The sequence below is a fragment of the Burkholderia sp. AU30280 genome, from assembly GCF_020420125.1.
Lineage (GTDB): Bacteria > Pseudomonadota > Gammaproteobacteria > Burkholderiales > Burkholderiaceae > Burkholderia.
The window spans coordinates 1-217383 of the sequence record NZ_JAIZRY010000014.1; the positions used below are offsets into that span (position 1 = coordinate 1).

206 protein-coding genes and 5 pseudogenes are annotated in these 217383 nt (G+C 64.1%); 92 read left to right on the plus strand and 119 right to left on the minus strand.

Features of this window, described 5'->3' with window-relative positions:
* Positions 1-115, plus strand: a pseudogene (locus tag LGN17_RS27660) (IS5/IS1182 family transposase); the annotation flags it as partial.
* A 5-nt stretch (positions 116-120) separates the two neighbouring features.
* On the opposite strand, the pseudogene LGN17_RS27665 reads toward LGN17_RS27660, so the two are convergent.
* Positions 121-222 (minus strand): annotated as a pseudogene (locus tag LGN17_RS27665) (type II toxin-antitoxin system RelE/ParE family toxin); the annotation flags it as partial.
* Between the two features lie 313 nt (positions 223-535).
* Complete coding sequence (locus tag LGN17_RS27670) at positions 536-1453, minus strand: AraC family transcriptional regulator (RefSeq protein WP_226200021.1); 918 nt, start codon at positions 1451-1453, stop codon at positions 536-538.
* A 194-nt stretch (positions 1454-1647) separates the two neighbouring features.
* On the opposite strand from LGN17_RS27670, the gene LGN17_RS27675 reads away from it, so the two are divergent.
* Positions 1648-1848 (plus strand): hypothetical protein, encoded by a 201-nt coding sequence (locus LGN17_RS27675; RefSeq protein ID WP_226200023.1) that lies wholly within the window; start codon positions 1648-1650, stop codon positions 1846-1848.
* Between the two features lie 33 nt (positions 1849-1881).
* Here the strand turns inward: LGN17_RS27675 and LGN17_RS27680 are convergent, their stop codons facing one another.
* A complete protein-coding gene (locus tag LGN17_RS27680) occupies positions 1882-2835 on the minus strand; it encodes a LysR family transcriptional regulator (protein ID WP_175956836.1) in 954 nt (317 codons plus the stop codon).
* 100 nt (positions 2836-2935) lie between these two features.
* On the opposite strand from LGN17_RS27680, the gene LGN17_RS27685 reads away from it, so the two are divergent.
* The 3 genes from LGN17_RS27685 to LGN17_RS27695 all read left to right on the plus strand — a co-directional run bounded on the left by LGN17_RS27685 (position 2936) and on the right by LGN17_RS27695 (position 6854).
* Entirely contained in the window at positions 2936-4294 is a 1359-nt protein-coding gene (locus tag LGN17_RS27685) for an NAD(P)/FAD-dependent oxidoreductase (protein ID WP_226200025.1), read from the plus strand.
* A gap of 326 nt (positions 4295-4620) precedes the next feature.
* On the plus strand, positions 4621-5055 hold the full coding sequence (locus tag LGN17_RS27690) for a phosphatase (protein ID WP_226200027.1): 435 nt from the start codon (positions 4621-4623) through the stop codon (positions 5053-5055).
* A gap of 179 nt (positions 5056-5234) precedes the next feature.
* The gene (locus LGN17_RS27695) at positions 5235-6854 is read left to right on the plus strand and encodes a histidine-type phosphatase (RefSeq protein WP_226200029.1); all 1620 of its coding nucleotides are present in this window, start codon (positions 5235-5237) and stop codon (positions 6852-6854) included.
* An 89-nt stretch (positions 6855-6943) separates the two neighbouring features.
* Here LGN17_RS27695 and LGN17_RS27700 read toward each other — a convergent pair whose 3' ends face one another.
* From LGN17_RS27700 to LGN17_RS27710, 3 genes are all read right to left on the minus strand, one after another.
* Complete coding sequence (locus tag LGN17_RS27700) at positions 6944-7474, minus strand: YcxB family protein (protein ID WP_226200031.1); 531 nt, start codon at positions 7472-7474, stop codon at positions 6944-6946.
* 229 nt (positions 7475-7703) lie between these two features.
* Positions 7704-8384, minus strand: a complete 681-nt coding sequence (locus LGN17_RS27705; protein WP_226200033.1) for an alanyl-tRNA editing protein — start codon at positions 8382-8384, stop codon at positions 7704-7706.
* A gap of 36 nt (positions 8385-8420) precedes the next feature.
* The gene (locus LGN17_RS27710; protein WP_226200361.1) at positions 8421-9440 is read right to left on the minus strand and encodes a sterol desaturase family protein; all 1020 of its coding nucleotides are present in this window, start codon (positions 9438-9440) and stop codon (positions 8421-8423) included.
* A 79-nt stretch (positions 9441-9519) separates the two neighbouring features.
* Here LGN17_RS27710 and LGN17_RS27715 point away from each other — a divergent pair, with 79 nt between their 5' ends.
* Together LGN17_RS27715 and LGN17_RS27720 are read left to right on the plus strand one after the other, a co-directional pair.
* Positions 9520-10581, plus strand: coding sequence for an AraC family transcriptional regulator (locus LGN17_RS27715; protein WP_226200035.1), 1062 nt, complete (start codon positions 9520-9522; stop codon positions 10579-10581).
* A 74-nt stretch (positions 10582-10655) separates the two neighbouring features.
* The gene (locus LGN17_RS27720) at positions 10656-10961 is read left to right on the plus strand and encodes a hypothetical protein (RefSeq protein WP_226200037.1); all 306 of its coding nucleotides are present in this window, start codon (positions 10656-10658) and stop codon (positions 10959-10961) included.
* Between the two features lie 35 nt (positions 10962-10996).
* On the opposite strand, the gene LGN17_RS27725 is transcribed toward LGN17_RS27720, so the two are convergent.
* The gene (locus LGN17_RS27725) at positions 10997-11209 is read right to left on the minus strand and encodes a hypothetical protein (protein WP_226200039.1); all 213 of its coding nucleotides are present in this window, start codon (positions 11207-11209) and stop codon (positions 10997-10999) included.
* Positions 11210-11671: 462 nt separating this feature from the next.
* On the opposite strand from LGN17_RS27725, the gene LGN17_RS27730 reads away from it, so the two are divergent.
* Positions 11672-13246 (plus strand): EAL domain-containing protein, encoded by a 1575-nt coding sequence (locus tag LGN17_RS27730; RefSeq protein WP_226200363.1) that lies wholly within the window; start codon positions 11672-11674, stop codon positions 13244-13246.
* Positions 13247-13544: 298 nt separating this feature from the next.
* Here the strand turns inward: LGN17_RS27730 and LGN17_RS27735 are convergent, their stop codons facing one another.
* Entirely contained in the window at positions 13545-13919 is a 375-nt protein-coding gene (locus LGN17_RS27735; protein WP_226200040.1) for a nuclear transport factor 2 family protein, read from the minus strand.
* A gap of 103 nt (positions 13920-14022) precedes the next feature.
* On the opposite strand from LGN17_RS27735, the gene LGN17_RS27740 reads away from it, so the two are divergent.
* From LGN17_RS27740 to LGN17_RS27750, 3 genes are all read left to right on the plus strand, one after another.
* Positions 14023-15003: a LysR family transcriptional regulator gene (locus LGN17_RS27740; protein ID WP_226200042.1), complete on the plus strand. Its 981-nt coding sequence runs from the start codon at positions 14023-14025 to the stop codon at positions 15001-15003.
* Between the two features lie 334 nt (positions 15004-15337).
* Positions 15338-17722 carry a DNA polymerase II gene (locus LGN17_RS27745; RefSeq protein WP_226200044.1) on the plus strand — a complete coding sequence of 795 codons (2385 nt, stop codon included), beginning with the start codon at positions 15338-15340 and terminating at the stop codon, positions 17720-17722.
* 87 nt (positions 17723-17809) lie between these two features.
* A complete protein-coding gene (locus LGN17_RS27750; protein ID WP_226200046.1) occupies positions 17810-18943 on the plus strand; it encodes a J domain-containing protein in 1134 nt (377 codons plus the stop codon).
* A 71-nt stretch (positions 18944-19014) separates the two neighbouring features.
* Here the strand turns inward: LGN17_RS27750 and LGN17_RS27755 are convergent, their stop codons facing one another.
* Together LGN17_RS27755 and plcR are read right to left on the minus strand one after the other, a co-directional pair.
* On the minus strand, positions 19015-20391 hold the full coding sequence (locus tag LGN17_RS27755; RefSeq protein ID WP_226200048.1) for a pectinacetylesterase family protein: 1377 nt from the start codon (positions 20389-20391) through the stop codon (positions 19015-19017).
* 66 nt (positions 20392-20457) lie between these two features.
* Entirely contained in the window at positions 20458-21171 is a 714-nt protein-coding gene (gene plcR / locus LGN17_RS27760; RefSeq protein ID WP_226200050.1) for a phospholipase C accessory protein PlcR, read from the minus strand.
* Between the two features lie 430 nt (positions 21172-21601).
* Here plcR and LGN17_RS27765 point away from each other — a divergent pair, with 430 nt between their 5' ends.
* The 5 genes from LGN17_RS27765 (at position 21602) to LGN17_RS27785 (ending at position 27947) form a co-directional block, all read left to right on the plus strand.
* A complete protein-coding gene (locus tag LGN17_RS27765; protein WP_226200052.1) occupies positions 21602-22828 on the plus strand; it encodes an amino acid deaminase/aldolase in 1227 nt (408 codons plus the stop codon).
* A 73-nt stretch (positions 22829-22901) separates the two neighbouring features.
* Positions 22902-24314 carry a D-arabinono-1,4-lactone oxidase gene (locus LGN17_RS27770; RefSeq protein WP_226200054.1) on the plus strand — a complete coding sequence of 471 codons (1413 nt, stop codon included), beginning with the start codon at positions 22902-22904 and terminating at the stop codon, positions 24312-24314.
* On the plus strand, positions 24311-25495 hold the full coding sequence (locus LGN17_RS27775; RefSeq protein ID WP_226200056.1) for an MFS transporter: 1185 nt from the start codon (positions 24311-24313) through the stop codon (positions 25493-25495). The genes LGN17_RS27770 and LGN17_RS27775 overlap by 4 nt, the downstream gene beginning before the upstream one ends.
* Before the next feature lie 135 nt (positions 25496-25630).
* Positions 25631-26827, plus strand: coding sequence for a porin (locus LGN17_RS27780; protein WP_226200058.1), 1197 nt, complete (start codon positions 25631-25633; stop codon positions 26825-26827).
* Between the two features lie 100 nt (positions 26828-26927).
* Positions 26928-27947 (plus strand): AraC family transcriptional regulator, encoded by a 1020-nt coding sequence (locus LGN17_RS27785; RefSeq protein WP_226200060.1) that lies wholly within the window; start codon positions 26928-26930, stop codon positions 27945-27947.
* Positions 27948-27961: 14 nt separating this feature from the next.
* On the opposite strand, the gene LGN17_RS27790 is transcribed toward LGN17_RS27785, so the two are convergent.
* The gene (locus tag LGN17_RS27790; protein ID WP_226200062.1) at positions 27962-29233 is read right to left on the minus strand and encodes a Zn-dependent hydrolase; all 1272 of its coding nucleotides are present in this window, start codon (positions 29231-29233) and stop codon (positions 27962-27964) included.
* The gene (locus LGN17_RS27795) at positions 29230-30615 is read right to left on the minus strand and encodes a dihydroorotase (protein WP_226200064.1); all 1386 of its coding nucleotides are present in this window, start codon (positions 30613-30615) and stop codon (positions 29230-29232) included. Before LGN17_RS27795 ends, LGN17_RS27790 begins: the two co-directional genes overlap by 4 nt.
* A 99-nt stretch (positions 30616-30714) precedes the next feature.
* On the opposite strand from LGN17_RS27795, the gene LGN17_RS27800 reads away from it, so the two are divergent.
* The 7 genes and pseudogenes from LGN17_RS27800 to LGN17_RS27830 form a co-directional block, all read left to right on the plus strand.
* A complete protein-coding gene (locus LGN17_RS27800; RefSeq protein WP_226200067.1) occupies positions 30715-31605 on the plus strand; it encodes a LysR family transcriptional regulator in 891 nt (296 codons plus the stop codon).
* Positions 31606-31865: 260 nt separating this feature from the next.
* A complete protein-coding gene (locus tag LGN17_RS27805; RefSeq protein ID WP_226200069.1) occupies positions 31866-32957 on the plus strand; it encodes a DUF917 domain-containing protein in 1092 nt (363 codons plus the stop codon).
* A 12-nt stretch (positions 32958-32969) separates the two neighbouring features.
* Positions 32970-34622 (plus strand): urocanate hydratase, encoded by a 1653-nt coding sequence (locus tag LGN17_RS27810; protein ID WP_226200071.1) that lies wholly within the window; start codon positions 32970-32972, stop codon positions 34620-34622.
* 36 nt (positions 34623-34658) lie between these two features.
* Positions 34659-35981, plus strand: coding sequence for an MFS transporter (locus LGN17_RS27815; RefSeq protein WP_226200073.1), 1323 nt, complete (start codon positions 34659-34661; stop codon positions 35979-35981).
* Positions 35982-35998: 17 nt separating this feature from the next.
* On the plus strand, positions 35999-37633 hold the full coding sequence (locus LGN17_RS27820; RefSeq protein WP_226200075.1) for an HAL/PAL/TAL family ammonia-lyase: 1635 nt from the start codon (positions 35999-36001) through the stop codon (positions 37631-37633).
* A 159-nt stretch (positions 37634-37792) separates the two neighbouring features.
* Entirely contained in the window at positions 37793-38893 is a 1101-nt protein-coding gene (locus LGN17_RS27825) for a porin (RefSeq protein ID WP_226200076.1), read from the plus strand.
* 62 nt (positions 38894-38955) lie between these two features.
* Positions 38956-39288 (plus strand): annotated as a pseudogene (locus tag LGN17_RS27830) (FAD-binding oxidoreductase); the annotation flags it as partial.
* Between the two features lie 48 nt (positions 39289-39336).
* Here the strand turns inward: LGN17_RS27830 and LGN17_RS27835 are convergent.
* The 6 genes from LGN17_RS27835 to LGN17_RS27860 form a co-directional block, all read right to left on the minus strand.
* The gene (locus LGN17_RS27835; RefSeq protein ID WP_175956864.1) at positions 39337-40242 is read right to left on the minus strand and encodes a LysR family transcriptional regulator; all 906 of its coding nucleotides are present in this window, start codon (positions 40240-40242) and stop codon (positions 39337-39339) included.
* 76 nt (positions 40243-40318) lie between these two features.
* The gene (locus LGN17_RS27840) at positions 40319-41563 is read right to left on the minus strand and encodes an acyl-CoA dehydrogenase family protein (protein ID WP_226200078.1); all 1245 of its coding nucleotides are present in this window, start codon (positions 41561-41563) and stop codon (positions 40319-40321) included.
* Positions 41564-41599: 36 nt separating this feature from the next.
* Positions 41600-42358, minus strand: coding sequence for an SDR family NAD(P)-dependent oxidoreductase (locus LGN17_RS27845; protein ID WP_226200081.1), 759 nt, complete (start codon positions 42356-42358; stop codon positions 41600-41602).
* A 7-nt stretch (positions 42359-42365) separates the two neighbouring features.
* Positions 42366-43127, minus strand: coding sequence for an SDR family oxidoreductase (locus tag LGN17_RS27850; RefSeq protein ID WP_226200083.1), 762 nt, complete (start codon positions 43125-43127; stop codon positions 42366-42368).
* Positions 43128-43170: 43 nt separating this feature from the next.
* Positions 43171-44202, minus strand: a complete 1032-nt coding sequence (locus tag LGN17_RS27855) for a phosphotransferase (protein ID WP_226200085.1) — start codon at positions 44200-44202, stop codon at positions 43171-43173.
* A 19-nt stretch (positions 44203-44221) separates the two neighbouring features.
* The gene (locus LGN17_RS27860; protein ID WP_226200087.1) at positions 44222-44896 is read right to left on the minus strand and encodes a histidine phosphatase family protein; all 675 of its coding nucleotides are present in this window, start codon (positions 44894-44896) and stop codon (positions 44222-44224) included.
* Positions 44897-45105: 209 nt separating this feature from the next.
* Here LGN17_RS27860 and LGN17_RS27865 point away from each other — a divergent pair, with 209 nt between their 5' ends.
* The 4 genes from LGN17_RS27865 to LGN17_RS27880 all read left to right on the plus strand — a co-directional run bounded on the left by LGN17_RS27865 (position 45106) and on the right by LGN17_RS27880 (position 47895).
* The gene (locus LGN17_RS27865) at positions 45106-45261 is read left to right on the plus strand and encodes a DUF3309 family protein (RefSeq protein WP_226200089.1); all 156 of its coding nucleotides are present in this window, start codon (positions 45106-45108) and stop codon (positions 45259-45261) included.
* Between the two features lie 142 nt (positions 45262-45403).
* The gene (locus LGN17_RS27870) at positions 45404-45742 is read left to right on the plus strand and encodes a hypothetical protein (protein ID WP_226200091.1); all 339 of its coding nucleotides are present in this window, start codon (positions 45404-45406) and stop codon (positions 45740-45742) included.
* Between the two features lie 327 nt (positions 45743-46069).
* Entirely contained in the window at positions 46070-46807 is a 738-nt protein-coding gene (locus LGN17_RS27875; RefSeq protein WP_226200093.1) for a response regulator, read from the plus strand.
* Between the two features lie 2 nt (positions 46808-46809).
* Entirely contained in the window at positions 46810-47895 is a 1086-nt protein-coding gene (locus tag LGN17_RS27880; protein ID WP_226200095.1) for an ATP-binding protein, read from the plus strand.
* Between the two features lie 39 nt (positions 47896-47934).
* Here LGN17_RS27880 and LGN17_RS27885 read toward each other — a convergent pair whose 3' ends face one another.
* The 8 genes from LGN17_RS27885 to LGN17_RS27920 all read right to left on the minus strand — a co-directional run bounded on the left by LGN17_RS27885 (position 47935) and on the right by LGN17_RS27920 (position 55478).
* Positions 47935-48621: a hypothetical protein gene (locus tag LGN17_RS27885; protein WP_226200097.1), complete on the minus strand. Its 687-nt coding sequence runs from the start codon at positions 48619-48621 to the stop codon at positions 47935-47937.
* Between the two features lie 174 nt (positions 48622-48795).
* The gene (locus LGN17_RS27890; protein ID WP_226200365.1) at positions 48796-49494 is read right to left on the minus strand and encodes a hypothetical protein; all 699 of its coding nucleotides are present in this window, start codon (positions 49492-49494) and stop codon (positions 48796-48798) included.
* Positions 49495-49687: 193 nt separating this feature from the next.
* Positions 49688-50239: a hypothetical protein gene (locus tag LGN17_RS27895; protein WP_226200099.1), complete on the minus strand. Its 552-nt coding sequence runs from the start codon at positions 50237-50239 to the stop codon at positions 49688-49690.
* Positions 50240-50247: 8 nt separating this feature from the next.
* Positions 50248-51234, minus strand: a complete 987-nt coding sequence (locus tag LGN17_RS27900) for a hypothetical protein (RefSeq protein ID WP_226200101.1) — start codon at positions 51232-51234, stop codon at positions 50248-50250.
* A gap of 178 nt (positions 51235-51412) precedes the next feature.
* Complete coding sequence (locus LGN17_RS27905; RefSeq protein WP_226200366.1) at positions 51413-51886, minus strand: hypothetical protein; 474 nt, start codon at positions 51884-51886, stop codon at positions 51413-51415.
* On the minus strand, positions 51886-52572 hold the full coding sequence (locus LGN17_RS27910) for a pilus assembly protein (RefSeq protein WP_226200103.1): 687 nt from the start codon (positions 52570-52572) through the stop codon (positions 51886-51888). Before LGN17_RS27910 ends, LGN17_RS27905 begins: the two co-directional genes overlap by 1 nt.
* A 33-nt stretch (positions 52573-52605) precedes the next feature.
* On the minus strand, positions 52606-54861 hold the full coding sequence (locus LGN17_RS27915) for a TcfC E-set like domain-containing protein (protein WP_226200105.1): 2256 nt from the start codon (positions 54859-54861) through the stop codon (positions 52606-52608).
* 89 nt (positions 54862-54950) lie between these two features.
* Positions 54951-55478 carry a CS1 type fimbrial major subunit gene (locus tag LGN17_RS27920; protein WP_226200107.1) on the minus strand — a complete coding sequence of 176 codons (528 nt, stop codon included), beginning with the start codon at positions 55476-55478 and terminating at the stop codon, positions 54951-54953.
* A 681-nt stretch (positions 55479-56159) separates the two neighbouring features.
* Between LGN17_RS27920 and LGN17_RS27925 the strand changes: the two genes are divergently transcribed.
* Positions 56160-57437, plus strand: coding sequence for an MFS transporter (locus tag LGN17_RS27925; RefSeq protein WP_226200109.1), 1278 nt, complete (start codon positions 56160-56162; stop codon positions 57435-57437).
* 237 nt (positions 57438-57674) lie between these two features.
* On the opposite strand, the gene LGN17_RS27930 is transcribed toward LGN17_RS27925, so the two are convergent.
* Positions 57675-58622: a LysR family transcriptional regulator gene (locus LGN17_RS27930; protein WP_226200111.1), complete on the minus strand. Its 948-nt coding sequence runs from the start codon at positions 58620-58622 to the stop codon at positions 57675-57677.
* 114 nt (positions 58623-58736) lie between these two features.
* Here LGN17_RS27930 and LGN17_RS27935 point away from each other — a divergent pair, with 114 nt between their 5' ends.
* The 8 genes from LGN17_RS27935 (at position 58737) to LGN17_RS27970 (ending at position 66837) form a co-directional block, all read left to right on the plus strand.
* Positions 58737-59792 (plus strand): 4-hydroxythreonine-4-phosphate dehydrogenase PdxA, encoded by a 1056-nt coding sequence (locus LGN17_RS27935; protein ID WP_226200113.1) that lies wholly within the window; start codon positions 58737-58739, stop codon positions 59790-59792.
* 50 nt (positions 59793-59842) lie between these two features.
* Positions 59843-61015 (plus strand): L-rhamnonate dehydratase, encoded by a 1173-nt coding sequence (locus LGN17_RS27940; protein ID WP_226200115.1) that lies wholly within the window; start codon positions 59843-59845, stop codon positions 61013-61015.
* An 8-nt stretch (positions 61016-61023) separates the two neighbouring features.
* Positions 61024-61941, plus strand: coding sequence for a dihydrodipicolinate synthase family protein (locus tag LGN17_RS27945; RefSeq protein ID WP_226200116.1), 918 nt, complete (start codon positions 61024-61026; stop codon positions 61939-61941).
* Positions 61942-62135: 194 nt separating this feature from the next.
* Positions 62136-63428 carry an MFS transporter gene (locus tag LGN17_RS27950; protein ID WP_175956905.1) on the plus strand — a complete coding sequence of 431 codons (1293 nt, stop codon included), beginning with the start codon at positions 62136-62138 and terminating at the stop codon, positions 63426-63428.
* Positions 63429-63471: 43 nt separating this feature from the next.
* Entirely contained in the window at positions 63472-64419 is a 948-nt protein-coding gene (locus LGN17_RS27955; RefSeq protein WP_226200118.1) for a YncE family protein, read from the plus strand.
* Position 64420: 1 nt separating this feature from the next.
* Positions 64421-65392 (plus strand): amidohydrolase family protein, encoded by a 972-nt coding sequence (locus LGN17_RS27960; protein WP_226200120.1) that lies wholly within the window; start codon positions 64421-64423, stop codon positions 65390-65392.
* 62 nt (positions 65393-65454) lie between these two features.
* Entirely contained in the window at positions 65455-66474 is a 1020-nt protein-coding gene (locus LGN17_RS27965; protein ID WP_226200122.1) for a MerR family transcriptional regulator, read from the plus strand.
* Between the two features lie 75 nt (positions 66475-66549).
* Positions 66550-66837, plus strand: a complete 288-nt coding sequence (locus tag LGN17_RS27970; RefSeq protein ID WP_226200125.1) for a barstar family protein — start codon at positions 66550-66552, stop codon at positions 66835-66837.
* 42 nt (positions 66838-66879) lie between these two features.
* Here the strand turns inward: LGN17_RS27970 and LGN17_RS27975 are convergent, their stop codons facing one another.
* From LGN17_RS27975 to LGN17_RS27985, 3 genes are all read right to left on the minus strand, one after another.
* The gene (locus tag LGN17_RS27975; RefSeq protein ID WP_226200127.1) at positions 66880-67194 is read right to left on the minus strand and encodes a hypothetical protein; all 315 of its coding nucleotides are present in this window, start codon (positions 67192-67194) and stop codon (positions 66880-66882) included.
* Between the two features lie 82 nt (positions 67195-67276).
* Entirely contained in the window at positions 67277-68092 is an 816-nt protein-coding gene (locus LGN17_RS27980; protein ID WP_175956914.1) for an alpha/beta hydrolase, read from the minus strand.
* 13 nt (positions 68093-68105) lie between these two features.
* Positions 68106-69401: an MASE1 domain-containing protein gene (locus LGN17_RS27985; protein ID WP_226200129.1), complete on the minus strand. Its 1296-nt coding sequence runs from the start codon at positions 69399-69401 to the stop codon at positions 68106-68108.
* Positions 69402-69532: 131 nt separating this feature from the next.
* Between LGN17_RS27985 and LGN17_RS27990 the strand changes: the two genes are divergently transcribed.
* The gene (locus LGN17_RS27990) at positions 69533-69889 is read left to right on the plus strand and encodes a hypothetical protein (protein ID WP_226200131.1); all 357 of its coding nucleotides are present in this window, start codon (positions 69533-69535) and stop codon (positions 69887-69889) included.
* Positions 69890-69901: 12 nt separating this feature from the next.
* On the opposite strand, the gene LGN17_RS27995 is transcribed toward LGN17_RS27990, so the two are convergent.
* A complete protein-coding gene (locus LGN17_RS27995; protein WP_226200134.1) occupies positions 69902-70402 on the minus strand; it encodes a lipocalin-like domain-containing protein in 501 nt (166 codons plus the stop codon).
* Between the two features lie 162 nt (positions 70403-70564).
* Here LGN17_RS27995 and LGN17_RS28000 point away from each other — a divergent pair, with 162 nt between their 5' ends.
* Together LGN17_RS28000 and LGN17_RS28005 are read left to right on the plus strand one after the other, a co-directional pair.
* Positions 70565-71470, plus strand: coding sequence for a LysR substrate-binding domain-containing protein (locus LGN17_RS28000; protein WP_226200136.1), 906 nt, complete (start codon positions 70565-70567; stop codon positions 71468-71470).
* A 125-nt stretch (positions 71471-71595) separates the two neighbouring features.
* Entirely contained in the window at positions 71596-72033 is a 438-nt protein-coding gene (locus tag LGN17_RS28005) for a GNAT family N-acetyltransferase (protein WP_226200138.1), read from the plus strand.
* Between the two features lie 25 nt (positions 72034-72058).
* On the opposite strand, the gene LGN17_RS28010 is transcribed toward LGN17_RS28005, so the two are convergent.
* Entirely contained in the window at positions 72059-72898 is an 840-nt protein-coding gene (locus LGN17_RS28010; RefSeq protein ID WP_226200140.1) for a peptidylprolyl isomerase, read from the minus strand.
* Here LGN17_RS28010 and LGN17_RS28015 point away from each other — a divergent pair.
* Positions 72882-73097 carry a hypothetical protein gene (locus LGN17_RS28015; RefSeq protein WP_226200142.1) on the plus strand — a complete coding sequence of 72 codons (216 nt, stop codon included), beginning with the start codon at positions 72882-72884 and terminating at the stop codon, positions 73095-73097. The two genes, LGN17_RS28010 and LGN17_RS28015, sit on opposite strands and share 17 nt — an antisense overlap.
* A gap of 155 nt (positions 73098-73252) precedes the next feature.
* Here LGN17_RS28015 and LGN17_RS28020 read toward each other — a convergent pair whose 3' ends face one another.
* Both LGN17_RS28020 and LGN17_RS28025 read right to left on the minus strand, forming a co-directional pair.
* Positions 73253-75187, minus strand: a complete 1935-nt coding sequence (locus LGN17_RS28020; RefSeq protein ID WP_226200144.1) for an SMP-30/gluconolactonase/LRE family protein — start codon at positions 75185-75187, stop codon at positions 73253-73255.
* A 531-nt stretch (positions 75188-75718) separates the two neighbouring features.
* The gene (locus LGN17_RS28025; RefSeq protein WP_226200146.1) at positions 75719-77023 is read right to left on the minus strand and encodes a dicarboxylate/amino acid:cation symporter; all 1305 of its coding nucleotides are present in this window, start codon (positions 77021-77023) and stop codon (positions 75719-75721) included.
* Between the two features lie 615 nt (positions 77024-77638).
* On the opposite strand from LGN17_RS28025, the gene LGN17_RS28030 reads away from it, so the two are divergent.
* The 3 genes from LGN17_RS28030 to LGN17_RS28040 are packed head-to-tail and all read left to right on the plus strand — an operon-like array spanning position 77639 to position 80105.
* Positions 77639-78784, plus strand: a complete 1146-nt coding sequence (locus LGN17_RS28030; RefSeq protein ID WP_226200148.1) for a glycosyltransferase family 4 protein — start codon at positions 77639-77641, stop codon at positions 78782-78784.
* Complete coding sequence (locus tag LGN17_RS28035) at positions 78784-79350, plus strand: hypothetical protein (RefSeq protein ID WP_226200151.1); 567 nt, start codon at positions 78784-78786, stop codon at positions 79348-79350. The genes LGN17_RS28030 and LGN17_RS28035 overlap by 1 nt, the downstream gene beginning before the upstream one ends.
* 23 nt (positions 79351-79373) lie before the next feature.
* The gene (locus tag LGN17_RS28040) at positions 79374-80105 is read left to right on the plus strand and encodes a polysaccharide deacetylase family protein (protein ID WP_226200153.1); all 732 of its coding nucleotides are present in this window, start codon (positions 79374-79376) and stop codon (positions 80103-80105) included.
* Positions 80106-80132: 27 nt separating this feature from the next.
* Here the strand turns inward: LGN17_RS28040 and LGN17_RS28045 are convergent, their stop codons facing one another.
* The 4 genes from LGN17_RS28045 to LGN17_RS28060 all read right to left on the minus strand — a co-directional run bounded on the left by LGN17_RS28045 (position 80133) and on the right by LGN17_RS28060 (position 84625).
* Positions 80133-81368, minus strand: coding sequence for an MFS transporter (locus tag LGN17_RS28045; protein ID WP_226200154.1), 1236 nt, complete (start codon positions 81366-81368; stop codon positions 80133-80135).
* A 229-nt stretch (positions 81369-81597) separates the two neighbouring features.
* Entirely contained in the window at positions 81598-82653 is a 1056-nt protein-coding gene (locus LGN17_RS28050) for an alpha/beta hydrolase (RefSeq protein WP_226200156.1), read from the minus strand.
* A 2-nt stretch (positions 82654-82655) separates the two neighbouring features.
* Positions 82656-83540, minus strand: a complete 885-nt coding sequence (locus LGN17_RS28055) for an alpha/beta fold hydrolase (protein ID WP_226200158.1) — start codon at positions 83538-83540, stop codon at positions 82656-82658.
* A 29-nt stretch (positions 83541-83569) separates the two neighbouring features.
* On the minus strand, positions 83570-84625 hold the full coding sequence (locus LGN17_RS28060; protein WP_226200160.1) for a sugar phosphate isomerase/epimerase family protein: 1056 nt from the start codon (positions 84623-84625) through the stop codon (positions 83570-83572).
* A 110-nt stretch (positions 84626-84735) separates the two neighbouring features.
* Here LGN17_RS28060 and LGN17_RS28065 point away from each other — a divergent pair, with 110 nt between their 5' ends.
* From LGN17_RS28065 to LGN17_RS28075, 3 genes are all read left to right on the plus strand, one after another.
* Positions 84736-85341 (plus strand): TetR/AcrR family transcriptional regulator, encoded by a 606-nt coding sequence (locus LGN17_RS28065; protein WP_226200368.1) that lies wholly within the window; start codon positions 84736-84738, stop codon positions 85339-85341.
* Between the two features lie 241 nt (positions 85342-85582).
* Positions 85583-86026 carry a hypothetical protein gene (locus LGN17_RS28070; RefSeq protein ID WP_226200162.1) on the plus strand — a complete coding sequence of 148 codons (444 nt, stop codon included), beginning with the start codon at positions 85583-85585 and terminating at the stop codon, positions 86024-86026.
* A gap of 449 nt (positions 86027-86475) precedes the next feature.
* Positions 86476-87510, plus strand: a complete 1035-nt coding sequence (locus tag LGN17_RS28075) for a helix-turn-helix domain-containing protein (RefSeq protein WP_226200164.1) — start codon at positions 86476-86478, stop codon at positions 87508-87510.
* 73 nt (positions 87511-87583) lie between these two features.
* Here the strand turns inward: LGN17_RS28075 and LGN17_RS28080 are convergent, their stop codons facing one another.
* The 7 genes from LGN17_RS28080 to LGN17_RS28110 form a co-directional block, all read right to left on the minus strand.
* The gene (locus tag LGN17_RS28080; protein WP_218567365.1) at positions 87584-87970 is read right to left on the minus strand and encodes a nuclear transport factor 2 family protein; all 387 of its coding nucleotides are present in this window, start codon (positions 87968-87970) and stop codon (positions 87584-87586) included.
* An 85-nt stretch (positions 87971-88055) separates the two neighbouring features.
* Positions 88056-88379 (minus strand): ferredoxin FdxA, encoded by a 324-nt coding sequence (gene fdxA / locus LGN17_RS28085; protein ID WP_226200166.1) that lies wholly within the window; start codon positions 88377-88379, stop codon positions 88056-88058.
* Between the two features lie 28 nt (positions 88380-88407).
* On the minus strand, positions 88408-89652 hold the full coding sequence (locus LGN17_RS28090) for an ATP-grasp domain-containing protein (protein WP_226200168.1): 1245 nt from the start codon (positions 89650-89652) through the stop codon (positions 88408-88410).
* Positions 89653-89685: 33 nt separating this feature from the next.
* Positions 89686-91008, minus strand: coding sequence for an ATP-grasp domain-containing protein (locus tag LGN17_RS28095; RefSeq protein ID WP_226200170.1), 1323 nt, complete (start codon positions 91006-91008; stop codon positions 89686-89688).
* Between the two features lie 2 nt (positions 91009-91010).
* Positions 91011-92336, minus strand: coding sequence for an ATP-grasp domain-containing protein (locus LGN17_RS28100; protein WP_226200172.1), 1326 nt, complete (start codon positions 92334-92336; stop codon positions 91011-91013).
* A gap of 13 nt (positions 92337-92349) precedes the next feature.
* Entirely contained in the window at positions 92350-93102 is a 753-nt protein-coding gene (locus tag LGN17_RS28105; protein ID WP_175907844.1) for a hypothetical protein, read from the minus strand.
* A 55-nt stretch (positions 93103-93157) separates the two neighbouring features.
* The gene (locus LGN17_RS28110) at positions 93158-93478 is read right to left on the minus strand and encodes a 2Fe-2S iron-sulfur cluster-binding protein (protein WP_226200174.1); all 321 of its coding nucleotides are present in this window, start codon (positions 93476-93478) and stop codon (positions 93158-93160) included.
* Positions 93479-93787: 309 nt separating this feature from the next.
* On the opposite strand from LGN17_RS28110, the gene LGN17_RS28115 reads away from it, so the two are divergent.
* From LGN17_RS28115 to LGN17_RS28160, 10 genes are all read left to right on the plus strand, one after another.
* A complete protein-coding gene (locus LGN17_RS28115) occupies positions 93788-94741 on the plus strand; it encodes an iron-containing redox enzyme family protein (RefSeq protein WP_226200176.1) in 954 nt (317 codons plus the stop codon).
* A 112-nt stretch (positions 94742-94853) separates the two neighbouring features.
* On the plus strand, positions 94854-96080 hold the full coding sequence (locus LGN17_RS28120; RefSeq protein WP_226200177.1) for an MFS transporter: 1227 nt from the start codon (positions 94854-94856) through the stop codon (positions 96078-96080).
* 36 nt (positions 96081-96116) lie between these two features.
* Positions 96117-97517 carry a pyridoxal phosphate-dependent decarboxylase family protein gene (locus LGN17_RS28125; protein ID WP_226200179.1) on the plus strand — a complete coding sequence of 467 codons (1401 nt, stop codon included), beginning with the start codon at positions 96117-96119 and terminating at the stop codon, positions 97515-97517.
* Positions 97514-98020, plus strand: coding sequence for a disulfide bond formation protein B (locus LGN17_RS28130; RefSeq protein ID WP_226200181.1), 507 nt, complete (start codon positions 97514-97516; stop codon positions 98018-98020). Before LGN17_RS28125 ends, LGN17_RS28130 begins: the two co-directional genes overlap by 4 nt.
* 74 nt (positions 98021-98094) lie before the next feature.
* Positions 98095-99120: a CDP-6-deoxy-delta-3,4-glucoseen reductase gene (locus tag LGN17_RS28135; protein ID WP_226200183.1), complete on the plus strand. Its 1026-nt coding sequence runs from the start codon at positions 98095-98097 to the stop codon at positions 99118-99120.
* Positions 99121-99718: 598 nt separating this feature from the next.
* Entirely contained in the window at positions 99719-99901 is a 183-nt protein-coding gene (locus LGN17_RS28140) for a hypothetical protein (protein ID WP_226200185.1), read from the plus strand.
* A gap of 128 nt (positions 99902-100029) precedes the next feature.
* Positions 100030-100278, plus strand: a complete 249-nt coding sequence (locus tag LGN17_RS28145; RefSeq protein WP_226200187.1) for a hypothetical protein — start codon at positions 100030-100032, stop codon at positions 100276-100278.
* Between the two features lie 101 nt (positions 100279-100379).
* Complete coding sequence (locus LGN17_RS28150; protein ID WP_226200189.1) at positions 100380-100577, plus strand: hypothetical protein; 198 nt, start codon at positions 100380-100382, stop codon at positions 100575-100577.
* Between the two features lie 63 nt (positions 100578-100640).
* Positions 100641-100913, plus strand: coding sequence for a hypothetical protein (locus LGN17_RS28155; protein WP_175965334.1), 273 nt, complete (start codon positions 100641-100643; stop codon positions 100911-100913).
* Positions 100914-100962: 49 nt separating this feature from the next.
* The gene (locus tag LGN17_RS28160) at positions 100963-101250 is read left to right on the plus strand and encodes a hypothetical protein (protein ID WP_226200191.1); all 288 of its coding nucleotides are present in this window, start codon (positions 100963-100965) and stop codon (positions 101248-101250) included.
* Between the two features lie 189 nt (positions 101251-101439).
* Here LGN17_RS28160 and LGN17_RS28165 read toward each other — a convergent pair whose 3' ends face one another.
* Positions 101440-101916, minus strand: a complete 477-nt coding sequence (locus LGN17_RS28165; protein ID WP_226200192.1) for an enoyl-CoA hydratase-related protein — start codon at positions 101914-101916, stop codon at positions 101440-101442.
* 35 nt (positions 101917-101951) lie between these two features.
* Positions 101952-103463, minus strand: coding sequence for an MFS transporter (locus tag LGN17_RS28170; RefSeq protein ID WP_226200194.1), 1512 nt, complete (start codon positions 103461-103463; stop codon positions 101952-101954).
* 14 nt (positions 103464-103477) lie between these two features.
* On the opposite strand from LGN17_RS28170, the gene LGN17_RS28175 reads away from it, so the two are divergent.
* Both LGN17_RS28175 and LGN17_RS28180 read left to right on the plus strand, forming a co-directional pair.
* Positions 103478-104986 carry a PLP-dependent aminotransferase family protein gene (locus LGN17_RS28175; RefSeq protein ID WP_226200195.1) on the plus strand — a complete coding sequence of 503 codons (1509 nt, stop codon included), beginning with the start codon at positions 103478-103480 and terminating at the stop codon, positions 104984-104986.
* Positions 104987-105005: 19 nt separating this feature from the next.
* On the plus strand, positions 105006-105272 hold the full coding sequence (locus LGN17_RS28180) for a hypothetical protein (RefSeq protein ID WP_226200197.1): 267 nt from the start codon (positions 105006-105008) through the stop codon (positions 105270-105272).
* On the opposite strand, the gene pabB is transcribed toward LGN17_RS28180, so the two are convergent.
* The gene (pabB, locus tag LGN17_RS28185) at positions 105253-106455 is read right to left on the minus strand and encodes an aminodeoxychorismate synthase component I (RefSeq protein ID WP_226200199.1); all 1203 of its coding nucleotides are present in this window, start codon (positions 106453-106455) and stop codon (positions 105253-105255) included. The two genes, LGN17_RS28180 and pabB, sit on opposite strands and share 20 nt — an antisense overlap.
* Positions 106456-107421: 966 nt before the next feature.
* Between pabB and LGN17_RS28190 the strand changes: the two genes are divergently transcribed.
* From LGN17_RS28190 to LGN17_RS28235, 10 genes are all read left to right on the plus strand, one after another.
* Positions 107422-107808, plus strand: a complete 387-nt coding sequence (locus LGN17_RS28190; RefSeq protein WP_011659963.1) for an ectoine synthase — start codon at positions 107422-107424, stop codon at positions 107806-107808.
* Between the two features lie 105 nt (positions 107809-107913).
* On the plus strand, positions 107914-109134 hold the full coding sequence (locus LGN17_RS28195) for an MFS transporter (protein WP_226200201.1): 1221 nt from the start codon (positions 107914-107916) through the stop codon (positions 109132-109134).
* Positions 109135-109138: 4 nt separating this feature from the next.
* A complete protein-coding gene (locus tag LGN17_RS28200) occupies positions 109139-110647 on the plus strand; it encodes a class I adenylate-forming enzyme family protein (protein ID WP_226200202.1) in 1509 nt (502 codons plus the stop codon).
* Positions 110542-111681 carry a class I SAM-dependent methyltransferase gene (locus LGN17_RS28205; RefSeq protein WP_226200204.1) on the plus strand — a complete coding sequence of 380 codons (1140 nt, stop codon included), beginning with the start codon at positions 110542-110544 and terminating at the stop codon, positions 111679-111681. The genes LGN17_RS28200 and LGN17_RS28205 overlap by 106 nt, the downstream gene beginning before the upstream one ends.
* A 47-nt stretch (positions 111682-111728) precedes the next feature.
* Positions 111729-112913 carry an acyl-CoA dehydrogenase family protein gene (locus LGN17_RS28210; RefSeq protein WP_226200206.1) on the plus strand — a complete coding sequence of 395 codons (1185 nt, stop codon included), beginning with the start codon at positions 111729-111731 and terminating at the stop codon, positions 112911-112913.
* Positions 112910-113470: a RidA family protein gene (locus tag LGN17_RS28215; protein ID WP_226200208.1), complete on the plus strand. Its 561-nt coding sequence runs from the start codon at positions 112910-112912 to the stop codon at positions 113468-113470. Before LGN17_RS28210 ends, LGN17_RS28215 begins: the two co-directional genes overlap by 4 nt.
* A gap of 393 nt (positions 113471-113863) precedes the next feature.
* Positions 113864-115339, plus strand: coding sequence for an HNH endonuclease (locus LGN17_RS28220; protein ID WP_226200210.1), 1476 nt, complete (start codon positions 113864-113866; stop codon positions 115337-115339).
* A 225-nt stretch (positions 115340-115564) separates the two neighbouring features.
* Entirely contained in the window at positions 115565-116059 is a 495-nt protein-coding gene (locus LGN17_RS28225) for a hypothetical protein (protein ID WP_226200212.1), read from the plus strand.
* Between the two features lie 285 nt (positions 116060-116344).
* Complete coding sequence (locus LGN17_RS28230) at positions 116345-117313, plus strand: abortive infection family protein (RefSeq protein ID WP_226200213.1); 969 nt, start codon at positions 116345-116347, stop codon at positions 117311-117313.
* Positions 117310-117981 carry a hypothetical protein gene (locus LGN17_RS28235; RefSeq protein ID WP_226200215.1) on the plus strand — a complete coding sequence of 224 codons (672 nt, stop codon included), beginning with the start codon at positions 117310-117312 and terminating at the stop codon, positions 117979-117981. Before LGN17_RS28230 ends, LGN17_RS28235 begins: the two co-directional genes overlap by 4 nt.
* 202 nt (positions 117982-118183) lie before the next feature.
* Here LGN17_RS28235 and LGN17_RS28240 read toward each other — a convergent pair whose 3' ends face one another.
* Complete coding sequence (locus LGN17_RS28240; protein ID WP_226200217.1) at positions 118184-118441, minus strand: hypothetical protein; 258 nt, start codon at positions 118439-118441, stop codon at positions 118184-118186.
* A 108-nt stretch (positions 118442-118549) separates the two neighbouring features.
* Here LGN17_RS28240 and LGN17_RS28245 point away from each other — a divergent pair, with 108 nt between their 5' ends.
* Together LGN17_RS28245 and LGN17_RS28250 are read left to right on the plus strand one after the other, a co-directional pair.
* Positions 118550-118954 (plus strand): DUF2384 domain-containing protein, encoded by a 405-nt coding sequence (locus LGN17_RS28245; RefSeq protein WP_226200218.1) that lies wholly within the window; start codon positions 118550-118552, stop codon positions 118952-118954.
* Between the two features lie 313 nt (positions 118955-119267).
* Positions 119268-120291 (plus strand): annotated as a pseudogene (locus tag LGN17_RS28250) (IS256 family transposase); the annotation flags it as partial.
* A 106-nt stretch (positions 120292-120397) separates the two neighbouring features.
* On the opposite strand, the gene LGN17_RS28255 reads toward LGN17_RS28250, so the two are convergent.
* The 15 genes from LGN17_RS28255 to LGN17_RS28325 form a co-directional block, all read right to left on the minus strand.
* The gene (locus LGN17_RS28255) at positions 120398-121444 is read right to left on the minus strand and encodes a bifunctional transcriptional activator/DNA repair enzyme AdaA (RefSeq protein ID WP_226200220.1); all 1047 of its coding nucleotides are present in this window, start codon (positions 121442-121444) and stop codon (positions 120398-120400) included.
* The gene (locus LGN17_RS28260) at positions 121431-122204 is read right to left on the minus strand and encodes an isocitrate lyase/PEP mutase family protein (protein ID WP_226200222.1); all 774 of its coding nucleotides are present in this window, start codon (positions 122202-122204) and stop codon (positions 121431-121433) included. The genes LGN17_RS28255 and LGN17_RS28260 overlap by 14 nt, the downstream gene beginning before the upstream one ends.
* 238 nt (positions 122205-122442) lie before the next feature.
* Positions 122443-122943, minus strand: a complete 501-nt coding sequence (locus LGN17_RS28265) for a hypothetical protein (protein WP_226200224.1) — start codon at positions 122941-122943, stop codon at positions 122443-122445.
* Positions 122944-123027: 84 nt separating this feature from the next.
* Positions 123028-124278, minus strand: a complete 1251-nt coding sequence (locus LGN17_RS28270; RefSeq protein ID WP_226200226.1) for an ATP-grasp domain-containing protein — start codon at positions 124276-124278, stop codon at positions 123028-123030.
* Between the two features lie 10 nt (positions 124279-124288).
* A complete protein-coding gene (locus LGN17_RS28275; protein WP_226200228.1) occupies positions 124289-125158 on the minus strand; it encodes an ABC transporter substrate-binding protein in 870 nt (289 codons plus the stop codon).
* A 32-nt stretch (positions 125159-125190) separates the two neighbouring features.
* Positions 125191-126432, minus strand: a complete 1242-nt coding sequence (locus tag LGN17_RS28280; RefSeq protein WP_226200230.1) for an ATP-grasp domain-containing protein — start codon at positions 126430-126432, stop codon at positions 125191-125193.
* A gap of 63 nt (positions 126433-126495) precedes the next feature.
* On the minus strand, positions 126496-127575 hold the full coding sequence (locus LGN17_RS28285; protein WP_226200232.1) for an FAD-dependent oxidoreductase: 1080 nt from the start codon (positions 127573-127575) through the stop codon (positions 126496-126498).
* Positions 127572-129092: a class I tRNA ligase family protein gene (locus LGN17_RS28290; RefSeq protein WP_226200234.1), complete on the minus strand. Its 1521-nt coding sequence runs from the start codon at positions 129090-129092 to the stop codon at positions 127572-127574. Before LGN17_RS28290 ends, LGN17_RS28285 begins: the two co-directional genes overlap by 4 nt.
* A 1-nt stretch (position 129093) precedes the next feature.
* Entirely contained in the window at positions 129094-129465 is a 372-nt protein-coding gene (locus LGN17_RS28295) for a cupin domain-containing protein (RefSeq protein ID WP_226200235.1), read from the minus strand.
* Entirely contained in the window at positions 129458-130822 is a 1365-nt protein-coding gene (locus LGN17_RS28300; protein ID WP_226200237.1) for a SidA/IucD/PvdA family monooxygenase, read from the minus strand. The genes LGN17_RS28295 and LGN17_RS28300 overlap by 8 nt, the downstream gene beginning before the upstream one ends.
* A gap of 79 nt (positions 130823-130901) precedes the next feature.
* Positions 130902-132524, minus strand: coding sequence for a DUF885 domain-containing protein (locus tag LGN17_RS28305; protein WP_226200239.1), 1623 nt, complete (start codon positions 132522-132524; stop codon positions 130902-130904).
* A complete protein-coding gene (locus tag LGN17_RS28310) occupies positions 132524-133348 on the minus strand; it encodes an isocitrate lyase/PEP mutase family protein (RefSeq protein ID WP_226200241.1) in 825 nt (274 codons plus the stop codon). Before LGN17_RS28310 ends, LGN17_RS28305 begins: the two co-directional genes overlap by 1 nt.
* Positions 133329-134582, minus strand: coding sequence for an MFS transporter (locus LGN17_RS28315; protein WP_226200243.1), 1254 nt, complete (start codon positions 134580-134582; stop codon positions 133329-133331). Before LGN17_RS28315 ends, LGN17_RS28310 begins: the two co-directional genes overlap by 20 nt.
* Before the next feature lie 24 nt (positions 134583-134606).
* Entirely contained in the window at positions 134607-136004 is a 1398-nt protein-coding gene (locus tag LGN17_RS28320; protein ID WP_319000869.1) for an FAD-dependent oxidoreductase, read from the minus strand.
* A gap of 63 nt (positions 136005-136067) precedes the next feature.
* Positions 136068-137312 carry an ATP-grasp domain-containing protein gene (locus LGN17_RS28325; protein WP_226200247.1) on the minus strand — a complete coding sequence of 415 codons (1245 nt, stop codon included), beginning with the start codon at positions 137310-137312 and terminating at the stop codon, positions 136068-136070.
* Positions 137313-138000: 688 nt separating this feature from the next.
* On the opposite strand from LGN17_RS28325, the gene LGN17_RS28330 reads away from it, so the two are divergent.
* Entirely contained in the window at positions 138001-138252 is a 252-nt protein-coding gene (locus LGN17_RS28330; RefSeq protein WP_226200249.1) for a hypothetical protein, read from the plus strand.
* Between the two features lie 94 nt (positions 138253-138346).
* Here LGN17_RS28330 and LGN17_RS28335 read toward each other — a convergent pair whose 3' ends face one another.
* The 8 genes from LGN17_RS28335 to LGN17_RS28370 all read right to left on the minus strand — a co-directional run bounded on the left by LGN17_RS28335 (position 138347) and on the right by LGN17_RS28370 (position 145398).
* On the minus strand, positions 138347-138955 hold the full coding sequence (locus LGN17_RS28335) for a GNAT family N-acetyltransferase (RefSeq protein WP_319000870.1): 609 nt from the start codon (positions 138953-138955) through the stop codon (positions 138347-138349).
* A 180-nt stretch (positions 138956-139135) separates the two neighbouring features.
* The gene (locus LGN17_RS36910; RefSeq protein ID WP_413227056.1) at positions 139136-139906 is read right to left on the minus strand and encodes a TniQ family protein; all 771 of its coding nucleotides are present in this window, start codon (positions 139904-139906) and stop codon (positions 139136-139138) included.
* Positions 139907-139937: 31 nt separating this feature from the next.
* Positions 139938-140213, minus strand: coding sequence for a hypothetical protein (locus tag LGN17_RS28345; RefSeq protein ID WP_226200251.1), 276 nt, complete (start codon positions 140211-140213; stop codon positions 139938-139940).
* Positions 140214-140305: 92 nt separating this feature from the next.
* Positions 140306-141274 (minus strand): TniQ family protein, encoded by a 969-nt coding sequence (locus LGN17_RS28350; RefSeq protein ID WP_226200253.1) that lies wholly within the window; start codon positions 141272-141274, stop codon positions 140306-140308.
* Positions 141271-142200, minus strand: coding sequence for a TniB family NTP-binding protein (locus tag LGN17_RS28355; RefSeq protein WP_226200255.1), 930 nt, complete (start codon positions 142198-142200; stop codon positions 141271-141273). Before LGN17_RS28355 ends, LGN17_RS28350 begins: the two co-directional genes overlap by 4 nt.
* Positions 142190-144139 (minus strand): Mu transposase C-terminal domain-containing protein, encoded by a 1950-nt coding sequence (locus LGN17_RS28360; protein ID WP_226200257.1) that lies wholly within the window; start codon positions 144137-144139, stop codon positions 142190-142192. Before LGN17_RS28360 ends, LGN17_RS28355 begins: the two co-directional genes overlap by 11 nt.
* Positions 144120-144755 (minus strand): hypothetical protein, encoded by a 636-nt coding sequence (locus LGN17_RS28365; protein ID WP_226200259.1) that lies wholly within the window; start codon positions 144753-144755, stop codon positions 144120-144122. The genes LGN17_RS28360 and LGN17_RS28365 overlap by 20 nt, the downstream gene beginning before the upstream one ends.
* Positions 144756-145041: 286 nt before the next feature.
* Entirely contained in the window at positions 145042-145398 is a 357-nt protein-coding gene (locus tag LGN17_RS28370; protein WP_081103924.1) for a helix-turn-helix domain-containing protein, read from the minus strand.
* 1058 nt (positions 145399-146456) lie between these two features.
* On the opposite strand from LGN17_RS28370, the gene LGN17_RS28375 reads away from it, so the two are divergent.
* Positions 146457-147071: a LysE family translocator gene (locus LGN17_RS28375; protein ID WP_226200261.1), complete on the plus strand. Its 615-nt coding sequence runs from the start codon at positions 146457-146459 to the stop codon at positions 147069-147071.
* A gap of 110 nt (positions 147072-147181) precedes the next feature.
* The gene (locus LGN17_RS28380; RefSeq protein ID WP_085038229.1) at positions 147182-147430 is read left to right on the plus strand and encodes a hypothetical protein; all 249 of its coding nucleotides are present in this window, start codon (positions 147182-147184) and stop codon (positions 147428-147430) included.
* Positions 147431-147490: 60 nt separating this feature from the next.
* On the opposite strand, the gene LGN17_RS28385 is transcribed toward LGN17_RS28380, so the two are convergent.
* From LGN17_RS28385 to pobA, 7 genes are all read right to left on the minus strand, one after another.
* Entirely contained in the window at positions 147491-148849 is a 1359-nt protein-coding gene (locus LGN17_RS28385; protein WP_226200264.1) for an MFS transporter, read from the minus strand.
* A gap of 191 nt (positions 148850-149040) precedes the next feature.
* A complete protein-coding gene (gene pcaC, locus LGN17_RS28390) occupies positions 149041-149427 on the minus strand; it encodes a 4-carboxymuconolactone decarboxylase (protein ID WP_226200266.1) in 387 nt (128 codons plus the stop codon).
* 10 nt (positions 149428-149437) lie between these two features.
* The gene (gene pcaD, locus LGN17_RS28395; protein ID WP_226200269.1) at positions 149438-150223 is read right to left on the minus strand and encodes a 3-oxoadipate enol-lactonase; all 786 of its coding nucleotides are present in this window, start codon (positions 150221-150223) and stop codon (positions 149438-149440) included.
* Entirely contained in the window at positions 150223-151596 is a 1374-nt protein-coding gene (locus tag LGN17_RS28400; RefSeq protein WP_226200272.1) for a 3-carboxy-cis,cis-muconate cycloisomerase, read from the minus strand. Before LGN17_RS28400 ends, pcaD begins: the two co-directional genes overlap by 1 nt.
* Before the next feature lie 88 nt (positions 151597-151684).
* On the minus strand, positions 151685-152341 hold the full coding sequence (locus LGN17_RS28405) for a CoA transferase subunit B (protein WP_175956976.1): 657 nt from the start codon (positions 152339-152341) through the stop codon (positions 151685-151687).
* Positions 152342-152352: 11 nt separating this feature from the next.
* On the minus strand, positions 152353-153066 hold the full coding sequence (locus LGN17_RS28410) for a 3-oxoacid CoA-transferase subunit A (protein WP_085038225.1): 714 nt from the start codon (positions 153064-153066) through the stop codon (positions 152353-152355).
* A 141-nt stretch (positions 153067-153207) separates the two neighbouring features.
* The gene (gene pobA, locus LGN17_RS28415) at positions 153208-154440 is read right to left on the minus strand and encodes a 4-hydroxybenzoate 3-monooxygenase (protein WP_226200275.1); all 1233 of its coding nucleotides are present in this window, start codon (positions 154438-154440) and stop codon (positions 153208-153210) included.
* A gap of 116 nt (positions 154441-154556) precedes the next feature.
* On the opposite strand from pobA, the gene LGN17_RS28420 reads away from it, so the two are divergent.
* From LGN17_RS28420 to LGN17_RS28430, 3 genes are all read left to right on the plus strand, one after another.
* Entirely contained in the window at positions 154557-155483 is a 927-nt protein-coding gene (locus tag LGN17_RS28420; RefSeq protein WP_226200276.1) for a LysR family transcriptional regulator, read from the plus strand.
* 89 nt (positions 155484-155572) lie between these two features.
* Entirely contained in the window at positions 155573-156205 is a 633-nt protein-coding gene (folE, locus tag LGN17_RS28425) for a GTP cyclohydrolase I FolE (RefSeq protein WP_226200278.1), read from the plus strand.
* Positions 156205-157008 (plus strand): SDR family oxidoreductase, encoded by an 804-nt coding sequence (locus LGN17_RS28430; protein WP_226200280.1) that lies wholly within the window; start codon positions 156205-156207, stop codon positions 157006-157008. Before folE ends, LGN17_RS28430 begins: the two co-directional genes overlap by 1 nt.
* 35 nt (positions 157009-157043) lie before the next feature.
* Here the strand turns inward: LGN17_RS28430 and epsC are convergent, their stop codons facing one another.
* The gene (gene epsC, locus LGN17_RS28435; RefSeq protein ID WP_226200282.1) at positions 157044-157964 is read right to left on the minus strand and encodes a serine O-acetyltransferase EpsC; all 921 of its coding nucleotides are present in this window, start codon (positions 157962-157964) and stop codon (positions 157044-157046) included.
* Between the two features lie 137 nt (positions 157965-158101).
* Positions 158102-158335, minus strand: coding sequence for a hypothetical protein (locus LGN17_RS28440; protein WP_175965316.1), 234 nt, complete (start codon positions 158333-158335; stop codon positions 158102-158104).
* Between the two features lie 277 nt (positions 158336-158612).
* On the opposite strand from LGN17_RS28440, the gene LGN17_RS28445 reads away from it, so the two are divergent.
* The 3 genes from LGN17_RS28445 to fnr all read left to right on the plus strand — a co-directional run bounded on the left by LGN17_RS28445 (position 158613) and on the right by fnr (position 160933).
* Positions 158613-159023 (plus strand): DUF3005 domain-containing protein, encoded by a 411-nt coding sequence (locus LGN17_RS28445; protein ID WP_175965315.1) that lies wholly within the window; start codon positions 158613-158615, stop codon positions 159021-159023.
* A gap of 592 nt (positions 159024-159615) precedes the next feature.
* Positions 159616-160083 (plus strand): universal stress protein, encoded by a 468-nt coding sequence (locus tag LGN17_RS28450; RefSeq protein ID WP_226200284.1) that lies wholly within the window; start codon positions 159616-159618, stop codon positions 160081-160083.
* A 103-nt stretch (positions 160084-160186) separates the two neighbouring features.
* Entirely contained in the window at positions 160187-160933 is a 747-nt protein-coding gene (gene fnr, locus LGN17_RS28455; RefSeq protein WP_175956992.1) for a fumarate/nitrate reduction transcriptional regulator Fnr, read from the plus strand.
* Between the two features lie 53 nt (positions 160934-160986).
* Here fnr and LGN17_RS28460 read toward each other — a convergent pair whose 3' ends face one another.
* Positions 160987-161880 carry a LysR family transcriptional regulator ArgP gene (locus LGN17_RS28460; RefSeq protein ID WP_039344521.1) on the minus strand — a complete coding sequence of 298 codons (894 nt, stop codon included), beginning with the start codon at positions 161878-161880 and terminating at the stop codon, positions 160987-160989.
* A gap of 110 nt (positions 161881-161990) precedes the next feature.
* Between LGN17_RS28460 and LGN17_RS28465 the strand changes: the two genes are divergently transcribed.
* From LGN17_RS28465 to LGN17_RS28485, 5 genes are all read left to right on the plus strand, one after another.
* Positions 161991-162611, plus strand: a complete 621-nt coding sequence (locus tag LGN17_RS28465; protein ID WP_175956997.1) for a LysE/ArgO family amino acid transporter — start codon at positions 161991-161993, stop codon at positions 162609-162611.
* Between the two features lie 377 nt (positions 162612-162988).
* Complete coding sequence (locus LGN17_RS28470; RefSeq protein ID WP_226200286.1) at positions 162989-163936, plus strand: aldo/keto reductase; 948 nt, start codon at positions 162989-162991, stop codon at positions 163934-163936.
* A gap of 220 nt (positions 163937-164156) precedes the next feature.
* Positions 164157-164945, plus strand: coding sequence for a hypothetical protein (locus LGN17_RS28475; RefSeq protein WP_226200288.1), 789 nt, complete (start codon positions 164157-164159; stop codon positions 164943-164945).
* A 203-nt stretch (positions 164946-165148) separates the two neighbouring features.
* The gene (locus LGN17_RS28480; RefSeq protein WP_226200290.1) at positions 165149-166123 is read left to right on the plus strand and encodes a helix-turn-helix domain-containing protein; all 975 of its coding nucleotides are present in this window, start codon (positions 165149-165151) and stop codon (positions 166121-166123) included.
* A 156-nt stretch (positions 166124-166279) separates the two neighbouring features.
* Entirely contained in the window at positions 166280-167845 is a 1566-nt protein-coding gene (locus LGN17_RS28485; protein ID WP_226200292.1) for a GMC family oxidoreductase, read from the plus strand.
* 92 nt (positions 167846-167937) lie between these two features.
* Here the strand turns inward: LGN17_RS28485 and LGN17_RS28490 are convergent, their stop codons facing one another.
* Positions 167938-168918: a helix-turn-helix domain-containing protein gene (locus tag LGN17_RS28490; protein ID WP_226200294.1), complete on the minus strand. Its 981-nt coding sequence runs from the start codon at positions 168916-168918 to the stop codon at positions 167938-167940.
* Positions 168919-169096: 178 nt separating this feature from the next.
* On the opposite strand from LGN17_RS28490, the gene LGN17_RS28495 reads away from it, so the two are divergent.
* From LGN17_RS28495 to LGN17_RS28515, 5 genes are all read left to right on the plus strand, one after another.
* Positions 169097-169630: a 2,4'-dihydroxyacetophenone dioxygenase family protein gene (locus LGN17_RS28495; protein ID WP_226200296.1), complete on the plus strand. Its 534-nt coding sequence runs from the start codon at positions 169097-169099 to the stop codon at positions 169628-169630.
* Between the two features lie 18 nt (positions 169631-169648).
* Complete coding sequence (locus tag LGN17_RS28500; protein ID WP_226200298.1) at positions 169649-170953, plus strand: MFS transporter; 1305 nt, start codon at positions 169649-169651, stop codon at positions 170951-170953.
* A gap of 1 nt (position 170954) precedes the next feature.
* Positions 170955-172076 (plus strand): 2,3-butanediol dehydrogenase, encoded by a 1122-nt coding sequence (locus LGN17_RS28505; protein WP_226200300.1) that lies wholly within the window; start codon positions 170955-170957, stop codon positions 172074-172076.
* Positions 172054-172776: an SDR family NAD(P)-dependent oxidoreductase gene (locus LGN17_RS28510; protein WP_226200302.1), complete on the plus strand. Its 723-nt coding sequence runs from the start codon at positions 172054-172056 to the stop codon at positions 172774-172776. Before LGN17_RS28505 ends, LGN17_RS28510 begins: the two co-directional genes overlap by 23 nt.
* Positions 172777-172961: 185 nt before the next feature.
* Positions 172962-174053, plus strand: a complete 1092-nt coding sequence (locus LGN17_RS28515; RefSeq protein WP_226200304.1) for a porin — start codon at positions 172962-172964, stop codon at positions 174051-174053.
* A gap of 149 nt (positions 174054-174202) precedes the next feature.
* Here the strand turns inward: LGN17_RS28515 and LGN17_RS28520 are convergent, their stop codons facing one another.
* Entirely contained in the window at positions 174203-175225 is a 1023-nt protein-coding gene (locus tag LGN17_RS28520) for a helix-turn-helix domain-containing protein (protein ID WP_226200306.1), read from the minus strand.
* Positions 175226-175603: 378 nt separating this feature from the next.
* Between LGN17_RS28520 and LGN17_RS28525 the strand changes: the two genes are divergently transcribed.
* A complete protein-coding gene (locus LGN17_RS28525) occupies positions 175604-176491 on the plus strand; it encodes a transporter (protein WP_175965302.1) in 888 nt (295 codons plus the stop codon).
* Between the two features lie 67 nt (positions 176492-176558).
* Here the strand turns inward: LGN17_RS28525 and LGN17_RS28530 are convergent, their stop codons facing one another.
* The 15 genes and pseudogenes from LGN17_RS28530 to LGN17_RS28600 all read right to left on the minus strand — a co-directional run bounded on the left by LGN17_RS28530 (position 176559) and on the right by LGN17_RS28600 (position 194644).
* Entirely contained in the window at positions 176559-178172 is a 1614-nt protein-coding gene (locus LGN17_RS28530) for a GMC family oxidoreductase (RefSeq protein WP_226200307.1), read from the minus strand.
* An 85-nt stretch (positions 178173-178257) separates the two neighbouring features.
* The gene (locus LGN17_RS28535; RefSeq protein ID WP_175965300.1) at positions 178258-179712 is read right to left on the minus strand and encodes an aldehyde dehydrogenase family protein; all 1455 of its coding nucleotides are present in this window, start codon (positions 179710-179712) and stop codon (positions 178258-178260) included.
* A 128-nt stretch (positions 179713-179840) separates the two neighbouring features.
* Positions 179841-182702 (minus strand): annotated as a pseudogene (locus tag LGN17_RS28540) (TOMM system kinase/cyclase fusion protein); the annotation flags it as partial.
* Positions 182699-183700 (minus strand): FHA domain-containing protein, encoded by a 1002-nt coding sequence (locus LGN17_RS28545; protein WP_226200310.1) that lies wholly within the window; start codon positions 183698-183700, stop codon positions 182699-182701. The gene LGN17_RS28545 and the pseudogene LGN17_RS28540, both read right to left, overlap by 4 nt.
* Before the next feature lie 1247 nt (positions 183701-184947).
* On the minus strand, positions 184948-185385 hold the full coding sequence (locus tag LGN17_RS28550; RefSeq protein ID WP_226200312.1) for an Lrp/AsnC family transcriptional regulator: 438 nt from the start codon (positions 185383-185385) through the stop codon (positions 184948-184950).
* On the minus strand, positions 185382-186311 hold the full coding sequence (locus LGN17_RS28555) for a homocysteine S-methyltransferase family protein (RefSeq protein ID WP_226200314.1): 930 nt from the start codon (positions 186309-186311) through the stop codon (positions 185382-185384). Before LGN17_RS28555 ends, LGN17_RS28550 begins: the two co-directional genes overlap by 4 nt.
* Before the next feature lie 104 nt (positions 186312-186415).
* The gene (locus LGN17_RS28560) at positions 186416-187585 is read right to left on the minus strand and encodes a trans-sulfuration enzyme family protein (RefSeq protein ID WP_226200316.1); all 1170 of its coding nucleotides are present in this window, start codon (positions 187583-187585) and stop codon (positions 186416-186418) included.
* A gap of 44 nt (positions 187586-187629) precedes the next feature.
* Positions 187630-188325 (minus strand): ABC transporter permease, encoded by a 696-nt coding sequence (locus LGN17_RS28565; RefSeq protein ID WP_226200318.1) that lies wholly within the window; start codon positions 188323-188325, stop codon positions 187630-187632.
* Between the two features lie 13 nt (positions 188326-188338).
* Complete coding sequence (locus tag LGN17_RS28570; RefSeq protein WP_226200320.1) at positions 188339-189016, minus strand: ABC transporter permease; 678 nt, start codon at positions 189014-189016, stop codon at positions 188339-188341.
* A gap of 71 nt (positions 189017-189087) precedes the next feature.
* The gene (locus LGN17_RS28575; RefSeq protein ID WP_226200322.1) at positions 189088-189867 is read right to left on the minus strand and encodes a transporter substrate-binding domain-containing protein; all 780 of its coding nucleotides are present in this window, start codon (positions 189865-189867) and stop codon (positions 189088-189090) included.
* A 31-nt stretch (positions 189868-189898) separates the two neighbouring features.
* A complete protein-coding gene (locus tag LGN17_RS28580) occupies positions 189899-190696 on the minus strand; it encodes an ABC transporter ATP-binding protein (protein ID WP_226200324.1) in 798 nt (265 codons plus the stop codon).
* An 80-nt stretch (positions 190697-190776) separates the two neighbouring features.
* On the minus strand, positions 190777-192207 hold the full coding sequence (locus tag LGN17_RS28585; RefSeq protein ID WP_226200326.1) for an aldehyde dehydrogenase family protein: 1431 nt from the start codon (positions 192205-192207) through the stop codon (positions 190777-190779).
* Positions 192204-193283: a homoserine dehydrogenase gene (locus LGN17_RS28590; RefSeq protein ID WP_226200328.1), complete on the minus strand. Its 1080-nt coding sequence runs from the start codon at positions 193281-193283 to the stop codon at positions 192204-192206. Before LGN17_RS28590 ends, LGN17_RS28585 begins: the two co-directional genes overlap by 4 nt.
* Before the next feature lie 151 nt (positions 193284-193434).
* A complete protein-coding gene (locus LGN17_RS28595) occupies positions 193435-193932 on the minus strand; it encodes an Lrp/AsnC family transcriptional regulator (RefSeq protein ID WP_175671319.1) in 498 nt (165 codons plus the stop codon).
* A 31-nt stretch (positions 193933-193963) separates the two neighbouring features.
* Complete coding sequence (locus tag LGN17_RS28600; protein ID WP_226200329.1) at positions 193964-194644, minus strand: hypothetical protein; 681 nt, start codon at positions 194642-194644, stop codon at positions 193964-193966.
* A 36-nt stretch (positions 194645-194680) separates the two neighbouring features.
* Between LGN17_RS28600 and LGN17_RS28605 the strand changes: the two genes are divergently transcribed.
* Positions 194681-195064 carry a hypothetical protein gene (locus LGN17_RS28605; protein ID WP_226200331.1) on the plus strand — a complete coding sequence of 128 codons (384 nt, stop codon included), beginning with the start codon at positions 194681-194683 and terminating at the stop codon, positions 195062-195064.
* Between the two features lie 492 nt (positions 195065-195556).
* Here the strand turns inward: LGN17_RS28605 and LGN17_RS28610 are convergent, their stop codons facing one another.
* The 19 genes from LGN17_RS28610 to LGN17_RS28700 form a co-directional block, all read right to left on the minus strand.
* Positions 195557-197344, minus strand: a complete 1788-nt coding sequence (locus LGN17_RS28610) for an acyl-CoA dehydrogenase C-terminal domain-containing protein (protein WP_226200333.1) — start codon at positions 197342-197344, stop codon at positions 195557-195559.
* Positions 197345-197389: 45 nt separating this feature from the next.
* Positions 197390-198175 (minus strand): SDR family oxidoreductase, encoded by a 786-nt coding sequence (locus LGN17_RS28615; RefSeq protein WP_226200335.1) that lies wholly within the window; start codon positions 198173-198175, stop codon positions 197390-197392.
* Positions 198176-198225: 50 nt separating this feature from the next.
* Positions 198226-199404 carry an acetyl-CoA C-acyltransferase gene (locus LGN17_RS28620; RefSeq protein WP_069261046.1) on the minus strand — a complete coding sequence of 393 codons (1179 nt, stop codon included), beginning with the start codon at positions 199402-199404 and terminating at the stop codon, positions 198226-198228.
* A gap of 14 nt (positions 199405-199418) precedes the next feature.
* Entirely contained in the window at positions 199419-201500 is a 2082-nt protein-coding gene (locus LGN17_RS28625; protein ID WP_226200337.1) for a 3-hydroxyacyl-CoA dehydrogenase NAD-binding domain-containing protein, read from the minus strand.
* A gap of 223 nt (positions 201501-201723) precedes the next feature.
* The gene (locus LGN17_RS28630) at positions 201724-202488 is read right to left on the minus strand and encodes an enoyl-CoA hydratase-related protein (protein WP_226200339.1); all 765 of its coding nucleotides are present in this window, start codon (positions 202486-202488) and stop codon (positions 201724-201726) included.
* A 47-nt stretch (positions 202489-202535) separates the two neighbouring features.
* Positions 202536-203300 carry an OmpW/AlkL family protein gene (locus LGN17_RS28635; RefSeq protein WP_226200340.1) on the minus strand — a complete coding sequence of 255 codons (765 nt, stop codon included), beginning with the start codon at positions 203298-203300 and terminating at the stop codon, positions 202536-202538.
* A gap of 184 nt (positions 203301-203484) precedes the next feature.
* Positions 203485-204507 carry a 4-hydroxy-2-oxovalerate aldolase gene (gene dmpG / locus LGN17_RS28640; protein WP_226200342.1) on the minus strand — a complete coding sequence of 341 codons (1023 nt, stop codon included), beginning with the start codon at positions 204505-204507 and terminating at the stop codon, positions 203485-203487.
* Positions 204508-204519: 12 nt separating this feature from the next.
* Positions 204520-205470 carry an acetaldehyde dehydrogenase (acetylating) gene (locus LGN17_RS28645; protein WP_226200343.1) on the minus strand — a complete coding sequence of 317 codons (951 nt, stop codon included), beginning with the start codon at positions 205468-205470 and terminating at the stop codon, positions 204520-204522.
* A gap of 29 nt (positions 205471-205499) precedes the next feature.
* Entirely contained in the window at positions 205500-206279 is a 780-nt protein-coding gene (locus LGN17_RS28650; protein ID WP_226200345.1) for a 2-keto-4-pentenoate hydratase, read from the minus strand.
* A gap of 96 nt (positions 206280-206375) precedes the next feature.
* A complete protein-coding gene (locus tag LGN17_RS28655) occupies positions 206376-208001 on the minus strand; it encodes a 3-(methylthio)propionyl-CoA ligase (protein ID WP_226200347.1) in 1626 nt (541 codons plus the stop codon).
* An 80-nt stretch (positions 208002-208081) separates the two neighbouring features.
* On the minus strand, positions 208082-208924 hold the full coding sequence (locus LGN17_RS28660; RefSeq protein ID WP_226200349.1) for an alpha/beta fold hydrolase: 843 nt from the start codon (positions 208922-208924) through the stop codon (positions 208082-208084).
* A gap of 15 nt (positions 208925-208939) precedes the next feature.
* Positions 208940-209812 (minus strand): VOC family protein, encoded by an 873-nt coding sequence (locus LGN17_RS28665; RefSeq protein ID WP_226200350.1) that lies wholly within the window; start codon positions 209810-209812, stop codon positions 208940-208942.
* Positions 209809-210657: a 3-(cis-5,6-dihydroxycyclohexa-1,3-dien-1-yl)propanoate dehydrogenase gene (hcaB, locus tag LGN17_RS28670; RefSeq protein ID WP_105819066.1), complete on the minus strand. Its 849-nt coding sequence runs from the start codon at positions 210655-210657 to the stop codon at positions 209809-209811. The genes LGN17_RS28665 and hcaB overlap by 4 nt, the downstream gene beginning before the upstream one ends.
* Complete coding sequence (locus LGN17_RS28675; RefSeq protein ID WP_226200353.1) at positions 210658-211869, minus strand: NAD(P)/FAD-dependent oxidoreductase; 1212 nt, start codon at positions 211867-211869, stop codon at positions 210658-210660.
* Positions 211866-212189, minus strand: a complete 324-nt coding sequence (locus tag LGN17_RS28680; protein ID WP_006752837.1) for a bifunctional 3-phenylpropionate/cinnamic acid dioxygenase ferredoxin subunit — start codon at positions 212187-212189, stop codon at positions 211866-211868. Before LGN17_RS28680 ends, LGN17_RS28675 begins: the two co-directional genes overlap by 4 nt.
* Positions 212190-212200: 11 nt before the next feature.
* Positions 212201-212749: an aromatic-ring-hydroxylating dioxygenase subunit beta gene (locus tag LGN17_RS28685; RefSeq protein ID WP_226200354.1), complete on the minus strand. Its 549-nt coding sequence runs from the start codon at positions 212747-212749 to the stop codon at positions 212201-212203.
* Positions 212739-214061, minus strand: a complete 1323-nt coding sequence (locus LGN17_RS28690; protein ID WP_105819062.1) for an aromatic ring-hydroxylating oxygenase subunit alpha — start codon at positions 214059-214061, stop codon at positions 212739-212741. Before LGN17_RS28690 ends, LGN17_RS28685 begins: the two co-directional genes overlap by 11 nt.
* Positions 214062-214423: 362 nt before the next feature.
* Positions 214424-215449, minus strand: a complete 1026-nt coding sequence (locus LGN17_RS28695; protein WP_226200356.1) for a helix-turn-helix domain-containing protein — start codon at positions 215447-215449, stop codon at positions 214424-214426.
* A 55-nt stretch (positions 215450-215504) separates the two neighbouring features.
* Entirely contained in the window at positions 215505-216158 is a 654-nt protein-coding gene (locus LGN17_RS28700; RefSeq protein ID WP_105819060.1) for a TetR/AcrR family transcriptional regulator, read from the minus strand.
* 439 nt (positions 216159-216597) lie between these two features.
* Here LGN17_RS28700 and LGN17_RS28705 point away from each other — a divergent pair, with 439 nt between their 5' ends.
* Positions 216598-216789 carry a hypothetical protein gene (locus tag LGN17_RS28705; protein WP_226200358.1) on the plus strand — a complete coding sequence of 64 codons (192 nt, stop codon included), beginning with the start codon at positions 216598-216600 and terminating at the stop codon, positions 216787-216789.
* Between the two features lie 175 nt (positions 216790-216964).
* Here LGN17_RS28705 and LGN17_RS28710 read toward each other — a convergent pair whose 3' ends face one another.
* Entirely contained in the window at positions 216965-217252 is a 288-nt protein-coding gene (locus tag LGN17_RS28710) for a hypothetical protein (RefSeq protein WP_226200359.1), read from the minus strand.
* Positions 217253-217383 lie beyond the last annotated feature (131 nt).

Genomic DNA, 217383 nt, shown 5'->3' on the forward strand with positions numbered 1-217383 from the left:
CAACTTCAGACGCCTGCGCATTCGGTTCGAGCGCCTCGCCGCCATACACGAGGCGTTCATGAAAATCGCCGCCTGCGTCATTTGCTGGCGACACCTTCAAAAATCATTCTGTTAGCGTTTCTTAGCCCGCTCGATGCGCAAGTTGATCGCCGCGCAACCGACAGGGTCGCGAAGCCCGTCGAGCCATTCATCAAATTGGGGAGTGGTCAGGACCCTGAACATGGAACCATTGTAACCCATAGGGGACAATTTGGCTGCCGAGTTTTCTCAGTCTCACGCTCGTTGCGTCCAACATGGTTGGTCCTGGAGCATGCCGTTGCACGCGCTGGGGATCGGTGCACACGACCGCTGCACGGCGCTTGCGTGATCGACGAAGGCCGCCACAGATTTCAGCGTCGACGGCAAGCCGGCCGCATCCGACGGGCACAAGATTCCGTGCCCGCGACGTTGATCTCTTCGATTTGCTACTCCAGACGAATATCAACCGCTCAGCAGATCGAGCACCAGAGCTCGATCCCGGCAAGTGAATCGACACTCACACGTCGCCCCTACTACCCTCACCACCGTAAGCCAGCCGCAGCCCGCCACGCGCCCCCGATCGCGCAATCTCCGTCGGCGTCGCGCCCAGCACGCGATTCATCCAGTTCGCCATGTGGCTCTGGTGTGCAAACCCGGCTTCGAGCGCGACCTGGCTGATACTGAGCCGCCCTTCGAGCAGCAACGCCTTCGCGCGCTCGACCCGCCGCCTCACGACGTACTGGTGCACCGGCATCCCGAGCGTTTCGCGGAACAGCACCTTGAAATGCGGCACGCTGATCGACGCGAGCGCCGCGAGTTCGGCGAGCGTCATGCGCCGGTCGAGGTTCGCTTCGACATAGTCGATCACGCGCGCGGCCGCTTTCGGCGCGAGCGTGCGGCGGCGCTCGCGGAACGCCGGCTGGCCGTCGACCAGCCGCGCGACGAGCGCCGTGCACAGGCTTTCCGCATAGAGCGGATCCGACGCGTCTTCCGCTTCGAGTTCGGCGGCCATCGCCCATGCGATGTGCTGCAGGCGCGGGTCGCGCACCTGCAGCCGGCGGCGGATCTGCCCCCGCGACGGCTTCAGCTCGAGCTGTTCGACGGTTCGCCGCACGAACGTATCGCTGAGCGCGATATGGAGGATCCGGCAGTCGGCGCTGTCGGTCCACTGGCCGGGCAGGCCAGCCGGAATCACGTCGACGTCGCCATGCGCCTGGATGCGCGACACGCGCTCGCCGTCGCACACGCAATCCGCGCGAACGGGCGACCCGACATGCACGCCGATCCGGTGATGCTCGGCCGCCGGAATCCGGTAGGTGCCCGCGCGGATTTGCAGCAGCGCCGCGCCGAAGCCCTGCCAGCCGAGCCCGCGGCTCGAGCGCAGGCTGACCGGGACGCCGTTGTCCGTCGGCGCCGCGAGAATCGCATCGCTCATGGCCTTCCTCCAGTGGATGGGGATGTCGAACGCGCATTGTGACGCGTTTTCGGGCCGCCTGCCGGGCCCGCCGGCGGCGCGCCCAGGTCGAGCAGGAAAAGATCATCCGTTCCTGCTCATGGCCATCCTTGCGTGCGCGCCGGCGGGCGCCGCGCCGCTTACGATGGCCCCATCCGACACCTACGGAGACCGTCATGCCCCATCAGTGCCTTGCACAACGCGCAGCGTTCACCGCGCACGCGCCCGCCGCCGCCCCGCGCTCGTCATCCGGCTCCCGCTCCCGCGACGTCCGCGCCACGCTCGCCACCCGGTGCCTGCGCATCGTCGGCTGGTACCGGCTCGAACGGCTGCTCGCGTCGATCCCCGACAGCAACGACGACTTCGGGCTCGTCTGACCTGCGCGTGGCCAACCGGCCGGCGTGGTCCGCCTACTTGCGCCGCCGCTCGTGCAGCGCCACCATCGCGCCGTCGATCACCGGTGCGCCCTGCTTGATCAGGAAATCGCGGAACAGCCCCGTGACCTGCGAAATGCGCCGGTCGGCGAGCGTGACCACATACCACTCGCGCTCGATCGGGTTGCCGGGAAACGGCAGTTGCCCGAGCAGCCCGGTGCGCAGTTCGAGTGCACACGCGTGCAGCGACAGGAACGCAACGCCGAGCCCCGCTTCGGCCATCTGCTTGATGGCCTCGTTGCTCGACAGTTCGGAGCCCACATGGAACCGGTAACCGGCATTCTTGAATAGGCTCTCGACGGTCGAGCGCGTACCCGCGCCGCGTTCTCGCACGAGCAGGTGCGCGGATTCGAGATCCTTTAGCGCGACACGCTTGCGCTGCATCAGCGGGTGCCCGGGCGCCGCGACGAAGACCATCGGATGCTTCGCGAATTCGACCGCATGCGTGCGCAGCTCCTTCGGCGCGCTGCCCATCACCGCGAGATCGATTTCATGCGTCGCGAGCATGCGGATGATGTCGTCGCGATTTCCAACCTTGAAATAGGTTTTCACATGCGGACGCGTCGCGGTGAATTTCACGAGCAGCGGCGGAATCAGGTACTCGGCCGTCGTGATCGCGCCGATCCGCAGCGTGCCGCCGAGATCGCCCGTCAGCGCGGCCACTTCGTCGCCTGCCTCGCTCCATAGATGCAGGATCTCGCGCGCATAGCGCGACACGATCTCGCCGGCCGCGGTCAGCTGCACGCCGCGCCCCACCCGCTGCAGCAACGCGGCGCCCACCGCCTCCTCGAGCAGGCGAACCTGCAGCGACACGGCCGGCTGCGTCAGGTTCAGCTCCTCGGCCGCCCGCGACACGCTGCCGAGCCGCGCAATCATGTCCAGCGCCTTCAGCTGCCGGAACGTCGCGGTCTTTCCTATAAGTGAATACATATGGGTCGCTTATAAACATTAAATTGTTCGCGTAGGTTCGAAACTATATCGTCGGTTCTTGAGCAATGTCATCCGAATCGTCATTCAGCGGGAGCCCAACATGGACAACACCACGCCCAACCTTGCAACGGACCGCGCACCGCGCCTGCCGCGCATCGTGATCGTCGGCGGCGGCGCCGGCGGCCTGCACCTCGCCACGCGTCTCGGCGATACGGTCGGACGCCGCGGGCAAGCCGAGGTCGTGCTCGTCGACCGCTATCCGACGCACTTCTGGAAGCCGCTGCTGCACGAAGCCGCGTCGGGCCACCGCGACCCGGCATCGCACACGATCGAATACGCGGCGCAAGCGAAGCGTCACGGTTTCCGCTTCGTGCAGGGCGCGCTGCAGCGGGTCGACCGCGCGGCCCGCACCGCGACGATCGCGGCCGTGCAGGACGCGGACGGCACGGAAATCCTGCCGCAGCGCGAGCTCGGCTATGACGATCTCGTGCTCGCCGTCGGCAGCGTGACGAACTTCTTCAATGTGCCGGGTGCGGCGCGCCACGCGCTGCCGCTCGAAAACCTCGACCAGGCCGAGGATTTCCGCCGGAAGTTCCTCGCGGCCTGCACGAAGGCGAATCACCTGGCCGAGCAGCAGCCCGCGCGGCGCGCGGCGCCGATCTGCATCAACGTGATCGGTGCGGGCGCGACGGGCGTCGAGCTGGCAGCAGCATTGCGGCATGCGATCCAGCAACTGACGACGTACCGCTTCAAGGCGCTGGTGTCCGCGCGCGATGTGCACATCCGGCTGATCGAAGGCGGCCCGCGCATCCTGCCGGCGCTCGACGAGCGGCTGTCCGGCAAGATGCACGCGCAGCTTCGCGCACTGAACGTCGACGTGCTGACCGATACACGCGTGGCGGAAGTCGGCGCGAATGCCGTGACGACCTCGACCGGCGAACGGCTCGCGAGCGACATCACCATCTGGGCGGCCGGCGTGGCAGGCCCCGCGTTCCTGCAGCAGATCGGCGACATCGCGCTCAATCGTTCGAACCAGGTGATCGTGACCGATACGCTGCAAACGCCGGACGACCCGCACGTGTATGCGTTCGGCGACTGCGCCGCATGCCCGACGGCCGGCGCAAACGGCTTCCTGCCGCCGCGCGCGCAGGTCGCCCATCAGCAGGCCGTGTACCTGGTCAACGCATTCGCGCGGCGGGTCGCCGGCAAGCCGGTGGCCGGCTTCACGTTCCGCGATGCAGGCACCGTCGTGTCGCTCGGGCATGCGGGCGCCGTGTACCAGGCCGACATCAGCGTGCGTTCGCGCTCGCTGATCGTCGACGGGCTTGCCGCGATCGGGCTGTACAAGTTCCTGTATCGCAAGCACCTGTTCAGCGTGGTCGGCGTGAAGCGCGCGCTGTTCCAGTCGCTGAGCCACTGGCTGCAAAGCCGCAACCAGCCGTCGATCAAGCTGCACTGATCGCACCCGTTCACACGCGGTGTCGCAAGACGGCATATCGGTCGTGCATCGCTCGATATGCCGTTTTTTCATGCGCCCCTGTGCGGTGCATTCACCGCATACGCGAATCGGGTGCATCACATCGAAGGCCGTCGATACGATGCGCTTCGCGCGAAATATGCGGTGCGACACGCATCCCGCGCCCGCATTGGCTCGCCACCCCATTCATTAGCCAAACCGTATGGGTCGGATATAAATATTAATTGGTCGTGTTTTCGGGATAGACGCTAAGGTGTGTGGCATTCCCGTCGGCGAACGGATCATCACGTCTCTGAAGAGGAATCACCGTGGTTATCGAAGCCATCGTCACCCGTCTCGACGCAGCATTCGCGCAAATCGAAGCAACACCGGATTCACATGAATCGCGCCATCAACGCGACGCGATCATCCAGTGGCTCGACCGGGCATCGGAAGAAGGATATCGACTCGGTCTCGTCACGACGCTGCCGGCCGCGCGGCTCAGCGACATGTTCGAAGGCCAGTTCGGCCGCGCGAACCTCGACCGCTTCTCGGTCGTCGTCACGGACGCCAATCAGCAGGACTCCGGATCAAACCAGCATCCTTTCGACGTCGTGCTGCAGGCACTCGGCGTGCCGCCCGAACGCGCGGTGGCGATTGCGAGCAGCGAACCGGAGCGCCGCGAAGCCGAGCATTTCGGCCTGTCGCGCTGCGTGCACATCACCGACACCGTGCGCTCGATCGCATCGGCCGGCCTGCACTGAACGCCGGCACACGGGCCGGCGGTGGCCGGCCTGCCGCGATCCGGCGGCAATCCGACGATTGCCCGACTCATTTCTGACATTCTGCTGTCAAAGTCGCTTGCAACACTTCCGGGCTTGACCGATCCCTCCCGGAGACGGGACGACGCGAACCTGCATCGTCCCGCCCGTTGCACGCCACGATGACACGCCCGATCCGCACCGCCGCCGCCTTCGCGATTACCTGCCTGCTGCTCGCCGCCTGCGGCGGGGACGACTCGACGCCCGCCGCGGCCTCCGCCGACACCAGCGGTTCGACGCCCGCGCCACAGCCGCAGCCTCAGCCCAAGCCGACACCCGCGACTTACTACCAGACGAAGACGCCGTACCGTCCGCAGCAGGACGCCGCAACGTACGAAGTGCCGCCCGCCGGCTACGCGCCCGTCTATACGGAACTCGTCGCGCGCCACGGCTCGCGTGGATTGTCGGGCTTCAAGTACGACGGCGCGATCTACGCGATGCTGGTCAAGGCCGAGGCCGACGGCGCACTGACCGCGCTCGGCGCGCAGCTCAAGGCCGACACGTACGCGATGATGAAGGCCAATGCGCTGCTCGGCTATGGCGTGGCGGGCATCTCGACGCCCGGGTATGGCAACCTCACGCAAACCGGCATCCGCGAGCACCAGCAGCTCGCCGCACGTCTCGCGCAGCGGCTGCCCGCATTGTTCACGGCCGGCAACCGGCAGGTCGTCGTCGTCAATTCGGGCCAGGACCGCGCGGTCGACAGCTCGACATATTTCTCCGCGTCGCTCGTGGCTGCACAGCCGGCGCTGGCCACGGCGATCACGCTGCCCGCCGCGCCGTCCGGCTATCCCGCGAACGCGCCGGTCGCGCAGCCGGCCGGCACCAACCGCTTCCTGCTGTATTTCCACTCGCTGAAGCCGGCCACCGATCTCGTGACCGATACAGGCAATCCGTACTACGCGACCTACCAGGCGAGCCAGGCTTACCAGGCCTATGCGAACGACGCGACGGTGGCCGCGAAGCTCAACGCGATCAAGGCCGCGCCGCAGGCAGCCGACGTCGCGCAAACCGTGTTGTCCACACTCGTGTCCCAGGCATTCATCGCGAAGCTCGGCACCGACGGCTACACGTTCGCGAACACGGGCACCTATGCATTCACGTCGGCGGACGGCAAGTTCACCAACACGCTGAAGGGCGACGGCAAGACGAAGATCGCGACGGCCGTCGATGCGGTGAACGTGCTGTACAACCTGCTGCAGGTCGCGCCCGCGATGACGGCGGAAACCGGCGGCGTCACGATGGAGAAGTACATCGGTGCCGAGCAGGCGCAGTATCTCGCGTATCTTCAGGATGCCGAGGACTACTACCAGAAGGGGCCCGGCATCCAGGAAGCGAACCCCGTCACGTACCGGATGGCGAAGGTGCTGCAGGACGATTTCTTCGGCGAAGTCGATGCGATCGCACGCGGCGACCTGACCCGCGCCGCGAAGCTGCGCTTCACGCACGCGGAGGTCGTGATTCCGTTCGCATCGATCATGAACCTGAAGAACGTGTTCGTGCCGACGCCGCAGGCGCAGACCTACACGTACGCGAACAACCCGTGGCGCGGTGATCAAGTGTCGCCGATGGCCGCAAACATGCAGTGGGACGTCTATCGCAACGGCTCGCGTCTCATCGTGAAGATGCTGTACAACGAACGCGAAACGGATTTCCAGGCCGCGTGCGACGGTGCGAAGATCGCGCCGGGCAGTCACTTCTATGACTACGCGGGGTTGAGGCAGTGTTACGGGTATCAGTGAGATGACGCGGAGCACGCATGCCGCGACGAGCACGTTCGACACCCGCACGACGCAGCGCGTCCGGGTTTCAACGTGCGCTCGCCGGTTCGCTAGCGCTTGCGGATGCCGTTCTGAAGCAGCGTCCGGTGCAGTGCGGCCAATTGCGGCTCCGCAAGCCCCCGCTTCGGTATGAGGCGGAACATCACCGCCGATTGATAAAGCAGGATCACATAACGATCCTCGCTCCAGTGAACCAGATCTTCAAAGCGAAGTGTCTCGCGCGAGGTCGGGGTTTCGACGATGAAACATTCGCTGCGCCAGACGACCGTGTGCGGCTGATGGAGTGTCTTTTGCTGGTTGTAGATCTTGCGAGCGGCACGACGCAACACCAGATGATTGAGTAGCGGCACGCCGATCGTCACCACCGCCGCGATTCCCGCTATCCACCAGACATTGCGCCATTCCAGCCAAGCGCCGGTTACCACCCGGAAGCCACCGAAAAACAGGACGATGTACGCGATCACCACGATCGCGAATGACTTGAGCAGATATTTCCAGTTATATCGGCGCCAAAGATTCAGGCGGTAAGCGTGGACCAGGTCATCCACGGTCAATTGAAATACGATCTCGGTATCGCTCATTCGCGGGCTCGGAATGGTCGCTGTTTTTATGCTTGCGATGGACGTTTCACCACAAGCGCCGCGATCCGGACAGCCGGCGCCGCGTGCGCAGGGTGACCTGCAAACGAAGCCACGCGAAATCGCCGGCCATTCGATGCATGGGCCGTCAATATACCTGTGCGGAACAAGGGCTTTGCCGAATTGCGTATCGGTGACGGCCTTCAGCCTTTCGGGCGCGCCCTTCCGAGGGTCACGAAACCTTCTCGCCCCGCTGCCCGCCGGCCCCCTCCGGTTCGACCAGCATGACCTCGATCCGCTCCTTGCCCTTCCCGGTATTCCTGCGCTTGAGCGTCAGCATGCCGATCTCGCCGGTCGACGCCGGATGCGTGCCGCCGCACGCCATCGTCGCGAAGCCGTCGACCGTCCAGTATCGGCGTTGTGCGTCGACGTCGCTGAAGTCGGTCACGATGCGCAGGTCGCGCTCTGACAGGTCGGCCGCGGCCGATTCGATCTCGGGAAACAGCGGCGCCAGGCTCGCGTCGCTCGCGAAGTCGATGCGCGCCTTGTCCTGCCCGATATGCGCACCGATGCGCTCGATGCCGGGCCTGAGCCGATAGACCAGCTGCAGCACCATTTCCGCCGCGAAGTGCAGGCGCATCAGCCGGTACCGCCGCGCCCAGTCGATGCGCCAGGTCACGCGATCGCCGACACTCAGCGAATGATCGCGCGGCAGCGTATAGACGATGTCGAAGCCCCGCTTTTCGGCCTGGATGACCGGATAGCCGCCCAGCGACCCCGCGTCACTTTCCTGCCCGCCCGAAAACGCAAAGAAGATGGTCGCGTCCACCTGCACGCGATCGCCGTCGACATGGCTGACGACGGTATCCAGCGTCGTCCGGTAGGGATCGTCCCAGAATACTTTTTTCGTCATTGCCCGCCGTGCCTTTCGCCGAGGAAAACACGCAGGCTAGCCGGATCGCGTACCCGTGGCTTGTACGATCTTGCGCCGTTGCGCCGACGCACCCTCGTCGGGCATCGCACGCGATGCTGTCGCGGCCCCCTCCTCGCTCTTGCGCTCGACACACCACGTACGAATCGACCGATGCCCCGGCCGCTCCCATTCGGGCGGCATCCACAGGTGCTTCAGCCGTTGCAGGACGGGCCCGGGTGCAAGCACGTCGCGCCACATGTCGACGAATTCGTGCAGGTTGAGCACCAGGAAGTTGTACGAACGAATCTGCTGCGTGATCCCGTAGTCGACCGGCTCCGTTTCCTCGACGTACGTGCCGAACAGGCGATCGAAGATGATCAGCACGCCGCCATAGTTCCTGTCGATGTAACGCGGATTGCGGCCGTGATGCGCGCGATGGTTCGACGGCGTATCGAACACGTACTCGAACCAGCGCGGCAGCCGCCCGATCGCTTCGGTATGCACGAAGTACTGGTACGCGAGATCGACCGCGAGCAGGAACAGCACGACCGCGGGCGGGATGCCGAGCCACACCGGCGGCAGGTAGAACACGAACACGCCGACGAACGCGTTCAGCAGCGACTGCCGCATCGCCGTCGTGAAGTTCATCACTTCGCCGCTGTGATGCGGCACGTGCGCGGCCCAGAACCAGCGCACGCGGTGCGACGTGCGATGAAACCAGTAGTAGCAGCACTCCACGACGACGAAGATCGGCACGATCGTGAAGCCGTTCACCGGCACGTCGAACAGCCGGTGCCGGTAGACCCACGCGAAGATCGCGCCCGTGAACAGGAGCCCCATCACGGTCTCGGCCACCTGATAGCCGGCGCCGAGCGACAGGTTCGCGACGATCTCCTTCCAGCGAAACGGCGCGCGGCGGCCGCGCCCGGTCATCACCGCGTATTCGATCGCGAACGCGATCAGGAAGACCGGCGTCATGCCGATCAGCAGCACCTGCTTCCAGTCCACGTCGTTACCCAGGAACGCATGGAGCCACGTCATCAATTCGGTCGGCATGGTCACGGCCTCGATCAGGAACTGACCGGCAGTATGGTCGCGCACGGGTCGACCCGCGTTGACACTTGCCGACGATTACTTGACACTTTCCGCCATGCTCGCCGCCTCCCCGCTATCGACGCAGCGCATCTACTACTCGAGCACCTACGTGCGGCTGCTGTTCGACTATCTGTCCGAGCAGGGCAAGGATGCCGCGCGCGTGCTCGGCGAGGCGCGGCCACCCGACGACGATCGCGGGCTCACGCTGTACGCGAGCGCCCACTGGCGGCGCCTGCTCGAACGTGCGGTCCGTGCGCTCGACGATCCGCTGCTCGGCCTGCACGTCGGCCAGCGAATCACGCCCGCCCATCTCGGTGCGCTCGGCTACGCATTGCATGCATGTCGCGATGCCGGCGCCGCACTCGCACGCTGGCAGCAATACGAACACCTGATCGCAAACGTCGCGCGCATGGAAGTGCGAGTCGGGCAGACATCGGTCGAGATCGAATGGCACGACGCGCCCGAGCCACTCGGCCCGCTCGTCGACGAAGTCGCGCTGACGGCCATCGTCCAGTTCGCGCGCAACATCACCGGCACGCGTCACGGACCCGACGAGGTCTGCTTCGTGCACCCGTTACCCGCCGACGAACGGCCGTACGTCGACTATTTCGGCTGCCCGGTGCGGTTCGGCCAGCCGGTGAACCGCCTCGCGTTCCCGCTGCACCTGCTCACGCAGCCGCTGCGCCAGCCGGATGACGCGCTGCTGCAGATGATGGAACGCCAGGCGAGCGCGCTGCTTGCCGAGCTGCGGCAGACGGACGATCTCGAACAGTCGGTGCGCGAAGCCGTCGCGCGCCTGCTGACGCAGGGCGAAGCAAGCATCGAACAGATCGCGTCGGACCTGCATGTGTCATCGCGCACGCTGCATCGACGCCTTGCCGAACTCGGGCTCAACTTCCGGATACTGCGCGAGGACACGCGGCGGCGGCTCGCGATCGACCATCTGAACGATCCTCGGCTGACGCTCGCGGAAGTCGCCTGGCTGCTCGGCTATTCGGAACACAGCGCATTTACGCGCGCTTTTCGGCGCTGGACCGGCGAATCGCCGCAGCAGTGGCGCAGCCGGCAACCTGCGCGGGCAGCGAAAGTCGCGCGCGGCTGAGCGCGACGCACCAGCGCGCCGCCGACGAACTCGCGTCCGCCCGCGCGGTCGAACGAGCATCGCCGGAGAATCCCATGAAACACGTTGCCACTGCCGCTGTCCTGACCCTGCTGGCCGCCGTCAGCTTGCCGGCCGCCGCCGATGCAGCATCCGGCAGCGCCGAGCCGGCGCCCGTCCAAGCGCACGCGAAAAACTGCGTCCCGTCCCGCGACGCCACGCGCGACACCCGCTCGCCGTCGAAGGCGCCGCCAATCCGCGTATGCGTCAGCGACGCCAATACGCAACTGAACCTGCCGTGGTTCCTGACCGACGTGCTCACCGCAGTGGACACGCATCAGTCGGGCGGTGATCTGCTCCGCAAGATGCGCAACGATTTCTGAATCGCGGCTCGTGCGACGCGCCGGCACCGTATCGTTCACGCACCTTCAGACGCTTGCAGCCCCTGCATGAACGTGCCGACCCTGCCGGCCCACATCGCGGGGGCGGCAATGCTGCGCAGCAGCGCAAGCCATTTCTTTCGATCACCCTTCGAAAGCGACGCATGATCACCGCTGATGGCGTTGCAGCGCGGCGTATCGCGCGAAGCGAGCGCGCGATCGGGCAGGAGGTTGCGGGCCGGCCCGTTCACGTCGATCCGGATCCTCAGCGAACCGCCGTCGGCTGCGGCTGCACCATCGGTCACGATGACCGTGGGTACGGCATCTTCCCTCCCGAAGTTCGGGCGAGCCGCGCGACCGTATCGCGCGGCGACCGATCGCAGGCCGCCGGCAGGTCGACAAAGACAGCATCCCGAAAGAGTGTTTCGTGTCGAGACACAATCACAAAAATACACTAATAGTTGAATAACAATATTTCGTAATCCCTCATCGCATCTTATACTTGCCGCGCACCATCCTCGTGCCAAGAGACGGTGTCTTTTCGTCCCGGCCGCAAGACCATGCGGCCGGGTTTTTTTCGGTGTGCTACGTCTATATACGTGCGCCATATGCACATGTTCATGGACGCAAGCCTCCGAAATGAATGGCCGAGTCGCGTGTCGACCGGCTCGACTTGCCTCTCCCTACACACAACACCGAAGGCGACCGCGGGAATGTCGGCGTTCACGCCAGACTCGAAGGCAGTTTTCCAGCACAGCGGTGCGTGGCCGCGGGTCGTCTTTTTCGTCGCCGTAATCGTTTGCGTGCTCGTGCCGGCATGCGCAATCGCGCTTGCCGACCGCTATGCGCGCGATGCCGTCACCGAGCATGAACGCGTCATCGCGAACGACATCGTGGCCTCGGTGGACCGCATCCTCGACGGTGCGCGCCCGCGCCATGTGGACGAGCTGACCGCGCTCGTCGGACGGCCATGCCCGGCAGTATTCCGGACACTCGCCGAGATAGGCACGCGCCTGCGCTACCTGCGCGCCGTTGCGCTGGTGCACGACGGTCGCGTCATGTGCTCATCGGCACTGGGGGCGATCGACTTGCCGCTCGACGCGTACATGCACGAGCCGGAACCGGGATCGACGCGCGTCACGTTATTGCGCCAGACGCCGTTCCAGCAGGGCATTCCGGTGCTGCCCGTGTTCTACGCCACCGCGCCCGGTGCGGGGGTGCTCTACCTGATCGAAGGCGACTACGTGGCCGACGCGCTCGCGCACGGCGCCCGCTACGGGACGGAAACCGCGACGCTGTCGATCGCGGGTGCGGGCCATCTCGATCAGCACGGGAAGTTTTCGCCGGAATCCGCCGCGGAACCCGCGGGCGGAAGCACGATCATGTCGCTCCGCTGGCCGTTCACGGTGCAGGTTGCCGCATCCGCACGCTATACGTCGCAGGTCCGGCAACACTATCGGCTGATCGGCATCACGATCGTGCTGCTGGCGGACGGCCTCGTGATGGCGGCCTACCTGCTGGCGATGGCGCCGCGCCGGCTGCTGCTGAAGGCCGTGCGCAACGCGCTCAGGCGCGACGAGCTCCATGTCGTGTACCAGCCGATCGTCGATGTCGGGACGCGCAGGACCGTCGGCGTCGAGGCGCTGCTGCGCTGGCAGCATCCCAAGTGGGGGGCCATCAGCCCGGCCGTGTTCATCCCGCAGATCGAATCGAGCGCGGTGCTGCCGAAAGTGACCGAATTCGTGCTGCGGACAGCCGTGTCGGAACTGTCCGCGCTGACGCCGTCCGCGCCGCTGCGCATCGCCGTCAACATCGCGCCGAAGGATCTCGAGCGCACGCGGTTCGTGTCCGTCGTCGAGGAGGCGATTCGCGCGCTGCCGCCCGGCTTTACGCTGGTGCTCGAAGTCACCGAGCGCATCCTGCTCGAGAAGAACGCGCGGACCACCGCGATCTTCCACGCGCTGAGAGCAAAAGGCGCGAAGTTCGCGATCGACGATTTCGGCACGCATCACAGCAATCTCGACATGCTGTCGCGCTTTCCCTTCGACTACGTGAAGATCGATCGCCAGTTCGTCTCGCAACTGAACGGCGGCAGCGCGAGGTTGATCGAAGGGATCGCGTCCGTTGCGCATCACTACGACCTGAAGATCATCGCGGAGGGGGTGGAGACCGAAGTGCAGCATCGTGCGCTGCATGCGGTCGGGATTCACTATGCGCAGGGCTATCTGTATCAGCGGCCGCAGCGGCTGGAGCATTTGAAGCAGGATTTCGCGTGGGCGTCGCTGTAGGGGCGGCGTCGCCGACGCATCCGTACCGACGGCTGCTCATCGACGCGCATGCGGCTCTTTGTCAGGGTGACATCATGGACGGGGCATGATGGAACGATCGAGCACGACGGGCGTGTTTGAGGGGTGCCGGTTCGAGTCCGGTCCCCGGCACCCACTTCAAGTCAGTCAATGTTCGATCGCGTACGCAAAACCCGGGAAATCGGTGAGTTTTCCCCGGGTTGTTTGTTCGCCGGCGTTGACGTGCATGCTGTCGCGCGCTCATGCATCCGGGCAGTCATCCGCATCCGCCGTGCGCGCGTCAGTCGAACGTACGCACCAAGGCGGACGCCTTGGTTGCGATCAACCAGTTGCCCTCCACCTTATGCATGACGAAGTGATCGTTGAACAGCCTGTTTCCGATCCGCACCCGCACCGTCGCCGTTGAAAGGCCGTCCGAGATATTCTCCATCGAGAGGATCGCTTCATCTCTCGGCGCGCCTGTCGATCGCGGACTCGGCCTCCCGTTGATGAGCGCCGCATACTCTTGCGACGACAGGATGCGCAACTGGCCCTCAGCCAGCCACTGAATCAGGCAACTCGGGTGAAAGACCTTGTCGAAGTCACGGCTCTTCGGCTCATAAGCCAAATTGAAGTAGTCCTCGATCAAGGCGGCTACGGCCTGGGTCTGGGTCATGGCTGGCTTTCCTCGGTAGTGAACGGCTCGTATAGTGAGCGATCCTCCCCACCCTCGGCTACGGCGACCCGGTTATCGCTGCCATTACAGGAACACATGGATCATGGAAGACCTCGATGGGGGACTCGTCAGCGGCTTGCTCGTCCTCGCAGCCCTGGCCGAATCCGGGAGCTTCGGCCGTGCGGCATCTCGTCTGGGCAAGACGCAGCCGGCGGTCAGTCGCGCTATCCAGCGACTGGAGGACCGTCTGCGCGCGAAGCTCGTGCATCGCACCAGCCGGCACGTCGAAGTGACGGACGCCGGCCATGCGCTGCTGTCGAAGGTGCTGCCGTTACTCCAGGGAATCGAAGAGGCGACCGTCAGCGCCTCGGACCAGACCTCGATCGTCAACGGTACGCTCCGCGTGGCGTGCGATGCCGTGTTCGCCCGCCTTGTGCTGGCGCCGGAGCTGGCCCAGTTCATGAAGGCCCACCCTGCCCTTCAACTGAAGCTGGAGACCCGGAACGACCTCTCGGATCTGGTAAGCGACGGATTCGATCTCGCCATCCGGTTCGGACCGCCAACCGTTTCAACCCTGGTTTGCCGCCGGCTATACAGTCCGCGGGTCCTGACTGTGGCCGCGCCGTCGTACCTGGAGCAACGCGGTCGGCCGAAGTCGCCGCAGGATCTTGTCGATGATGGCCATGAATGCATCCTGGCCATCGACCCGGCTACCGGCAGACCCTTCGAATGGGAGTTCTGGCGTGGCAACGAGAAAGTGAAGGTGGCCGTCAGCGGGAACCTGACGCTCACGGACGCGGGCACCAAAATCGGCGCCTGCGTTGCCGGCTACGGGATCGCCCAGGTGATCGACCTCGGGATCGACACGCACCTGCGTGCGGGCACGCTGGAGCCGGTTCTGACGGACTGGCGCGACGAGACGTTCCCCCTTTACGTCTACTATCCCAGCCGGAACCACGTTCCGGCCAAGGTCAGGGCGTTCATCGACTTTGTTGCCGGCATGATGCCCGGGCTACAGTCGAGAGCCCCTGGCGAGGGCCGGCAGCCGTCACCCACCCTGCTCGAGACGCTGCGGCGCGAGTAATCCCCTTCTTGCCGTCGCGCGCCTGACCTTCCGTTTCAACCGTCATCGCCATGTCCTCGCGTCCATTGCACGGCGTGGATATCGCCCGGCGGTCGATTCATCTTTTCGTCGGCACGGCCTGGGTCAGATGCGAAACGGCATCCTCATTCGCCTGCCCGCGAACGGTCGGACCTGCCGTCAAGCGCTTCGAGAAATCGGGGCGCCGGCCGGCCCGCACAAGATCGTGCCTCGCCCGATGGCTTCCTGCCACCTGTTGCCACGCACGCCGCCGCCGGCACGACCTCCATTCAAGCGCTAAAATCCGCCGCCTGGGCATCCACGACGAGCAAGCGTTTTGACGGAGTTCGAGCAGGGTTTCATCCTCACCCGCCACTGGCGGGACACCGCGTCCGGCATCGAGATCGAGTTCTGGCTGGCAACCGGACAGGGTCCGCGCCGCGTGCGGTTGCGCCCGCAGGAAGCCGTCGCGTTCATTCCGGCTGAACAGCAGACGCTCGCCGAACGCGCGCTGGCCGGCGAGCGTGAGGCCGAGTTGCGCCCGCTCGCGCTGCGCGACTTCCGGCGGCGGCCGGTCGTCGGCCTCTATTGCAAGCGTTATCGCCACCTGTCCGGGCTGCAGAAGCGCCTCGCGGCAGCTGGCGTCGACGTCTACGAAGCCGACGTGCAGCCGCCCGACCGCTACGCGATGGAGCGTTTCATCACGGCATGCGTGCAGTTTCGCGGCCAGCCCGGCCGCGACGGCACGCTGACCGGCGCCGAACTGAAAGCCGCGACCGGCTATCGCCCGGCGCTGCGCTGCGTATCGCTCGACATCGAAACCAGCGTTCACGGCGAGTTGTATTCGATCGCGCTCGAAGGCTGCGGGCAACGGCAGGTCTACATGCTCGGCCCGCCGAACGGGGGCGACAGCGACGAAGCGGGCGCGATCGATTTCCGCCTCGACTACTGCGACAGCCGGCCCGCGATGCTCGCGCGGCTCAACGAATGGTTCGACGAACACGACCCCGATGCGGTGATCGGCTGGAACCTCGTGCAGTTCGACCTGCGCATCCTGCACGCCCATTCGGAGCAGTACGGCATACCGCTGAAGCTCGGGCGCGGCGGCAGCGTGCTCGACTGGCGCGCGCACGGCCAGCAGCCCGACCACTTCTTCGCGGGCGCGGCCGGCCGGCTGATCCTCGACGGCATCGACATGCTGAAATCCGCGACGTGGACGTTCCCGTCGTTCAGCCTCGAATACGTGTCGCAGGCCCTGCTCGGCGAAGGCAAGTCGATCGACAACCCGTACCAGCGGATGGACGAGATCCAGCGCCGCTTCGATCACGACAAGCCGGCGCTCGCGCGCTACAACCTGAAGGACTGCGAGCTCGTCACGCGCATCTTCGACAAGGCCGACCTGCTGTCCTTCGCGCTCGAACGCGCGAGCGTGACGGGTCTCGCGGCCGACCGCACCGGCGGGTCGGTCGCGGCCTTCACGCACCTGTACCTGCCGCGCATGCACCGGCTCGGCTATGTCGCGCCGAACCTCGGCGACGTGACGGGGCAGAACAGCCCCGGCGGCTTCGTGATGGATTCGCGCCCCGGGCTGTACGACTCGGTGCTCGTGTTCGACTACAAGAGCCTCTATCCGTCGATCATCCGCACGTTCCTGATCGATCCGGTCGGGCTGATCGAAGGGCTCGCGAACCCCGGCGACGACGCATCGGTGCCCGGCTTTCTCGGCGCGCGCTTCTCGCGTACCGCGCACTGCCTGCCCGATATCGTGCGCCGCGTGTGGGAAGGCCGCGACGATGCGAAGCGGCAGCGCAACGCACCGCTGTCGCAGGCGCTGAAGATCATCATGAACTCGTTCTACGGCGTGCTCGGCTCGACGGGCTGCCGCTTCTTCGACCCGCGCCTCGCGTCGTCGATCACGATGCGCGGGCACGAGATCATGCACCGCACGCGCGAGCTGATCGAAGCGCAGGGCTACGAAGTGATCTATGGCGATACCGATTCGACGTTCGTGTGGCTCGGCCGCGCGCACGACGACGACGCAGCCGGCGCCAAGGGCCGCGCACTCGTCGAGCACGTGAACCGCTGGTGGCAGGCGCACCTGTGCGACCACTTCGGGCTCGAGAGCGCGCTGGAGCTGCAATACGAGCGGCACTATCGCCGCTTCCTGATGCCGACCGTGCGCGGCGCGGAGGAAGGCAGCAAGAAGCGCTACGCAGGGCTCGCGGCAGCGGCCGGCGGCGGCGAGGACCTCGTCTTCAAGGGGCTCGAAACGGTGCGCACCGACTGGACGCCGCTCGCGCAGCAGTTCCAGCGCGAGTTGTACCGGCGCGTGTTCAGCCGCGAGCCGTACCAGGATTTCATCCGCGACACCGTGCGGCGCACGCTGGCCGGCGAATTCGACGACCAGCTCGTCTACCGCAAGCGCGTGCGCCGGCCGCTGCGCGAATACGAGCGCAACGTGCCGCCGCACGTGCGCGCGGCGCGGATCGCCGACGAGTTCAACCAGGCACAGGGCCGGCCGCTGCAGTATCAGCGCGGCGGCTGGATCAGCTACGTAATGACGACGGCCGGCCCCGAGCCGCTCGAAACCATGCGCTCGCCGATCGACTACGCGTTCTACCTGAGCCGCCAGCTGCAGCCCGTCGCGGACGCGATCCTGCCGTTCCTGCGCGACGATTTCGAACGCGTGATCTCCGGGCAGGGGCAGTTGTTTCAGGAGTAGCCGCGCCAGGTCGAGCACGGGAGACGCGCGGGGCCGGTTAAAATACCGCGCTGCTGCGCGTTCTGCCGCAGCCGGAGGACATTCATCATGACCGCACGTCGCGGAACAGCGGTCGCCATCGCGCCCGGCCACGAATCAGCCAGCCTGTCGAAAGCCCAGAAAGCATTCAATACGCTCGTCCAGCAGATCGAGAAGCGGCGCGAGCGTCTCGGCGCGTGGGAAGCCGTGATGCCGGCATTCCAGAAGAAATTCGTCGACGAGCTGTTGCCGCTCGAACAGACGTCGACCGCGCTGCGGATCCGGTTGCTCAACCAGCTGGACGACGCGTACCTGCAGAAAGGATTGAGCAAGGCCGAGCAGCGTACCCTTTCCGCGATGATCGCCGACATGGCGCGCGACTTGCTCGACTTCAGCGACGACGCGCAACTGAAGGCCATCCATGACCGGCACAGCGCGGCCGATCACGGCGGCTACACGGCGGCCGAGCCCCGGCAGACCGCGTCCGAGCCGGAGCCGGAATCGACGCCCGGCGTGACGGCGGAAGACGATCTCGACGCGCTGTCGCCCGAAGCACTCATGGCACGCATGCAGGCTGAACTGGACGAACAGTTCAAGCGGGACATGGCCGCGCACGAGGCCCGCGAGGCACAACGCGCCAAGCGCAAGAAAGCGCCCCGGCAGTCGGCCGCGCTGGCGAAGCGCGAAGCCGAGCAGGCCGAATCGAGCCGCTCGATCCGTGAGGTCTACCGGAAGCTGGCGAGCGCGCTGCATCCCGATCGCGAAACCGATCCCCTGGAACAGGAACGCAAGACCGTGCTGATGCAGCGGGTCAACCACGCTTATGCGAACGGCAAGCTCCTGCAACTGCTGGAGCTGCAACTGGAGATCGAACAGATCGACCGGCACGCGATCAACGGCCTCGGCGAAGACCGGCTCGCGCGCTACAACGGCATCCTGGAAGATCAGCTTCGCGAGCTGGATCAGGAGATCGAGGACGTCGAGACCGGTTTCCGGCGGACCTACGGGATCGCGCCGTCGGTCAAGGTCGCGCCCGATACCGTCGTGCGCATGCTCACGCGCGACATCGCGGGCACCCAGCGCGGCATCCACGACCTGAACCTGACACTGCGCGAGTTCGACGATCCGGCGAACGTCAAGGAATGGCTGAAGGACATGAGGCGCCGGCCCGCTTCGTCCCGGTTCGACGACGGGCCGTTCTGAGCGCGCATGCGCATCCGGCCGAACGGAACGGCGGCACGCGGTGCCGCCGTCGCTTGCTCAAGCGCCCCGCGTCACGCCCGGTGCCCCGAGATCGGCCCCGCTTCGCCGGTCAGGTTGAAGATGCTGTCGATCCACGCAAGAAACGTCGAGAACGTGAAGTCCGACCACTGCTGCGTGCGGAACGCCTTCATCACCGGCGTATCGGCCGGGTCCTGCTGGTTCAGCAGGTTGTCGACGAACGTACCGATATCCGCGTCGATGCCGTTCTCGTGGATCCCCGACCCGGTAAAGCTGACCGCCGTCACCTGGTGGTTGTCGATGAAATCGTTGCGCGCCCACGGCATGAAGTAGCCGAAGTTCGGCAGCGGGTTCAGCGTCTGCTTCAGCCCGTCCAGTTCCTGGTCGAACATCGCGAGCGACAGCGCATCCTTCGTCGCGTCGTCGGGCGCCGCGATCACGGCCGGCACGAACGCGCGATAGTGATACGCGGCGATGATCTTGTCGCGCTGGTAGCTCGAGAAGCCGAAGCGGTCGTGCGGGAATGTCGCCGACAGCGCCGCATACGCGCTCCCCATGTTGCCCGGATCGAAATGGCGGGTCAGCCGGCTGTTCACGGTAATCATCCCGTCGGGGCCCGTCATCCCCCACTCGGTGCGCACCCGGTCGTACAGGCCGACCGACGGATGCGTGGCGGCGTCCGCATCGAACGGCGTGTTGAACACCGTGCCGGCATCGTCGAGCAGCGAACTATGCGCCTGCGGCTGCAGCGTGTTGCGCAGCGTCGCGTAGTTCGCGAGCGTGCCGTAGCCGCCCGCGCTCATTCCGTACACGAGCAGCCGGTTCGGCTTGCCGAAGCCGTGCGACGTCAGCCACTGCGCGACGGCCTGGATGTTCTTCAGCCCGCTGTAGTGCTGCAGCCGCCAGTCGCCGCTCGGCGACGTGTAGTTGCGCACGGCGCTGCCCATGTGGATATCTCCGGTGCAATAGGGCACGAAAACCTGTGTCCACTGCTGCGTCTCGACCTTCGGTTCGCCGACGAGAATGTGCGCGAGATCCATCCGCGTGAGCAGCGGCGACAGGAACGACGACAGCAGGCTCTCGTTCGCCGTGCCGTTCATGTAGTTGTGCGGGATGCCGTCCGGGTTGAAACCGCCGAGGCCGGCCTCGGCGCCGGTCGATGTCTGCGTGCAGGTGCCGTAGTCCCAGCAGGCGCCGCCCGGCTCCATCATGTACAGCAGGTTGTCCGACTGCGCGCGATTGATGTAGAAGCGCATCGGCGTGCCGTTGCCGCACGATGCACCGGTGCTCTCGGGCAACGTCACTTCGTACCACGAATAATAGGGAATCGACGGGTCCGGCATCGTCGTATCGGCCGCGTGGCCGTTCAGTGCCGCGCAACCGAGCAGCGCGGCAACGGCCGCGCGCAGCAGGCATCGTGCTGTGGACATCTCCCCTCCTTGTCGATGGACATGACGCGACCGCCGGGCGCCGGGCCGGCGTCGCGGATTCGGCGCTCAGTGCACGCCGGACGGTGAAGCGCCGTCGAACAGCTGGACACGCAACGCCTGCAGGCGCTGCGCGATGACGGCTTGCTGCTGGTCGGGATCGGGAATGCTCGCCTGAACCTGCCGGACGACGTCGCGGCTCTGCCGTTCGTACGAGAGATAGCGCGGGTCCTGCGCCGGCGACGGGCCGAGCGTCTGCCGCGCATAGGCGTCCCATTGCGCGCGCATCGACCGGATCGCCGCGCTGCGTGTCGCGGGGTCGGCTTCGGTATCGGTCAGCAGCGCCGCGCTCAGCGCTTCGGCCTGCACGGGCACGATCTCGTTGCGCGCGACATGGTCGGGCAGTTCGTCGAGAATCCGGCGCGCGAGTGCGGCGCGCTCGGCTAGCGGCATGCTGTTGCGGCGATCGCCGTACGCGGCAACCTCGTCGCGAAAGCGCGCGAATGCGACGATGCGCTTCACTTCGGCATCCGCATCGGGCCGCCCTGCCAGGCTGCGACGCAGGGCATCGACATCGAGCCGCCGTTCCTCGGGGCCGCGCGTCGCGGCGCCGGTGCCGAACGGTTCGGCCGCGCCTGGCGCCGCGCTCGCCGTCGCAGCCGGTGTGCCGGATGACGCGGCTTGCGCCGGTGTCGTCGCTTCATATCGCCAGACTGCAACGACGGCCACGCCGATCGCCGCGATCGCGCCCGTGCGCCGCCAGAGTGCCCTGTTCTTCTTCACGTCGCCTCCTCGTCACGTCATGCCGTTCTTCGCCGGTGCATCCGCGAGTAGGTTCTAGGTCGAATCCCGCACGCAGTCAAAAACGGCGCTAGAACGCAGGCACTAAACCCGGTCGCGTTGGCCACGTCCGGCAAGACGTTTGAAACGCATTTCGTTGTCGCACGGCCGGGCGCCCGATGTCGCGCGCCACGCCCGCCCGGCGGCGGTTCGGGCCGACACGCGCGATGTATGCCGCGACGCCAAGCAAGCGGCGATCCAGCCGCGCGCGGCACGCGGGCCATGCGTCGGCGCGGCCGATACGAATGGCCGGAAAAGACCCGTCGAACGACCCGCTGAGCGCTTGGTCGTGATTCTGGCGCGCCCTATGCTGGTTTCCGACACGCGCCGAACGGTCGGCGCGACGCACACCTCACCCAGCCGAGCCCGTTCCATGAGCCGTGCAGACCTTCCGCATCGCGCGCCCGCCGCCGTCCACGACTATCCGACCTATCGCGACGCGCTCGCGGGCCGCCGGCTACCCGCCGCATTCGTCGACCTCGACTGCCTCGACGCGAACCTCGCCGACCTGAAGCGCCGCGCACGCGGCCTGCCGATCCGGCTCGCGACGAAGTCGGTGCGCTCGCGCGAACTGATCGGCGCGGTGCTCGCCGCCGGCCCGTTCATGCAGGGGCTGCTGTGCTACTCGGCCGCGGAAGCCGCGTGGCTCGCGGACGGCGGCTTCGACGACATCGTCGTCGCGTATCCGACCGTCGAGCCCGACGACCTGCGCGCGGTGGCCACGCAGCTCAGGCGCGGCCGCTCGATCACGCTGATGGTCGACGCCGATGCCCAGGTCGATGCGATCGACCGCATCGCACACGAGGAACGCGTGACGATCCCGCTCGCGATCGATCTCGACATGTCGTCCGCGTATCCGGGCCTGTACTTCGGCATGTACCGCTCGCCGGTGCGCGACGTGGCCGGCGTACTCGCGCTCGCGAACCGCATCGGCGAGCGGCAGCACGTGCGGCTCGACGGGCTGATGGGCTACGAAGGACAGATCGCCGGCGTGGCCGACACGGCGCCGGGCAACGGCGCGCGCAACGCGCTGGTGCGCCACCTGAAGCGCCGCTCGGCGCGCGAGATCAACGCGCGCCGCCAGGCGGCCGTGCAGGCGCTGGCGGCGGCGGGCCGCCCATTGCGCTTCGTGAACGGCGGCGGCACCGGCAGCTTCGAAAGCACGCTCGGCGACGCATCGGTCACCGAACTCGCGGCCGGCTCCGGCCTCTACGCGCCGGCGCTGTTCGATCACTACGCGGCGTTTCATGCGCAGCCGGCCGCCGGCTTCGCGCTGCCGGTCGTGCGGATTCCGCGGCCGGGCATCGTGACCTGTTCGGGCGGCGGCTATATCGCTTCGGGCCCGGCCGGCAAGAGCCGCCTGCCGCGACCGTGGCTGCCGGCCGGCTGCACGCTGATCGACAACGAAGGCGCGGGCGAGGTGCAGACGCCCGTGCGCGTGCCGCGCGGCGTCGCACCGGCGATCGGTGACCCGATCCTGTTCCGCCACGCGAAGGCCGGCGAACTGTGCGAGCGCTTCAACACGCTGCTGCTGATCCGCGGCGGCCGTGTGGTCGGCGAGGCGCCCACCTATCGCGGCGAAGGCAAGAGCTTTTTCTAGCGGGCGCGCTGCGCGTCGTTCCAACCGGTCAACCCGTTCACCCCATTCAAGCGACAACCACGGAGACAATGCCATGTGGCGCAACTGGTCGGGATATGTCTGCAGTCCTGATGCAACCGTGTCGACGCCTGCGTCGCACGCCGGGCTCGCGGCGGTGCTGCGCGACGCGGCGGCAGCCGGCGCCATCGTGCGCGCGGCCGGCGCCGGTCATTCGTTCTCGCCGCTCGTGCAGACCGACGACGTGATCCTGTCGCTCGACGCGATGCAGGGCGTGATCGACGTCGACCGCGACCGGCGCGTCGCGCGCGTGCATGCCGGCACGCGGCTGTGGGCGCTGGGCCCGGCGCTCGCCGCGCACGGCCTCGCGATGGAGAACCTCGGCGACATCAACGTGCAGTCGATCGCCGGCGCGACCAGCACCGGCACGCACGGCACCGGCATCACGCTCGGCAACCTGTCGACGCAGATCGACAGCCTGACCTTCATGTGCGCGGACGGCAGCGAGATCCGTGCGAGCGCCGATACGCACCCCGACCTGTTCGCCGGCGGCCGGATCGGGCTCGGCGCGCTCGGCGTGCTGACCGAGATCGGCCTGCGCCTCGTGCCCGCGTTCAAGCTGCGCCTTGAGCGCAGCGGCATGCGGCTCGACGACTGCCTCGCGCAAGCGGACGCGCTGATCGCGAAGCATCGCTCGTTCGAGTTCTACTGGTTCCCGCATACGGACAGCGTGCTGACCAAGGCATGGGACATCACCGACGAGCCGGCCGACTCGGTGCACTGGGCGAGCCGCGCATCCGAATCGTTCCTCGAGAACACGGTGTTCGGCGCGCTGTGCGGGCTCGGCAAACGCGTGCCGTCGCTATGCCCGGCGCTGAGCCGGCTGTGCGCATCGACCGTGTCGGCCGGCCGGCACGTGGATGCGAGCTACGCGATGCTGTCGACGGTGCGCCGCGTGCGCTTCAACGAAATGGAATGGTCGGTGCCGGCCGAGCGCGGCGCCGACGCCTTGCGCGAAATCCGCGCGTTCATCGCGCGCCGCAGCTTCCCGCTGATGTTCCCGATCGAATACCGCTGGGTGCGCGGTGACGACATCTGGCTGAGCCCCGACTACGGGCGCGACAGCGTGCGCATCTCGGTGCACCAGTATCGCGGGATGCCGTTCGACGCGTACTTCTCGGGCGTGCAGGCGATCTGCCGCAATCAAGGCGGGCGGCCGCACTGGGGCAAGGTGCATGCGATGAAGGCCGCCGAGCTGGCGGCGTGCTATCCGCACTGGGACGATTTCCTCGCATTGCGCGAACCGATGGACCCGCACGGCCGCTTCCTGACGCCGTACCTGCGCACGCTGTTCGGCCTGCCGCGAAGCGCAAGCGCGGCCGCAGCCGCATCCGCTCGCGCCACACCCGCCCGCCGAGCGACACACCCGATGCACGAAACGGCCGGCATCGCACACGATCGGCCGCGATCCGACCAGGCGGCCTCATGAGCACAGCCACGCTGCACGCTGCCGCGCAGTCGCGCCCCGATCCGTCGACGGGCGCCGTCGTCCGCCTTGCGCTCGCGTTCGCGGCGGCCACCAACGGCCTGATCCTGTCGCCGTTCCTCGTCGCGGCCGTGATGACGCGCTTCAGGCTCGACGAAGGCACCGCGACCGCGCTCGTCAGCGCCGAGATCCTCGGCATCGCGATCAGTTGCGCACTGCTGTCGCACCGGATCGCGCGCGCCGCGCGGCCGTTCACGCTGGCCGGCCTGGTCGGCACGATCGCCGGGCAGGCGCTCAGTGCGGTCGCGCCCGAGATCGTGTCCGCGGCAGTCGCGCGCGGGATGACGGGGCTGTTCGAAGGAATGCTGTTCGTCGTCGTCGCATCCGGCGTGTCGCAGCGCGCGTCGACCGACCGCCTGTGGGGGCAGATCAACCTGCTCGCGGGCGTCATCAACGGCGGCATCCTCGTGCTGATCTCCGCGTTGCCGGCCGGCTGGCTCGGGCACTGGGTGTTCGCGCTGCTGGCGGCCGTCGTCGCGATGCTCGCGCCCGCGATCCGCGGCATCGACGCGTTCGCGAGCCCCGCCGCGCAGACCCGCGTGCGCGCCGGCACGCTGCCGTGGCGGCCGGTGATCGCGATCTGGGTCGTGACCGCGCTCGTCTACGGCGTGCAGGCGTCGCAATGGGCGATCGCCGGCTTCGTCGGCGAGCGCGCCGGGCTGTCGCCCACGACGATCGGCGTGCTGCTGTCGGTATCGTCGCTGCTCGGCTTCGTCGGCGCGGCGATTCCGTCGCATCCGGCCAGCCACAAGCACCGCCTCGCGCTGATCTGGGCCGCGCAGCTCGCGATGATCGCGTCGATCGAATGGTTCTTCAGCGCGCGCGGCGGCAGCGCGTACTTCCTGAGCCAGTTCGTGCTGAACAGCGCGTTCTTCGTGATCGTGCCGTTCCTCACGGGGATGCTGTCCGACGTCGACCCGGACGGCTCGCTGGTCGCGCGCACGCTCGTCGTCACGTTCTTCGCGGCCGGCATCGGCACCGCGCTGTCGGGCGCGCTGCTCGGCCGCTTCGGCGGCACGCGCGTCGCCCACGTGCTGTGCGTGGCCGTGCTGGCCGCCGCCCCGTTCGTGCGGCTCGCGCTGCGCCGCGCGGCGCCCGGTGCGGTGGCGAGCGCATCGCCCTGAGCGCACTGCGTCATGCGGTGGCCGCGACGCACCACGAGATTGGCCGCCGCGGCCTTGGCCCGCGCAAATTTGGCTTTCTACAGTCGTTTCCGGCGGTGCGAGCCGTCTCCCCATGTCGATGCGGAGTCCAGAATAATGAATCGTCACGATAGCGTTCGCGCCGCGTGCTGCGCGATGATGGTCCTGGCCGGTACCGGCGCGCACGCGCAAGGCAACGTGACGCTGTACGGCGTGATCGATGCGGGCGTCCGCTACGAAACGCACGGCGTGTCTTACGGCGCCGACGGCTCGCCGGTGTCGACGGGCCGCAGGATCTCGATGGCCGACGGCGGCGGCCTGACGGAAAGCTACTGGGGCCTCAAGGGGCAGGAGGATCTCGGCGGCGGGCTGTCCGCGCAGTTCAACGTCGAGAGCCACTTCGGCCCGAACAGCGGCAGCATCGTGCCGGCCGGCTCGCCGAACTTCTTCCAGGTCGCGTACGTGGGGCTGACGTCGACGTCGCTCGGCCAGCTCACGCTCGGCCGCCAGTACAACGTGCCGTTCGAGATGGTGTCGCTGACCTACGGCTCGAACCTGTGGGCCGGCCCGCAGGATCCGTACTTCAACCTGTTCAAGCCCGAGCAGACGATGCTCGCGGCCGCGCGCACCAGCAACATGATCCAGTACGGCGCGCAGCTCGGCAGCCTGTACCTGCTCGCGCAGTACTCGCCCGGCGGCCATGCGGGCGGCGGCGTGCTCGGCGCCCAAACCGGCGCGGCGATCGCGTATGCGCCGGACAAGGGGCCGTTCACGGTCGGCGCATCGTTCATGCGCAGCTGGGACGACGTCACGCACGGCAAGTTCGACGTCTACGGCGGCGGCGGCTCGGTGACCCTGGGTAACGCGACCGTCAACGCCGGCTATATCGAGAACGCGCGCGACAACGACTTCACGTCGTTCGAGAACGGCCCGTTCGGCCCCACCGATCTCGCGGCGCTCGGCATCATCTCGCCCGCGCAGGTGGTCGATCCGTCGGTGCCCGGCGGGTTCCGCCGCCGCAAGATGGCGCTCGCGGGGCTGACGGTCCGCTTCACGCAGACGTTCACGGCGGCCGTCAACGCATGGTGGACCACCCAGTCCGGCTATACATCGGACTTCGACGGCCGCGCGCGCCAGTTCCAGGTGATCGCCGGCTACAGCCTGTCGAAGCGCAGCATGCTGTATGCGGAAGTCGACTACGCGATCTATCGCGGCGGGCTGATCGGCGCGCAGCTCGTCGGCATCAACGGGCAGTCGCCGAGCACGAGCACCACGCAGCTCGGCGCGACGGTCGGCCTGCGGCACTACTTCTGAAGCGGGGCCGCGCGGGATGTGGGCAATCGCGGCCGGGGCGGCGCCGGGTTTCCGGCCGGGCGGGACGCGTACAATCCATGGAAAAAAATACGGAGCATCCATGGACGAACCCGACCGTTATACGACGGCGAATCTGCCGGTCCATCTGTTGCGGTGCCTCGCGGAGACAAGCAAGGAGCTGGGCATCGACCCCACGCGGCTGTGCCTCGGGCTCGGCTTCGACGTCGCGGACCTGTCGAATCCGTCGTGCCGGATTTCCTTGCGCCAGGCGAGCACGATGATCCGCCGCGCGCTCGACATGGCGCCGGGGCGGGCGCTCGGTCTCGAACTCGGCACGAGCGAGACGATCGCGTCGATCGGCCTGGTCGGCTATGCGATGCTGACGAGCCCGACGCTGAAGGACGCGATCGTGGTCGGCATCGAGCTGCAGCGCCACACGGGGCCGCTGATGCGCTTCGAGGTCGTCTCGGATACGCGCACGCTGTCGGTCCGCGCGACCAACGTCTTCCTCGAACCGGACATCGAGGCGTTCCTCGTCGAGGAAGCGTTCGGCAGCTTCATGAAGATCGGGCGCTCGCTCGTCGGCCCCGCGTTCCAGCCGAAGGTCATCGATCTCAGCTACCCGCCGCCGGCCTATGCGGAGCAATATGCGCGCGTGTTCCCGTGCCCCGTGCGGTTCGAACAGGAGCAGAACCTGTTCTCGTGCGACGCCGCACTCGGCAACCGCCCGATCGCGACCCACGATCCGCTCGCGCATCGCCAGGCGCTCGAATTCCTGCAGGACGCGCTGCCGCCCGAACCCGAAGGTACCGAATTTCTCGAATCGATCGAACGGATCATGCGGCGCGACCTGCGCCATGCGCCGTCGCTCGCCGAGATCGCCGCGCAACTGTGCATGAGCGAGCGCACCCTCCGGCGGCGGCTTGCCGATCAGGGCGCGTCGTATCAAACGGTGATCGACACGATCCGCCGCAAGCGCGCATTCACGCTGCTGAGCAACCCGCGGCTGTCGATCGAGGACGTCGCGCACGAAGTCGGGTTCAGCGACGCGCACAACTTCCGGCGCGCGTTCAAGCGGTGGACCGGGCACGGGCCGAGAGAGGGGCAGCGGGCGGTATAGCGGCCCGGCCGCCGTTACGCCGCGCCCGCGAGCGAACGATCGAGCACGACGAGCGTTTGATACAGCACGCGCGTGCCGTCGAGCAACTGCTGCGGCTCGATCCATTCTTCCGGGCAATGGCTGCGGCCGCCCAGGCACGGAATGAAGATCATCCCGATCGGCCCGGTCGGCGCGACGTACACGGCGTCGTGCCCCGCGCCGCTCGGCAGCCGCATGCTCGGATAACCGAGCTGCGTGGCCGCCTGTTCGACCGCGTCCATCACGAGCGGCTGGCAATCGGTCGGCCGTGCGCGGCTCACGTGCTCCGCGCGCGCACTCAACCGCAACGCGTCGAGCCGCGCGGCCGCACCGGCCAGCAACGCCTCGGGAAACGCGCCGAGCACCGCGTCGCTGTCGCTGCGCACTTCGAGCATCAGCTCGACCTGCCCCGGCACCGCGTTCGGCACGTTCGGCGTCATCGCAATTCGCCCGATCGTCGCCACGACGTAGTGCGGATTGCCCGACAGCGCCGACGCACGCGCATGCGCGGCCTCGATCAGGTGCGCGGCGCCGACGAGCGCGTCGCGCCGGATATCCATCGGCGTCGTGCCCGCATGGTCGGGCTGCCCGGTCACGGTGATCAGCACGCGCCGGATGCCGACGATATTGGTCACGACGCCGATCGGCAGGCCGCGCGTCTCGAGTACCGGGCCTTGTTCGATATGCAGTTCGACGAACGCGGCGGTGCTGCCCGGCGCACGCAGCGGTTCGCTCAGCGCATCCGGATTGCCGCCGATGCGGCGCAGCGCTTCGGCGAGCGTTTCGCCTTCGGCGTTCGTCGCGCGCAGCATGCCGGCGTCGAGCACCCCGGACAGCGCACGGCTGCCGACGCACGAGATGCCGTAATCGCTCGGTTCCTCGGACAGGAAGTCGATCACCTCGAACGGATGGTCGAGCACGATGCCCTGTTCGTTCAGCGTATGCGCAACCTCGATGCCCGCGAGCACGCCGATGATCCCGTCGAAGCGGCCGCCGCCGACCACCGTGTCGCAATGCGACCCCGTGACGAGCGGCTTCGTGCAACGGCCGCTGCCTTCGCGGCGGCCGATCAGGTTGCCGCCCGCGTCCATCGACACGGTGAGACCCGCTTCGGCGAACTGCGCGGCGAGCCATGCGCGCGCTTCGGTGAAGAGCGGCGAGAACGCGCGGCGCGTCCACGGGACGTCGACTCGCGTGAAGTGCGCCAGTTGCTCGACGCGCGCGTTCAGGCGTTCGGCGTTCAGCGGCGGGAAAGGCGTCGGATTCATGCGTGCTCCTGTTCGGTGGCGATCGACCGGTTGCCGTGCGGCTTCAGGAAGCGGCCCGACCCGGCCGGGTTGACGATGCGCGCGCCGTCGTACACGAGCGCGCCGCGACAGTACGTGGCGGCGATCCGCACCGTGAATTCCATCCCTTCGAACGCGCTCCACTGCACGGCCGACAGGCTGCGCGACGGATCGAACGCATGACGTTCCGGAGTGAGGATCACGAAATCCGCATCGGCGCCGACGTCGAGCGACCCTTTGCGGTCATCGAGCAGGAAATGCCGGGCCGGATTCGTCGCGAGCAGTTCGGCCACGCGCGTCGGCGCGATGCCATGCTGTTCGCAGCCGGTCCAGAATGCGGGCAGCAGCGTTTCGAGCCCCGGGCCGCCCGACGCGTTGCGGAACACGTTCGGGTCGCCCTTGCGCTCGAGCCCCCAGCTCACGTGATCCGACGACACGAACGTGCATTCGCCGCGCGCGATGTGCGTCCACAGCAGATCCTGCTCGGCGCGCGGCCGGATCGGCGGGTAGTGCTTGGTTTTCGCGCCGAAGCGCTTCGTATGCGTTTCGTGGTCGAGCATCAGGTACTGCACGCAGGTCTCGATGCTCGCGCGATGGCCGGCCTGCCGGAACATGTTGCACAACTCGAAGCCACGCGACGTCGACACGTGCACCGCGTGCGCGCGGGCCCCCGTCTCCGCGCCGATCTCGTAGATCAGCGCGGTCGCGAGGTTCTCGATCAGGGGCGGATGTGCACGCAGGAAGGCGTCCCAGCCCGTATCGCCGGCCTCGATCATCCGTGCGATGTTCTTGCGCGTCAGGTCCTGCATCTGGTTGTGCACGCCGCACGCGAGGCCCGACGGCGCGATCAGCCGGAACGCGTCGTACAGCACATCCTCCTCGACGCGCGGGAACCGGCCGGGCGTCGCCTCGAACGTCGAGAACTTGAACGCGCACACGCCGCCGTCGATCAGCCCGGCCGCCGCTGCGAGGCCGTGCTTCGCGTTGAGCGTGCCGTACAGCGCAACGTCGACGTGGCAATCGCGCTCGGCTTCCGCGATCTTGCGGTCGAGCTGCGCGCGCGAGGCGACCGGCTCCGGATCGTCGTACGGCATGTCGACCATCACCGTCACGCCCCCGGCGGCGGCCGCACGCGACGCGTGACCGAGCCCCTCCTGGTTCGCCTGGCTGGCCGCATGCACCTGCCCGTCGACGACGCCCGGCAGCACCCACTGCCCGCGCGCATCGATCGTGTCGCGCGCCGCCGGCGGCGCACCCGTGCCGCGCGCGGCAATCCGCCCGTTCCTGATCGCGAGCCAGCCGTCGTCGGCCACCTCGCGCGCATCGACCAACCGGCCGCGCACCACCTGTTCGAATTCGCTCATCTGCGCCTCCTGCTTTTTTGACCACGAGCAGTTTAGGCAGCGCTCTGCCAGAATGTCTCATGCCGATTTATCTCCCCCACATAACATGGAGTTAAGGCTGTGCGTCTGAACCTGCGCCAGATCGAGGTGTTTCGCGCCATCATGCTGACCGGCTCGATCAGCGGCGCCGCGAAGCTGCTGCACGTATCGCAGCCGGCCGTCTCGCGGCTCATTTCGTATGCCGAACAACGGCTCGGCCTTGCGCTGTTCGAGCGCATCAAGGGGCGGCTCTACCCGACGCCGGAAGCGCAGCGGCTGTTCGTCGAAGTGAATGCGGTGTACCAGGGCGTGCAGCGCGTCAACGAAATCGCGGAAGACCTGATCGAGAACCGGATGGGCCACCTGCGCATCGCGTGCAGCCCCAATCTCGGCCAATCGCTGCTGCCGCGCGCGATCGCCGCGTTCTACGAACGCTTTCCCGACGTGCGCATCATCCTGCACACGATGATCCCGAGCGTGCTGCTGCAGGCGGTGCTCACGCAGCAGGTCGAGCTCGGCATCGCGTTCCTGCAGGACACGCACCCGAACGTCGAAAGCCAGCGCCTCTATGAAAACCGGATGGTCGCGGCCGTGCCCGCGTCGCACCCGTTCGCGCGCCGCAAGACGCTGGCCGTGCGCGATCTCGCGAACCAGCCGCTGATCGGCTATGGCAGCGACATCCCGCTCGGGCAACTGGTGCGGCGGCTGTTCAGCGACGAAGGGCTCGTGCCGCTGGTCAAGATCGAAGTGCAGCAGGCGCACGTCGCTTGCGCGCTCGCGCAGGCCGGCACCGGCATCGCGCTGATCGACGAGCTGACGGTCGCGGGCCCGGTGTGGCCGCAGATCGTCGTGAAGCCGATCGTGCCGACGATCGCCGCGCCGGTCAGCGTGCTGCACCCCGTGCTTGCACCGCTGTCGCGCCTCGCGCACGAGTTCATCGACACGCTGCACGCGCTGTCCGCCCCCGCGTGAATTTCGTTGCCCGAACAGGCTGAAACCGTTGTCCAGCCTGCGTTTCAACGTCGTACCGGCAACCGCGGATCACCCCGTTCGCCATCCGTCGCTCAAGCGTCACCGGGATTACCCTACGCTTAACATTGCGTTATGAAGTCTCCATAAAATAGCAATAACGCTCAATATTCGGCGTCCCTAGAATCGTTTGGACAGTACCGCCACACAAGGCTTTCCGGCCGGCGCGTACAGCCCTTTTCCCCTCTCAGGACAAACGACACATGGGACGCATCCTGTCTTCGAAGGACGTCGAAGCCGCCGTCAAGGGCGGTTCGGTTTTCGCATGCGGCGGCGGCGGCTGGGCCGACCACGGCCGTGAACTCGGCACGCTCGCGGTCACGATCGGCCGCCCCGAACTGGTGAGCATCGACGAGTTGCCGGACGACGCGTGGATCGCCACGGCCGCCGCGATCGGCGCGCCGGGCGGCCTCACCGACTGGCAAATGCTCGGCGCCGATTACGTGAAGGCCGCGCAGCTCGTGCAGGACGCGCTCGGCGCGCCGCTCGCGGGGCTCATCATCGGGCAGAACGGGATGTCGAGCACGCTGAACGCGTGGCTGCCGTCCGCGCTGCTCGGCACCAAGGTCGTCGACGCCGTGGGCGACATCCGCGCGCATCCGACCGGCGACATGGGCTCGCTCGGCCTCGCGTCGAGCACGGCGCCGATGATCCAGGCGGCGGCCGGCGGCAACCGCGAACGCCATGCGTACATGGAAGTGGTCGTGCGCGGCGCGACCGCAAAGGTGTCGCCGGTGCTGCGCAAGGCGGCCGACATGGCCGGCGGCTTCATCGCGAGCTGCCGCAACCCGATCCGCGCGTCGTACGTGCGCCAGCATGCGGCGCTCGGCGGCATCAGCCGCGCGCTCGCGCTCGGCGAAGCGATCATCGACGCCGAGCGGCGCGGCGGCAGCGCGGTGATCGACGCGATCTGTGCGGCCACGCACGGCGAGATCGTCGCGAGCGGCAAGGTCGAGCGCAATACGCTCGAATACACGCGCGAAGCATTCGACGTCGGCCTCGTCTACCTCGGCAGCGGCGCACAGCGCGCGGTCATTCACGTGATGAACGAACACATGGCGGTGGACGATGCGCACGGCGCGCGGATCGCGACCTACCCGGACGTGATCACGACGCTCGATGCCGAAGGCCTCCCGGTCAGCGCGGGCCAGTTGAAGGAAGGGATGGAGATCCACGTGCTGCGCGTGGCGAAGGCGCACATCCCGCTGTCGTCGTCGGTGTTCGATCCCGCGGTCTATCCGCCGGTCGAAGCCGCGCTCGGCATCTCGATCGCCGACTATGCGCTCGCACGCTGACCGGAGGGCACGATGACGAACCAGACGACCCGCACCTTCGAAGTCACGTCGGGCGCCACGCTGCGCTGCAGGGGCTGGCGCCAGGAAGCGCTGCTGCGCCTGCTCGAGAACGTGCTCGCCGTCGGCGAGGATCCCGGCCAGCTGATCGTCTACGCGGCGCTCGGCCGCGCGGCGCGCGACTGGCCGTCGCACGACGCGATCGTGCGCACGCTGAAGACGATGGACGAGAACGAGACGCTCGTCGTGCAGTCCGGCAAGCCCGTCGCGCTGCTGCGCACGCATGCGAGCGCGCCGCTCGTCGTGATGGCGAACTGCAACCTGATCGGCCAGTGGGCGAAGGCCGAGCACTTCTACGAACTGGAGCGGCGCAACCTGATCTGCTGGGGCGGCCTCACGGCCGGCGACTGGCAGTACATCGGCTCGCAGGGCGTGATCCAGGGTACCTACGAAATCTTCTCGCGGATCGCCGAGCGCCATTTCGACAACGACCTGCGCGGGCGCTTCATCCTAACGGCCGGGCTCGGCGGGATGGGCGGCGCGCAGCCGCTCGCGGGCCGGATGGCGAACGCGGCGACGCTCGTCGTCGAGATCGACCAGACGCGCATCGACAAGCGGCTGCAGATCGGCTTCCTCGAACGGCAGGCGCGCGATCTCGACGAGGCGCTCGCGCTGATCCGCGACGCGCAGGACCGGCGCGAACCGATCTCGGTCGGCCTGCTCGGCAACGCGGCCGACGTGTTCCCGGCGATCCTCGCGCGCGGCGTCGTACCCGACATCGTCACCGACCAGACGGCCGCGCACGATCTCGTGTACGGCTACGTGCCGTCGGGCTACACGCTCGACGCGGTGCGCGCACTGCGCGACAGCGACCGCACGAAGCTGATGGACGCGAGCCGCGCGTCGATCGTGCGGCACGTCGAAGCGATGCTCGGCTTCAAGGATCGCGGCGCGATCGTGTTCGACAACGGCAACCTGATCCGCACGCACGCGAAGGACGGCGGCGTTGCACGCGCGTTCGAGATCCCGGTGTTCACCGAGGCCTTCCTGCGCCCGTTGTTCTGCCGCGCGATCGGCCCGTTCCGCTGGATCGCGCTGTCGAACGACCCGAACGACATCCGCGTCATCGACGACTACCTGCTCGAACACTTCCCGGACAACCGGATCGTCACGAACTGGATCCGCAAGGCACGCGAATGCGTGCCGTTCGAAGGGCTGCCGGCCCGCATCGCGTGGCTCGGCCACGGCGAGCGCACGCGGCTCGCACTGGCGGTCAACGCGATGGTGCGCGACGGCGTGCTGGCCGGGCCGGTCGCCTTCACGCGCGACCACCTCGACGCCGGCGCGATGGCGCACCCGAACATCATGACCGAGAACCTGCGCGACGGCTCCGATGCGGTGGCCGACTGGCCGCTGCTGAACGCGATGATGAGCTGCTCGTCGATGGCCGATCTCGTCGCGATCCATTCGGGCGGCGGCGGCTACAGCGGCTACATGACGAGCGCGGGCGTCACCGTCGTGGCCGACGGCAGCGCGGCCGCGAACGAGCGGCTGACGCTGTCGATGACCAACGACACCGCGCTCGGCGTGATCCGCTACGCGGACGCCGGCTACGAAGAAGCGCTCGACGAAGCGCAACGCAAGCAGATTCCGCATATCCGGCTGTAACGGCCGGCTCGCACGACGACAGGACAGGAGATCGAAGTGAAGCAAACCGCGGTTCCCCTCGACACGGCCGACGCCGTGTCACCCCCTACCTCGAGTGCCGGGCGCGCGATCGCCGCGGCGTCGGTCGGCAACGCGCTGGAGTGGTACGACTTTTCCGTCTACGCGTTCTTTGCCGTGTATATCGCGCAGAACTTCTTCCATCGCGGCGACACCGGCACCGAGCTGGTCGAGGCGTTCATGGCGTTCGGGATCGGCTTCATCGCGCGGCCGCTCGGCGCGCTCGCGATCGGCGTGTACGGCGACCGCGCGGGGCGCAAGGCCGCGCTGACGCTGACCATCCTCGTGATGGCGGCCGGTACCGGCATCATCGCGTTCGCGCCGCCGTACACGGCGATCGGCGTCGGCGCGCCGCTGCTGATCCTGTGCGGCCGCCTGCTGCAGGGCTTCTCGGCCGGCGGCGAAGTGGGCGGCGCGGCGGCGTTCCTGATCGAGCACGCGCCGGCGGACTGCAAGGGCTGCTACGCATCGTGGCTGCAGGCGAGCATGGCCGCGTCGAACATCCTCGGCGCACTGGTCGCGACCGGCGTGACGCTCACGCTGTCGCGCGAACAGATCGGCGACTGGGGCTGGCGGATCCCGTTCATCCTCGGCCTCGCGATCGCGCCGGTCGGCCTGTGGCTGCGCAAGACGCTCGACGAAACACCGCATTTCCGCGCGGAGACGGCGCGTGCCGCGCATGCACCGGCCCAACGCAAGGCGCCGCTGCTGCAGGTCGTGCGCGACTATCCGCGCGCGCTCGTCGTCGGCACCGGGTTCTCGGTGTTGTGGGCCGTCTGCGTGTATGCGCTGGTGATCTACATGCCGACGCACGTGCAGCGCGCGCTGCACTTCGACGGGCGCGACGCGTTCATCGCGTCGCTGGTCGGCAACTGCCTGATGGCCATCGCCTGCGTGTACGCCGGGAGCTGGTCGGATCGCATCGGCCGGCGCAAGGTGCTGACGGCCGGCGCCGTGCTGATGCTCGTGTCGGTGTATCCGCTGCTGCACTGGCTCGCCGACGCGCACACGCTCGCCGCGCTGATCGTCGTGCAGAGCGCGTTCTGCGTGATGGTCGCGATCTTCACGGGCGTCGCGCCCGCCGCGCTGTCGGAGCTGTTCCCGACGCAGGTACGCGCGACCGGCATGTCGCTGTCCTACAACATCGCCACGACGATCTTCGGCGGCTTCGCACCGGCGATCCTCGCATGGCTCACGCAACGGTCCGGCAACCCGTTCGCGCCCGCCTGGTATGTGATGGCCGCGAGCGTCATTGCGCTCGCGTCGATCGCCGCGCTGTCTTCCACGTCACGTCACGCCTGAAATCGGAGAACCGCTTCATGCAACGCTTCCTCATGCGGAGCGCGATCGCGCTCGCGTTTTTCGCCGCCGTCCCGGCCTTCGCGGACGTCACGCTCGACGGCCGGTCCGTCACGCCCGAATCGATCGCACGCATCGCCGACGGCGAAGCCGTGTCGATCGCGCCGGCCGCCCGCCAGCGGGTCGTCGCCGCGCACGACGTGCTGCTGAAGGCCGCCGCGGCCGGCCAGCAGATCTACGGGCTGACGGTCGGTGTCGGCCTCAACAAGGACCGCGAGATGGTCGATGCGCACGGCAAGCTGAGCCAGGAGGTCATCGACGCGTCGACGCGCTTCAACATCGGGCTGATCCACGCGCACTCGGGCAGCGTCGGCCCCGACATGAGCGTGCGCGTGGCCCGCGCCGCGATGGCCGCGCGCCTGAACGCGATGCTCGACGGCGGCGCCGGCGTGCAGCCCGCGATCGTCGATGCGTACGCGCAGTTCCTCAATCGCGGCATCACGCCCGCGATGCCGGCGGACGGCTCGATCGGCGAGGCCGACATCACGATCCTCAGCCACGTCGGCCTCGCGATGCTCGGCGAAGGCGACGTGTATTACCAGGGCCGCAAGATCGCGGCCACCGATGCGCTGAAGTCGGCCGGCATGGCGACGATTCGCCCGTACGGCAAGGACGCGCTCGCGATCCTCAGCTCCAACGCTTACTCGGCCGGCATGGGCGCGCTGGCGCTCACCGACATGGCGCGCCTCGCGCAGGTATCGAAGGTCGTGTTCGCGCTGAGCCTGCAGGGGCTGAACGGCAACGTGTCGCCGTTCCGCGAGGACACGCTCGCGCTGCGGCCGTTCCCGGCCACGCTGCGCGCGGGCGCCGCGCTGCGCACGCTGCTCGCGGGCAGCAGCCTGTGGAACCGCGATCCGGACCGGCCGCTGCAGGACCCGCTCAGCTTCCGGTCCGGCGTCTACCTGCTCGGCGAAGAGGATCGCACCTACGACGAAGCGCGTGCGCTGCTGCAGGTGCAGCTCAATTCGAGCGACGACAACCCGGGCGTCGCGGTCGGCGTCACGCCGAAGTCGAACCGCGCGCAGGATGCGGCCGGCTACGTCGACGGCGGCGGCGCGGTGCTGCCGAGCGCGAACTTCGAGCCGCTGCCGTGGGTGCTCGCGTTCGAACAGCTCGGGCTCGCGCTCGGCCACAACGCGCTCGCGTCCGCGCAGCGCATCGTCAAGCTGAACGACCCGCACCTCACCGGCCTCTCGCGCTTCCTCGGCACCGAGGACACCGTGCACGCGTTTGGCGCGATGGAAAAGCCGCCGACCGCGCTCGCGATGACGGTGAAGTCGCTCGCGATGCCCGTGTCGCTCGACTACCTGCCGGTCGCCGGCGGCATCGAGGACGTCGCGACGAACGCGCCCGACGTCGTGCAGCGCGTACAGAAGCAGATCGACGCAAGCTACACGCTGCTCGGCCTCGAACTGATCGAGGCGGCGCAGGCGATCGACCTGCGCCAGCGCAAGCAGCCGTCGTTCACGCTCGCGCCGGTCACGCAGCCGCTGTACCGCGCACTGCGCACGAAGGTCGCGTTCCTCCAGCGGGACCGCCCGCTCACGCCCGACTTCCGCGCCGCCGATGCGCTGCTGCGCGCGTATCGCGACTGAGCGGCGCACCGCCCTTGCTCAATTTCACCCGTTAGCTGCCACACCTGCCGCCGCGATCGTCGTTCGATCGCGGCGCGGGGCCTGCTCGTCCGTCTCCGCACCCAACCGGATCGAACCGCCGCACGCCGTCTTTCACCCACTACGCACCGGACCCTCATCATGAAAAAACTCCTGTTCGCGCTGCCGCTCGCCGCGGCCGCCACCACCCACGCGCAAAGCAGCGTCACGCTGTACGGCATCGTCGAAGACGGCGTCGACTACGTGTCGAACGTGCAGGGCAAGCATCTCGTGCAGCTTGCCTCGGGCGTGACGGCGGGCAGCCGCTGGGGCGTGCGCGGCACCGAGGATCTCGGCGGCGGCCTGAGCGCGATCTTCCGGCTCGAAAGCGGCTTCGACATCAACTCCGGCCGCCTCGGCAGCGGCCTCGCGTTCTCGCGCAACGCGTATGTCGGCCTGAACGACACGAAGCTCGGCACGCTGACGCTCGGCCGCCAGTGGGATTCGATCGTCGACTACGTCGAGCCGTTCACGCTGAACGGCAACATCGGCGGCTACTACTTCGCGCACCCGAACGACATGGACAACACCGACAACGGCTTCCCGATCTCGAACGCGGTGAAATACCGCAGCCCGACGATCGCGGGCATCACGTTCGGCGGCCTCTATGCGTTCGGCGGACAGCCCGGCCGCTTCTCGGACAACGCGACGTTCAGCGTCGGCGCGAGCTACGCGGCGGGCCCGGTCGGCTTCGGCATCGGTTATCTGCGGATCAACGACCCGGGCGTGTCGACGCAGGGCTACCAGAACTATCCGGGCTTCACGAACGCGATCTACGGCAACTACCTCGATGCGGCGCGCGCGCAGAAGGTGTTCGGCGTGGGCGCGTCGTACCAGGTCGTGCAGTGGCTCAAGGTGCTGGCCGACTTCACGAACACGAACTTCCAGCAAGGTAGCGCGGGGCATGACGCGACGTTCCAGAACTACGAGCTGTCGACGCTGGTCACGCCAGCGCCGGCCGTGACGATCGGCGCGGGCTATACGTACACGACGGGCCGCGACCACGCGACGAATGCGGAGCCGAAGTACCACCAGTTCAACCTGAGCGTCGAATACGCGCTGTCCAAGCGCACGAGCGTCTACGTGATGGGCGCCTTCCAGAAGGCGGCCGGCGACGCGCCCGTCGCGCAGATCGCGGGTTTCAACCCGTCCGGCAACCAGAAGCAGGCGGTGGGCCGCGCGGGCATCCGCCACGTGTTCTGACGTACGTGATGGCTGACGGTCAGGATTGATCGGCTGGTACGTGGCGCGCGATCGACGCGAGCGAAGCGCTCGTGCACGGCCACTGGCACCAGAAGGCATTCGGCGCGTTCACGCCGGTGCAGACCGTGCTGCGCTGGATTCCGGGGCTGACGGTGTCGCCGGTCGAATCGTCGTGCTGCGGGATGGCCGGCAGCTTCGGCTACGAAGCCGAACACTACGCAGCATCGCAGGCGATGGCCGAACTGTCGCTGCTGCCCGCCGTGCGGGCGCGGGCAGAAGGCGCGATCGTCGTGGCGGACAGCACGAGCTGCCGGCATCAGATCCAGGGCGGCGTGCAAACGCAGGCCGTGCTTGTGGCGAAGGTGCTGGCGCTGGCGCGGGCACTGCGGAACTGACGGCGATCTCGACGTACAGCACGCGTCACGCCGGCGCGGCCGCCTCCGTCACACCGCCTCGCCGCTCCCGCCCATCAGCGTCATCAGTTGCTCGCGCAGCCACCGGCTGCCCTGATCCTGATCGGCGCTGCGATGCCAGTAGCAGAAGTATTCGAGAGCCGGCATCTCGAACGGCAGTTCGAGAATGCGCGCCGGATAGCGCTGCAGCAGCCGCAGCGGCGCCGTCAATGCGAGATCGCCGCGCATCGCGATCAGCGGCGCGACCATGTAGTGCTGCACGCGCATCTGGATGGTGCGGCGCAGGCCAAGGCGCGTCAGTTCCGCGTCGACGTGCCCGCTGCCCTTGCGGCGGCTCGACACGTGGATGTGCCCCATCGACAGGTAGTCGTCCATGGTGAGCGTGTCGCCCTTGAACGGGTGACCGTCGCGGATCATGCACGCATAGCGGTCGCGCACGAGCAGCGCCTGGTGCAGGTGCGGGTCGCCGATCAGCGGTGCGTCGATCGCAAGGTCGACGGAGCCGTTCGCGAGCGCGGTCGCCACTTCGCGGCGGTCCATCGTGTAGCTGCGCACGTGCATGCCGGGCGCATGCGTCTGCAGCAGTTCGCCGAGCGCGGGCAGCAGCAGCGCTTCGGTCAGGTCGCTCATGCTCATCCGGAACACGCGCGTCGACGATGCCGGATCGAACACGTCGCCTTCGTGCGCGCTCGAATCGAGCAGTTGCATCGCCTCGCGCACGCGGCCGACGATGTTCTCGGCCAGCGGCGTGGGCATCATCCCGGCCGGCGTGCTGACGAACAGCGGATCGTTCAGGGTCTTGCGCAGCCGCGCAAGCGCGTTGCTGACGGCCGGCTGCGTGAGGTTCAGCACCTCGGCCGCCCGCGTCAGGTTGCGCTTGGTGTAGATCGCATCGAATACGACGAACAGGTTCAGGTCAATCTTCGAAAGGCGCATCGCCGGATCTCCTTGCCGGCATCTTACGGCGTGCGCCTCCCGTTCGTCCACGGCCCTGCGCATCGCGGCGCGACGCTCAGGCGCGCGGCGGCGGCGTCAGGTACGGCGCCGTCGAACCGGGCTCGCCGTCCTTGATTTCCATCCGCGCGATCGCCTGCAGGTGCACCTCGTCCGGGCCGTCGGCGAAGCGCAGCGCGCGGCCCCAGGTCCAGAGGTCGGCGAGCGGCGTATCGGGGCTCAACCCCGCCGCGCCGAACACCTGCATCGCGCGGTCGCACACGTCCGTGTACACGGTCGGCACCAGCGCCTTGATCATCGCGATTTCCTTGCGGGCGGCCTTCGCGCCGACCTTGTCGATCATCCACGCGGCCTTCAGCACCAGCAGGCGCGCCTGCTCGATCTCGATGCGCGAACGCGCGATCCATTCGCCGACCGTGCCGTGCCGGTTCAGCGGCTTGCCGAACGCGACGCGCGACTGCGCGCGGTCGACCATCAGCTCCAGCGCGAGCTCGGCCGCGCCGATCGAACGCATGCAGTGGTGGATGCGGCCCGGCCCGAGGCGTGCCTGCGCGAGCGCAAAGCCGCTGCCTTCCTCGCCGAGCAGGTTGCTCGCCGGCACGCGCACGTTGTCGAACGTGATCTCGCAGTGCCCTTCCGGCGCGACGTGATTGACCACCGTGATGTTGCGCACGATCGTCACGCCCGGCGTGTCGCGCGGCACGAGGATCATGCTCTGCTGCCGGTGCGACTCGGCCTCGGGATCGGTCTTGCCCATCACGATGAAGATCCGGCAGTTCGGATGCGCGGCGTTCGTGATGAACCACTTGCGGCCGTTGATCACGTACTCGTCGCCGACGCGCTCGATGCGCGTCGTGATGTTGGTCGCATCCGACGACGCCACATCGGGCTCCGTCATCGCGAACGCCGAGCGGATCTCGCCGCGCAGCAGCGGCTTCAGCCACTGTTCGCGCTGCGCCGGCGACGCGAACATGTGCAGCAGTTCCATGTTGCCGGTGTCCGGCGCGTTGCAGTTGAACACTTCCGACGCCCAGCTCACCCGCCCCATGATCTCGGCGAGCGGTGCGTATTCGAGATTCGTCAGGCCCGTGCCAGGCTCGTCGTCCTTCAGGTGCGGCAGGAACAGGTTCCACAGCCCTTCCGCCTTCGCGCGCTCCTTCAGTTCCTCCATGAACGACACGGGATACTGGCCCGCGTGCACTTCCTCGTTCCACTGGCGGATGCGCGGCACGATGTGCGCGTCCATGAATGCGCGCACGCGGCTGCGCAGTTCTTCCACTTTCGGGGTGTAGCCAAAGTCCATGATCGACTCCTCGGGATTCCGTGTTCCGTTCGTGCTTCAGAAGGCCGAGACACCGCCGTCCACGGCGACGGCCTGCCCGGTCAGATAAGTGTTTTCCTTCGCGCACAGCGTCAGCATCGTCGCGACGATCTCCTCGGGCCGGCCGAGCCGCTTCATCGGCGAGCCCTGCGCGAGAAAGTCCTGGCGCTCGCCGATATCGCTGTCGGTGACCATCGGCGTCGTGCTGTAGAACGGGCACACCGCATTCACGCGAATGCCGTGACGCGCGTATTCGATCGCCGCCGTCTTCGTGAGCCCGACCACCGCATGCTTCGACGCCGCGTAGGCCGCCAGCTTCGGCGCGCCGCCGAGCCCGGCCATCGACGCGACGTTCAGGATCACGCCTTCGCGCTGCGCGAGCATCTGGCGGATCTGGTGCTTCATCCCGAAGAACACGCCCTTCGCGTTCACCGCGAAACTCAGGTCGAGATCGGCTTCGTCGGTGTCGATCAGCGCCTTCATCGGCGGTGCGATGCCCGCGTTGTTGATGCCGACGTCGAGCCGGCCGAAACGCTCGGCCGCCGCGTGCACCAGCGCGGCCACCTCCGCCTCGACGCGCACGTCGCAGCGCTGCGCGATCACGTCGGCGCCGGCCGCGCGCAGCGGTGCGGCCACGCGTTCGAGCGCTTCGTCGTTCAGGTCGCCAAGGGCCAGCCGCGCGCCCATCGCGGCCAGTTCGCTCGCGAGCAACGCGCCGAAGCCGCTCGCGGCGCCGGTGATCATCACGGCTTGCCCTGCGTAGCTGTCGATCTTCATCGCGCGCTCAGATCGTCAGGCCGCCGTCGACGACGATGCACTCGCCGTTCGTGTAGCTCGCCGCGTCCGACACGAGATACAGCACGGTGCCGGCCATTTCGCGCGGCTCCGCATGGCGGCGCAGCGGGATCTTCCCCATCCAGGTCTCGTAGATGTCCTTGTCGGCGAACAGCGCGCCCGCGAACTTCGTCTTCGTGAGACCCGGCAGCAACGCGTTCACGCGGATGCCGAGCGGCCCGCATTCCTTCGCGAATGCCTTCGTCATGTTGACGACCGCGGCCTTCGTGATCGAGTAGATGCCCTGCCGGTCGCCCGGCTGCAGCGCGTTCACCGACGCCGTGTTGACGATCGCGCCGCCGTGCGCCTTCATCAGCTTGCCGGCCTCGACCGACATGAAGAAGTAGCCGCGGATGTTCACGTCGACCGTCTTCTCGTACGCGGCGAGGTCGGTATCGAGGATGTGCCCGAAATACGGGTTCGCGGCCGCGTTGTTCACGAGGATGTCGAGGCGGCCGTGCTTGCCGCGGATGTGCTCGAACGTCGCGGCGATATCTTCCAGCCGCCCGACGTGGCAGGCCAGCGCCTCGGCGCGGCCGCCCGCCGCGACGATCGCGTCGGCCACGGCCTGGCAGTCGTCGAGCTTGCGGCTCGACACGATCACGTGCGCGCCCTGCTCCGCGAGCAGTTTCGCGATTTCCTCGCCGATGCCGCGGCTCGCGCCCGTCACCAGTGCGATCTTGCCCGTCAGGTCGAACAGGTTCGTTGCCATGTTGCTGTGCTCCTCCATTGATGTGGTGACGTGCCCGGCGGCTTCAGCGATGCGCGTCGATCACGCCGACGGCGAGTTCGGCGAGCCGCCCGGCCATCGCGCCGACGCGCAGCGCCTGCTCGCTCGACGCGTTGCCCTGCAGCGCGCGCGCCTTCACGCCCTGCGCGATCGACGCGAGCCGGAAGAAACTGAAGGCCAGATAGAAGTGCCAGTCGCGAATCGGCTCGATGCCGCGCAGTTCGCAATAGCGCGCGACGATCGCCGCTTCGTCCGGCACGCCGAGTGCGGCGCGATCCTGGCCCGCGAGCCCGCGCACCTGCCCGCCGGACGGCAGCCGCAGGCACATGCAGAAATACGCGAGATCGGCGAGCGGGTTGCCGAGCGTCGACAGTTCCCAGTCGAGCACGGCCTGCACGCGATAACTGTCGCGCGCGAACATCAGGTTGTCGATCCGGAAATCGCCATGCACCAGCGCCGGCCGGCCCGTGTCGGCGGGGCACGCCTTCGGCAGCCAGTCGATCAGCGTTTCCATCGCGTCGAGGCGCTCGGTTTCGGCCGCGCGATACTGCTTCGTCCACACGCCGATCTGGCGCTCGAAGTAGTTGCCGGGGCGGCCGTAGTCGGCGAGGCCCACCGCATCGACATCGACGTCGTGCAACGCGGCCATCGTCCGCAGCAACGCGTCGTAGCACGCCGCGCGATCGGCCTTCGGCAGTTCCGGCAGCGCGGGATCCCAGAAGATCCGGCCGTCCTCGTAGCTCATCACGTAGAACAGGCTGCCGATCACGTCGCGGTCTTCGCAGAGGTGATACGGACGCGCGACCGGCACCGCGGTGCCCGACAGCGCGCTCAGCACGCGGAATTCGCGGTCGACCGCATGCGCGGACTTCAGCAGTTCGCCGGGCGGCTGGCGGCGCAGCACGTAGCGGCCGCTCTTCGCATGCAGCAGGAAAGTCGGATTCGACTGGCCGCCGGCAAACTTCTCCGTGTCGACCGGGCCTGCGAAGCCCGGCACGTGCGCTTCCAGATAGCGCGTGAGGCGGGCTACGTCGAGTTGCTGGGTAGGGTTCGTCATCGTCGCGATCGTTCGTGGGTCAGCCGTAGGTTCGCAGCGCGTGTCGTTCGGGATCCTCCAGATGCGGGATGCCGTTGAACGACGCGAGGTGGAATGCATCGGCGTTGAAGAAAAACTGCGAAAGACTGCTGTTGCGAATCTGCAGGTTCAGCGCGATCGCGCTCACGGGCGGTGCGGCCAGCACCTGCTGCACGGTGACCGCGATCGGGCCGCCGGAGCTCACCGCCAGCACGCGCTGGCCGCCGCCGTGGCGGATGGCCGCGCGGGCGTCGGCCACGCGCTGCTGGAAGTGCGCCCAGGTCTCGGGGGCCGAATCGCCGAGCTTGTCTTCCGACCAGAGCTGCAGCACCTGCCGCAGCGCGCGGAAATGCTCTTTCATCGAGCCGGCCGCAAGGCGGGCGATGTCCGGGTAGTCGTGCGCGGCGGCGGCGAACAGCCCGTGGAAGTCGTACTCGTTCAGGCCCGGGTGGCGGTCGACCGGCGCGCCTTCGCGGCCCATCCCGCGCAGGATCGCGTCGACCGTCTGCGCGTGGCGGTTCAGCGTGCCGCAGATCACGCGGTCGAATGTGAGCGCTTGCTGCGCGAAGTATTCGCCGAGCCAGACGCTCTGCTGCTCGCCCGCCGCGGACAACCGGTCGTAGTCGTCCGTGCCGAAGGACGCCTGCCCGTGCCGTACCAGAAAAAGTTCAGCCATCGCATGCCCGCCAGATCAGAAGGATTCAGCATAGGGGGCGGGGACACATTTTTAAACTTTATTTTCTGAATCCGGGGGTATTCATCTCGTGAATTCGACGCCTGCCGGAACTCGCCGACGACCCGCACGCCTTCGCCGCGGCACATGAATTGCTCCATTCGGCTTCGGCGGGAGAACCGCGATGTCCAATCCATTCCAGGAGGGGTGCGATGCTCGGTACGATCCTTATCGTCATACTGATTCTGATACTCATCGGTGCATTTCCTGCATGGCCCCACAGCCGAAGTTGGGGCTATTGGCCCTCGAGCACCGTCGGGCTGATCGTCATCATCGTCGTCATACTCGTGCTGCTGGGTCGCCTCTGAGGCCGCAGCGCGCCGGTCGGGCAGGCCGCGTCCCGTATGAAACAATGGCGACCGGCCCGGCCGGCCATCCCCGAAGCGCCCATCCCGACGCCGGGATGGCCGGCAGCCGATTCACGGGCATGACGCGCGAGACGAGCAACCCATGACCTCCAACGACGAAACGAAGCTGGACCAGGCGGCAGGTTCGGACGAGTGGTGCACATTCGACGATCCGTCACGCGCGTGCGATACGGATCACACACGCATCCAGGCGGAACTTGAAATCGAAATCCACCCCGGGCATCCGTTCTACCGGCGGAATCTCAAAGTGATCGCTCACGCACTGGGTTGCGATGACGTGATCTGCACCCACGTCGACGAGCCCGACCGTTATTCGGTGCTGCATCTCACCTGGGGCGGGCGCCCCGAGATCGGCTCGTGTCCCACCATCGATTTCGATGGCGACCGGCACGGGGTCGCGAAGTATTTCGACTATCCATAGCGTGCTCACCGCGCGTCCGGTGTCGTCGCATCGCCGAGATAGCCGGCAGCCGCCCCCGGCATGACCGGCCGCTGCCATCAGGGCCGCAAACTGATCACAGGCGACAGCCCGCTCGCATCGAACGGCATCGGCACGCTCGCGGCCGCTGCGCTGCTGAAGGCAATCGGCCGCGGGCGCGAGGCGGCCCCGTCGGGCGCGGCCATCGTCGTCATACCGTTCGTGAACGCGCCGGCACGCGCCACCGCGCACCGCCGCCCCACCTCCGTTCGACGGCGTTTCCCATGCGGTAGTATGGCGGCTCGATGGAAACCCGATGGACTCACTCGAATGGCCCTGCCTGATCTCCCGCCCCCTTCCAGCGCCGGCCAGGACGCCCAGGCGCTCGTCCTCATCGCCGAGGACGAACCCGAAATCGCCGAGATCCTGACCGCCTATCTCGCGCGCGGCGGCCTGCGCACCGTGCACGCGGCCGACGGCCGCCGCGCACTGGAACTGCACCTGCAGCTCAAGCCCGACCTCGTGCTGCTCGACGTGCAGATGCCGCACGTCGACGGTTGGAAGGTGCTCGCCGAAATCCGTCATCGCGGCGACACGCCGGTGATCATGCTCACCGCGCTCGACCAGGACATCGACAAGCTCACCGGCCTGCGCATCGGCGCCGACGACTACGTGGTGAAGCCGTTCAATCCCGCCGAAGTCGTTGCGCGCGCGCAGGCGGTGCTGCGCCGTTCGATGGCCGGCTCGCGCCAGGAAGAACAGCGCGTGCTGCGGGTCGCGCCGTTCGAGATCGACCTCGAGCACCACGAAGCCACGCTCGAAGTGGGCAGCGAGCGGCACCGGCTCGTGCTGACGCTCACCGAGTTCAAGCTGCTCGCGCAGCTCGCGCGTGCGCCGCGGCGCGTGTTCAGCCGCGCCGAGCTGATGGCCTCCTGCCTGCCGGAAGGCGACGCGCTGGAGCGCACGGTGGACAGCCACGTCAGCAAGCTGCGCAAGAAGCTCGACGACCTCGGCGTGCAGGGCGTGCCGGTCAGCGTACGCGGCGTCGGCTACAAGCTCTGGAGTTGAACGTGAAGCTCGACGGCCTGAGCCGGCAGATCGCGCTGACGATGGCCGGGATGGTGTTCGGCGTGACGCTGCTGATGGTGTTCACCGCCATCCTCTTCTACTACGTCGCGTTCAACTACTGGCCCACGCATTTCAACACGAAGAACTGGCTGCCGACCGCGCCGGAATGGCTGTGGCTGATCGCGACCACGTCGGTCGGCCTCGTGCTGTCGGTCGCGGTGGCCGTCAATCTCGCGCGCCGCATCCTCGTACCGTTGAACTCGGTCACCGACAGCATTCGCCGCGTCGCACGCGGCGATCTCGGCGCGCGCGCCGTCGCGGGCGACCGCTCGCTGCACGAAGCCGCGCTGCTCGCGGACAACTTCAACGCGCTCGCCGACGAACTGCAGCGCGTGACCAACGAGCAGGCGATCTGGAACGCCGCGATCGCGCACGAGCTGCGCACGCCCGTCACGGTGCTGCGCGGGCGCCTGCAAGGGCTCGCCGAAGGCGTGTTCAAGCCCGACGAAGCGCAGTTTCGCAGCCTGCTCGCGCAAGTCGAAGGGCTGACGCGGCTGATCGAGGATCTGCGCGTGGTCAGCCTCGCGGATGGCGGCCACCTGAGCATCGAGATCCGCGACGCCGATCTCGCCGCCGACGTGCGCGCCGTGGTCGACGTGTTCGCGCATGCGCTGCAGGCCGCCGGCCAGCATCCGGTGCTCGATCTCGATACGCGGCGCATGCGCTGCGACCCGGTGCGCATCCGTCAGGCGCTGCTCGCGCTGCTGGAAAATGCGCGCCGCCACGCGGTGCCCGGCGCGATCCGCATCCAGACGCGGATCGAACAAGGCATGTGCCGGCTGCGCGTCGAGGACGACGGCCCCGGCATCCCGGCCGATTTCGCGCCGCACGTGTTCAAGGCCTTCCGGCGTATGGACGAATCGCAGCCCGGCGGCAGCGGCCTCGGGCTTGCCGTCGTCGCGGCGATCGCGCATGCGCATCACGGCGAAGCCGTCTGCATGCCGACCGGCGCGGGCGGTACGCGGTTCGAAGTGCAGTGGCCCGACAACCTCGTGGCGGCGCCGGACCAAGCGCGCTTTCCGGCTTAAGACGCCGCCTTTACGTCGCCGTTACACCGCCTTTAACCGTCACGCACGCGGTTCGCGCCCGACCTGTTCGAGCGGCGGATTGAACCCGAGCACTGTGTACTCGGCCACGGACACTTTCCCTTTCCCGGCCGCGCCCTGCACGACGACCGCGCGCACGGCGCCGGCCCGGTCGAATATCAGCTTCGTGCCGACGGTCGCGTTGCGCAGCGCCTCCAGCTCCTCGATCCGCGCGATCGCCAGCTTGCGCACCGCGCCGGACACGTACACCGGCAGGAACACCAGCGCGATGAAGATCGACACCGCCTCCTTCGAGACGCTGTCCAGCACCGGCCGACCCGACATCATGAGCGACAGCGACGTCGCCGCGACGAAGATCGCGAGCACGGTCGCGCCCACGCCGAGCGACGAAAACCGCTCGGCCGCCTTCTTCATGCGTGCCTTCACGAGCGCGCGCGTGGTCGCGGAGGGCACCAGCCATTCGCGCTGCGCGCCGTGGTAACCGGCGAAGCCGAGGAACAGCGTCGCGACGGCGCTGATGCCGATGCTGGTGTACAGCGCGTCGAACAGCATGCAGAGGAATTCGAACACGAACACGATCACCGGCGGCCACAGCAGCAGACGAAACGAATAGCCGTCGCGGCCGTGCCCGCGAATCCACCATTTCACCGGCGGCAGCTCCCAGAAGCGGCTGTCCCGGTGGAGCGAAAGTTCTTCGATATCGTTCACGGTCTCACCTGCCTGTGCGATCCCGTTCCGTCCGGGCATCGCGTTGCGTCGCCCGCCCGATCCGGCGCGAGAGGCGGCCCGACAGGCAAACGAATGCGTCAGGTTATCAAATGATCCGGAAGATTCATTCGCCCCTTCGCCGACGGGCGATGCCGGGCTCGCCTGTCGACGCGGTCAGAGGGCGTCCGCTCCGCTTGCGCTCGCATCCGCCGGGGCGGCCCCACCGCGACACGTCGGCTGCCCCGGAATCTCGACGACGCGCCCTTGCAGCGGCCGCGGCACGCCCGGGTACACATTGAACGGTTCGACCGCTTGCCCGTCGACCTTCGCGTCCTTCACCGCATAACGTACGGTTCCCGTCGCCGTCAGCCGCGCACCATGCGCGTCGCACACGACGGACAATGCCTCCTTCCGGCTCTCCGGCATTTGCCGGACGAGCGCACTGAATCCCAGATTGACGACGATGCTCCCGGTCGCCTTCTGCTGCCCCTGCGGCATCACCTTGATCTCGGGTTTGACGTCCAGCCGATACACCGTCTCGGCCTGAACCGCCCGCAACGGCTTCAACGCAATGCTCTTGGTCTGCCCGGGCGCGAGCGTCAGCTTGAACGGGAAGGCATAGAGCGCCGGATTCGCTTCGTTGCCGACCGACTCGAGTTTCTCGTCTTTCAGCGGCACGCCGGGATTGAGCAGGCGCGACAATGAAATGGTCACGTACTCGGGGCGATCGCCGTTGTTGACGATCTGTACGTTTGCCGTGCCCGAATCGACGGGGACTTCCTTCGGAAACACGTCGATCGTCGCAACCGCGACGCCCGGAATCAGCCCGGCGAGCGTGGTCGCAATCGGAAGAAAGAATGAACGCAATCTCATGTTGGGGTCTAGTTGAGTCGGCACCCCGGGAAGGCATGCCGGTGCTGCCGTCGTGCGCAGTTTGCCATTCGCATGCGCGCATGCAAGCCTTGACGCAGACGACACTCGGAAACGGAAAATCCAAAGCACACCGCCCGCGACACGGCGGGCGGTGAAGAACCGGAACGTCTCCGCGACGGGGAGACGACCACTGCTACTGCTGTTTCACGACGACCGGCTCGAACACGAGCGACAGCGTGCCCGTATAGGTGCCGACCGTACTCCTGAAGTCGCCTTCCGGCGGATACGCGGAAACGGCGAGACGGTAATAGCCTTCGGAATCGACATTGGGCGACGGCGGCGCCGGGTTGTTGAATTCGACCACCTGCCCGACGACGAGCGGCTTCTGGTCGGCGCCTTCGGCGCCGATGCTGACCGCCGGCTTGCGGAACGCGAGCGTCGGCTTGACCTGATTCCGGATATCCAGCGGCTGATCCATGCGGACCTGAAATCTGCCCGTCGTCGATACCACGCGCAGCCGCGCGTCCACCTCGTACGCGGTCTCCCAGCCGCCGAGCTGCTGCATCGTCAGGCCCTGCCCGAACCAGCCGCCCTTGTCGTCGGTGATGACCAGGTTGTTCGGTCGGACGACCTTGGCCGTAATCTTGCTCTGGGTCTTGCCATTGACCTCCACGGTTTGCGCCGACGCGTACATCGGCTGGAGCACCAGCGCCGCCAGCAATCCGCTCAGGATGATTTTGCTCATTTCGCTTCCTATGATTTCGTGACGACCGTGAACGACAGCACATCGCTGTAGTCGCCGGCATCCGCAGTCGCGTCGACCGAGGTCCTGAACGTCGGCACAAAGCAGGTGCGAATGTTGTTATTCAGTCTCACCGGGCTTCCGCTCATATTCGGCAACCGGAACGTCGCGCTACCGCTGTCCAGCGTCAGGTCGTACGGAACCGTCTGCGACGGCTTGCTGGTATTCCTGAGCAGATACCGGTTACCCGAAATACCGTTCGCACTCGTCGCATTGATCACGAAATCGCGATAGCCATCGAGGCCCGTGTACGAGAAGCAGAGTTGCTGTGCAGCACCAGCGAGGGTCCTTTCATCATCGCCTCGCGGCAATTCCCCGAGATTCCAGTCGGGTGCCGCCACATCCACCACGAGAGTGGGCGGCGGTTTTGGCGGCACGACCTCGGGATCGACCACCATGCACGCGTTGGTGCCGCTGGCGTTGGTGATATAGACCCCCCCGGTAATCTCGCCGACATCATCCCCCGTCGTGAAGTTACCGGCGCGAACACTAACGCCGGGCCAATCCTTGATGACGGCATTGTCGATCTGTAGCTCGACCAGGGCCGCGTACGGTTGCTTATTTGACCACTGCGCGTCGCTGTAATACATCACGTAACCGTCGCCAGGATAGGCCCCGGCGCTCTTGTGGCCATCCATCATGGCACTCTTCGCCGCAGCGCTGCTTGGTTTCATTTTCCCGTTGGCGTCATACGTGTAGAGTAGGACGCCTCGGCTTCGAAAGGGGTAGATGGTGTTCTCCTTCACTGCAGCTTTAAAATTAAAAACCACTTGAACCGTACTCGTTCCATCCCCATTATTTCTCCACGAGCACTGACCATAGCTGTCGACCACCTTGGCGAGCTTAAGAACAAACGCAGATGCGTTGAACGAAAGCACCATCAGGCATGCGGCGAACAGGCAACCTCGCCATCGCCGAATCATTCCGAATTTTTTCATCGATTTTTCATTCCGATTAAGTCAAACCGTCAAACCGGTCATGACTGGAAATACTCCTGACCATGCATGCCCGATGACGTGATGAAGCGGCCTGATCTGTGAGGCACCACATGCGCGAGTGCATTCAGCCACGCGTCATCTCGACGGCAGCGCCGCACATCGTTTCGGCAATCGCGGGTTACTGCGCCAACGCCGCACGTTGGTAGATCACCACGCCATATCCGACATTCACGAACAACGGAGCCGGTGCACCTTCGCTCTGACCGGCATCGACAGCAATCCGCTCGTTTGGCCGGAACGTGACGCGCCATACCTGCGTTTTCGAAGGAACGGCCAGTTCTTTCAGCCCGATTCGATATTTCTGCCCCGGCGCCAGTGTCAAACGCCCAGGCACCACCAGCAACGTGGGCCGTGGCACGTCAGCTACCGGCACCCGATGCTCGGGGGCATCGCCCGGATTGGTCAGCAGGTGCTGCTCGATGTCCAGGTAAAGCGGCGTATCGCCGGCGTTCTCGACATACAGTTCGGGCGCCGGCTTTTCCGGCTCGAGCGTCAGCTCCATGCGCGACAGCTTCAGCACGCCGGCGGCCATGCTGGAGGTGCAGGCCAGCGCGGCCAGCATCCCGATTGCGGCGCGCGCCACGCGCATCATCACGGGCACTCCAGCGTCTGCGGCTTGTCGTCGACACGCAACGTCATCCGCTTCGTCGTGAAGTGCTGAGGCGTGCCTGGGAATACCGCGATCGTTTGTGCAGCCGCCGCGCCGTCATACTTCACATCGTTGAACACCTGGCGCACGTTGCCGGTGTTCTCGAGCGTCAGGCCGCCGCTCTCGCAACGGTGCGCCCAGCTCACGCGCTGCTTGCCCGGCGGTGGCATGTGCCGCACCAGCACGCCATAGCCGACGGATACCGACATCGGCGCGGTGATCTTGTCCTGCGGCGCGTCGTCCACCTTGAGCGACCGGACCGGCACGACATAAAGCCGGTACAGTTCTTCGTTCTCGGGCTCCGCGAGCGACCTGAGCGTAATCGCGCGCGACTGGTTCGGGCCGAGCGTCAGCTTGTCCGGGCTCGCAAGCATGCCCGGATGCTGCAGCTCGCCGAGGCTCTGTTTCTCTTCGGGCGTTTTGCCCGGATTCATCACTTTCTGCGCCGAGATCGACAGGTAGAGCGGCGCGTCGCCCATGTTCTTCACCGTGACCGTCTGGTCGTGGTTGTTGAATACCTTGGTCGTGGCCGGCATCACCATCAGCTCACCGTCGGCATGCGCCGGTTGTGCGGCGGCAAACAGCAGAGCGCACGCTAGCGGAAGTGCGGTTCGCAAGTTCAGTTTCATGTCGTCAATTCCTGTCAATGGTTGGGTGCGCCATCATTGGCAGCGGAAGTCGTTTCCGCTGGCGTCCTTCAGGCTGCACGTGTAGCGATGCCCGTTCTGATCGAGCGTGATCTGCGACAGCAAGGTTTTGCTGACGATCGAGAACAGCCCGTTCGGATGCACCGTGTCGCCGGTTTCGATCACCTTGCCGCTCACCGGCTTGCCGTTCGTATCCTTCAGGAAGCCGCTGTACACCATATTGATGTCGACCTTCGCCGATGCCGCGTAGACCTGGCCCGGGTGAGCGCGGACGATGTTCGCCGGCACCTCGACGTTCATGTCGAACTGCTCGCTGTTGCTCATCACGCGCGCGAACGGCACGTCCTGATACGCGTTGAGCGGCACCGCATACGTGCTGTTGCCGGCCACCGGGCTGCCTTCGACGTTGAACCCGTACTTCATGCCCTGGAGGTCCGGCGTTTTCAACAGCATCGCGCTGCCGCTCGAGCTGTAACGGCCGAACGCAACGCCGTCCTTGCTGGCCGCGACCATGCCGCGGTAGTTGAAATCGACGTTGCCGCCGCCGCTGCTCTGGCCCAGGTTCAGCGATGCGTCGCCGCGCGTGCCGGAGCGCGTGCCGTAGACGTTCACGCCGTAATTGGTGCCGATCCGGTTCGCCGACAGGCCGACGGTTGTCGTGCCGAAGCCGTCCTGGAAATCCTTGCGGACGTCGCCGCTGATCTGCGTCTGGCCACCGGAATGCGCGGCGCTGAAGCTCGCCTGCGCCTTGTCCAGCATCATCGTCATGTTGAAATACACGCCGTAGCCGCCGCTGCCCTGATAGCCGCCCTTCTGCACGCCAAGCGCGAACGTGCCCCACAGGCCGTTCGGCCGGTAGTTCCAGCGCGCCTCGGCCTGCTGCGATTCGCTGAACGTCGAGCGCTGGTAGTTGTACCCGAACGTCACGCCGCGGAACGTGCGGCTATACGACACCGCCGTGCTCGGCTGACCGATGTAGAAACGCGATACATCGGTATTCTGGTAACGGCTGACCATCAGGCTGCCGAGGGCCTCGCTCGCCATCGACAGGTTGACGTAGCCGCCCGTGCTGCGTTCGCCGCTCAACAGACCGAGCGTGGGCGTGATATCGACGCCGCCCAGCTGCATCGGCCGCGTGATGTTGACTTCGGCCGCCCATTTGCCGCCCTTTCCGGCGAGCATCGACCCGTTCAGGTAGAACTGCTTGAAGTTCCGGCTGACCGCGGCCTCGAGCAGATAGCCGCCGTTGCCCATCTCCTTGCCGGCCGTCACATGCCATGCGTTGCCGCTGCTCGCGCCGAAATTGAGGTTGTTGACCTCGCGGGTTTCGCGGTTGACCACATTACCGTTGCGGTCGACGAGGCGGACCTCGACCGAGTAGTAGCCGCCCGGCAGGTCGGCGAAGCTGATCTCGTTGCGGCCGAGCACGGCCGGCCGCTTCAGGATCTGCCGGCCGTTCCGGTAGAACTCGTAGTTGCCTTCGGCCGACGCGTAGAGAATCAGCGAGCCGGCCTTGCTGTCGACCTGCAGGTGGGTCTGGCTGCCGACCGTCACGAACTGGTCGAAGCTCGGCGACAGCAGTGTGTTGACCGTGCCGGCCGCGTAATCGATGTTGTTCTGCTTGCCCGCCCGCACGTACGTTCGGGCGAAATTCTTCTGCAGGTAGTACGAAGATAGCCCCTGCTGGCTGGTGCTGGAATTGCGTGTTTCGGTACGGTTCGCGTACCAGCTCATGTAGCCGAAGCTCTGGAACGGAAGCCCGACATACGTGTTGCCGTTCACGTTGACCGCACGGTAACCGTCGGACGCCGCCCGCAAGTCGATCGCCTGGTTGTTGACCAGCCCGAAACCCGTTTCCGGCGCGATGTAGTCTTCGCGCGAATCACGGATCGAGATCGACCGCTTCAGCTTGTCGACGGTAACGTAGTACCCGGCTATCGATTCGTCGCAGCCCTTGCTGCAACGCTTGTAGTCGAGCTGCGAGATCACGCCCCGGATCGTTTCGACGTTCTCGGGCGAGATACCGTTTGCTGCATATTTGGCCGCGTCGAATTCAAGCGACGCGTCCTTCGACGAATAACTGATGAACCCCGGCAGCGTGCGCCCGTTGAAGGTGGCAACATAGTTCGCGCTATCGTCCAGTTCGGCCGCGCTGAATCCCTCAGGCACGCCATACGTGACTTTTAGTTCTGCGAATGAGTGCGACGAAACAAAAAGAAATGCACCCAGCCACAGCTTGTTGAAACGGAAAGGAGCTTGATAGGCGACCACGCTGATTTCTTCTATGGAGGGGTGGGAGGGGCTGGCATCGGGGTTCTTCCGGAAGAGCCCCGATCGAATCGGGGCTCCATAAGGGACGGTTACGGTGCTGCTGCTGCGACCGGCTCGAACACCATCACGAGATCGCCGCTGTAGCTGCCGTTCGTGCTGTTCGTGCCGACCTGGGTCGGCGCGTCGACGTTGATCTTCAGGTTGTGGATTTCGTCGTAGCCGCCGTTGCCGGACGTCACTTGCGTGATCTTCTGGACCGCGCCGAACTTGACTTCAGCATCGCCGCCGTTGCCGGACAGCGACACCTTCGCGTTCTTCATTTCGTACGCGCCGCTCGACAGCTTCAGCGGTTGCGCGAGCGACACGTTGAAGTCGGCGTTCTTCGTCCAGACGCGGACCGGCAGCGTCTTCTCGAACTTGGCCTGCGTGTAGTCGGTGGCGTTCAGTTCTTCCGTGCCGTACCAGGTCGAGCCGTCCGGCTTCGACACGAAAATGCCGTCGTTGATCTGCGCGGTCAGCGTGATCTTCTTCGACACCGTATCGGCCTGTGCCGTATGTGCCATGCCGAACAGTGCCGTGGTGACGCCCATTGCCAGAACGAGTTTGCTGAGTTTCATCGAATAATCTCTATTAAAGAAAATGAGTTTCGGGAATCGAACCACGACGAGTTATTAATCAATCGAAATTCGATGCGTGGGAGAAAAATCCCACTGACGCTAGTCTATGGATATGGGTGACAAGGGAAAATGGGACGAATTCGGAGTTACACGCCCATACAGCTAGTACAAGTACTAAATATGGAAATTCACCTACTTAAACCCCTGATTGTTAAGTCGATTTAAAGAATCGTTCGAAGCGAGGAGGTAAGCAGAACGCGTTTCGCGGGGGATCGAGCGCTCATGGTTGCCGCGTTCGGACGTCGAGCGGCAAAACGCAGGCTGCGGCAGGCTGGGGCTGTCGCGTGGCGAGGCAGCTTGCGTGCAGCGCAAGCGCGTTCGCGCGCATTCACGAATGCCGCGCGTCTGGAGCGGGACGTTCGGGACGGCGTGCGTGCCATGCGGCGCATGCGGTGCGTCGACGCAGCGAGAGGCGACGGGCAACGGTAAGCGCTACTGCACTGAACGTGCGGTCCACCGCGCCGCCACGGATCGAGTCATGCGCCCGGGCGGAAATGAATGCCTCAGGTTATCAACCGATCCAAAAGATTCATTAGACGGCTCCTCCCCGGCGCGCGATGCTGGCTGCGCCAATCGACGCGGCGTCCGTGTAACGCCGCGCACGACAACGGAGCGAGACACATGCCTAACGATCACCGTCAACGGCGCCACACGCTGTGGCTGCTGTGCGCGCTGTCATTCATCCTCTACGTCGACCGCGTGAACCTCGCGACCGCGGCCGGCGCGATCAAGGCCGAACTCGGCCTGTCGAATACCGAACTTGGCGTCGCGTTCTCCGCGTTCGCGTATTCGTATGCCATCTGCCAGATCGGCGGCGGCTGGATCGCCGACCGGTTCGGCGCCCGCATCACGCTGATCGGCTGCGGGCTGATCTGGGTCGTGTCGACCTTCACCACCGGGTTCGTGCACAGCCTCGGGCTGCTGTTCGCCGCGCGCCTGCTGCTCGGCATCGGCGAAGGCGCGACGCTGCCCGCCCAGGCCCGTGCGATCACCCACTGGTTCCCGCGCGAGCGGCGCGGCGTCGTGCAGGGCTTCACGCATTCGTTCTCGCGGCTCGGCAACGCGGTCACGCCGCCGATCGTCGCCGCGCTGATGACTTGGCTGTCATGGCGCGCCGCGTTCTTCGTGATCGGCGCGGTGACGCTGGTGTGGCTCGCGTGGTGGATCGTCGGCTTCCGCGAATATCCGCTCGGCGACGAAGCCGGCCATGGCCGCCCGCGTGCCGCGCGCCCCACGCCGCCCGCCGGCCCGACGCCGTGGGGGCCGCTGTTCCGCCGGATGGCGCCGACCATCTTCGTCTACTTCTGCTACGGCTGGACCGCGTGGCTGTTCTTCACGTGGCTGCCGACGTTCTTCCTGAACGGCCAGGGGCTGAACCTGAAGTCGACCGCGCTGTTCGCGTCAGGCGTGTTCTTCGCGGGCGTGGCCGGCGACACGCTCGGCGGCTGGCTGTGCGACCGGATCTACCGGAAGACCGGCAACCTCGCGCTGTCGCGCCAGAGCGTGATCGTCGCGAGCTTCGTCGGCGCGCTCGTGTGCCTGCTGCCGCTCGCGGTCGTGCACTCGACGGTCGGCGTCGCGCTGTGCCTGTCGGGGTCGTTCCTGTGCCTCGAACTGACGATCGGGCCGATCTGGGCCGTGCCGAGCGACATCGCGCCGACCCACGCCGGCATCGCGAGCGGGATGATGAACGCGGGCTCCGCGATCTCGGGGATCCTGTCGCCGATCCTGTTCGGCTATCTCGTCGATCGCACGGGGAGCTGGACCGTGCCGTTCATCGGCTCGGTCGCGATGCTGCTGATCGGTATCGTCGCCGCGCTGCGGATTCGCCCGGATCGCACGCTGTCGGCGTCGATGCCGGCGCTCGCTGACGCGCCCGCCGCTCCGTCGGCACACTGACGCCGTTCGCTCGGGGTTCGCCTGCGTCGGCTGTCCGGGCGGCGGCGCCGTCACGCGTCACCGTGTGCCGCGACGGCGGTGTGCGACCGGCCCGGTTTGCTTGGCTGATTCGGCTGATTCGGCTGATTCGGCTGATTCGGCCGGCGTGGCTGGTCCGGCCTACCCGGCTGCCGCGGCTGGTTCGGCCAACGCGGCCGGCGCGGCGGGCTCGGCCGCCTCGGCTGGCAAGCCACACCGTTACACACCGCCGTCATCTCCCGCCCCGTCCTGGTGAAACAGCGCGAGAAACTGCTGCGCGGGAATGCTCAGCGGCCGGTCGCGCCGCACGAGGCTGCCGTACGACGGCAGCTTCTGTTCGAGCGTGTAATCGATGATCGCGACGAGCCCGTGTGCCGCATTGCGCCGCGCCACCGTCAGCGGAATCACGCCGAGCATCGGCGAGCGGTCGACGAGGTTCATCGTGGTCAGGATCGACCCCGTTTCGACCAGCCCGCGCGGCATCGGCTGGTGCCGCGCGTTGAACTCCCGCTCGACGACCTCGCGCGCCGGGCTGCCGGCCGGCTGCAGAATCCACGCGTAATCGAGCAGCGCGTCGAATGCCACCGGCCCCGCGCCCGCGAGCGGATGGTCGCGGCCCGCGATGATCGCGAGCGCCTCGTCGTCGACCACGCGGAAGTCGCAATCGGTCCCGACGTGGCGCCCGATCACCACTTCGAGCACGCCTTCGCGCAACTGCGGCATCAGCCTGTCGCTCGTATCCACCGCGATGTCGATCGCCAGCAGCGGGTAACGCGCCTTCAACTGCACCAGCGCCTCGGTGAGCCGCCCCGGCGACGCCGCCATGATGCTGCCGATCGCCAGCCGCCCCGCGCTGCCGAGCTGCAGCTCGCCAAGCTCGCGATTCAGCGCCTCCATGCTGCCGCGGATCCCGCGGAAATAGCCGAGCACGCGCTCGCCGGCCGGATTCAGCACGAGCCCGCGCCCGACACGGTCGAACAGCCGCTGGCCGAGCGCGCTCTCCAGCTCGGCCAGCATCTTCGTCGCGGCCGGCTGTGTGAGGCCCATCTGCTCGGCCGCCGCGCGCAGCGTCGAGCACTCGTCCACGGCCAGCAGCAGCGCGATCTGCCGCATGCGCAGCCGGTTCAGCAACTGCGGGGTCGAGTCCCGTCGGTCGATCGAGCCCATCTCTGATTACTCCAGGTTATCGATTCATCAAGAGTTTTCAATTTACCGACTCATTCCGTCTACCTAGCATCAACCCCATAGACAAACGGCCACGCGCCGCCACCGGAGACACGCATGACCACCCCCTCGCCCGCCGCTCCCCTGCCCGTCGTTGCGCTGACGCTCGGCGACCCCGCCGGCATCGGCGCCGAGCTGATCGCGAAACTGCTCGCCCGCCCCGACGCCACCACCCGCGCGAATCTCGTGCTGATCGGCGATCGCTGGCTGTGGGAAGCCGGCCAGCGCGTGGCCGGCGTGACGGTCGACGTCGAGCCCGTCGCGTCGCTCGCCGCCGCGCGCGGCCGGCGCTCGACCGCGCGCGCCGCGTTCGTCGCCGTCGACACGATCGCCCCGGCCGACGTCACGGTCGGGCAGCCCGGCGCGGCCGGCGGCCGCTCGACGCTGACCGTGCTCGACCTGTGCCTCGACGCAGCACTCGCCGGCGACATCGACGCGATCTGCTTCGCGCCGCTGAACAAATACGCGATGAAGCTCGGCGGGCTGAAGCACGAGGACGAGCTGCACCACTTCGCCGAAGCGCTCGGCGTGACCGGCTATTTCTGCGAATTCAACACGCTCGGCGAGCTGTGGACCGCGCGCATCTCGTCGCACATTCCGCTGAAGGATGCGCCGCGCTACCTGAGCATCGAGCGGATCGAGCAGGCCTCCGAACTGATCTACCGGTCGCTGCTCGCGAACGGTGTCGCCGCGCCGAAAGTGGCGATCGCCGCGTTCAACCCGCACGGCGGCGACGGCGGCAGCTGCGGCCGCGAGGAAGTCGACATCATCGAGCCGGCGGTGCGCAAGCTGCAGTCGCGCGACTGGCCGACCGACGCGCCGTTCCACGGCCCGTTCCCCGCCGACACGATCTTCCTGAAGGCGCAGGCCGGCGACTACCAGGCGATCGTCACGATGTACCACGACCAGGGGCAGATCGCGATCAAGCTGCTCGGCTTCTCGCGCGGCGTGACCGTGCAGGGCGGGCTGCCCGTGCCGATCACGACGCCCGCGCACGGCACCGCGTACGACATCGCGGGCCGCGGCACGGCCGACGTCGGCGCAACCTGGCAGGCGCTGCAGATCGCCTGCCGGATGGGCGCCGCACGCCGCACTGCCACCGTTTCGGCGTGACGTTCGCGCGCCTCCCGCACCCGACAACACCAATTACCGGAGACACCATCATGAAAATCCGTTCCGTGCGCGCACGCGTATTCCAGTGGAAAGGCAAGACCGTCCCGCCGCAAGGCAACTTCTGCTCGAACGCGATGGATCTGCTGTACGCGCCGCAGGAAACGATGAGCACGTTCCGCTTCCATGCGTGGACGGTCGTCGAGGTCGAGACCGACGACGGTATCGTCGGCCTCGGCAACGTCGCGCTCGCGCCGCAGGTCGCGAAGGTGATCATCGACCAGTACCTCGCGCCGCTCGTGATCGGCCAGGACCCGTGGGACTACGAATACCTGAACCAGCGGATGTATCGCGCGACCCACGCGTGGGGCCGCAAGGGCATCGGCATGGCGGCAATCTCGGCGGTCGACATCGCGATCTGGGACATCCTCGGCAAGAGCGTCGGCAAGCCCGTGTTCAAGCTGCTCGGCGGCCGCACCAAGGAAAAGATCCCCTGCTACTACTCGAAGCTCTACCGCACCGACCTGAGAGAGATGCAGGACGAGGCGCAGCGCTACCTGAAGGAAGGCTTCCGCGCGTTCAAGATGCGCTTCGGCTACGGGCCCGCGCACGGCCAGCAAGGCGTGACCGAGAACCTGAAGTCGGTTGCGGCGATCCGCGAGGTGATCGGCTACGACAACGACCTGATGCTCGAGTGCTACATGGGCTGGAACCTCGAGTACGCGAAGCGCATCCTGCCGAAGCTCGAGAAATACCAGCCGCGCTGGCTGGAAGAACCGGTGATCGCCGACGACATCGACGGCTATGCGGAGTTGAACCAGTTGACGCGCATTCCGATCTCCGGCGGCGAGCACGAGTTCTCGCTGTACGGCTTCAAGCAACTGCTCGACCGCAAGGCCGTGTCGGTCGTCCAGTACGACACGAACCGCGTCGGCGGGATCACGATGGCGCACAAGATCAACGCGCTGTGCGAGGCGTACAGCGTGCCGGTGATTCCGCATGCGGGCCAGATGCACAACTATCACCTGACGATGAGCACGCTCGCGTCGCCGATGAGCGAGTACTTCCCGATGTTCGACGTCGAGGTCGGCAACGAGCTGTTCTATTACATCTTCGACGGCGAGCCGGTGGCCGAGAACGGCTTCGTGCAACTGCGCGACGACGTGCCGGGCCTCGGCCTCACGCTGAAGACCGAGTTCCTCGACCAGTTCGACATCGTCGAGTGAGGCCCGCCATGCACGCACGCTACCAGGGCGTCTTTCCGGTCGCGCCGACGATCTTCGACGCGCACGGCGCGCTCGACCTCGACGGCCAGCGCCGCTGCCTCGACTTCATGATCGATGCCGGCTCGCAAGGCATCTGCATCCACGCGAACTACTCCGAGCAATTCGCGCTCGGCGACGACGAACGCGACCTGATCACGCGCACCACGCTCGAGCATGTCGCGGGCCGCGTGCCAGTAATCGTCACGACGTCGCACTTCAGCGCGCGGATCTGCGCGCAACGCAACCGGCACGCGCAGGCGCTCGGCGCGGCGATGGTGATGGTGATGCCGCCGTACCACGGCGCGACGTTCCGCGTGCCGGAGGCGCAGGTGCGAGCGTTCTTCCGCGAAGCCGCGGACGGCCTCGACATTCCGCTGATGATCCAGGACGCACCCGCGAGCGGCGTCGCGCTGCCGGCAGCGCTGCTCGCGTCGCTCGCCCGCGAGATCGACGCCGTGTCGTACTTCAAGATCGAGACGGCCGGCGCCGCGTCGAAGCTGCGCGAGCTGATCGCGCTCGGCGGCGATGCGATCGAGGGGCCGTGGGACGGCGAGGAAGGCATCACGCTGCTGGCCGATCTCGATGCCGGCGCGACCGGCGCGATGACGGGCGGCGGCTATCCGGACGGGATTCGCCGGATCACCGACGCATATTTCGCCGGCCGCCGCGACGAAGCAGCCGAGCAGTACGCGCGCTGGCTGCCGCTGATCAACTACGAGAACCGCCAGTCCGGCTTCCTGACCGCGAAGGCGCTGATGCGCGAAGGCGGCGTGATCGCGTGCGACGCACCGCGCGCGCCGTGGCCCGAACTGCATCCCCAGGTGCGCGCCGGCTTGCTCGACACGGCGCGGCGGCTTGATCCGCTCGTGCTGCGCTGGGGGCATTAGACGTCCGGACGCCTGCGGTGTGCGCTTCACGGCTGCGGCCCGACGCGCACGCCGCGCAGCCGGACAGACGTTCGAGCCGATGGGAAATGCGTACCTGCGTTGCGCATCGGCGGTTAGCCCCGTGCGGATTCGTCACGGCGTGACAGCGGTCCATCAGAAGATCGCTGCCGCAGATCGACAATATTGGAGACATCATGAATTCGTTGAACCCGGCCACCCCGGCATACGAAGCCGGCGAAGCGATTCCGCGCCGCCGCTGGCTGCGCGTGATTCCGCCGCTGCTGCTCGCCTGCATCATTTCCTACATGGACCGCGTGAACATCGCGTTCGCGATGCCCGGCGGGATGAACGCCGATCTCGGCATGGACGCGACGATGGCCGGCCTTGCCGGCGGCATCTTCTTCTTCGGCTACCTGTTCCTGCAGATTCCCGGCGGCCGGCGCGCGGCGCTCGGCAGCGGCAAGACCTTCATCGCGTGGTCGCTCGTGAGCTGGGCCGTGCTGTCGGTGCTGACCGGGCTCGTCACGCATACCTGGCAACTGCTGACGCTGCGCTTCCTGCTCGGCGTGGCCGAGGGCGGGATGCTGCCCGTCGTGCTGACGATGGTCAGCCACTGGTTTCCCGACCGCGAACGCGGCCGTGCGAATGCGATGGTCATCATGTTCGTGCCGCTCGCCGGCATGATCACCGCGCCGCTGTCCGGCTTCATCCTCGCCGCGTACGACTGGCATCACCTGTTCTTCAGTGCGGGCGCGCTGTCGCTGCTGTGCCTCGTCGTGTGGCTGCTGTTCGCCGACGACGGCCCGGAGACCGCGCGCTGGGTGTCGCCGCGCGAAAAGGCCTACATCCTCGACGCGCTGCGCGACGAACAGGAACGCAAGCGCGCGGCCGGCACGCCAGCCGCCGCATCGTTCGGCGAGATGCTGCGCAACCCGACGATCTGGCTGCTGATCGCGATCAACTTCTGCTATCAGGTCGGCATCTACGGCTATACGATGTGGCTGCCGACCCTGCTGAAAAACCTCACGCACACCGGGATGGGCAAGGTCGGCCTGCTCGCGATGCTGCCGTACGTCGCAATGGTGATCGGGATGTTCGTCACGTCGTATTTGTCTGATCGAACCGGCAAGCGCCGCCTGTTCGTGCTGCTGCCGCTCGTCGGCTTCGCCGCGTGCCTCGCGCTGTCGGTGCTCACGCATGCGTCGATGGCCGTATCGTTCGCGTTCCTGATCGGCTGCGGCTTCTTCCTGCAGGCGGCCGCCGGCGTGTTCTGGGCGATTCCGCCGAAGCTCTGCAGCGTCGAGACGGCCGGCAGCGCGCGCGGCCTGATCAACGCGCTCGGCAATCTCGGCGGCTTCTGCGGCCCGTATGCGGTCGGCGTGCTGACCCAGCACGTGAGCGCGGCGGCCGGCGTGTACAGCCTCGCGATCACGCTCGCGGTGGCCGGCCTGCTCGCGCTGACGCTGCCGAAACGCTGCGAGGACTGAGACCGGATACGCGGGATACCGAACGAAATAACGGAGACTCACCATGAACGACATCCTGTTGCTGGTGCAGAAATGCGCCCATACCTTCAGCTTCTACGACCTCGACACGAAAGCCGCGCTCAAGCACGTCGTGCTGCCGAACTTCCCGCACGAGTTCACCGTCGACGTGAACGAACGCTTTGCGTACGTCGGCATCTTCGGGATCGAGACCGCGTGGTCGCGCGGCCATGAAGGCGACCACCGGATCGCCGAGATCGATCTCGCCGCACGCACGCACACGCGCATGCTCGACCTGTGGCCGTACTACCGGCCGCACGGGATGGCGAGCGACCGCGACGGCCGGCTGTACGCGATGAGCGAGGCACACGACATGCTGCTCGTGTTCGACGAGCCGACCCGACAGCCCGTGCCGAACATGGCCGTGCCGTCCGGCGGCGTGAAGACGCACCTCGTCACGCTCACGCGCGATGCGAGCCGTGCGTACGGCGTGCACCTGCTGTCGAATACCGTCACGCAATTCCATCCGCGCGACGCGACGGTCGCGCCGCGTGCGGTCATGCCCGGCCCGCGCCCCGAAGGCAATGCGCTGTCGAGCGACGAGCGCACGTTGTTCGTCGCGAATCGCGGCGACGATACGCTGGTCGAGATCGACACCGAAACGATGACCTGCGGCCGCCGCGTGAAGACGCGCAGCGATCCGAACCGCATCTACCGCACGACCGCGCCGGACGGCCGCGACCTGCTGCTGCTCACCAACTCGGGCGAGCGGTCGATCTCCGTGTTCGATGCACGTCAGCTCGAGGAAATCGAGCGCATCGCACTGCCCGCGAATCCCACCGCGCTGTCGTTCCATCCGTCGCGGCGCGTCGCATATGTGTCGTTCCAGGACGACTACGTGCGCGAGCTCGATCTCGATACCTGGCGTTTCGTCGGCGCACTGGCGACGCTGCGCGAGCCCGATGCGTCGTACGTGCTCGCCGGGGCACGCTGACATGCGCGACACGTCGCCGCGCGACGGCATGCCGGATGCGCTCGTCGATGCGCATCACCACCTGTGGCGGCTCGATGCGGGTGCGCACTATCCGTGGCTACAGGAGGACTACGATCCGGCGCACTTCATGTTCGGCGACTACGCGGCGCTGTGCCGCGATTTCGGGGTGGACGATCTCCGGCACGCGGCGCAGGGTGCGCCGATCGTCGCCAGCGTGCACGTCGAGGCCGAACGTGCGCGCGACGAGGCGCTGGCGGAGACGCGCTGGCTGCACGAGGTCGCGGCGTCGCACGGGCTACCGTCGGCAGTCGTCGCGTGGGTCGACCTGCTCGCCGGCGATGCGGATGAACGGCTCGCCGAGCAGGCCGCATGGCCGCGCGTGCGCGGCGTGCGCTTCAAGCCGCGCACCGCGGCCGCGCCGGATGCATCGGTCGACGGGCCGGGCACGCTGCGCGATCCGCGCTGGCCGGCCGCGCTGGAACGCCTTGTCGCGCATGGCCTGTGCTGGGACCTGCGCGTGCCGTTCTGGCATCTCGAGGAGGCGGCCGCGCTGCTGGCCGATGCACCTGAGGTCGACGTCGTGCTCGAACATGCGGGGCTACCGTGGGATCGCTCGGATGCAGGGCTCGCGCATTGGCGACGCGGCATGGAGGCGCTTGCCGCGTCGCCGCGCTTGGCCGTGAAGATTTCCGAACTCGGCTTGCGCGACGCCGTGTGGAACGACGCGGACAACGCGCGGATCATCCGCGACACGATCGCGATATTCGGCGCGCAGCGCTGCCTGTTCGCCAGCAACTTTCCCGTGGCCGGGCTGCGTGTGTCGTATCCCGCGCTGCTGCGCACGTTCGCTCGGGCGATGACGCACCTCGCCGACGCCGAGCGCCGCGCGGTCTGGCATGACAACGCGCTACGGGTGTACCGGATCGACGTCGGCACGGCCGCGTTTCATCGATTCACGCGCCGTCGCGCTTGACCCGGCCCTTGGGATCGCCTTTATGCTGAGCGCAACGAATCGACAGCAGAGAGAGGTGACGGATGAGCACGTCCACGCCCCGTTTGCGCGCATCGGCCGCCGCCGCGCGGCTCGGCGTATCGATCAAGGCGCTGCGGCTGTACGAGCGGCACGGCCTCGTCACGCCGGAGCGCACGCCGGCCGGCTACCGCGCGTATGGCCCGGACGCGCTCGCCCGCGCGGCCGACATCGCGGCGCTGCGTGCGCTCGGCCTCAGTCTCGCACAGGTGGCAAGCGTGCTCGACGGTGACGCGCGCAGCCTGGACCACGCGCTGGCCGCTCACGAAGCGGCGCTCGATCACGGCATTCAGGATCTCGTGCGCAAGGTCGACCGCGTGCGCGCGATCCGCGCCGGCCTCGCACGCGGCCGGATGCCGGCCGACGGCGAACTGACGCGGATCGTCGACGACAGCAGTGCCGGCGTGGCATTCAGCCTGCCGTGGCCGTGGGGCGGCGAATGGTTCGAGTGTCGTGACATCCGCCCGTTGAACTACATCATCGGTTCGCTCGGCAGCGGCAAGACGCGGCTGGCGCGCCGGCTCGCCGACTCACTGCCCGGCGCCGTGTTCGTCGGCCTCGATCGACTTGAAAACGACGGTGCGGATGCGATTGCCGCGCTGCGCGCCGATCCTTCATTGAAGTCGCGTGTCGAGCGCGCATCGGCATGGCTCGCCGAAAGGGGCGCGACGCCATCGGCAGCGCTGACCGCGCTGCTCGCCAGTCTCGAAGCCGAAGGCCCGCGCGCGCTGGTCGTCGACATGATCGAACAGGATCTCGACCGGCCCACGCAACAGGCACTGATTGCCCGTCTGCGTGAACACGCCGCCGCCGGCATGCGGCCGCTGTTCCTGCTGACGCGCTCGTCGGCGATCCTCGATCTGTCGGCGGTCGGGCCCGACGAAACCCTGCTGCTGTGCCCGGCCAATCACAGCCCGCCTTCGCGCGTGGCGCCTTACCCCGGTGCGCCCGGCTACGAAGCCGTGGCCACGTGCCTGGCGTCGCCTGAAATCCGGGAGCGGATCGCACGCCGGCCGAGCGCCTGACGGCCAACCGCGCGCTATCATGCTTCGCACGCGTCGGAAAATGAATACTGCGCGACCTATCCGTCGGAGACCATGATGGCACGCGACAAGCTGGTGGAAATTGAACTTGGCGATATTGAATCAACCGCGCAGCTGCACATGCGGTTGATGGAGCGTTTGAATTTCCCGGACTGGTACGGAAGAAACTGGGATGCCTTCTGGGACGCCATTACCGCGCTTGTCGATATGCCGCTTGTTCTCCGGCTGAAGGGCTGGCCTGAATTCGAACGCCGCTTTCCCCGTGACGCGCAGCTGATGAGCGACTGCCTGCGGAACATGGCGCAGCAATACCCCTCCTTCGCTTCCCATGTCGAGTACGACTGACCGAACGGCACCGCGAACCGGGACATCCCGGTTCTTTCTGCACTAGTTTTTTTCCAGGACGTTGAGCGCCTCTTCCATCGTATCGAAATAGGCCTTCACCAAATCGTAGTACATCTCCCAGCCGGGCTTGCCTGGACCGGCAGGAACTTCCTTCATGAAGCGTCGGCCCCTATCGATGAGTGTCCTCAACGGCACATGGTTTTCGCTCAGCCAGCAAACGATCGAATGATTCACGGTACTTGAAAGCTGATAGATGTACGCGTCACGCCGGTAGATGCGAAGCTCGAGAAACCGCTCGCTGTTCAATTGGCGTTGCATCGCCTTGATCCGCCCGGACAGTTCTTCAAATGGATTCATGATCCCAATAACCTGATGTCATTCCAGACTGGGCGCGGGGCCACTGCCGCAGCCGTGCCGTCGGCTCGCTTCGCACGACGTCTCACGACTCCAGCCGCCCCATCCTGCGCGCCATCGCCGGACTCACCGCGTGCACCGGATCGAACCCGAAGAATTCGAGCACGTGGCGCGCGACGTCGTCGCGATCGTTGTCCGCGCAGATCATGTGGTAGCTGTTCTCCAGCACGATCCCGCGCGCGTCGGGCATCTTTTCCAGCAGGAAATCGGCCGAGCGCAGGCTCGTGAGTTCGTCCTCGCGCGCATGCAGCACGAGCGTCGGGCACGGCGTGCCGGCCGCGGCCTCGAGCGCCCAGTCGCGCATCCGGTCGACCTGCCGCACGCATGCGAGCGGCACCCACGCATAGTGGAAACTGTCCTCGCGCTCGAACTTCTTCTTCACGATCGCGCGGATCGTCGCGTTCTTGATGCCGAACGGATCGCCTTCCTCGACACGCATCCGTTCCGCCACACCCGGCACGCGGTACAGCACATGCCGCAACGCCCGGTACCACGGCGTCGACCAGCCGTCGATGAACACCGGCGTGGCCAGCAGCGCAAGCCGGCCGCGCGCGTGCTGCACGCGGTGGCACAGCAGCAGCGCGACCAGCGCGCCCATGCACATGCCCGCGACATGCAGCGTGTCGTAGTCGTTTTCCAGCGCGCGATACTGCTCGGTCACCGCGTCGAGCCATGCCTCCGCGCGCACGCCGACCAGATCCTCCGGGCGCGTGCCATGCCCCGGCAGCGTGATCATGTGCGTATCGCCGCCCGCGCGCCGCATCGCCTTGTGCAGCGAACCGAGATCGTATTGCGTGCCGCCGAGCCCGTGGATCAGCAGGACGCCCGTGCGGCCGCTCATGACGCGCGTCCGCTCATTCGTCCGCCGCCGGCCACACGCGCTCGAGCTGCCAGACGCCCGCCACCACCGTCACGTCGACATTCGAATCGAGCAACGGCGCGCCGTGATCGGTGATCGTCTGCGTGCCGCCGTCGCGCTGCACGATACGCAGCGACAGCGACGCGCGATCCTCGCCGGCAATCTCCGCATCCCAGTAGTCGCGCAGCGCCTCGCGGTCGCCCGGCTGCACGCGTTCGAGCACGAGCGGCACGCTCGCGATCTGCGACGCATCGACGCCGACGCCGAACACGCGCTCGACGTCACCGCTCCATTCGATCCGCCCCGAATCCGGATCGAGCACGTACGCGATCTGGCCGGCGCTCGCGAGCGCGAGCTCCATGTTGTTCTGCAGGACCGCCGCATGCTCGTGCACGCGTTCGCGCGTCGTCTTCAGCGTGCTCACCGTCAGCACCAGCAGCGACGCGACCGCCAGATAAAGCTGCGCCTCGAGCAACGCACTCCCGTAGTGCTCGTGAAACGACGAGAACGGGCCGTCGCCCTGCGCGGTCTGCTCGATCACGATCAGCGCGAGCGCCAGCACCGACGACGAGCCCGCGCGGCCGCCGAGCAGCAGCGTCACCGCGACGGTGAGGAACAGCGGGATGTACGTCAGCGCGAAGCCGGCGCCGGTGCCGAATTTCCGCGACGTGTCGCCGTCGAAGATCACGAGCGCGACGACCACGACCAGCACGAACGAGACCATGCCGAGCACCAGGTCGAAGCGTTCGTGGTCGCCCGAGCGGTGCGCGCGAAAGCGCGACCATGACGCGAGCACCGGCGTGACCAGCAGCACGCCGACGAAATCGGACGCGCTCCACACCGACCACACGTCGAAGAACGGCGCGCCCTTGACCACCGTGTACCAGGCCGCGCCGCCGATCGCGCCGAGCACGCCCGCGATCAGGCCGGCGAGGATCACCGAGCGCAGGAAGTACAGCCCTTCGAGCGAGAAGCGCACGCGCTGGACGAGCCACACCGCGAGCGCGGCCGCGCCGACCTCGTCGACCGTGAACAGCACCGCGTTGACCAGATTGCCCTGTTCGATGCCGCTCAGCGCGAGCTGCCCGACCAGGAATGCGCCGGCCAGCGTCAGCCATTCGCGCATCGGCCGCAGCATGAACGCGCCGACCGTCACGCCGGCCGGCAGCCAGATATAGCCCGTCAGCCGGACGGGGCCGTTGAACTGGTGCGAGATGTAGCCGGTCGCGAGATACAGCGCCGCCCAGAGCAGCGCGGCGGCGAGGCCCGGCCGCGATCGTTTGGTGTCCATCGAGAATCCCTGTGTGCTGCGCCTGCGGGCGGCAGGCGCGCGATGTGCGAATGATATCGGACGGGGCAGGCCGGGGAATACCGGAAGCCGGAAGCGCGTGCGGGTGCCGGCGCGCCCGCACGCCGGCGGTTGTGACCGGGAAAATATCGGAAAAGTTCGGTGTGTGCCCGGTACGTCAGGGGCATGTCGGAACGTCGTTTTCTCCGGACAGCCAAAATCGCCCGCGGCCGGTGGATCGCACCCGGCATCAGCGGCGGCAGCGGCGGCTGTACGACGGCACGGCGAAGATTCACGCGGCGATCACCGACGCCGGCTTCCGGTCGTGCATGAACTATGGTCAGATCAGCTTCAGCAAGGGCGGCGTGCTCGCCCGCCGAGTCCGCACGCCGCAGTGGCAAACTTCGGACGGAACAAAAACCGAATACGCAATCACGGATGGCCTCGACCATCGCCCGGCCGGCCTGCAGATTCGGTTGCCGGGGCTGTGACGCCCTCTCGCGTCAATCCACTCGCCGCCACACCGAGATCGGTATGTCGCCGTTGGCGCGCGGCGGCACGCGGTAGCTCAGTTCGCCGTCCTTCAATTGATAGCGTCGCGTCTGCGTTTGCCCGGCCCAGTTCGGGTACGACGCATTGCTGATGTGAAACGCGAGCGTGTGGTTCGCGGGATCGACGGTCAGCGTGCCGTAGTGGGTGCTCGAGCCGAGCACGGCTTCCCGGAATTCGTCCGGCGTGCCGGTCGCCTTGTCGTTCGACGCAAAGCGCAGGCGTTCCGACCTGAAGATCTGCAGCGAATAGTGCCCGTGCGCGTCGATCAGCAGCAGCCCCTGCGGATCGGCACCAAAGTCGCGTCCGATCGTACCGTCGGGATGTTGCACGTCGGCTGCGACCAGCGTCCACGCCCCCGCGAGCGACGGCGCGGCCGATGCGTCGCCCGGGATCATCGATGCGGCCAGCAGCATGCCGGGAAAGCCTTGGCGGAATATCGAGCGGATGTTCATTCACTGTCCTCGTCAAAAAGAAGGGAAGCCACCTCACGGACATCCGCAGCCGCGTATCGCGCGCATCCCCGTGAACCGGAACGACCGGTTCACTTGATGGTAGCGACGAGAATGTGAAATAAATACGATAATTCGAAATCGACTTATAAGCAAAACCGAATCATGACGCTTCCGAATCTCGACATGGATGCGCTGCGCACGCTGCTCGCCGCGGATCGGCTCGGCAGCCTCAACCGCGCCGCCGACCGGATCGGCCGCTCGCAGTCGGCGGTCAGCCAGCAGATGCGCAAGCTCGAGACGCAGATCGGCCAGCCGCTGTTTCGCCGCCAGGGGCGCGGCCTCGTGCCGACCGAGGCCGGCGAACTGATGCTGTCCTATGCGCGCCGCATTCTCGAACTGAACGACGAGGCGGTCGGCGCGATCCGCGGCGCGGCGATCGAGGGGGCGGTGCGATTCGGGCTTCCCGGCGACTTCGCCGAATCGTGGCTGCCCGTCGCGCTCGGCCAGTTCAAGCGCACGCACCCGGGCGTGCGCGTCGACATCGTCGTCGACGGCAACGGCGCGTTGCTCGACCGGCTCGATGGCGGCGAACTCGACATCGTGCTCGCGATGGGCCGCGGGCATCGCGCCGACGCCGAACACCTGGTCACGCTGCCGATGGCGTGGATCGGGCCGCAACGCATCGACGTGCGTCCGCGCGCTGGCGCGCCGCTGGATCTGGCGCTGTACAAGCCGCCGTGCCTGTTCCGCAAGGCGGGCACCGATGCGCTCGACAAGGCCGGCATCCCGTGGCGGCTCGCTTACACGACCGGCAGCCTGCAGAGCCTGTGGGCCGGCGTCGCGGGCGGACTGGGCATCACGGCGAGAACGATGGTGGGGGTGCCGCCGACGCTGCGGCCGCTCGGCGAGCGCGACGGCCTGCCGCCGCTGCCGTCGGTCGACGTGTGCGTCCACGCGGGGGGAGGCGACGCGCCTTCCGCGCTCGCGAGCCTGAAACGCGTCGTGGTCGACACGCTGATCGCCAATCTCGCCGATGTGCAAAAGGCGTCCGGCCGGCACGCCGCATGATCGGCCGCGCATGCGCGCCGGATTCGGCGCCGCGCCCTTTGACCGGCTGCCCGACATCGGGAATGATCCGCCGGGGTAACCTTCCCGTCGTCGATCCCGAATGCCCGAACGAACGAGTCCGCCCGATGACACACGCAATCCGCCTGCGCCCGGCGTCTGCCGCCGACCTGCCGTTCCTGTTGAACCTGCGTCGCCTCACGATGACTGAGCACCTGCAACGCGTTGGCGCGCCGACCGATGACGAAGCGCACGACCAGCGCATTCGCGCGAATTTCGACGATGCGATGATCGTCTGCGAAGGCGACGACGCCATCGGCTTGCTGAAGGTGACACGCGCGACCGATGAATGGCACGTTCACCAGATCCAGATCCTCCCCGCACACCAGGGCCGGGGCATCGGCGAAGCGGTGCTGAACGCCCTACTGAGCGACGCCGCACGTGCGCACGTGCCGGTGTCGCTCAGCGTGCTGCATGGCAACCCGGCGCGGCGGCTCTACGAACGGCTCGGCTTCCGCAGCGAATCGGAAACCGAAACGAGCGCGAGCATGGTCTGGCGCGCGTGACGCCCGGCGCGCCGACGTCGCCGCATTACTGCGTGATCTTCGCGTCCTTCAGCAAGTTGCCGATCATCTGCGCACTCGCCTTCTCCACGGCGGCCGCCTGCAGTTGCTGCTGAAGCCCCGGCTTCGCGGTCGCGAAGCTCGGCACCTGCGTCGGCCGCTTCGCATCCAGCTTCACGATCGCCCGCACGCCATCGACCGGGATCGAATCGCTCGTCGCGGCGCCGACCTTCAGTTTCTCGAGCGCCTGCGCGACCGGCAACGGCAAGCCGGACGTCTTGCCTTCCGTCGCCGGCGTGTGGAAGCTCACCCACGGCAGTTCGCCGCCGGTATCGCGGCTCGGCGCCACGCTGTACTGACGCGCCAGCCCTTCGAACGACTTGCCCGCCTTCAGCTCGCTCAGCACCGTCGCGGCCGTCACCGGATCCTGGACGACGATCAGGCGCGGCTTGTACTCGTTCTTGCCGAGCGCGGCCACGAGTTCGTCGTAGCGCGCCTTGACCTGTTCCTCGGTCACCGGCTCGGGCTTCACGTTGTCGCGCAGGTAAAGCTGCACCTCGGCATTCGCTTTCGCCTGCTGCACCGCCGCCTTGACCTCGGGCTTGTCGGCGTAGTTCGCCTTCTCGGCGGCCTGCTGAACCAGCACGCGCGTGATCAGCTGGTTCTTGATCGCCTGGCGGATCTGCGGCGAATCGGGTTGCCCGGACGCGCGCAGCAACGTATCGACGTCGGCCTGCGTGATCGGTGTGCCGTTGACCGTCGCAACGGTCGCCGTGGGCGCCGCCGTCTCTGCGTGGGCAGTACCGCTCAGCGCGCCGGCCAGCATGGCGATCAGCAACAGGCGGTTCGGTGTGGTTTTCATCTTCATCGTTTCGTCACTTCGGCTCAAAAAACGCGGCATGGGGCTGCCGCGCACATTCACCGGCGCTGCAATGCGCCGGCGCAACCAGTCGGTCGATTCGGTTCATCGTCGCGGGCACGCGCAGTGCCTGCCGGTGGCGCTGTCATTGTGCCCGGAACCGATTTTCCGCGTCGTATGGTTGGGGGGGCCGCCCGGCGGCCGGTGAGGCGCGCGTTGCGCACGCCGGTCATTACGGACGCGTGATGTGGAAATTCGATGGAAACGGCATGGAAATCCCGCGAAGTCGCGACGAATACCGATATTGCTTCGCGAGTCCGGCCGCCGACCGAGGTCGAGGCGGCCGCGCGCGCCTCGTCAAAGTCAGGGCGTCCACCGGTACACGGTGATGCTGTTCCCTTTCACGTTGTTCTTCATCACCACGTACTCGCCGTTCGATCGACGGTACGCGCGGATGCTGTACATCGCATCGATCGCGCTGCTGGTATCCACGGTGGCGGGGCTCGCATTGACCAGCGTGGTATCGAGGGTGCCGGTGGTGAGGTTGAACGCGTCCACGTTCGGCCACAGCGGGCCGCTGCTGCTGAACCAGTAGCCGACGAACAGATGGTTGCCCACCGCGTCGATCGATTTCGCACCGCTGTGCGGCAGCGTGATCACCGGGTCCGGCTTCGTCGTGTTGCCCGCGCGCCAGCCGTGATACACCTCGATGCGCGTGCCGATCGACGTCCAGTCGTTGCTCCCGATGGCGCCCTGCGCGAGCACCATCGTGTCGCTGTCCGCGAGATAGACGATGCGCGTGAGCGGCTGGATGCTGTCGGGCACGCGGGTCGCGACACCCGGGCCCCACGACGGCTTGCCGCTCGCGTCGAAGCCGGCCAGCGGGTAGTGGGTAATCGCGCCGGTCTTGTCGAGGCCGGCCCACACGTCGCCCTTGCTGTCGATGCTGAAGCCGCTCGTCACGCGCCGCGTCGTGTTGAACGCGGGGCCCGGGATCGAGCCGTCCGGGATCGCGATATAGCCGTTCGCCGCGTCGAAGTGGAAGAAGTAGAAAATCGGCGGGTTCTGGCCCGCCGCGACGAGAATCCGGTTCGCGCCCACCGACGCGAGCAGCCCGAAATGCTCGTCGCGCTGCGTGTCGCTCATGTCGATGCGCGGATCGGCCGGATACGTGAACGGGTCGACCGTGTTCGCGACGAACGTGCCGCCCGCGCTACCGCGGTACACGTGCGTGCCGCCGTAGAACAGCGCGCCATCCGTGACCGGATCCGGCGCGGCGATGCCTTCGAAGTTCAACGACTGCAGCGTCCAGCGCAGGCTGCCGGTGCTGCTGTACGCATGGATGTCGGTCGCGCCGTTGCGGCCGAGATCCCAGCTGCCGCCCCACGGATTGTTGAGCACGTAGAGATTGCCGCCGGTGTCCTTGCCGAGCCCGACGATGCGCGTGAAGCGCTGCGCACCGACCTGCCCCTTGACGCCCGTCGTCGTGTCGAGATAGCCGCCGCGTACGCCGAATGTGCCAGCCAGCGCGGGCCGGCCCGACACGGTATAGCGCTTGATGTTCTGGTCGGGGCCTTCGTCGCCCACCAGCAACTGCCCGGCCGCCGCATCGAAATACAGCGCCGACGGCTGCGACCCGGCCGGCATCCGGATCGTGTTCAGCAGTGCACCGGCCGGGCTGAAGCCGACGATCGAGCCCGCGCGCTTCTGCGCCACCCACACGTTGCCCGCGCCGTCCACCGCGAGCGCGCCCGGCTCCGCTACGCTGATATCCCGCTGCCACACGCCGTCGGTGGTGAACACGCGCACGCGATTGCCGTAGAAGTCGCTCGCATAGAGCAGCGAGCCGGCCGTCGCGAGCCCGGTGACGACGTCGATGCGCGGCTGGTTGGTCGCCGCGCTGACCTGGATGACGCGGTCGCGATATTTCGTTGCGCGGTTGTAGCGCCCCACCGCGCCGCTGCCGTACGTCTTGCCCGGCTGCAGCGCGACGAACAGCGAGGTCGCGTTGCCCGTGATCGCGCTGCCCTGGAACTCCGAGTGCGTGCCGATCGAGCCGACGCTCTTGCCGTTCTGGTAGATCGCGACGCCCCCCTCATCCTCGTCCCACATCGATGCCGTGTAGATCACGCCTTCGGGCGCGACCCACATCGAGCGCGCGACGTTGCCGACGTGGGCCGCGAGCGTGCCATACGTGTTCGCCAGCCAGTCGGTGGTGTTGCGTGCGTGAACGCAGGGGGTCATCGCGGCGATCGCTGCGGCAAGAAGCGCAGCCTGAAACCGTTGTCTGGCGACCATGACGGATGCGCTCCTGAAGGGTGCGAACATTCACATGAAGGGTCGGCCGGATGGCTTGAAAACCGCGATGCGTCAATTTTTCCCCTGAATCATCCGGCGCGGTCGGTATTACGTGCCGCATGCGTTCGATCATGCGCAGCGCGAGAATAGCGTCATATAAATCGAAAAAAATTGCGGACCGCTCGCGCCGTTGCGCTTTTCACGGGTTCGGCCTCGATGCATTGCCTGTCGCACTCATGCGTGCTGACGGCGAGCGCGGCTGCGCGACAGTGAATGGTCACTTACGCGTCGGATCGGGGTCGGGATAATCAGGCTCGTGCCTGCGGGAATATCGCCGCTCGATCAACGGCGACCGGTTGAAACGGCGAGCGCCGGCGTCAGGGAATCGGCGAGGCCCGCCGCATTCACGGTGGAACGATTCCGCCAAACACAATCGCCGGCCTGAATCCATATCGAATCCAGGCCGGCGATCGTCGATTACCGGGGAGCAGGCAACGCGCCACTACCGCTGCGCTGCCGCACGGCCGTGCCTCATGCCGATGCCGAGGTTTCCGGCACCTTCACCTGCATGGCGCGTCCGTTGTCCGGATCGTTGTCGTCGCGCGGATCGTCGAGCTGCCCTTCCCACTTCGCGACCACGGCCGCCGCGATCGAGTTGCCGACGGCGTTGGTGGCCGAGCGCCCCATGTCGAGGAACATGTCGACGCCCATGATCAGCAGCAACCCGGCTTCGGGCATGTTGAACTGGTTGAGCGTCGCCGCGATCACGACCAGCGACGCGCGCGGCACGCCCGCCATCCCCTTCGACGTGACCATCAGCATCAGCAGCATCGTGATCTGCGTGCCCAGCGGCAGATGGATGCCGTACACCTGCGCGATGAACAGCACCGCGAACGTGCAGTACATCATCGAGCCGTCGAGGTTGAACGAATAGCCGATCGGCAACACGAAGCTCGAGATCTTGCGGTTCACGCCGAAGCGGTCGAGTGCGTCCAGCAGCTTCGGATACGCGGCTTCGGAGCTCGCCGTCGCGAACGACAGCAGGAACGGCTCGCGAATCAGCCGGATCAGCGTGAACGCCCGCTTGCCGAGGAACGTCACGCCGGCGAGCGTCAGCACGCCCCACAGCAGCGCCAGCGCCAGATAGAAGCTCGCCATGAACTTCGCGAACGTGAGCAGGATGCCGAGCCCCTGGGTCGTGATCGTCGACGCCAGCGCCGCGAACACCGCGACCGGCGCGAACCACATCACCGCGCCCGTCACCTTCAGCATCACTTGCGCGAGATCGTCGATCACGCCGGTCAGGCGCTTGCCCGACTCGCCAAGCGCGGACAGCGCGGTACCGAAGAAGATCGAGAAGACGACGATCTGCAGGATTTCGTTGTTCGCCATCGCTTCCGCGATCGACTTCGGCACCAGGTGGACCACGAAGTCCTTCAGCGTGAAGGCGCCCGTCTTCAGGCCGAGGGCCGCATCGGACGCCGGCAGCGGCAGGCTCAGATGGCTGCCCGGTTGCAGGATCGTCGCGGTCAGCAGGCCGAGCAGCAACGACGTGAACGACGCGATGAAAAACCAGCCGAACGCCTTGACGCCGACGCGGCCCACCGCGCTGCCGTCGCCCATCTGCGCGATGCCGACGGTCAGCGTCGCGAACACCAGCGGCGCGATGATCATCTTGATCAGGCGCAGGAACACGTCGGACAGCAATGACACGTAGCCGGCCACCTCCTTCGCCATGTTCGGGTCGGGAAATGCGCTATGACAAGCGTAACCCACTGCGATTCCAAGAATCATCGCGACAACGATGTACTTGGTGATGTTGTGCTTCTTCTTCATTAGTAATCCAAATCACAAAGCGTATGTTGCTAACGGCTGGCACAGCTTTCGCGCCCGGCTACGAATCGAAACCCATGTCTCACTGGGTGCGACAAGTCCGCCGTTGGCGGTCGCCATGGCGGACAAGGGGGGGCATTCTAACGCAAATGGCACCCCTGCTTTCAAATCTGTAAGTCGACCGGGTTGATCTGCGTCCGGATGTCGTTGAAAAGGCAGGTTTTGTCGCGATCCTGCCCGCTTCCTGCGTGGTCGGCGGCGGGGTAATCGAGCCACCTCGCCGTTCGCACCGGGCTCGCCACGGTTCATGTGCCGGCGAGGGGAACCGCGTCGCCGGACTCCCCCGCGCCTCGGCGGCATCGCACTGCGTGACGACACGGCCAACGATCGCGACACATTCTCACAAAGATGCGCAGACCTTGACACTACGGCCCGTAACGCGTCTGTAATATTTGGCAACGATTCGCGGTGACGTCCCGCCCGGGCGCCGATGCGCAATGGCGCAATTGCGCATCGGCAACGCAGAACCGGATTCGAGTCGTTGCTTTCAACAGGCCGAGATATTCATTTTTCTCAGTAATCCTGCCCAATGAATGATCGAGGAAAGGCGGCATCGTGATGAACATCCTGTATACCAACTTCCACGGCGACTACGGCGGCGGCCAGGACACCTACGTCCGCGATCTCGCCGCCGCGATGAGCCGGCACCATCGCGTGACCGTCGCGTCACCGGAAGGCAGCCGCCTGTCGCGACTGCTGAAGGACAGTCCCGACGTGGCCATCTTCGACATGGAATTCAAGCCGCGCTGGAACCGGCTGTGCCAGGAAATCCTCCGGCTGCGCCAGCGGATCGTCGCCGAGCGCTTCGACGTCATCCACGTCAACGGGTCCGCCGATCACCGGCAGGTGATGCTCGCGCTGCTCGGCTGCCGGTATCGGCCCGCGGTCGTGCTCACCAAGCACAACACCTATCGCGCCGACAGCTTCGGCAACGTGCTGCGCGCCCGGCTGGCAACCGACCACACCATCGCGGTCAGCGATTACGTGGCGGGCATGCTCGCGCTCCGGTCGCCGTATGGAAACGTCACGGTCGTCAAGCACGGCGTGCGCCGGCAGGCCGCGGAGCGACTGGCCGGCGACGAAATTCGCCGCCGCAAGATCGCGCTGTTCGGGCCGTCCGGCGCGGACGCGATCGTGCTGGGCAGCAGCGCCGGCACCGCGCCGGAGAAAGGCTGGATGGACCTGATCGCGGCGCTGGGCCGCTTGCCCGAACACGAGCGCGAGCGGTTTCGCGTGCTGCTGGTCGGCGCGGAGCCGACCGGCGAGCAACGCGAGCAGATCGCGCTGCACCGCATGGCCGCGCGCACCGCTTTCACCGGCCGGCTCGACGACGTGCGGACGCCGTTCTCGATCGTCGACGTGTCGTTCGTGCTGTCGTACCAGGAGAGCCTGTCGTATGCGTGCCGCGAAGCGATGTCGCTCGGCTGCCCCGTGATCGTGACGCGCGTGGGCGGGCTGCCCGAGAACGTCGAGCCGGGCGTGGACGGCTGGGTCGTCCCGCCGCGCGAACCCCAAGCGATCGAGGCGATCCTGCGCGCGATCATGCGCGATCCCGGCTGCGTGCAAGCGATGGGATACAACGCGCGGCTGAAGGGCAAGCGCGAGTTCTCGTTCGAACGATTCGTCGACGCGACGCTGTCCGTCTATCAGAAATCGATTCGCCACAACCCGTATCGTCGGGTGACATCCATGAGGTCCGTTTAATGGCCATGAACATCTGGAAGAAGTACTGGGACCTGCGCACGCAGGAGTGCCCGTGCGACGTGCACTTCGTCGAATGGCTGGAAACCGCGCGCCTCAACGGCATCCGCATCTATCACTTCGGCACTGGCGGCCACCACCATGTCGGCGTGGAATGCGCGCGGCCGCACCTGAACAACACCGTCTTCGGCGTGACGGCGTCGCCGAAGGAATACAAGTCGTACATCGATCTCGTCACGCGGCAACCGGAGGTGAGCAAGACCTATCTGGCCTATTTCGGCGACATCTACACGAGCCACTCGGACCTGCTGCCGGCGTTCGACGTCGTCACGCTGTTCCATCTGTGCGAATTCCGCGACGAGACGAACAGCCGCTACGGCGCGAAGACCGACGCCGACGTGCTCGACCTGTTCGCACGCCATACCGCGCGCGACGGCCACCTGCTGTTCTACAAGGGCTCGTCGGCGTACCGGAAGGCCGAGCCGATCATCGAGCGATGGGCGGCGAATGCCGATTTCGTCGAAGTCGGCGACTTCAAGACCCTGCGGATTTTCCGCAAGGCCGCGTAACTCCCCGTTCTCGCGACCCGCTCATGCTACTGCCCGCCACGCGCTACCCGATCCTGATGTATCACCAGGTCCGCACGCCGCAGCCGCTCGACCGGCTGCGCAGCCTGAGCGTCGCGCCCGAGGCGTTCCGCCGCCAGATGACGCTGTTCCGGCGGCTCGGCTACCGCGGCCTGAGCGTGCGCGAACTGCAGCCGTACCTGCGCGGCGAGCGCAGCGGGAAGGTCTTCGGCATCACGTTCGACGACGGCTTTCGCAACGTGCTGACGCATGCGATGCCCGTGCTGGACGCGTTCGGCTTCACCGCGACCTGCTACTTCGTCGCCGGCCGGTTCGGCGGCGAGAACGACTGGGATGCGGGCGCCGATACCGCACGCTCGCCGCTCATGACGTACGCCGACATGCTCGCATGGCGCGATCACGGCCATGAGATCGGCTCGCATACGCTCGATCACGTCGCGCTGTCGCACGTGCCGGCGCACGTATCGGAAGTTCAGATCGTCGAATCGAAGCAGCGGCTCGAAGCGTTGAGCGGCCAGCCCGTCGAATCGTTCTGCTACCCGTACGGCGACCTGGACCCGCGCGTGCGCGACCAGGTCGCCGCCGCGGGTTACCGCAACGCGACGACGACCCGGCGCGGCTGCGCCGATGCGTACGACGATCGGTTCCTGTTGCCGCGGATTCCGGTCGCGGGCGGCGTCGGTGCGATGCGACTGTGGTTCAAGTGTGCAAAGGCGCGGGTTCGGAGACGCAGGTAGTTCACGCTGCCTCGACCGTCGCCCTGGCTATTCCGGCCGCTGCCTGCGGAATGCGAGCAGGCCGGTCAGCGCGATTCCCATAAAAAGGAACCATCCCGGCGCGCGCGTCGTCCAGCCTGCGGCGATGCTGCCGATGAAGTTGCCGAGCATCCCGCCGATCGCCCACGAAATCGCCGACGCGCCGAAATAGCTGCCGGCATTGCCGTCTGTCGTCAGGTTGGCGAGCGCAATATTCGACGCAGGAAGAATCAGGCTTTCGCCTAACGTGAAGACGATCGCGATCACGATCGGGATCACGAGCGACGCATCCGCGCCCCGATCGCCGGCGAACAGCAGTGCCGCAATCGCAAAACAGCCGCACGACGCGACATGCCCGATCGCCATCATCGATCGCCAGTGCGTGCGCTGAAACCAGCCCATGCCGAGCCACGCGGTGGCGATTCCGGTCAACGCGTTCGTGATGTAGAACGGTCTCACGCCGTTATAGCCGTGTGCGCCATGCGAAAAGGTCAACGGGATGAATACGTAAATCTGCGTATACACGGTCCAGAACGGGACAAGCGCCCAGCAGAGCCGGCGAAACCGCCGGTCGCCGAACGCAACCAGCACGCCGCGCAGCGGGTGCGCGGCGACTGCGGTGTGCCGTCTTCGCCCCGCGATCCACGGCGCAACCAGTGCGAGCACCGCGAACACCGCGCCGCTCACCAGAAACGGCAGCGCCCCGTTCGTGTCCGGCACGACGATCAGCAGCGCCGGGCCGATCAATGCACCGAGATTGAGCGCCAGCGTGTTCAGCGCGAACACCTTGGGACGCACGGCGCCATCGAGCGAGCCGAAGATCGAATACGCGGTCGTTTCGTAAAGCGCGGCCCCGAGCCCGGACAAGCACGCCCACGTCAACAGGCCCGGCAGCGACTGCGCATACGCGAACCCGACGAACCCCGCCGCACGGCAAAGCAGGCCGAGCGTCGTCAGCACGCGACTGCTGAAGCGATCCGTCGACGCACCCAGCACCAGCGGCAGCAGCCGGCTCGCCAGCAGATTCACCGTCAGCACGCTGGCGACGCTGCTCGCATCCAGATGGCGCGTCATGGCGAGGAACGCGGCAAGCAGCGGCAGCGAACCGAACACCGACAGGTTCACCAGGAACTGGAAGATCAGCAGCAGCCGCGTCGACGTCGGCACGCCTGCCACGATTCCGGTGAGCCATGCGGCTGGGTCGTTGTGCTTCCGGCGAAACGGGTCGACTCTGTCGCCGGACACACGGCAGTCGCAATCATCCATCATGTTCTCCGCTGACGTTCGATGCCGGCCAGGCGGAGCATGAAAAAAGCCCCGTCCGTTTCCGGCGGGGCTTGGGGTGAGTTCGACGCACTGACCTACGACGCGCAACCTCCTCCCGGCCCGCCATGGGCGGTCGTGGTGGTGGTGGTCGTGGTCGTGATGAAAAGTGCGTGCATGGAGAAGAATCTAGACAACCTGCTGTCGGGCGTCAATGACTGCGTGACCTGTCGGACAGGAAGTCCGTCGACACCGCGGAAATCGCGCCGGTCTTCCTGATATCGCGTGGCCGCCGGACCGTGCAGCCCTCCACGCGCGGCCATGCGCTCACCGCTGGGAACGCCCAGCGCATCCACGCGCCGGCCACGTCGAACACCTGGCGGGCTGCCGGCGTCACGCCGACCATATGGATGCACGCATGGATCATCCCCGGCAGCACGACCAATTCGACCGGCACACCGGCCTCCCGCAATCGCTCCGCATACGCGTGCGCGTCGTCGCGCACCGGATCGTATTCGCACGCCAACAACGTGGCCGGTGGCAGCCCCGCGACCGAAGCCGCCCGCAGCGGCGACACGCAGGGTGAGCCGGCATCGGCCGGATCGGTCAGGTACAGGTCGAAGCAATACTGCATGATGGCTTGCGTCAGGTAGTAGCCCTGCCCGCAGGTCCGATAGGACGTCGTGCTCATCGACGCATCCAGCGGCGGGTACAGCAAAAGTTGATGCGCGATCGACGGCCCGCCCCGCTCCCGTGCGACCAGGCAGGCAGCCGCTGCAAGGTTGCCTCCGGCGCTGTCGCCGCCGACGGCGATGCGCGCCGGGTCCAGCCCCAGGCCGGCCGCCTCGCCGAACACCCAGTCCAGCGCATCGCAGAAATCCTCCACCGGCACCGGAAACCGGTGCGCCGGCGCGAGCCGGTAATCGACCGACAGCACGACGCACTGCGTCGCGTTGACCAGCGCGCGGCAAGGATTGTCGTAAAGCTCGAGCGTGCCGAGGCACCACCCGCCGCCGTGCGCATAAACGATCGCTGGCTGCCGTGCCGCGCGTGCCGCCGCGACCGCTGGCCAATAAACCCGCACGCGAATCTGCCGCCCGTCGCGCGTGGGCACCGCGAAGGTTTCCATGCGGTCGACCGCTTCCAGCGGTCCGTGCCAGCCTCGCAGTGTCGTCTCGGTCGCCTGCCGCAACGCGTCCAGCGACGCAGGCGCTTCAGCCAGCGCCAGGCGCGCCAGCAGCGCGGCGATGTTGTCGTCAATCGGCATGTTCAGCGGCTCCGTTCCAGGAACGGCAGCAGATGGCCGATGAATGCGTCGGGCGCCTCTTCCATGATGAAGTGGCCGCAATCGGGCACGACCGCACCCTGCAGATCCGTCGCGTTGTCGCGCATCGTGACCAGCGGCGCATCGCCGGTGGCATGTTCGGCGCCGATCGCGAGCACCGGCATCGTCAGCTTGCGCTGCGCCCGCGCCTGGTTCTGCCGGATCGTCTCCGGAATCGCGCGGTAATAGGAGAAGCCGCCGCGCAGGCCGCCCGGCGCCGCATAGGCGTCGATATACACATCGACGGCCACGCAATCGCGCCGGAACGACCAGCGGTTGAACATGAACTCCAGATAGGCGCGTTCACGTCCGGCAATCAGCGTCTCGGGCAGGTCGGCCAGCTGGTTGAACATGAAATGCCACAGGAAGATGTTCTCTTCCGGCGGAGCGAAGATCGACGGCGCCGGTGCCAGCCCGGGGATCACCGCCTCCGTGAGCGCGAGCGACTTCACCGCCTCGGGCCGATCGCTCGCCAGCGCATAGGCCACCCACATGCCGACGTCGTGGCCGGCCACCTGGTACACATCGAAGCCCAGCTGCACCATCACGCGATGCAACGTGGCCGCCGTGTGGCCCGTGTCGTAACCCGCATGCGGCCGGTCGGAATAGCCGGTGCCGGGCGGGTCGACCGCGACGGCCATGAAGCCGCGCGCGGCGAGCGCCTGCATCACATGACGCCATGCGTACCAGGTTTGCGGCCATCCCGGAATCAGCAGGACCGGGGTGCCTGCGCCGGCCGTGACGCAGTGAATGCGCTGGCCGTCGACGCGGACGTATTGATGGGCAACGCGTTGAGCGTCGGCTGACGACGACTGAAGCTGAGCGGACATATTGATGGTTCCTCGCAATGGGGGCCGGCTCAGGCGATGCCGAGCATGTCGTGGATTTGCCGTTGATCGACCGCGGCGCCGGCGAAGTCGTCGAAGATGCGCTCCGTCACCCGGATGATGTGGTCGTTGATGAACGCAACCCCTTCGCGCGCGCCGTCCTCCTGGTCCTTGAGGCAGCATTCCCATTCGAGGGTCGCCCATCCTGCATAGTCGTACTGAGCAAATTTCGAAAAAATCGCCTTGAAGTCGACCTGACCGTCGCCGAGCGAGCGGAACCGGCCGGCTCGCTCGAGCCACGACCCGTAGCCGCCGTAAATGCCTTGTCGGCCCGAAGGCAGAAACTCGGCATCCTTCACATGGAACATGCGAATGTGCTCGCGGTAGATATCGATGTACGCGAGATAGTCCAGTTGCTGCAGCACGAAATGGCTCGGATCGAACAGTATCTTGCAGCGTGCGTGCTGGCCGACCAGCGCATGGAAACGCTCGAAGCTGACGCCATCGTGCAGGTCTTCGCTGGGATGGATCTCGTAGCAGAGGTTGACGCCGTTTTCATCGCAGACGTCGAGAATCGGCCGCCAGCGGCGCGCCAGCTCGTCGAAGGCCGTCTCGATCAGGCCGGCGGGCCGTTGCGGGAACGGAAACAGGTAGGGCCACGCGAACGAGCCCGAAAACGTGCCCATGTCGGTCAGCCCCAGGCGTCGGGAAGCCCGCGCAGCCAGCTTGAGCCGATCCAGCGCCCACGCGGTACGCGCGTTCGGGTTGCCACGCACGGCCTCGGGCGCGAAGTTGTCGCACATGGCGTCGTACGCCGGATGCACGGCGACCAGTTGCCCGAAGAGATGCGTGGTCAGTTCGCTGATCTCCAGCCCGTGTTCGGCCAACATGCCCTTCACGTCATCGCAATAGGCCTGGCTTTCCGCGGCCGTCGCCACGTCGAACAGCCGGCCGTCCCACGCGGGAATCTGCAGCGCCTTGAAGCCGACCCCTGCCGCCCATTGCGCGATGTTCGGCAAGCTGTTGAACGGCGCCGCATCGTCGGCGAACTGCGCGAGATGGAGACTGGGGCCCTTGAGGGTACGCATGATCAACTCCTATTGTTTGTTGATCGACAAAGAATAGGCCAGCGGAACGGCGCGTGTCAACACGGCGCGCGATAAAATCGGTGCACGATGTGACGACGGACGAAAGGGATATGGCGGGACGACCGAGAGAATTTGATCGCGACATGGCGCTGAAACGCGCGATGCTGGCGTTCTGGCGACACGGCTACGAAGGCACGTCGATGTCCGACCTGGTCGAAGCGATGGGTATTGCGTCAGCGCGCATCTATGCCGCCTTCGGCAGCAAGGAAGCACTGTTCCAGGAGGCCGTGGCGCTCTACGAGCAAGGCGAAGGCGGTTTCGCCGATCGCGCGCTCGTCGAGGAAGCCGATGTCCGCGCAGCCATCGAACGCATGCTGCGCGACGCCGTCGCCGCCTATACCCGGCGCGGCCAGCCGCACGGCTGCATGGTGGTCTCCGCCGCCACCAACTACTCGGCCGAAAACGAAGGGGTGATGGAATGGCTGGCCGCCCATCGGCGCGCGCGCACGCAGTCGATCGTCGAGCGCCTGCAGCTCGCAGCCGAACAGGGGCAACTCGCGCGGGGCACCGACATCAAGGCGCTGGCCGATTTCTACGCGACGCAGTTGCACGGCATTTCAGTGCAATCCCGCGACGGGGTATCGAAAGAGCGGCTGCTCGCCTCCATCGGGCCGGCGATGCTGCCGCTCGCGATGGCGGTGCGCGACGCGGGGTGACGCGGCACGGCTGACGGGACGCGGCGTTCCGATCGCGACCCGGACGCAGTCGGGAACGCTGAATCGTTGTCACCCTCTGGTTTGAGCACACCAGAAGCAAGGCCATTCAAGTTCTTCCGGCCCTTGAGGCATCGCCACTCGCGGCACGTCGCCACCGCCGGGAATATTCGCGCGCACCGAATCGCGTCCCTCACCGTGTTTCTGCCGGACAACGTTCATCGAAAATCAGGTACGCACCGCAATGGACCAGGATATTCAGAACATGCTCCGCCGCTATCGCGAACGAGAAATCGACCTGCATCAGGTACGCACGTGGCTTGGCGGCGAAAGAACGCGTGTGGATGCACAAGTCCCACGCGGTGAATGGCTGAAACTCATGCGAGGGAGTGACGCGCAAAGCAACGGCGCGATCGCGCGCCTGCTTCCGGCTTGCCTACACTGTCTCGGTGTCGGCAAGCCCAAAGCGTTCGCTTCGCGTCAGGAATATCAGCAATACACCCGTCGTCGTGACGCAGCCGTCGCAAGCGGCGTCCTCTCCGAAATCATTCCTCAACCTCATTTTGCTTCTGAAGGCCACGATTCAGCGGGTTCGGTCATGTACTGTCGCTGCACCTGCTGCCGCTCGATCTGGGCATTCGTCGAGCCCGAGAAATCGGAAAGCGGTTCATGGAACCGAATCCTCTAGGCGTGAGAGGGCAAAGTTTTCGCAGATGGCGTGATGACGGACATCTGTCGAGCAGCCAATTTGCAACAATAGCGCATTTATTCTGGCGCATGCCCTGAGATACAGCGGAAAGCCCACCAGCCCGACTCTTCAAAGCACACAACACGCCGACGAAAGATAATCGAAAGAAATATCAGCTCGCAATAGTCGATAAAATTTCAAAAAAACGTAACCACCATTTCACCATCAGGCTACTTTTAATACCTGGGCTGCCCCACAAATTATCCAGATCGATTGAACCCCATTAAAAACAACAGAAACACCCTCAACCCTGACGCAATTCAAACCTTCAATAAAATTATATAGATAGAAGAAAATCTATATAGCCACCCACCCCTGCGCACATCACATTCCATCAAGAAATCCCTCTATAATTTAGCAAACCAAAATACGATATTGAGGGCCACAAGATGAGTAGCTCGACCCATCCGCCTTTCCGTTTCTCTCTGCAGGATTATTCACCTGCCGAACGTCTAGAAGCATGGCAGACCCAGTATTCGATTGCGGAGTTTGCTTTAACCACGCCGATCGACCCGATAATCGACTACCAATTTATCGGCTACACGCTTGGCAACATCTCGGTAGGTAAATGGACCTATCATCATCCGGGGAGCGTGGCGGCTCCGCTCTCGTACGCGCTCAACCGTTCGGCGGCGTTCATTCGGCGAGACGGGATGGACAACTATTCGTTCAACCTGCGGGACGCCGGGAGCGTGCGCGGGGAAATCGATGGACGGCCGGTGTTCGTACAGCCCGGGGATATCCTCGTCGTCGACCAGGCTCGTCCTTATCACCGTGAAATCCAGGCGGGCGACGCAGTCACGCTGCTGGTCGCGCGTGACATGCTGCCGAGCCTGCCGTCGAGCATCCACGGCACCATCTTCAGTGGCGGAATCAGCCAGCTCCTCGACAGCTATCTGAGGAGCCTGCTCGACAAGATCGGCACGCTGTCGCAGTCGGAAGCGCTGCATGCCGAGCAGGCGACGCTGAGCCTGGTGAAGGCGATGCTCAGCCCGACTGCTCAAGAGATCTCGAATGCGCGCAACGAGTTGCTGTCGACCCTGTACGTGAAGATCAAGGAGTACATCCGGCAGAACCTCGAATCGCCGGACCTGTCGCCGGATCGAATCTGCAAGGAAATCGGCATCTCGCGCTCGAGTCTGTACCGGCTGTTCGAGCAGGATGGCGGTGTCGCGAATTACATCCGCAAGCGCCGCCTGCTCGCGATTCACCGCGCGCTGATGTCGCCCGAGAGCCCCCGTCACCGGATCGGCGATCTTGCATACCGGTACGGCTTCAACAGCAACACGCAACTCAGCCGCGCATTCAAGCTGGAATTCGGTCACGCGCCGAGCGAAACGCGCGTCGTCGCCGGAAACGCGCAGCATCGCTTGCAGCGACACACGGATACCGACTACAGCGGCTGGCTCGCGCAGATTCGCTGAACCTCGCGGCGAACACAGCGCACGACGGCCCGGCGCGCGCTGCACCGGGCCGGGCACGCATCCTGCCAGGCGGTCAGGCGAACGCTTCCACGGCGGCAGCCGTGTCCTCGAAAATCCGATAGTGGCGGATCACGTTGCCCTCGATTCGTGCGACGACGGCGAATTCGCTCTTGAAGGTCCGGCCCGTCTTGCGCACGCGATGTTGCATGTAGCCGTACGCGAACACGTAGTCGTCGGCTTCGGCCCATTTGCGGATCTCGAACTGCTCGGTCTCGAACTGCTCGACCAGCGTGCCGAGCAGGCGTTCGACACCGGCCTTGCCGACGAAGCGCCCGTAGATCGGCAGGTGCTCGGGGCCCTGCGGCTCGAACACCGTTGCGTCGTCGATGACCTCGAGCGCGCCCGGTACGTCACCGGCGCCGACCTTCGAGAAGAACTGTTGCAGCGGATTGAGTGCCATGCAAACCTCCATGAATGGTGAATGGCAAAGCGGGATTGTCGAGACCGGCTCCCGCCGCGACGCCGGTATATCGTCGTATCGCCGGCTAGGATTCGAGCAGCGCGAGCTTGCCGTCGACATTCGCCCAGCGGGCCGCGTCGACCGGCGGCAGCTGGCAGCGCGTGATGCTCGGCCACGTCTTCGACAGCGTCGCGTTCAACGCGACGAACGCGTACTGCACCGCCGGCACTTCATCGGCGGGAAAGATCGCGCCGACCGGGCATTCGGCACGACACACGCCGCAATCGATGCACTCGTCCGGGTCGATGACCAGAAAATTCGCGCCTTCGTGAAAGCAATCGACCGGACACACCTCGACGCAATCGGTGTAGCGGCATTTGATGCAGTTTTCCGTGATCACGTGTGCCATGTTCGGCTCCTGTCGAAAGGCCCGTGCGTCAGGAAGACGCCGGCACGGAGACGCACAGCGAGGCGGATGCGAACAGCCGCTCGATCCACTCGCGCGTCTCGTCCGGGCTCGGCGTGCCGATGATCCCCGCGAGCGGGGTTTCGCGCGCCGAGTACGTGATATTCGATGCGAACGCGCGGCCCGTCTCGAGTTCGGCCCAGGCGAGTACCGCGGGGCTCGAGCGGAACGGCTCGATGCCGGAGAACCCGTGGAAACGGCCGCCTTGCACGTGATGGCCCGGAAACACGAACCAGCCATGCCAGAGCTGCTGCGCGAACGCGGTACGCGCAGGCAGGCTAACCGGCGCGCCGGTCAGCAGTTGCAGTTCGACCGACGGCAGGTGGATGCCGGTGGCGAGTTCGAACGTCGCGACCACGTCTGCACCGCCGACCCGGTTGCCGACTTCAAGGAACACCAGTTCGCCGTCCTGTTCGATCGCTTCCAGGTGGAAGCTGCCCGTGTCGATGCGCACCGCGGCCAGCACGCGCTCGACCCAGCTCCGGGCCGTGTCGCTCAGCGCGAAATGGAACGACCCGAGCGGCTGGCCCGCCGCATAGCCGAGGCAGGTGCCCACATAGCGGCTCGCGGTGACCGCGCGTGGCGTGCCGTCGACGACGATGCCGTCGAAATGCAGAATCGGGCCGTCGACGAATTCCTCCAGTTGAAAGTCCTCGATACCCGGCGCGTCCGAATCGAGCGCGGCGACGCCCGTGCAGCGCGCCGCCAACGCATCGAACAGCGCGGCGGGCGTATCGAACACGACGACGTCGGCACTCGACGCGCCGCTGTGCGGCTTCAGCACCGTCTTGCCGTGCCACGGCGCGTGCCCCTGCGCCTCGATCCATGTGCGCAACGGCAGGAAGCGCGGCACGCGCACGCCGGCGTCGCGCACCGCCGCCTTCATTTTCACCTTGTCGCGCACCAGCATCACTGCTTCGACCGATTTTCCGGTGATGCCGAATCGCGCCCGCAGCTTCGCCGCGTCGATCAATTCGTACTCCGACAAGGAAATGACGGCATCGAATCGCTGCGGGCGGGCTGCGAGCCACGCACTTGCTTCATCGAACGCGGACGCGAGGCCGGCCCGCTCGACACGCGAGCAGCGCAGCGCCGCAGGAATCGTGTCGAGCATGTCGCGCTTGCCGAAATACGTGACGTCGTGCCGATCGTGATCGATGCCGCGCGCATAGTCGATGCGCGGATAGGGCACGCGGTGCAATACGAGAATGTTCATCGCGGTCTCCGGACCAGTTGATTGACGATGGCGTCACGCCGCCGCGCGCACTTCACAGGCCGCATCGAGCGCCGCCGGCCAGCTCGCGCGCAGCGTCGCGACGACATCGCGAATATCGGCGTCACCCGGTTCGAGCGTGATGCAGGCGAGCGCGACAAAATCGGCGTTGTCGCGTGCGATCGCGTGAACGAAACGCCGATCCGCGTGCAGCCATTCGAAGCCCTGTGATTGCAGCGCGCCGTCGCGCAAGCCGAGCGTGCGCACGGTGTCGGCAATCGCGTCGCCGAGCGGGTCCGCGCCGGCACGCACGTCCTGCGGTGAAAACTGCCGGTCGTATGCCACGCCCAGCATCACCGCGGCAGCGAAGCGCGCGGGCGCCGGCAGCGTCACGGGCGGCGCGACGCCCCACACCGTGTCGATCCACGCGTGAAACAGATCGACGCCGTAAGCCCAGCGCGCGAGCCACCAGATCTTCATGCCTGCCGGACGCCGGTTCGGTTCGACGACAGCGGCCCGCAACCCGTCGTCGCTGAGCTTGATCTCGTTGTGAAACGGGCCGTCGCGTTGCCCGACCAGCAGATTGGCGAGGCGGCCCGCGCGCGTGAGCGTATCCGCTTCGTGATCGGCGAGCCGCGACGGCAGGATCTGCGCGACCTCGACCGGATAGCGGCCGGTCGCGCTGACCTTCTCGGTCGTAAACGCCAGCGCACCCAGGCCGTCGAACGAGAATTCGCGCGCGAACGGAATGAACGCTTCGCAGATCACGCCGCGTGACACATACGGCGCGACCTCGCCGAACGCGGCCTCCAGGCTGTCGCCATCGCGCACGACCACCACGCCGCGGTTGTTGCCCTCGCACGACGGCTTGACGACGAAGCCGCCCGGATGCGCTGCAGCGAAGCGCCGCAGATCGTCGACCGACGCTGCCTCCGCGTAGTCCGGCACCATCACGCGCTGTGCTTCGAGCAGTGCGCGCACGCGGTGCTCCGCGACCCGATACGCGTGCTTGCTGAACGCACCGGCCGCGAGCGACGCGGAATCGACCGCAAGGCCGAGCCGCTCCAGCAGCGCGGCGCCCTGCTGGACCGCGTTGTCCGAGAACACGATACCGGCCCGCAGGTCGCCCGCAATGCCCGCGAGCTGCGCAACGGCGGCATCGACGAAACCGTCCGCGAGCGGATCGAGATCGATCACGTCGTCGCAGATACGCCGGTCACGTTCGCTTGGGCCTGAACGGATCAGCACCGTCCGGGCGCCGTAGCGCTCGCGCGCGTAGCGCGCCAGGTGTGCGACGTCTTCCACCCGGCTCAGGTTGTAATCGACGATCAACAGCGTCGATGCGGAACGAGCAGTCATGATCAGGCTCCCAGCGCGGGTTCGGCGACCCGGTAGTGCACGGTGATGGCATCCACGGAAGCCGCGAGCAGCGTGTCGAGTTCGGCGTCGCGTTGCGCGCGGCTCATCGACCACAACAACTGGCCGAGGAATACTTCGCGTGATGCCGGATCGACTTCGTCGCCGGGCTTCAGCAGCACCTGCGTCACCACGGGCTCGCGCGGCAGCGGATTGAGCGCGATCGACTCGATCCGCCCCGGCGACGCGAAGTAGACGCGAAAGACCGTCGCGTTCGGCCCCGCCGCACGGCCGTCGGCGCCATAGGCAAGGTGTGCGAGCGACGCGCGCGCGGCATCGGCATCCAGCAGGAGCACGGCAAGCCACATGTCGAGCAGGTTCGCCGCGCCATTGAGCGCCTTGACGCTCGGCGAAATCAGGCTGCCGCCCACGCGCGGATTGATCTCGATCAGATCCCATCGCGCGCCGTCGAAACGGGCCTCGACGTGGAAGCAGCCCCAGTCGAGTGCAAGGTGCGCGAACACCTTGCCGAGCCACGCGATGCCGGCCGCGCATGCATGCGCGGCGATCGATACCGGCGGGCTGGTGCAGCTGTCTTCCAGCACGGTGCCGTTCGCTTCGGTCAGTTCGCATTTCTCGTGGATCGCGACCACATACTGACGGCCGTCGATCACCAGCACCTCGAAGCTGCACTCGGTTCCGCTCACGTACTCTTCCGCGATGAACCGCACACCGTCGCCGAGCACCGATGCATAGACCGTGTCCGCCCGCGCTTCGGCCGCGATCGCCTCGAGCGTCGCCCAGGTCGTGTCGTGCGTGAGCCGGAAGGCGCCATACGACGCGATGCCCTGCATCGGCTTCACGAAATAGTCGCCGCCCGTCGCCTGCAGCGCGCGCAGCACGTCCGGCGTGAGCGCACGGGCGGTTCGGCTGGAGAGGCCGGCCGCATGCAGCGCGTTGCGGACCTGCAGCTTGTCGCGCAGCGATTCGACGCGTGCGGGGGCGAGATCCGCGACGCCCAGGCGCGCATTCGCATGCGCCATCAGCCCGCGGTAGCCTTCCCATACCGAAATGCAGGCGCGCACCCGCACGCCGCGCGCCTGCAGCGCGTCGAGCGTGCGGTCGACATCCTCCTCCGACAGCGCGTGCGCGTCGCCCGCATAAACGCCGGCCGCCAGCGCGCGCAGCGCGTCGAGGCGCCCCGCGTGCTCCGGCAGCGGCCGGGAAGTCAGGACGTACGCGTGCAATTGCCGCTGGCCGATCGCCGCGACCAGATCCTCGACGAACGAATAACCGCAGTGACTCAGAATCAGAACGCCATCAGCCAGCATGTCGGCTCTCCCGTCAGGCTGCCGCCTTCAGCGTCGACGCAATCTTGTCGTCGTACAGTTCCTTGAAATACAGCGCGAGAACCGTCTGGTGTTCGCCCAGATAGCGCTTCAGCGCCGCGATGTCATCGTCGTCGCGCAGCAGGTAGCGGATCGCCGCCCACACTTCGCCCGGATGGTCGTCGTTGATGTCGGTGTGCGAATGCGCGATCTGCCCGCCGATGTTCTGCTCGCCGACCGAATCCTTCAGCGCCTCGATCTTGCGCGGCTCGAGTTTCACGTTCACGTACTCGACCAGATACGAGTACGCAACGACGCCGAGCGGGCCCTCGTGATCGAGCAGATACGAGAAGTAGCCGGTCAGCAGCTTCGTCGACAGGTACGGCTCCGTCGCGAGAAACGCATCGCGCGTGACGCCGGCGCGCTCGAGATCCTGGATGAACAGGTCGTCGTGCAGCATTTCCTCGCGCTCGTAGTTCGCCCAGATCTGCGCCGCTTCCGGGCTGCGCTTCGCGATCTCGGCGAGGGCCTTCGATTCCGACACGCGCAGCAGCCGGATGCGCCACGCCGTTTCGATCAGGTGGCGACGGTAGTATTCGCTGTCGACGGACTTGCCTTCGAGGTGTGCGGCATACGGGACGGTGTCATACCACGTGTCGATCTGACGATCGATCAGCGCATCGATCTCGCTGCGCAACTGCGCGGCTGCGGCTGCATTCAGGAACGGCGTACGGTGCTCGAGACCGGCGTTTTTCACACGATTACTCATAAGAAATCCTATATAAATGACGTGGAGACAGGCATGGAACGCAACGTTGATGGATTCAGCCGTCGGGCGTGGCGACCTGCACGGTCGCCGCGCCGGTCAGCCGGCATTGACACGCGAGCCTGAAGCGCTCGTCCGGATAGCCGAGCGTGCGGAGAAAGGCCGTCTCTTCCCCTTGCCGGCTGCCGAGATTGGGCAGGCCGTCCAGGACTTCGATGACACAGGCGCCGCACGCACCTGCCCGGCAGCCGAACGGAATCGATTCCTGTCCGTGCAGCTCGAAGTCAAGCTCCGTCAGCGCGGCGCGATCCGGAAGCCATACTTCGATACCCTGCGGCAGCAACGTCAGTCTGTGCATCGCTTCATCCTCCGTGTCCATCCGGACCGCCGTCACCTGCGAACGCAGCAGCGAACCCGGTGCACGTAATGTATGAAAAGCGCGGCCGCCACCGTTAGCGTTTTTGTCCCAACAAACCGACGATTCGTTTCTGTGCACGCGCCCGCGCCGAATGCCGTGTGGATGGGACGCACTGTCAATCCATTGAGACGCGCCGGCTAACCGTCGCGCATCGCGTTCAGTACATTTCCCATCATCGTCGGCTTCGCGGCGCGGCCTTGCGCCGGTGTGCGCCGCCAGCGGAGTCGAATGGTCCGCAATCCCTCCCATCCCGAGACTGGAGCGACAAGCATGTCTACGCAAGCGATTCAAGCAGCAGCGCAGCACCTGATCCGCGCGGCACACGGCCCCGAAGCGGCCGACGTTCCCCGCTGCAATACGCTCGACGCACAGAAGCGCCTGAACGCGTTCTATCTGCGCGAACTCGCGCCGCCGAGCGCATACGACACGATTCCGCAACCGGCGGAGTACGACGAGATCCTGGCGCTGGAAAGCGAGTGGAATCTCCACGAGGAATCGCGCCTCGACCTGTCCGGGCTGCCCGAGAACGCCGAACAGCTCGAAGAGTGGTACTACACGCTGCGTCGCACGAATCGCGAAGCCGTCGCGCCATTCTTCCGCTTTCTCGCAGAGGAAGCGACGCTCGAACAGCTCGCGTTCTACGTCTGCCTCGAAGCCCAGGTCGACGGACGCTTCGACGACACGATCGCGCTGTCGCAGATCGGCATGCTGGGCGACATGAAGCTCGCGGTCGCAGAGAACTTCTGGGACGAAATGGGGCTCGGCGAGCTGGAAGGCATGCACACGCTGCTGTTCGGCAAGGCCGAGCCGCATTTCCGGCAGTACCTGCAGCGCTTCGATCCGTCGATCCTGTCGTCGGCCCTCGCGCTGAAGAACGGCAACCTGCTGTCGATGTACGCGCTGCGTCGCTGGTACGTGGTCCGTCTGCTCGGCACGTTGACGCTGCTCGAGGACACGGTGCCGTACCGCTTCTCGAAGATGGTGAAGGGCATGCGCCGCCACCAGGTGCCCGAGGAAGTCATCGCGTACCACGTGCTGCACACGAAGATCGACGTGGTGCACGGCAATAGCCTGGTGAAGCGCGTGCTGCTGCCGCTCGCAACGCAAAACCCGGCCGCGATCCGGGACATCTGCATCGGCTGCCTGATCCGCTTCAACGTCGAGAAGGATTACTACGAAGGCGCCGGCCAGGTGATGGAGAACATGCGCCAGTCGCTGCAGTAACGCGGCAGCGCGGGCTACCCCACGCGCCTGGCCGTTTCCCGGGGCGGTCCGCGCGACCAGCGTGCGGCGCCCCGTCTGCCTTCTTCATGCCGGTTCGCTACCCATCACCATCATGAGCCTCGAACAACTGTCGCCGCTACCGCGCGCCCCGCAGACCCGCGCGGCGCCCACCCACGCCACGCTGACGCGTCCCGTCACGCTGCTGTTCGCGACGACGGCCGGATTCGCCGTCGCCAACGTCTACTACGCGCAGCCGTTGCTCGACACGCTCGCGCACCAGTTCGACATCTCGCGCGCCGCCATCGGCGGCATCATGACGATCACGAGCATCTGCTACGGGCTCGGCCTCCTGCTCCTCGTTCCGCTCGGCGATCTGTGGGACCGGCGCCGGATGATCCTGATCCAGTCGGTCGTCTGTGCGCTCGCACTGCTGTCGATCGCCACCGCCACGCACGCGTCCGTGCTGTTCGCCGGCATGGCGCTGATCGGCTTTCTGAGCGTCGTCACCCAGGTGCTCGTGTCGTTCGCGGCAGGGCTCGCCGAGCCGGCGGAACGCGGGCAGGTCGTCGGCACCGTGACGAGCGGCATCGTGCTCGGCATCCTGCTCGCGCGCACGTTCTCGGGCGCGATCGCCGACCTCGCGGGATGGCGCGCGGTGTATTTCACGTCGGCCAGCGTCATGCTGCTGCTCGCCATTGTCCTGTCGCGCGTACTCCCGCACCATCGCCTTCCGGGTGTCGCCGAGCCGTATCCGCGCCTGATCGCGTCGGTCTTTTCACTCTTCGCGCAGGAGCGCGTGCTGCGCGTGCGCGCCTTCATCGCCTTCCTGCACTTCGCGGCCGCGATGACGCTCTGGACGCCGATGGTGCTGCCGCTCAGCGCGCCGCCACTGTCGCTGTCGCACACGGAGATCGGGCTGTTCGGGCTCGCGGGCGCGGCCGGCGCGCTCGGCGCCGCACGCGCGGGCCGTCTCGCCGATCGCGGCTTTGCGCAATGGACGTCCGGCATCGGGCTCGCACTGATGCTCGTGTCATGGCTGCCCACCGCGCTCATGATGCATTCGCTCGTGGCGCTGGTGGTGGGCGTCGTCGCGTTCGACCTCGGCCTGCAAGCGGTGCACGTGACCAACCAGAGCCTGATCTACGGCGTGCGCCCCGACGCACGCAGCCGCCTGACGGCCGGCTACATGCTGCTCTACGCCGCCGGCTGCGCGTCCGGCTCGATCGCGTCGACCTGCGTGTATGCGCGCTTCGGCTGGGCCGGCGTCTGTACGCTCGGCGCCGCGTTCAGCGCGACCGCGCTGCTGTTCTGGTATGCGACGTTGCGCCCGCGCGCGTGATGTCCGTTTCTTTCCTCCACCCACCCCACTGACAGCATGGACGCCAAACTCTCACACGACCTCGTCGGCATCGAAGCGGTGCTGCAGCGTACCCTCGATCACGCGCTCGACGTGCTGGACCGCATCGACGAGCGCCCGGCCGCACTCGCGCCGCCCGCTGCCGTGCCGCGACCGCTGCCGTCACAGGGCCCCGGCTTCGACGCGGCACTCGACGATTTCCTGGCGCGCTGGGCGCCCGGTTTCTCCGGGAGCGCCGGCGCGCGCTACCTCGGCTTCGTGACGGGCGGCGCAACGCCCGCCGCGCTCGCCGGCGACTGGCTGACCAGCGTGTATGACCAGAACCCGACGGCGGGCATCGACAGCTCGGCGCCCGATCTCGAGCGCGAAACCGTCGCACGGCTGCGCGAGCTGTTCGGATTGTCGGACGCGCAGCAGGGCGTGCTCGTCAGCGGCGCGACGATGTCGAACCTGGTCGGGCTCGCCATCGGCCGCGAATGGCTGGGCGAACGCTGCCCGGAGCATGTCGACATCGCGGAGGATGGCGTGGGCATGCTGCCGCCGATTCGCGTGCTGTCCGGCACCCCGCACTCGAGCATCTACAAGGCACTGTCCGTGCTCGGCATCGGGCGTCGCGCGGTACGGAAAATCCCGACGCTGAAGGACCGCGAGGCGATCGACGTCGATGCGCTCGAGGCCGCGCTGCAGCGTTTCGAGGGCGAGCCGGTGATCGTCGTCGCGAACTCCGGCACCGTCAATACCGTCGACTACGACGCGTTGCAGGCGGTCGGTGCGCTCCGTTCGCGCTATCCGTTCTGGCTGCACGTCGATGCGGCGTTCGGCGCGTTCGCGGCGCTGTCGCCCGATCACGCCGCGCTCGTGCGCGGCCTCGACGACGCCGATTCGATCTGCATCGACCTGCACAAGTGGCTGAACGTGCCGTACGACGCCGCGGTTCAGTTCAGCCGCCGGCGCGACCTGCAGGTGCGGGTCTTCCAGAACAGCTCCGCGTACCTGGGCGTGCCGACCGACAATCCGGACTTCGTCCACCTGACGCCGGAGAATTCGCGCCGGCTGCGCGCGCTGTCGACCTGGTTCGCGCTTGCCGCGTACGGCCGCGACGGCCATGCGGAAATCGTCCGGCGCAATATCGCGCTCGCGCATCGGCTCGGCAGGCAGATTGCCGAGCAGCCGGGCCTTGCGTTGCTGGCGCCGACCCGCGTCAACGTCGTCTGCTTCACGCTCGCCGAGCAGCCCGACGAGGCACGCATCAACGCGTACATGCGCGCAGTGCGCGACCTCGGCGACGTCTTCATCACGACGACGGTCCATGCGGGCACCTGGGGCTTGCGCGCCGCGTTCTGCAACTGGCGTACCGACGAACGCGATGTCGACCGCGTGTTCGCGTCGCTGGTCAGCGCACTCGGAGCACTGCGATGAGCGCCCCGATCGACGCCACGCGGGCGGAACGATGGACGCTGCTGACGATCGGTGCGGCCAGCCTCGCGCTCGTCGCCGGCGCACTGTGGATCCAGCTGGCGTGGCAGGAGGATCCGTGCCCGCTGTGCATCATCCAGCGCTACCTGTTCCTGCTGATCGCACTATTCTCGTTCGCGGCGGCAGCAAGCGGGCGCCGCGTCGCGTTGCTGCGCGGACTCTCGCTGGCGACCGCCCTGGCCGGCGCGGCAATCGCGATACGGCACATCTACGTGCAGGCCCACCCGGGATTCAGTTGCGGCTTTGATGCACTGCAGCCGGTGGTCGACAGTCTGCCGCCCGCGCACTGGCTGCCGCTGGTCTTCAAGGTGGGTGGGTTGTGCGAAACGCCGTATCCGCCGATTCTCGGGCTCTCGTTGCCGATGTGGGCGCTGGCGGGATTTGCCGCGATTGCGGCAGCGCTCGGCTGGCGGATACGCGCGCAAGCGGTCATCCGCGCCGCCTGATTCCTCCCTCTGATGCGCGGACGCGCGGTGTGATCGAACGACACCCTTGTCCGCACACCGCCGTCAAGGACACCATGACATTCGAAGTCGCGCTGACGCAAAGCGGCCGGCAATTCCAGGTCGAGTCGGACGAAACCGTGCTGGCCGCTGCGCTGCGCCAGAACGTCCACCTGCCGTACGGCTGCAAGAACGGCGCGTGCGGCTCCTGCAAGGGCCAGATTGTGTCGGGCCAGATCGAACAGGGTCCGCACGCCGCGTCGGCACTGTCCAATGACGAGCGCACGCGCGGCCTCGCGTTGCTGTGCTGCTCGAAGGCGCAGTGCGATCTCGAGATCGACGTGCGTGAGATCGCCGGCGTCGACGGCGTGCAGGTCAAGAAGCTGCCGTGCCGGATCGCCGCACTCGAGCGCAAGGCCGACGACGTGATGGTCGTGAAGCTCCAGTTGCCCGCCAACGAACGCCTGCAGTATCTCGCGGGCCAGTACGTCGAGTTCATCCTGAAGGACGGCTCGCGCCGCAGCTACTCGATGGCGAACGCGCCGCACGAGGAGGGCCCGATCGAGCTGCATATCCGCCACATGCCGGGCGGCAAGTTCACCGACCACGTGTTCGGCGCGATGAAGGAGCGCGACATCCTGCGCTTCGAAGGCCCGCTCGGCACGTTCTTCCTGCGCGAGGATTCCGACAAGCCGATCGTGCTGCTCGCATCGGGCACGGGCTTCGCGCCGATCAAGGCGATCATCGAGCACGTGAAGCACACGGGCATCACGCGCCCGATGACGCTCTACTGGGGCGCGCGCCGCAAGAAGGACATCTACCTCGGCGAGCTCGCCGAGCAGTGGGCGCGCGAGATTCCGAACTTCAAGTACGTGCCGGTGCTCTCCGAGCCGGACGCCGGCGACCAGTGGACGGGCCGCACCGGCTTCGTCCATCGCGCGGTGATCGAGGACCTGCCCGATCTGTCGGGCTACCAGGTGTATGCGTGCGGCGCGCCGGTGATGGTCGAATCCGCGCAGCGCGATTTCATTCGGCACCATCGGTTGGCGAACGGCGAGTTTCTGGCGGATTCGTTCACGACATCGATGCCGATGCCCTTGTAACGGGTTCGGGGCGCCGGTCAGCACCGCAACCGAAATCCATGGAAAGACGGGCTGCAATCGAGTGCCTTCAATGCGACTACAACGACATCGGGATCCCGATCGAACATTGCGTCAATTGACGCCACGATCCAGCGCTGAGCAGCTCTTTTCGGAAGGGCGCACTGAAGACCTGCTGCATGACGTCAGATCGATCGAGGCCGGTGCGGCGGGATAGGGTCGGGTACACACGTCGCGGGTTTGCAAAATTGCGGGGCTGCTCTCACGTCGTAGCCAACCCATGTTCGGCGAAAGAAAACAGGGTGCGAGGCTTACCGGCTTGGACGTGGTTCCGCGGCATGTTCCCACCCCATCTCTTCAAATGCCTGCTGGATGAGCGGGCATTTTCTGTTTCGCTCCCCTTCGTCCGTTTGTCCACGCGAAAGCGTGTATTTCGCACCCGCTTGCACGCAACGAGCGGGTGTTTGTGAACCTTGGATATGGGGCGCTACCGATCAGGTAGAGGGCGAGCGTACCGTCCCCAGGATTGGGAAGGCGGTTCGTCTGCGCGGCATGACGCAGGACTTCGGAATCCTTGCTGCAAGACGCCTAGAATTCAGTCATGGCTGCATTCCACAAGGAGGCTGTCATGACTCAGTCGATGATTGGATGGGTAGTTGGTCTTGCGGTGATCGCAGTGGTTGCAGTCGCGTTGGCGCGCCGTTTCCAGAGCGAACATCCAGGTATGCAAGTCGTTCAATGGTTGGATTCCCATCACTTGGGGTGGATGCATCGCAAACATTGACATCTCCGCGCGGGCGGCGATAACGCCGCCTTGCCGAAGTTTGCCGGGGACCACGCTCACGGACGCCGCCGGGCGATTGAATTCGGCTATGTCGTTGTCTCACCAAGTGTCTTGGCAAGGAAGGCATCATGGATGACGAAGTGTGTACGACCCATACGCACGTGGCGCGCCTTCGCGTGATGAAGACCGTGTCCGGGCGCTATCGCGGCATTGTCCACTTGCACCGCATCGGAGAGGATCCAGGCTTCTCCGAACAACACGATACCGAAGGGGATTTTGCGACGAACGTGGAAGCGCGCGACGCCGCTCGGTCGCTCGCGCGCGCTTTGCTCGAAGAAAAAATCCAGGGATACGAAAAGACGCAGGGAATCGATTGAACCAGCCTCGCGGCTCGGTCGTTACGCAGCCTCGATCGATAACACGACGTCCATCAGCGCGTCGCGCGGCAGTTGCACAATGCGGCTGCAAGGAACCGACCATGACACCCCATGACGTGATGACGATCTTCGAGCGGATGAACGCACAGGGAAGGGCGGCCGCCGATCTGGACCGTGCCTGCGCCGAGTTCGCCGGCTGGTTGGCGCAGGCATGGAATCGATTGAGCGAGGATGAGATCGCACTGCTGACGTCGATCGGCGCGTCGCTGTATCGCGAGGGGTATGCGAGGCGGTACTAGGCAGGTTCGGGGGCCGGCGTGAATATATGGGCGGGGCGGATCGAAAGAGCGTATAAAGTCCGAATGACTATCCCTTCCGTTACCGCCGAGTCGGTCCTGGGTCTGTTCCGGCTAATCGCCGGAAGAGAGGAACGCCGGACTTCCGGCGAGTCGCCAAGGATGGCGGCGCTCCTGACGCTTGCCGAGCAGCTCGCACGCAACCATCAGGTCATGACGGAAGATAGTTGGGATGCAACCGTTCGTGTTGGCGGCCTGCTGTTGCGAGCGGAAATGATCAACAACGACGCCGACACGATGGTGCTCGAGTTGCTGAGCCGGCTGCGGCAGCGGAAATGAACAACCTCGTTCGAGAGTATAGCGAGTCGTCCCCTGTGGAGTGACCAACGTGTCGACACACCTGCATTTTTTCTACAAGGGGTACGAACTTCATCCCCTCGTCTTCGCCCGCACATTCAGTCGCTTTGACGGACATTCCCGTTACGCCGAAGGGTATGACATTGCGGTACGGATATGTCGCCCGGGCGCGATCGCAACCTCCACCGCAAGCCGTGTTTTCAGGCTGGGCCAACCGCATGCATTCTCCGACTTTGGAATGGCAAGGCGTGCCGCCCGGCAGCAGGGAAAGGACATCATCGACGGAAAGGTGAGCGGAGCTTCGGTCCTCGACATGTGATCAGGCTGCCGGCGTCCGGCATCGGCTGACTGGTTCGAGCCGCGGGCGGCCCTCTCGTTGATGTTCACCCGGAATTGACCCGCCTGGGCCTGTCGGGGAGTCCGAATAGCGGACAACGATCTGCTGAGTGAAATGGCGTTTCGTCATGATGCTCGACCTGCTCCTCATGAAAATGAAATGGCGCCAGTGTCACGCATGCCGGAATACGGGCGCTCGCTTCTCGAGAAACGCGGCCATGCCTTCCCGTCTGTCCTCGAACGCGGAGGTCGAGTAGAACAGGCGTGTTTCGAAATCGAGGCCGACCGACAAGGGCATCTCGGCCGTGCGGTTGATCGCTTCCTTTAACAGGATCGGTGCCGGAAGCGAGTAGGCGGCCACCTCTTGGGCATACGCAATCGCGTGCGGAACGACGTTCTCGTCAGCGACCACCTGCGTGACGAGGCCGGCGTCCTGCGCTTCCCGTGCCGAGACGATGCGGGCGCGTAGGCACCCATCCAGCGCGCGCATTCTGCCGATCCAGCGCGGCAGGCGTTGCGTGCCGCCGAGCCCGGGAATCGTGCCGACAGCCAGTCCAGGCTGTCCGAAGCGGGCCGACTCGCCGGAGATGATGGCGGTATGGCAGCAAGGATCGCGTCGCGGACACGACGTGAGCGCTCCGCGCCGCATGCGGGCAAGCCCGCCCCCGGACCTCGCGCGCCGGGTCAGATGCCGCGCACGGCACGCGTCGTCCGATCGCGACGCTGCACCATCCAGACGCTAACTAATAGCCCCGCGACGAGCGGCACGAGCATCCATTCGAGGCCGATGCGCATCGCATGCGCGTGCGCTGCCGCGCCGCCACCCTCGCCGAGCGCGCCGAAGAACGCACCGCCGATGCAGGCGGCCGCGAAAGCGGCGCCGATATAGAGCATCGCGACGATCGCTCCGGCAGTCATGCCGGCATGGCGCGTATCGACGTCCGCAAGTACGATCCGCTGCAGCGACGGCAGCGCCAACCCTTGTCCGGTCCCGGCAATCAGGAGACCGATATAAAACGGCAGTTCCGGCGCGCCATGGCCCAGTTGCAATGCGCAGAGCCCGAAGCCGCCGGCGAGACAACCGAACCCGAGCGGCATCAGGCCCTCGCCGATGCGGCGGGCGAGCCATGGCGTCGCGAGCGGCCCGATCAGATAGCCGGCACCGTAGGGAGCGAGGCCGAGGCCCGATTGCAGCGGGGTCCAGCCGAGCCCCTCCTGCAGGTAGATGCCGTAAGTGAGAAAGAACGCCGCGATGCTGTAGAAGAGGAACGCGAGCAGCAAGCCGATTGCCACGACCGGCTGGCTCAACACCGCCACATCGACGAGCGGATCGCGCGCCTGCCGCGCAATCCGGCGCTCGATCCGGACGAACGCAACGAATGCCGGTATGCACAGGCCGAGACTCCAGAACGTCCATGCGGGCCAGTGCAGTTCGCGGCCCACAGTAAGCGGATAGATCAGCAGCATCAGCGCAATCGTCAGCGCGACCATGCCCGGGACGTCGATGCGCGCGCCGCGCTCCGCACGGCTCTCGGGCAGATACCGCCAGGTTCCCACCAGCGCGAGCATGCCGATCGGTACATTCACGAGAAATACCACGCGCCAGTCGAGTCCCCAGGGATGCAGATCGATCAGCGCGCCGCCGCCGACTTGCCCTGCCACCGACGCGAGCCCGAACACGAACCCGTAGAGACCCATCAGGCGCGCCTGCATCTGCGCAGGAAAGACAGTGCGGATCGACGCGAGGACCTGCGGCGTGATCAGCGCCGCGCTGATGCCTTGCACGACGCGGCTCGCGACCAGCACCTCGCCGCTCATCGCCATGCCGCACAGCGCCGATGCAACGACGAACGCTGCCATGCCGATCATGAAGATCCGCCTGCGTCCGTACAGATCGCCGAGGCGCCCACCGGTGATCAGGACGACGGCATATGCGAGCGCGTATGCGGAGACCGTGAGCTGGATCTGCGCGTCGCTGGCTTTCAGGCCGACGTGAATCGCAGGCAACGCCAGATTGACGATGAAGTAATCCAGCGGCGGCAGGAATACGCCTGTATAGAGCGACGCGAGCGCGAGGCCGCGGCGCAGGGAAGACGCTTCGATAGTCATGCGCGTGATCGGGAAAGGAATGACGTGGTTTGCACGATAGCAACAAGTGGCACTATTATCTAAGCCCACTTTCGGAAACTGGATCACTCCACTTTCAGGCCATGAGCAAACGCGCCACCCCACCCGTCTGGGGCGCTTTCGCCGTCGATCCCGCAGCGGCGCTGCCGTTTCAGGAGCAGATCGCCCGTCACCTGCGCGAAGCGGTGCTGCGCGGCCACCTGCGTCCCGGCGCGCGCCTGCCGTCGACGCGATCGTTCGCGGCCGAACTGGGCGTGTCGAGGCAGACCGTCGTGCTGGCATACGACAGGCTCATCGCGGAGGGCTATGCGCGCGGGCAGCGCGGCTCCGGCATCTACGTGCCCGACGTGTTGCCGGAGGACCTGGCGCCGCCCGCCGCCACGGCGCCGCTGTCCGTTACCGCGGCGCGCGGCGATGCATACCCGGCGCTGTCCGAGCGGGGCCGCCGTCTGGCCGGACTGCCGGTCACGCCGGTGCCGCGCGGGCCGGGCCTGCTCGCGCCCGGCACCCCCGCGTTCGATGCGTTCCCGTACGACACGTGGACTCGACTGTCCGCCCGTTTCTGGCGCAGCCGGCCGACCGCCGACCAGCTCGGCTACGCCGATCCGGCCGGATACCGCCCGTTGCGCGAGGCGATCGCCGAACATCTGGGCGTGACGCGCGGCCTGCCGTGCGATGCCGACGACGTCGTGATCACGTCCGGCTCGCAGCACGCGATCGAGCTAGCCGCGCGCCTGCTGATCGACGCAGGCGATACGGTGTGGATCGAAAACCCGGGCTTCGTCGCGGGACACAGCGCGGTCGAAAGCGCGGGCGCACGTGTGGTGCCGGTGCCGGTCGACGCGGAGGGCCTCGACGTCGAGGCCGGTACACGGCTGGCCGCGGACGCGCGCCTCGCGGTGGTTACGCCGTCGCATCAGTACCCGCTCGGCGTGACGATGAGCCTGCGGCGCCGGCTCGCACTGCTGGACTGGGCCGAGCGTACGAACGCCTGGATCATCGAGGACGATTGCGACGGCGACTACCGCTACGCCGGCCGGCCGCTGCACCCGCTGCGCGCGCTCGGCCGGCAATCGGCTGCGAATCGCGTGATCTACGTCGGCACGTTCGCGAAGGTCCTCGCGCCCGGGTTGAGGATCGGCTTCCTGATCGCGCCGCCCGGGCTCGCCGGGGCTTTTGCGCACGCCCGCGCACTGGTTGACCGGCAATCGCCGACGCCGCTGCAGGTCACGCTCGCGGAATTCATCGGCGAAGGGCATTTCGCGACGCACCTGCGCCGCATGCGGATGCTTTATGCGGAGCGTCGGGATGCGTTGCTGGCCGCGCTGGAATGCCACTGTGCGGACGTGCTCGATTGGGGAGGCGCGCCCGATGCCGGCCTGCATCTCGTCGCGGAGCTGCGTGGCGCGGCTGCACCGGACGCGGATCTCCCGGTATGGAAAGCCGCTACGGCGCTCGGGCTGCAGACGCCACCGCTGTCTCCGCATTACCGCGGCGGCGGCAAGGCCGGGCTCGTGATCGGCTTTGGCGCGACGCTGCCGGGCAACATGCCGGACGCAGTGCTGCGGCTGCGGCGCGCCATCGTGGCCTGACGGCGCGACCATTCGCTCGATGGCCCTGCGTGCGGTCGACGAAGCCGGCACTCCTTGGGTCGAGGTGTTTGTCAGCGGCAGCGTGAATGCGCTCACTGCCGCAGTCTCGGTGGGGCTTGCCGGCGCGATGCTGCCACGTGCCGTTGCGCCGGCCGGTTCGGTCGAAGTCGGGGCGCAATACGTTCTGCCGTCCTTGCGCGGCACCGACTTCGTTTTGCACAGTGGCCGCGCTATCGATGAACGCGCGAATCTCGGGCCGCCGCAACTCACATCAATTCATCGTTGACTTCCAGTTCCTGATGTTTTGCGTGAGTGCAATGATTGGCTTCACGCCACCCTTCGCTGCTGACGCTACCTAATACCCGCGATTTCCATTGGCATTCGCTCCATTCGAGATCCGCTTTGGAGTCGAGTACCACGCCACCACCGACTCCATATACGCCGGAGCCGTTTTTTCCCAGCGCGAGTGTCCGAATTGCAACGTTTAGCGAAAAATCCCCATTGGGAGCCATCCAGCCGATACTGCCGCAATAGAGACCTCGGTCTTCCATCTCGAGTTGCCGGATGTGGCGTATCGCTGCGATCTTCGGCGCGCCGACCACGGAGCCGCAAGGGAAAAGGGCTCGCAGTATCTCGAAGAAGGAAGCCGGCCCGATATCCGCCTTGATCGTAGAAGTCAGGGTCCATATCGACGGATAGCGTTCAAGATCGAACAACTTCTCGACCTTGACGGAGCCGAAGCGGGCGATTTTCCCCATATCGCTACGCAACAGATCGACGATCATCGCATTTTCGGCTCGGTCTTTTATGCTGGCCTGTAGCGCGCGAGCGGAAATCAGATCCTCTGCCGGATGCCGATGCCGAGGAGCCGTGCCTTTCATCGGCCGGCTGGTCAGGATGCTTCCTGAGCGCGACAAAAACAGCTCAGGCGAGAAAGACAGCACTAGCGATTCGCCGTCATCGATATAGGCCGCATGCGATACCGGGTGAAGATTTATTATTTCCCTGTATATGGATTCAGGATTCCCTTCGATTTCGACGTCTATTGGGAAAGTAAGATTTATCTGGTAAACATCGCCACTTTCAAGCAAGCGCTTGATTTTTGATACTTTTTCTCTGTATTCGTTGAAGCTGATTCTCGGCGACGCGCTGATAATGCGGCCGGATTGCGGGTGAAGTGGGGGTTCCCATGCCGCTTCATGCACAGCACGCTCAAAGACGAGTGCAGTCATGCGAGGGGCGCCGCTATTCTTCGAGGGGGCGCGTTTGTCCATGAGTGCCGGCTCGAGCCATTCGCCCAGGGAGTAGCTCAGCTTGAGGGCAATCCAATACCCTTCCTTCTGTGCGTGTTCGATATCGGCCATTGCCGACGGCAGTTCGTCGGCCACCTTGACTTCAATTTTTCTGATCAATCCATGCAGGGCAAGCGCCTTCTTTTGGATTGCGTTTTCAAATCGGCAGATGGTCATTGGACGTCTCGCGCGATAGGTGCGTCGGCCCCTAGAGGGCGCGTTGGGGTAAAGATGATCAATCTGACCGACTCAGATCGAGGCATGACTGTGGGCTCTCAGGAAAGGTGTCTTTGGCACCCTATTGAAATCAATAACTCGGACATCTTTTCCGAGATGCCTCGATGTCGCTCGTCTCAGAAATGACGTCCTTGGGTGCGGGAATTCGCAGAAAAGTGGTCTTTGGAAAATCTCTCGCATAGTCGCGCCGCCTCGCGGCTGATGACTGTCATCGGCCGTCAAAAGACGTCCACACCGTGAGATCCAGTGACCGAAGCTCGGCGTAGGTGGCCCTGCCGTCGCGCGCGGTCCTCCCGCCTGATCTGCCACGGCCTCGGAATTCCGCTCACGTCCTTGTCGATCGTTTCCCGGAATCTGACTATCGGTTCTTCACCCGCTAACTGCATGTCCATGGTTTCCCCCACCGACGGAATACGTTCAGGAAATGCGATTGTCGCCTAGATCGTCGCGGCGAATTGCGGCACGTCTGATCCGGCCACGCCATTCGATGCCAATCACTGGAGGAACTCCGAGTTGGCTTCGGCCGGCCGTGCCCACACGAGAACGTCTTGGTACGCACCGGAGATCGCTCTGTTTGTTCGCTACGTCGCGACCGCAAGGCGGTGCCGCTGCCAGGAAACACCGCCACGGATTATGTCGACAAACCAGGCAACCCACAAAAAAAGTGTAGATAAACTACATTGCACACGTCCAGCCTCACCCCAACACCTCCAAGGAAGATTTACATAATCCCCGGAAATTCCCCCAATATTCCGTCCTTGACCAGCCACGCCATCAGCGGTTAATGTTGAAAAACTACATGATTTAGCCGGCCATTCTGTTACGGGCACTGGCTAGCTTTTTCGTGGCTTCGCTTCCGTTGAGAGCAGGACAATAATTTCTTACACAAAAGAAAGGAATGCGAATATGTTCGTCAGGAACCTGAGAGACGTCGAAAAGGATGGGCTGCTTGTCGAATGGGGCTCCGGCACAAGCCATCGCTTGTTGACGGAAAAGGACGGCATGGGCTACGGCGTGTGCCATACGGTGGTGCGTGCGGGTACGGAATCGCTCCTGCAATACCGCAACCATCTCGAAGCCTGCTATTGCATTGCGGGCGAAGGCGAGGTCGAGGACATGAACGGTAACGTCTTTCCGATCCGCCCGGGCACCATCTACGTGCTCGATCGGCACGACCAGCATTACCTGCGCGGCGGCAAAGACGGGGATCTGGTGCTTGTCAGCGTCTTCAATCCCCCACTCAAGGGACACGAACGGCATAACCTGGAGTCTGCGGAAGCGTCCGCTTACTGAAGCTCGATACGCTCATTCCGGGAAGTCCCGGGGTACCAGACCTCCCGGCAACGTCCGCAGGAGCGCGCATGCATCGCGCTCCGCGCAAAAGAAAGGTGACCGTTCGTGCGCGCCCAGCATCAAGCCTTTTTCCATTCGCTTTTCCTTGCCCGCCTCGCCGACCAGATTCTGTTGTTTCTCGTGCCGCTGGTCATCTTTCAGATGACAGGACGCGTGTCCTGGTCGGGCATCGCGTTTTCGCTCGAAACACTGCCGAGATACCTGTGCTTCCCGTTTCTAGGCGCGCTTTGCGACCGGTATTCGCCCACGAAACTGATGCGAGTCAGTCAGGTTCTCCGCGCGGCAGTATGCGTCGCGGGCGTCGTCGCCTATGATCTCGTCGGCGGCATCGGATGGCTGATCGCGCTGTCCGCGTTGTGCGGCATGCTGACGAGTCAGGGCATCATTGCGCGCGAGGTGATGCTGCCGCAGATATTCAGCAGCCATCGCTTCGAAAAAGTGTTGTCGTATTCGCAATTGGCCGACCAGCTTGGTCTGGTGCTCGGCCCCATGCTCGCGGCGATCCTGCTGTCGTGGTGGCGCTGGGAATTCGTCGTGGTGGCCGCGGCCGCGCTGTTTGTTACAGCCGACGTCGCGCTCGCCTATTGGCAAAAGTCCAGCGCGTTCGAATTCGTGATGCCGGAAAGCACGCACGGCACCTGGTTCACGCCGATCAAGACGGCCTTGTCTCACGTCATCCGTCTCCCCGGCGTCAAGTCCGTCGTCATGTTGGCTGCCGCGGAGAACCTCGTGATCGGCGTCACGCTCGCGACATCCGCCGCGATGGTCACCGGCTTTCATCACGAAAGCGGACGCTATTACGCAGGACTGCAAACGGCAGGCGCGTGCGTGACGATCGCGATTCTGCTGATGACGGCGAGGTTGCATATCCCGAGGCGCGTCCTCGGCCTCGTCGGCTTCGGTTCGATCTGTATCGGCGGCGTTATCGCGGCAGCCAGCCCGGGCATTGCAGGGTACGTTTTCGGCTTCCTCCTGATCGTCGGATTCGACAAGATGTTCAACGTGTACATCCGGAGCACGCGGCAGAAGCTCATCCCCGCGCGCGACTACGGCAAGACGACGGGAGTCATCATCCTCCTCAACAACATGACACAGCCGCTCGCGGGCGTCGCGGTAGGCGCGTTCTCGACGCGTTTCGGGCCAGACACGGTCATCATGGTGCTATCCGTGTGCATGGGTTGCCTCGGGTTGCTGGTCTCGCTCGCGCCCCGCATTCGAAAAGGCCACAGCCCCTCGTCGGCCTCGGTGTCCTCACACGAAGGCTGATGCCATGATCGAACGATTCCCGCAATACTTCGAGCGCAGCGCGAGCAGCCGGCGAGACAAAGTCGCGCTGGTGGTCGACGGACGTTCGGCAACCTACGGCGAATTGCTGGACGTGATGTTGACGATAGCCGATACGCTTCACCGTCTCGGCATTCCCGCCGGCGCGCGCGTCGCGCTCTATTCGGAGATGTCCGTGCATGCGGTGGCGGCTGCATTCGGCATCCTGAAGGCCGGATGCGTACTGGCATGCATCAGGCACACGATCGACACCGCCGAACTGGAGCAGCAGATCGCGGATTGCGGCGCCAGCGCGCTCGTGGCATCGCGATCGACCTCGCCCCGCATCGCGTCCCGTCATCGCGCGGTCACGATCGACGCGACCCGCGGCGACCTGTCGGAACATGTCGCCTGCTTCGCGGTCGACGGCGCATCCGAAGCGGGCAATCCCTCCATGGATGACGCAGCAACGATCTTCTACACATCCGGCTCGACCGGCGATTCGAAGGGCGTGCTCGTCACGCACCGGAACATGATTGCCGCATTCCGCTCGGTCTCCGGCTATCTCGCCAATAGCGAACGCGACATCGTGCTCAGTTTCTCCCCGGGCTTGAGCTCGGACTACGGCTTTTACAACACGGTCATGCCGCTGCTGTTCGGGGGCCGTGCCGTGGTCGAGACGGCGTTGCCAGCTTCAGCCGCCGCCATCGTCGACATCATCGAGCAACACGGCGTAACCGGCCTGCATGTCTTTCCGCCGGCGCTTTTCCGTCTGTGCGAATCGGGCGACCTGCCTGCGTCGAGACTGCAATCGCTGCGGTATGTCTCGACCAGCGGACAGGCGTTGCCCGGCAAGTACATTCGCCTGCTCAGGCATGCGCTGCCGGCTGTCCTGATCTACTGCAACTACGGCTCGACCGAGTGCAAACGCATCGCCTACCTGCCGCCCGCCGAACTCGATCGACGTATCGGCTCGGTCGGCAAAGCCATTCCGGGCATCAGAACCTACCTCGTCGGCAACGACAATGCGCTCGTGGTCCAGCCCTGGCAGGTCGGTGAACTGGCGGTAGCCGGCGATCTGCTGATGGAGAAATACTGGGGGCGCGAAATAGATACCGCCCGCGTCATTCGCAAAGGATGTTTCGGTGAATCGCGCGTGTTCATGACCGGCGATCTGTTCGCGATGGACGAGGACGGATTCCTGTTCTTTCAGTGCAGGAAGGGCGACCTGTTCACTCGAGACGGCGTGCCCGTGAATCCGCGCGCCGTCGAGCGGGTATTGCTCGACCACGAATCCGTTGCGGAAGCGCTCGTCGTACCGGTTTCTCGGTCAGACGGCGCACGCGTCCCCAAAGCCTATGTCGTTCCGGCTGCGATATCTGCGGCCAACGCAATCGAGCTGCTCGATCATTGTCGCCGCCATCTGGACTCCGCCGCGGTTCCGGCAAGCATCGACTTCCTGCGAGCGCTGCCAAGAACGTTCGGCGGCAAGGTGTCCGCCCAAGGCTTGAACTGATACTCCGTGCGAAGAGGCCAACCATGACATCAAGCGGAATCGAGGACGGCGCGGAGCAATACCTGGAAAGCGCGCCGATGATCCGGATGGCAAGTTATTTTCACAGCCTTGCGACGGGCGAGACGCAGGTGCCGAAGCAATCGGTCGCGAGCCGCATCCGCCATTTGCTGCGCGATCCGGACGTGCTTGCGTATCACGACCTGATGGTCGCCGAAGCCGGGCCGCTGTTCACGCATTTTCTTGCCAGCGTGCCAGCCATACTGGAGGAAATGTCGCGCGTCGGCGTCGCGCTCACGCGGTATTCCGAACGTCGCAGGCAGCACGCGGATCAGCACTTCGAGTTTTACGAAGTCGATGCCTTCGACGGCACCAACGGCAGAACGCTGGCAAAACGATCGAACGGCCTGATCCGCACTTTCACGAACTCGCCCAACCCGGCCAATGAAACGGCGTTCAACCAGTTCGCCAATCACGAATTCTCGACGTTCCACCCGCAGGCATTCGCCCACGTCACCCCTCGGCTGTTCCGGGAGCATGCGCGCCTCGACCGCTTCTCCGGCACGTTCGACTACATCTACGAGACCGCCGCATTTCAGTTCTATGGCGTGGATCGCGCGGACCAGATCCGTCATGTCGCGCGTCTGCTCAAGCCGAACGGATTGATCTTTTTCCTCGAGAAGCTCAACTGCGATTCGCTCGACGAGTACGACAAGCGCGAGAGCGTCAAGGACGAACTGCACAAGCGCCATTACTTCAGCCGCGAGGAAATCGACTGGAAGCGCAACCAGATGCTTTCGCAGATGCAAAACGGACAGGTGACGTTCGATACGCTCGTCGCGTCGATCCACGAGCGGTTCGAACATGTCTATCTGCTCTGGAATGGGACGAATTTTCACGAGTTCGTCGCCTCCAACGACGCACGATCGATCGAGGAATTCGTCTCGCTGCTCGGCGAACCCTGCATCGAGCCCGTGTTCTGCTTCGATCACCCCGTACCGCGCAGAGTGGCCGGGCCGCGAGGAGACGCGACGTGATGCAGCTGCATGATGACCTCCTGTCAATGGATACGATCCGGTCATGCGTGGACGGGCTCGAACTCGAGCGCACGCAGATCGGCCGACGCATCGAACAACTGCTCCCGCGCTGGCAGGCTCGCGCACAGGCGGCCGATCAGTTCGCGCGCCTGTCGCCCGAGACAATGGCCGAACTGCACGACGCCGGGCTCCTCCACCTGCTGACACCGCGCCGCTACGGCGGATTGCAACAGGACTTCCCGACACTTGTCGAGGCTGCGCGGCTCGCAGCCACCGCGTGCGCGTCCACGGCCTGGATGTTAAGTGTCGTCGGCGGACATGTGACGACTGCGGCGCGCCTGCCCGCCGCCTGTCAGGACATCATCTTCGCGAACGGGCCGCGACAGCTGTTCGCGACGGCCACGGTTCAGAACGGCACGTTCGCCAGGGACGGCAGCGGATTCCGGTTGAACGGCATCTGGCGCTACAGCTCGGGCATCGATCACGCCACCTGGGTGATCGTCTCGGCACGACTCAGCGGGACGGACGCACCGGAGGCCCAGGAGATCTTCAAGGTCGTGGTTCGACGCGAAGACGTCCGTGTGCTCGACACGTGGCACGTGTCCGGCATGCGCGCGACAGGTTCCAGGGATATTGCATTCGACAATCTGTACGTATCGGACGAGTGGATCTTCGCTCGTTCGAACTATTTTGGCCCGCATCCCGCCGGCGCCGACCTGCATCCCGACGCGTATCTGTACGACGTGCCGCTCATCCCGTACAGCACGACGTGGATCATCGGCCCGATTCTAGGCTGCGCACAGGGCGCGTACCGGCACTGCATCAATACGCTCCGAAGCCGCGGTAGAAGCTGCGACGCGATGCTTTGCGGGCACATCGCGAAAAGCGACGCGGAGCTCACCTGCGCGGGCCGTCTCTACGACGCGCTGGTCCGCACCTTGCACACGGCCGGCACCGCGCGGCGCGCGGTGTCGCCTGCCGAGACGGTCCGCATCAGGCGTGATCGCGCATTCATCGCGCAGCTTTGCGTCGACGCGATCCGGCGACTCATCGGCAGCATGGGCACCGCCGCGGCATTCGACGCCCATCCTGCACAACGTCACTGGCGCGACCTGCAGGTCATGGCATCGCACATCGACGTCGGCTGGGACGCGGCGGCTGTTGCGTATGGCGGCCACGCGATCGCGCATTCGACGGGCACCTCCCGTGATTCCCCGCCGGGGTATCAATGAATACCACGGCGCCGGACGACGAAACGGAGACGATCGACATGAACCGGGACGCGATATTCCGCGGAATTGCCGATGAACTGGGACTCGCCGTAGACGACGACTTGGGTGCGGCAGGGCGGTACGCTCCGCTCATGCGCTGTGACAACCAGATCTTCGTCAGCGGACAACTTCCGAAGCTTAACGGCGAAATCGCCATTCGCGGTTTGATCGGATCGGAAGTGTCGGTGGACAATGGTCGGCGCGGCGCGATGATCTGTGCCGCACGCTGCATCGCGCTATTACAACGGTCACTCGGCACCCTCGATCGGGTCCGGGCAGTTCCGCGCATCGGCGTCTACATGCAAAGCGACCCCGCATTCGAAGAACACAGTGCCGTCGCCGATGGCGCGTCGGAGGTGGTGTATTCCGTGTTCGGCGAAGCGGGCGTACACACCAGAACGTCACTCAGCGCATTCCGGCTGCCTCGATACGCTGCGGTCGAAGTGGATCTGGTTGCATTCGTCTGGCAGGATTCCGTTGAAGGCCGCCTCACGGCGAGGGGTAGGGCGCAGACGTAAAATTCCAAAAATTGCGCGGGTTAAAGCGGATTATTCCGAGGCGTTTTCATCATCAATTCAAAGACAACTTATTGAGACTGCGGACATCTTTTCTGAGAACCAACAACAAATGTGGGCTCTCAGAAAAGGTGTCTTTGGCCTCCTAGACAGATCAAGGACTTGGACATCTTTTTTGAGAAATCTACATGCCTCTCGTCTCAAAAAAGATGTCCGTGGCCCCGGCATTTCTCAGAAAAGTCGTCCTTGGGAATGTCACGGCCCTCACCTGCCCCCCTGCAAACGCCATGGAGATGGATTACCTCCCAGTTGTCAGGTCGATTGACAACATCTTGACAAACATCGACCACACACTATGATGATGTCATAGTAAATTTATGACATTGGTGATTTTCGATGAAAGATGACGTAGTGATCACTGCCGAGCATGTGAGGGCAGCGCGTAGCCTTCTCCATTGGTCGCAGCAAGATTTGGCTTTGAAAGCAAACGTCGGAGTATCGACAGTTGCTGATTTCGAACGCGGGCAGCGTATGCCTGTAGCCAACAACGTACTTGCGATTCGTCGCGCCCTGGAGTTGGCGGGCGTAACGTTTACCACCGGTGGCGTCGACTATGGCTTTCAGTGGACCTTCATTACGGAGGCCGGGATCAGTTCGATGCACATGGGTTTCGGGCCAGAAAGTGCCGCCACATTGCGCGAATTCATGGCGATCTTCGGCTCAGGTGAGGCAGCCGCGACTAATGCCGTGAAGCTGAACATGGTCCAATGCGCCACTAGCGAACTTAAAAGCAAGCTGTCGAGCTATGTCGATAGTTTTGGCAAATCGGCTCCGCATTTGTATCGTCTGCAGAAGCTTGTGAACGGACTACGCGATGCCGAATTCTTTCTGGTTGTACCTGTGCCCTTAGCTTCAACTTCTGAACAACACCAGCTTGAGCAACTGGTTTATCAGCTCAATCATCCCGACGAACGCTCGTTCGCCGCAGAGCACAAACGTTTATTCGGAGATCTGCTGGCAGCCTACGACATGGTTGCACCGCGAACCGATAAGCGCGTCGATATCGGGAATGCGCGCAAGAGCGATCGGACATGCCGATTCTGTGGCCGAACAAAGGCGACGGGTGCAACATTCTCTGACGAGGCGCACGCAATCCCGGCAGCACTGGGAAATCAATTTCTCAAGCTTTCAGACGAATGCGATACCTGCAATCACTTTTTTGGTGAAAAGATCGAGCCAACGTTGATCGAGCTTCTTAACGTACAGCGCGTATTTCTGGGAACAGAGTCGCGGGGCTCCAAGCCGACAATCAAGTTCGCTAATGGTCAGATCCTCAACGACGGTAAGCAGATGATCGTCATTTCCGAAAAAATATCCGAGGAAGCGTCTGGCGTGCTTACCGCTCAACTCGGCGAGGGTAAACGCATCGTGCCCGTCAATTTCTATAAGGCGCTTTGCAAGATCGCACTTTCAGTGATCCCCGAAGCGGAGCTACCAGCGTTGGAGAAAACTGCTCGCTGGTTGCGTTTCGGTGAACCGGGTGGCGTGCGTTTGCCGAAGGTTGCCGCCGCAATTGTTCCATTGCCGCCCGAGCCTTCGGCTCAGATCGTCCTTTACGTACGTCGCGAAGACACTTCAAAGCTGCCGCATGTAGTCTGCGAATTCCGCTTAGGCTGCTACATCTATGTCTACGCATTGCCTTTTTCTACGCGTGACGCATGGGATTTGATTGATTTTTTTGAAGACGACACGTTCAAGGAGACGTTCCGTCATTACGCTAGCGTACCTTCGTGGGTTCATCAGGACTACAGCAACGACAAGGAAATCACCGTAGTTCAGAACATCAAGATGGTGCCAAGAACTCGTGATTGACGGTGTGACCTAAGCCGGCACCCGAGATCTCTAAAGACCATGATTCCGCCACGGGTTTTGGCGGAACCAATACTCTGGCATCGGGGCCAATTAAACGCAGCGCTTCGTTGCTTGCGACATCGGGGGCACAAGATTGCGTGATAATCGCCGGCCACTCATCCAAAACCTACCATCACGCCTCGCGAAGCGCCTGTTCCTTGGCGTGGTACCGAAGAAGTCAGCAAAATGAAGAAAATCTCCGAGATCGCCAGAGATGCGGCAGCGTCCGTCCCGACACCCACACTGCCGCAGAAAATCCCACTACCGGAGTTTCCGGTCGGCACCGATCCTCTCGGTCCCGCCGACCAGTGGCGCTCGATTGTGTGGCACATCGACACGGCCGAAGCTGACGGCAAAGAGGCACTGTTCGCTCTCGCCATGGCGTTCGGTAAAACGATTCAATCAACCGCGCTACAAGATTTGCTTACAGATGTGAGGGATAAGCCGAGGCCTGCGTTGGACTTCGACACCCTTCTTTGGGAGACCCCCGCCCCAATCACCGAAAATGGTGACACCTTGGACAGTGTTAGATTGGGCAGTCGAACTCAAGTCACTGTTTCATTTCAAGAGGCGGTCCTCATAGCAAATCCATGGGTGCCGTTTCGCCTGACGCGGTCATTGGGCAATATCGGGCGACAAGAATGGCGCAAATCGTCAATGCGACCGCTACCATCAACCTAAAACGCCGGGATTGAAGTTTCGATCTACATTGGGCGAGCCATCCCCAAACGCTCGCGACACGCCACCTCAGTTCTGCCGCTTCATGGGGCCCGCGCCCTCGCGCAGCATCCTCCGCCCATTGGCTGCGTGGGCGAGCCGCTTGAGGCGCCCCAAGCGTTGCCCTGCGTCGCGAATGACCGGACAGAGACCCGCCGGCACGCTTAGCGACTGGCACCAAGAGCGCTAAAATAGATGGTTTTCGCGCCCCCTTTCGCGCGAACAAGACTCAGAACGGGGTTGCCGCCCATGAAGCTTTCGTCTTTCACAATCTCGAAGCTCGCGGACATCGTCTGCGGCAACCTCACCGGTTGGCCTTATCGCCGCGGCACGGATTTGGTCGACTTTTTCAATCAATACGGCTTTCGTGACGTCTACGAGCAAGGCTTTCCAAGTCGTGCGGTCTTCGCCAAGGATAAGCTTACCGAACTTTCCGGCAAGCCCGCGATCACCGATCTGCTCTGCGCGGTCGCGGACCCACGCAATTGGTTCGATCTGACCCAGGGCGAGGACACCCCGACTCACGATGAGTGTGTGGCCAAGCTCAATGAGCTGCTCGCCTTCGAAAAAGTGCAACTCGTCAGGGAAGGGCCCGGCTACAAAGTTCGGAGCCTCGACGGCACTCTGATCGAAGCCGAGTCGATTCCGGAGGATCTGCCCGCAGCGTCAGCCGCGTCGATCGATGATCAAATACGAAAATGCCGCGCGAAAATTGAGCTTGGCGATTTCGACGGCGCGATCACAAACGCGCGCGCTTTGATCGAGCACCTGTTGCTCGCGATCGAAGCCGAACTTTCGCCGGAGCCCTCGCCCGCGTTCGACGGAGATCTGGGCCGCTTGTTCAATCGCGTGCGCGCCCTGCTCAACCTTGACCCGAGCCGCAAGGACATTTCCGACGCGCTGCGGCAGGTGATCACCGGCCTCGCTTCAATCATTCAAGGGCTCGGGACGATGCGAAACAAGATGTCGGACAGCCATGGCACGACGTATAGGCCCGCGCGACATCACGCGAAGCTCGCAGTCAACTGCGCGATGACGCTCGCGGACTTTCTCTTCGAGACAAAGGCCTATCAACAAGCCAAGGGGTTCATTCCTGCAGCGACAGTGGCCACGACGGCGGCCGCAAAGTCGCCCGATGTGGCAGGCGCCGTAAGAACAAGCAACGCAGCCAGCGCCACGGCCAAACCCAAGAGCAAAGTGACGAGCGATCCGACATGAGCGCATCAGAGACGTATAAGAGCAACCTCGCAGCGTTGAACGAAAAGATCGCGCAGCGCGCCCAGGCCCTTGGCGGGCCGACAGCCGCGCCGCTCGACGCGGGTGACCTTCTGCGCAATTACACTTATCTGCCCGAGCTGACCAACCGCATCGAAGCGAACCTAGACGCCTTGCCCGAGGGCGCAACGCTCGATCGCTCGATGTTCTATGAAATGGTGCTCTGGAAGCTCTCGCGTTTCGTGTGGCTCGACGACGACGTGCTCGCGAGCTTGAGCGCGGCGCGCACGATCGCGCCGGGCGATCATCGAAAAGCGGAGACGCTCCTACGCGACTTGCTGCGAGCCAAAGGCGTCCGCCTGCCTATGGCATCGACTTTCCTGCGCTTCATGAATGCCGACACGTTTCAGATCATCGACGAGCGCGCGTTTCGCATGGTTTTGCCTGGTGAAGAGATTCCCACACCCACTGGCGAGACACGGACGAAGGGCTATCTCGATCGCTGTTGCAAACTCTATTTTCGATACCTTGACGCGCTACGCGAGATCAGCGGTGAAACGCTGCCTTTCTCGCAAACGGACCGGGTGCTCTATCAGCTCGACAAAGCGCTCGGGAATGCGCTCGGAAAGCGCAAGCCGAGCAATGATCAGGAAGAGTCGCAATTGGCCTGATCGGTCGAGCAGAGCTGAGCGCACGAGGCGCGCGATCGAGGGAGCGCTCGTCGCGCTCCAGCGCCGCGCGGCAATACCAATCAAACACACGGGGATTGCTTATGTCTTTGCTCTCTCATCTTCTCGCGGGGTCAGGAAGGAGGAGGTCTATGCGACCAGCGCGCTGACTTACCTGCTTGGTCGCGAGGCGCATACGGTCTACTTACCGCAGGAACGCTCGCGACGCCGCTTCGCGGGTGGCGAAGGATTCGCTGCCGCGCTGGCGCAGCAGGTTGAGCTTGGCGAGGTCGTGCTCCAGCAGGTCGGTGGCCATCTCTGGACGCTCGAACACGTCGCTGATGCGGATCGTGGGCACGTCCTTGAACAGCACCTCGCGCAGCTGGTCCATCGACTGTGTGTTGATTTCTAGGGTCTTCTGCAGCAGTTGCACGCTGAGCAGGTATTTCTTGGCGAGCCGCATCGTCCAGCTTCGCTTGGGCTCCGGGAATGGGCGGACGTTTCAGCGGCCAGCACCGTCGACACCGCTTGTGCTATAAATGTTCAGATAGTGTGCATTGAGTAATCTGCCATGAATCTTGATCTGGCCCGCGATTCAGCGCCACCCCTCGATTTCGACCAGTTCATGGCGTCTTTGAGAGACTCGGAGAGCGTCGCGCCGATCGTCTCGGCGCGACGCTTCGCGGCCGCCCTGCATATCGATATGCAAACACTCGCGCGGCTGGCCCATGTCCATCGCAATACAGTGAGCCGGCTGGCGGGCTCCGAAAGCGTGCAGAGGTTCCTTCGGGACGCGCTTCGGATCATCCGAGCGGCTACCGATATCTCCGGTGACGTTCAGAAGACGCTTTTCTGGTATCGCAATGAACCGTTGCCGACCTTTGATTACAAGACTGCTGAGCAACTCGTTTCAGAAGGGCGCACTCAAGACCTGCTGCGTTACGTCACATCGATCGAGACCGGTGCAGCCGGATAGGGGTCGGGTACACACGTTGCGGGTCTGCAAAATAGCAGCTACTCTCAAGTCCTAGCCGACCTATGTTCGGCGAAAGAAAACAGGGAGCGGGGCTTACCGGCTTGGACGTTGTTCCGCGGTATGTTCTCGCCCCACCTCTCCAAATGCCCGCTTGATGAGCGGGCATTTTCTTTTTCGCGCCCACTTAGTCGTATGTCCACTCGAAAATTGTGCCCTTCGGACCCGTGCGCGCACCACGAACGGCAGTTCGCGGACCTCTACATCGGGTGTAGCGCCCAATTGGAACTGCGTCGTGACCCATTGAATCCGCAGCCCGATCCGTATCGAGGTGCCTCGTGACCGCGACGCCAGCTTCGAGCCCGTGTTGATCCCCAAACACGAACGTCGCTGCACCGGCTTCGACGATAAGATCGTCGCCATGTACGCACGCGGCATGACGGTCCGGGAGATCCAGGGCTTCCTTCAAGAGCAGTACGGCACGGAAGTCTCGCCCGATTTCATCAGCTCGGTAATCGACGAAGCGATGGCCGAAGTGACCGCCTGGCAAGCCCGGCCGCTCGAACCCATGTATCCGGTCGTGTTCTTCGATGCGCTGCGGGTCAAGATCCACGAAGACGCCGCAGTGCGCAACAAGGCGGTCTATCTGGCGCTGGGCATGCTGCCGGACGGGATGCGCGACATTCTTGGGCTCTGGATCGAAGGCACCGAAGGCACCGAAGGCACCGAAGGCACCGAAGGCGCCAAAATTTTGGATGAAGGTCTTCAACGATCTGAAGACGCGAGGCGTCAACGATATCCCGATCGCCGTCACCGATGGTCTCAAGGGCATGCCCGAAGTGCTGACTGCCACGTTCCCGGCTACCACGCTGCAGACATGCATCGTCCATCTGATTCGGAACAGCCTGGATTACGCGAGCTGGAAAGATTGGAGGGCACTGGCCGCCGCGATTAAGCCGATCTACACCGCCGCAGGTGCAGAAGCTGCTCAGGCCGAGTTGGATGCGTTTGCCGAAGGCTTATGGGGCCAGAAATTCCCGACAGTCGGCGCTTCGTGGCGCAACGCCTGGGACCGTGTGATCCCGTTCTTTGCGTTTCCGCCAGCGGTGCGGAAGGTTATTTACACAACCAATGCCATCGAGAATATCAACTCGCAACTGCGCAAGATCATCAAGACCCGGGGCCACCACTTCCCGACCGACGAGGCCGCGACTAAACTCATCTGGCTGGCACTACACAATATCACCGCTGATTGGAGGCGCGCTGCCAAAGATTGGAAAGAAGTCTTGAATCAGTTCGCGATCCTTTATGCAGATCGTTTCGTTCGGCCATCCGTGTGAATCTCAACCTGCCTTGAACACGGAAATTCTGATACCCCCTGATCTAGCGCCATCGACATTAAAAAAGGCCAACCGCTCCAAGGTCGACCAATAGAAAATCATTCATTTATGCGTGGCGCTTCTCGTGATCCAGAAGCCATTGCTTGCGAGCTAGGCCACCGCCATAACCTGTTAGCGTCCCATCCTTCCCCAGCACTCGGTGACACGGTATGACAATCGAGACTCGATTAGCCCCATTGGCACCCGCTACTGCCCTCACTGCCAGGGGTTTGCCGAGTTTCTCCGCCTGCTCACCGTAACTGGCCGTACTTCCATAGGGGACCGCCTGCAACGCTTGCCACACCGATTGCTGGAATGGGCTCCCGGGCGTGTCTAGCGTCAGATCAAACTGTTTGCGCGTGCCGGCAAAGTACTCGCCGATTTCGCGCTCGGCTTGGCGCGTGTGAGCATTTTCCCCAGCTAGGATGCGTGCCCGCAAGAGTCGTTGGAGATCCTTGAATTCGGTTTCCAGCATCCGCCGATCAACGAACTCAAGCAGACATACGCCCTGCTCACTGGCGCACACGAACATCGGTCCCAAGGGCGTAGTGAAGCGATGGATGAGGATGACATTCGTCGCCTCGGTCGGCGCGCGCCCCGTCAGTTTCCTGCAGGTGTAGCCGAATCCGCTAAGCGAGTCGTAACCACTGTCTAACGCGACCTCGGTGGTACTCCGACCAGTCTTCAGTTCCTCCAGCGCCGTATTGATCCGCAGCGAACGCTGGAACGCTTGGAAACTCATCCCGTAGTGCTGCTGGAACCAGCGACGAATACGCTCCGGACTAAGACCGCGTTGCCTGAGGAGATAGTCACTCAGACGCTCCTTAGGATGAGTGCGCACCCAGTCGATGGCCTCGGCCACCTCGGGTGGCGCAGTGTTAGCGTTCTCGGTCGGCTTGCATACCTTGCAGGGTCGATAACCGGCGTTGAGTGTTTCCTTGAGCTCTGTATAGAACACGACGTTCTCGCGCTTTGGCTTGCGCGCCCGGCATGTCGCAATACAAAACACACCAGTGGTCTTCACCCCAACGTAGAAGATGCCGACATGGTCCGCCGCGCGCTCAACCAGCGCACGGTAATAAGTATCGATCTGCCGAGTGTCAGTGACTTGCATGATCGAATACCGGCTTGAAAGATTGGCTTGCACGCACGTCGATGAAAAGTTTCTGTAATACTTGGAGCGCATGTTGGTGCAAGAAATTGCCCATGCTGACGCGCTTGACACCTAGTGCAGCCAATCGCTCGAACGACGGCAAATTCGGCATGCACATCACGTTCAACGGAAGTGAAATACCGTCGACGATCGCGGCGATATCCGCTTCATCGGTTACGCAGGGCACAAAGAGACCATTTGCCCCGTTTTCCGCATAGCGCCGACCGCGGACAACGGTTTCTTCACGTGCATGGGCGACTCCCAACAGGAAGGTATCGGTGCGCACGTTGAGGAACAGCTTGACTCCGGATGCTAGCAAGCCCGTATTGATATCGTGCAGACGCCGCGAGAAGGTATCTGCGTCCACAAGGGTACGCTGCCCCTCACGCACCACGCTGTCCTCTAGATTGACACCGGCCACGCCCAGAGCGGCCAGTTCGCGGAGATTTGCTACCACGGCCTCGGGTGTCGCGCCATAGCCAGCCTCGACATCAACGGTCAGCGGCAGATCGGATACGGATCGCAAACGAGCGACCAGTGCCTTCAATTCCGGAAAACTGACCCCTTCTCCGTCGGCATAGCCCAACAAATCGGCAATAGCTGCACTGGAGGTTCCGAGCGCCGCGTAGCCGGCGGCTTCTGCCGCACGAGCACTGGTGGCATCCCAGACATTGGCAAGCAGCAGCGGTTCGTTTTGTTGATGGAGTTGGGCAAATTTCATGGAATGTTCCTCACTTGGATATGGTTCAAGTATGGGTTTCGGCCGATGACCTCACAACCGAAAACCAGACGGGTATTTTTTGTCCCGTCGCGTTACTTCTCCTGGCATCCGGCAGTCCTGAACACCAGGGTTTCGTCGAAAGTTTAAAGGATATGCACCTCAGGTTGGCGCGAGCGAGGGGACCATTCTGGCTACGCCAGGGCCTAGGTGCCGCGCTCGCAACCACGGCCAGCACCACCTAACCGATCCGGTTCAAGCTGATCAAATTCAGGTTGACATACTGTAAGCGGCTCAAGCACTCGTCGATTCCGAGATACTCAAGCGACTCGACTAGGGGAAGGCGGTACTCGGAGAACAGCACGCAGCGATACAGCAGCTCATTAACCGAGTAACTACTTTCGCCCTCGGTCAGAGTTACGGATCGAATGGCATCATCAATGCACTCCCTCGACCACGACCTACATCGTTCAATGGCCGCCATCATTCTTTTCAGTACCTCGACAGTCCCGCGCCACGGCGAACCGTGTGGAATGAGATCGTGCCACCTGATACGCGGCGTTCGCGTCATGAGAGGAAACAGGATTTCGATGACTTCATTCGGATCGTGAATGGTCTCCTCAACAAGTTCGACCAAGGACGTAAACCTGATCTCTGCAAGAATCTTGTTTGCGCGATGCAAAAAATGATCATGTGTGATCGATGCAATATTTACGACAACGGCGGCTTTCGATTCAGACATGCGCTGCCCTGTGTTCTTGTTTAGAAATCGGCGCGGCATTGGCGATGCCGATGACTCAAGTTGCGTGGGTGGCTGATCCAGAAACTAATTTGCTACGCTCACTTCCGCTGCATTTGCAGTTTCGGCACCCAGCACATCCGATTCAGTCGTATGTACTACGCGTACTTTCTTCACGGCAGCATCGGCGCGTGCAGCGGCTTCTTCCGCATCCTTGCCAACCGCCAGCACATAACCGTGCCTTTCGATGGATTGAGTGACAGGCCTCAGCATGTCGCCATTCTTCACCTTGAGGTCAAGCCTGATCACGCCATCGCACTGACGGGCGTCTTCCAGGCCAACGATCTCCTCCACCCGCCCGGGCGAAAAATGCATGTACCGAATCGCCGCGCCACCGGCGGACACCTGTCGCTCGGTTTCATTGCTCTTACCGAGCAGCCCACGCAGCATGTGTTCGAACATGTTGATGCCCGACGTCAGTTCCACCAGTTCGAAGATGCGATCGCCGCCCGCGCGCGTATGCGATTCGATGATGACGGGGCCGCTTTCACCAACGATGATTTCCGTGTGAGTCGGCCCATGCTGATGCCCGATCGATGTCAGAAACAAACGAGTCATCTCGTGGATTCGATCAATCGTCTCCTTCGGCAACCGGGAAGGTATCGTATGGCCGACTTCCACGAAATATGGCTCGCCAGTATGGAGCTTGTCGGTGACCGCCAGTATTTCATGTACACCGTTCCAGCTGATTGCCTCGACACTGACTTCTGGGCCGCTCACGAATTTCTCCGCAATCGGATTAACCCCTGGATAGTCGATCCTGATCTCCGAGAGTGCCTGATTGGCGCCGTCCCCGCTATAGAGTTTCTTGATGTGGTGACTACCGAGCCCTTCAATCGGTTTGACAATGATGGGATAGCCAACCTTCGCACCAAACGCTCTGATCTCTTCTCCACTCGCAACAACGCCGAATGGGATCGACGGGAAGTCACCCTTCGCCATGTGCTCGCGCATAAGCCCTTTATTTCGGGTGAGAGCGACCGGACCTAGCGGGTTGGCAAGAAGACCAAGTTCCGCGCCAATCTTGGCAGCATTGAGCACCCCCTGCTCTTGAAAGGAAACGACGGCATCGAAGGGGCGGATTGCATGCAGCGACCGCGCGATGGTAACCACTTCGTCCGCGCCCCGAATCGTCGTTACGAGTTGGTCGATTAGTCGAACATCATCCGTTGCGATATCTTCCTTGTTTTGAAGGACAGTTAGGTCGAACCCGAGGGCCTTGATCGCCCTGTAGAGATCACTCCAACCACCGACCATCAAAAGACGCTTCTTCATCATGTCTCGATTCCTATTTGATTGTGGGCCGAGCCCCAAAGGAGCGGGGCTTAGATAACGCGCGCATCACATATCCCGCCCGCGAATAAAGTCCATTCTCGTCGAAGCCGCGAAAAGCGCATGAAGCTTGTTCTGCCGCTCCGAGGAATTTTGCTGCAGTCGCTAACGCGAGCCTCGATTCGTTCCAGAAAGGGCGGTGCTCAGTTCCATCGTCGAACATCAGCCGGCTCACCAACGTGAAGAGGTGCTTGGGTATGTGTCGAACTGCGTGCAGCGCACCCGGATGGTAGGCATCGTCCAGCAGTACCAGCCCCGTGATGGGGCGGGCTGTCAGCAAACCCACTGATTCCATCACGAAGCGGTCATGCCCTAGGACGACATAGAAGCCGTCCTGGTCGATCCCATCGCGCAGCGATCCGATCACCGAAATACCCACCCACTTTGCCAGCAGTGCGCGGAACGCCTCGCCGTAAACAGTGTCCTCGACGAGGAAATACGCCCCCCCCTCATGCCCGGTATTTCTGATTTCACAGATGCACTTCTCCAGGAGTACGGCGTCGCTGCGCTGATAGCGGTATACCCGCCGCGAGCCGGCCCGACTCACATCCTCCAGCTCGATCGACGTGGCCGCGGGAAGTAGCACTGGGAGGTGTCGGTCGAGATAAAGCGGCAACGCACCGAGCGCCGCCGCGCTCGAGTAATGCCCGACGATCACCTCCGCCCCCCAACGCAGAAGCTCGGAAGCAGCCACTTTCCCGCCGTCCCGGCACTTCCGGTCATTCGAAATCATCACTTCGATGTTCGCGAACGCCGGATGCACGGCTAGACAGTGCTGCACCGCCTCCAAGAACGTTTGGGTGTGCGATGTGGCATCTTCACCCATAGCGATCGCGAGCCCCAGTTTGCGACTAGGGATCATTTCATTTCGAACGCAATGGCCGCCGCATAGCGTTTGGCCTTGATTTCAGTCTCGTTTCGACCTGCACCATAGACACCAAGGAACCCCCCAATGTCATTTCCATTGGGGGGGCGCCTGATTGTCGAACCCGCGGAGACAACCATCTTCAGCAAGAAAACGGATGGGTCGTCCAGAATCTCCTGAGGCACCGCGATACTGGCTATCTCGCCCTCATCGGGAATCAGGCACAGGGCGAAGGTATCCTTGCCCGTCGGCGTATAGGCGCTGTGCTCAGGACGCTTTCCGCAGGCGATGTCAATGGTTGCCCGCAGCGGGCAGTATCCAGCGGAAAGTCTCGCCATGAAATCGAGTCCGCCGCCTCCCGGCCGTGCTGCGATCTCCAGGATATAGGGCTTACCTTCATGAAAGCGGATTTCAGCGTGCATGACACTGCGGCGGAGCCCTTGTGCAACTGCGCCCTGGTGAACCGCGTCACGCACTTGCTTGATTTGCTCCGGCGTCAGATCCGTGGGGGCATGGTGGACATCGTCGTCGAAATGATTGCCCTCGAGCGTGACACGATCCACGATAGACCCCAAAACCGTCTCGCCGTCCCATATATACGCTTCAATCAAGAACTCCCGTCCATCGAGGAAACTCTCAAGCAGCAGCGAATGCGGTCCGCGCGTTTCGGGCTGACCTTCATTGGCGATGTGCGACATACTTTGAATGCCATTCAACGCCTTCGGATAAAGCGTCTGCAGCTCCTCTGCGTCATGGATCTTGTAGACGAACTGGCTGCCCGCGCCAAGCGTCGGTTTCAAGATGACGGGATAACCAATCCGGCTTGCAGCTGACAGCGCCGCATCTAGGGTCGGGACGAGATCGAAGGCTGGATGAGGCGCCCCCAAGCGAGCGTGCTCCTGACGCATGTAGTACTTGTTCCTACACCGAGTAGCGGCGTCGACGCCGATGCTCGGCAAGTCCAGCGCCTCGGCGATGGCCGCAGCGGCGATCACACTGCTTTCGGCGAAGGTGAAGACTCCGTCGAATCGCTGCGCGACGTGCAGAGATTTCGCAGCCTCGATCAAGTCTTCGAAGCTCTTGCTACCAGCGACGCATAAGCGTCCTTCCTTCCAGTGGTCGGATTCCGCGTTGCCAGACAAGACGTAAACCTCGGAGCCGTCCTGCTCGATCCGCTCGTAGCGAGGTTCGAAGTAGCTCCCGAATTGGGAAACTTCAATGGCGAGTAATTTCATCAGTTGTATGTTCCGTATTGATACTTGGAGCTGGCGCAAAGCCGACGATTTGCGCCATGCGAGTCATGCCTCGAATATCGTGTGATACAGCGCGTCCGTAATGGCGGGAGCTGCCTTAAACAGAACTGCGTCGCACGCCTCGAGTGCATAAACGTGGGTTAGCGCGGTCTTCTTGACATACGAAATCTCACGCTCGATACGATGTGGATGTTCGTAGTAGGTCATGAAACGAGGTTCGATCCTGGTGGTGCGATGCTTAAGCATCGCAAGCAAGCTATCGATAAGCGCTTCGACACCTCCCGAATAAGTTTCCTCGGCGAGTGTCAATCGAGCGGCGCTGACCTTGAGCCAGTGCGGATCGAAACCTGGAACCGTCCAGGTTCCCATTGCATCACCGAAATCGAGCAACGGAGGCAGGGGAGCACCATGCTGCTGGTCGTCGAGGCGCACATTCACATAAAACTGCGTGCGCGCTTCCGGCTTCGGACTTTGATCAGCAGCGCACAGCTTCACGGCAAGCGTTGGATCTCCCGTAGCGATGAACACAGCATCGAATTCGGTTGAGCCACCCGCATGGGTGACGCTCAGCACCCCGTGGGTTTGCTCCGTCACGTCATCCACGCGGCAGCATGTGCGGAGATTGACATTCGGGCGAGACCTCACTTTCTCGATCATGTCCAACAAAATGGCACGGCTATTCAAAATGTAAGAATCACCGCCTGCCAGGAGCCGTCGGTTCTCCGGAAATCGGTAATGCCGGGTCAACGGATTAGCTTCGCCGGCTTCGTACACTCTCCAGGGCAGACCGAGCGCCTCGTATTGCTGCAGCGCCAGTGCCAGGCCCGGCTCATCCAGACTGCGATAGCAATCGATGGGGATCAGCCGCTGCCCGCCACTTTCCCGATCCCACTTGAGCCAGAACGGCAGCGAACGAAGCGATAGCGCTTGCAATGGTCCGTTCGACGGGTGCACGATTCGGAAAAGTCGCGAGATATCTATAGACCGGCCTTTCTCGTTCGGCAAACTCTCGGCGTCAAACACCTCGACGGAAACGCAATCGTCCGCGCAGCGCAGCGCAAACAGCAATCCAATCACGCCTGCGCCGATCACCGCGACGCGCGCGCGCCCCAGGCGGTTGGTCACAGCGGCTTCATCCCGGCCAAGCTCAGCCGCGCATTACCGCTTTTCGCTTGCTCGTACACGCCGAGAGAAATGAGTCGCGCGTGGTGATCGATCATGATTGGCGCCATGCCGATGACCAACGCGGCGATTTCCGCGTTGGCTCGGTCGATGGTTCGATAGGTTTGCTCCCGCAGGTTGCGTGTGATGCGCGCTATGTTCTGCGTGATCCAGTCCGTCGCCGCTCGCAGACTGAAAGTATCCAGTGCAAAACAGGTATCACGCCTCAACACCATCTGCTCGACGGCCGGGTCGCGGTTCTCGGACCGAGATAACGGGGGGACAGGGTCAAATGCAGCGTAAGCGTCGATCAACGCATTCCATGGCGCGACCAGCCGCTCGTTGATCGCCTTGACCAATCCTTCCCGGCTGAAACTACTGCGGTTGTTTTCCGGACATGTCAGAGACAGGTAGAACCGAGCGTAGTCGCGTGGCACCTCCTTAATCAGATCCCTTGCCCAGATCAAGTGCCCGCGACTTGTAGAGAATTTCGAATCCTCGAGCTCGTAGAATTCGTTCGGGACGATCGTCGTGGGCAAAATGTACTTACCCCGATGAGCCATCAGCAGCGCCAGGTGCGTCACACCCCAGAAATAGGAATTGTCGAAGCCGAGGAAGTAAACGAGTTCCGCGTCAGCCTCACGTAACCAGGTCGAATCAATGTTCGCGCGTCGGTCATCGCCGCAATGAGAACAATACATGGATGCCGCCATACCCTCGGCCCATGCATTGATCACCTGCCCTTCTACTTCGGGGAACGGCGCCTTGATCCCCCAAGCGATCGGATATGTAATCGGAAAATCAATCAGCGGCTTGCTCAATAGTTCACGCATCAAATGCAGAATGTGAGGCCGCCAGCGACCGTTCACGCGCTCGTAGTACGCCTCGAGCTGGCTTCGGTACTCCTCGACCGGGAAGACGAGGATGTCGACCTCGCGATATTCCAGTTGCTCGAACGGCGCACGAGTGGACCGCGGGTCGATAAGCATGTCAAAGTTGTTCGGATGCCCGCATGATTCACAGAGACCTCCGCGGGTCGACCCCAAGCACTCCGGGCAATCGCCGCTGACATAGGACTCGACCATGAACTCTTGACGCACAACCGAGTACGGCAACCTGACCGTCTTCAACTTGAAAACCCCTTCGGCGTGGAGCGGCACGAGGAAATCACGAACCATCCTCTTGTACTCATCGTCGAAGGGCGCGTATCCGTCCAGTTCGACGCCCCATGCCTCCAGCGAGGCCTTAATGTCGCTTGCGGCCTCGCGGCACAGTGACGCCGGCGTCATATCCAGTTTTTCGGCGCTCGTAACGACGTAGGTCTGGCTGTCATCGGTTCCGGTCGCATAATTCACCCGCATTCCGCCAGCGCGACGGTAACGAGCAAAGATATCCGCGGCCAAATAGGGGCCCGCCATGTGGCCGACATGAAGGTCACCGTTCGGGGTGGGCGGGGGGGCAATAATCAGGGTTTCACGCATCTCAGGCTTCCGTGGTTTGATGAGTTTCGAGGAAACGTTCAGCCATGTCCTTGTCCCACCAGATGCTATACATTTCGAATGGTTCATCTCCAATGTTCACGATCGAGTGTTCGGTATTGGGCGTGAAATGCACGATGTCACCGACATTGAAGGGGATGGAATTTCCTTCCGTCTCCAGCCGCGCGCTACCGTTCATTGCAATGAATATTTCATATTCATGATGGGCGTGCGCAGTGGATCGAGTACCGGGCGCGATTACGCACCACGACCCTTCGAATGGAGCGTTGAGTAGCGGCCATGGCACGAGACGCTGAGCATGGAGGTTATTTTCGAATTTGAGCTCGTCGCGATTCAACTCTCTCTTCTCAAACATAACTCACCCCTTCTTGTTGGAGGACCTCCGAAGACTCAACGAATGCATCATCGTTCCGCACAGAGCTGTGGGGAGACGTCACTGAGCAGCCCCCTGAGTTGGGTACGACTGGGTGCTCAAGAATGTCGAGGAGAATCCTTCGCGCTCTGGTTGATATAACACTTAGCAGCGTGTCAGAAATTCCGTGCGACGCCTCCGAGATTCCTTGAACGTGCACCGAACAGTCTTTTGTAGTCTGGATACCTAATTTATAAGCACGAGAAATAGTCGGCGCACCTCCATTTTGCGACTGCACCACTGAATTCAACAGAGTTGGCATGCGATTTTCATAACCGGTTGCGAGGATAACCAGGTCGAACTCTTCCTGATGGTCGGTGTTGGACACCTTGTCGTTCCACGACAGTGCAATCTTGTTGCCATGCTCACGAGCTGAAGTAAGCTCGCATTGAGTCAGCATCCGAGCAGATTCCTTCCCGCTAAGCGCCTGCAGGTAATGGAATCGGAACAGCGACTCCATCGTGGAAGCAGACACGCCCGAATAATTCGTCAGATGCATTTCCTTCAGAATTCTTTGCTTCGTCTGGTCGCTGGCTTCGTAGAAGCGGTCTATGTAGTCGTTCTGATAGACTCGGTTGATGAACTTGCTCCCACCGTACGTGGACAAGCCAACCGATCGCATGATCAGGGATGTTTGCGCGGTGGGGAATTTCTCGATGCAGGCCTGGAAAATTTCTGCGCCACTTTGCGCACCGCCAATCACGGCGATCTTGCCCACGGTTTCTGGATCGCATCGCTCAACCTGAGCTAGAAATTGGGCGCTATGAAATAGACGATCAGAGTGAATGCCGGCGAATAGCGGAGGCACATGGGCGTCCCGCCCCGCGCCGAAGACGAGACGCTTCGCCCGATAAGCCGTACCCGTGCTCGTGGTCACTTGCCACCCCTGAATTGTGCCGTCGCCATTCTGGACAGGCTGAATTTCCTCGACCGCCTGGCCGTACTTGACCTCGGTCTTGGTAAGTTTGTCCGCGGCCCACTGGAGATAGTCAGCAATTTCCCTACGATACGGAAAAAACGACATCAGGTTGACGAACTCCTCCAGCCGCCCTTTCTCGTGCAGATAATTCAGAAAAGTGAATCGGCTGGTCGGGTCGCGAAGTGTCACCAAGTCCTTGAGAAAAGAGACCTGAGAAACTGCGCTGTCAAACAGCATATTCCGGTGCCAGCTGATACTGTCATCTTTTTCCAACATGACGACGCTTTCTAAACGTTCGCCCTGTTCGCACTCTTCGAGTGCGACTGCAAAAGCAATATTTGCGGGGCCACCGCCGATGAGAAGCAAATCCACATCACGCATTTTTACTCCTTGTAACATTAGACCAGTCACTCACGACACTTCCGTTTCGTGGGTGACATGATGAAGAGCACGTACGACACTAAGAGGTTATTTTCCCGAATTCTCGAGAAAGGACAGAGACCGGCGCGGCACCGAATTTCAGTAATTTAGAATGAAAATTCCCGAGATCAAATTCGGCTGCAAGTGCATTTCGTTGGGCGTCACGCAATGCTAGCAGCTTCATTTTTCCGGTGGTATACGACAAAGCTTGTGCCGGATATTCCGTATAGCGCCGCACTTCACTCACTGCGACATTCTCACTGAGCAGTGCGAAATTTTGCAGATACTCAGACGCTCGAGCGCTCGTCCAGCCGTACGAGTGAATTCCGGTATCGACAACTAGCCGCGCCGCGCGAAGTAACTCCATCCTAAGTTTTCCGATCGACTCCACCGGATCCTGGTAGTAGCCGGCTTCTGAGGCCAGCTCCTCTGCATAGAGTCCCCACCCCTCAATGAACGAGTTGAACCACGCACTTGCGAGAAAGGGAGGGAGTGCTGCTTGCCTCGCATACTCGAACTGCACGTGATGCCCAGGAATACCTTCGTGCGCGAGCAATGCCAAGCTGATTCCTCGATTCGCGCGGAGTATTTTCTGGACGTTCAGGCGGAGTTGCCCGCCGTGATCGGGCCTATCGCCCGGGAGGTAATAGGCGATCGGCGACGAATTGGACAAATGCTCTGGAATGTCGACGACAGCTAGCTCCCCAACGCAGGTCATGTCGACGACACGGGAGAAATCACTGCGCGCGCGCTCTACTACGCGTTCGACATAGGCCCGCACGTCATCCGCCTGAGCAAACGCCAATGCGGATGGCGAACGCTCCTGCGTGACGAGAAATGCCTGGAGATCTCGCGGGTGCAAACCCGTGATCGCGCTAATCCGATCGTGGATACGCGCGACCTCCGATTCTCCTAGACGATGAATTTCGTCGATAGTGCCGAAGTCATCCGTGTGCGATGCGACCAGCTGCTCGTATTGGTTCGATCCCGAGGTGATGTGGCAAAGTCCCGGCTGCTCGTCTGAACGTGCCAATGGGAGAACGACATCCTTAAGCGTATGGATGTACTCGCGGACCGACGGCCCCACGTGTTCGATGAATTGCTCCATCAGTACGGTACGGCGTGCGGGACAAGTGGCTTCCGGTATTAGCGCGGCGCCGTCCTCGGACAGCAGACTCTCCCATTGCCGTATAGCTTCACGTACGCTCCATTCTATTGGCGCACGTCCCGTTCTCGCAGCAGCCACCGTTCCAGGAATACATGAATCGATGAAGCGACCGGCCGACAACAGCAGCTTTTCGAAGCGGGCGCTTTGCGCCTCGCTTTCCATGCTGATTTGCGACAACCCCCCACTGATCCGTCCGAGCGGGGAATGATCGTAGCCGCTCACGAACGTCGCCCACAACCTCATATCGATCCGCTGACCCAGATCTCGCGTTTGCTGGCGCGCTACTCCAATGCCATGTGCATCGCCTTCAATCTCGCCGGATTGAAGCATGGTATCCAACGTCGAGAGACGTCCAGCCATCTCAGCCAGGGACTCGTCCGACATATCGGGGAACGCATGCGCACCCGTCGACACCATTCTCAGGGCATCATCCAGCGGATCGAACGCGATTCGGAGATCCAGTAATTCGGCTCCAATATCTCCAATCACTGTCATCAGACGTGCTCTCCATGCGACAGGGCATTGGCGTCGACATATCCCAGATGATGTTCGGACGGATCAAGCATGCCGGATTCCTGGAAATGACGCATCTGCGTTAGCACATGACCATATGCCGATTCCGCGTGGAATGATCCGGCGCTGACCCTTGCGACACCTGCCTCAAAGAACTGGGCGGCGGTCGGAGAACCCGGCAGTGACATTGTATTTAGTGGTCCTGAAATTGAAGATGAAATTAATCGGCAAAGCGTCAAATCCGTAAGCCCTGGAATGAAGATGCAATCCGCTCCCGCCGTGAGGTACGCGTTCGCCCGCTCAATTAGTGCGGCAGAGTCGTTACACTCCTGTCGAAGCATGGCATCGATGCGAGCGTTGATGAAAAGCGGGTAGGACATCGACGACGCAACTGCCCTGAATGCCTTGAGACGCGCAACTCCACCTTCGATAGAAAGCAGGCGCCTATCTTGAGAATCCTCAATGTTGACGCCGGCCACGCCGGCCTCCATGAGCGCGGTGACCACGACGGTCCTGCTGTCTCCCTGCGACACGAAACCATCCTCAATATCGACGGTTACCGGTAGCGCCGTCTGCGCAACAATCGCCGCGGCGCCTTGCAAAACGAGGTTTCGCGTCGCATGGTGGCCATCAGGCACACCGTGACTCCACGCCACGCCCGCACTGGTTGTCGCGAGGGCCTTCGCGCCGACCGATTCAGCTATCTTCGCCGTAAAAACGTCCCAGCAATTGTTCAGCAGCAAGGCACCGTGCTCGTGTAGCTTGCGAAACTCGGCAATCTTTGCATCAAGAGACGCTTTCGACATGGTTCTGATCCTTTGTTGTTGCGATATGACCATCATGCTTAATACCCACGACCACCAACCCCCCGGAAATAACGGCAAGCATCAGGCACCCCAGCCAGACGGTTGATCCGAAATTCCTGAACATATAGAGGCCAACAACTGGACCAACTGTCATACCCGCGAAAAACGCACTTTGGGTGGCTGCAATGCATCTACTACGAATCGCGACCGGGAATTTCGCCGGATACGCAAACATGGTCGGACCGCTAATCATGACACCGAGCACGACGAAGGCGGAGCTGATCTTCATCAGCCAGTCATTGCCAATCGAGTACCCGATCGCGGTAACAGCTAGGCAGATGAGCGTGGTACCCACGGTCGCCGGAATCCAGTCGCTGAACTTGCTTACAACGGCGCTGATCTTCAATTCGAGTACGACTAGAACAATCGCGTAGATCGTCAAAAGTGAGCTGTAGCTTGCAAGTGGGAGCCCCTTGCTCTCGATAGCAGCCGGAACCGTCGAGGTAAATTGAGTGAACACGACCGAACTCAGGAACATCGCCATCAGGAACGAGACGAATTTCCCATCTGCAACAATCGAGAGCCAGCTCACGGGCGCCACCTGTTGAGGAGAGAGCGAGTTGGACGTCGGTATCGTGCCGCCCGACAATTTGAGCCAGGCAATCAAGCCGTACCCAGCACTGCAGACGGCACTCAATCCGAATACGTAGTACCAACCATGGGGGATCAATGCGGTTGCGAGCAGAGGACTCAACGCTCCACCAACGTTAAGGGCCACTCGGAACATAGAAAACCCCATCACGCGATATTGCGAGGGAACGTGTTCGCTGAGTACTACGCCAGAAGCAGGGCGTGACATCTGCGCAAACAATCCGCACAGTACAAGCGCCCCCATCCAGACCCAAGCCGGCTCACTCGATATCACCGCACGCGGAATCAGCAGAACCGTCATCGCCAAGCCAAATGAAGCCAAGGCAATGGTTTTGCCATAGCCCAAACGCTCACTCAATGTGGAGCCGATGAACGTGCCACATATCGAAGCAGCACTGAACAGCCCCAATCCAAGTCCAGCTTGATCCAGGGAAAAACTGTTCATGTGCATGTAGGCAATCAAATAGCCCTGTATGACATAGCCCAACTGATTCAGGAACGCCCCGAAAAACAAAAACCGTGCTTCAGGGGAAAGTTCCTTGAGAAAGGTGCGCACGGTCAAGGAGGATGTAGCCTGATTCATACTGCTCCACTCAGATTAGCCGGATTAAATGTGTACGCAGCGAGAAGCCTGTCTGCAGATGTTTCCTGGGTCGTACATCAAGCGAAGTACTTCGTACTCTCTTAAGTCGGACGGAAAATGACGCTCAAAGAACTGGTCATCGTCCGAATCGGGAAAGTTCAGATAGGCGATATCGCTAAGATATCGGGCGCCTATGTTGTCAAGTTCTTTCAACCAACGGAGTTGGGCCGCGACCTGGACTGGCGATTCGCGTGACGTCCAAGACGTGTCGAACGAGGCAAGATATTCCGAATGGCGCGCGGGCATAAACGAGCGCTCGACTGGAAAATCACGAATTGCTCCACCCCAAGCGAAGAGACCAAAACCTGCACCGTCTTCATTTTGAGTAGGCGTCCAGGTGTCGAGGTAGTCGAGAATCTCGCCCAAGGCTGGCGCACCCATTGCTTTGGCGGCGAACCGGCTCTTAATCTTGAAAGCGCCGCCGCTAGTCTGATGACGTGCGCTGATCATCGCGTCGTAAAAACTTGTTGTTGATTGCGTCCAGCCTGCTGTACGCGCAATCGATCCGAAGATGCGGGGGAGTTCCGCCTGCCCATCGCCTTGAAACTGGCCCGACAGCGTGATGGTCGCCACCCGTTCGGATCCCGTTACATTCGCACCGATCCGCATGCTCAATTCACGTGGCGCCTCGATCAGAATCTGCTCCAGATCGGCTAGATGGCGGGCCCCAACAGAAGCCGGCCAGTTGGCCCGAAAGCTGGTGACGGAGGTTGCCGCGAACGTCTTCAGCTTGAGCTGGGTAACGATGCCGAATGTGCCCGCGCCGGCACCACGCAGCATGCGCATCAGGCGCGGGTGCGAATGATCTGTGACATGAAGCACTTCGCCGGCAAATGTGCAGATCTCAACCTCCAACAAATAATCGCAGACCAGCCCGTAACGACGCGACGTGTATCCAGCACCACCTCCTAGGGTCAGGCCAGTGATGCCAACATCCAAACTGGTTCCGGTCGGTATCGCTCGTCCGTGGGCCGACAGTACTTTGTAGACGTCACTGATTCGCGCCCCTCCGCCAACTGTCACGACCTCGGTACTCGGGTCATAGTTGACGGACGTAAACGCACCCATGTGAACGATCATTTCGCCGTCGAGAGATCGCCCCTCAAAATCGTGACCCGTGCTGTGCACGCTCAAGCTCGCGCCCGAGACGCGAGCCTGTTCAATCACGGCTCTTACCTGCCCTAGGCTAGCTGGCATGAATACTCGGTCAGGAGACCCGGTCAGAGCGGCGTCGTTATACGGCCGAATAATCGACTGAGTGGCTTCCGATCCAGGCGGGACCTGAAAATTCGATGCCTCGTTGAAGCACGAGTGGGAGACATGCATGACGTGTTCCTTTGGCCCGCTCCATGCGCGGGACATATCAGACGGCCCACATCGCACAGAACGAATAATTTTTCTGAATGATGATGTGCCGAGTGGATCCTAAGCGTAGGAAATGTTGATTGCCGCGATTGCGTCGGAGATCAACTGTTCGGCGGAATCGGGGGTATCGGCCTCGACGGTGACCGAACCCAAGCGCTGCCACGACATGGATGGCTCGACCGTCTTGTCCCCGGCGCGCACGGTCACGGAGAAATGTGCGATGCCAGACTTGCGAAGCATCGCCTCGTCCAAGCGAACTTCGGAGACTGTTCCCGTCTTACCGCCGACAAAACGAACCTTTGCCGTTTTCTCAGCTTGCACCGGGAGATTCGACAACTGCTCGCCCCTCATGATCGCGTGGTAGGCCTTTACGATATCGAACCGATACGCGCGCTCGATGAGATCGATGATGCCGTCACCCGCGAATCGTCCCGCGCACTCGATGAGATAGGCATCTGTTCCGTCATGCATCCATTCGCAGTGGACGATACCGGTTCGGAAGCCCGTTGCTTCGATCACTTTCCCCGTATTCGAAACGAGTTGCTCCGTCAGACCGCTGTCGATCGTCGCTGGAACCGTATGACCGCTTTCGACAGGATGTGCACCTTCGAACAGTTCCTTTTGCGTGACGTTGGAGAAGATCATGCACCCATCGACCACCAGCGCCTCTACGCTGAATTCGCGGCCCTCGACGAATTGTTCAACCAACGTGATCTGCTCGAAACCGCGGTCAGGCACCATGACGCCTTCGTCTCGCGTCTGTGATTTACCCCACGCGTCCTCGATATCGGCCGCATTACGAACGATCACAGCGCCGACCGATCCTTGACGGTTCGCCGGCTTGATAATGACGGAGCCGCCGTGCGCGACCATGAATGCGCGCGCCTCCTCGAAACTCTCAACGATTTTCGACGCAGGGTTGTGGATGCCGAACGCCTTCGATACCGCGCGAAGCCGGTGTTTGTCGCGCATGATAAGGCTGGCCCCATAGCTCGCGCCCGGCCGATTCAGGCGCTCAGCAAGTCTTGCAGCGAACGGCGTGGCGTACTCCTGGATCGGTACAACACTGACGATATTTTCCGGCCGATGTTCGCCAAAAAAAATATCCGCCGCACCCTTCCGTTGGTATTCGAATGGAATCAATCGATCTACTACACTGTATTTCTTTACTTCGACGTCGATGTGGCGCTTCCGGATTACGTCTGGCTCGTCAATCAATATTACTGAGCCCTCGGGGCGAAGCTGTTGAAGCGAGCCAAGTGCAGCGGCACTGTAACCAACAACGATGGTTTTCTTGTTGTTCACTTGATACCCTTGTGAAAATATCAAAATCAGAAGCACAATGCCTGACGAAACTCCCGACCGAGTTACAGCCGTGGAATTTGAAATCAAACGAATACAGAACCCGCAAATCGACTTCCCGGTAAAACACCCGAATAATATTTATGACGATCTAGACGGTCGCAAATGATCCCCGAAAGACTTCGGATAATTATCAGACGCATCTTCTTTTTTTGGGAGATCCATCATACCGACTGGCGCCCCATGCATTTCAGACAGCCCTCACCTGAATTTTAACGAATTTCCTCTTCCATAATTTTATTCATGAGAGGCGAACTCAAGGCAAACCGCATACTTGTCGCACCATAACCAAAACAGTCACGGATTGCAAAAAGCATGTTGGCTTATCACTGACTCGGTGAGGGTTAACTCTAACCAGACTGCAATTTCGAATATTTCATATTTCTTACAAATCGAGACAAGTCAGACAAGTAAGGCAGGGATTATTTCTCTCAGGATTTCGTCTGATCTTTTCAGATCAAAAGGGCCATGTCAACTTTTTTTTGACCACATCAAATAAAATTAGATCGCGGGCGCCGCGACGTTGCTCGCCAAGCGTTACGGGCTAACTTAGCCTGGAGCATCGTGCTGTCGTGCCCATGGCTAGTTGGGCATCGCGGCGTCGCCGTTCTAGCGCGACGAGCATTTGGTTGTGACACTTGCGCTTCCCGGCTTCACCCAGCAAGACCACCTTCATCCGATTACACTGAATCTCAAGCAGAGCAACGCCGAAGCGCTCGACCGCTTACGTGCGGCAGCGCTGCAAAATCGGCGGGCCCTGATGTTCACCGAGCCAGCCGCAGAGGCTGGTGACTCGAATGCGACCAGATTGAACGCCGATGCCCGGGTTCGTTATAGCAGGCAACAGGGGCCTGCTCGAAATCCACTCGAGCCCAATGGCTGATGGACGTCTCGAAGCGCACTTCGAAGCCACGTTGGCTGGGTAACCGGATCTTGAGCAGCAGACGCTCAACATTCTGGTCGGGAAACTCACGTACTCAGGTTGCGATGCGTTTCTCCATGAATACACTCAGCGGGTCGCTCGCGTACTCGCCAAACGGTCCACGACGCTCATAGCCTACCGACTCATATAAAGCCAGCGCCTCATGTTGATGCGGTCCAGTTTCCAGCTTGAGCAATGTGCAGCCGACCTCTATCGCCCGAGATTCGAGCAAAACCAGTAGTCCCTTGGCTACACCTTGCCCCCGGCCGCGAGGATTTACATACACGCGCTTGAGTTCGCCAAACTCAGAGGAGAGAACAATCGCCCCGCAGCCGATCGCCTCGCCCGCACTATCCCTCGCGACCGCGAAAAGAACCTCTGGTTGTTTCAGCGCCGCAAGGTCAAGGATGTGAATGCTCTCCGGTGGGTACAGGGTATTCAGATAGGCATCTAACTCAGCAATGAGGGCGATCACGTCATATTGATCGGGAGATTCGAAAGCAATGTTCATGGAAAGGAAAATGAAATAAAAAGTGAAATCCAAGTACTGTATGTTAAAGACCTGTCGATAGGAATGCACGATCTCACCGGCTAAACAGAAGCGGTCAAATTCGAAAATTCTCTTGTGCGGATGGTCTGAGCTTTTGTACCGGATCTCCATCATGCGACGGGCCACTTCACTCGAATAGCCCTAATGACCAGTCGTATTGGTCACGACAATCGTCGCTTCGATCTGCTCCTCCACAGTTAGATGGCAACCACCATGCCTCTCTTCGACTAGTACCACTTCCTTCACCATGACATCGATCGACACGCGTCCATAATGCGTCTGCCTCCTCGCGAATCAGTTGAACCCTAACGCGTTCCGTATCCGATGCAACGGAACTCCCCGCCGATCGATCGTGCCAGTACTCCTCATTATTTCAACGGCATGCTGGCGGTCAATTCGTTTCTCTACTGCCGCCATAACCTCAGGAAGTCGAGATCCTGTCGTTGTCGGTGCACTCCAGCACTGGTACAGATTGCGTGTATTCAACGCCTCCACCGCAGCGCATGCCACGGGCGAAGTGAGCGAGAAATCCAAACCACATCGACATTGCATCATGTTCGGCCGCGTCACCGTGATCGGTTTCTCGCACTGGGGACAAGTGTCAAGCAGTTGAACAGCATGCGTAGGACACGCCGTCATCCATGTAAGGCGATGCGCGGCAAGCATTCTCCCGTCCTGACGGAGACACAAAGGGCAAATTCGCTCGCGCTCTCGAACAAGCAGATGCCTGGCCTCAATCACATGATGGCCAATCGCGTAACCGAAAGCGGCCCCTCGTGCTCGCCCACCGACTTCGACCGGACACATCGATCTCATCGTCGAATGACCGATCCGGCAAACACGAGACAATTCCGCAATCTCGGCGGAAACCAGCGGACCGAACGCAACGCAACCGGCGTCGCGCAGCAACGCCCCAACGCCTCTCAAGCCGTTGGCATCCACCAAGCGCATGAGCACCGACGACAACGACTCGTCGATATAGGGTTCGACGCGAAGCGCAAGCGGCGGCCGTAACATCGCATTCGCTGGCCTTGCGAAACACGGCACCCAACTTTGATTTTCCATATCGAATTCCAGATCGACTCAGTGCTCGTTCCTAGCGGTAAGCGCCTGTCTGCATGCTCTGCCGCGTCAGGGCCACCAGTTCCTCTCCGTCGGCGGTATCGAGGTACGTAACCGGCTTCTTCCACCCGAGTGACGGCACCTCTTCGAGTAGCCACGTACACAACCACTTTTTCGCATCAAATCCCTCCGGCCTGCCTGACTCGTTGACCATTTTCTGCACAAGGGTCAGGAGCCTGTTCCAAACCTCTTCAGGCACGCGCTCGACCATGCATTCGGATCGCCATGTGCCGCAGCGGCACGCTTTCATGATGTTCACCTCACCCAGATTCGAAGTCCCACGTCGGAACCTGTGGCGATCCGATTCGAATCGGATCGCCACATTTCATTGACAACACCCCGTCACACGGCCTGCACCGCTTGGCCGCCTATTGCGTCGACCAATGCACGATGAAGGAAGGCAAACGGAGGCTCCGGCAACTCCGTGAACAAACGCAAGGAGATGTGCTCAACGCTTCGGGCTGAGCTCAGGATCGATCCCGACCTAGGTCGGTATTGCCGCTCCGCGTTGACCAGTTCCTTGAATCCCCGAGGCCAGTCCGACATGATCCGTCTGATTTTTTGCATGCGCGGCGTCAGTTCGGAAATGGCCTTCGAGCGCAGCCCCTTGTCTGTCGACCCGCTCGTTGCACCACTGACGCGATACAAAAACGAAAGCACACGCAGCAACTCCCCAAGGTCAAGCGCGGCGAAATCCGGTGGAACGCCTGGCGGACAGTCCGGCACATCATGCTCAAAGCTCATGCGCCAGCGTCGATCGATGAGTCGAGTGATCATCAGATCGTCCGTCTTCGCGGGTTGACACGCAGTCGACCCGAGATCCGTCCCGCACTGACAACGCGCCACGCCCGGCCGCATGGACGACACTTCGCGCCGACAGCCCGGACAGCGATCGAGCAGTTGGACGCCGTGGACAACGCAGCACGTCGCGAATACGTAAGCATTCACACCCAGCACATGTTGATGCTCAGCGATACACAGCGGACATATGCGCTCGTTGGCGCCAACAACGATTGCATCGGGTTCGACCCAGTGGCCATACAAGCTGATCTTCGCGTGCTTCGTCCCGCTACGGTCGATCGCGCCCACGGTCAACGGTGTCATCGCCCGGACCAATTCCGGGGAGAGCCGGCAAACGCGGGCAAGCGCTTCGACCTCCGAGGCAAAGCGCGGCCGAGCAGCAGCCACGCCGGCGCGGCGCAGGACCATCCCTGGTCCACTCAACCCGTTGACCTCGGCAACACGATGCAGCAACGACGAGAGCGACTCTCCGCGATGCGGAGCAACGCCAAGAAGAAGAGGGGTCGTCATTGCACGTCCTCCGCAAACGGTTCACCTGGTTGGTCAAGCGGAACGCCATTAAACTTCGAATCGAAGGGATCGCGAGAAGGCGGTGCATCCTTCCAGATATGAACGCGAAACGCCGCGGCAAAATCGTTCAGCGTGACACTTTTCCCACCGCGTCTCTCGGCAACCTGGTAAGCACCGTTCAACAGCTTGCACATGTAGTCCACCAGTCCTGCAGTTGCGTAGTACAACTTCATCACGACACGCTTGTCGACAATATCCGTCATCGGCAATGGCATATCTTTGGCGAGCGCCTGCATCACGCCAATGAACGTTTTGGCGCCTTCGTTGGTGTTTACATTGAACGGGCGCATCTCCGTCACGCGAGAAAATCGGCGCCGCAATTGCCCATTGACTCGCAGCACACCCAACAGCGACGGCAGCCCCGCGAGCACAACAGCAGCCGGGAGCCGGTCCAGCAGCACCTTCAACCAGTTCGCAACCTGTCTCAGCGAACGGCGATCGCCCTCGACGAAGTGCTGAAACTCGTCGAGCATGATGATCTCCACGCCACAGCCGTGTACCAGTTTGACAATCTGCTCTGTCAGGCGCGCACTCGATTGCCCAGCTTGCGCGATTTCACCCAAGGCAATCAACATAGCTTCAGCCAGCGATCTGACAGTCGGTACTGCAGGCACGATGACATAGAGGACCGGCACGTGCCGGCGCAACACCTCCTCTCGCACCGGGAATTGGGCACGATAGCATTCGAGCACGGTCGATTTTCCGGCTCCGGACGCCCCGATCGTCGCCAGACACCCTGCTTCACCGGATTCCCGCAGCCATTGATGGATCTCCTCGATACTCTTGAGCGCAGTAACGAAATCGGGATGTTCGACAATGCTTTTACGGACATTAAATCGCTTCATGATCAGCTCCTTACCGTTCATTGCGCTTCGTAACAGAAAATTCAGGAACACTATCGAATCTAACGATCATGGAGTCCACTTGATCGGACTGGGCGGAATCGTCCACGGCGTTCCCGCCAGCGGCTCCCAACAAAAGATCCTTGCTCGACTTCCCCTTGATCTGCGCAACCCATTTGCGCTTCTTGAGTTTCTGATCAAGCTCTGCCTTGGCAATGTCGTCTGCGAGACGGATACGCGCTTTTCGAAGCGAGACAGAGTTGATATCGATGCTGCTGTCTCGCATGGTGCCGGTGACTTCGTTGTGCATCCATCTGGTCAAATCCTTCGTGTAATCTGGGTCGGTGCAATCAACGCGAAGGTATTCCTTCTGCCTTGGGTCGTAGACGTAGACAAAGCTGGTCTGCTCGTTGAAATACCGAACCTTGACTTTTTCGTCGTCCGAGATGCTGTGACGAAGCAGTTGCAACGCACTGGAGTTGTACGACAGGTGATCAAACGTCACGCCACTGTTCGTGATCGGACGCATAATGGTGTCCGAGAACGCGACGGAAAGCTGATCGGGATCGGCTGGCATGTAGATAGGGGTCAGCCGTGCACTTTCCTGCCATGCCTGAAACGGTGTCTTGCCCTTCAAGCCACGATGTGGCGCGTGCTGGTAACACTCCACAATCCAGCGCACGACAAACACCGTTAGCTGTTCGAGGGTCACACACGCAAGCTTCTCGGACGGGTACTCTCCACGATCCTTGGTATTCGACCAAGTCGTCCCCGGAATCAAATGGAAGAGTTGTTCCGCTATCGTGCGCATGAACCGCTCCACACGGCCTTTGAACCATGGTGCACGGCTCGGGCAGTACACGAGTGAAATCCCCAGTTCGTCGCAGCCAGCTCGTGTGGCGCCGCCGTGGAATTCCCACGCGTTGTCACCGAAGATCATCTCGGCTACACCTCGCGCCAACCATTCAAGATGCCCCAGGCCTAATCGGTTCAGTAGATCGCGCTTGCTGAGCATGGCCATTTGCATTGCCCATCCGACCTCCTCCTGGCCAGGTGAGCGCGCCCCGATATGAAACCCCATCACCATGCGTGTGTGCGCGTCAATGATGAGCGTCAGTACGGGACGGACGATGACCATACGGGTGCGCTCGCAAACGCACAGCAAGTTCACCAGTGTGTGGTCAATCTCCCACCGCTCGTTGAGTCGTTTTGTCTTGAGCCGACGGAACACCGGTCGATACTGCTTCAGTGCTTCGGTGCGGCCCTCCCGGGCCGCGGTGACGAGATAGCTGTTCAGTTTCCCGACATGACGATAAAGCGTCGCTCTACTAATTGTGGGTAACGGATTTTCCAGGTCACGTTCGTTATGAGCGTCAATGGCATTCTCTACTTGATCGTACAATCTCGTCACGTTGAGTTTCTGGCCATTGAGATAGTGCGTTTCGATGACATCTTCCACCAGCGTGAGCAGTGGACCATCGAGGATTTCGCGTCGCCCCTTGTTTTCATGGCGCGGCACCACGTCCATGGCATCACGTGACGGTTGGTAGCGTTTTCTCCACCGACAGAAGGATCGATAGGTTGGCGGTATCGTTGCACCAACCTCACACGCCACCCGGTTGATGACGGTCTCGACTTCGCGCACGCGCGAGCACTTCGCCTCCTCGACGGCTCTTAGGTAGACGAGTCGCGCACGCATCACGACAAGATCTTCTTCTTTGAAGGTGGTGACATCACGTCGAGCAACAACAATCGGTGATGCAGCCGTCTCACGTAGCGATTCGATACTGACGGACCATGTCCCATTACCGTGGCGTGCCCATATTTCAGTTTCGTGCAGGCGTATTGGCGAGCTGTAGTCGGAGCTGAGCTCGATTCGACCATCGGGCAGCGCAGTCTGAACGCGCCAGACATACTCGCCCTCACGGAACTCGACGCCACGCTTAAGCAAAAATTTTTGCATGACGCACCTCCGAAGGAGCGACGTAAATGGCTGCGTCGGAGGTCAGCGGCACATCGAGATCGATACCCGCGGCGCCATTGGCGATCCAGGTCAACGCAACGTCGCGCGAACGGGCCAGATGCACGAGGTTTCGGAAAGTTTTCGGATACTTCTTTTCAACGAGCCACTGTGCTTCCCGGATCCGTTCGGACGAAATTCGCCCCAGCCACGGCCGCAAGAGCCGCAGAGTCTCGTGACGGGTGCCGGAGATGTAGGTACGTTCATCCCAAATGAAGAGGGCGTGTCCGTGCTCCGCAAGGACGGCTCTCGCACGCGCCATGCGGGCCTGCACTGAAGGCTTCTGCAGATCCTTTGCAGGCTTGGCTTCGACGAAGACAGTCGAACTGTCGCGCCGCACAATCTCATAATCCGGCGTGTACCGAAAAAGCTGGCCGGCCTCACGGAGAACAAATGTTCTATCTTGAGCGCTACGAAAGCGCAGTACCTCAGGGCTGAACTCGAGCAAGAGGGTCGTCGCCTCTTCCGCCAGGGAATACCAAGGCATCGAGCAAGCGTTTTTGACAGAGGGCGTGAAACCTCGAAAATTTCCGCCACTGCGGGTATCGTACGAAGGCATGATGATGTCTCCTGCGCCCTTTCGGGCGCGTGGATGTGGGGGGCGCCAGTCCGAATGGACGAGCGCTGGCCGCGCGGATGTCATTTCCACGCAACGAGGAGACGAGTTGGGCCTTGACGCCGATGAGGGGGGAGCTATACTGAAGTCGCTTAGGTTTCAGTTGTGCTCCCGCTCAGTCGGGTCGAAAGAACCAATCCGTCGTAAAGGGTTGGTTTTTTCTTTTCTGTCGAATAGGCAGTACTCCTAATTCAATAGGTTGATGGGGAAAGGCATTTTCAGGATGACTTTACCGATCCAGCCTCGCCACCAGCTCATCAAGCAAGGTGACTTCGTCACCGCTTAGACGCGTCGACGCTCGCACCAGGCGATTGATCAGGCGCAACGTATCTGAGTGCAGGTCGTCAGGTAACCGCAATTTCCTTTGCGAGTCCAGAGCGGCTTCAAGCAATGAAGCGACATCGGCGTTGCTCATGCCGAGTACCGCAGCAATCCGCTCGATTTGTTCGGTCGATGGTGGCGGCTTAACCGCGCGTTCCAACTTCCAGACATATTGAATCGCGACCCCAAGCTGCCTGGCCACATTCGTCTGACTGAGGCCGGCTCGCTTTCGGTAGTGCACCAATGCGTTTGAGAATGGAGTCATCGCCTTGCACCTACACATGTCCTATCTCTCAATGTATGTGGTGACCCAGCCGGCGGACAAGTAAATTTTTTCTTCTCCCAGGCGACAGCAAAGGCAGAAGAACCCTCGTGTTAGTCAAAAAATAGAGGCACGCGTTATGGAAACACTGAAAAGGAGAAGAAAATAATTTCCCTTTTTGTACAAGTATCGGCTCGTATGTTTCTCGAATAGGGTCGATTCATTCGTCAAACTTCTGAACGGCATACGCAAGGAAATCGACGAAAATTAATCCATAGGTGTTCAAACGACGCGCAGATTTGCGGTGACGGATGAACGGTGCCGGCCGGCCGATAAGCATCCGTTGCGCGAAAGTTACACTCCCAAGACAAGTGTGGGCCGGGTTGCAAAGCAACACAAATAGCCATGGCTCACATCGCCACGATTGGTATGACAATTGGAAGCGTGTGCCGCAGAAAGGCTGCACAGAGCCTCTAGGTCTACTTCGTCAGGTCATCAAGACGATCGACAAAGCCATCCCCGGCGATTCGGTCAAGTTCTCGCTAAAGCAAGATCACGACAACCTTCGACTCGGAGCGGCCGTAGAAGCCAATCTTGGCGATGCGCTCAAGTGCCACATCGACCTGCACGGGGAGGGTTAGCCGAACGAGCCGAGTAGCTTCGGCAGATGGCTTGCGCCTTGAACATCGACCTCCCCATTGGCTTGAGGAGACACGCCCCAGACGTGAAACGGCGATTGAGCGTCGTCAATGCGGCGACATCGATCTGACACCATCGACTAAACATTGCGTCGTAGGCCGTCACTGCCAAATATTCTCCGATCATTTTCTGCCCATCCATACGGATTACATGCCCAACGCATGAAAGGTAGCCAATTATTCAAAGACAACTTATTGAGACTGCGGACATCTTTTCTAAGAACCAACAACAAACACTCGAAACACAAGCCCACCCACCTCGCCCCGTACCGGCAATCGTCAATCAAACTGTACCGGTACTGTACAGAAAACCGTCGCTAAACTGACCTCCATCCCAGTCCAGAACCGAACGGAGAATCCGCGATGGAATTCCTCACCCTGAGCGCGTTGCCCGCCGGCATGCTGTTCGCGCTCGTCACGTCGATCACGCCCGGCCCGAACAACACGATGCTGCTCGCATCCGGCGTCAACTTCGGTTTCCGCCGCACCATGCCGCATCTGTTCGGCATCAGCACCGGCGTCGCGATCCTGATGCTCTGCGTCGGCTTCGGCCTCGGCGAAGCGTTCAAGCGCCTGCCGCTGCTGTACACGATCCTCGAAGCCGCGAGCGTCGCGTACCTGCTGTACCTCGCGTGGCGCATCGGCACGTCGGGCGAAGTGAAGGCGCACGGCGGCAAGCCGCGGCCGATGACGTTCATCGAGGCCGCCGCGTTCCAGTGGATCAATCCGAAGGCATGGATGATGGTGCTGACCGCCGCGACGACGATCCGCCTGTCCGCCGACTACGGAATGAACGCCGCATGGATGGCCGTCGTGTTCATCCTGATCGGCTTCCCGTGCATCAGCCTGTGGGCCGCTTTCGGGCTCGGCCTGCGCCGCTTCCTGTCGAACCCCCGCGCGCTGCGCATCTTCAACGTGACGATGGCCGTACTGCTGATCCTGTCACTGTATCCGCTGGTCGCGCACCTGCTGGCGTAGTGAGCGCTCGCCGTGCGCCCGTTGAGATTCGCCCGATGCAGGCGTACCCTTTTGCTACGGGCGCGCGCAACCGTTTCGCTGGTTGCGCCGCCGCTGCCGGGAGAGTGCCGATGAAGCCACTGCTGAGGGCGGGCGAACACATCGAGGGGATGCACTGGATCGCCGAATATCATCCGCTCACGCACGAGATTCGCGTGCTGCGCGAAGACATCGAGATCGGTATCTACTGCGCGCCGCCGACGATGTTCGGCGAAGAGGAAGACATGGGCGCCGCGAACCTCGCCGATCATCGCAGCCGGGAGGCCGCGCTGCGCGCGTATCTGCGCAACTTCGTGAAGGAACACGACGCGGAAGAATAGCCGGCCGCCCGATGGCCGCCACATCCGCGGGCCGGCGCATCGCACCGGCCCGCGCTTCGCTCAATGCCCGAGCGATTCGATCTTGCCTGCCGGCTGCACCACGCCATGCGGCCGCGCCATCTGCTTGATCAGCAGCGCGACACACGCGAGCAAGCCCGCGACGGCGATCGTCGCGAACACGCCCGCGAACGAGACATGCCGGCGCGTCAGTTCGGCGACGAGGAACGATCCTGCAATCCCGCCGAAGCGGCCGACGCCGAGCATCCACGCGACACCCGTGCCGCGCCCTTCGGTCGGATAGAACGCGGCGGCGAGCGCCGGCATCGACGATTGCGCGGTATTCATCAGCACGCCGGCCACGAACACAACCAGCACGAGCAGCCCGACGTTACCGGTCGCCTGCCCGATCGCATAGACGCTCACCGCTGTCAGCGCGTAGCACACGGCGATCACGCGGTTCGCGTTGAAGCGGTCCATCAGCACGCCGCACAGCACCGCACCCACGCCGCCAAGCGGGAACAGCGCGGAGATCAGCGTCGCGCTCTTCGGCGCCAGGCCTGCATCTTTCAGCAGGATCGGCATCCAGTTGATCGATGCGTAGAAGATCACGAGCCCCATGAAGTATGCGATCCACAGCATCACCGAGCCGACGATGTACGGGCGCGACAGCACGACGCCGAGGCCCTTGCTGCCCGTCTGCGGCACGGCTTCGGTCATCGCGAACGAGCCGGCGTTCAGCGCATCGCGCGAGATGCGCGCGAGCGTCGCGCGGATCTTGTCGACAGCGTGATTGTTGGCGACCATGAAGCGCACCGATTCCGGCATCTTCAGCAACAACAGCACACCGAGCAGCAACGGCGTCACGCCGCCGAGGATCAGCACGCTGCGCCAGCCGAAATGCGGAATCATCCAGGCAGCCAGGAAACCGCCGAACGCGGCGCCGAGCGGGAAGCCGCAGAACATCAGGTTGATCACGGTTGCGCGGCGCTTGTCCGGGCAGAACTCGCCCATCATCGTGACCGCGTTCGGCATCGCCGCGCCCAGCCCGACGCCGGTGATGAAACGAAGGATCGTCAGGTGCCCGATCGTCGTCGAGAACGCGGACATCAGGCATGCGACGCCGAACAGGAATACCGAACCGAGCAGCAGCGAGCGGCGCCCGAATTTGTCGGACAGCGGGCCCGACACGAGCGCACCGCACGCGAGGCCGAACAGCGCGGCGCTTAGCACCGGTGCAAGATCCGGTTTGGTGAGGTTCCATTCACCGAGCAGCGACGGCGCGATGAAGCCGATCGCAGCCGTATCGAAGCCGTCGAGCAGCACGATCACGAAACACATGAGGAATACGAGCCATTGAAAACCGCCGAACGGCTGCTCGTTGATGAAGGTCTGGACATCGACCACGGGTGTGCGATTCATCGCTAGTCTCCTTGTCGGCCGGCGTTGTTACGCCAGTCCCATGCAACACCGATATAGATGCAAGAAGCGCGGCCTCCCAGCCGCGCCATTCTTCTGTTCACGCGCCGATGCGCTGCCGGCGCGATCATTCAATGTCGACGGCCCGCCAACCGTCAGCGGGCCTCGAATCAAGATCGGTCTACGCCCGGCGCTTAACCCGCCGCATCCTGTTCCTTGAAGATCTTGTCCGCGAGATGGAACGCGGAGTTCGCGGCCGGTACGCCGCAGTAGATCGCGGTCTGCAGCAGCACTTCCTTGATCTCGTCGCGCGTCACGCCGTTGTTGCGCGCGGCGCGCAGGTGCAGCGCGAGTTCCTCGCCGCGATTCAGCGCCACCATCATCGCGATGGTCAGCAGGCTGCGCGTATGGCGCGGCAGGCCGTCGCGCGTCCAGATCTCGCCCCATGCATAGCGCGTGATCAGGTTCTGGAATTCGTCGGTCACCTCGGTGCGGTTCTCGAGCGAACGGTCGACGTGCGCGTCGCCGAGCACCGCGCGACGCACCTTCATCCCTGCTTCGTAACGTTCGTGGTCATCCATCGCCGGTGCCTCACGCGGTCAGGAAATCGAGCAGCGCGCGGTTGAAGCCGTCGGTGCACTCGATGTTCGAAATATGCGCGGCGTCGAATTCGACGTGCTGCGCGCCCGGAATCGCGGCTGCAAGCGCGCGGCCCTGGTCGGGCGGCGTCGACATGTCCTTCGCGCCGGTCACGACGAGCACCGGCAACGCGATGCCTTTCACTTCCTCGCGCAGGTCGGCTGCGTTCAGCGCGTCGCAGTTCGCCGCATAGCCGTCCTTGTCGGTATGCACGAAGGTGTCGCGGATCGCATCGAACAAACGCGGCTCGCGTTCGACGAATGCGTCCGTGAACCAGCGCGGCAGCACGGCGTCGGCGAGCGCCGCCATTCCTTCGGCACGCGCCTTCTGCGCACGCGGCGCCCACACTTCCGGCGATCCGATCTTCGCGGCGGTATTCGACAGCACGGCGCGAACGAGGCGCGACGGGAAACGCGCAGCCAGCGCAGCACCCGTCAGCCCGCCCATCGAGATCCCGCAGAAATGCGCGCGGGCGATGCCGACGTGGTCGAGCAAGCCGATCACGTCGCCGGCAAGCTGGTCGATCGTGTACGAACCGGCCGGCGCATCGGAATGGCCATGGCCGCGCGTGTCGTAGCGCAGGATGTTGAAGTGCTGCGTGAGCGGGCGGATCTGCGGTGCCCACATCTGCAGGTCGGCGCCGAGCGAGTTCGAGAAGACGAGCCACGGCGCGTCGTCGCGCGCGGCACGGTCGATCCGGTAATGCAGTTTCACGCCGTTGACAGTGGCGAAGGGCATCAATGTTCTCCTGGTGATTGCGCGCCCGCGTGCAGCGCGAGCACGGCGTCGACGTAGGCCTGCGCCTCGCCGACGTAATGAGCGGGATCGAGCAGCCGCGCGAGCGCGTCGCGCGACAGGTGGGCCGACACGGTCGCATCGGCGGCGAGCACGTCGAACAGCGTCGCGCCCGTGCGTACGGCTTCCTTCGACGCATGTTCGACGACGTGATGCGCGTCGAGCCGGCCGATTTTGTCGCCGAGCGCGAGCATCACCGCTTCGCCGAGAATCAGCCCGCGCGTCAGGTCGAGGTTCGCGGCCAGGCGTTCGGTGTTCACGTCGAGGCCCGCGACGATCTGTGCGATCTGCGCGAGCGCGCCGCCGGTCAGGCGTGCGAGATCGGGCAATGCATCCCATTCGGCCTGCCAGCCGCCCAGTGCGCGCTCGTGCTCCTGGACCATGCCCGCGAACACCGTCGCGACGAGGTTCGGTGCGCGCACGGCAGCCGTCAGCACGGCTGCGCAGCCGACCGGGTTGCGCTTGTGCGGCATCGTCGACGAGCCGCCCTTGCCGGCGGCGGCCGGCTCGCCAAGCTCGCCGACTTCAGTCTGCATCTGCAGCGACACGTCGCGCGCGATCTTGCCGAGCGTACCGGTCAGCATCCCGAAGCAGGATGCGGCTTCCGCGATGCGATCGCGCTGCGTGTGCCACGGCACGGCCGGCACCGCGAGCTTCAGGTCGGCCGCCAGCGCAGCCGTGACGCCGCGCGCGTGCTCGCGCAGGCTCGCGAGCGTGCCAGCCGCGCCGCCGAACTGCAGCATGAGCGTACGCTCGCGCAATTCGGCGAAGCGCGCGCGATGGCGCAGCAGCGCGTCGAGCCATTGCGCGAATTTCAGGCCTAGCGTGATGGGCAGCGCCTGCTGCAGCCACGTGCGGCCGATCATCGGCGTCGCGCGATGCGTGCGCGCGAGCGCCGCAAGCGACGCGCATGCTTCGTCGAGCATCGGCTCGAGCACGTCGAGCGTGTCGCGCAACTGCAGCACGGTGGCGGTATCGATGATGTCCTGGCTCGTCGCGCCCCAGTGCACGAACTTCGCAGCCTCGGGGTCGTCGGCCTTCACCTGCGCGGTGAGCTGCTTGACGAGCGGAATCGCGAGATTGCCGCCGAGTGCGGCGCCGTGCGCGAGCGCGTCGGCGTCGAGCCGGCCGGCATCGCACGCGCGTTCGATCGGTGCGACCGCGGCGGCGGGAATCACCTGCTGCGCGGCGAGCGCACGCGCGAGCGCGGCCTCGACGTCGAGCATCCGCTGGATCGTCGCGCGGGGCGACCAGATCCGGTTGAGCGGCTCGGTGCCGCAGATGAGGGAGGTCAGGCTGGCGCTGTCTTCGAGCATGGCATCAGATTGGGGAAACGGCGTGCGCCTATTGTCTACCCAAGCGTGCCGGCATGCGCGCAGGCGCACGCGCCGGCACGCTTGCGATTCAGGCAGCGGCCTTTTGCGTCGCGTCGATCAGCGGCACGCCGGTCAGCTTCTGCAGTTCGTCGAACGACAGGTCGGTGAAGATCTCGCTCACGGCAAGACCATCGGCCGTCACGTCGAGCACGGCGAGATCCGTATAGATGCGGCTTACGCACTGCACGCCGGTGACCGGATACGAGCACTGCGCGACGATCTTGCTCTCGCCCTGCTTCGTCAGGTGCTCCATCATCACGAACACCTGCTTCGCGCCGATCGCGAGATCCATCGCGCCGCCGACCGCCGGAATCGCATCGGGCGCACCCGTATGCCAGTTCGCGAGGTCGCCGGTCGCGGATACCTGGAACGCGCCGAGCACGCAGTAGTCGAGGTGACCGCCGCGCATCATCGCGAACGAATCCGCGTGGTGGAAATACGCGCCGCCGGTGAGCAGCGTCACGTGCTGCTTGCCGGCGTTGATCAGTTCGTCGTCCTCTTCGCCGGGCGCGGGCGCGGGGCCCATGCCGAGCAGGCCGTTCTCGCTGTGCAGGAAGATTTCCTTGGATCGATCGAGGTGGTTCGCCACCAGCGTCGGCACGCCGATGCCGAGGTTCACGTACGCGCCTTCGGGGATGTCCTGGGCGACGCGCTTGGCCATTTCATCGCGGGTCAGTCGTTTCATTTCGGGTCTCCTCAGGCGGCTTGCGATGCGTGTTCGGCGGCCAGCTCGGCCGCATGCGCGGCCTGCGGCACCTCGACGACGCGCTGGACGAAAATGCCCGGCGTCACGATGTGTTCCGGGTTCAGCGCGCCGAGCGGCACGACTTCCGACACTTGCACGATCGCGACCTTCGCGGCGCTGGCCATGATCGGCCCGAAATTGCGCGCGGTCTTGCGATACACGAGATTGCCCCAGCGATCGCCCTTGTACGCCTTCACGAGCGCGAAATCGGCGTGGATCGGCGTCTCGAACACATACGGCTTGCCGTCGATCACGCGCGTTTCCTTGCCTTCCGCGAGCTTGGTGCCGTAGCCGGTCGGCGTGAAGAAGCCGCCGATGCCGGCGCCCGCCGCGCGGATGCGCTCCGCGAGGTTGCCCTGCGGCACGAGCTCCAGCTCGATCTCGCCGGCGCGGTACAGCCCGTCGAACACCTGCGAGTCGCTCTGGCGCGGGAACGAACAGATGATCTTGCGCACCTGCTTCGCCTTCAGCAGCGCCGCGAGGCCCGTCTCGCCGTTGCCCGCGTTGTTGTTGACGATCGTCAGGTCGCGCGCGCCCTGTTCGATCAGCGCGTCGATCAGCTCGGACGGCATGCCTGCCGTGCCGAAGCCGCCGATCATGATTGTCGCGCCGTCGTGGATGTCGGCCACCGCCGACTGAAGCGATTCGAAAATCTTGTTGACCATGTCTCTTCCTGATACGAACCCGCGGCTCGATGCGCGGCCTGTCGAGGGGACACGCGCGTGCCGCGTGCCGCGCCGGGGCCGATATCGATCCCGGTTTTGTTCGCTATTCGAACCTAGATTCGATTAGCGAACGATGGCCGATCATAGAGGCGTGCACAGCGCGTTGTCAAGGCGGGTTGCCTCGGGGGGCGTCGCGTCGTCGAACGGCAGCCCGACGTAGTTTTCGGCGAGCGACTGCGCGGCGGCCCGCGAGCGCGTCACGTATTTCAGCTCGGCAAACTTCAGGCGATTGACGAACGGCGAATCCTCCGGCGACGAATGCAGCATGTTCGTCATGAAGTACGAGAAGTGCTCGGCGCGCCACACGCGTTCGAGGCAGGTCGCCGAATACCGGTCGAGCGGCGTCGCGTCGCCCGTCCGGTAGCGCGCACCGAGCGCGCGGGACAGCGCGCGGACGTCGGCCACCGCCAGGTTCATCCCCTTCGCGCCGGTCGGCGGCACGATGTGCGCGGCGTCGCCGGCGAGGAACAGGCGTCCGTGCTGCATCGTCTCGGACACGAAGCTGCGCATCGGCGTCACGCTTTTCTGCGTGATCCGGCCCTCGGTCGGCGTCCAGCCCGTGTCGTTCGAGAAGCGCGTGTGCAACTCGTCCCAGATCCGCGCGTCGGACCATTCGGTGAGGTCTTCATCAGGCTTGCACTGCAGGTACAGGCGCGTGACCGTCGGCGAGCGCATCGAGAACAGCGCGAAACCGTTGTCGTGATGCGCGTAGACGAGCTCGTCGAGCGACGGCGCCGCATCGGCGAGGATGCCGAGCCACGCGAACGGATAGACGCGCTCGAACGTGTTCAGCCGCTCGGCCGGAATCGTCTGGCGCGCGATGCCGTGGAAGCCGTCGCAGCCGGCGATGTAGTCGCAGTCGATGCGGTCTTCGCGGCCGTCGGCATGCTTGAACGTGACGAACGGGTGTTCGCCTTCGACGTCGTGCAACGCAACGTCGCTCACTTCGAAGTGCATCGCGTGGCCATGCTCGACGCCGGCCGCGATCAGGTCGCGCACCACTTCATGCTGGCTGTACACGGTGATCGCCCGCCCGCCGGTCAACGCGGACAGGTCGATGCGATGGCGCTGGCCCGAGAACAGCAGCTCGATGCCATGGTGTTCGAGCCCTTCGCGGCGCATCCGGTCGCCGAGGCCGGCTTCGTTCAACGTGTCGACCGTGCCCTGCTCCAGCACGCCGGCGCGGATGCGGTTCTCGCAGTATTCGCGTGAACGCGCTTCGACGAGGATCGAATCGACGCCTTGCAGGCGCAGCAGATGGGAAAGCAGAAGGCCGGACGGACCGGCGCCGATGATCGCGACTTGGGTGCGCATTGTTCGTCTCCTGAACATTGGTTCGAGTAATGGAACACATTTGAGCGCTTTCCCGACTATGCGGCAACGCGATTCAGGAGATATGTTGTATACGTTTTGAAGATACTGGCCTCGCGATGGATGCGCTCGATCTGAACCTCATTCCCTACCTCGTCGCGCTCGACGACACGCGCAACGTGAGCCGCGCGGGCGACCTGCTCGGCGTCAGCCAGCCGCGCGTAAGCACGGCGCTCGGCCGGCTGCGCGCGTACTTCGGCGATCCGCTGTTCGTGCGCACGTCGCGCGGGATGGAACCGACGCCGCGCGCGCTCGCGCTGCTGCCGGCCGCCCGCGACGCGCTCGCGCAGATCGAGCGCGGCCTCGTCGCGCCGCACGACTTCGACCCGGCCGCGAGCATGCATACGTTCTCGATCGCGCTGTCGGACGTCGGCGAGATCGTGTTCCTGCCGAAGCTGCTGCAGGCGTTCGCGACACGCGCGCCGCACGCGAACCTGCGTTCGGTCTCGCTCGCGCACGACGAAGTCGGGCGCGGCCTCGAAGCCGGGTCGATCGATCTCGCGGTGGGCTACTTCCCGGATCTCGACGGCAACAACTTCTTCCAGCAGCGGTTGTTCACGCACCGGTTCGTCTGCCTGATGCGGCGCGGCCATCCGTTCGAGCAGGCGCCGCCGTTCACGGTCGAGCAGTTCCTCACGTGCGGACACGCGGTCGTGCGCGCCGAAGGCCGCAGCCAGGAGGTGCTCGAGAAATATCTCGCGAAGCAGCGCATGCAGCGCCGCGCGGTACTCGAGACGCCGCACTTCATGAGCCTGCCGTTCATCCTGAGCCGCACCGACCTGATCGCGACGGTCCCGCATGCGATCGGCTATGCGTATGCGGCCGAGCATGCGTTCATCGTGCCCGTCGAGCCGCCGCTCGCCTTGCCGCGCTTCGACCTGAAGCAGCACTGGCATCGCAAGTACCACAACGATCCACGCACCGCGTGGCTGCGCGGCGTCGTCGCGTCGCTGTTCAACGACGAGCAGGACGAATGGCCGAAGTGAGCGCCAGGCCTCGCGCACGCCCCGCGAAAGCATGAAACAATGCCCGGATTCCGCGCCGCCCCGGCGGCGGCATTCGATGGAGCAGATAGATGGGTAAAAAGAAGTCCGCACCGGCCGAAACGACCGCATCCCGGCCGAGCCGTGAAGAAGCAGAAGCCGCCGTCCGCGTGCTGTTGCGCTGGGCCGGCGACGATCCCGCACGCGAAGGCCTGGTCGACACGCCCGCGCGCGTCGTGCGCGCCTATGAGCAGTTCTTCGCCGGCTATGCGGTGGAGCCGCGCGACATCCTCGCGCGCACGTTCAGCGAAGTCGACGGCTACGACGAAATGATCGTGCTGAAGGACATCCGCTTCGAGAGCTACTGCGAGCACCACATGGTGCCGATCATCGGCCGCGCGCACGTCGCGTATCTGCCGAATCATCGCGTGGTCGGCATCTCGAAGCTCGCGCGCCTCGTCGACGCGTTCGCGAAGCGCCTGCAGATCCAGGAAAAGATGACCGTGCAGATCGCCGACACGCTGTTCGACGTGCTGCAGCCGAAAGGCGTCGGCGTGATCCTCGAAGCCGCGCACCAGTGCATTTCGACGCGCGGCGTGCACAAGCCGGGCGTCGAGATGGTCACGTCGCGCATGCTCGGCACGTTCCGCACCGATCCGTCGACGCGGCGCGAATTCCTGTCGATCGTCGCCAATCCTTCTTCCGTCAACCTGACGAATACGTAATGGAGCAGACGAAGCAAACGGCGCACGCGCCCGTCGTGCTCGTGACCGGCGCCGCGCGCCGGGCCGGGCGCGCGTTCGCCGAGTATTTCGCCGCGCACGGCTATCGCACCGCGGTGCATTACGACCGTTCGGCCGATGCCGCCCAGGCAGCGGCCCGTGCGATCGCCGAGGGCGGGCACGATTCGGTAGCGCTGCAGGCCGACCTGTCGGATGCCGCCCGGATCACCGCGCTGATCGACCAGGTGTATGCGCGCTTCGGGCGCCTCGACGTGCTCGTCAACAACGCATCGGTGTTCTGGCAGGACCATTTCCCGAGCTTCGACCTCGCGGCGTTCGACCAGGCGTGGGCGGTCAACTGCCGCGCGCCGATCCTGCTCACGCGCGCGTTCTACGAACGGGCCCGCGCGGCCGGCACGCAGGGTGTCGTCGTGAATGTGGTCGACCAGAAGATCAAGGAAAACTTTCACCGCGACCATTTCAGCTATACGGTCGCGAAGGCCGCGCTCGGCAACCTCACGCAGATGCTCGCGCTGTCGTCCGCGCCGGTGCTGCGCGTGAACGCGGTATTCCCCGGGCTGATGCTGCCGAGCGACGACCAGACGCAGGCCGACTTCGAACACGCGAGCCGCGCATCGACGCCGCTCGCACGCATCGCCGGCCCCGACGACGTCGCGAGCGCGATCCTGATGCTGACGGGCAACGCATATAACGGGGTGGATTTCGTCGTCGATGCGGGGCAGAACCTGATCCGCGTCGACCAGGATGTGCTGTACAAGCACCGCGCGCCCGACGGCAAGCACTGACCGACGCGCGCGCCGGCCGACGGCCGCGCGCCGCGTTACGGCTTCTCGGCGCTCCCGCCTTCGCGAACCTTGCCCTGCGCGACACTCGTGCCGGGCGGCACGCTGTGCGTGAGCCACACGTTGCCGCCGATCACCGAGCCGCGCCCGATCGTCACGCGACCGAGAATCGTCGCGCCCGCGTAGATCACCACGTCGTCCTCGACGATCGGGTGCCGCGCATTGCCCTTGACCAATGCCCCTTCGCCATCGGCCGGGAAGCTCTTCGCGCCCAGCGTGACGGCCTGGTACACGCGCACGCGCTCGCCGATGATCGCCGTCTCGCCGATCACGACGCCCGTACCGTGGTCGATGAAGAAACTCGGGCCGATCTGCGCGCCCGGATGGATGTCGATGCCGGTGGCCGAGTGGGCGATTTCATTGATGAACCGCGCCAGCAGCGGCACACCAAGCTGGTGCAGCGCGTGCGCGAGCCGGTGATGCATCATCGCCAGCACGCCGGGGTAGCACAGCAGGATCTCGGTGATGTGCTGCGCGGCAGGATCGCCTGCATACGCGGCCTGGATATCGCTGACGAGCAGCGCGCGGACCGCCGGCAACTGCCGGCCGAATTCACGCGCGATCTCGAACGCGCGTTCGTCGAGCTCGGCAAACGGCGTATCGGCATGCTCGGGCAGGAACGGCAGCGCACGGCGGATCTGTTCGGACAGAATGCGCAGCGTGCTTTCGAGCGTGTGACCGACGTAGAAGTCGACGCTTTCGTCGGTCAGATCCGGTGCGCCGTAGTGCGTCGGAAACATCGACGCGCGCAGGCCGGTCACAATCTTGCAGATCGCATCGCGCGACGGCAGTTCGCGGATGCCGCGCGGATGGCGCGTGCGATGGAGTTCCTCGCGCGACTCGCGCAAGCCGGCCACGATTTCTTCAAGGCCCCACTGACGGGCGGGTGATGTCGACATATGCCAATGCAGGCGGCCGCGCTCGGTCGCACGGCCGCTAATAAAGTGACGGGTTCCGCAAGATTACCGCGTTTTTTGTCCGGGAGCGGCACGCCGGCAATCGGCCGGACGGCCGATTGCGCCGAATCGCGGCGGCGTCAGATCGTGACGCTGCTCGCGTCGATCCAACGCACGGCCCAATCGCGCGCGTGCGCGATTGCGTCGCCTTCGTCGTTGAACTGGAGCTCGATCGGAAAAAAGCGGTTCGCAACGAGTTCCCCGTCGCTCGATCGGGAGATCACGACGTAGGGTTTGAACGAACCGTCGCTGGCGCGCGCGGGCGCGCAATTCAACAGATAACCGCGGTGCGTGAAGGCAGTAGTCGCTTGCATGAATCCGCCACCTCTAGTCCCTTGCCTTGTTGTTCACTACCCGTCTTAAGGGTGCTGCGGCGCCCCGGCGCGGGCAGAGGCGGCGCGGCCGAATCCCCTGTCGCCGCTTCGCAGGAAAAGAATCATACTCTGTAGAAAACGCGTCTTCTAGCTGAAATAAATCACGACAAATCAGTGCGCGTCGCGCGACCGCGGCGATCGCCCGCGCGCCTTTTCCCGTCACGCCCGGAACGGGATTTGCTTCGATCCGGAACGCTTCGCCGCGAGGAGAGCCGCGATGGAATCATCCGGTCAAACCGAACGTTCGCATCCCCGCAGCATCGAGCTCGACAACGACGACACGCACGACAGCACGGTCGACACCGACGGCAAGAACCGCGAGGCGGCGCGCCTCGCCGGCGGCGGGCCGATTTCGCCCGACCAGATCACGCGCAGCAACGCGTCGCTCGTCAATGCGATGCCGGAAGCTGGCGACGGCTTCGCCGGTTTCGACAGCCGCCCCGGCGGCAATCATCCGGCGTTCGCGCTGCGTGCCGGCTATATGGTGATCGAGAAAGGCTTCGACGCGCCGCCGCCCATGAGCGACGCGCTGTTCGGCCCCGTCCACCGGATGTACGGCAGCGCGTACTGGCCCGGCCACCAGCGGCGGCCGGAGCGCGTTTTCGAGCTGACGGCCGTGCCGAGATAGCCGGCGCGGCGTTTGAATCGATCGTTCGTTTGCGAACCGGTATCGGCCGACAGCCGATGGCTGGGGATCGACGTACGCCATTGCTGCGCGCCGACCACGTGCCAGTCACTGCGCGATGCAAAAGCGAACGATTCCGCGCGGCGATACTGGCGGTGGGCGGTGTCATGCATGCCGTGAATCGCATCGACGCACTTGCATTGATCGAGGTCATGTCGAATCGCCACGATTGCGATTGAATGGCGATGCGGGCTGGGCCTCCGCGTGACCGTCGTGTCGCGTCGTGTCGATGCGATCGGCGTGCGCGGCGATGCGTATGCGTGTGCGTTTGCCACACGCGACATCGATGCGCACGCAGGCCATCCCGCCGACGATGCAGACGACAGCGCCCCCTACGACACACGACGCGCGGCGCATCATGCGCCACGTGCATGTCAGTACGCCGCAGAAACGGAAGCGGCGCTGTCGCACGGCACGATCGGCGCCGCACTGCAAAGTCCCGGCCATTGGTTTACTCTGCCTCGCAGCATTGCGCATTGCCCAGCCCGATCGGCCATTCGGCCGACTTCGTTTCAACCCGCCACTCGGAGACACTATGTACAAGCGTATTCTGGTTGCCGTCGACGGCAGCGACACGTCCCGCCACGCGTTCGATGCCGCGTTGGCGCTCGCGAAATCGCACGGCGCCGAGCTGCAACCGTTCTACGTCGTCGAGAACGCCGCGATCTACTACAACGTACCCGGCTACGATCCGTCCGTGCTGCGCGACCAGCTCGTCGAGCAGGGCAACGCACTCGCGAAGGATTTCACTGCGCTGATGCAGGCAGCGGGCGTGACGGGCGAGACGAAGCTGAGCGAAGCGACGTCACTCAACGATGTGTCGTCGCTGATCCTCGACGGCGCAAAAGCGTTCGATGCCGATCTGCTCGTGCTCGGCACGCACGGCCGCCGCGGGTTCCGCCGTCTCGTGCTCGGCAGCATCGCCGAGCAATGCGTGCGCCACGCGAGCCTGCCCGTGCTGCTGATTCCGGCGGCCGCCAACGTCGACACACCGGCCGCGTGAGCCGCATCCGGCACGCGCGGCCGGTCGCGACGTTTTGTCACCCGACAGCGGCAAGTTGCGGTGGGACAATGATTCAGTCGATTCAACGCCGGAGTAAACGATCATGCTGACGCCCGTCGCCACACGTCCCGCCGCCACGCCTCATGCCGGCAGCTGGGCTCCTCGCCAGGCCGCGCACTGCTCGTCATGCGCAATGCGGCACCTGTGCATGCCGCAGGGCCTGGCGCCCGAAGCGCTCAGTCGTCTCGAGTCGGTCATCTGCGCGGCGCGCCCCGTCAAGCGCGGGGAAGCGCTGTTCCGCGAAGGCGACGCATTCGACAACCTGTACGCGGTACGCTCCGGTTCGCTGAAAACCGTCGCGACGCGCCACGACGGCCGCGAACAGGTCACCGGGCTGCATCTCGCCGGCGAAGCGCTCGGCCTCGACGGCATCTGCGACGACACGCATCCGCGCACGGCGGTCGCGCTGGAAGACAGCTCCGTCTGCGTGATTCCGTACAGCGCGCTCAAGGCGCTGTGCTCCGAAGCCGGTTCGATGCAGTTGCGCATGCACAAGCTGATGAGCGAACAGATCGTGCGCGAAACGTCGCAAACGATGCTGCTCGGTTCGCTGAATGCCGAAGAACGCGTCGCCGCGTTCCTGCTCGACGTATCGTCACGCTACCTGAAGCGCGGTTACTCGCCGTCGGAATTCAACCTGCGGATGACGCGCGAAGACATCGGCAGCTACCTCGGCATGACGCTCGAAACGGTCAGCCGCACGCTGTCGAAATTCCAGAAGCGCGGCCTGATCGAAATGCAGGGCCGCCACGTCCAGATCGTCGATTTCGACGGTTTGCATCACGTCTGATGTGATGCCTCACGGCGCGCGCCTCGCGCGCGCCGCCTGCGTCACGCGATCGATCAATCGAGAAACAGCGCGGCGCGCGCCTTCAGCGCCGCGCTGAAATCGTCGAGCCAGCCGATCGACAGACGCCAGCTCTGCCAGTAAAGGTCGATGTCGATCGTTCGCCCGCGCGACATGTCGACCAGCTCACCCGCCGCCAGCTGGCGGTCGACCATCCGGTCCGGGCACATCCCCCATCCCAATCCCGTTTCGCATGCACGCAGGTAGCCTGCGACGTGCGGTATCCAGTGCTGCGGCGGATCGAGATCCGCGCGCGTCACGCGCCGGATGAAACGCGCCTGCAGCCCGTCCTTCGGATTGAACATCACGCACGGCGCACGGCGCAGCGCATCGCGCGTGATGCCTGCGCCGAAGTAGCGTTCGTAAAACGCCGGCGAACACACCGCGCGATAGCGGATGCGCCCGAGCCGCTCCGACCGGCACCCCTGGATCGGCTCGGCCTGCGCGGTCACGGCGCCCTGCACGCTGCCGTCGCGAATGCGCGAGGCCGTGTAATCCTGGTCGTCGATCACGAGGTCGAGCAAAGTCTCGCGCTCCGTGCAGAACGGCCCGACCGCGTCGATGAACCAGGTCGCAACGCTGTCGTCGTTGACGGCCACGCGCAACGTCGGCCATGCGCTCGCGATCTGGCCCGGCAGCGCCGGCATCCTGCCACCCAGCTCGGCCTCGAGCAGCTGCACGCGTTCGGTATGCCGGCACAGCAGCGCACCCGACGTCGTCGCGACGCACGGCTGCCCGCGCTTGACGAGCACGCTGCCGACCCGCTCCTCCAGCAGTTTCACGCGCTGCGACACGGCCGACGGCGTGACATTCAGCTCCTTGGCCGCCCGCTCGAACGAACCGTGCCGGATCACGGCCGCGAGGGCATCGAGCAACGCGTAGTCGAGCATTAGATTTCCTTAATCTGCATTAGGTGATTTAGCTTCTCTTATTTTCATGCTGACCGCAGACTAGCGCTACCCGATTCATCCGTCTACTGCTTCCACTGCTGTCACCCACCATGAACTGGCTCGCTTTTTCCCACGGCGCCGCACTCTGCGGATCGCTCATCGTCACCATCGGCGCGCAGAACGCCTTCGTGCTGCGGCAAGGCATCATGCGCTCGCACGTCGGCAAGATCGTGCTGCTGTGCGCGCTGTCCGACATGATCCTGATCGGCGCGGGCGTCGGCGGCGCATCCGCGCTCGTCGAACGCTATCCGACCTTCGTCCACGCGGTGCTGTACGTCGGCCTCGCGTATCTCGCATGGTTCGGCATCAACGCGCTGCGCCGCGCGTTCAAGCCGGGCCACGAAACGCTCGACGTGCGCGGCGACGCAATCGCGCCGCCGCCGCAGAGCGGCCTCGCGATCGTGCTGATGACGCTCGCGTTCACGTGGCTCAACCCGCATGTGTATCTCGACACCTTCCTGCTGATCGGCACGGCCGGCGCACGCGAGCCGGAAGGCGCGCGGCTCGCGTTCGCGATCGGCGCGATGTCGGTCAGCGTCGTGTGGTTCCTCGGGCTCGGCTACGGGGCGCGACTGCTGGCGCCGTGGTTCCGCAAGGCGATGGCGTGGCGCGTGCTGGACGGCGCGATCGGCAGCATGGTGCTGTTTCTCGCCGCCGTGCAGTTGCGCTGACTGGCTCACCAATACACGGGCGGCTGCCTGCCGCCCGTCGTTCCGCCCGTTCCGGCGCAACGCCGGCGCATCCACCTTCCCGCCCACTTCCGCCCACACGCCGTTCCGTGCCCCGTCGCGCCAGCCTCGACAAAAATCGGTTCCCGATCGAACGCAGCCGCGCGAAGCGCTCACGCAACGGACGAGGCGTCCGTCATCTGCGTCAAGCCGTCCGCCATCGCGGCCGCGCGCCGCCTGCACGAATCGCAGCGATCGGCGAGAATGTCCGGCGTCCCGCGACATCGGCGTGACCGCACCCCGTACCCGTCGTCTCGCCGCGCTCGTCCTGGCCCATCCCGCAGTTCAATTCCGTCACCCAGCAGATATCGGAGCAGAACATGGCACTACGCACCCTCGGCACGTCGAACATCCAGGTTTCGCCGCTCGCGTTCGGCGGCAACGTCTTCGGCTGGACCGTCGACGAGAACACGTCGTTTGCGCTGCTCGACGCGCTCGCCGACACCGGCATCAACTTCATCGATACGGCCGACGTCTATTCGGCCTGGGCTCCCGGCAACAGCGGCGGCGAATCGGAAACGATCATCGGCAAGTGGCTCAAGCGTTCCGGCAAGCGTGAGCAGGTCGTGATCTCGACCAAGGTCGGCCTGCTGGCCGCGCGCGCGGGGCTGACCCGGGACAACATCCTGAAAGCCGCCGACGATTCGCTGCGCCGTCTGCAGACCGACTACATCGACCTGTATTTCTCGCACAGCGATCTCGCCGATACGGCCCCGCTCGAAGAGACGCTCGGCGCCTATCAGACGCTGATCGACGCGGGCAAGGTGCGAATCATCGGCGCATCGAACTACAGCGGCGCGCGCCTGCGCGAAGCGGCCGACATCAGCAAGCGCGACGGCCTGCCCGCGTACCAGGTCATCCAGCCCGAATACAACCAGTTCGATCGCGCCGACTACGAACGCGATCTCGAACCGGTCGTGCGCGACCTGAAGCTCGGTGTCGTCAATTACTACGCGCTCGCAAGCGGCTTCCTGTCGGGCAAGTACCGCAGCGAGGCCGACCTGAAGAAGAGCGTGCGCGGCGATCGCGTCGCCGGGTATCTCAATGAACGCGGGCTGCGCATCCTGGCGGCACTCGATGCGGTGGCGGCGAAGCACGGCACGCAGCCGGCCGCGATCGCGCTCGCATGGCAGATCGCGCGGCCGACGATCACCGCGCCGATCGCGAGCGCGACGTCGCTGGCGCAGCTGGCATCGCTCGGCGAGGCGATCCGCGTTCGGCTCGATCAGGATGACATTCGGCAGATCGACGAGGCCAGTGCGGTCTGAGGTCGCCGGTAGCGGGCGGTCGACCGGATCGCGCAGTCTGCGAGGTTCCGCGACCGGCCCGTGTCATGAGCATTCCCGTGTCGCCGCATTCGCGGACGCAGGCGATCCAGAACTGGCGGATGAATACAATGGCGTGCATCCCGGCGAGCGGCCGCGCAACGCGACGCGGCCGGGTCGATACCCGCGATGCCCGAACCAACGCCACGCACAAAGACCGCCCATGCCCCGCCACACCCGTCGCGCCCGCTACGTCTCCCCGTTCGCCGCCATGCTCGCCGTGCTGTGCGCGTGCGCGCCGGCCACGTCTTGCGCAGGCTGGTACGAAGTCGTCAACTACACCGGCACGATCGGCAATGCGCCCGTCCACGTATCGCTGCAGACCTACGACGCCATCAACCGTAACGACGCGGGCCGCTGGCGCGTCGACGGCAGCTACTACTACGACGCGCATCGCAAGCCGATCCCGTTGCGGGGCCGCCGCGAGCCCGATGGCCGCACGACACTGTGCGAAGCATCGCCACCCGCATCGAGTGCCGAATCACCAGTCGTGCCTGCCGCATCGCCATCGCGGCCGAAGCCCTGCCCGATCGCGCTGAACGTCGCCGGTCAAACGGCAACCGGCACCTGGGACGACGGTCGCAAGGCATTCCCGATCATGCTGCACGAAGTCGGGAGACTGAACGACAACGATCAGGATCACCTCCAGCTCGACGGCACCGTCGATATTCCAATGTGGTATCGCACGAAGACGCACATGCTGGTCGGCGTCTATGCGCTGTCGGACCAGTGCGGCATTGCGATGCAGTCGCTGCGGGCCGTGAACATCGCGACGGGCCGCATCGACCGCACGATCCCGCTCGACTGCGACGCGGGCATGGTGATGACGTCGATCTATGCGAACGTCGCCGACGCGCGGCGGGCCGGCTACGTCAGCGTCGAATTCCGCGACGGCAAGATGGGCTACGAGCAGGACGTGTCGCTCGGTCTGCAATCGACTGCATCGAAGTAAGCCGGCACGACCTAACCCGAAATCGCACACGTGTCTTGACTCGCACGGCCGCTTCCTTTGACTCGGCCGGACATCGATCGCGCCTGCCCCCGCAACACCCCGCTGCAAGCGCGTCACAGGCCTGTCCCGGGTCTTTCACCGATTGACCGCGCCATTCGACCTGCCCGAGACTGCGCCGCTCGAGCGGTCATTGGGAGAACGTCATGCCGGACACCAGCACGGAGATCGCCACGATCTCGACGCGCGCCGTACGCGGCCACGAACGCGTCGACTTCTGGGTCGACCATGTCGCTCGCACGCTCGTGCGGATCGAATGCAGCGGCAAGTCGTCCGAAGGCATCGATGCGTCGCTGCGCAGGCGCGATCTCGGGCTGTTCGGCGCCTGCGACATCGTCGCGAACCGGCACGCGGTCGTGCGCACCCCGCACAACATCCATGCGGACCCGCGCGACGCCGTGTTCATCTGCCTGATGCACGCAGGGCAAGGCTATACGTTCCAGGACGTCGACTGCATGCAGCACGGGCCCGGCGACCTCGTCCTCTACGACACGTCGATGCCATACGGTCACGGCTTTCCCGCCGACATGGCGATGACCGTGCTCGACGTGCCGCGCGACGTGTTCGAGGCGCGCGTCGGCCCGTGGCGCTACCGCAGCCTCGTCAAGATCGACCGTGACGACGGCATCGCGTCGTGGGCCGTGCGGCAGGTCTATGCGCTGCTCGCCGCACCGCAGGAACCCACGCCCGACGCACGCGAACGGCGCGCCGCCGCGATCCTCGATCTCGTGCAGTCGATGCTGCGGCTGCGCGACGGCGACGCGTCGCCGACCAAGTCGACCGTCCACACGCTGTCGCGCGCAAAGGCGTTCATCGACAGCCATCTCGCCGACGACGATCTCGACAGCCGGTCGGTGAGCCGCGCGATCCACCTGTCGCCGCGCCAGCTCGCGCGCATCTTCGAAATCGAAGGGATGCCGCTCACGCGTTACATCCTGGCGCGGCGGCTCGAACGCTGTCGCGCCGACCTGCGCGACCGGTCGCTGAAGCACCTGACGGTCAGCGAGATCGCGTTTCGCTGGGGCTTCAACAACAGCGCGCACTTCAGCCGCAGCTATCGCGCGCGCTTCGGCGAGACGCCGAGCGATACCCGCGCACCGGCGCCGGCCGACGCGCGCTAGTCAGTCCGCCGCCCACCACTCACCACCCGCCGCCGTGTCCCTGCGAGGCAAGCACGGCGTCCGTCCCGGTCAAATGGGGCCGCATAGCGGTCGCTAAGCTGGCTTCCTGCGCGGCGGCACTCGTTTCGCCGCCCGACAGCAAGGAGAAGATGCGGGATGGAGACGTACGACCATATCGTCGTCGGCGGCGGTTCGGCCGGCTGCACGGTTGCGCACCGGCTGGTGAAGGCAGGCAGGCGCGTGCTGCTGCTCGAGGACGGCCCGAAAGACGACAGCCTGTTCATCCGGATTCCGGCGACGTTCATCCGCGTGCTCGGCACGCGGCGCACGGTCACGTTCGAAAGCGAGCCGCAAGCCGGTGCGGCGGGACGCAGGACCTACGTGCCGCAGGGCCGCACGCTCGGCGGCGGCAGTTCGGTCAACGCGATGCTGTACGTGCGCGGCACGCGCGACGACTACGACGACTGGGCCGCGCTCGGCTGCACGGGCTGGGGCTGGGACGACGTGCTGCCGGTGTTCAAGCGCGCCGAATCGCACCTGCGGCTCTCCGAACCGTTTCACGGCACCGACGGGCCGCTGAGGGTCGGCGACACGCGCTTCCGGCACCCGCTGAGCCTCGCGTTCGTGAAGGCCGCGCAGGAAACGGGCATCGCGTACAACGACGATTTCAACGGCGCCGCGCAACAGGGCGTCGGCTTCTACCACACGACGATCTTCGACGGGCAGCGCGGCAGTACCGCGGCCACCTATCTCGCCGACGCGATCGGCCACCCGAACCTGCGCGTGCTGACCGGGTGCCGCGTCACGCGCATCCGGTTCGACGGCCGGCGGGCGACCGGCGTCGACTGGCGGACGGAAAACGGCGCGACGGGTTCGGCCGCCGCGCACGCCGACGTCGTGCTCGCGGCCGGCGCGCTGAGCACGCCGAAGCTGCTGATGCTGTCGGGCATCGGGCCCGGCGCGCACCTGCACGCGCACGGCATCGACGTGCTGCACGACAGCCGCGACGTCGGCGCGAACTACCAGGATCACCTCGAAGTCTCGATCTACGGCCGCAGCCACGCGCCGGTCAGCCTGCTGGGCGAGGATCGCGGGCTGAAGGCATTGCGGCACGGGCTGCAGTGGATGCTGTGCCGCACGGGCCTGCTGACGTCGAACGTCGTCGAATCCGGCGCGTTCGTCGATACCACCGGCAGCGGCCGCCCGGACATCCAGTTTCACGTGCTGCCGACGCTCGTCGGCGACGTCGACCGCGAGCCGCTGCCCGGCCACGGCCTGTCGATCAACCCGTGCCTGCTCCGGCCGCGCTCGCGCGGCTCCGTTCGATTGCGCGGCAACGATCCGGCCGCGCCGATCCTGTTCGACAGCGGCGCGCTGTCCGATCCTGCCGATGTCGACGGCCTCGTGCGCGGCGTCGCGCTCGCGCGGCAGATCATCCGCGCGCCGTCGCTCGCACGCATCGTGCGCGAAGCCGAGACGCTGACCGACACGGCACTCGCCGACTACGTGCGGCGCCGCGCGAAAACCGTCTATCACCCGGCCGGCACCTGTCGCATGGGCCACGACGAGCATGCGGTCGTCACGCCGCGCCTCGCGGTGCAGGGCGTCGACGGTTTGCGGATCTGCGATGCGTCGGTGATGCCGCGCATCGTGTCCGGCAACACGAACGCGCCGACGATCATGATCGCGGAGCGCTGCGCGGCGTTCATGCTGGCGGAGTGACGAAACGCGGCGCGGCACGCGTGCGCTGCCGTTCACTACACTGAACGGAAGAACGGCGCGTGAGACACGCGCCGCCACCTCCACTACCGGAATCAGCGCCCGGTCACACGCGCCGCCTCGCGCAGCGCCATCGGCGACGCACCGTAGCGCTCGCGAATCGCACGACTGAAGTGCGCCTGGCTCGAGAAGCCCCAGCGGAACGCGATTTCGCCGACGCTCGTCTTGCGCAGCCGCGCATCGGTCAGCTCGCGATGCGCATGCGACAACCGCTCCGACCAGATGTGCTGCGTGATCGACTCGCCTTCGGCCGCAAAGATCCGGCTCAGATGCCGCAGCGACAGCCCGACCGCGTCGGCGACGGCTTGCGGCCCGAGTTCCGGGTCGCCGAGATGCGTCGCGACGTACTGCTTCGCGGTCAGCAGATACGACAGCGACGCACGCGACGCGCCCGCACCGTTCACCTCCGCATCGATGAGTTCCGCGATCAGCGTGCGCGTGTGCTCGGCAAAGCGTGCGGCGTCACGCTCGACCGGATCCTTCATGAAGCGCTCGACGCTCGCGCGCAACGTCGCGCCGAGCATCGCGCCCGCGCCGGGTTTCGGCGCGATCCGCAGCGGCAGCGCCGCCAATTCCGCATCGAGCCGGTCGTCGAAGGTCGCAATCGGGATATCGATCAGCAGCTGCCGCATCGGCGTCAGGAATCCGAACAGATAAGGCACGCGCGTGTCGTAGACGACGACATCGCCGGCGTCCGCGAGCAGGCAGCGGTCGCGCTGGATGAAATACGCGCGCCCGCTCAGGATCTGGCACGCAAACAGCGACTCCTTCGGCAACTGGCGCACCAGCGCGGGGCTGCGCTCGATCACGTGATCCTGGCCGCGGATGTCCGCGATGCCGAGGTCCGGCAGCGCGATGTCGGTCTTCTCGACCTCGAGCCCGGCCGGCGACAGCGACGAACAACGCAGCCCGACCAGCGTCGCCGCATTGAACGCGTCCCAGTACGCCATCCTGTCGCGCGCCGGCACGTCGGCCGTCGAGCCTCGCGTGCGGGAAAAAACGGTCGAATTCGTCACGTCGCCTCCTGCTGGCGCCTGTCGTGCGGCGCAGCACGAATTGGGGGATGGTTCGTCTGGATTCAGGTGCGATGCCATGTCCGGCGCGGTCAAGCAATTCGTCCAGCCCAGTCAAGAGCGGCGCGCACCGGCTGGCTAAAGTCGAGCCCACGACAACTCATACACCAGGAGACACACCGTGGTCGACAAAGCCGTAGCCGAATTCTGGCAAAACATTGCGCCGATTGCCAATCCGTTCAAGCCCGATGCGCTGCCCGAAGCGTACATCGCGGACGCGGCCACCGACGACGAGCGCTATTACGTTCCGTTCACCGAAACGGTTTCGTCGCGGCCGCTGTGGATCTCGCCGTCGCAGAACAAATGGTGCGACATCCTGATGGCCAGGGAAGCCGGGCTCGTGAACCGGCACTATCACCCGCACGAGGTGTTCGCTTACACGCTGTCGGGCAAGTGGGGTTATCTGGAACACGAATGGACCGCGACGCGCGGCGATTTCGTGTACGAGACGCCGGGCGAAGGCCACACGCTCGTCGCATTCGACCACCCGGAGCCGATGCGCGCGTTCTTCATCGTCAAGGGCCCGCTGATCTGGCTCGACGAAGCAGGCAACCCCGACGGCTACTTCGACGTGCATTCGTACATCGCGATGTGCAAGGCGCACTACGAGAAGGTCGGCCTCGGCGCGCAAGCGATCGAGAAGCTGTTCCGCTGACGCGCGGCGAGGCTCACCATGACATCCGCTTCCTCCTCCAGATCCGCCTGGACGTACGAGAACAGGCTGCTGCTGATCCTGTTCATGACGTTCGGCTTCGTGTTCTTCGACCGCCTCGCGCTGTCGTTCCTGTTCCCGTTCATGTCGGCCGAGCTGCACCTGACGAACACGCAGCTCGGCATGGTGTCGTCCGCGCTCGCGCTCACGTGGGCATTGTCCGGTGCCGCGACGGGCGCGTGGTCCGATGCGCGCGGCACGCGCAAGCCGCTGCTGATCGCGGCCGTGCTCGGCTTTTCCGTGTGTTCCGCGCTGTCGGGGCTCGTCGGCGGCTTCGCGAGCCTGATCGCGTTCCGCGCGCTGATGGGCATCGCCGAAGGCCCCGTGCTGCCGCTGTCGCAATCGCTGATGGTCGAGAGCTCGACGCCGAGCCGCCGCGGGCTGAACATGGGCCTGCTGCAAGGCTCCGCCGCCGGCCTGCTCGGCGCGATGATCGGCCCGCCGGTGGTCATCGGCATCGCGACCGCGTACGGCTGGCGCGAAGCGTTCTACGTGTCGTGCGTGCCGGGCTTCCTGATCGCGTTCTGCATCTGGCGCTGGGTGCGCGAAACGCCGCCCGGCGGCGTGCGGCACGCGCAGGCCGATACCGCCGGCGCGCCGGCCGCGAGCGGCGCGGCAGTCAGCCGCTGGGCGTTGCTGAAGGAACGCAACATCCTGCTCTGCATGCTGATCAGCTGCTGCTTCCTCACGTGGTTCATCGTGATCATCTCGTTCGCGCCGGTGTTCCTCGTGGAAAGCCGCCACCTGCCGCCGTCCGACATGGGCGTCGTCATGACCTGCCTCGGCGCCGCATGGGTGTTCTGGGGCTTCGCGGTGCCGGCGATCTCCGACCGGATCGGCCGCAAGCCGACGATGATCGCGTTCGCGCTGATCGCGGCCGCGTGCCCGATCGTGATGATCCATGCCGGCTCGCTCCGGGCGCTCGGCGCGCTCGTGTTCGCCACGTACACGGGCCTCGGCTGCTTCACGCTGTTCATGGCGACGATCCCGGCCGAAACGGTGCCGCCGCGCGCGATCGCCAGCGCGCTCGGCCTGATCATGGGCGCGGGCGAGCTGATCGGCGGCTTCGTTGCACCGACCGTCGCCGGCTTCGCGGCCGACAAGTACGGCCTGCAGTTCGCGATGTGGACGTCGGCCGCCGGCGCGATCCTCGCGTGCGTGCTGTCGTTCGGCCTCGTCGAAACCGCGCCCGCCGTGCTGCGCAAGCGCGCGCTTGCCGGCGCCGCCGCGAGCCGTCTCGATACGCAAAACCTCGGAGGACGCTGACATGCGGGCACTTCAATGGCATGGCCCGCGCGACGTCCGTCTCGTGGAAATCGACCCGCCGCGCGTCGGCGCCGGCGACGTACGCATCGCGGTCGCGTATTGCGGGATCTGCGGCAGCGACCTGCACGAATATGCGGACGGCCCGCACGCGATCCCGGTTGACACGCCGCATCCGCTGTCGCGCCGCACCGCGCCGCTGACGCTCGGCCATGAGTTCTGCGGCACCGTCGTCGAAGTCGGCGACGGCGTGACGGCGCTGCGCGCGGGCGATCGCGTCGCGGTCGAGCCCGAGTATCGCTGCAGCCAGTGCGCGTATTGCCGCTCGGGGTCGTACAACCTGTGCGTGTCGATGGGTTTCGCCGGACTGATGGGCGACGGCGGCATGGCCGACTTCGCGGTCGTGCCGGCCTACATGCTGCATCGGCTGCCCGACGGCGTGAGCCTCGAGCAGGCCGCGGTGATGGAGCCGGCCGCCGTTGCGCTGCACGCGCTGCGGCGCGCCGAACTGCGGCTCGGCGAGACCTGCGCGGTGTTCGGGCTCGGGCCGATCGGCCTGCTGCTGATCATGCTCGCGAAGCTGCAGGGCGCAACGACGATCGTCGCCGTCGACGTGTCGCCCGAACGGCTCGCGGCGGCCACGCGCTTCGGCGCGACGCATACGTTCGACGCGCGCGCACTCGGTGCGCCCGCGCTGCAGGACGCGATCCGCTCGGCCGCGGGCGGGCTCGGCGTCGACGCCAGTTTCGAAGCGGCCGGGCTGCCCGTCACGTTCGAATCGGCCATGCAGGCGCTGCGCAAGGGCGGCCGCGTCGTGATGGTCGGCCTGATGCCGCATGCCGGCTTCGACGCCTTCCGCGCGGTCAACGACGAGCTGACCTTCACGGCGAGCGTCGGCTACCGGCATGCGTACGAAGACCTGCTGCGCATCGTCGCGTCGGGCGCGCTCGATCTCACGTCGATCGTCACGCGCACGGTGTCGCTCGAAGATGCCGTCGCCGACGGCTTCGACGCCCTGCTCGCCGACCGCGCGCAGATCAAGATCCTCGTTTCACCCGCGCAACGGCCGGCCCGTCGCGCACACACCATCGGGAGCGTCGAGCATGAATCGTCAGTGGGCGTTTGAAGGCCAGTCCGTCGTCGTGACGGGCGGCACGTCGGGCATCGGTGCGCGCACGGCGATGCGGTTCGCGCAAGCCGGCGCGTCGGTCGTCGCGCTCGGGCTCGACGCGGCCGGCCCGCATGCGCCCGTGCATGCGGGCATCCGGTGCGTGGAACTCGACGTGACCGACAGCGATGCACTGACGCGCACGATCGCGGCCCTGCCGCGGCTCGACGTGCTCGTCAACGGCGTCGGCATCAGCCGACACGCGGACGAATACCGGATGGACCAGTTCGAGCTCGTGCTGAACGTGAACCTGACCTCGGTGATGCGGGCATCCGACGCCGCGCGGCCGGCACTCTCGGCGCACGGCGGCAGCATCGTCAATGTCGCGTCGATGTACACGTACTTCGGCAGCAAGGACCGCCCCGCGTACAGCGCGAGCAAGGGCGGCATCGCACAGCTCACGCGTTCGCTCGCGCAGGCGTGGGCCGATCGCGGCATTCGCGTGAACGCGGTCGCGCCCGGCTGGATCGACACGCCGCTCAGCAGCGGCCTGATGGCCGACACGCAGGCGTCGCGGCGCATCCTCGAACGCACGCCGCTCGGGCGCTGGGGCACCGCCGACGAAGTCGCGGACGTGATCCTGTTCCTGTGCTCGCCCGGCGCATCGTTCGTAACCGGCGCGGTCATGCCGGTCGATGGCGGGTATTCGACGGTCTAGCGCGCTGCCCGACGGGTATCGGCGGCCATCGGCACGCGCGCGATTTCTGCCGATTCCCGTCACGCACCTGTTCCCTCAGGTAGTCACTGAATCGGGAATCACCCGATTCTGCTTTGTTCATATCAATTAGCAGTCCAATCAAAAATATCCGATCCGATCGGAAACATGTGAGGAGCACATTGGAGATGACGAAAAAGACCCTTCTGGCGCTCGCGGCATGCGCCATGCCCGCCGCGTCGTTCGCGCAAAGCAGCGTGACGATGTTCGGGCTGATGGATGCCGGCATCAGCTACGTCAGCAATCAGGGCGGCCACGGCGCCGCGAAATTCGACGACAACATCTTCTTTCCGAACCTGCTCGGTTTCGAAGGCAAGGAGGATCTCGGCGCGGGCACGCGTGCGATCTTCCGGCTCGTCAACCAGTATTCGCTCGGCAACGGCTCGATCATCGGCGGCGGGCTGTTCGCACGCACCGCCTATGTCGGCCTGCAGAACGACCGGTACGGCACGCTGACGCTCGGCAACCAGTACGAGTTCATGGTCGACGCGCTGGCCGCGAGCGGCAACGAGATCGCGCAGGATCTCGTCGGCCTGTACGGCTTTCGCAACGGCCCGTTCGACAAGCTCGCGCTGCCGAACAATCCGACCGGCGCATTCGACTGGGATCGCGTCGCGGGCAGCAATCGCGTCGCGAATTCGGTCAAGTACACGAGCCCGTCGCTGTCGGGCCTGACGTTCGGCGCGCTGTACGGCTTCGGGAACGTCGCGGGGTCGATCGGTGCGAACAACACGGTCAGCGTCGGCGCGAGCTACGACAACGGGCCGTTCGGCGCGGGCGCGGCCTATACGAACCAGAAGTACGGCGCGTCGGACGGGCTGCCGCCGACCAGCGTGCGCAACTGGGGCGCGGGCGCGCACTATACGCTCGGCACGGTCACCGCGAAGGCGCTCTTCACGACCGTGCACAACGCGCAAAACGGTGCGGGCGCGTGGTCGGCGGAGGCCGGCGCCGCGTGGCGGCCGTCGCCGGCGTGGGTGATCGGTGCGAGCTACACGTACATGAAAGGCAACGACACGCTCGACGACGCGCACGCGCACCAGTTCCTGGCCGCCGTCCAGTACTGGCTGTCGAAACGCACGATGGTGTACGTCGCAGGTGTGCATCAGCGCGCGAGCCACGGCAGCAACGCGCAGATCAACGGCGTGATGGATGCGAACGGCGCGTCAAGCGGCGCGTTGCAGTCGATCGCGCGGATCGGGTTCAGCACGCGGTTCTAGGTTCTACCGCGGGTGAATCGTGTCGGCGATCCCGCGTCCGGATCGCCCGGCGGCGCGGGAGCAGGCGCGGACTTAGCTTCGGCCCGGCCCGCCGCCTTCGACGTCGCACGCGTGTCGCCCGCTCTTCGGAGCGGCGCGCGTTCGCGCAATCATGACGAACGCGACGATTCCGTCCCGCCCCCGTCCTGCATCGCGGCATCCCGACACTGCGACGGCGTAACCCCGAAGCGCCGGCGAAACAGGCGCGCGAAATACGCCGGATCGGAAAACCCCGACTGCAGCGCGAGACGCGTGATGCTCGCCCCGTCGGCACCGGTCTGCGACAGCACTTCGTGGCACTTCTCGAGCCGCAGGCGCTGGATCATCGCCTGCGGCCGCTCGCCGATCGATTCGAACGCCTGGTAGAGCGTGCGGCGGCATACCTTCAATGCCGCGGCGATGCGATCGGGCGACAGTTCACCGTCGTCCAGATGCCGATGGATGTACTGCAGCGCGTCCCGCAACAACGCCTCGCGGATCTTGCGCCGCGACGCGGGCGCCGTGCCGTCCGTGAAATCGATGGTCTCGGCGAGCAGCGTCGCCACCAGCTCCAGCACGCCGAAGCGGCTGCGCGGATTCATGCGCCGGCCCTCGGCGATCATCGCCTGCAGGCTGGCGAGCGCCACGGCCGCGCCGCCCGCCGTCGGCATCGTGCGGCCGATCGCGTGCCGGGCCAACGCCAGCAGCGCGTCATGATCGGCCACCTCGCACAGCATCGTGACGAACTCACCGTGTGCGTCGCTTTGAATCCAGTACGGGCTGCTCGCCTCGTACAGCGTGAAATGCCCAGGCGGCACGATCACTTCACACGCCCCCTGCTCGAGTCTCGCCACGCCGCTCAGTTGCCAGATCACCTTGACGTAGCGGTGCTTCAGCGTCTTGCACGCATCGCGCCCGATGGAGGCGCTGTGCGCGCTCGCCGCAATGCGCGCCACGCGGCAGCGCGCATGGTCGAACACGTCGACGTTCGCGTCGAATTCGCCGGATGCGCCGGCGTTCAACTCCAGCGGAAAGAACCGATGCCGGATCTGCTCCGACCAGCACGCGATGCCGCCCGCCTGCCGGGGCAGGTGAGATCCCGAATCGATCATGACGTTCGCCTCCAGAAATATCCGGCCTTCAAGTACGTCCATTGCCTGGCCGCCTGCATACACAGGCAGCGGACGCGACGATCGACTCGCCCGACTTCCGCCGTGTGCGGCAACACGCGCCCGGCCGGCATCGATGAGAGGGGATCGAGTCAGAGCGTACGGCGCGACGACGCAAAAGAAAATTCGCACAACTCCCATGCGCGACCGGAACGCTACCTGACGCAGTAAAGATTTCCCCTAGATGCACCGCACTCCTGACGGCTCTGCACGCAAACACATGCGAGCGAAAAACGGGCGCGGCACCCTGCTGACGGGCGGAAAACGGCGTCCGGCCGGGTTTCACGTGCGTGGCCCATGCGGTCACGCACGCCGCCCAAAGACAATCGGCGGCCGCTCACGCGCCGCAGGAGGAGACAACCGATGAAACGACGATCCCTTTCCGTGATGCTGTCCGCGCTCGTCATCGCGCACGGCGCTCACGCCACCGAAGGCGGCGGCTCCGTCTACCCGACCGGGGCGGAAGGCTACCTGTGCTGCGCACTGCCGCCGCCGGGGCTCTATGCGCTGATCTATGCGGAGCGCTACCACGCCGGCGAACTGCGCGACAACGACGGCCGCAACGTCGCGCCGCCGGACTTCGACATCACCGCCTATTCGGTGACGCCGCGGATCGTGTGGGTGACGCCTTACACGTTTGCCGGCGCATCGCTGGCGATGCATGCGCTGCTTCCGCTCGTCATGCTCGACGTGCACGCGGGCGGGCAGTCGCAACGGAAGACCGGCGTCGGCGACATGACGTTCGGGCCGGCGCTCGGCTGGCACGTCACGCCGACGCTCCACACGCTGCTCGCCGTCGATTTCTTCGCACCGACCGGCCAGTACGACAAGAGCGACCTGGCCAACATCGGCCGGAACTACTGGGCGATCCAGCCGATCGCGGGCATCTCGTACGGCGGCCGCACCGGGCCGGTATTCGATGCGAAGCTGATGTGGACCTTCAATCAGCGCAACCATGCGACGGACTATCAGTCCGGCCAGGAATTCATCGTCGACTATTCGGCGGGTTGGGGTTTCGGCAACGGGCTGACGGTCGGCGCGGGCGGCTATGTCTACCGGCAGATGACGGACGACTCGCAGGCCGGGCAGACCATCGCCGGCAATCGTGGCCGTGCGTTCGCGATCGGCCCGTCGATCAAGTACGACAGCGGGAAAGGCTGGTTCGTGACCGCCAAATACCAGATGGAAACCGACGTACGAAACCGCCCGGAAGGCGCGGCATTCTGGCTCAAGGCCGTGTTTCCGCTCTGATTCGAACGCAATCGCGTCGGCATCGCCCGACGCGAAGGCGGCGCAGGTCATCCCTGCGCCGCCCGTTTCATCGACCGAGCAGCAGATCGGCGCCGCGTTCGCCGATCATGATCGCCGGCGCATTGGTATTGCCGCTCGGCACCTGCGGGCAGATCGAGCAATCGATCACGCGCAGATTGGAGAAGCCGTGCACGCGCAACGTCTTCTGGTCCACCACCGACGTCCGCGGGTCCGCGCCCATCCGGCAGGTGCCGGCCGGGTGATAGACGGTCTTGATGTCCTGCCGCACGAACGCCTCGATCGCCGTCAGGTCGTCCGGATCGATCCGGGCCGGCGCGACGATTTCCTTCACGTGCGCCTGCAGCGCCTTCGCCGACAGGATCCTGAGCCCGGCCTGAACGGCCCGGATCTGGCCGTGGAGGTCGGCCGGGTCGCTCAGGAAATTCGCATCGATCCTCGGACGGTCCGACGGATCCTTGCTGCGCAACCCCACCTGCCCGCGCGATTTCGGTTGCAGATGGCCGACCTTGACCGACATGCCGTGCTCGCTCGCCGGCGGCTTCTCTCCCGGCGTATTGTCGAAGTTGTCGAGCAGCGGCAGAAAATGGAACTGAACGTCCGGCCGCCCGGTGCCCAGCGTGTCGATGAATGCGCCGCCTTCGAGGATGTTGCTGGTCAGCAGCCCGCTCCGGAAGCACTTCCATTGCAGGAAATGGCGCATCGCCCGGAGCCCCGTATTCTCGCCGTAGAGGCTCGCCGGCGTGCGAATCGACGCCTGCACCGACATGTGCAGATGATCGTGAAAGTTCCTGCCGACCGGCAACGCGGCAACCGTGTCGATCCCGAGCGCCGCAAGATGCTCCGCCGGCCCGATGCCGGACAGCATCAGTACCTTCGGACTCCCGATCGCTCCCGCGCTCACGACGACCTCGTTGCGCACGCGCACCGACACGGGCGCATTGCCGCCCTCGCTGAATTCGACCGCGACCGCACGCCCCGCATCGGCCCGGATCCGGTGCACGAGCGCGCCGGTCACCACCTTCAGCTTCGCGTCGTTGCGCACCGACGCCAGATAGGTTTGCGCAGTGCTTGCGCGTTCGCCGTTGCGTGTCGTCGTCTGGTAATAGCCGATACCCTGCTGCACTTCGCCGTTGAAATCGTTGACGTAGCGCAGCCCCATCTCCTGCCCGGCCCGGATGAACGCAGCCGTCAGCGGATGGCGATAGCGGTTCTCGCTGACCGGCAGCGGGCCCGTCTGGCCGTGATATGCGGGCCCGAGGCTCTCGTTCGCTTCCGCCTTCATGAAATACGGCAGCACGTCGTCGTAGCGCCAGTCCGTGCACCCCCACTGCGTCGCCCAGTCGTCGTAGTCCTCGCGCTGCCCGCGGATGTAGATCATCCCGTTGACCGAACTGCCGCCGCCCAGCACCTTGCCCTGCGCGATGATCATGCTGCGGCCGTTCGCGTTCGGCTGCGGTTCGGTCATGTAAGGCCACGATTTCTTCTGGAACACCTGCATCACGCCGCCCGGAATCCGGTGAAACGGATTGTCGTCGCGCGTGCCGGCCTCCAGCAACAGCACCGAACCGGCATTCTGCTGGATCAGCCGCGCGGCCACGACGCATCCGGCGGAACCCGCGCCGATGACGACGTAATCGAAGGTCAGGTCTTGAGTAGTCATGTGTCTGTCGATAGGAATGGGCGGGCGCGCAACGCAACGCCCGCGATCTTGTTGTCGTGGTGTCTCCGTGCCGGCACGTGCGCGGCTACATCGCGATCGTGACGACCTTCTCCTCCAGGTACGCATCGAGCCCGCTTTGCGACAGGTCGCGCCCGACGCCGCTCTCCTTGAAGCCGCCCCACGGCAGCCGCGCGTCGAGCGGGCTCCACGCGTTCACCGCCACTGCGCCAACCCGCAGACGGGCCGCAGTGCGATGCGCGGTCGCGAGATCGCGGGTCCACAGCGACGCGGACAACGCGTAGACGGTGTCGTTCGCCAGCGCGACGGCCTCGTCTTCCGTCTCGAACGGAATGATCGTGCCGACCGGCCCGAACACTTCGTCGCGCGCGATGCGCATCGCCGGGTCAACGTTCGCAAACACCGTCGGCCGCACGAAGAAGCCTTGCGACGGCACCGGCTCGTCGCCCGCGACCATCGTCGCGCCGTCGCGAAGCGCCGCGGCGATATGCGTCTTCACACGATCGGCGTGGCGAGCGCTGATCAGTGCGCCCATCTGCGTCGCCGGGTCGAACGGCATGCCGACCCTGACCGACCGCGCCGCATGCGCGAGCGCGCCGACGACGTCGTCGTAGTGACGGCGCTGCACCAGCACGCGCGTGCCGGCCGCGCACGTTTGCCCCTGGTTGACGAACAGCCCCATCGCGACGCCGGCGATCGCCTGCTCGAGATTCGCGTCGTCGAAGATGATTTGCGGCGCCTTGCCGCCGAGTTCCAGCGTCAGCCGCTTGAACTGTGCGCCGGCTTCGCGCGCGATCGTGCGGCCGACCTCGGTGCTGCCGGTGAAACTGATCTTGTCGACGCCCGGGTGATTGACCAGCGCGGCCCCGACCGACGCGCCGATGCCGTGCACGAGATTCACGACACCCGGCGGAAAGCCCGCCTGCGCCGCCAGGTCCGCCAGCGCGCCGACCGCGAGCGGCGCGTCCTCCGACGGCTTAAGCACGACCGTGCAGCCGGCCGCGAGCGCGGGCGCCAGCTTCCAGCACGCGATCATCAGCGGCGCATTCCACGGCACGATCAGGCCGGCGACGCCGACCGCTTCGCGCACCGTGTAGTTGACGGTCGGACGCCCCATGAAGCCGCCGGTCGGAATCTGGCGGCCTTCGAGCTTGTCCGCCCACCCGGCGAAGTAGCGCAGCGTGTCGATCGACATCGGCAGGTCCATCATGCGCACTTCCATGACGGGGCGACCCTGTTCGCGCGCCAGCAGTTCGACGAAGCGTTCCGCGTCCTGCTCGAGCAGGTCGGCCAGCCGATGCAGCAGCTTCGCCCGTGCCGCGCCGGGCAACCGGCTCCAGTGCCCGCCGTCGAATTGCGCGCTGGCCGCACGCACGGCCCGGTCGACGTCGGCGCCGGTGCCGGCCGCCACGCGCGCAAGCAGGTGTCCGGTGCAGGGTTCGAATTTCTCGAACCATTCGCCCTGCGCGGCATCGCACGCCTCGCCTGCGATACGGTGTTGAAGGGTGTACTCGGCTGTCATGTGGTTGTCTCCAGACTATTGAGGGCCGATCCGGCGCTGAAAGCCGGATCGGCCTGTCTGGCCCACTGTAGAACGCGGGTTCTGGCGACGCTGGGACATCCGTGCACCGAATGCCGGATTCACATGCACGCGCGCACGAAGTGCCCGTCGACGCCGAATGCGGGTGTGGCGTCGCCACGATCGGCTTGCGCGGCCAGCACGCGGCTGACTCGCGCATGGTTGGCGCGCCGCACGGCCGGTGGCATCGACGCGTACGCCGCGTCACGAATCAACGCGTGACGGAACGAATAGAACACGCGATCGCGCCGATGGTGCGCGTACAGGATCCGCTCTTCGAGCAGCAGTTGCAGGTGCGCGTCGAGCGTCGCGCGATCATGCGGCGATGCCGCGGCCAGCAAGTGCGCATCGACCTCGAGCCCGATCGTCGCGGCGAGCTGCGCGGTGTCGCGCGCGTCGTCGATCCGGTCGAACGCGCGCCCGAGTATTCCGCCGAGACTGAGCGGCAGCGGGCACGGGTCGGTCGTTCGCAGCCCCGCGAGCGGGCCGTCCACACCGCTCGTCGCCAGCTCGCGCGCAACGGCCTCGATGAACAGCGGAATGCCCGCCGTACGCTCGACGAGCGGGTCGAGCCAGGCCGGATCGAGCGTGCCCTGGCCCAGATACGCCGACATCAGGCGCCGCGCATCGTCGCGCGGCAGGCGGCGCAGTATCAGGCGTTCGGTCGCGCCGCGCCAGCGCGCGAGCCTGGCGGGTCGCGACGTGAGCACGACGCAGAGCGCCGCCGCGCGCGGCGAGCGCTGCAGGTACGCAAGAAACGCCTCGGTCGAGCGGTCGACCCACTGCACATCCTCGACGACGAGCAACACCGGCGCGCCGTTGCCGAGCGACACGATCAATTGCTCGAGGACGTCGAACAGCGCGTGCGGTTCGCATGCGCTCGACCACCGCGCCTCCCTCGCATCGCAGGGCAGCCCCAGCCAGGTCGCGAGCGCGACACGGGCCGCCACCCGATCGCATTCGAGCAGGGCGAGCATCGCGTCGATCGCCGCGCGCGTGGTGCCGGGCGGGCTGTCGGCGTCGAGTTGCCAATGCGCGCCGATGAACCGCAGGATCGGAAACAGCGCATGATTCTCCCGCTCGGGCAGGCACGCGCAATGCGCGAACGCGTGGCCCTGTGCGCGCACGGCCCCGCACAGCGCGTGCACGAGGCGCGACTTGCCGATTCCTGCCTCGCCGACGACGAGCCGCGGCACGCCACGCATCGCGCGACGATGGCGAGCGAGCGTCGCCTGCCACGCGCGCAGCAGCGCATCGAGTTCGCGCGTGCGGCCGATCATCGGCGCCCTCACGCCGTCGTCGAGCGAATCGAACGGCGTATCGGCCCGACACTCGCCGAGCAGCTCATGCACCGGCTGCGGCGCGAGGCCCGCCCGCGCCAGCCGCAACACGGTCGGCCGGAAGTCGGCATGCGGCTCGAGCGCGAGCCGCGCATCGTCGCTGATCAGGATCTGCCCGGGCCCGGCAAGCCGCAACAGCCGCGACGCGGCGGCCGGCGTCGCTCCGCCCGCGATCTGCGACGCATGCGCGAGCACCTGCCCGACGTGAATCGCAGCGGCCACTTCGACGTGCCAGCCTGCGCCGCCGACGGCATCGTGGAAGGCGGCCGGCACCGGCAGCCGCGCGCGCCCGGCCACCCGCACCATGTCGAGCGCCGCACGCGCCGCGCGGCGCGCGGGCCGGTCGATATCGCCTTGCAGGCCGAAAAGGAACAGCAGCGTGTCGCCAAGCCGCGCGTCGACCTGCGCGCCATAGCCGACGGCGATATCCGCGCACTTCGTCAGCCATTGCGCCTCGCAGCGGTCGAGCAGGGCGCCGTGATCGGCTCCCGCGTGGCGCTGCCGGCCGTCTCCGGCGATCGTCACGCAACAGCACAGCGTGGTGACCTGCCGGTATTCGCCAGCCGTTGCGGCCGCCTCGCTGCGCGGCGTGAACGGGCGCGGCCGCGTGCGCCGGCTTGCACGGCCGGCATCGAACGGGCCGACCAGTGCGGCGAAATTGAGCGCGCGAAACGGCGCCACGAGTTCGTTGGCCGAGGCGGCACGCTGCGCCGGATTCTTGCTCAACGCCTGCCGCAGCACCGAGCCGAGCGGATGCGACGCGATCGACGGCGGAAGCGCGATATCCACCGGGCTGAGCTGCTGATAAAGAATCTCGGCGACGCTTGCGCCCTGCATCACGACTTCGCCCGTCAGGCATTCGAGCACGACCAGGCCCCACGCATACAGGTCGCTTCCGGGCGTCGGCGGTTCGTTGCGCAATTGCTCGGGCGCGCAATATGACGGCGAGCCGAGCACCTCGGCCGCGAGCGTCGCGGCCTGGGGCGCGATATCTGTCGCGCCGGGCATCAGCGCACCGATCCCGAAATCGAGAAGCTTCGCGTGCGGCCCGTCGTCGGCCATCGCGATCACGATGTTCTGCGGCTTCAGATCCCGGTGCACGATGCCGCGGCGATGCGCCGCCGCGAGCGCATCGAGCACCTCCGTCATCAGCCGTCCGGTGTCGACGGCCGACAGCGGCCCCTCCATCGCCAGCCGGTCGCGCAGGGTCCGGCCCTGCACGCGTTCGAACACGGCGAACAGCCGCCCGTCGGGGGCTTCCCCCTGGTCCAGCAGCGCCACGATGTTCGGGTGCCGCAGCGCCTCGCACAGGCCTGTCTCGCGCCGAAAGCGCATGCGCTGACGCGCGCGCTCGGTTGCGTTCCGGGCGACATCGTCCCGCATCAGCTTGATCGCGACGTCTTGCCCCGTCTCGTCGCAGGTCGCGCGGAACACCACGCCGCTGCCGCCTTCGCCGAGCAACGCACCGAGCCGGTAATGCCGCTTGCCGGCCAACGTCGCGAAAGGCGCGGCTGGCTGCTGCGATTCACGCGCGTGCGGGACGACGGGTGCGCGTGTCGCCGTCGGCAACCCGGACTGTCGTTCCGCGTTCACGAGCAGTGGACGACCGGAGCCGGCGCCGGACGATGCATGTCGATGCGCGGCGCGACGCCCGGCACCGACTGGCATTCAAGGCGCTCGCCGCGCATGACGCGGAACGGGAAATCGCCGAAGCGGACACTGCCGCGCCGCCGCTCGACAAGCTGACTCGCATCCAGCCCCGGTAGCGCCGCGAACTGGCTCCGGGCGCGATGAATCTGCACGTTGAGATGGGATGTATCGATGCCGAGCATGCGCGCCAGCCGGTCGAGTTCGATCCAGCCTTGCGTGGCGGCGTCGTAGCCGGCCTGCATGTCGGCCGAACGTGCGCGGGCGAGCGTGACGAGGCTGTAGTGATGCGCCCGCTCGCCGAGGTCGACCACGCCGCCGCGAACATGCAGCAGCGCACGCGCGTGCTCTTCATCCCGGCTGACGAAGAATTCGAGCAATCGGGCCGGCGCGGCCGGATCGGCCGGCGCGCGCAGCGTCATCGTCGAGCCGTGGCGCACGAGCCCCACGCGCCACGTGAAGTCGCCCGTCGACACTTCGTCGCCGTCATGGAGCGCGCGCGGCGGCAACGTGTCGTCGCACAGCCATTCGCCGGCCGGCGTCCGGACGATCGTGACCGGCTGCGCGGCGTGGGCCGCCAGGATCTGGCGCGGCGTGAGCACGATCGGATGCGCGGCGCCCCGCACCGGCCACAGCGTATCGGCCGGATCGTCGAGCGCATCGACGCGCCAGGGAGCGACACCGGCCCTGCCGAACCGGATGACGTCGCCTCGCTGCAGCACCGCATGCTCGCCGTCGCGCAGCGTCACGCCCGATACCGACGTGCCGTTGCTGCTGTGATCGTGGAGCTCCCATAGCCCGCCGACCCAGCGAATATGGGCGTGGACACGGGACACCGACGCGTCGCGGATGACCGTATCGCAGCGCGCGGTATCGCGGCCGAACACGTGATACGCGCGGAGCAGGCACGCTTCCCCGGAAGAATCGTTCTTGAGTATCGCCATGGCTGCCCCGTATCGGATTCGCCCGGATCGCTCGAGTGACGCATCGACGCCCGGGAAAGCGATTGATTCAATGATCGCGAACGATGTTGACCGTTCGCCGCCTCGTTACCAGTTTTTTCGTCAGCTTCTTTTCGAATCGTTGCTCATCCGGCGCGCGTTATTTCGGCTGATTGAATGGCCGGCTGCTTTGTTGTTTTAAATTCGAGCAACCTGATGAAAATCCTGCCAAACAAAATCATGTATCGCAATCGAAATACTCAAATTCCGCTTTGATATTGCAATGCTTTACATTTTCGGCAACGCCTCAATTCGAAATATAAAGGGTCGAAAATCTTCACTGCCCCGCGAGCCTTGATAGGCCTGCATCAAGCAGAAACAACCCATTGGATGACGGGGTGAATTTAAATACCTTTGCCGGCACGGAAATTTTGTTTGATCAAAAGAAAATAAATTAAATAGTTCAATCGATTTAAATAATGGTCGCCGGTGTTTTAGCAGATTGTATTACATGAATTACTGCGAAGTTCAGGGGCGTCGCGGCCAATGGCTGGCAAAGGCAGCAGACGTCGGCAACGCACCGACCGTCCGGTCGTCGCGACCGGCTCGCCAACGAACTCGGTGGGAGGCATCGACGGCCATCTCCGCCGCACGCTGCAGGGCCTCGGCGAACCGCCCCCTATACAAAGCAACAAGTCAGGCACGTTCTTGAGAATTTCCTCTGTCGGAAATCTCACGATTCCGTATCGCAACCTGCAAATTTCTCGTGAATGTGAACGTACCCCTGGCCAAGAGAACTCCGTACTCGGTACGGTTACCTTGCCACTGCTAATAGGGCGAGATCATCCGGACACGTCTTTCAGGGACCGGTGGCAGACGGGTTGCGGTGAAGCAGCGTTCAGCGACAAAGAACAGGGGAAGGGCTGACTGGTCCGGACGTCCTTCCGCAGTACGGTCTCCGCCCCACCTATTCGGAAGCCAGCCTCACCTCTCCGGCCCATCTTCGCGTGTCGCCGACGTGCCCCTTTCTTTTTGTTTGTCGGCACGATCAGGCGAGCGGCCGATACCCGGGTTGAGCCGAGATTCGAATGTCCCAGCCAAAATGCAGGCGAATGACAGGATTTGGCCGAATGTGACCTTGAATCAGAATGAGTCTCGATCGGAATCGGCGAGTTCCGGCTGATCGACAACCTGTGGAAGGCACCGCACCATCCAGCCCCGCCTGCCCTCTCCCCATCGCGCCAGTTTGGTCAACGCTTGCGGACAACCGAATCGAGCACGAAGCTGGTCGTCATGTTCTGCACGCCGTCCATCGCACTGATCGTCGCCCAGATATCGCTGATGCGCTCGTGTGTGGCGGCCTCTATCTGTACGAGCAGATCGACCTCGCCGCTGAGGACCGCGCAATCGCGAACCTCGGCGATCCGTTCGAGTGCGGCAAGCACGTCCGCACCGCGCATCCGGTCCTTGCGGTAGACGAGCATCACGGCGCGCACCGGCACGACATCGTCGGGCAATGCGAGACGCACCGTGTACCCGGCGATGACGTTCAGCGCTTCGAGCCGATCGATCCGGTTGCGGACCGCCTGCCTGGACAGACCGATCCTGTCGGCCAGCACTGCAAGCGGAATCCGCGCATCGGCACACAATGCGTCGATGATCTTCCGGTCGAGGCCGTCGATCTTCATTGGCCGGACCCTGGATGCGCGGCGCCGCGGGCGTCCACCGCGTCGCGCACCGCCGCGATGTGGTCGGGGCCGATTCCGCAACAGCCGCCGACGATCCGCGCGCCCAGCGCGAGCCATTGCCGCGCCCATTTTGCGTAACCGCGCGGATCGATGTCGCCGCGCAAGCTGTCGAGTTCCTCGTTCGCACGCGCATCGGCACGCTGCGGCGCAAACGCGTTCGCATAGGCGCCGATCGCGAGCGACGTGCCCGTGCGCGCGAGCGTGCGATGCACCGCGTCGATCGCCGCCCCCATCGCTTCCGGCTGGCTGCAGTTGAACAGCAGCGCGCTCGCACGCGCGGACACGGCCGCTTCGATCGCTTCGTCGAGCGACTGCCCCGACCGGAGTACCGGTGTGGCGCGTGCGTCGACGTCGTCGCGCAGCGTAAACGAGACCCACAGCGGCTTCGGATTCCCGCCCAGTGCACGCCGGACCGCGCCGATTTCGTCGGTCAGGCTCTGCGTCTCGGCCAGCCACAGGTCGACGTAGGGATCGAGCCCATCGACGAGCGTCGCCAGGATCGCATCCGCGCGCGCCGCGTCGAACAGGTCGGGGCGGTAGGAACCGCCCGTCGGCGGAAGCGATCCCGCGACGCGCACGGGCCGCCCCGCGCGGTCCGCCGCTTGCCGCGCGAGCTGCCCGGCAAGGGCCGCAAGCGCGACACCGTCGCGACGGAACCGCTCCTCGCCGATATGGAACGGCACGACCGCATAGCTGTTCGCGGTGATCACGTCGGCACCCGCCGCGACGAACGCGTCGTGCGCGAGACTGACGTAATGCGGCGCTTCCATCAGCGCGAGCGCCGACCACTCCGGCTGTCTGAACGGCGCTCCGATCCGCGCCAGTTCGCGCCCCATGCCGCCGTCGAGTACTGTGATGTCATGCATAGTCCGTGCTCCGTGGTTGCAATCCGCGCATCTCGTGCCCGAATCGATTCAAGGGTCGGCGCAACGCACGCGAGACGTCGATCGAGCGCGCGCGCCGGTCCGTTTCAGATCTGCTCCAATGCCTGCGCGATATCGCTTTTCAGGTCGTCGACGTGCTCGATGCCGACCGAATAGCGAATGAAATTGAGCGGAATGTCGGCAGCGCGCATTTGCTCCGCCGACATCGTGCCGGCCCACATGGATGCCGTATGGATCGCGAGCGAATCGACGCCGCCGAGATTGCCTGCATTCAGCGGCAAGCGCAGCGCCTCGACAAAGCGCTGCGCTTCGCCGTAGCCTCCCCGCACGCCGAACGCAACCACGCCGCCGAAGCCGCGCATCTGCCGGCATGCGAGCCCATGCTGCGGATGGCTGCGCAGGCCCGGATAGAACACGCGCTCGATCTTCGCGTGCGCCTCGAGGAATTCGGCGAGCGCCTGGGCGTTCGCGTTGATCCGCTCGACGCGCATCGGCAGCGTGCGCAGCCCGCGCAGCAGCAACCATGCGTCCATCGGCGACAGCACCGAGCCGAGCGTGATGTGCGTATGCCAGATCTGCTCGGCGAGCACGCGGCTCGTGCAGATCACGCCGCCCGTCAGGTCGTGATGGCCGCCGAGATACTTGGTCGCGCTGTGCACGACGATGTCGACACCGAGCCGGTGCGGCTGCTGGTTGACCGGCGACGCGAACGTGTTGTCCGCGAGCGTCAGGATGCCGCGGGCTCTCGCGATTTCAGTCACCGCCGCGATGTCGGTCACGAGCAGCAGCGGATTGACCGGCGACTCGAGCACGATCAGCCGCGTGTTCGGCCGGATCGCGCGATCGAACGCGGCCACGTCGGCCTGGTCGACGAACGTCACCTCGACGCCGAACCGACGCAGCATGTCGTCGAGCAACTTCGTCGTGCTCATGTAATGACGCGTCTGGCCCACGACGTGATCGCCGGCCTTCACGACACTGAGGATCGCGGTCGCGATCGCGCCCATTCCGGATGCCGTGACGAGCGCGGTCTCGGTGCCCTCGAGCTCCGCCATGATGGCCTTCACGCGCTCGTGAACCGGATTGCCGTAGCGCGTGTAGTTGCGCGGATGCTGGGGCACGCTCGACATATCCGCGAATTCCTCGCTGCCGGCTGCCTTGAACACCGCCGAATAGTGGATCGCCGGCGCGACCGACTTCTCGTCGGTCACGTCGCGGTCCGCAGCGAGAGCCAGCGTTTCAAGCTTGTATCCCATGTCGTCCTCGGATCGTTCGTTGTGTCGCGTTCATGCGGCGCCCGTCAGGCACGCGCGCTGCCCAGATGGCGATTCAGCAGGCCCTCGACGCGTTTGAGCACGGTCGAAAGCACCGCCGTGATACCGACGTACACGATGCCGGCCAGCATCAGCGCGTCGGTCGTATAGGTTTCGATGGAGATGCGCCGCGCGACACCGGTCAGGTCGAGCACGGTGATCGTGCTGGCCAGCGCGGTCGACTTCAGCTGCAGCACGATCTCGTTGCCGAGCGTCGGTGCGACGATGCCGATCGCGCGCGGCACGATCACGAACCAGGTGAGCATGAAGCGGCTCATCCCGAACGCGAGCGCGGCCTCCTTCTCGCCGGCGGGGACGCCGGCGATCCCGCCCCGGATGTCCTCCGCCATGTAGGCCGCGAGATTGAGCGTCAGCGCGCACAATGCACACGAGAACGATCCGCCGACCAGCAGCCACAGAGGCGACGCACGCACGACCGAGAACTGCGCGAGCCCGTAATACAGCACGAAAATCTGCACCAGCAGCGGCGTGCCGCGAAACACCGACATGAACAGGCGGCTCGGTGTCGACAGCCACCGGCACGCCGACGTGCGCGCGACAGCCAGCGGCACCGCGAGCACGAACGCAAGCGTGCATGACAGCACCAGCAGCTCCAGCGTGATCCATATGCCACGCGCGACGTCGGGGCCGGACTGCACGATGAGGGAGAGAAAGTCGTTCATCGCCTGGCGCTCCTCAAATGGGTTTTGCGTAACCGCGGCCCGCGATGCGCTCGAGCCAAGCGAACACGGGGTTGGATGCGGCGAGAAAGCCGAAATAGACGATTCCGACCGTCACGTAGAAGACGAATGGCTGCTTGGTGAACTGCGCGGCGATGTTCGCCTTGCGCAACATGTCCTCGAGCCCGACGATGGATACCAGCGACGTGTCCTTCAGCAAGTTCTGCCACATGTTGTTCAGGCTCGGCAGGCAGATGCGCCACGCCTGCGGCAGGCGCACGTACCACAGCGTCTGCAGGCGTGTCATCCCGTACGCGCGCGCGGCCTCGATCTGCCCGGGCGGCACCGCGATGAATGCGCCGCGGAACATCTCCGACGAATAGGCGCCGAACACCACGGCGAGCGCGATTACGCCGGCGGAGAACGGGCTGATCACCACGGCGCCATCGAATTGCGCGTTGAGCAGACGCGACAGCCCGAAGTAGCAGATCAGCAGGATCAGGAACTCTGGAATGCCACGCAGGAAATTGGTCAGCGCATAGGTCGCATGCCTGAGCCAGCCCAGGCTCGACAGTTTTGCCGATGCGCCGGCGATGCCGAGCAGCATGCCGACGCATAGCGCGCTGACCGCGAGCTCCAGCGTGACCAGCGCGCCAGCCGCGATCTGCGCGCCGTAGTTCACCAAGATGTCCATCGTGATATCGCTCCTTGTGAGCCCGGATCGCGCCGGCTGCCGTCCGGCGGCCGCGCAGTCCCGATGCGCGGTTATTGCGGCGCGATGGTGAACGGGAAATAGCGCTTGTTGGCTGCGGCGAACGTGCCATCCGCCTGCACCTGCGCGATGCCCTTGTCGAACAGCGCCTTCAACGGCGCGTCACCCTTGCGTACCGCGATCGCCGTACCGTCGCCGAAGATCTCCGCATCCGCGATCGGCTTGCCGACGAAGTCGAAACCTTCCTTCCTGCCGGCCTTCGTCAGCCAGTCGTACGCGACTGTGTTGTCGGCGAGCACCGCATCGACGCGTCCGGCCTCGAGATCGAGCCATGCCTCGTCGAGCGTCTGATAGACCTTCACGTTGATCCCCGACTTGCTCGCCGGCAGGCGGCGGCGCAGATAGGATTCGTGCGTCGATGCCGTCTGAACGCCGATCGTCTTGCCGCGCAGCGTGGCGGGGCTGTCCGTGATGCCCGACCCCTGCTTCGCGACGAGCTGCACGGGTGCCGTCGTGAAAATGCGCGTGAAGTCCACCGACTGCTCGCGCTCCGGCGTCTTCGACATTTGCGCGAGCACCGCATCGATCTGCTTCGCCTTGAGTGCCGGAATCAGCGCGTCGAAATCCATCGTCACCCACTGGCACTTGACCTTCATCGTGTCGCACATCTTCTTGCCGATGTCGATCTCCATGCCCTGCAGCTTGCCGGACGCATCCTTGTATTCAAACGGCGCGTAATCGGCGAGTGTGCCGATCCGCACGACCTGCTCGGCATGCGCGACCGATCCGAGCAATGCCGCGCCCACGCACAGCAACTGAAGCAGCTTCTTCATGGTTTCCCCTCCGGTTGACATCGAATCCGCATCAGATGATGCTGGACAGAAACTTCTGGAAACGCGGCGATTTCTGGCTCGCGAACACCTCATCGGGACTGCCGTCTTCCTCGATTCGTCCCTGGTGGACGAACACGACGCGGTTCGCGACTTCGCGTGCAAACCCCATCTCATGCGTGACGACGAGCATCGTCCGTCCCTCGTCGGCCAGCGAGCGCATCACTTTCAACACTTCGCCGACGAGCTCGGGATCGAGCGCGGACGTCGGCTCGTCGAACAGCATCACGTCGGGATCGGTCGCGAGCGCACGTGCAATCGCGACGCGCTGCTGCTGGCCGCCCGACAGCTGGTTCGGATAGTGTTCGCACTTGCCGGCGAGCCCGACCCGTTCGAGCATCGCGATCGCCTTGTCGCGGGCGTCTCGCTTGGGCACGCCAAGCACGCGCACCGGCACGAACATCACGTTCTGCAGCACGGTCATGTGCGCCCAGAGATTGAACTGCTGGAACACCATCGCGAGCTTGCGGCGCACGCGCATCACCTGCTGCGCATCGGCCGCGACGCGCGCGCCGTCGCGGCCCGTCTGCTTCAACGCGAGCGTTTCGCCGTTCACGCAAATCCGGCCCCGATCGGGCATTTCCAGCAAGTTGATGCACCTGAGGAACGTACTCTTGCCCGAGCCGCTACTGCCGAGGATCGACACGACCTCATGATTCCTCGCGGTCAGCGAGATGCCCTTCAGCACCTCGACACCGCCGAACGACTTGTGAATATCCTCGACCACCAGCGCGTCCGCCGCCGGCTTGCATGCAGGAATTGCTGCTGGCATCCTCGACTCCTTCTTCGATACGTTGCTCACACCGCTCCGGTTCGCGCCGCGCCGGCCCGCCAGGCGCCGGCGCTTGCGCATCAGCTCGACAGCCGCCGGTTGCGCCTGAAGCAGACCACCTTCGGCTGCGTCATTTCCGTCATCGCGAACCGAACGCCTTCGCGGCCCAGCGACCCATGCTTGAAACCGCCGAACGGCATGCCGTCGAAGCGGTAATCGGACGAATCGTTGATCATCACGCCGCCCGCCTGCAGGCGCTCGGCCGCGTCGAGCGCCACCTCCAGGCGGCTGGTGAACACGCCTGCATGCAGGCAGCTCTCCGACGCGTTGGCCGCGTCGAACGCCTGGTGCAAGTCGGCGAATTTCTCGATCGTCACGACTGGCGCGAACACCTCGTCGGTCCAGACACGCGCGTCGTGCGGCACATCCGCGAGCACCGTCGGTTCATACAGCGCCCCGCGCCGCCGATGGCCGGTCAGCACCGTCGCACCGCACGACACGGCTTCGTCGACCCAGCGTTCGATGCGCATCGCCTGTTCCTCCCCGATCATCGGCCCCATGTCGGTTGCGTCGTCCAGTGGATCGCCGACGACCATCCTGCCGGTCAGTTCGACGAAATACCGGACGAATGGCTCATACGCGGCCTCGGCCACGAAGATCCGCTGCGTGCCGATGCAGTTCTGGCCCGCCGCCCAGAACGCGCCCGACACGCAGGATTCGGCGGCATCCTTCAGGTCGCAGTCGGCCATGACGATCACAGGTGCATTTCCGCCCAGGTCCATCGCAATCTTCTTGAGTCCCGCATCGCGCGTGATGGCCTCGCCGGTCTGCGGGCCGCCCGTGAAGGTCACCATTCGGATCCGCCGGTCGCGCACCAGAGCGGATGCGATATCCGCGCCGCCGTGCACGATCTGCAGCACGTCGCGCGGCGCACCGGCTTCCCACAGCACCTCGACGAGCGCCTGTGCGGACAGCGGCGCGAGCAACGAGGGCTTCAGGATTACCGCGTTGCCGGTCCCGATCGCCGGTCCGAGCTTGTGTGCAACGAGATTCAGCGGGTCGTTGAACGGCGTGATCGCGAGAATCACGCCCAGCGGTTCCAGCGTGTAGTAGCCGCTGCGATCCTCGGAGCCGGGATAGCCGTCGAACGGGATCGTCTCGCCGCTGAGTCGTTTCGCTTCCTCGCCCGACAGGCGCAGCGTGTTCACGCAGCGCGCGACCTCCTTGCGTGCCTGCCGCAGCGGCTTACCCGCTTCGAGCGCGATCCTGCGTGCAAATGTCTCCGCTTGTGCCTCCACGCTCGCAGCGGCACGAAACAGGATGTCGGCCCGCCGGCTGCGCGGCATGGTTGCGGCCGCACGCGCGCCGTCGAGCGCGCGCTCGACGAGGGCCGGCGCCGCGTCGGCACGCGACAGCCGAACCTGGCCGACGATCGAGCCGTCATACGGCGACCGAACATCGGCTACGCCGGCACCCGTGCAGTCGGTCATCACCGCATCGCGCGCGCTCATGCGGCCACCTCGTGCGCAGTTGCACCGATCCTGTCCGCGAGTTCGATCAGGTCGGAAAGGATCGCGAACGCCGTTTCCTCGCGCCCCGCACCGGGCCCGCTGATCGTCACCCCGCCGAGCACGTCGGTGTCGAACGTGATCGCGTTCGTCACACCGTTCGCGGCAAGCAGCGGATGGCCGGCCGGCAGCTTGCGCGGTTCGACGCTCGCGGTCACGGTGCCGTCCGGATGCCGGACGGCAGAACCAATCAGGCGCCAGGACATGCGCTCCGCCGCCGCTGCGCGTACGTCGTGCTCGGTCAGCTCGACGATGCCGCGGCACGTCACGTCGCCACGCTTGAGGCCGGCATTCCACAGCGCGTTCGCCAGAATGACGACTTTCAGCTGTACGTCCGAACCGTTGACGTCGGCCGCCGGGTTCGCCTCCGCATAGCCGCGCTGCTGCGCATCCCGGATCGCCGCATCGAAGCTCGCGCCGGCCTCGACCTCGCCGAGCACGTAATTCGACGTGCCGTTCAGGATGCCGGCGAAGCCGTTGATGTCGCAGCCGCGCAGCGACGTCGCGAGCTGCCGCAGCACCGGCGTGCCGCTCATCACCGTGCCCTCGTACATCACGCAAGCCCCCGATTGCGCGGCGATCCGCGCCAGTGCCGGCTGCGCGAGCGCGATCGGCCCCTTGTTGGTCGTGATCACGTGCTTGCCGCATTCGAGCGCGGTACGGCAATGCGACAGCGCAGGCTCACCGGTGTTCGGATCGGTGAAGGTCGCCTCGACGACGACATCCACGTGGTCCGATGCGATGGCCTTCAGCACCGCACCGAGGCCGACGTCCGGCGACACCAGCGTGCCGGGATCGCGGCGCAGCGCTTCGGCATCGACGCCCCGCCGAGCGGTTTCGTCGAGCACGTCCAGTGCGATGCCTCGAGGATTCGTCGCGATCCCGAGCCGCAGGTCGGCAACCATCGTCACCGATACGTCGAGTCCCGCCGCAGCCAGCATCGCGCGCTTCCTTTTGAGCAGTTCGACCAGTCCCTGATTGACTCCGCCGAAACCGACCAGTGCCAGTTTGAGTTCCATCTTGATCATCTCCTGTTCATTGACCACATGACACAGGTTAGTGATGCGAATCGATTTTCAAATTAGTCGTTTCGCCCGATTCAGCCAGTCACCCGTTACGGTTTGTCATGCGGGACGGGCGGATCGCCAGTTCCCGAGCGAAACAACTCCGTCAGGTGAGCGTCGGCTCGTCGTCGCCGTCCTTGTCGACCGGCACGAACAGCCCGACTTTCACCGCGCTCAGCACGACGTTCGTGTTGATCCGGCGGATCATCGGGTTGCTCTGCATGATCCGCGCGGACAACCGGTCGTACGCCTCGACGTCGTGTGCCGTGATGATCGCGATCAGGTCGACGGAGCCCGTCACGTAGTAGATCTGCTGGATTTCGTCGTGCGCCTTCGACCACTCGCGGAACCTGGCGACCGTCTCGTAGTTTTCGCGTTCGATCTCGATCGCCGCAATGAACGTCATCGGCCTGCCGACCGCCGCGCGGTCGACAACGGCGATTTCCGCCGAAATGATCTTCTCGGTGCGCATGCGCTTCAGCCGCTTCTGCACGGCTGACGTGGACAGACCGATCCGTTCGGCAATGGCGTCCGCAGTCGCGGTGCAATCGCGCTGGACGATATTCAGGATCTTGCGGTCGAAGGAGTCGAGTGCGTCGGTCATCGCGTGGCCTGCCGGGGAACGGGTGCTTGCGTCAAAGATAGAAAGGTCGGGCCGATCTGAGCCCGACCAGATGCCGGACACGATCGAACGCGGTGACGAGCGTTTCGCGCCACTGCGCTACGGGCCCGCAGAGGCATACGGGTGCGAAATGGATCGTATCGACACCCTCGGGAATACGGAACGGACGCTCGATGCCATCGTCCGATTCGGTCACGAGTGCGGTACCGTCGACTTCGGTCAGGCTCATCAGCAAATGGGCGGGTGCCGTCGCATCAAGCAGGTCGCGCAGAGGCGATTCGTTCGCGGACAACTGTTCGAGCAGCGGCAACTCGTACGCGCCGGGCCACCAGGTGTCGTGCTCGTCGAGCCACGGGCCGACACCCGGCATTCCGACCATCTCGAGGATCCGGTTCGCACTGAGATGCGCATAGGCGCGGTGCCGACCGGCCCCATCGGTCGAAGAGCGCGCCAGCCAGCCGCCGGCGCTCGGGACAGGGTCCGTCAACACGACGCTCGCAGGCTTCAGTCGGCCGAGCGTTTCAGCCGCGCTTGCAGCGGATCGGCGCCCTTCGCAGGACCTCGGTGCGTGATCCGGAACGATCCTGCACACCCACTTGGGACCATCCTGCAAGGCGGCGGGGACGTCGCCGGCCCGGACTTGAGCGGTTCGCCTGCGGGCGTGTTCAACGATGACGATTGGCGTGTCCGGCATACAACTCTCTCGTGCTTGCGGGGCCGCGTCGCCGCGATGCTGGCGCGCTTCATGGATTGGCCGACGATATTGGGGCTGAAGAAATCATATCGCCTCGGTGCGACTAAAAAAATCTCAAGAACCGGCAGTTTCGACGGAAAGCGTCGAAAAACGCCGCCGACAGGACGATTTTCATCCGTCGCAATCCCGGCAGGTCCGGTTACAGGCGTGGGCGTGACGATGACGACATCCGGGATGCAAGGCAACACGTCGAGGGAGCCCGCAATCATGAAGGGAGACGGGCCGCACCGGTCGCCGATATCGGCCATTGAGACCCTGCATTGTAGGTTCGCAGAAAAGGTGGCCTCCGACCGAAGCAAACCTTATAACACCCGAAAAATCAATCACTTACGCACAGATCAGGACCCCGTGAACAAGTGACGCTCGTGGATCGAGGTGGCGTCCCTAGGCCGCACACGAACTCGTTGGCCGTCAAACCGTTGGAGAATGTGCGCTTAAACATCGAGCAACGGTATGGACGGCGGCGAGTTCGAATAGATTTGGTCACTCTGATCACGCATGTTTGACTTGCAGTGCCAGATAGAGATTGCCTCGACATTCGAGCCTGCGAGAGATCACGGTAATCATCAACTGTATAGGCCGGGAGCGTCGACTTTTCGCTTCAGTTCGGTATATGTCGCGCCGTAACCGTAGTATGAAATCGCGTTTTTTCTGGATGGCGAGTCGCAGCAACATCGGGGTTGGAATACAGTGAAGCACCCGACGACGGTAAATTGGCGAAACGGTTCATATGAGTCTCCTCGAACACACTGGTACGGTTCACCGCGCCGTTCAGCCGCTTCCGTGGTTGGCGAACATGATCACACTCTCACAACTTGACGAAAGCACAGCTCCGCACGCACTGGGCTTCGTTCAAAATAGTGCCTCGTCAATCCCCATGATGGTCGTCGCACCGGAACGTGCTGCGTGAATCGTGGTTTCGGTCTCGGGCAACAGTTTCGCGAAATAGAAACGTGCAGTAGCAAGCTTGGATTGATAGAACGCATCACCCGTCGCAATCTTGTCGAGGGCGATGCGCGCCATGCGAGCCCAGAAATACGAGAAAACGAGATGTCCCACCGTACGCAGATAAGGCACTGCCGCGGCACCGATTTCGTCTGGATCGCTGGCGGCCCTCATGCTCACTTCGTTCGTGAGCTGTTGAATCTTCTCGAAGAGACTAGAAAGAGGATGAACGAACTCTTCCATGTCGGGTCGCCCGTCTTGTTCCTCGATGAAATCGGCCACGAGCTTTTCAAGGCATTTCAACTTCGCGCTCATGTTCGGGAGCACCTTACGCCCGAGCAAATCGAGAGCCTGGACCGCGTTCGTCCCCTCGTAGATCGCATGGATCCGCGTGTCACGAACGTATTGCTCCATCCCCCACTCAGTAATGAAGCCATGACCGCCGAACACCTGTAGCGCGTGATTTGTACACTCGAACGCGTTGTCGGAGAGGAACGCCTTGGCAATCGGGGTCAACAGTGCGATCAGGTCCGATGCACCGCTCCTCACGGTTTCGTCCGGATGCCCATGTTCCTTGTCGATCTGTAGCGCAAGCCAATAGGTAAACGCACGGCCACCTTCCGCATAGGCCTTTTGCGTCAAAAGCATGCGGCGCACATCGGGGTGCACGATGATGGGGTCGGCGGGTTTTTCGGGCGCCTTCGGGCCCGAGAGCGAACGCATCTGCAAGCGCTCCCTCGCGTAGGCGCGCGCGTTCTGGTAGGCGACCTCGGTCAGGCCGAGACTCTGCATGCCCACGTTTAGTCGGGCTGCGTTCATCATGACGAACATCGCCTGAAGGCCCCGATTGACCTCGCCGACGAGCCACCCGCTTGCATCGTCAAGATTCATTACGCAAGTGGCATTGCCATGAATCCCCATCTTGTGCTCAATCGAACCACACTGGATACCGTTTCGCTCGCCGGGTTCACCGCTTTTCGTCGGGATAAACTTCGGCACGACAAAGAGCGAAATTCCCTTCGTGCCCACCGGTGCATCGGGCACGCGCGCAAGCACGAGATGAACAATGTTCTCGGCGAGATCATGCTCGCCGCCCGAGATAAAAATCTTGGTGCCCGTGATCGAGTACGAGCCGTCGCCTCGCGGCTCGGCCTTGGTACGCAGGATGCCGAGATCGGTACCGCAATGCGGCTCGGTCAGGCACATCGTGCCGGTCCAGACACCTGAAACGAGCTTCGGCAGATAGACCTGTTTCTGCTCCGGCGTGCCATGCGCATGCAGGCATTCGTAAGCGTCGTGCGTGATCCCCGGATACATGGTCCACGCCTGATTTGCCGAGTTCAGCATCTCGTAGAGCGCATTATTGACGCACCCGGGCAGCCCCTGGCCGCCATAACCGGGATCACAGGAAAGCATCGGCCATCCGGCTTCAACATATTGGCGGTATGCGTCTTTAAACCCAGTCGGCGTTCGGACGACGCCGTTGCCGTCGTAGTGACAGCCCTCGCGATCGCCGCTTTGATTGAGCGGAAACAGTACGCCAGAGCAGAACTTCCCGGCTTCGTCGAGTACCTGATCAATGGTCTCCCTATCGAGTTCGGCATGTTTCGGCATGCCCTTCAACTCGGCTTCGACGCCGAGCAACTCATGAAGCACAAATTGCATGTCGCGCTGCGGCGCGGTGTAAAGCCCCATTACTTTCTCCGACGATTTGTTGCGTAAGACCTCTTTGCATCACGGCTACAGTACGGCGGTCGCGCCACCGTCTACTGCAAGGATCTGTCCGGTGATGTGCTTGCCTGCATCCGATGCGAACAATGCGACGGCGCCCTTCAGATCCTCGCTATCGCCAATGCGCCGTAATGGGATTCCTTCCGCAACCTTGTCCGCGCCCAATTGGGTGAGCAAGCCCCGTGTCATGTTGGACGGAAAAAAGCCCGGTGCAATCGCGTTGACCGTAATGCCGTATTGCCCCCACTCACCTGCGAGCGTTCGTGTGAAATTGACAACCGCTCCCTTGCTCGCGTTATAGGCAATGGTGCTCATCGCATCAGGCGGATTTCCCCTGGGGCAGCCGATCGACGCCATGTTGACGATTCGGCCGTATCCACGCGGGATCATCGACCGCTTGCCAATTTGCTGGGTGAGCAGGAAGAGGCCCCGGATGTTGAGGTTCATGACCTTATCCCATGCCTCGATCGGGTGGTCCTCCGCGGGCGCGCTCCAGACCGCGCCCGCGTTGTTCACGAGTATGTCGACGCGACCCAACCTGGCGAGCGCCTCGTCAGCCAGACGACGAATATCTGCGTCGATGGAACCGTCCGCTGCGATGAAGTCCGCCTCAATGCCGAGCGACGCCAGATGCGCCTGCGCCTCTTGCAACTCGTCGGTTTTGCGCGCAGAAAGAACGATGCGCGCTCCAAGTTCGCCGAGTGACTCGGCGAGTTGAAGACCGAGGCCGCGGGAGCCGCCAGTTACGAGCGCGGTTTTTCCTGAAAGATCGAATAATTGTTTGAGCGTACCCATGGTGTCTAATCCGCACTATTCCTGTTTCTGCGACGCTTCTTGCGCAGACATCAAAAAACCTCGAACAACCCCGCTGCGCCTTGGCCGCCCCCGATGCACATCGTAACGACGACATATCGAGCACCACGGCGCTTACCCTCCAACAGCGCATGCCCGACGAGGCGCGCGCCGGAAACACCGTACGGATGTCCCAATGCAATGGCGCCGCCATTGACGTTGAGGCGCTCCATCGGAATGCCGAGCTTGTCGGCGCAGTAAAGCACCTGGACAGCGAATGCCTCGTTAAGCTCCCAAAGGCCGATGTCATCGACCGTTAAACCGGCCTTCGCAAGCAGCTTAGGTACGGCGAACACCGGCCCGATACCCATTTCGTCCGGCTCACATCCGGCAACGGCAAAACCCCGGAATGCGCCGAGTGGCTGCAGGCCGCGGGCGGAGGCCAGCTTGCCGTCCATGACGACAGCAGCTGATGCACCATCGGAGAACTGGCTCGCATTACCGGCCGTAATCACGCCACCCGGCAAAGAAGGACGAATTTTCGAAAGGCCTTCCAGCGTCGTATCAGCACGGATGCCTTCATCGACAGACACCGTGACTTCGCGTGTGCCGAGTGCTCCGGTCTTCGCGTCGGCGACACCCATCACTGTGGTGATCGGCACGATTTCGTCCGCAAACCTTCCGGCGGCAACGGCATCCGCCGCCCGCTGCTGGCTTCGAACGCCATACTCGTCCTGACGATCTCTCCCAATGTTGTAACGCCGGGCGACGGTTTCAGCGGTTTGCAGCATGCTCCAGTAGATGGTGGGCTTGTGCTTCTCAAGCCAGCCGTCGTTCAGCATGTGTCGGTTCATTTCCTGCTGGACACAGGAAATGGATTCGACACCACCCGCAACGAAGATATCGCCTTCACCGGCAATCACACGCTGCGCGGCCGTCGCAATCGCCTGCAGTCCAGAGGAGCAAAAGCGATTGATGGTTGCACCTGGCACGCTCGCCGGGCAGTCTGCACGCAATGCGATCTGCCGCCCGATGTTCCAGCCAGTCGCGCCTTCCGGAACGGCGCAGCCCATCAGAACGTCCTCGACTTCACCCGGCTCGATGTGCGCACGCTCGATCGCGTGTCTGACCACGTGCCCGCCGAGCGTAGCGCCGTGCGTCATGTTGAACGCGCCCTTCCAGCTCTTCGCGAGTGCCGTCCGAGCGGTGGAAACAATCACTGCTTCAGTCATATTCGTGCTCCACATCAATCGTTGAAACCTTTGCCCGCTTCGACCAGCCGCTCGAGCAACGGGGCCGTTTGCCACGCTTCGCCGCGATACCCCTTGCCGTAGCGGCGCGTCGCTTGCGCCACGTTGTAAAGGCCTACGGTGTCGGCATAGAACATTGGACCGCCGCGAAAGATCGGAAAGCCGTAGCCCGTGAGATAAACGACATCGATATCGGATGCTTTCGATGCGATGCCCTCTTCCAATATCCGAGCACCTTCGTTCACAAGCGCATAGACAAGACGCTCGACGATTTCCTCGTCCGAAATAACACGCCGCTCCAGACCAATATCTCTCGATTGCTGGACGATCATGTCATTGACAACCGGTGACGGATACGCCTTGCGATCGCCCGCCTTGTAGTCGTACCAGCCTGCACCAGATTTTTGGCCGAACCGCCCCATCTCACAGAGCAGATGGGTGGTCTTCGAATACACGATATCCGGCCTTTCCACCGCATGGCGCTTGTGGATCGCCCAGACGATGTCGTTGCCGGACAGGTCGAGCATGCGGAACGGGCCCATCGCAAAGCCAAACTTCTCGATTGCACGATCGATCTGTTCCGGTAGCGCGCCCTCGTCCAGCAGATAGCCTGCTTGGCGCAGGTACTGATTGATCATCCGGTTACCAATGAAGCCGTCGCAAACACCGGACACCACCGCCGTCTTGCCGATCTTCCTGGCGAGACTCATGACTGTCGCGAGCACGTCGTGGGCGGTCTTCTCACCTCGTACGACCTCGAGAAGTTCCATCACGTTGGCCGGACTGAAGAAATGCATACCGACCACGTCGTAAGGCCGCTTCGTGAACGCGGCGATCTTGTCCACGTCCAGGGTCGAGGTGTTCGATGCCAGGATGGCTCCACGCTTTGCGACGGCATCCAGCGCCCGGAACACACTTTCCTTCACGCTCATTTCCTCGAACACCGCTTCAATAATGAGGTCGGCGTGCCGGAGGTCGTCATAGGAGAGTGTCGGTGTCAGAAGGGACATACGCTGCTCGACCTGTTCCTGCGTGAGCTTGCCCTTTCTGGCGTTGTCCTCGTAGTTCTTGCGGATCGCCGCGACACCGCGCTCGAGCGCGTCTTGCCGCGTCTCAAGAATCGTGACCTGGAGGCCCGCACTGAGAAAGTTCATCGCAATGCCCGCTCCCATCGTGCCCGCGCCGACGACAGCCACTTGCGTTACCGTCCGCACCGGTGTGTCGCGCGGCAGGTCTGGAATCTTCGCACCAGCACGTTTTCCGAAGAAGGCGTGACGAAGCGCTCGGGATTCCGATGTGTCCATCAGTTCCATGAACAGCTTGCGTTCGAACTTGATCCCATCGTCGAAGGCTTGCTGCACGGAAGCCTGCACGGCGTCGACACATTTGAGCGGCGCCGGAAAGTTGCGGCTCGCAGTTGCAATCGTGTTGCGCGCGAATTGCAGGAATCCGTTCGGATTGACATGCTCGATGCGGCGATCCCGCAGCCGCGGCAGTTCGTTCCGGTCCGCAGCCTGTTGTGCAAACCGCACCGCGCCTGTCAGCAGGTCGCCATCGATGATCAGGTCGAACAGGCCAGTGTCTGCCAGTTTTTCCGAGCGTACGATTCGGCCGGATACGATCATGTCGAGCGCTGCCTCGAGACCGACGGCCCGCGGGAGGCGCTGCGTCCCCCCTGCTCCCGGAAGAACGCCGAGCTTCACTTCAGGTAGTGCAATCTGCGCACCCGGTGCGACAACACGAAAGTGGCAACCCATTGCCAACTCCAGCCCACCGCCCATGGCCACCGAATGGATGGCGGCGACAACCGGCTTGGCGCTGGATTCGATCGCTCGTATGACCGTATGAATGCTCGGTTCCTGCGTTGCTTTCGGCATGCCGAATTCCCGGATGTCCGCTCCGGCCGAAAAGCCGCTGTCTGCCCCAGTAATGACAATGGCCCGTACGCCCGCGTCCGCTGCTGCCGCGGCCATTGCCTCGACGATGGCGAGACGTGTCGCGTGCCCGAGCCCATTGACCGGCGGGTTGTCGAGTGTGATAACCGCCACGTCGTCGTGCACCCTGTAGTGTGCTGTCATGTTCCCTTCCTTTGAATGTGCGACGCACGGGACGGGGTACCCCGTCGTCAGCAAATAGGTTGAATTCGACTGGCCTCCCGAAAATTGCGATGCGTCGAGTGGCCCGCTAAAACCACGCAGATTTCCGCCTAGCCACGATTCCAATCGCCGCACGTCGAAATCAGGGGCTCGCCCCATGGCGGCCTCATGCGGACGAGTGTCAGTGTTACTTTTATCCATCACGTTATTGAAGCTTCGAGAAATCGGGACGACGCTTTTCCTTGAACGCGGCCAAGGCTTCGCTGCATTCGTTCCCTGCCAATTGCTTGTCGATCGCATCGAATTCCGCGTTCATTTGATCGATGACTCTCCTGCGCTCACTCATCAACCGTTTCGTCGCTCTGACCGCGCCCGGCGCCTTCGCAGCGATAACCGCCGCGATCGCCTTCGCTTCGGCTCGAAGCCGGTCAGCCGGCACCGATCGATTAGCGATTCCCCATTCCACGGCGGTCTGCGCATCGACAGAGCGGCCGAGCGCGATCATCTCGAACGCACGAATGCTTCCGATCCGCAACGGAAGCAGGTAGCCCGACGCCGCTTCAGGAACGAGCGCCAGGTCGACAAACGGCGCGCTGAGTTGCGCGTCGTTCGCAACGATGACGTAGTCGCAATGCAACAGCATGGTGGCGCCGACACCAATGGCTTTCCCCTGTACGGCGGCCACGACGGGAATCTCCATCGTCGCCAGACATCGGAGAAACCGCGCACCGCGGCTCTTGCCGATGCCGTCACGAATTGCTTCGGCGGAAAATTCGCTCAGGTCGCTTCCGGCCGAGAACGTGTCACCATCAGATTGGATGAGGACGGCGTTCACGCGCTCGTGCGCAGTTGATTCAAGCGCATCCGCAAGCGCGCCGTACATCGCACCGGTCAACGCATTCTTCTTTTCTGGCCTCGATATCGTGACGATCAGCACCCGCCCGTCAACTTGGACTTTTATGTCGTCCACGGTGAAATCTCCTGTTTCGCTATACCCATTCAGACTCGATCCGCCGCTCAAAATCGATAGGAAACCCCAACGAATCCGATGATTGGATTGGCCGTGATTCGCGCCGTGTTGCTCAAAACGGTCGTTCCGTTGGCGCTGACTGCATCGAATTTTCCGGTCGTCTTTAGCGGGATGTAGGTGATCGATCCCAGCACGGACCATCTACCGTTGAGGCGATACGTCACGCCGGCCGTGAAGGCTGGGTTCCACGACGAGCTGGCCGATGCATCAACCCTTCCACCCGGTCCGGCAAATTGACCCAGTGCCCCGCTGAATGCGGGATGAACCTGGACGGAGCTGAACCACGTGTAATTCACGCCGACACCCAGGAATGGGCGCCACACACTGTCCTTCTTTCCAAAGTAATACTTCACGAACACTGTGGGCGCCCACACCCGTGCCGTCACCAACGGCTTCAGATCACCCACGGGCATTGCCGGCCCCTGGGGCCCAAGGGGGGTGGCGACCCCCTGGGAGAAAAAATTCAGCTTCGGGGGAAATCCCACGGCACTTTCGATCGCAATATGCTCCGTTGCGAAGTAGGTAACGAGGAACTCTCCCGTGAAGGTGTTATGAATTTCGGCGCCTGTTCCAGGAGAAGTGAAAGTGCCGAACTGGGAACTGCTTTTCAGTTCTTGAGAGCTCGATTGCCTCATGTCGATCCACGCGGCGCCACCGGTTACCACAACGCTTCCCGCCTCCTGTGCGTATGCCGTACCCGCGAGACCGCACATCGAAATCGCCAGCGCGATCGAATTCAGTTGCTTCCTCATACTTCGTCTCCTCCGTTTTACGGCGACCTCAGTCCCGAAAGGTGCCGACCGGGCTCTCAATGGCCATCATTCGTCGGCATTTATTTAGTATCACGAATTACATAACGTACTTCTCCGGGTATTTCTGTCGATCGAAACTATCTCGCTTGAGCGATCCGCAGCTATCCGCGGACCACCAAGTTCCCTACGACTGTCGAGCGCGAAGAAGGTCGAGCGCCACGTCGACGATCATGTCCTCCTGCCCGCCAACCATGCGGCGTCGCCCCAATTCGACAAGGATGTCGACGGCCTTCAATCCGTATTTCCGAGCGGCGCCTTCGGAGTGGCGAAGGAAGCTCGAATAGACGCCTGCATAACCCAGCGCCAGCGTTTCGCGATCGACACGAACGGGCCGGTCCTGTAGCGGACGAACGAGGTCATCGGCAGCATCCATCAGGCTATAAAGATCACATCCGTGATTCCAACCGAGCCGTTCGGCCGCGGCGATAAACACTTCGAGCGGTGCGTTTCCGGCACCGGCGCCCATGCCGGCAAGGCTTGCATCGACGCGGTCGCAGCCTTCCTCGACGGCGACGATGCTGTTGGCGACGCCAAGGCTCAAATTGTGATGGGCATGAATGCCTGTCTCGGTCTCCGGCTTCAACACGTCCTTGAAGGCGCGAAAGCGTTCGCGTACGTCGTTCATTCCCAGTGCACCACCGGAATCGACGACGTAGCAACACGTCGCCCCGTAGCTCTCCATGAGCTTCGCCTGCTGTGCAAGGTCGCGCGGGGTGGTCATGTGGCTCATCATGAGGAAGCCCACCGCCTCCATCCCGAGCTCGCGCGCGTACTCGATGTGTTGTTTGGAGATGTCGGCCTCGGTGCAATGCGTGGCTACGCGGACAATACGAGCGCCAGCGTCATAAGCGGCACGCAAATCGTGAATCGTGCCGATCCCGGGCAGGAGCAACGTCGCGACCTTCGCGTGCTTGACCGTTTCCGCCACCGCGGCAATCCATTCGAGATCGGTATGAGCGCCGAATCCATAGTTGAAACTCGATCCTTGCAGCCCGTCTCCATGCGCCACCTCGATCGAATCGACTTTGGCTTCGTCGAGCGCTTTCGCAATCGCCGCCGCCTGTTGCACACTGTATTGATGACGAATCGCATGCGAACCGTCTCGCAGCGTCACGTCGGAGATGTACAGTTTTTTGCCGAGTGTCATGCCGTGTTTCCCCTAGGTCGTAGCATGGGCGACCATCTCGGCGGCCATGCGCTCAGCACAAGCCTTCGCCGCGGAGGTCATGATGTCGAGATTGCCGGCGTAGGACGGCAGATAATGCGCGGCGCCCTCTACCTCGAGGAACACCGAGGTTTTGAGCCCTGTCATACGCGCGCCCACACCCGGGATATTCAAGGGTGCATGGGCTTCTATCCGATCGAATTGCACCCGTTGCTTGAGGCGATAGCCGGGCACATAGCGATTGACGGCGGCGACCATGTCCTCGATCGACCGCTCCACCGCCTCTTCGTCGGCCGGATCGGACAGACAATAAACCGTGTCACGCATGATGAGGGGCGGATCGGCCGGATTGAGGATGATGATGGCTTTCCCCTTTGCCGCGCCGCCAACCTGCTCGATCGCTTTGGACGTCGTCTCCGTGAACTCGTCGATGTTCGCGCGCGTGCCGGGCCCAGCGGATTTGCTCGAAATGGAGGCAATGATCTCGCCGTAATGCACTTTTGCGACGCGCGACACCGCTGCCACCATCGGAATGGTCGCCTGGCCGCCGCACGTCACCATGTTGACGTTCAGCGTATTGACGTGCGCGTCGAGATTCACAACCGGCACGCAGTACGGGCCGATCGCGGCCGGCGTCAGGTCGATCATGCGAACGTTTGGCTTGAGCCCCCGCAAGAATGCGTCGTTCTTCACATGCGCTGCCGCGCTCGTCGCGTCAAAGACGATATCGATATCCCCAAACACCGGCAGGCGCGTAAGCCCCTCGACGCCTTCGTGCGTCGTCGCGACGCCCATGCGTGCCGCACGCGCGAGACCGTCGGAAGCGGCATCGATGCCGACCATCGCCCCCATCTCGAGATGATCACCGTGTCGCATGATTTTGATCATCAGATCGGTGCCGATGTTGCCCGACCCGATGATCGCGACTTTCAACTTGCCTGCCATGGATTCTCCCGCTCGTTAAAATCGATCGCCTACGCAGCGATACAGGAAACTTTGCCTAGCCCGCCGACTTCCAGCTGCAATGCGTCGCCTTCGCGTACAGGGAACATCGGCCCCAACGCACCCGACAGCACGACATCGCCAGCGCGAAGTGGATCGCCGAGTTGTTGCATCGTCCGGGCGAGCCACCAGGCGGCGAGTAGCGGATGGCCCAGGCAGGCAGCCCCATGCCCCTCCGAGACAAGCTCGTCCGTTTTCAGGAAGCGCATCTTGCAAGTGGCGAGATCGAGATCGGAAATGCGTTTCGGATCCGTGCCCAGGACGTAAAGGCCGCACGAGGCGTTGTCCGCCACCGTATCGACGAGCGTGATGCTCCAGTTCTCGATCGCGCTGTCGACAACCTCGATCGCGGGCAATGCGTACTCGATGCCATGCAGGAATCGGCCCCAGCTCAGTTCCTCGGTCAGGTCGCGCCCGATGACGAAAGCCACCTCGCCCTCGGCCTTGGGCTGAATCAGGCGACTAACCGGAATGTCTGCGCCGCTGACAAACTCCATATCCGTGAACAGGACGCCGAAATCCGGCTGGTCGACCCCGAGTTGTCGCTGGACCGCAACCGATGTCAGGCCGACTTTCTTCCCGCAAATTCGTTTCCCCGCGTCGATAGCACGGTTCGTGTTGATCGCCGCTACCCGATACGCGTCGTGCAGACCCTCGATCCCGAACCTTTCCGAAATCCTGGAAACCGGGATACGCGTACTGCGGGCTTCGTACAAGGCATCCGCGGCTTGCTGAATAGAAGAATTAGCCATACGTCCAAACCTCATCTACCAAGATCTCCGGCGCGGACTGACGTTCGTTCCGCAGCCTTGGAATAGGTGGTGTGTTTCATCAATAAGCTTCGAAATTCAGGCCGTCGGCAATCGATGCTCCTTGAACTGCTCTCGCAGTGCGGCTTTTTGAAATTTCCCGGTCGCGGTCATGGGCATGGCGTCGACGAAAACCACATCGTCCGGAACCCACCACTTCGCAACCTTTCCTTCAAAAAACTGCAGCAATTCATCTCGACTGACATTCGCGCCGGCTTTTTTTACCGCGACCACCAATGGGCGCTCGCCCCATTTCGGATGGCGCACGGCAATGCACGCGGCCATATGTACCGCTGGGTGAGCCGCTGCGATGTTCTCGATGTCTATCGACGAGATCCATTCACCTCCGGATTTGACGACGTCCTTGCTGCGGTCGGTGATCTGCATGTAGCCATCCGCATCGATCGTCGCTACATCGCCAGTTGGAAACCAGCCATCCTGCAGCGGCGACGTGTCGTTGCCGTAGTACGAATCTATGATCCACGGGCCGCGAACAAGCAGATCGCCCGCCGTCTTGCCGTCCCAGGGCAACTCGTGACCCTGGCCGTCCACGATCTTCATGTCTATGCCCGGAATCACGGCACCTTGCTTCTCGAGAACCTTTTCTTGCCCGGATTCGGAAAGCCCGGCATGCTGACGTCGCAGCGTGCAGCTGGCGCCCATCGCCGATGTCTCCGTCATGCCCCAACCATGAGCCACGTCGACACCCAATTCCCTGAAGGCGCGAATCATCGATCGGGAGACGGCCGACCCGCCGATACCTGTTCGACGGAATGTCGAAAACTTCAGATCGTTCGATCGCACATGCTCGAGCAGGCCGAGCCACACGGTCGGCACGCCCGCGGAGTAGGTAACCTGCTCGCCCTCGATCAACTCGTAGAGGGAAGCGCCGTCGAGCCTTTGCCCCGGAAGCACCAGCTTCGCGCCGACCAAAGGCGCGGAATACGGCAGCTCCCATGCATTCACGTGAAACATGGGAACCACCGGCATGATGACCTCCGACGCCGAACAATTCAGCGAATCGGGCAATGCGGAAGAATAGGAATGCAGAACGGTTGAACGATGCGAGTACAGCACACCCTTCGGGTTGCCGGTCGTACCGGACGTATAGCAGAGGCCCGATGCGAGGTTCTCGTCCAACACTGGCCATTCGTAATTTCCATCCTGCGCACCGATCAATTCTTCGTAGCAGAGCAAGGAAGCCTTGCTAGCGGCGGGCATGTCCTCGCGACCGGCCATCATGATCCACGCGTTGACGCCTGGGCACCGTCCTGCGATTTCCTCGACGAGAGGCAGGAATTGAACGTCGAAACACACGTACGTGTCTTCGGCATCGTTGACGATATGGACGATCTGCTCGGGAAACAATCGTGGATTGATGGTATGGCAGACCGCACCCGCCCCTGGCACGGCGTAGTAAAGCTCCAGATGGCGATAGCTATTCCATGCCAGTGTGCCGATGCGATCGCCTTGTCGCACGCCGAGCGCCTCCAACGCCTGGGCCAGCTTACGCGCGCGGAGTTCGCACTCCCGATAGGTATAGCGATGAATGCCGCCGTCACTGCCGCGCGAAACAATCTCGACGCCGCCGCTATATCGCGCCGCGCGCCTGATGATCGAAGAGATGAGCAGGGGCGTACTCATCATCCGGCCTGTCATTGCCATGGAAAATCCCAGTTAGGTCGTGATTCAACAGCCGTCGGCGTCGTATTCCCGTCGGCCGCCCTGCGCTTCTCGCGCGCTCGTCAACGCTCTTCCGAGAGGAAGGACGAAACGACTCGATTGAACCGATCCGCCCATTCCCATTGCGCCCAGTGGCCGCACTTCGGAAAGGTGTTGAGTTGCGCATTGGGAATACGCTTGACATAGATCATTCCGGTATCGAGCGGAACCACGCGGTCCTCTCTGCCCCAAATGATCAGTGTCTGGTGCGGCAGCGTCGCAAGGCCCGGGTCTCGCCAGAGTTCTTCGATCGGTTGTCCGGATTCCAGGCGCATCGGCGGCTGCGCAATGATGCGCGGATCCATTGCCGCCTCAAGTCTGCCCTTGACCAGTTCATCGGTGATCGCCGACTGATCGAACAGGCTCTCGCTGATGAAACTCTTCACCTTTTCCGCCGTAATGCCATCGCCCTCATAGGCGGTCGCCAACGTGCGGATCGCGGGCGTGGGCCATTGGCCAAGCGTCGGGAAGCCGCCGGCCGGTCCCATCAGCACGAGCCGGCCGACACGGTCCGGAGCAGTCAAGGCCATCTTCAGGGCAATCATTCCTCCGAGCGAATTACCGATGATGTCAGCCTGCGTAATGGACAAAGATTCCATGAGACTGAGAATCGAGTTCGCCCACCAGCCAGGAATCGATACGCCAACCGGCCTCATGTCGGATTTGCCCCACCCGGCGAGGTCCGGCACGATGACACGGTGGCTGCGCGCGAAGAACGGCGCGTTGCGGCTATAGTTCGACCAACCGGACGCACCCGGCCCCGATCCCTGAAGCATGATGAGAGCCGGACCTTCGCCCGCCTCCTGGTAGTGGATTCGGGTGCCTTCGAATTCGACAAAGGCGCTGCGGAAATTCACTTCACTCATGTTGTTCTCCCAATCTCACTGGCCGGTACGGTGATGGCCCCACACGCTGATCCGATCGTGATTCACCACCGTCCACGACGCGTCGACACTCACCGCTCCCGCACCGTATTCGACTTCGAATCCTGACGGCGTTCTCGCGTAAAAGGACACCATCTGGTCATTGGTGTGGCGACCCAACGTCATCGTGACCGGCACGCTCTGCTGCTCTGCGCGATCGAGCGCGAAGCCGACGTCGTCGATCGACGGCACCTGCAACATGAAGTGCTGGAGGCGCTTCGGCGCCGGCATTTCGGCGAAGGCCAACGTGTGATGCCTCGGGTTGCAGTGAAGGAAATGCAGTTCGAGCGTGCGGTCGGGACCGATCGGCATCGTGATGATGTCGGATAGCTTGAAGCCCAATCCCTGGCAGTAGAATTTGAGTGCTGCTTTGAGGTCGGGAACGAGCAGCACGATATGCCCGAGCCCTTGGTCGCCGGTTTCGAAACCGTCGACCACCGCCGATCGAAACGGTGCTTCGCCGCGTTCGGTCGCCCCCCAGTACAGTTCCACCGGCAAGCCGGACGGATCGGCGCAACGTGCCAGCCCGCGCACCTGCCGGCAACGTGCGAGTTCGCCGGAATCGCTTTCGACGCTGTAACCCAGGTCCCGCAGGTGTCCGGCCATATGCGCGAGTGCTTCCGGCCCTTCCAGTTCGAATCCGGCATAGGCGATGTCATCGCGCTCACCTGGTTCAACCGAAATCCGCCAGAGACGGTTATCGATGCGGTAGCGATCGCCGGACGCGCCATTTTCTCCGGGCATCAAACCCAGGAACTCGGTCGCGTACCGTTTCCAGGCGGACAAGTCGGAAGCGTCGATTCCGATATAACCCAACGATTGCACCTTCATGCGACTGTCTCCTGATTGATTGCAAGTTTTTCGAGCAAGCCGGCTCCACCCCGGCAATCGATAAACCCTTGAACGGCCAACCCACCGTCGTGTCGCAGGACCGTTCCCGTCGCCGGCACGTTGTCTTCGCGCGACGCAAAGAAAACATAGGCGCCAGTGTAGTCGGCCGGAGTCGGCAGATGACCGATAGGCACCACATGGCGCGCCATTTCGACGAACGGCTCCGCCGGAATCGTGGCATCCGAGAGTCCGAGCGACTTCACGCCGCTGAGGTTCGTGATCATTCCCCCCGGAGCAACGGCGTTGACGCGGACGAACGGCGCCAATTCGAAAGCGAGTTGCGTAACGATGCCGCGAATTGCGTGCTTGCTGGCCGTGTAGAGGACGCCGCCACCGTCCGACTGAAACGACGCGTTCGATGCCGTAAAGATCAGACTCCCGCGACTTTCGGCCAGCGCTTTCAAAGCGGCCTTGGCGAGCAGAAGATAGCCCTTCACGTTCACGGCGAACAATTCGTCGAACGCCGAAGAGAGTTTGTCTTCCGAGAGGTCGACCAGTGCGGTCTTGAAATCCCAGATCCCGGCGTTCCCGATCGCGCAATCCAGGCGGCCGAACTGAGCGACCAATCCATTCACTGCGCGAAGGTTGTCCTCATACGACGTAACATCGCCCTGGAAGCCCATCACAGCATTACCGAGTGCATCGCGGATTTCGGCAATCCGATCAGCCGAGCGGTCAAGCACGCCTACCCGCGCGCCCTCCGAAACGAACCGCTCGACGATGGCGCGGCCCAGGCCAGATGCGCCGCCTGTCACCAGCACGACCTGGTTTTCCAGTTTTTTCATTTAGTTTACCTTGTAGCTAAGCAAGCTGCGAAGCTCGGTAGAGGAATCGGCCAGCAGATTGGTCTGCACCGCGATTCGCGACTCGACGAGCCGTTTGGCCGTTGCGTATTCACGCGGGGCGTCGACTGTCGCAACGCCTGCCACCCGTCCGTTCGATACGCGGAATACGGAAAAGGACGCGCCTGACTCATCGCCCCGAATAACCATCTCTCCCGAGCCGGTGAGATCGCCTGCAAGTTGAATCTTTCGCCCGGCGATTTCGGTCCACGAAAGCGCGGTCTGAGGCTGCTCGTTCACGCGCCCGATCATTGCGCATGCTGCGACGGCCGCCTGCGCCTGGCTGTTGAGAAAACTCTCGAGAGAGCGGCGCCCGCCTTCTACGAGCGGCCACGAGGCAACGTCACCGGCAGCGAAGATTCCAGGAATGGTGCTGCGGCCAGCGGCATCGACGACCACGCCGCGCATACACGCCGCACCTGCGGCTTGTGCGAGTTCGTCGCATGGCTGGGCTCCCACACTCAGGACAACGACGTCAGCCGGCAAGTACGCGCCGTTCGACAATCTCACGCCGCGCACCCGTGCATGGCCTTCGATCGAGGCGACCGTCGCGGATCGATGAACGACCACACCGAGTTGCTGGAGTTGGACCCGCGCCCAAAGCCCCATCATTCGCCCGAGCGCGCGCTCCATCAGTTCCTCGCCAGACTCGACGACAGTGACCGCATGCCCTGCCTTCCGCGCGGTGCTGGCGACCTCGCACCCAATCAGGCCACCACCGATGACGACGATCTCGCTCTGCGCCGCCAGCGCGTCTCGAAGCGCGAACGCATCATCCAGCGCACGTAGCGTATGGACGCCTGGCAACGACACGCCGGGCAAGTCGACCTTGCGAGCCCGGGCGCCGGTCGCCAGCAAAATGCCGTCGGTCGCCACCGACGTGCCGTCGTCAAGCGCGAGTACGCCTCCGTCAATCGACACCGCGCGCGACCCTCGACGCCAGTCGAGCTCCAATGTATTCAGGTCTTCCGTCGAGCACAGCGCCGGCGGAGCGCCCCCGCACAGTGCTTCCTTCGATAACGCAGGTCGCTCGTACGGGTGCTGAACCTCCTCGCCGACCAAGATGATTCTGTCGCTATACCCATTGGCACGAAGCGTCTGCGCCGCGCGTACACCGGCGAGGCCCGAACCGACAATCGCAAGCGGCTGTTTCATATGCCGGCCTCAGGTTCAAGATCGATCAGTACCCGGTCACCCACTACCTTGATCGGAAACACCTTGACGTCGCGTATAGCCGGCGGAGCACAGACCTTCCCGGTCTTCACGCAGAACTTCGCCATATGCAAGCTGCATTCGATCAGGCCGTCATCCAGATAGCCGTCTGACAAGGACCAGTCGCCGTGGGGACACTTGTCCTCGATCGCGTAGAAATCTCCGTCGATCTTGAACACGGCGACCGCCTCGGGTCCGGCATCAATCCTCAACCCGGCGTCGCTCGGGACGTCCGACACTGAGCAAACATCGGTAAACGACATTGCGCTCACCCTCAAAGGAAGAAACTGAGGTTGTTCGCGAGAAACGTCGTCTGATCGAGCAAGATGCGCCGACTGACGATCTGAAATCCCGCGTCCGTATCGACGCAGCGCAGGCGATCGTGGCGTTCCCCAATCAAGTAGTCGGTTTGTCGTTCCGACCTGTTGCGATATGCGAGGAAGTTCGAGCGGACGAGGTATTCGCCCTGCCCGGCAGCGCTTGCGCGGACGTTCGTGATCAGATGCCGCGTGTGAGACGGTGGCTCCTCGGCCCATGCGGCGCCCGATTGGAGTTTGCGTAGACGAAGCTTGAGGTTTTCCTTGCTTTCGTCGAAATACGCGAGTTCATCAGGACTGGTCCATTCCACTTTTCGCTCGCGCGGCCCCACGTTGCGGCGGATCGGCATCACGTAACGGAGGTCGTCGGCCATCAGCTCGATCCACGCCGCGATGTTCCTGCCGTCGAGAAGCTCGGCTTCGAGAAAGAGGAACTGTTCGATCGCAAAGTGCTCTGCTGCCGAAACAGCGTTCGCGCGCGTCGCGGCGATTTCGTTAGCAACCATGGCCGGCCTCCTTGGCGCACGTATCGCGTTGCGTCGGAATACACATCAACTTGAGCCAGTGGCTATAGAGTCGCCGTGCGGCCTCCTCGCTGTAGCAGCCCTCGACAGTGCCGGGGAACGCGGGATCCGCAGCGGGATTGATATCCTTACCCATCTGAATGCTCATGGTGGTACGGCGCGCCTGATGTCCGCGCAGCACACGCTGGATCTCGACCCAGTTCTCGCCGTCGTCCTGTTCCCAGGTTCCAGCCGGAGAGAAAGTACGCAACGTGGCTTGCCGGAGTTGCTCCTTCTCGGCAGGTGAAGCGTCGGAGTCGACCAGACAGAACGCCCAGACCTCGATTTCGCCAGGGCCGCGCGGATGCCAGACACGGCAGCTGTGCACGCCTCCGAAAAATGAGAACGTGGGAAACACGGTCATGTGTTGCGCGGTCACCGCGCTCACGCCCGCATTGTGAGCGGCATGCCGCTGAGCAAGGGCCACCGAATCGTATCCCGGCTCGCGCTGGCCAGCCTGCGACACAATCCAGTCTTCATGAAGGCCCGGCGCAAGGAAAAAGCCCGTGCCATGTCCTTGGTCCGATAACAGTTGACGGCCCGGCAGCGGCAGCTCCTTGCCCGCATACTCCGGTGTTGTCGCGACTTGCACAGACACATGCGACATGACCCCGTGGTGCATATCGCTGGCGAATTGCTCAGCGGCAAGTTTCCAGTTGCAGGGGATGACCCACTTGTAGATCCCGCCGATCGGCTCCGTACCGGCAGGCGACCGATCGAGCAGTGCGTCCAGGTACAGAGCAGCTTCGCCGAGCGATTCTTTCAGCGATTGCGCATGCTCGTCCCAGTTGGCGAAGATCAGGCCCTTGTAGCTTTCAACTCGAGGGACGCGCCTTGCAGGCCACTCTTCCTTGTTGAAACACGGCCCGTAGTGCTCCTCTGACGGGACGTTCACGAGAGCGCCGTCAATCCCATAGGCCCAACCGTGGTAACTGCATGTGAATGCCTTTGCGTTGCCCTGATCCGCACGGCAAATCTTCATGCCGCGATGACGGCACTGATTGAGCAAGACGGCGACCGACCCGTCCTTTTGCCGAACTGCAACGACGGGATCTTCCGCCATGTACGTGGAGAAGAAATCCCCGGTCTTGGGAATATGTTTCTCGTGAGCGATGAACAGCCACGACCGCCCGAAAATGCGATCCAGTTCCTGCTCGTAGATACCCTGGTCGGAGTAGACCAGCGGACTGATCGTCCCCGCCTCTTCGTCGAACAGCGCAGAAGCAGGATGGCCTTGAATGGTGGTATCAGGCACTTGCGTCTCCTAGATAGTTGCCCATGGCGAAGCATCGGCTCTTATTGCGGTATGCGGCCGTTGGTGTAAGCGTCGCGCGCATTTCCGTTACAGGAACAATAGGCGTTCTCGAACTGTCCGCCTTTGCTCACAGCGCGGAAAAGCTTTGCTTGTCGGGCAGCGACATCCGCGGATCACATGGCGATGCTTCGCGCGACAGCATCGATGGACGATGCTGCCGGCTGCAGAGTGGAAACGTTGGGAGGGATGCCCGGTGTGACGGCATGACGAGCGTCATGCCGCAGAGGGCGATGGACTTTAGTTGATCGCGCGTTCGCGCGGTGGAACGTGGTGCGTCAGCGCGGGCACGGGCACGCGGATGCTCACATGACTTCCAGCTGGACGCCCCTTTCAGCGTCGACTGACGAAAGGCCCTCGCGGCGGATACGATCTCTCAGTTGGCCCGGACTTTCGCCAAATCGATTCTTGAAGGCTCGATTGAAGTGGCTAATGTTCTTGAATCCTTCTTCGTACGCAACCTGGCAAATTGTTTCCTTAACCTGGCTTCTGAGAAGCAATCGTCTTCTGCATCGCTCGAGTCGCTCCGCGATGATCCACTCCGTTACCGTCGTCTGACATTGAGCGAAGAGTTCATTCAGGCGACGCACGCTTATGCCCATGGCGCTTGCGATGGAGGATGGGGTAAGGGTGTCGTCGTGCAACCTAGCGACGATGTGAGATTTGATCCGCTGCAGAGTCGCGCGACTATACATCGTTGCACGCCCCTCTCTCGCCACGACCGAACTGGCGCTTACCGCCGCCACGATGAGATCCAGCAAGCTGCTCTCCAACCACGGGACGCTATCGCCTGCAATCGAGTTCGCCGACTCGTATGTGGTCAGCAGCGTTCTCAACAGCACATGCATGATCCCGTGCCGGCTATCGAATTTTCTGTCTACCGCATCCTGAAAGATCACGCGTCGAATGTGTGATTCGATTTTCGGAAGACGTACCCATAGCCCATCAAAGCCTGCCGAGAACTCCATCCGGCTAGGATGCTCCGGGCCGATGAGCGCAATGTCGCCCTCGGCCAGCGTGTAGTAGCTGTTCCCGATCTCGCATGACAGTTGACTTGCCAGAACGACAACCAGAATCAACTCGTCCTGCCCTCCTCTGCCGCTTTTCGAATCTCGACGGATTCCAAACGGACGACTGGAGGTCGCCGCCTCGGAGCGCAGCATTTCAATGCTGCTTAATCGGCGCCTCGTAATCTTTCCGACCGGCTCAAGCCGATTCCGGGAAGCCTCGAGTTCCAACCGCTCGCCGTCAAACGCCTCGCACAACCGCTGCGATGTCAGACGCTCGAAGTCTTGTGGATCGGACGACAACTGTTGAACAGGTGCGTACATGTGTCTCCCCCATCATTAGTGGGTCATTTACGTTGTATTCCCTTCTCGTGCCGCGCTACTGTGGAGCGTAGCTGAGCGCCCTCCAGACAGCCTTCGTCGCAGCGCGAAGTGCTTCATCGTCTGAAGATGCGCCATGTGCCGGCCGGACTAAAACGATCAAACCGGCCAAATGGGAGTACAGCAGACGACCGCGTAATGCGCACTCCCGCGGTGTAAGCGATCGATTGATCTTGGCCAGCAATCGAGCGAACGTCTCCTGAAATCGACGGTTGAAACTTGCAACCAAGTCTCGGGCAAATTCTTCGCGCTCGGCCATGCTCCAGACTTCCAGGCAAAATGGTGCAATGTGTGTGCCACGCTTGACCAACTCGTCAAAGGCGATATCTGCGATGGCATCTAGCCGAGCCTCCGGCGATAGATCATCGTCGTCGACCACACTTTCATAGAGCGTCAGATATCGTGTTGCCACGGCCTCCGACGCCGCTCGCAAAAGGTCTTCTCTGGTCGGAAAGTAGTACTGCAAGGTCGCCAGGTGGATCCCAACATCGCTCGCCACGCGGCGCAAGGCGAACCCGACGTTACCGTACTGCGCGAGCACATTGATCGCGGCCTCCACGATTTCGGGGATTCGTGTCGTTCTGTTGCCGCGGCGCTTTGGCTCGTCGGCCAACTCTTTGGCCCCTGTCAGTTCAATCGCCAGTTCCCTCATCTTTGACCTCTTGCCGGCAGCCGCCGGTGTGCGCTTCGGACAGTCCAACCGCTCAAATATCGACCTTCCCTCGACCGAGCGATCGCAGTCAGTTCATCGGTCCTCGCCCAAGCCACCATGACGAGCAACCACCTTGTCACAAAGAATATGTCACGCGACTGATAATTACCAGTCAATCGAGCACACGAAGATCGGACCCCATCAATATTTCTTCTATTTATCAGGTTGATAGGTGATTTTCATAGGGGTCGCGACATTGATATATCAGTCGCATGACTGTATAAATCAGTCATTAGACTGATAATTACCGCCCGACACCAGCCTGGGAGTCAAGTTACTCGAGGGCAAATCGGAGCACCCGCGCCTTGACGGTACCGCATGTGCCAAGGTGCGGACTCACAAGGTGGTCGAGTCGCGGTGACGGGTCATGGAGAGTGCGATGAACTACGACGGGTATTGTTTGCGCAGGTTGATCGACAAGTGGCTTGCCCCCTCCGACACGTCACCGATTCGCATCAAGCGCTTCCAGCTCAGCGACAAGGTATATCGCGAAGGACGCTGTGTCTGTGTTGAGTTCGCCAACCCTGGTCGATCGTTGTCGATATTTTTCTTCCGACACGATGACGGCTGATGGTATGTATTTCCCCCAGCAGCAACACGACCGGCGATGCGCGCCGCTTGACCTGATGACTGAGTTCCCAGATAGCAGTCGCGCACCGCCCAATGCTCAGCTCTACTTACTATTCATCGAGCCAGGAGCCGTCCGGATGCGGGATTACTGCTGCACACTGGCCATCACACCGCTGTTACGTGAACTGTTTCGCCACCTGGCCCGCGGAGAACCGGCTTACCAGGGTGGGAGCAAAACGGAAAGAGTAGGGGCCGTGTTGCTGGACCAATTGGCGGAGGCAAGTGGCCGCAATCTCGTCGAAATCAGCCATCACCATATTGGCAAAGCGCTTCGCCACCTCGTCGACACCATGCTGCGGAACGTGAAGCCAGCGCAAAAAACGGACGTAATCCCGCTTGGCAGAGCCCATCTTCTTATTCCCCCCGAAGTCACCGCATACGCTCTGCGGCATTTTGGCTTTCACTCTAAAAATCTCTAACAAAATGAGTGTTCGGGGGCTGTTAACCCGCCGCGCGTTTTGTTAACCTCTTCGTTGTTTCGCTGACGAGGAGGCCATGGCCAAACCGATACTCGATGACGAACTGTGGTCACTGA

Coding starts and splice junctions, on each gene's coding strand:
- LGN17_RS27945 (WP_226200116.1), top strand. CDS start 61,024: ATGCACGCACGCTACCAGGGCGTCTTTCCGGTCGCGCCGACGATCTTC.
- LGN17_RS27780 (WP_226200058.1), top strand. CDS start 25,631: ATGAATCGTCACGATAGCGTTCGCGCCGCGTGCTGCGCGATGATGGTC.
- LGN17_RS36910 (WP_413227056.1), bottom strand. CDS start 139,906: ATGGAAAATCAAAGTTGGGTGCCGTGTTTCGCAAGGCCAGCGAATGCG.
- LGN17_RS28220 (WP_226200210.1), top strand. CDS start 113,864: ATGAAAGATGACGTAGTGATCACTGCCGAGCATGTGAGGGCAGCGCGT.
- LGN17_RS28635 (WP_226200340.1), bottom strand. CDS start 203,300: ATGAGGAAGCAACTGAATTCGATCGCGCTGGCGATTTCGATGTGCGGT.
- LGN17_RS28265 (WP_226200224.1), bottom strand. CDS start 122,943: ATGTCTGAATCGAAAGCCGCCGTTGTCGTAAATATTGCATCGATCACA.
- LGN17_RS28460 (WP_039344521.1), bottom strand. CDS start 161,880: ATGCTCGACTACGCGTTGCTCGATGCCCTCGCGGCCGTGATCCGGCAC.
- LGN17_RS28705 (WP_226200358.1), top strand. CDS start 216,598: ATGAACTACGACGGGTATTGTTTGCGCAGGTTGATCGACAAGTGGCTT.
- LGN17_RS28000 (WP_226200136.1), top strand. CDS start 70,565: ATGACGCTTCCGAATCTCGACATGGATGCGCTGCGCACGCTGCTCGCC.
- LGN17_RS27905 (WP_226200366.1), bottom strand. CDS start 51,886: ATGATGCGCGTGGCGCGCGCCGCAATCGGGATGCTGGCCGCGCTGGCC.
- LGN17_RS28115 (WP_226200176.1), top strand. CDS start 93,788: ATGTCTACGCAAGCGATTCAAGCAGCAGCGCAGCACCTGATCCGCGCG.
- LGN17_RS28475 (WP_226200288.1), top strand. CDS start 164,157: ATGCCCCGCCACACCCGTCGCGCCCGCTACGTCTCCCCGTTCGCCGCC.
- LGN17_RS28020 (WP_226200144.1), bottom strand. CDS start 75,187: ATGGTCGCCAGACAACGGTTTCAGGCTGCGCTTCTTGCCGCAGCGATC.
- LGN17_RS27855 (WP_226200085.1), bottom strand. CDS start 44,202: ATGACGAACCCTACCCAGCAACTCGACGTAGCCCGCCTCACGCGCTAT.
- LGN17_RS27845 (WP_226200081.1), bottom strand. CDS start 42,358: ATGAAGATCGACAGCTACGCAGGGCAAGCCGTGATGATCACCGGCGCC.
- LGN17_RS28465 (WP_175956997.1), top strand. CDS start 161,991: ATGAACTGGCTCGCTTTTTCCCACGGCGCCGCACTCTGCGGATCGCTC.
- LGN17_RS27770 (WP_226200054.1), top strand. CDS start 22,902: ATGTGGCGCAACTGGTCGGGATATGTCTGCAGTCCTGATGCAACCGTG.
- LGN17_RS28510 (WP_226200302.1), top strand. CDS start 172,054: ATGAATCGTCAGTGGGCGTTTGAAGGCCAGTCCGTCGTCGTGACGGGC.
- LGN17_RS28580 (WP_226200324.1), bottom strand. CDS start 190,696: ATGCCAGCAGCAATTCCTGCATGCAAGCCGGCGGCGGACGCGCTGGTG.
- LGN17_RS28365 (WP_226200259.1), bottom strand. CDS start 144,755: ATGCCTTCGTACGATACCCGCAGTGGCGGAAATTTTCGAGGTTTCACG.
- LGN17_RS28335 (WP_319000870.1), bottom strand. CDS start 138,955: ATGATGGAGATCCGGTACAAAAGCTCAGACCATCCGCACAAGAGAATT.
- LGN17_RS28200 (WP_226200202.1), top strand. CDS start 109,139: ATGATCGAACGATTCCCGCAATACTTCGAGCGCAGCGCGAGCAGCCGG.
- LGN17_RS28385 (WP_226200264.1), bottom strand. CDS start 148,849: ATGAATCGCACACCCGTGGTCGATGTCCAGACCTTCATCAACGAGCAG.
- LGN17_RS28025 (WP_226200146.1), bottom strand. CDS start 77,023: ATGAAGAAGAAGCACAACATCACCAAGTACATCGTTGTCGCGATGATT.
- LGN17_RS27930 (WP_226200111.1), bottom strand. CDS start 58,622: ATGGGCTCGATCGACCGACGGGACTCGACCCCGCAGTTGCTGAACCGG.
- LGN17_RS28695 (WP_226200356.1), bottom strand. CDS start 215,449: ATGTACGCACCTGTTCAACAGTTGTCGTCCGATCCACAAGACTTCGAG.
- LGN17_RS28350 (WP_226200253.1), bottom strand. CDS start 141,274: ATGACGACCCCTCTTCTTCTTGGCGTTGCTCCGCATCGCGGAGAGTCG.
- LGN17_RS28665 (WP_226200350.1), bottom strand. CDS start 209,812: ATGAAGGTGCAATCGTTGGGTTATATCGGAATCGACGCTTCCGACTTG.
- LGN17_RS28480 (WP_226200290.1), top strand. CDS start 165,149: ATGCCGGACACCAGCACGGAGATCGCCACGATCTCGACGCGCGCCGTA.
- LGN17_RS28030 (WP_226200148.1), top strand. CDS start 77,639: ATGAACATCCTGTATACCAACTTCCACGGCGACTACGGCGGCGGCCAG.
- LGN17_RS28370 (WP_081103924.1), bottom strand. CDS start 145,398: ATGACTCCATTCTCAAACGCATTGGTGCACTACCGAAAGCGAGCCGGC.
- LGN17_RS28215 (WP_226200208.1), top strand. CDS start 112,910: ATGAATACCACGGCGCCGGACGACGAAACGGAGACGATCGACATGAAC.
- LGN17_RS28650 (WP_226200345.1), bottom strand. CDS start 206,279: ATGGCTAATTCTTCTATTCAGCAAGCCGCGGATGCCTTGTACGAAGCC.
- LGN17_RS27925 (WP_226200109.1), top strand. CDS start 56,160: ATGCCTAACGATCACCGTCAACGGCGCCACACGCTGTGGCTGCTGTGC.
- LGN17_RS28550 (WP_226200312.1), bottom strand. CDS start 185,385: ATGAAGATCGACGGCCTCGACCGGAAGATCATCGACGCATTGTGTGCC.
- LGN17_RS27960 (WP_226200120.1), top strand. CDS start 64,421: ATGCGCGACACGTCGCCGCGCGACGGCATGCCGGATGCGCTCGTCGAT.
- LGN17_RS28620 (WP_069261046.1), bottom strand. CDS start 199,404: ATGACTGAAGCAGTGATTGTTTCCACCGCTCGGACGGCACTCGCGAAG.
- LGN17_RS27675 (WP_226200023.1), top strand. CDS start 1,648: ATGCCCCATCAGTGCCTTGCACAACGCGCAGCGTTCACCGCGCACGCG.
- LGN17_RS28410 (WP_085038225.1), bottom strand. CDS start 153,066: ATGGTCAACAAGATTTTCGAATCGCTTCAGTCGGCGGTGGCCGACATC.
- folE (WP_226200278.1), top strand. CDS start 155,573: ATGGGTAAAAAGAAGTCCGCACCGGCCGAAACGACCGCATCCCGGCCG.
- LGN17_RS27870 (WP_226200091.1), top strand. CDS start 45,404: ATGACCTCCAACGACGAAACGAAGCTGGACCAGGCGGCAGGTTCGGAC.
- LGN17_RS28560 (WP_226200316.1), bottom strand. CDS start 187,585: ATGGGATACAAGCTTGAAACGCTGGCTCTCGCTGCGGACCGCGACGTG.
- LGN17_RS28055 (WP_226200158.1), bottom strand. CDS start 83,540: ATGTCCGCTCAGCTTCAGTCGTCGTCAGCCGACGCTCAACGCGTTGCC.
- LGN17_RS28180 (WP_226200197.1), top strand. CDS start 105,006: ATGGCCCTGCGTGCGGTCGACGAAGCCGGCACTCCTTGGGTCGAGGTG.
- LGN17_RS27720 (WP_226200037.1), top strand. CDS start 10,656: ATGAAACACGTTGCCACTGCCGCTGTCCTGACCCTGCTGGCCGCCGTC.
- LGN17_RS28270 (WP_226200226.1), bottom strand. CDS start 124,278: ATGATGAAGAAGCGTCTTTTGATGGTCGGTGGTTGGAGTGATCTCTAC.
- LGN17_RS28290 (WP_226200234.1), bottom strand. CDS start 129,092: ATGCGTGAAACCCTGATTATTGCCCCCCCGCCCACCCCGAACGGTGAC.
- LGN17_RS27970 (WP_226200125.1), top strand. CDS start 66,550: ATGGCACGCGACAAGCTGGTGGAAATTGAACTTGGCGATATTGAATCA.
- LGN17_RS28655 (WP_226200347.1), bottom strand. CDS start 208,001: ATGGCAATGACAGGCCGGATGATGAGTACGCCCCTGCTCATCTCTTCG.
- LGN17_RS27785 (WP_226200060.1), top strand. CDS start 26,928: ATGGACGAACCCGACCGTTATACGACGGCGAATCTGCCGGTCCATCTG.
- LGN17_RS28440 (WP_175965316.1), bottom strand. CDS start 158,335: ATGCAAGCGACTACTGCCTTCACGCACCGCGGTTATCTGTTGAATTGC.
- LGN17_RS28110 (WP_226200174.1), bottom strand. CDS start 93,478: ATGGACACGGAGGATGAAGCGATGCACAGACTGACGTTGCTGCCGCAG.
- LGN17_RS28345 (WP_226200251.1), bottom strand. CDS start 140,213: ATGAAAGCGTGCCGCTGCGGCACATGGCGATCCGAATGCATGGTCGAG.
- LGN17_RS27790 (WP_226200062.1), bottom strand. CDS start 29,233: ATGAATCCGACGCCTTTCCCGCCGCTGAACGCCGAACGCCTGAACGCG.
- LGN17_RS28625 (WP_226200337.1), bottom strand. CDS start 201,500: ATGACAGCACACTACAGGGTGCACGACGACGTGGCGGTTATCACACTC.
- LGN17_RS28645 (WP_226200343.1), bottom strand. CDS start 205,470: ATGGCAGGCAAGTTGAAAGTCGCGATCATCGGGTCGGGCAACATCGGC.
- LGN17_RS27685 (WP_226200025.1), top strand. CDS start 2,936: ATGGACAACACCACGCCCAACCTTGCAACGGACCGCGCACCGCGCCTG.
- dmpG (WP_226200342.1), bottom strand. CDS start 204,507: ATGACACTCGGCAAAAAACTGTACATCTCCGACGTGACGCTGCGAGAC.
- LGN17_RS28500 (WP_226200298.1), top strand. CDS start 169,649: ATGACATCCGCTTCCTCCTCCAGATCCGCCTGGACGTACGAGAACAGG.
- LGN17_RS28125 (WP_226200179.1), top strand. CDS start 96,117: ATGGACGCCAAACTCTCACACGACCTCGTCGGCATCGAAGCGGTGCTG.
- LGN17_RS27670 (WP_226200021.1), bottom strand. CDS start 1,453: ATGAGCGATGCGATTCTCGCGGCGCCGACGGACAACGGCGTCCCGGTC.
- LGN17_RS28585 (WP_226200326.1), bottom strand. CDS start 192,207: ATGAGCGCGCGCGATGCGGTGATGACCGACTGCACGGGTGCCGGCGTA.
- LGN17_RS28590 (WP_226200328.1), bottom strand. CDS start 193,283: ATGGAACTCAAACTGGCACTGGTCGGTTTCGGCGGAGTCAATCAGGGA.
- LGN17_RS28520 (WP_226200306.1), bottom strand. CDS start 175,225: ATGGACGTACTTGAAGGCCGGATATTTCTGGAGGCGAACGTCATGATC.
- LGN17_RS28005 (WP_226200138.1), top strand. CDS start 71,596: ATGACACACGCAATCCGCCTGCGCCCGGCGTCTGCCGCCGACCTGCCG.
- LGN17_RS27965 (WP_226200122.1), top strand. CDS start 65,455: ATGAGCACGTCCACGCCCCGTTTGCGCGCATCGGCCGCCGCCGCGCGG.
- LGN17_RS28090 (WP_226200168.1), bottom strand. CDS start 89,652: ATGAACATTCTCGTATTGCACCGCGTGCCCTATCCGCGCATCGACTAT.
- LGN17_RS28225 (WP_226200212.1), top strand. CDS start 115,565: ATGAAGAAAATCTCCGAGATCGCCAGAGATGCGGCAGCGTCCGTCCCG.
- LGN17_RS27730 (WP_226200363.1), top strand. CDS start 11,672: ATGTCGGCGTTCACGCCAGACTCGAAGGCAGTTTTCCAGCACAGCGGT.
- pcaC (WP_226200266.1), bottom strand. CDS start 149,427: ATGGATGACCACGAACGTTACGAAGCAGGGATGAAGGTGCGTCGCGCG.
- hcaB (WP_105819066.1), bottom strand. CDS start 210,657: ATGAAAAAACTGGAAAACCAGGTCGTGCTGGTGACAGGCGGCGCATCT.
- LGN17_RS28035 (WP_226200151.1), top strand. CDS start 78,784: ATGGCCATGAACATCTGGAAGAAGTACTGGGACCTGCGCACGCAGGAG.
- LGN17_RS28280 (WP_226200230.1), bottom strand. CDS start 126,432: ATGAAATTACTCGCCATTGAAGTTTCCCAATTCGGGAGCTACTTCGAA.
- LGN17_RS28545 (WP_226200310.1), bottom strand. CDS start 183,700: ATGGCGATACTCAAGAACGATTCTTCCGGGGAAGCGTGCCTGCTCCGC.
- LGN17_RS28230 (WP_226200213.1), top strand. CDS start 116,345: ATGAAGCTTTCGTCTTTCACAATCTCGAAGCTCGCGGACATCGTCTGC.
- LGN17_RS27985 (WP_226200129.1), bottom strand. CDS start 69,401: ATGGACACCAAACGATCGCGGCCGGGCCTCGCCGCCGCGCTGCTCTGG.
- LGN17_RS27950 (WP_175956905.1), top strand. CDS start 62,136: ATGAATTCGTTGAACCCGGCCACCCCGGCATACGAAGCCGGCGAAGCG.
- LGN17_RS27840 (WP_226200078.1), bottom strand. CDS start 41,563: ATGGACTTTGGCTACACCCCGAAAGTGGAAGAACTGCGCAGCCGCGTG.
- LGN17_RS27900 (WP_226200101.1), bottom strand. CDS start 51,234: ATGAAAAAATTCGGAATGATTCGGCGATGGCGAGGTTGCCTGTTCGCC.
- fnr (WP_175956992.1), top strand. CDS start 160,187: ATGCTGACGCCCGTCGCCACACGTCCCGCCGCCACGCCTCATGCCGGC.
- LGN17_RS27825 (WP_226200076.1), top strand. CDS start 37,793: ATGAAAAAACTCCTGTTCGCGCTGCCGCTCGCCGCGGCCGCCACCACC.
- LGN17_RS28070 (WP_226200162.1), top strand. CDS start 85,583: ATGGACCAGGATATTCAGAACATGCTCCGCCGCTATCGCGAACGAGAA.
- LGN17_RS27805 (WP_226200069.1), top strand. CDS start 31,866: ATGGGACGCATCCTGTCTTCGAAGGACGTCGAAGCCGCCGTCAAGGGC.
- LGN17_RS28155 (WP_175965334.1), top strand. CDS start 100,641: ATGACTATCCCTTCCGTTACCGCCGAGTCGGTCCTGGGTCTGTTCCGG.
- LGN17_RS27940 (WP_226200115.1), top strand. CDS start 59,843: ATGAAAATCCGTTCCGTGCGCGCACGCGTATTCCAGTGGAAAGGCAAG.
- LGN17_RS28565 (WP_226200318.1), bottom strand. CDS start 188,325: ATGAACGACTTTCTCTCCCTCATCGTGCAGTCCGGCCCCGACGTCGCG.
- LGN17_RS27705 (WP_226200033.1), bottom strand. CDS start 8,384: ATGACGAAAAAAGTATTCTGGGACGATCCCTACCGGACGACGCTGGAT.
- LGN17_RS28165 (WP_226200192.1), bottom strand. CDS start 101,916: ATGCGGCGCGGAGCGCTCACGTCGTGTCCGCGACGCGATCCTTGCTGC.
- LGN17_RS28700 (WP_105819060.1), bottom strand. CDS start 216,158: ATGAGGGAACTGGCGATTGAACTGACAGGGGCCAAAGAGTTGGCCGAC.
- LGN17_RS27765 (WP_226200052.1), top strand. CDS start 21,602: ATGAGCCGTGCAGACCTTCCGCATCGCGCGCCCGCCGCCGTCCACGAC.
- LGN17_RS28075 (WP_226200164.1), top strand. CDS start 86,476: ATGAGTAGCTCGACCCATCCGCCTTTCCGTTTCTCTCTGCAGGATTAT.
- LGN17_RS28120 (WP_226200177.1), top strand. CDS start 94,854: ATGAGCCTCGAACAACTGTCGCCGCTACCGCGCGCCCCGCAGACCCGC.
- LGN17_RS28570 (WP_226200320.1), bottom strand. CDS start 189,016: ATGGACATCTTGGTGAACTACGGCGCGCAGATCGCGGCTGGCGCGCTG.
- LGN17_RS28145 (WP_226200187.1), top strand. CDS start 100,030: ATGGATGACGAAGTGTGTACGACCCATACGCACGTGGCGCGCCTTCGC.
- LGN17_RS28310 (WP_226200241.1), bottom strand. CDS start 133,348: ATGTCGAAAGCGTCTCTTGATGCAAAGATTGCCGAGTTTCGCAAGCTA.
- LGN17_RS27680 (WP_175956836.1), bottom strand. CDS start 2,835: ATGTATTCACTTATAGGAAAGACCGCGACGTTCCGGCAGCTGAAGGCG.
- LGN17_RS28105 (WP_175907844.1), bottom strand. CDS start 93,102: ATGAGTAATCGTGTGAAAAACGCCGGTCTCGAGCACCGTACGCCGTTC.
- LGN17_RS27895 (WP_226200099.1), bottom strand. CDS start 50,239: ATGAGCAAAATCATCCTGAGCGGATTGCTGGCGGCGCTGGTGCTCCAG.
- LGN17_RS28255 (WP_226200220.1), bottom strand. CDS start 121,444: ATGCAAGTCACTGACACTCGGCAGATCGATACTTATTACCGTGCGCTG.
- LGN17_RS28295 (WP_226200235.1), bottom strand. CDS start 129,465: ATGTTTGAGAAGAGAGAGTTGAATCGCGACGAGCTCAAATTCGAAAAT.
- pcaD (WP_226200269.1), bottom strand. CDS start 150,223: ATGCCCTTCGCCACTGTCAACGGCGTGAAACTGCATTACCGGATCGAC.
- LGN17_RS28400 (WP_226200272.1), bottom strand. CDS start 151,596: ATGCTCGAAGACAGCGCCAGCCTGACCTCCCTCATCTGCGGCACCGAG.
- LGN17_RS28420 (WP_226200276.1), top strand. CDS start 154,557: ATGGATGCGCTCGATCTGAACCTCATTCCCTACCTCGTCGCGCTCGAC.
- LGN17_RS27875 (WP_226200093.1), top strand. CDS start 46,070: ATGGCCCTGCCTGATCTCCCGCCCCCTTCCAGCGCCGGCCAGGACGCC.
- LGN17_RS28245 (WP_226200218.1), top strand. CDS start 118,550: ATGAATCTTGATCTGGCCCGCGATTCAGCGCCACCCCTCGATTTCGAC.
- LGN17_RS28100 (WP_226200172.1), bottom strand. CDS start 92,336: ATGCTGGCTGATGGCGTTCTGATTCTGAGTCACTGCGGTTATTCGTTC.
- LGN17_RS28525 (WP_175965302.1), top strand. CDS start 175,604: ATGAAACGACGATCCCTTTCCGTGATGCTGTCCGCGCTCGTCATCGCG.
- pabB (WP_226200199.1), bottom strand. CDS start 106,455: ATGACCATCTGCCGATTTGAAAACGCAATCCAAAAGAAGGCGCTTGCC.
- LGN17_RS28010 (WP_226200140.1), bottom strand. CDS start 72,898: ATGAAGATGAAAACCACACCGAACCGCCTGTTGCTGATCGCCATGCTG.
- LGN17_RS27890 (WP_226200365.1), bottom strand. CDS start 49,494: ATGAGATTGCGTTCATTCTTTCTTCCGATTGCGACCACGCTCGCCGGG.
- LGN17_RS28660 (WP_226200349.1), bottom strand. CDS start 208,924: ATGAGTGAAGTGAATTTCCGCAGCGCCTTTGTCGAATTCGAAGGCACC.
- LGN17_RS27935 (WP_226200113.1), top strand. CDS start 58,737: ATGACCACCCCCTCGCCCGCCGCTCCCCTGCCCGTCGTTGCGCTGACG.
- LGN17_RS28140 (WP_226200185.1), top strand. CDS start 99,719: ATGGCTGCATTCCACAAGGAGGCTGTCATGACTCAGTCGATGATTGGA.
- LGN17_RS28240 (WP_226200217.1), bottom strand. CDS start 118,441: ATGCGGCTCGCCAAGAAATACCTGCTCAGCGTGCAACTGCTGCAGAAG.
- LGN17_RS27955 (WP_226200118.1), top strand. CDS start 63,472: ATGAACGACATCCTGTTGCTGGTGCAGAAATGCGCCCATACCTTCAGC.
- LGN17_RS28470 (WP_226200286.1), top strand. CDS start 162,989: ATGGCACTACGCACCCTCGGCACGTCGAACATCCAGGTTTCGCCGCTC.
- LGN17_RS28355 (WP_226200255.1), bottom strand. CDS start 142,200: ATGAACGGTAAGGAGCTGATCATGAAGCGATTTAATGTCCGTAAAAGC.
- LGN17_RS27775 (WP_226200056.1), top strand. CDS start 24,311: ATGAGCACAGCCACGCTGCACGCTGCCGCGCAGTCGCGCCCCGATCCG.
- LGN17_RS28610 (WP_226200333.1), bottom strand. CDS start 197,344: ATGGGGCTTTACACCGCGCCGCAGCGCGACATGCAATTTGTGCTTCAT.
- LGN17_RS28150 (WP_226200189.1), top strand. CDS start 100,380: ATGACACCCCATGACGTGATGACGATCTTCGAGCGGATGAACGCACAG.
- fdxA (WP_226200166.1), bottom strand. CDS start 88,379: ATGGCACACGTGATCACGGAAAACTGCATCAAATGCCGCTACACCGAT.
- LGN17_RS28190 (WP_011659963.1), top strand. CDS start 107,422: ATGTTCGTCAGGAACCTGAGAGACGTCGAAAAGGATGGGCTGCTTGTC.
- LGN17_RS27975 (WP_226200127.1), bottom strand. CDS start 67,194: ATGAATCCATTTGAAGAACTGTCCGGGCGGATCAAGGCGATGCAACGC.
- LGN17_RS27995 (WP_226200134.1), bottom strand. CDS start 70,402: ATGAACATCCGCTCGATATTCCGCCAAGGCTTTCCCGGCATGCTGCTG.
- LGN17_RS28050 (WP_226200156.1), bottom strand. CDS start 82,653: ATGCCGATTGACGACAACATCGCCGCGCTGCTGGCGCGCCTGGCGCTG.
- LGN17_RS28405 (WP_175956976.1), bottom strand. CDS start 152,341: ATGAAACGACTGACCCGCGATGAAATGGCCAAGCGCGTCGCCCAGGAC.
- LGN17_RS28080 (WP_218567365.1), bottom strand. CDS start 87,970: ATGGCACTCAATCCGCTGCAACAGTTCTTCTCGAAGGTCGGCGCCGGT.
- LGN17_RS28060 (WP_226200160.1), bottom strand. CDS start 84,625: ATGCGTACCCTCAAGGGCCCCAGTCTCCATCTCGCGCAGTTCGCCGAC.
- LGN17_RS28575 (WP_226200322.1), bottom strand. CDS start 189,867: ATGAAGAAGCTGCTTCAGTTGCTGTGCGTGGGCGCGGCATTGCTCGGA.
- LGN17_RS27755 (WP_226200048.1), bottom strand. CDS start 20,391: ATGTCCACAGCACGATGCCTGCTGCGCGCGGCCGTTGCCGCGCTGCTC.
- LGN17_RS27750 (WP_226200046.1), top strand. CDS start 17,810: ATGACCGCACGTCGCGGAACAGCGGTCGCCATCGCGCCCGGCCACGAA.
- LGN17_RS28600 (WP_226200329.1), bottom strand. CDS start 194,644: ATGCCGGACACGCCAATCGTCATCGTTGAACACGCCCGCAGGCGAACC.
- LGN17_RS28235 (WP_226200215.1), top strand. CDS start 117,310: ATGAGCGCATCAGAGACGTATAAGAGCAACCTCGCAGCGTTGAACGAA.
- LGN17_RS28485 (WP_226200292.1), top strand. CDS start 166,280: ATGGAGACGTACGACCATATCGTCGTCGGCGGCGGTTCGGCCGGCTGC.
- LGN17_RS28095 (WP_226200170.1), bottom strand. CDS start 91,008: ATGACTGCTCGTTCCGCATCGACGCTGTTGATCGTCGATTACAACCTG.
- LGN17_RS28615 (WP_226200335.1), bottom strand. CDS start 198,175: ATGGGTACGCTCAAACAATTATTCGATCTTTCAGGAAAAACCGCGCTC.
- LGN17_RS27835 (WP_175956864.1), bottom strand. CDS start 40,242: ATGCGCCTTTCGAAGATTGACCTGAACCTGTTCGTCGTATTCGATGCG.
- LGN17_RS27980 (WP_175956914.1), bottom strand. CDS start 68,092: ATGAGCGGCCGCACGGGCGTCCTGCTGATCCACGGGCTCGGCGGCACG.
- epsC (WP_226200282.1), bottom strand. CDS start 157,964: ATGTCGACATCACCCGCCCGTCAGTGGGGCCTTGAAGAAATCGTGGCC.
- LGN17_RS28065 (WP_226200368.1), top strand. CDS start 84,736: ATGGCGGGACGACCGAGAGAATTTGATCGCGACATGGCGCTGAAACGC.
- LGN17_RS27850 (WP_226200083.1), bottom strand. CDS start 43,127: ATGGCAACGAACCTGTTCGACCTGACGGGCAAGATCGCACTGGTGACG.
- LGN17_RS28300 (WP_226200237.1), bottom strand. CDS start 130,822: ATGCGTGATGTGGATTTGCTTCTCATCGGCGGTGGCCCCGCAAATATT.
- LGN17_RS27795 (WP_226200064.1), bottom strand. CDS start 30,615: ATGAGCGAATTCGAACAGGTGGTGCGCGGCCGGTTGGTCGATGCGCGC.
- LGN17_RS28555 (WP_226200314.1), bottom strand. CDS start 186,311: ATGCATGACATCACAGTACTCGACGGCGGCATGGGGCGCGAACTGGCG.
- LGN17_RS28515 (WP_226200304.1), top strand. CDS start 172,962: ATGACGAAAAAGACCCTTCTGGCGCTCGCGGCATGCGCCATGCCCGCC.
- LGN17_RS27910 (WP_226200103.1), bottom strand. CDS start 52,572: ATGAAACTGAACTTGCGAACCGCACTTCCGCTAGCGTGCGCTCTGCTG.
- LGN17_RS28505 (WP_226200300.1), top strand. CDS start 170,955: ATGCGGGCACTTCAATGGCATGGCCCGCGCGACGTCCGTCTCGTGGAA.
- pobA (WP_226200275.1), bottom strand. CDS start 154,440: ATGCGCACCCAAGTCGCGATCATCGGCGCCGGTCCGTCCGGCCTTCTG.
- LGN17_RS28595 (WP_175671319.1), bottom strand. CDS start 193,932: ATGACCGACGCACTCGACTCCTTCGACCGCAAGATCCTGAATATCGTC.
- LGN17_RS28375 (WP_226200261.1), top strand. CDS start 146,457: ATGGAATTCCTCACCCTGAGCGCGTTGCCCGCCGGCATGCTGTTCGCG.
- LGN17_RS27810 (WP_226200071.1), top strand. CDS start 32,970: ATGACGAACCAGACGACCCGCACCTTCGAAGTCACGTCGGGCGCCACG.
- LGN17_RS28130 (WP_226200181.1), top strand. CDS start 97,514: ATGAGCGCCCCGATCGACGCCACGCGGGCGGAACGATGGACGCTGCTG.
- LGN17_RS27820 (WP_226200075.1), top strand. CDS start 35,999: ATGCAACGCTTCCTCATGCGGAGCGCGATCGCGCTCGCGTTTTTCGCC.
- LGN17_RS28605 (WP_226200331.1), top strand. CDS start 194,681: ATGCTGGCGCGCTTCATGGATTGGCCGACGATATTGGGGCTGAAGAAA.
- LGN17_RS28305 (WP_226200239.1), bottom strand. CDS start 132,524: ATGACAGTGATTGGAGATATTGGAGCCGAATTACTGGATCTCCGAATC.
- LGN17_RS28685 (WP_226200354.1), bottom strand. CDS start 212,749: ATGGTTGCTAACGAAATCGCCGCGACGCGCGCGAACGCTGTTTCGGCA.
- LGN17_RS27920 (WP_226200107.1), bottom strand. CDS start 55,478: ATGAAACTCAGCAAACTCGTTCTGGCAATGGGCGTCACCACGGCACTG.
- LGN17_RS28135 (WP_226200183.1), top strand. CDS start 98,095: ATGACATTCGAAGTCGCGCTGACGCAAAGCGGCCGGCAATTCCAGGTC.
- LGN17_RS28315 (WP_226200243.1), bottom strand. CDS start 134,582: ATGAATCAGGCTACATCCTCCTTGACCGTGCGCACCTTTCTCAAGGAA.
- LGN17_RS27695 (WP_226200029.1), top strand. CDS start 5,235: ATGACACGCCCGATCCGCACCGCCGCCGCCTTCGCGATTACCTGCCTG.
- LGN17_RS28380 (WP_085038229.1), top strand. CDS start 147,182: ATGAAGCCACTGCTGAGGGCGGGCGAACACATCGAGGGGATGCACTGG.
- LGN17_RS28450 (WP_226200284.1), top strand. CDS start 159,616: ATGTACAAGCGTATTCTGGTTGCCGTCGACGGCAGCGACACGTCCCGC.
- LGN17_RS28680 (WP_006752837.1), bottom strand. CDS start 212,189: ATGTCGTTTACCGATGTTTGCTCAGTGTCGGACGTCCCGAGCGACGCC.
- LGN17_RS27735 (WP_226200040.1), bottom strand. CDS start 13,919: ATGACCCAGACCCAGGCCGTAGCCGCCTTGATCGAGGACTACTTCAAT.
- LGN17_RS28360 (WP_226200257.1), bottom strand. CDS start 144,139: ATGCAAAAATTTTTGCTTAAGCGTGGCGTCGAGTTCCGTGAGGGCGAG.
- LGN17_RS28320 (WP_319000869.1), bottom strand. CDS start 136,004: ATGTCCCGCGCATGGAGCGGGCCAAAGGAACACGTCATGCATGTCTCC.
- LGN17_RS27740 (WP_226200042.1), top strand. CDS start 14,023: ATGGAAGACCTCGATGGGGGACTCGTCAGCGGCTTGCTCGTCCTCGCA.
- LGN17_RS27700 (WP_226200031.1), bottom strand. CDS start 7,474: ATGAGCGATACCGAGATCGTATTTCAATTGACCGTGGATGACCTGGTC.
- LGN17_RS28175 (WP_226200195.1), top strand. CDS start 103,478: ATGAGCAAACGCGCCACCCCACCCGTCTGGGGCGCTTTCGCCGTCGAT.
- LGN17_RS28530 (WP_226200307.1), bottom strand. CDS start 178,172: ATGACTACTCAAGACCTGACCTTCGATTACGTCGTCATCGGCGCGGGT.
- LGN17_RS28445 (WP_175965315.1), top strand. CDS start 158,613: ATGGAATCATCCGGTCAAACCGAACGTTCGCATCCCCGCAGCATCGAG.
- LGN17_RS28675 (WP_226200353.1), bottom strand. CDS start 211,869: ATGAAACAGCCGCTTGCGATTGTCGGTTCGGGCCTCGCCGGTGTACGC.
- LGN17_RS28260 (WP_226200222.1), bottom strand. CDS start 122,204: ATGAAATTTGCCCAACTCCATCAACAAAACGAACCGCTGCTGCTTGCC.
- LGN17_RS27860 (WP_226200087.1), bottom strand. CDS start 44,896: ATGGCTGAACTTTTTCTGGTACGGCACGGGCAGGCGTCCTTCGGCACG.
- LGN17_RS28430 (WP_226200280.1), top strand. CDS start 156,205: ATGGAGCAGACGAAGCAAACGGCGCACGCGCCCGTCGTGCTCGTGACC.
- LGN17_RS28275 (WP_226200228.1), bottom strand. CDS start 125,158: ATGGGTGAAGATGCCACATCGCACACCCAAACGTTCTTGGAGGCGGTG.
- LGN17_RS28535 (WP_175965300.1), bottom strand. CDS start 179,712: ATGACAGCCGAGTACACCCTTCAACACCGTATCGCAGGCGAGGCGTGC.
- LGN17_RS27710 (WP_226200361.1), bottom strand. CDS start 9,440: ATGCCGACCGAATTGATGACGTGGCTCCATGCGTTCCTGGGTAACGAC.
- LGN17_RS27865 (WP_226200089.1), top strand. CDS start 45,106: ATGCTCGGTACGATCCTTATCGTCATACTGATTCTGATACTCATCGGT.
- LGN17_RS28040 (WP_226200153.1), top strand. CDS start 79,374: ATGCTACTGCCCGCCACGCGCTACCCGATCCTGATGTATCACCAGGTC.